This window comes from Nonomuraea sp. NPDC049158 (genome assembly GCF_040648335.1).
Classification (GTDB): Bacteria; Actinomycetota; Actinomycetes; order Streptosporangiales; family Streptosporangiaceae; genus Nonomuraea.
The window spans coordinates 1-225,271 of record NZ_JBEZDM010000010.1 but is presented as its reverse complement, the minus strand read 5'-3'; the positions used below and the strand labels follow the sequence as shown (position 1 = coordinate 225,271).

Annotated in this window: 221 protein-coding genes, 6 tRNA genes and 2 pseudogenes (1 of these 229 cut by a window edge); 105 read left to right on the top strand and 124 right to left on the bottom strand. The window is 70.2% G+C overall.

Annotated elements, in window-relative coordinates:
- The 5 genes in view from AB0B61_RS23470 to AB0B61_RS23450 are tightly spaced (at most 27 nt apart) and all read right to left on the bottom strand, a layout consistent with a single transcriptional unit that may run on beyond the window.
- A protein-coding gene (locus AB0B61_RS23470) for an amidohydrolase family protein (protein ID WP_358435342.1) crosses the window boundary here: on the bottom strand, positions 1–887 show its 5' portion. 367 nt of this gene lie to the left of the window's left edge; only the first 887 of its 1,254 coding nucleotides appear in the window; it begins with the start codon at positions 885–887; the stop codon falls past the left edge of the window.
- The gene (locus AB0B61_RS23465) at positions 884–1,693 is read right to left on the bottom strand and encodes an ABC transporter ATP-binding protein (protein ID WP_358435339.1); all 810 of its coding nucleotides are present in this window, start codon (positions 1,691–1,693) and stop codon (positions 884–886) included. Before AB0B61_RS23465 ends, AB0B61_RS23470 begins: the two co-directional genes overlap by 4 nt.
- Positions 1,686–3,392, bottom strand: coding sequence for a dipeptide/oligopeptide/nickel ABC transporter permease/ATP-binding protein (locus tag AB0B61_RS23460; protein ID WP_358435336.1), 1,707 nt, complete (start codon positions 3,390–3,392; stop codon positions 1,686–1,688). The genes AB0B61_RS23465 and AB0B61_RS23460 overlap by 8 nt, the downstream gene beginning before the upstream one ends.
- Entirely contained in the window at positions 3,379–4,434 is a 1,056-nt protein-coding gene (locus AB0B61_RS23455) for an ABC transporter permease (RefSeq protein WP_358435333.1), read from the bottom strand. Before AB0B61_RS23455 ends, AB0B61_RS23460 begins: the two co-directional genes overlap by 14 nt.
- Before the next feature lie 27 nt (positions 4,435–4,461).
- The gene (locus AB0B61_RS23450; protein WP_358435330.1) at positions 4,462–5,970 is read right to left on the bottom strand and encodes an ABC transporter substrate-binding protein; all 1,509 of its coding nucleotides are present in this window, start codon (positions 5,968–5,970) and stop codon (positions 4,462–4,464) included.
- Between the two features lie 294 nt (positions 5,971–6,264).
- On the opposite strand from AB0B61_RS23450, the pseudogene AB0B61_RS23445 reads away from it, so the two are divergent.
- The 4 genes and pseudogenes from AB0B61_RS23445 to AB0B61_RS23430 all read left to right on the top strand — a co-directional run.
- A pseudogene (locus AB0B61_RS23445) lies at positions 6,265–6,375 on the top strand (AsnC family protein); the annotation flags it as partial.
- Between the two features lie 30 nt (positions 6,376–6,405).
- The gene (locus tag AB0B61_RS23440; RefSeq protein ID WP_358435605.1) at positions 6,406–7,275 is read left to right on the top strand and encodes an Lrp/AsnC ligand binding domain-containing protein; all 870 of its coding nucleotides are present in this window, start codon (positions 6,406–6,408) and stop codon (positions 7,273–7,275) included.
- 144 nt (positions 7,276–7,419) lie between these two features.
- Positions 7,420–8,673, top strand: a complete 1,254-nt coding sequence (locus AB0B61_RS23435; protein ID WP_358435328.1) for an amidohydrolase — start codon at positions 7,420–7,422, stop codon at positions 8,671–8,673.
- 286 nt (positions 8,674–8,959) lie between these two features.
- Positions 8,960–9,781 carry an SAM-dependent methyltransferase gene (locus tag AB0B61_RS23430; RefSeq protein ID WP_358435325.1) on the top strand — a complete coding sequence of 274 codons (822 nt, stop codon included), beginning with the start codon at positions 8,960–8,962 and terminating at the stop codon, positions 9,779–9,781.
- Positions 9,782–9,825: 44 nt separating this feature from the next.
- On the opposite strand, the pseudogene AB0B61_RS23425 reads toward AB0B61_RS23430, so the two are convergent.
- Positions 9,826–10,701 (bottom strand): annotated as a pseudogene (locus AB0B61_RS23425) (helix-turn-helix transcriptional regulator); the annotation flags it as partial.
- Positions 10,702–10,930: 229 nt separating this feature from the next.
- On the opposite strand from AB0B61_RS23425, the gene AB0B61_RS23420 reads away from it, so the two are divergent.
- From AB0B61_RS23420 to AB0B61_RS23400, 5 genes are all read left to right on the top strand, one after another.
- On the top strand, positions 10,931–11,587 hold the full coding sequence (locus tag AB0B61_RS23420; RefSeq protein WP_358435322.1) for an epimerase: 657 nt from the start codon (positions 10,931–10,933) through the stop codon (positions 11,585–11,587).
- Between the two features lie 88 nt (positions 11,588–11,675).
- Positions 11,676–12,749 (top strand): LLM class flavin-dependent oxidoreductase, encoded by a 1,074-nt coding sequence (locus tag AB0B61_RS23415; RefSeq protein WP_358435319.1) that lies wholly within the window; start codon positions 11,676–11,678, stop codon positions 12,747–12,749.
- A gap of 22 nt (positions 12,750–12,771) precedes the next feature.
- Entirely contained in the window at positions 12,772–13,476 is a 705-nt protein-coding gene (locus AB0B61_RS23410) for an FMN reductase (RefSeq protein ID WP_358435316.1), read from the top strand.
- 91 nt (positions 13,477–13,567) lie between these two features.
- Positions 13,568–14,353, top strand: coding sequence for a chitosanase (locus tag AB0B61_RS23405; RefSeq protein WP_358435313.1), 786 nt, complete (start codon positions 13,568–13,570; stop codon positions 14,351–14,353).
- Between the two features lie 36 nt (positions 14,354–14,389).
- The gene (locus AB0B61_RS23400; RefSeq protein WP_358435311.1) at positions 14,390–15,454 is read left to right on the top strand and encodes an SDR family NAD(P)-dependent oxidoreductase; all 1,065 of its coding nucleotides are present in this window, start codon (positions 14,390–14,392) and stop codon (positions 15,452–15,454) included.
- Between the two features lie 104 nt (positions 15,455–15,558).
- Here AB0B61_RS23400 and AB0B61_RS23395 read toward each other — a convergent pair whose 3' ends face one another.
- Complete coding sequence (locus AB0B61_RS23395) at positions 15,559–17,859, bottom strand: glycogen debranching N-terminal domain-containing protein (protein ID WP_358435309.1); 2,301 nt, start codon at positions 17,857–17,859, stop codon at positions 15,559–15,561.
- A gap of 138 nt (positions 17,860–17,997) precedes the next feature.
- On the opposite strand from AB0B61_RS23395, the gene AB0B61_RS23390 reads away from it, so the two are divergent.
- The 6 genes from AB0B61_RS23390 (at position 17,998) to AB0B61_RS23365 (ending at position 23,537) form a co-directional block, all read left to right on the top strand.
- Entirely contained in the window at positions 17,998–18,969 is a 972-nt protein-coding gene (locus AB0B61_RS23390) for a LacI family DNA-binding transcriptional regulator (RefSeq protein WP_358435306.1), read from the top strand.
- An 11-nt stretch (positions 18,970–18,980) separates the two neighbouring features.
- A complete protein-coding gene (locus tag AB0B61_RS23385) occupies positions 18,981–20,207 on the top strand; it encodes an extracellular solute-binding protein (protein ID WP_358435303.1) in 1,227 nt (408 codons plus the stop codon).
- Entirely contained in the window at positions 20,207–21,214 is a 1,008-nt protein-coding gene (locus tag AB0B61_RS23380) for a sugar ABC transporter permease (protein WP_358435301.1), read from the top strand. The genes AB0B61_RS23385 and AB0B61_RS23380 overlap by 1 nt, the downstream gene beginning before the upstream one ends.
- Positions 21,211–22,107 (top strand): carbohydrate ABC transporter permease, encoded by an 897-nt coding sequence (locus tag AB0B61_RS23375; RefSeq protein WP_358435299.1) that lies wholly within the window; start codon positions 21,211–21,213, stop codon positions 22,105–22,107. Before AB0B61_RS23380 ends, AB0B61_RS23375 begins: the two co-directional genes overlap by 4 nt.
- A gap of 249 nt (positions 22,108–22,356) precedes the next feature.
- Positions 22,357–22,680, top strand: a complete 324-nt coding sequence (locus AB0B61_RS23370) for a PadR family transcriptional regulator (RefSeq protein ID WP_358435296.1) — start codon at positions 22,357–22,359, stop codon at positions 22,678–22,680.
- Positions 22,677–23,537: a hypothetical protein gene (locus AB0B61_RS23365; protein WP_358435294.1), complete on the top strand. Its 861-nt coding sequence runs from the start codon at positions 22,677–22,679 to the stop codon at positions 23,535–23,537. The genes AB0B61_RS23370 and AB0B61_RS23365 overlap by 4 nt, the downstream gene beginning before the upstream one ends.
- Before the next feature lie 95 nt (positions 23,538–23,632).
- On the opposite strand, the gene AB0B61_RS23360 is transcribed toward AB0B61_RS23365, so the two are convergent.
- Positions 23,633–24,454, bottom strand: coding sequence for a helix-turn-helix transcriptional regulator (locus AB0B61_RS23360; RefSeq protein WP_358435291.1), 822 nt, complete (start codon positions 24,452–24,454; stop codon positions 23,633–23,635).
- A gap of 160 nt (positions 24,455–24,614) precedes the next feature.
- Between AB0B61_RS23360 and AB0B61_RS23355 the strand changes: the two genes are divergently transcribed.
- Positions 24,615–25,421: an alpha/beta hydrolase family protein gene (locus tag AB0B61_RS23355; protein WP_358435289.1), complete on the top strand. Its 807-nt coding sequence runs from the start codon at positions 24,615–24,617 to the stop codon at positions 25,419–25,421.
- Here AB0B61_RS23355 and AB0B61_RS23350 read toward each other — a convergent pair.
- Complete coding sequence (locus tag AB0B61_RS23350; protein ID WP_358435602.1) at positions 25,378–26,004, bottom strand: HD domain-containing protein; 627 nt, start codon at positions 26,002–26,004, stop codon at positions 25,378–25,380. The two genes, AB0B61_RS23355 and AB0B61_RS23350, sit on opposite strands and share 44 nt — an antisense overlap.
- A gap of 82 nt (positions 26,005–26,086) precedes the next feature.
- Entirely contained in the window at positions 26,087–26,416 is a 330-nt protein-coding gene (locus AB0B61_RS23345) for a helix-turn-helix transcriptional regulator (RefSeq protein ID WP_358435286.1), read from the bottom strand.
- Positions 26,417–26,700: 284 nt separating this feature from the next.
- On the opposite strand from AB0B61_RS23345, the gene AB0B61_RS23340 reads away from it, so the two are divergent.
- Complete coding sequence (locus tag AB0B61_RS23340; RefSeq protein ID WP_358435283.1) at positions 26,701–27,258, top strand: DoxX family protein; 558 nt, start codon at positions 26,701–26,703, stop codon at positions 27,256–27,258.
- A 49-nt stretch (positions 27,259–27,307) separates the two neighbouring features.
- On the opposite strand, the gene AB0B61_RS23335 is transcribed toward AB0B61_RS23340, so the two are convergent.
- Positions 27,308–28,108 (bottom strand): NAD(P)H-binding protein, encoded by an 801-nt coding sequence (locus tag AB0B61_RS23335; RefSeq protein WP_358435280.1) that lies wholly within the window; start codon positions 28,106–28,108, stop codon positions 27,308–27,310.
- Positions 28,109–28,185: 77 nt separating this feature from the next.
- On the opposite strand from AB0B61_RS23335, the gene AB0B61_RS23330 reads away from it, so the two are divergent.
- On the top strand, positions 28,186–28,695 hold the full coding sequence (locus AB0B61_RS23330; protein ID WP_358435278.1) for a helix-turn-helix domain-containing protein: 510 nt from the start codon (positions 28,186–28,188) through the stop codon (positions 28,693–28,695).
- A 167-nt stretch (positions 28,696–28,862) separates the two neighbouring features.
- On the opposite strand, the gene AB0B61_RS23325 is transcribed toward AB0B61_RS23330, so the two are convergent.
- The gene (locus AB0B61_RS23325; RefSeq protein ID WP_358435275.1) at positions 28,863–30,167 is read right to left on the bottom strand and encodes a hypothetical protein; all 1,305 of its coding nucleotides are present in this window, start codon (positions 30,165–30,167) and stop codon (positions 28,863–28,865) included.
- Between the two features lie 295 nt (positions 30,168–30,462).
- Between AB0B61_RS23325 and AB0B61_RS23320 the strand changes: the two genes are divergently transcribed.
- Complete coding sequence (locus AB0B61_RS23320) at positions 30,463–30,903, top strand: hypothetical protein (RefSeq protein ID WP_358435273.1); 441 nt, start codon at positions 30,463–30,465, stop codon at positions 30,901–30,903.
- Here AB0B61_RS23320 and AB0B61_RS23315 read toward each other — a convergent pair.
- The 9 genes from AB0B61_RS23315 to AB0B61_RS23275 all read right to left on the bottom strand — a co-directional run bounded on the left by AB0B61_RS23315 (position 30,816) and on the right by AB0B61_RS23275 (position 41,602).
- Positions 30,816–31,802, bottom strand: a complete 987-nt coding sequence (locus AB0B61_RS23315) for a superoxide dismutase (protein WP_358435270.1) — start codon at positions 31,800–31,802, stop codon at positions 30,816–30,818. The genes AB0B61_RS23320 and AB0B61_RS23315 overlap by 88 nt on opposite strands.
- Before the next feature lie 85 nt (positions 31,803–31,887).
- A complete protein-coding gene (locus tag AB0B61_RS23310) occupies positions 31,888–33,303 on the bottom strand; it encodes an L-fucose/L-arabinose isomerase family protein (RefSeq protein WP_358435267.1) in 1,416 nt (471 codons plus the stop codon).
- Positions 33,304–33,421: 118 nt separating this feature from the next.
- Positions 33,422–35,464 (bottom strand): bifunctional aldolase/short-chain dehydrogenase, encoded by a 2,043-nt coding sequence (locus AB0B61_RS23305; RefSeq protein WP_358435264.1) that lies wholly within the window; start codon positions 35,462–35,464, stop codon positions 33,422–33,424.
- Positions 35,464–36,609, bottom strand: coding sequence for an L-rhamnose isomerase (gene rhaI / locus AB0B61_RS23300; protein WP_358435261.1), 1,146 nt, complete (start codon positions 36,607–36,609; stop codon positions 35,464–35,466). The genes AB0B61_RS23305 and rhaI overlap by 1 nt, the downstream gene beginning before the upstream one ends.
- A 14-nt stretch (positions 36,610–36,623) precedes the next feature.
- The gene (locus AB0B61_RS23295; protein WP_225297987.1) at positions 36,624–36,935 is read right to left on the bottom strand and encodes an L-rhamnose mutarotase; all 312 of its coding nucleotides are present in this window, start codon (positions 36,933–36,935) and stop codon (positions 36,624–36,626) included.
- A gap of 97 nt (positions 36,936–37,032) precedes the next feature.
- Complete coding sequence (rhaS, locus tag AB0B61_RS23290; protein WP_358435259.1) at positions 37,033–38,106, bottom strand: rhamnose ABC transporter substrate-binding protein; 1,074 nt, start codon at positions 38,104–38,106, stop codon at positions 37,033–37,035.
- Positions 38,103–39,059, bottom strand: a complete 957-nt coding sequence (locus AB0B61_RS23285) for an ABC transporter permease (protein WP_358435256.1) — start codon at positions 39,057–39,059, stop codon at positions 38,103–38,105. Before AB0B61_RS23285 ends, rhaS begins: the two co-directional genes overlap by 4 nt.
- A complete protein-coding gene (locus AB0B61_RS23280; protein WP_358435253.1) occupies positions 39,052–40,083 on the bottom strand; it encodes an ABC transporter permease in 1,032 nt (343 codons plus the stop codon). The genes AB0B61_RS23285 and AB0B61_RS23280 overlap by 8 nt, the downstream gene beginning before the upstream one ends.
- A gap of 22 nt (positions 40,084–40,105) precedes the next feature.
- Entirely contained in the window at positions 40,106–41,602 is a 1,497-nt protein-coding gene (locus AB0B61_RS23275) for a sugar ABC transporter ATP-binding protein (RefSeq protein ID WP_358435251.1), read from the bottom strand.
- 123 nt (positions 41,603–41,725) lie between these two features.
- On the opposite strand from AB0B61_RS23275, the gene AB0B61_RS23270 reads away from it, so the two are divergent.
- The 12 genes from AB0B61_RS23270 to AB0B61_RS23215 all read left to right on the top strand — a co-directional run bounded on the left by AB0B61_RS23270 (position 41,726) and on the right by AB0B61_RS23215 (position 53,425).
- Positions 41,726–43,072, top strand: a complete 1,347-nt coding sequence (locus tag AB0B61_RS23270) for a rhamnulokinase family protein (protein WP_358435248.1) — start codon at positions 41,726–41,728, stop codon at positions 43,070–43,072.
- 37 nt (positions 43,073–43,109) lie between these two features.
- Positions 43,110–44,114, top strand: a complete 1,005-nt coding sequence (locus tag AB0B61_RS23265) for a LacI family DNA-binding transcriptional regulator (protein ID WP_358435245.1) — start codon at positions 43,110–43,112, stop codon at positions 44,112–44,114.
- Positions 44,115–44,147: 33 nt separating this feature from the next.
- Entirely contained in the window at positions 44,148–44,642 is a 495-nt protein-coding gene (locus tag AB0B61_RS23260) for a hypothetical protein (protein ID WP_358435242.1), read from the top strand.
- Between the two features lie 34 nt (positions 44,643–44,676).
- Positions 44,677–45,285 (top strand): cyclodeaminase/cyclohydrolase family protein, encoded by a 609-nt coding sequence (locus AB0B61_RS23255; RefSeq protein ID WP_358435239.1) that lies wholly within the window; start codon positions 44,677–44,679, stop codon positions 45,283–45,285.
- A 108-nt stretch (positions 45,286–45,393) separates the two neighbouring features.
- Positions 45,394–46,221, top strand: a complete 828-nt coding sequence (locus tag AB0B61_RS23250; RefSeq protein ID WP_358435236.1) for a bifunctional 5,10-methylenetetrahydrofolate dehydrogenase/5,10-methenyltetrahydrofolate cyclohydrolase — start codon at positions 45,394–45,396, stop codon at positions 46,219–46,221.
- 56 nt (positions 46,222–46,277) lie between these two features.
- On the top strand, positions 46,278–46,955 hold the full coding sequence (locus AB0B61_RS23245; RefSeq protein ID WP_358435233.1) for a type 1 glutamine amidotransferase: 678 nt from the start codon (positions 46,278–46,280) through the stop codon (positions 46,953–46,955).
- Between the two features lie 80 nt (positions 46,956–47,035).
- Positions 47,036–47,569 (top strand): 2'-5' RNA ligase family protein, encoded by a 534-nt coding sequence (locus AB0B61_RS23240; RefSeq protein ID WP_358435230.1) that lies wholly within the window; start codon positions 47,036–47,038, stop codon positions 47,567–47,569.
- 347 nt (positions 47,570–47,916) lie between these two features.
- Complete coding sequence (locus AB0B61_RS23235) at positions 47,917–49,017, top strand: FAD-binding oxidoreductase (RefSeq protein ID WP_358435227.1); 1,101 nt, start codon at positions 47,917–47,919, stop codon at positions 49,015–49,017.
- Positions 49,018–49,313: 296 nt separating this feature from the next.
- Complete coding sequence (locus AB0B61_RS23230) at positions 49,314–49,820, top strand: pyridoxamine 5'-phosphate oxidase family protein (protein ID WP_358435224.1); 507 nt, start codon at positions 49,314–49,316, stop codon at positions 49,818–49,820.
- Between the two features lie 235 nt (positions 49,821–50,055).
- Positions 50,056–50,637, top strand: coding sequence for a dihydrofolate reductase family protein (locus AB0B61_RS23225; RefSeq protein WP_358435221.1), 582 nt, complete (start codon positions 50,056–50,058; stop codon positions 50,635–50,637).
- Between the two features lie 183 nt (positions 50,638–50,820).
- Complete coding sequence (locus AB0B61_RS23220; protein ID WP_358435218.1) at positions 50,821–51,687, top strand: SDR family NAD(P)-dependent oxidoreductase; 867 nt, start codon at positions 50,821–50,823, stop codon at positions 51,685–51,687.
- A 151-nt stretch (positions 51,688–51,838) separates the two neighbouring features.
- On the top strand, positions 51,839–53,425 hold the full coding sequence (locus AB0B61_RS23215; protein ID WP_358435215.1) for an MFS transporter: 1,587 nt from the start codon (positions 51,839–51,841) through the stop codon (positions 53,423–53,425).
- Here the strand turns inward: AB0B61_RS23215 and AB0B61_RS23210 are convergent.
- Positions 53,422–53,808, bottom strand: a complete 387-nt coding sequence (locus AB0B61_RS23210) for a hypothetical protein (RefSeq protein WP_358435212.1) — start codon at positions 53,806–53,808, stop codon at positions 53,422–53,424. The genes AB0B61_RS23215 and AB0B61_RS23210 overlap by 4 nt on opposite strands.
- A gap of 230 nt (positions 53,809–54,038) precedes the next feature.
- On the opposite strand from AB0B61_RS23210, the gene AB0B61_RS23205 reads away from it, so the two are divergent.
- The 8 genes from AB0B61_RS23205 to AB0B61_RS23170 all read left to right on the top strand — a co-directional run bounded on the left by AB0B61_RS23205 (position 54,039) and on the right by AB0B61_RS23170 (position 64,884).
- Entirely contained in the window at positions 54,039–54,938 is a 900-nt protein-coding gene (locus AB0B61_RS23205; protein WP_358435209.1) for a cutinase family protein, read from the top strand.
- Complete coding sequence (locus AB0B61_RS23200; protein ID WP_357951363.1) at positions 54,935–55,423, top strand: hypothetical protein; 489 nt, start codon at positions 54,935–54,937, stop codon at positions 55,421–55,423. Before AB0B61_RS23205 ends, AB0B61_RS23200 begins: the two co-directional genes overlap by 4 nt.
- Positions 55,420–56,997, top strand: coding sequence for a hypothetical protein (locus AB0B61_RS23195; protein WP_358435206.1), 1,578 nt, complete (start codon positions 55,420–55,422; stop codon positions 56,995–56,997). The genes AB0B61_RS23200 and AB0B61_RS23195 overlap by 4 nt, the downstream gene beginning before the upstream one ends.
- Entirely contained in the window at positions 56,990–57,958 is a 969-nt protein-coding gene (locus tag AB0B61_RS23190; RefSeq protein ID WP_358435203.1) for a polyprenyl synthetase family protein, read from the top strand. Before AB0B61_RS23195 ends, AB0B61_RS23190 begins: the two co-directional genes overlap by 8 nt.
- Entirely contained in the window at positions 57,952–59,997 is a 2,046-nt protein-coding gene (locus AB0B61_RS23185) for a lycopene cyclase family protein (RefSeq protein WP_358435200.1), read from the top strand. The genes AB0B61_RS23190 and AB0B61_RS23185 overlap by 7 nt, the downstream gene beginning before the upstream one ends.
- On the top strand, positions 59,975–61,489 hold the full coding sequence (locus tag AB0B61_RS23180; RefSeq protein ID WP_358435197.1) for a M4 family metallopeptidase: 1,515 nt from the start codon (positions 59,975–59,977) through the stop codon (positions 61,487–61,489). Before AB0B61_RS23185 ends, AB0B61_RS23180 begins: the two co-directional genes overlap by 23 nt.
- Positions 61,490–61,575: 86 nt before the next feature.
- Positions 61,576–64,314, top strand: a complete 2,739-nt coding sequence (locus AB0B61_RS23175; RefSeq protein ID WP_358435195.1) for a BTAD domain-containing putative transcriptional regulator — start codon at positions 61,576–61,578, stop codon at positions 64,312–64,314.
- A gap of 273 nt (positions 64,315–64,587) precedes the next feature.
- The gene (locus tag AB0B61_RS23170) at positions 64,588–64,884 is read left to right on the top strand and encodes a hypothetical protein (protein WP_358435192.1); all 297 of its coding nucleotides are present in this window, start codon (positions 64,588–64,590) and stop codon (positions 64,882–64,884) included.
- Between the two features lie 132 nt (positions 64,885–65,016).
- On the opposite strand, the gene AB0B61_RS23165 is transcribed toward AB0B61_RS23170, so the two are convergent.
- The gene (locus AB0B61_RS23165; protein ID WP_358435190.1) at positions 65,017–66,240 is read right to left on the bottom strand and encodes an oxygenase MpaB family protein; all 1,224 of its coding nucleotides are present in this window, start codon (positions 66,238–66,240) and stop codon (positions 65,017–65,019) included.
- Positions 66,241–66,391: 151 nt separating this feature from the next.
- On the opposite strand from AB0B61_RS23165, the gene AB0B61_RS23160 reads away from it, so the two are divergent.
- Positions 66,392–67,066 carry a TetR/AcrR family transcriptional regulator gene (locus AB0B61_RS23160; RefSeq protein WP_358435187.1) on the top strand — a complete coding sequence of 225 codons (675 nt, stop codon included), beginning with the start codon at positions 66,392–66,394 and terminating at the stop codon, positions 67,064–67,066.
- Between the two features lie 171 nt (positions 67,067–67,237).
- Here the strand turns inward: AB0B61_RS23160 and AB0B61_RS23155 are convergent, their stop codons facing one another.
- The 4 genes from AB0B61_RS23155 to AB0B61_RS23140 all read right to left on the bottom strand — a co-directional run bounded on the left by AB0B61_RS23155 (position 67,238) and on the right by AB0B61_RS23140 (position 70,654).
- Positions 67,238–67,978 carry a sulfite exporter TauE/SafE family protein gene (locus tag AB0B61_RS23155; RefSeq protein WP_358435184.1) on the bottom strand — a complete coding sequence of 247 codons (741 nt, stop codon included), beginning with the start codon at positions 67,976–67,978 and terminating at the stop codon, positions 67,238–67,240.
- A 57-nt stretch (positions 67,979–68,035) separates the two neighbouring features.
- On the bottom strand, positions 68,036–69,643 hold the full coding sequence (locus AB0B61_RS23150; RefSeq protein ID WP_358435599.1) for an AMP-binding protein: 1,608 nt from the start codon (positions 69,641–69,643) through the stop codon (positions 68,036–68,038).
- Positions 69,644–69,762: 119 nt separating this feature from the next.
- On the bottom strand, positions 69,763–70,137 hold the full coding sequence (locus AB0B61_RS23145; protein WP_358435181.1) for a hypothetical protein: 375 nt from the start codon (positions 70,135–70,137) through the stop codon (positions 69,763–69,765).
- A gap of 106 nt (positions 70,138–70,243) precedes the next feature.
- Positions 70,244–70,654: a hypothetical protein gene (locus AB0B61_RS23140; RefSeq protein WP_358435179.1), complete on the bottom strand. Its 411-nt coding sequence runs from the start codon at positions 70,652–70,654 to the stop codon at positions 70,244–70,246.
- 242 nt (positions 70,655–70,896) lie between these two features.
- Between AB0B61_RS23140 and AB0B61_RS23135 the strand changes: the two genes are divergently transcribed.
- Complete coding sequence (locus AB0B61_RS23135; protein WP_358435177.1) at positions 70,897–71,946, top strand: hypothetical protein; 1,050 nt, start codon at positions 70,897–70,899, stop codon at positions 71,944–71,946.
- An 8-nt stretch (positions 71,947–71,954) separates the two neighbouring features.
- Here the strand turns inward: AB0B61_RS23135 and AB0B61_RS23130 are convergent, their stop codons facing one another.
- The gene (locus AB0B61_RS23130) at positions 71,955–73,160 is read right to left on the bottom strand and encodes an alpha/beta hydrolase (RefSeq protein WP_358435174.1); all 1,206 of its coding nucleotides are present in this window, start codon (positions 73,158–73,160) and stop codon (positions 71,955–71,957) included.
- A gap of 134 nt (positions 73,161–73,294) precedes the next feature.
- On the opposite strand from AB0B61_RS23130, the gene AB0B61_RS23125 reads away from it, so the two are divergent.
- Both AB0B61_RS23125 and AB0B61_RS23120 read left to right on the top strand, forming a co-directional pair.
- Positions 73,295–73,615 (top strand): hypothetical protein, encoded by a 321-nt coding sequence (locus AB0B61_RS23125; protein ID WP_358435171.1) that lies wholly within the window; start codon positions 73,295–73,297, stop codon positions 73,613–73,615.
- Between the two features lie 10 nt (positions 73,616–73,625).
- A complete protein-coding gene (locus tag AB0B61_RS23120) occupies positions 73,626–74,324 on the top strand; it encodes an endonuclease V (RefSeq protein WP_358435169.1) in 699 nt (232 codons plus the stop codon).
- A gap of 22 nt (positions 74,325–74,346) precedes the next feature.
- Here AB0B61_RS23120 and AB0B61_RS23115 read toward each other — a convergent pair whose 3' ends face one another.
- A complete protein-coding gene (locus tag AB0B61_RS23115; RefSeq protein ID WP_358435166.1) occupies positions 74,347–74,718 on the bottom strand; it encodes a hypothetical protein in 372 nt (123 codons plus the stop codon).
- 466 nt (positions 74,719–75,184) lie between these two features.
- On the opposite strand from AB0B61_RS23115, the gene AB0B61_RS23110 reads away from it, so the two are divergent.
- A complete protein-coding gene (locus tag AB0B61_RS23110; protein ID WP_358435163.1) occupies positions 75,185–76,300 on the top strand; it encodes a hypothetical protein in 1,116 nt (371 codons plus the stop codon).
- 160 nt (positions 76,301–76,460) lie between these two features.
- Here the strand turns inward: AB0B61_RS23110 and AB0B61_RS23105 are convergent, their stop codons facing one another.
- From AB0B61_RS23105 to AB0B61_RS23085, 5 genes are all read right to left on the bottom strand, one after another.
- Positions 76,461–79,220: a CHAT domain-containing protein gene (locus AB0B61_RS23105; protein ID WP_358435160.1), complete on the bottom strand. Its 2,760-nt coding sequence runs from the start codon at positions 79,218–79,220 to the stop codon at positions 76,461–76,463.
- A gap of 199 nt (positions 79,221–79,419) precedes the next feature.
- Positions 79,420–79,902 (bottom strand): hypothetical protein, encoded by a 483-nt coding sequence (locus tag AB0B61_RS23100; protein ID WP_358435157.1) that lies wholly within the window; start codon positions 79,900–79,902, stop codon positions 79,420–79,422.
- Positions 79,899–80,543: a sigma-70 family RNA polymerase sigma factor gene (locus tag AB0B61_RS23095; RefSeq protein ID WP_358435155.1), complete on the bottom strand. Its 645-nt coding sequence runs from the start codon at positions 80,541–80,543 to the stop codon at positions 79,899–79,901. Before AB0B61_RS23095 ends, AB0B61_RS23100 begins: the two co-directional genes overlap by 4 nt.
- Positions 80,543–82,288 (bottom strand): S8/S53 family peptidase, encoded by a 1,746-nt coding sequence (locus AB0B61_RS23090; RefSeq protein ID WP_358435152.1) that lies wholly within the window; start codon positions 82,286–82,288, stop codon positions 80,543–80,545. Before AB0B61_RS23090 ends, AB0B61_RS23095 begins: the two co-directional genes overlap by 1 nt.
- A 92-nt stretch (positions 82,289–82,380) precedes the next feature.
- On the bottom strand, positions 82,381–83,178 hold the full coding sequence (locus AB0B61_RS23085; RefSeq protein WP_358435150.1) for an HAD-IIB family hydrolase: 798 nt from the start codon (positions 83,176–83,178) through the stop codon (positions 82,381–82,383).
- Positions 83,179–83,244: 66 nt separating this feature from the next.
- On the opposite strand from AB0B61_RS23085, the gene AB0B61_RS23080 reads away from it, so the two are divergent.
- Positions 83,245–84,255, top strand: a complete 1,011-nt coding sequence (locus tag AB0B61_RS23080) for a LacI family DNA-binding transcriptional regulator (RefSeq protein WP_358435147.1) — start codon at positions 83,245–83,247, stop codon at positions 84,253–84,255.
- 18 nt (positions 84,256–84,273) lie between these two features.
- Here the strand turns inward: AB0B61_RS23080 and AB0B61_RS23075 are convergent, their stop codons facing one another.
- Positions 84,274–84,750 carry a DUF2283 domain-containing protein gene (locus AB0B61_RS23075; protein WP_358435145.1) on the bottom strand — a complete coding sequence of 159 codons (477 nt, stop codon included), beginning with the start codon at positions 84,748–84,750 and terminating at the stop codon, positions 84,274–84,276.
- A gap of 136 nt (positions 84,751–84,886) precedes the next feature.
- On the opposite strand from AB0B61_RS23075, the gene pyrF reads away from it, so the two are divergent.
- Complete coding sequence (gene pyrF, locus AB0B61_RS23070; RefSeq protein ID WP_358435142.1) at positions 84,887–85,693, top strand: orotidine-5'-phosphate decarboxylase; 807 nt, start codon at positions 84,887–84,889, stop codon at positions 85,691–85,693.
- A 146-nt stretch (positions 85,694–85,839) separates the two neighbouring features.
- Entirely contained in the window at positions 85,840–86,736 is an 897-nt protein-coding gene (locus tag AB0B61_RS23065; protein WP_358435140.1) for a hypothetical protein, read from the top strand.
- Positions 86,737–86,786: 50 nt separating this feature from the next.
- Here the strand turns inward: AB0B61_RS23065 and leuA are convergent, their stop codons facing one another.
- A complete protein-coding gene (leuA, locus tag AB0B61_RS23060) occupies positions 86,787–88,475 on the bottom strand; it encodes a 2-isopropylmalate synthase (RefSeq protein WP_358435596.1) in 1,689 nt (562 codons plus the stop codon).
- Between the two features lie 208 nt (positions 88,476–88,683).
- Between leuA and AB0B61_RS23055 the strand changes: the two genes are divergently transcribed.
- On the top strand, positions 88,684–89,379 hold the full coding sequence (locus AB0B61_RS23055) for an FCD domain-containing protein (protein ID WP_358435137.1): 696 nt from the start codon (positions 88,684–88,686) through the stop codon (positions 89,377–89,379).
- Positions 89,380–89,517: 138 nt separating this feature from the next.
- Here AB0B61_RS23055 and AB0B61_RS23050 read toward each other — a convergent pair whose 3' ends face one another.
- Entirely contained in the window at positions 89,518–90,984 is a 1,467-nt protein-coding gene (locus AB0B61_RS23050; protein WP_358435135.1) for a sialidase family protein, read from the bottom strand.
- Between the two features lie 213 nt (positions 90,985–91,197).
- Positions 91,198–92,094, bottom strand: coding sequence for an NAD(P)H-binding protein (locus tag AB0B61_RS23045; protein ID WP_358435132.1), 897 nt, complete (start codon positions 92,092–92,094; stop codon positions 91,198–91,200).
- 62 nt (positions 92,095–92,156) lie between these two features.
- Here AB0B61_RS23045 and AB0B61_RS23040 point away from each other — a divergent pair, with 62 nt between their 5' ends.
- The gene (locus AB0B61_RS23040; RefSeq protein WP_358435129.1) at positions 92,157–92,882 is read left to right on the top strand and encodes a WYL domain-containing protein; all 726 of its coding nucleotides are present in this window, start codon (positions 92,157–92,159) and stop codon (positions 92,880–92,882) included.
- Between the two features lie 117 nt (positions 92,883–92,999).
- Positions 93,000–94,271 carry an esterase-like activity of phytase family protein gene (locus tag AB0B61_RS23035; protein ID WP_358435126.1) on the top strand — a complete coding sequence of 424 codons (1,272 nt, stop codon included), beginning with the start codon at positions 93,000–93,002 and terminating at the stop codon, positions 94,269–94,271.
- 93 nt (positions 94,272–94,364) lie between these two features.
- On the opposite strand, the gene AB0B61_RS23030 is transcribed toward AB0B61_RS23035, so the two are convergent.
- The 4 genes from AB0B61_RS23030 to AB0B61_RS23015 form a co-directional block, all read right to left on the bottom strand.
- Complete coding sequence (locus tag AB0B61_RS23030) at positions 94,365–95,675, bottom strand: hypothetical protein (RefSeq protein WP_358435123.1); 1,311 nt, start codon at positions 95,673–95,675, stop codon at positions 94,365–94,367.
- Positions 95,675–96,469 carry a hypothetical protein gene (locus tag AB0B61_RS23025; RefSeq protein ID WP_358435121.1) on the bottom strand — a complete coding sequence of 265 codons (795 nt, stop codon included), beginning with the start codon at positions 96,467–96,469 and terminating at the stop codon, positions 95,675–95,677. The genes AB0B61_RS23030 and AB0B61_RS23025 overlap by 1 nt, the downstream gene beginning before the upstream one ends.
- A gap of 263 nt (positions 96,470–96,732) precedes the next feature.
- Positions 96,733–96,957, bottom strand: a complete 225-nt coding sequence (locus AB0B61_RS23020; RefSeq protein ID WP_358435118.1) for a DUF397 domain-containing protein — start codon at positions 96,955–96,957, stop codon at positions 96,733–96,735.
- A complete protein-coding gene (locus AB0B61_RS23015; RefSeq protein WP_358435115.1) occupies positions 96,947–97,765 on the bottom strand; it encodes a helix-turn-helix transcriptional regulator in 819 nt (272 codons plus the stop codon). The genes AB0B61_RS23020 and AB0B61_RS23015 overlap by 11 nt, the downstream gene beginning before the upstream one ends.
- A 238-nt stretch (positions 97,766–98,003) precedes the next feature.
- Between AB0B61_RS23015 and AB0B61_RS23010 the strand changes: the two genes are divergently transcribed.
- Entirely contained in the window at positions 98,004–98,414 is a 411-nt protein-coding gene (locus tag AB0B61_RS23010) for a hypothetical protein (RefSeq protein ID WP_358435112.1), read from the top strand.
- Between the two features lie 54 nt (positions 98,415–98,468).
- Here AB0B61_RS23010 and AB0B61_RS23005 read toward each other — a convergent pair whose 3' ends face one another.
- Positions 98,469–98,756 (bottom strand): hypothetical protein, encoded by a 288-nt coding sequence (locus AB0B61_RS23005; protein WP_358435111.1) that lies wholly within the window; start codon positions 98,754–98,756, stop codon positions 98,469–98,471.
- Here AB0B61_RS23005 and AB0B61_RS23000 point away from each other — a divergent pair.
- The 4 genes from AB0B61_RS23000 to AB0B61_RS22985 all read left to right on the top strand — a co-directional run bounded on the left by AB0B61_RS23000 (position 98,721) and on the right by AB0B61_RS22985 (position 100,215).
- A complete protein-coding gene (locus tag AB0B61_RS23000) occupies positions 98,721–98,840 on the top strand; it encodes a PaaX family transcriptional regulator C-terminal domain-containing protein (RefSeq protein WP_358435593.1) in 120 nt (39 codons plus the stop codon). The genes AB0B61_RS23005 and AB0B61_RS23000 overlap by 36 nt on opposite strands.
- 107 nt (positions 98,841–98,947) lie before the next feature.
- Positions 98,948–99,307, top strand: coding sequence for a hypothetical protein (locus AB0B61_RS22995; RefSeq protein WP_358435108.1), 360 nt, complete (start codon positions 98,948–98,950; stop codon positions 99,305–99,307).
- Positions 99,308–99,333: 26 nt separating this feature from the next.
- Entirely contained in the window at positions 99,334–99,738 is a 405-nt protein-coding gene (locus AB0B61_RS22990; protein WP_358435105.1) for a helix-turn-helix transcriptional regulator, read from the top strand.
- 105 nt (positions 99,739–99,843) lie between these two features.
- Positions 99,844–100,215, top strand: coding sequence for a hypothetical protein (locus AB0B61_RS22985; protein ID WP_358435103.1), 372 nt, complete (start codon positions 99,844–99,846; stop codon positions 100,213–100,215).
- 55 nt (positions 100,216–100,270) lie between these two features.
- On the opposite strand, the gene rbsK is transcribed toward AB0B61_RS22985, so the two are convergent.
- From rbsK to AB0B61_RS22935, 10 genes are all read right to left on the bottom strand, one after another.
- Entirely contained in the window at positions 100,271–101,155 is an 885-nt protein-coding gene (gene rbsK, locus AB0B61_RS22980; protein WP_358435100.1) for a ribokinase, read from the bottom strand.
- Positions 101,152–102,576 carry an ADP-ribosylglycohydrolase family protein gene (locus tag AB0B61_RS22975; protein ID WP_358435098.1) on the bottom strand — a complete coding sequence of 475 codons (1,425 nt, stop codon included), beginning with the start codon at positions 102,574–102,576 and terminating at the stop codon, positions 101,152–101,154. Before AB0B61_RS22975 ends, rbsK begins: the two co-directional genes overlap by 4 nt.
- The gene (locus AB0B61_RS22970) at positions 102,573–103,712 is read right to left on the bottom strand and encodes an ADP-ribosylglycohydrolase family protein (RefSeq protein WP_358435095.1); all 1,140 of its coding nucleotides are present in this window, start codon (positions 103,710–103,712) and stop codon (positions 102,573–102,575) included. Before AB0B61_RS22970 ends, AB0B61_RS22975 begins: the two co-directional genes overlap by 4 nt.
- The gene (locus tag AB0B61_RS22965; RefSeq protein ID WP_358435093.1) at positions 103,709–104,677 is read right to left on the bottom strand and encodes an ADP-ribosylglycohydrolase family protein; all 969 of its coding nucleotides are present in this window, start codon (positions 104,675–104,677) and stop codon (positions 103,709–103,711) included. Before AB0B61_RS22965 ends, AB0B61_RS22970 begins: the two co-directional genes overlap by 4 nt.
- A 6-nt stretch (positions 104,678–104,683) precedes the next feature.
- The gene (locus AB0B61_RS22960) at positions 104,684–105,646 is read right to left on the bottom strand and encodes an ADP-ribosylglycohydrolase family protein (RefSeq protein ID WP_358435090.1); all 963 of its coding nucleotides are present in this window, start codon (positions 105,644–105,646) and stop codon (positions 104,684–104,686) included.
- On the bottom strand, positions 105,643–106,956 hold the full coding sequence (locus AB0B61_RS22955; protein WP_358435087.1) for a sugar ABC transporter substrate-binding protein: 1,314 nt from the start codon (positions 106,954–106,956) through the stop codon (positions 105,643–105,645). Before AB0B61_RS22955 ends, AB0B61_RS22960 begins: the two co-directional genes overlap by 4 nt.
- Positions 106,957–106,965: 9 nt before the next feature.
- Entirely contained in the window at positions 106,966–107,784 is an 819-nt protein-coding gene (locus tag AB0B61_RS22950; RefSeq protein WP_225301084.1) for a carbohydrate ABC transporter permease, read from the bottom strand.
- On the bottom strand, positions 107,781–108,689 hold the full coding sequence (locus AB0B61_RS22945) for a sugar ABC transporter permease (RefSeq protein ID WP_358435084.1): 909 nt from the start codon (positions 108,687–108,689) through the stop codon (positions 107,781–107,783). Before AB0B61_RS22945 ends, AB0B61_RS22950 begins: the two co-directional genes overlap by 4 nt.
- Positions 108,686–109,714 (bottom strand): LacI family DNA-binding transcriptional regulator, encoded by a 1,029-nt coding sequence (locus AB0B61_RS22940; RefSeq protein ID WP_358435082.1) that lies wholly within the window; start codon positions 109,712–109,714, stop codon positions 108,686–108,688. Before AB0B61_RS22940 ends, AB0B61_RS22945 begins: the two co-directional genes overlap by 4 nt.
- A gap of 171 nt (positions 109,715–109,885) precedes the next feature.
- Positions 109,886–111,091: an MFS transporter gene (locus tag AB0B61_RS22935; RefSeq protein WP_358435079.1), complete on the bottom strand. Its 1,206-nt coding sequence runs from the start codon at positions 111,089–111,091 to the stop codon at positions 109,886–109,888.
- Between the two features lie 41 nt (positions 111,092–111,132).
- Here AB0B61_RS22935 and AB0B61_RS22930 point away from each other — a divergent pair, with 41 nt between their 5' ends.
- Positions 111,133–112,443 carry an ROK family protein gene (locus tag AB0B61_RS22930; RefSeq protein WP_358435077.1) on the top strand — a complete coding sequence of 437 codons (1,311 nt, stop codon included), beginning with the start codon at positions 111,133–111,135 and terminating at the stop codon, positions 112,441–112,443.
- Positions 112,444–113,033: 590 nt separating this feature from the next.
- Complete coding sequence (gene mihF, locus AB0B61_RS22925) at positions 113,034–113,339, top strand: integration host factor, actinobacterial type (RefSeq protein WP_225301079.1); 306 nt, start codon at positions 113,034–113,036, stop codon at positions 113,337–113,339.
- A gap of 101 nt (positions 113,340–113,440) precedes the next feature.
- Here mihF and AB0B61_RS22920 read toward each other — a convergent pair whose 3' ends face one another.
- Both AB0B61_RS22920 and AB0B61_RS22915 read right to left on the bottom strand, forming a co-directional pair.
- On the bottom strand, positions 113,441–114,088 hold the full coding sequence (locus AB0B61_RS22920; protein WP_357959441.1) for a response regulator transcription factor: 648 nt from the start codon (positions 114,086–114,088) through the stop codon (positions 113,441–113,443).
- Positions 114,079–115,314 (bottom strand): sensor domain-containing protein, encoded by a 1,236-nt coding sequence (locus AB0B61_RS22915; RefSeq protein WP_358435075.1) that lies wholly within the window; start codon positions 115,312–115,314, stop codon positions 114,079–114,081. Before AB0B61_RS22915 ends, AB0B61_RS22920 begins: the two co-directional genes overlap by 10 nt.
- 208 nt (positions 115,315–115,522) lie before the next feature.
- On the opposite strand from AB0B61_RS22915, the gene AB0B61_RS22910 reads away from it, so the two are divergent.
- The 4 genes from AB0B61_RS22910 (at position 115,523) to AB0B61_RS22895 (ending at position 120,620) form a co-directional block, all read left to right on the top strand.
- On the top strand, positions 115,523–116,806 hold the full coding sequence (locus tag AB0B61_RS22910; RefSeq protein ID WP_358435072.1) for an acyltransferase: 1,284 nt from the start codon (positions 115,523–115,525) through the stop codon (positions 116,804–116,806).
- Positions 116,807–116,865: 59 nt separating this feature from the next.
- Positions 116,866–117,366 (top strand): N-acetyltransferase family protein, encoded by a 501-nt coding sequence (locus AB0B61_RS22905; protein WP_358435070.1) that lies wholly within the window; start codon positions 116,866–116,868, stop codon positions 117,364–117,366.
- A gap of 62 nt (positions 117,367–117,428) precedes the next feature.
- Complete coding sequence (locus tag AB0B61_RS22900; RefSeq protein WP_358435590.1) at positions 117,429–119,936, top strand: DUF3516 domain-containing protein; 2,508 nt, start codon at positions 117,429–117,431, stop codon at positions 119,934–119,936.
- Positions 119,937–120,122: 186 nt separating this feature from the next.
- Positions 120,123–120,620: a DUF2087 domain-containing protein gene (locus AB0B61_RS22895; protein WP_358435067.1), complete on the top strand. Its 498-nt coding sequence runs from the start codon at positions 120,123–120,125 to the stop codon at positions 120,618–120,620.
- A gap of 5 nt (positions 120,621–120,625) precedes the next feature.
- Here the strand turns inward: AB0B61_RS22895 and AB0B61_RS22890 are convergent, their stop codons facing one another.
- From AB0B61_RS22890 to AB0B61_RS22860, 7 genes are read right to left on the bottom strand one after another with little or no spacing between them, the layout of a single operon-like run.
- Positions 120,626–122,230 (bottom strand): beta-N-acetylhexosaminidase, encoded by a 1,605-nt coding sequence (locus AB0B61_RS22890; protein WP_358435065.1) that lies wholly within the window; start codon positions 122,228–122,230, stop codon positions 120,626–120,628.
- An 11-nt stretch (positions 122,231–122,241) separates the two neighbouring features.
- Positions 122,242–124,179: an NPCBM/NEW2 domain-containing protein gene (locus AB0B61_RS22885; RefSeq protein ID WP_358435062.1), complete on the bottom strand. Its 1,938-nt coding sequence runs from the start codon at positions 124,177–124,179 to the stop codon at positions 122,242–122,244.
- Positions 124,180–124,192: 13 nt separating this feature from the next.
- Positions 124,193–125,737, bottom strand: coding sequence for an alkaline phosphatase D family protein (locus AB0B61_RS22880; RefSeq protein WP_358435059.1), 1,545 nt, complete (start codon positions 125,735–125,737; stop codon positions 124,193–124,195).
- Complete coding sequence (locus AB0B61_RS22875; protein WP_358435056.1) at positions 125,734–127,065, bottom strand: sugar ABC transporter substrate-binding protein; 1,332 nt, start codon at positions 127,063–127,065, stop codon at positions 125,734–125,736. The genes AB0B61_RS22880 and AB0B61_RS22875 overlap by 4 nt, the downstream gene beginning before the upstream one ends.
- 10 nt (positions 127,066–127,075) lie before the next feature.
- Positions 127,076–127,885 carry a carbohydrate ABC transporter permease gene (locus AB0B61_RS22870; protein ID WP_358435054.1) on the bottom strand — a complete coding sequence of 270 codons (810 nt, stop codon included), beginning with the start codon at positions 127,883–127,885 and terminating at the stop codon, positions 127,076–127,078.
- Positions 127,886–127,893: 8 nt separating this feature from the next.
- A complete protein-coding gene (locus AB0B61_RS22865; protein ID WP_358435051.1) occupies positions 127,894–128,775 on the bottom strand; it encodes a sugar ABC transporter permease in 882 nt (293 codons plus the stop codon).
- Entirely contained in the window at positions 128,772–130,070 is a 1,299-nt protein-coding gene (locus AB0B61_RS22860) for a glycoside hydrolase family 36 protein (protein WP_358435048.1), read from the bottom strand. Before AB0B61_RS22860 ends, AB0B61_RS22865 begins: the two co-directional genes overlap by 4 nt.
- 166 nt (positions 130,071–130,236) lie before the next feature.
- Between AB0B61_RS22860 and AB0B61_RS22855 the strand changes: the two genes are divergently transcribed.
- Positions 130,237–131,388: an ROK family protein gene (locus AB0B61_RS22855; protein WP_358435045.1), complete on the top strand. Its 1,152-nt coding sequence runs from the start codon at positions 130,237–130,239 to the stop codon at positions 131,386–131,388.
- A 54-nt stretch (positions 131,389–131,442) separates the two neighbouring features.
- Here the strand turns inward: AB0B61_RS22855 and AB0B61_RS22850 are convergent, their stop codons facing one another.
- Entirely contained in the window at positions 131,443–132,396 is a 954-nt protein-coding gene (locus tag AB0B61_RS22850; RefSeq protein ID WP_358435588.1) for a helix-turn-helix domain-containing protein, read from the bottom strand.
- A 34-nt stretch (positions 132,397–132,430) separates the two neighbouring features.
- Between AB0B61_RS22850 and AB0B61_RS22845 the strand changes: the two genes are divergently transcribed.
- Complete coding sequence (locus tag AB0B61_RS22845; RefSeq protein WP_358435042.1) at positions 132,431–133,210, top strand: phytanoyl-CoA dioxygenase family protein; 780 nt, start codon at positions 132,431–132,433, stop codon at positions 133,208–133,210.
- A gap of 9 nt (positions 133,211–133,219) precedes the next feature.
- Here the strand turns inward: AB0B61_RS22845 and dusB are convergent, their stop codons facing one another.
- Complete coding sequence (dusB, locus tag AB0B61_RS22840) at positions 133,220–134,329, bottom strand: tRNA dihydrouridine synthase DusB (RefSeq protein ID WP_358435040.1); 1,110 nt, start codon at positions 134,327–134,329, stop codon at positions 133,220–133,222.
- A gap of 81 nt (positions 134,330–134,410) precedes the next feature.
- Between dusB and AB0B61_RS22835 the strand changes: the two genes are divergently transcribed.
- The 5 genes from AB0B61_RS22835 (at position 134,411) to AB0B61_RS22815 (ending at position 136,058) form a co-directional block, all read left to right on the top strand.
- A complete protein-coding gene (locus AB0B61_RS22835) occupies positions 134,411–135,046 on the top strand; it encodes an ACT domain-containing protein (protein WP_357959398.1) in 636 nt (211 codons plus the stop codon).
- A 38-nt stretch (positions 135,047–135,084) separates the two neighbouring features.
- Positions 135,085–135,156 (top strand) — tRNA-Gly (locus tag AB0B61_RS22830).
- 14 nt (positions 135,157–135,170) lie between these two features.
- Positions 135,171–135,244: transfer RNA gene (locus AB0B61_RS22825), tRNA-Cys, on the top strand.
- Position 135,245: 1 nt separating this feature from the next.
- Positions 135,246–135,320: transfer RNA gene (locus AB0B61_RS22820), tRNA-Val, on the top strand.
- A gap of 357 nt (positions 135,321–135,677) precedes the next feature.
- Entirely contained in the window at positions 135,678–136,058 is a 381-nt protein-coding gene (locus AB0B61_RS22815; protein WP_358435037.1) for a hypothetical protein, read from the top strand.
- A gap of 563 nt (positions 136,059–136,621) precedes the next feature.
- On the opposite strand, the gene AB0B61_RS22810 is transcribed toward AB0B61_RS22815, so the two are convergent.
- From AB0B61_RS22810 to AB0B61_RS22800, 3 genes are read right to left on the bottom strand one after another with little or no spacing between them, the layout of a single operon-like run.
- Complete coding sequence (locus AB0B61_RS22810; RefSeq protein ID WP_358435035.1) at positions 136,622–137,905, bottom strand: SGNH/GDSL hydrolase family protein; 1,284 nt, start codon at positions 137,903–137,905, stop codon at positions 136,622–136,624.
- Positions 137,906–137,926: 21 nt separating this feature from the next.
- Entirely contained in the window at positions 137,927–138,289 is a 363-nt protein-coding gene (locus AB0B61_RS22805) for a nuclear transport factor 2 family protein (protein WP_358435032.1), read from the bottom strand.
- A gap of 13 nt (positions 138,290–138,302) precedes the next feature.
- The gene (locus AB0B61_RS22800; protein WP_358435030.1) at positions 138,303–139,301 is read right to left on the bottom strand and encodes a zinc-dependent alcohol dehydrogenase family protein; all 999 of its coding nucleotides are present in this window, start codon (positions 139,299–139,301) and stop codon (positions 138,303–138,305) included.
- 105 nt (positions 139,302–139,406) lie between these two features.
- Between AB0B61_RS22800 and AB0B61_RS22795 the strand changes: the two genes are divergently transcribed.
- Both AB0B61_RS22795 and AB0B61_RS22790 read left to right on the top strand, forming a co-directional pair.
- Entirely contained in the window at positions 139,407–140,153 is a 747-nt protein-coding gene (locus AB0B61_RS22795; RefSeq protein ID WP_358435027.1) for a TetR/AcrR family transcriptional regulator, read from the top strand.
- A gap of 144 nt (positions 140,154–140,297) precedes the next feature.
- Positions 140,298–140,516 (top strand): hypothetical protein, encoded by a 219-nt coding sequence (locus AB0B61_RS22790; protein ID WP_358435024.1) that lies wholly within the window; start codon positions 140,298–140,300, stop codon positions 140,514–140,516.
- A 718-nt stretch (positions 140,517–141,234) separates the two neighbouring features.
- Here AB0B61_RS22790 and AB0B61_RS22785 read toward each other — a convergent pair.
- Positions 141,235–141,786: an ABATE domain-containing protein gene (locus AB0B61_RS22785; protein ID WP_358435021.1), complete on the bottom strand. Its 552-nt coding sequence runs from the start codon at positions 141,784–141,786 to the stop codon at positions 141,235–141,237.
- A gap of 56 nt (positions 141,787–141,842) precedes the next feature.
- Here AB0B61_RS22785 and AB0B61_RS22780 point away from each other — a divergent pair, with 56 nt between their 5' ends.
- A complete protein-coding gene (locus AB0B61_RS22780; RefSeq protein ID WP_358435586.1) occupies positions 141,843–143,096 on the top strand; it encodes an MFS transporter in 1,254 nt (417 codons plus the stop codon).
- Positions 143,097–143,140: 44 nt separating this feature from the next.
- Positions 143,141–143,593: a hypothetical protein gene (locus AB0B61_RS22775; RefSeq protein ID WP_358435018.1), complete on the top strand. Its 453-nt coding sequence runs from the start codon at positions 143,141–143,143 to the stop codon at positions 143,591–143,593.
- Positions 143,594–143,607: 14 nt separating this feature from the next.
- Here AB0B61_RS22775 and AB0B61_RS22770 read toward each other — a convergent pair whose 3' ends face one another.
- Positions 143,608–143,862, bottom strand: coding sequence for a hypothetical protein (locus AB0B61_RS22770; RefSeq protein WP_358435015.1), 255 nt, complete (start codon positions 143,860–143,862; stop codon positions 143,608–143,610).
- Here AB0B61_RS22770 and AB0B61_RS22765 point away from each other — a divergent pair.
- Positions 143,794–144,381, top strand: coding sequence for a LysR substrate-binding domain-containing protein (locus AB0B61_RS22765; protein ID WP_358435583.1), 588 nt, complete (start codon positions 143,794–143,796; stop codon positions 144,379–144,381). The two genes, AB0B61_RS22770 and AB0B61_RS22765, sit on opposite strands and share 69 nt — an antisense overlap.
- 79 nt (positions 144,382–144,460) lie before the next feature.
- Here AB0B61_RS22765 and AB0B61_RS22760 read toward each other — a convergent pair whose 3' ends face one another.
- Both AB0B61_RS22760 and AB0B61_RS22755 read right to left on the bottom strand, forming a co-directional pair.
- The gene (locus tag AB0B61_RS22760; RefSeq protein WP_358435012.1) at positions 144,461–147,472 is read right to left on the bottom strand and encodes a BRCT domain-containing protein; all 3,012 of its coding nucleotides are present in this window, start codon (positions 147,470–147,472) and stop codon (positions 144,461–144,463) included.
- Between the two features lie 225 nt (positions 147,473–147,697).
- On the bottom strand, positions 147,698–148,441 hold the full coding sequence (locus AB0B61_RS22755) for a ferritin-like domain-containing protein (RefSeq protein WP_358435009.1): 744 nt from the start codon (positions 148,439–148,441) through the stop codon (positions 147,698–147,700).
- A gap of 137 nt (positions 148,442–148,578) precedes the next feature.
- Between AB0B61_RS22755 and AB0B61_RS22750 the strand changes: the two genes are divergently transcribed.
- The gene (locus tag AB0B61_RS22750) at positions 148,579–149,496 is read left to right on the top strand and encodes a cation diffusion facilitator family transporter (RefSeq protein ID WP_358435006.1); all 918 of its coding nucleotides are present in this window, start codon (positions 148,579–148,581) and stop codon (positions 149,494–149,496) included.
- A gap of 49 nt (positions 149,497–149,545) precedes the next feature.
- On the opposite strand, the gene AB0B61_RS22745 is transcribed toward AB0B61_RS22750, so the two are convergent.
- A complete protein-coding gene (locus tag AB0B61_RS22745) occupies positions 149,546–150,532 on the bottom strand; it encodes an aldehyde reductase (protein ID WP_358435003.1) in 987 nt (328 codons plus the stop codon).
- Positions 150,533–150,629: 97 nt separating this feature from the next.
- Here AB0B61_RS22745 and AB0B61_RS22740 point away from each other — a divergent pair, with 97 nt between their 5' ends.
- The 3 genes from AB0B61_RS22740 (at position 150,630) to AB0B61_RS22730 (ending at position 151,640) form a co-directional block, all read left to right on the top strand.
- The gene (locus tag AB0B61_RS22740; RefSeq protein WP_358435000.1) at positions 150,630–151,181 is read left to right on the top strand and encodes a TetR/AcrR family transcriptional regulator; all 552 of its coding nucleotides are present in this window, start codon (positions 150,630–150,632) and stop codon (positions 151,179–151,181) included.
- Between the two features lie 309 nt (positions 151,182–151,490).
- A tRNA-Met gene (locus tag AB0B61_RS22735) sits at positions 151,491–151,563 on the top strand.
- A 4-nt stretch (positions 151,564–151,567) separates the two neighbouring features.
- A tRNA-Arg gene (locus AB0B61_RS22730) sits at positions 151,568–151,640 on the top strand.
- Between the two features lie 78 nt (positions 151,641–151,718).
- On the opposite strand, the gene AB0B61_RS22725 is transcribed toward AB0B61_RS22730, so the two are convergent.
- The 27 genes from AB0B61_RS22725 to AB0B61_RS22595 all read right to left on the bottom strand — a co-directional run bounded on the left by AB0B61_RS22725 (position 151,719) and on the right by AB0B61_RS22595 (position 167,036).
- Positions 151,719–152,885 (bottom strand): tyrosine-type recombinase/integrase, encoded by a 1,167-nt coding sequence (locus AB0B61_RS22725; RefSeq protein ID WP_358434997.1) that lies wholly within the window; start codon positions 152,883–152,885, stop codon positions 151,719–151,721.
- Positions 152,885–153,142: a helix-turn-helix domain-containing protein gene (locus AB0B61_RS22720; RefSeq protein WP_358434994.1), complete on the bottom strand. Its 258-nt coding sequence runs from the start codon at positions 153,140–153,142 to the stop codon at positions 152,885–152,887. Before AB0B61_RS22720 ends, AB0B61_RS22725 begins: the two co-directional genes overlap by 1 nt.
- Before the next feature lie 423 nt (positions 153,143–153,565).
- Entirely contained in the window at positions 153,566–155,131 is a 1,566-nt protein-coding gene (locus AB0B61_RS22715) for a hypothetical protein (RefSeq protein ID WP_358434992.1), read from the bottom strand.
- Complete coding sequence (locus AB0B61_RS22710; protein ID WP_358434989.1) at positions 155,128–156,024, bottom strand: bifunctional DNA primase/polymerase; 897 nt, start codon at positions 156,022–156,024, stop codon at positions 155,128–155,130. Before AB0B61_RS22710 ends, AB0B61_RS22715 begins: the two co-directional genes overlap by 4 nt.
- A 111-nt stretch (positions 156,025–156,135) precedes the next feature.
- On the bottom strand, positions 156,136–156,306 hold the full coding sequence (locus AB0B61_RS22705) for a hypothetical protein (RefSeq protein ID WP_358434986.1): 171 nt from the start codon (positions 156,304–156,306) through the stop codon (positions 156,136–156,138).
- Positions 156,307–156,351: 45 nt separating this feature from the next.
- Positions 156,352–156,954: a hypothetical protein gene (locus tag AB0B61_RS22700; RefSeq protein ID WP_358434983.1), complete on the bottom strand. Its 603-nt coding sequence runs from the start codon at positions 156,952–156,954 to the stop codon at positions 156,352–156,354.
- Positions 156,951–158,069, bottom strand: coding sequence for a DNA polymerase III subunit beta (dnaN, locus tag AB0B61_RS22695; RefSeq protein WP_358434981.1), 1,119 nt, complete (start codon positions 158,067–158,069; stop codon positions 156,951–156,953). Before dnaN ends, AB0B61_RS22700 begins: the two co-directional genes overlap by 4 nt.
- Positions 158,069–158,335 carry a hypothetical protein gene (locus tag AB0B61_RS22690; RefSeq protein WP_358434978.1) on the bottom strand — a complete coding sequence of 89 codons (267 nt, stop codon included), beginning with the start codon at positions 158,333–158,335 and terminating at the stop codon, positions 158,069–158,071. Before AB0B61_RS22690 ends, dnaN begins: the two co-directional genes overlap by 1 nt.
- Entirely contained in the window at positions 158,332–158,484 is a 153-nt protein-coding gene (locus AB0B61_RS22685) for a hypothetical protein (protein ID WP_358434976.1), read from the bottom strand. The genes AB0B61_RS22690 and AB0B61_RS22685 overlap by 4 nt, the downstream gene beginning before the upstream one ends.
- Before the next feature lie 174 nt (positions 158,485–158,658).
- Positions 158,659–160,935, bottom strand: a complete 2,277-nt coding sequence (locus AB0B61_RS22680) for a hypothetical protein (RefSeq protein WP_358434974.1) — start codon at positions 160,933–160,935, stop codon at positions 158,659–158,661.
- A complete protein-coding gene (locus tag AB0B61_RS22675; RefSeq protein WP_358434971.1) occupies positions 160,932–161,249 on the bottom strand; it encodes a hypothetical protein in 318 nt (105 codons plus the stop codon). The genes AB0B61_RS22680 and AB0B61_RS22675 overlap by 4 nt, the downstream gene beginning before the upstream one ends.
- The gene (locus tag AB0B61_RS22670) at positions 161,246–161,521 is read right to left on the bottom strand and encodes a hypothetical protein (protein WP_358434968.1); all 276 of its coding nucleotides are present in this window, start codon (positions 161,519–161,521) and stop codon (positions 161,246–161,248) included. Before AB0B61_RS22670 ends, AB0B61_RS22675 begins: the two co-directional genes overlap by 4 nt.
- Positions 161,518–162,600 carry a hypothetical protein gene (locus tag AB0B61_RS22665; protein WP_358434966.1) on the bottom strand — a complete coding sequence of 361 codons (1,083 nt, stop codon included), beginning with the start codon at positions 162,598–162,600 and terminating at the stop codon, positions 161,518–161,520. The genes AB0B61_RS22670 and AB0B61_RS22665 overlap by 4 nt, the downstream gene beginning before the upstream one ends.
- Entirely contained in the window at positions 162,597–162,800 is a 204-nt protein-coding gene (locus tag AB0B61_RS22660; protein WP_358434964.1) for a hypothetical protein, read from the bottom strand. The genes AB0B61_RS22665 and AB0B61_RS22660 overlap by 4 nt, the downstream gene beginning before the upstream one ends.
- A 135-nt stretch (positions 162,801–162,935) precedes the next feature.
- Positions 162,936–163,064 carry a hypothetical protein gene (locus AB0B61_RS22655; protein ID WP_358434962.1) on the bottom strand — a complete coding sequence of 43 codons (129 nt, stop codon included), beginning with the start codon at positions 163,062–163,064 and terminating at the stop codon, positions 162,936–162,938.
- 90 nt (positions 163,065–163,154) lie between these two features.
- Positions 163,155–163,340: a hypothetical protein gene (locus AB0B61_RS22650; RefSeq protein ID WP_358434960.1), complete on the bottom strand. Its 186-nt coding sequence runs from the start codon at positions 163,338–163,340 to the stop codon at positions 163,155–163,157.
- 71 nt (positions 163,341–163,411) lie between these two features.
- Positions 163,412–163,534: a hypothetical protein gene (locus AB0B61_RS22645; RefSeq protein WP_358434958.1), complete on the bottom strand. Its 123-nt coding sequence runs from the start codon at positions 163,532–163,534 to the stop codon at positions 163,412–163,414.
- Positions 163,534–163,707, bottom strand: coding sequence for a hypothetical protein (locus AB0B61_RS22640; RefSeq protein ID WP_358434956.1), 174 nt, complete (start codon positions 163,705–163,707; stop codon positions 163,534–163,536). Before AB0B61_RS22640 ends, AB0B61_RS22645 begins: the two co-directional genes overlap by 1 nt.
- 207 nt (positions 163,708–163,914) lie before the next feature.
- Positions 163,915–164,295 (bottom strand): RNase adapter RapZ, encoded by a 381-nt coding sequence (locus AB0B61_RS22635; protein ID WP_358434954.1) that lies wholly within the window; start codon positions 164,293–164,295, stop codon positions 163,915–163,917.
- A complete protein-coding gene (locus AB0B61_RS22630) occupies positions 164,292–164,474 on the bottom strand; it encodes a hypothetical protein (protein WP_358434952.1) in 183 nt (60 codons plus the stop codon). The genes AB0B61_RS22635 and AB0B61_RS22630 overlap by 4 nt, the downstream gene beginning before the upstream one ends.
- Positions 164,475–164,500: 26 nt before the next feature.
- Positions 164,501–164,704 carry a hypothetical protein gene (locus tag AB0B61_RS22625; RefSeq protein WP_358434950.1) on the bottom strand — a complete coding sequence of 68 codons (204 nt, stop codon included), beginning with the start codon at positions 164,702–164,704 and terminating at the stop codon, positions 164,501–164,503.
- A 28-nt stretch (positions 164,705–164,732) separates the two neighbouring features.
- Entirely contained in the window at positions 164,733–164,990 is a 258-nt protein-coding gene (locus tag AB0B61_RS22620) for a hypothetical protein (RefSeq protein WP_358434948.1), read from the bottom strand.
- Positions 164,991–165,126: 136 nt separating this feature from the next.
- Positions 165,127–165,483 (bottom strand): sigma factor, encoded by a 357-nt coding sequence (locus tag AB0B61_RS22615; protein ID WP_358434946.1) that lies wholly within the window; start codon positions 165,481–165,483, stop codon positions 165,127–165,129.
- A complete protein-coding gene (locus AB0B61_RS22610; RefSeq protein ID WP_358434944.1) occupies positions 165,480–165,656 on the bottom strand; it encodes a hypothetical protein in 177 nt (58 codons plus the stop codon). The genes AB0B61_RS22615 and AB0B61_RS22610 overlap by 4 nt, the downstream gene beginning before the upstream one ends.
- Before the next feature lie 86 nt (positions 165,657–165,742).
- Positions 165,743–166,213 (bottom strand): hypothetical protein, encoded by a 471-nt coding sequence (locus AB0B61_RS22605; RefSeq protein WP_358434943.1) that lies wholly within the window; start codon positions 166,211–166,213, stop codon positions 165,743–165,745.
- Positions 166,213–166,392 (bottom strand): hypothetical protein, encoded by a 180-nt coding sequence (locus AB0B61_RS22600; RefSeq protein WP_358434941.1) that lies wholly within the window; start codon positions 166,390–166,392, stop codon positions 166,213–166,215. Before AB0B61_RS22600 ends, AB0B61_RS22605 begins: the two co-directional genes overlap by 1 nt.
- Positions 166,392–167,036 (bottom strand): hypothetical protein, encoded by a 645-nt coding sequence (locus tag AB0B61_RS22595; RefSeq protein WP_358434939.1) that lies wholly within the window; start codon positions 167,034–167,036, stop codon positions 166,392–166,394. Before AB0B61_RS22595 ends, AB0B61_RS22600 begins: the two co-directional genes overlap by 1 nt.
- Positions 167,037–167,298: 262 nt before the next feature.
- Here AB0B61_RS22595 and AB0B61_RS22590 point away from each other — a divergent pair, with 262 nt between their 5' ends.
- Positions 167,299–168,081, top strand: a complete 783-nt coding sequence (locus AB0B61_RS22590) for a GntR family transcriptional regulator (protein ID WP_358434937.1) — start codon at positions 167,299–167,301, stop codon at positions 168,079–168,081.
- Here AB0B61_RS22590 and AB0B61_RS22585 read toward each other — a convergent pair.
- Positions 168,078–168,704 (bottom strand): Type 1 glutamine amidotransferase-like domain-containing protein, encoded by a 627-nt coding sequence (locus tag AB0B61_RS22585; RefSeq protein ID WP_358434936.1) that lies wholly within the window; start codon positions 168,702–168,704, stop codon positions 168,078–168,080. The genes AB0B61_RS22590 and AB0B61_RS22585 overlap by 4 nt on opposite strands.
- A 128-nt stretch (positions 168,705–168,832) precedes the next feature.
- On the bottom strand, positions 168,833–169,033 hold the full coding sequence (locus AB0B61_RS22580) for a hypothetical protein (protein ID WP_358434934.1): 201 nt from the start codon (positions 169,031–169,033) through the stop codon (positions 168,833–168,835).
- Positions 169,034–169,173: 140 nt separating this feature from the next.
- On the opposite strand from AB0B61_RS22580, the gene AB0B61_RS22575 reads away from it, so the two are divergent.
- Entirely contained in the window at positions 169,174–169,434 is a 261-nt protein-coding gene (locus AB0B61_RS22575) for a hypothetical protein (RefSeq protein WP_358434932.1), read from the top strand.
- Positions 169,435–169,585: 151 nt separating this feature from the next.
- On the opposite strand, the gene AB0B61_RS22570 is transcribed toward AB0B61_RS22575, so the two are convergent.
- A complete protein-coding gene (locus tag AB0B61_RS22570) occupies positions 169,586–171,052 on the bottom strand; it encodes a pentapeptide repeat-containing protein (RefSeq protein WP_358434930.1) in 1,467 nt (488 codons plus the stop codon).
- Positions 171,053–171,365: 313 nt separating this feature from the next.
- Here AB0B61_RS22570 and AB0B61_RS22565 point away from each other — a divergent pair.
- A tRNA-OTHER gene (locus AB0B61_RS22565) sits at positions 171,366–171,426 on the top strand.
- 90 nt (positions 171,427–171,516) lie between these two features.
- On the opposite strand, the gene AB0B61_RS22560 is transcribed toward AB0B61_RS22565, so the two are convergent.
- Together AB0B61_RS22560 and AB0B61_RS22555 are read right to left on the bottom strand one after the other, a co-directional pair.
- Positions 171,517–171,975, bottom strand: a complete 459-nt coding sequence (locus tag AB0B61_RS22560; RefSeq protein ID WP_358434927.1) for a hypothetical protein — start codon at positions 171,973–171,975, stop codon at positions 171,517–171,519.
- A complete protein-coding gene (locus AB0B61_RS22555) occupies positions 171,972–172,313 on the bottom strand; it encodes a PadR family transcriptional regulator (protein ID WP_225301054.1) in 342 nt (113 codons plus the stop codon). The genes AB0B61_RS22560 and AB0B61_RS22555 overlap by 4 nt, the downstream gene beginning before the upstream one ends.
- Before the next feature lie 62 nt (positions 172,314–172,375).
- Here AB0B61_RS22555 and AB0B61_RS22550 point away from each other — a divergent pair, with 62 nt between their 5' ends.
- The 3 genes from AB0B61_RS22550 to AB0B61_RS22540 all read left to right on the top strand — a co-directional run bounded on the left by AB0B61_RS22550 (position 172,376) and on the right by AB0B61_RS22540 (position 175,899).
- Complete coding sequence (locus AB0B61_RS22550) at positions 172,376–173,728, top strand: amidase (protein WP_358434924.1); 1,353 nt, start codon at positions 172,376–172,378, stop codon at positions 173,726–173,728.
- A gap of 10 nt (positions 173,729–173,738) precedes the next feature.
- Entirely contained in the window at positions 173,739–175,301 is a 1,563-nt protein-coding gene (locus AB0B61_RS22545) for a phospholipase D family protein (protein ID WP_358434921.1), read from the top strand.
- Positions 175,302–175,386: 85 nt separating this feature from the next.
- The gene (locus AB0B61_RS22540; protein ID WP_358434918.1) at positions 175,387–175,899 is read left to right on the top strand and encodes a GNAT family protein; all 513 of its coding nucleotides are present in this window, start codon (positions 175,387–175,389) and stop codon (positions 175,897–175,899) included.
- Positions 175,900–176,019: 120 nt separating this feature from the next.
- On the opposite strand, the gene AB0B61_RS22535 is transcribed toward AB0B61_RS22540, so the two are convergent.
- The 6 genes from AB0B61_RS22535 to AB0B61_RS22510 form a co-directional block, all read right to left on the bottom strand.
- Positions 176,020–176,634 (bottom strand): alpha-ketoglutarate-dependent dioxygenase AlkB, encoded by a 615-nt coding sequence (locus tag AB0B61_RS22535; RefSeq protein ID WP_358434915.1) that lies wholly within the window; start codon positions 176,632–176,634, stop codon positions 176,020–176,022.
- A gap of 278 nt (positions 176,635–176,912) precedes the next feature.
- Positions 176,913–177,440, bottom strand: a complete 528-nt coding sequence (locus AB0B61_RS22530; protein ID WP_358434912.1) for a CGNR zinc finger domain-containing protein — start codon at positions 177,438–177,440, stop codon at positions 176,913–176,915.
- Positions 177,441–177,519: 79 nt separating this feature from the next.
- Entirely contained in the window at positions 177,520–178,494 is a 975-nt protein-coding gene (locus tag AB0B61_RS22525; protein WP_358434909.1) for a hypothetical protein, read from the bottom strand.
- A gap of 5 nt (positions 178,495–178,499) precedes the next feature.
- On the bottom strand, positions 178,500–179,501 hold the full coding sequence (locus tag AB0B61_RS22520; RefSeq protein WP_358434906.1) for a hypothetical protein: 1,002 nt from the start codon (positions 179,499–179,501) through the stop codon (positions 178,500–178,502).
- A gap of 96 nt (positions 179,502–179,597) precedes the next feature.
- A complete protein-coding gene (locus tag AB0B61_RS22515) occupies positions 179,598–179,960 on the bottom strand; it encodes a DUF2203 domain-containing protein (RefSeq protein ID WP_358434903.1) in 363 nt (120 codons plus the stop codon).
- A gap of 41 nt (positions 179,961–180,001) precedes the next feature.
- A complete protein-coding gene (locus tag AB0B61_RS22510; protein ID WP_358434900.1) occupies positions 180,002–180,700 on the bottom strand; it encodes a GntR family transcriptional regulator in 699 nt (232 codons plus the stop codon).
- 82 nt (positions 180,701–180,782) lie between these two features.
- Between AB0B61_RS22510 and AB0B61_RS22505 the strand changes: the two genes are divergently transcribed.
- The 4 genes from AB0B61_RS22505 (at position 180,783) to AB0B61_RS22490 (ending at position 183,877) form a co-directional block, all read left to right on the top strand.
- Positions 180,783–182,090 (top strand): MFS transporter, encoded by a 1,308-nt coding sequence (locus tag AB0B61_RS22505; RefSeq protein ID WP_358434898.1) that lies wholly within the window; start codon positions 180,783–180,785, stop codon positions 182,088–182,090.
- Between the two features lie 100 nt (positions 182,091–182,190).
- The gene (locus tag AB0B61_RS22500) at positions 182,191–183,153 is read left to right on the top strand and encodes an SPFH domain-containing protein (RefSeq protein ID WP_358434895.1); all 963 of its coding nucleotides are present in this window, start codon (positions 182,191–182,193) and stop codon (positions 183,151–183,153) included.
- 146 nt (positions 183,154–183,299) lie between these two features.
- Complete coding sequence (locus AB0B61_RS22495; protein WP_358434893.1) at positions 183,300–183,596, top strand: sigma factor; 297 nt, start codon at positions 183,300–183,302, stop codon at positions 183,594–183,596.
- Complete coding sequence (locus tag AB0B61_RS22490; RefSeq protein WP_358434890.1) at positions 183,512–183,877, top strand: hypothetical protein; 366 nt, start codon at positions 183,512–183,514, stop codon at positions 183,875–183,877. The genes AB0B61_RS22495 and AB0B61_RS22490 overlap by 85 nt, the downstream gene beginning before the upstream one ends.
- Here AB0B61_RS22490 and AB0B61_RS22485 read toward each other — a convergent pair.
- A complete protein-coding gene (locus tag AB0B61_RS22485; protein WP_358435581.1) occupies positions 183,867–185,138 on the bottom strand; it encodes an MFS transporter in 1,272 nt (423 codons plus the stop codon). The two genes, AB0B61_RS22490 and AB0B61_RS22485, sit on opposite strands and share 11 nt — an antisense overlap.
- A 167-nt stretch (positions 185,139–185,305) precedes the next feature.
- On the opposite strand from AB0B61_RS22485, the gene AB0B61_RS22480 reads away from it, so the two are divergent.
- The gene (locus AB0B61_RS22480; RefSeq protein WP_358434887.1) at positions 185,306–186,535 is read left to right on the top strand and encodes a transposase; all 1,230 of its coding nucleotides are present in this window, start codon (positions 185,306–185,308) and stop codon (positions 186,533–186,535) included.
- A gap of 267 nt (positions 186,536–186,802) precedes the next feature.
- Positions 186,803–187,510 carry a hypothetical protein gene (locus AB0B61_RS22475; RefSeq protein ID WP_358434884.1) on the top strand — a complete coding sequence of 236 codons (708 nt, stop codon included), beginning with the start codon at positions 186,803–186,805 and terminating at the stop codon, positions 187,508–187,510.
- Positions 187,511–187,560: 50 nt separating this feature from the next.
- Here the strand turns inward: AB0B61_RS22475 and AB0B61_RS22470 are convergent, their stop codons facing one another.
- Complete coding sequence (locus tag AB0B61_RS22470) at positions 187,561–188,583, bottom strand: LacI family DNA-binding transcriptional regulator (RefSeq protein ID WP_358434881.1); 1,023 nt, start codon at positions 188,581–188,583, stop codon at positions 187,561–187,563.
- A gap of 148 nt (positions 188,584–188,731) precedes the next feature.
- Here AB0B61_RS22470 and AB0B61_RS22465 point away from each other — a divergent pair, with 148 nt between their 5' ends.
- The 5 genes from AB0B61_RS22465 to AB0B61_RS22445 all read left to right on the top strand — a co-directional run bounded on the left by AB0B61_RS22465 (position 188,732) and on the right by AB0B61_RS22445 (position 193,751).
- A complete protein-coding gene (locus tag AB0B61_RS22465; RefSeq protein WP_358434878.1) occupies positions 188,732–190,012 on the top strand; it encodes an extracellular solute-binding protein in 1,281 nt (426 codons plus the stop codon).
- Complete coding sequence (locus AB0B61_RS22460) at positions 190,009–190,971, top strand: sugar ABC transporter permease (protein ID WP_358434875.1); 963 nt, start codon at positions 190,009–190,011, stop codon at positions 190,969–190,971. Before AB0B61_RS22465 ends, AB0B61_RS22460 begins: the two co-directional genes overlap by 4 nt.
- Positions 190,968–191,786, top strand: coding sequence for a carbohydrate ABC transporter permease (locus AB0B61_RS22455; RefSeq protein ID WP_358434872.1), 819 nt, complete (start codon positions 190,968–190,970; stop codon positions 191,784–191,786). Before AB0B61_RS22460 ends, AB0B61_RS22455 begins: the two co-directional genes overlap by 4 nt.
- Before the next feature lie 2 nt (positions 191,787–191,788).
- Positions 191,789–193,156 (top strand): cellulase family glycosylhydrolase, encoded by a 1,368-nt coding sequence (locus AB0B61_RS22450; RefSeq protein WP_358434869.1) that lies wholly within the window; start codon positions 191,789–191,791, stop codon positions 193,154–193,156.
- Between the two features lie 139 nt (positions 193,157–193,295).
- Entirely contained in the window at positions 193,296–193,751 is a 456-nt protein-coding gene (locus tag AB0B61_RS22445) for a hypothetical protein (RefSeq protein WP_358434867.1), read from the top strand.
- Positions 193,752–193,831: 80 nt separating this feature from the next.
- Here the strand turns inward: AB0B61_RS22445 and AB0B61_RS22440 are convergent, their stop codons facing one another.
- The 6 genes from AB0B61_RS22440 to AB0B61_RS22415 are packed head-to-tail and all read right to left on the bottom strand — an operon-like array spanning position 193,832 to position 201,176.
- Positions 193,832–195,634, bottom strand: a complete 1,803-nt coding sequence (locus tag AB0B61_RS22440) for a hypothetical protein (protein ID WP_358434865.1) — start codon at positions 195,632–195,634, stop codon at positions 193,832–193,834.
- Between the two features lie 26 nt (positions 195,635–195,660).
- A complete protein-coding gene (locus AB0B61_RS22435) occupies positions 195,661–197,184 on the bottom strand; it encodes a glucoamylase family protein (RefSeq protein WP_358434863.1) in 1,524 nt (507 codons plus the stop codon).
- Positions 197,185–197,219: 35 nt separating this feature from the next.
- Positions 197,220–198,041: a carbohydrate ABC transporter permease gene (locus tag AB0B61_RS22430; protein ID WP_358434860.1), complete on the bottom strand. Its 822-nt coding sequence runs from the start codon at positions 198,039–198,041 to the stop codon at positions 197,220–197,222.
- Complete coding sequence (locus AB0B61_RS22425; protein ID WP_358434857.1) at positions 198,038–198,916, bottom strand: sugar ABC transporter permease; 879 nt, start codon at positions 198,914–198,916, stop codon at positions 198,038–198,040. The genes AB0B61_RS22430 and AB0B61_RS22425 overlap by 4 nt, the downstream gene beginning before the upstream one ends.
- A gap of 2 nt (positions 198,917–198,918) precedes the next feature.
- Complete coding sequence (locus AB0B61_RS22420) at positions 198,919–200,181, bottom strand: sugar ABC transporter substrate-binding protein (protein WP_358434854.1); 1,263 nt, start codon at positions 200,179–200,181, stop codon at positions 198,919–198,921.
- Entirely contained in the window at positions 200,178–201,176 is a 999-nt protein-coding gene (locus AB0B61_RS22415) for a LacI family DNA-binding transcriptional regulator (protein ID WP_358434851.1), read from the bottom strand. The genes AB0B61_RS22420 and AB0B61_RS22415 overlap by 4 nt, the downstream gene beginning before the upstream one ends.
- A 144-nt stretch (positions 201,177–201,320) precedes the next feature.
- Between AB0B61_RS22415 and AB0B61_RS22410 the strand changes: the two genes are divergently transcribed.
- Both AB0B61_RS22410 and AB0B61_RS22405 read left to right on the top strand, forming a co-directional pair.
- Positions 201,321–201,728 (top strand): nitroreductase family deazaflavin-dependent oxidoreductase, encoded by a 408-nt coding sequence (locus AB0B61_RS22410; RefSeq protein ID WP_358434849.1) that lies wholly within the window; start codon positions 201,321–201,323, stop codon positions 201,726–201,728.
- Between the two features lie 112 nt (positions 201,729–201,840).
- Complete coding sequence (locus AB0B61_RS22405) at positions 201,841–202,323, top strand: OsmC family protein (protein WP_358434846.1); 483 nt, start codon at positions 201,841–201,843, stop codon at positions 202,321–202,323.
- Positions 202,324–202,328: 5 nt separating this feature from the next.
- On the opposite strand, the gene AB0B61_RS22400 is transcribed toward AB0B61_RS22405, so the two are convergent.
- Positions 202,329–203,807, bottom strand: a complete 1,479-nt coding sequence (locus tag AB0B61_RS22400; RefSeq protein ID WP_358434843.1) for an Nramp family divalent metal transporter — start codon at positions 203,805–203,807, stop codon at positions 202,329–202,331.
- 102 nt (positions 203,808–203,909) lie between these two features.
- On the opposite strand from AB0B61_RS22400, the gene AB0B61_RS22395 reads away from it, so the two are divergent.
- Both AB0B61_RS22395 and AB0B61_RS22390 read left to right on the top strand, forming a co-directional pair.
- On the top strand, positions 203,910–204,278 hold the full coding sequence (locus AB0B61_RS22395) for a PH domain-containing protein (RefSeq protein WP_225301025.1): 369 nt from the start codon (positions 203,910–203,912) through the stop codon (positions 204,276–204,278).
- A 79-nt stretch (positions 204,279–204,357) separates the two neighbouring features.
- Entirely contained in the window at positions 204,358–205,701 is a 1,344-nt protein-coding gene (locus AB0B61_RS22390; RefSeq protein WP_358434840.1) for a hypothetical protein, read from the top strand.
- A gap of 42 nt (positions 205,702–205,743) precedes the next feature.
- Here AB0B61_RS22390 and glgA read toward each other — a convergent pair whose 3' ends face one another.
- Positions 205,744–206,919, bottom strand: coding sequence for a glycogen synthase (gene glgA / locus AB0B61_RS22385; RefSeq protein ID WP_358434837.1), 1,176 nt, complete (start codon positions 206,917–206,919; stop codon positions 205,744–205,746).
- Between the two features lie 143 nt (positions 206,920–207,062).
- Between glgA and glgC the strand changes: the two genes are divergently transcribed.
- Positions 207,063–208,298 (top strand): glucose-1-phosphate adenylyltransferase, encoded by a 1,236-nt coding sequence (glgC, locus tag AB0B61_RS22380; protein ID WP_225301022.1) that lies wholly within the window; start codon positions 207,063–207,065, stop codon positions 208,296–208,298.
- 168 nt (positions 208,299–208,466) lie between these two features.
- Entirely contained in the window at positions 208,467–209,363 is an 897-nt protein-coding gene (locus AB0B61_RS22375; RefSeq protein ID WP_358434833.1) for a hypothetical protein, read from the top strand.
- Here AB0B61_RS22375 and AB0B61_RS22370 read toward each other — a convergent pair.
- Positions 209,350–211,311: a DUF5107 domain-containing protein gene (locus AB0B61_RS22370; protein ID WP_358434830.1), complete on the bottom strand. Its 1,962-nt coding sequence runs from the start codon at positions 211,309–211,311 to the stop codon at positions 209,350–209,352. The genes AB0B61_RS22375 and AB0B61_RS22370 overlap by 14 nt on opposite strands.
- A 67-nt stretch (positions 211,312–211,378) precedes the next feature.
- Here AB0B61_RS22370 and AB0B61_RS22365 point away from each other — a divergent pair, with 67 nt between their 5' ends.
- Complete coding sequence (locus tag AB0B61_RS22365) at positions 211,379–212,164, top strand: DeoR/GlpR family DNA-binding transcription regulator (RefSeq protein WP_358434827.1); 786 nt, start codon at positions 211,379–211,381, stop codon at positions 212,162–212,164.
- A gap of 107 nt (positions 212,165–212,271) precedes the next feature.
- A complete protein-coding gene (locus AB0B61_RS22360) occupies positions 212,272–213,171 on the top strand; it encodes a hypothetical protein (protein WP_358434825.1) in 900 nt (299 codons plus the stop codon).
- 12 nt (positions 213,172–213,183) lie between these two features.
- On the opposite strand, the gene AB0B61_RS22355 is transcribed toward AB0B61_RS22360, so the two are convergent.
- Positions 213,184–214,866 (bottom strand): SMI1/KNR4 family protein, encoded by a 1,683-nt coding sequence (locus AB0B61_RS22355; RefSeq protein ID WP_358434822.1) that lies wholly within the window; start codon positions 214,864–214,866, stop codon positions 213,184–213,186.
- A gap of 115 nt (positions 214,867–214,981) precedes the next feature.
- Between AB0B61_RS22355 and AB0B61_RS22350 the strand changes: the two genes are divergently transcribed.
- The 3 genes from AB0B61_RS22350 to AB0B61_RS22340 all read left to right on the top strand — a co-directional run bounded on the left by AB0B61_RS22350 (position 214,982) and on the right by AB0B61_RS22340 (position 218,626).
- Entirely contained in the window at positions 214,982–215,662 is a 681-nt protein-coding gene (locus tag AB0B61_RS22350) for a hypothetical protein (RefSeq protein WP_358434820.1), read from the top strand.
- A 111-nt stretch (positions 215,663–215,773) separates the two neighbouring features.
- Positions 215,774–217,390, top strand: coding sequence for an FAD-dependent oxidoreductase (locus AB0B61_RS22345; protein ID WP_358434817.1), 1,617 nt, complete (start codon positions 215,774–215,776; stop codon positions 217,388–217,390).
- 36 nt (positions 217,391–217,426) lie between these two features.
- Complete coding sequence (locus tag AB0B61_RS22340; protein ID WP_358434814.1) at positions 217,427–218,626, top strand: cytochrome P450; 1,200 nt, start codon at positions 217,427–217,429, stop codon at positions 218,624–218,626.
- A gap of 5 nt (positions 218,627–218,631) precedes the next feature.
- On the opposite strand, the gene AB0B61_RS22335 is transcribed toward AB0B61_RS22340, so the two are convergent.
- On the bottom strand, positions 218,632–224,109 hold the full coding sequence (locus AB0B61_RS22335) for a type I polyketide synthase (RefSeq protein WP_358434811.1): 5,478 nt from the start codon (positions 224,107–224,109) through the stop codon (positions 218,632–218,634).
- Between the two features lie 22 nt (positions 224,110–224,131).
- Positions 224,132–225,271: beta-ketoacyl reductase (locus tag AB0B61_RS22330; RefSeq protein ID WP_358434809.1), on the bottom strand; the 1,140-nt coding region annotated here is incomplete at its 5' end.

Below are 225,271 nucleotides of genomic sequence, written 5' to 3'. Positions count from 1 at the left end.
TTCACCTTCTTGGCGTAGTGGTACGGCTGCATCTTCTCCTTGTCGATCGCGAACACGGTCGACAGGGTCGGGACGAGGAAGGCGCCGCGCTCCTCCAGGAGATCGAGGCCCTCGTCGTCGATGCCGTACCCGTGCTCGACACTGGTCACCCCGCCCCGGAGGGCGGTCAGGATCCCTACGCGGCCCTGCGCGTGCGCGGCGACCGGCTTGCCGCCGTGCCGGTCGAGCTCGTCGACGATCGCCCGTACCTCGTCCAGGCGCAGGCCCTCGTCGTCGGGATGGTCGTGCCTGCTGCCCATGCCACCGCTGGTGCAGATCTTGACGAGGTCGGCCCCTTGGCGGAGCACCCGGCGCGTCGCCTGGCGGACCTCGTCCACGGTGTCGGCCAGCTCGACCAGCTCGGGCACCGTGTAGGCGACCTCTCCGCCGGGCACATGGAAGTCCCCGTGGCCCGCCGTGTGACTGATCGGGCTGACCGCCAGCTTCAGCCGGGGGCCGGCGATCAGCCCGCGCTCGATCGCCTCGCGAAAGCCCAGGGACAGCCCGCCGAGATCGCGCGCGCTGGTGATGCCCGCCTCGAGCGTCTCCCGGATCCGCGCGGCGGACTCGAGGTGGATCAGCGCCGGGTCGTTCTGCAGGCGGTGGTACGGCCCGTTCGCCAGGGCGAACCCCAGATGCACATGACAGTCGATGAATCCGGGCAGCAGCGTCCGCCCCCGCAGATCGCGCACGTCCGCGTCGCGGCCGTCCGGGGCCTCGGCCGCCCGGCCGACGAACCCGATGACACCGTCCGAGGTCACCTCCAGCACACCGTCCTCGATGGGCGGCCCTCCGGTGCCGTCGATGATCCTGACGTTGGTGAGCCGAAGATTGCGCTGCAGCCTCAAGAGGCGTCCTTCCGTGGCCTGGGCCGGATGTCGAAGCCTGGTGCGCCCGGCACCGAGTCGAGCAGGGCGCGGGTGTACTCGTGCCGCGGGCGCTGATACAGATCCGCCGCCGGGGCCTGCTCGACGATGTCGCCGTGGTAGAGCACCACGACCTCGTCGCTCACGTGCCGGATGACGGCGAGGTTGTGCGAGATGAACACCATGGTCAGATCGAGTTCGCGGCGCAGGCTCGCCAGGAGGTTGAGGATCTCCGCCTGGACCGAGACGTCGAGCGCCGAGGTGATCTCGTCGGCGATCACCACCTCGGGCCGGATCATCAGGCCACGGGCGATCGCGACCCGCTGCCGCTGCCCCCCGGAGCACTCGTGGGGATAGCGGTCGATGGTGTCGGCCGGCATCCTGACGGTCTCGAGCCAGTGGACGATCTCGTCCCGGTGTGTCCTCACCTTCGCCCGGCGCGGGTCCACGGCCTCGGCGAGCGCCTCCCCGATCGTGCGGCGGGGATCGAGCGAGGAGTAGGGGTCCTGCGGGATCATCTGGACCTTCCGCCGCATCGCCCGGCGGTCCGCGCCTCGTGCGGAGGACACGTGCACGCCGCCGACCTTGACGCTGCCCGCCGACGGCCGGACCAGCCCGACCAGCGCCTTGGCCAGCGTCGACTTGCCCGATCCTGACTCTCCGACGATGCCGACCGTACGGCCCCGGGCGACGTCCATCGAGATGCCGTGCAGGATGCGCGTCGCGTTGCCGCCCCAGCCGTAGCCCACCTCGAGGTCGCGGACCTCGACGGCGATCGCCTCATCCATGCGAGTGCTCCTTCGCGTGCTCCGGGTCGCCGGGCCGGTCGGCCACGGGGCCGTCGATGTCGGGTGCGGCTTCCAGGAGTGTCTTGGTGTACGGGTGGCGGACGGTCTCCACGGCGAGGTCCGCCGCGGCGATCTCCTCCACGATCTCCCCGTGGTACATCACGAGGACGCGGTCGCACAGCGCGCGTACCACCCCGATGTCGTGCGAGATGAACACGATGGAGGCGCCGAACTCGCTGTTGACCCGCTTGAGCTCGCGCAGGATCTCGGCCTGGACGGTCACGTCCAGGGCCGTCGTCGGCTCGTCGGCGATGATCAGGCGCGGCTCGACGGCCAGCGCGGTCGCGATCATCGCGCGCTGCCGCATGCCGCCCGAGAGCTCGTGCGGGTGCTGCTTCATGCGGTGCTCGGGCCTGGTCATCTGGACCACCTTGAGCGCGTCGAGCACGCGCTGCCTGGCCGCCTGCGCGCCGAGGCCCTTGTGGGTACGCAGCACCTCGGTGAGCTGGCCGCCCATGCGGAGCGCGGGATTGAACGTCGAGCCCGGGTCCTGGTAGATCAGGCTGACCGCCTCGGCCATGAGCGCCGGCGCGACGGGCCGGCGCAGGTCCAGGTCGCCGATGGCCATGCGGGCGGCCGTCGAGGTCAGGCCGTCCGGCAGGAGTTGCGCCAGCGACATCGCGGTGAGGGTCTTGCCCGAGCCGCTCTCGCCCACGATGCCGACGATCTCACCGCGCCTGATGCCGAAGGAGATGCCCTTGACCAGCGGTTCGTCGCCCGAGTGGATCCACAGGTCGCGGACGTCGGCGAGGTGGTCGCTCTCCGGCACCGCCGTGTCCGGGCCGGCGACGGGTGCTGTGCTCCGGCCCGTCGCCGTACGCCCGCGCGGGTTCGCCGCCGCCGCGAGTCCGTCACCGATCAGGACCGCGCCCAGCCCGGTCAGGATGACGAGGGCCGCCGAGCCGGCCATCTGGAACGGCCGGCCCGCCAGGAGCGACGGCAGGGCCTCGTTCAGCAGCTTGCCCCAGTCGTAGGAGGGCGACTGGACGCCGAGGCCCACGAACGACAGCGCGGAGATGGCCGTGAGCGTGGCCGCGAACGTCGAGGCCGACAGCACGAGCAACGGCTCGGCCATGTTGGGCAGCATGTGCCTGATCGCGATCCGGCCGTGGCTGACGCCCAGGAGGCGGGCGGTCGAGACGTACTCCTGCTGGGAGACCTTCGCGGCGAGGTTCGCGGTGAGGCGGGCGAAGTACGGGATGCCGGACAGGCCGATGGCGATCACCGCGGAGGAGCCGCCCGCGCCGAGCACGGCCGCCACGACGAGCGCGAGGAGAAGCCCGGGGAAGGCCACCATCGCGTCGATCACCCGCAGGCAGACCTCCCTGACCCGGGGCGGGACGAGCCAGACGCCCGTACCCAGGACGACACCGAGGACGACCGCTATGGCCGTCGCGCCGACCGTCATCAGCAGGGTGAGGCGGGTGGCGACCAGGCTGCGCAGCAGGACGTCGTGGCCGGCCGCGTCGGTGCCGAGCGGGTGATCCGCCGAAGGCGCGGCGAACCGCGGGCCCAGCGCGTTCGCCTGGCCGGCGAACAGGATCGGGGCCAGGACGGCGATCAGCACGACGCAGCCCAGCACGCCCACGCCGAGCACGAGCCCGGGGTTCCAGCGGCGCGAACGGCTACGCGGAGACATGCGACCCCCCGAGGGTCCGTGGGTCGATCAGTCCGAGCAGGACGTCAACGAGGAGGTTGATGATCGCGGTGATCATGCCGATGACGAGGACCATGCCTTGGATGACCGGATAGTCGCGGTCGAGGATGGCCTTGATGATGCCGCTGCCGAGACCCGGCAGCGCGAACACCGACTCGATGATGATCGCGCCGCCGACCATGCCGGTCAGGATCAGCCCGCTCAGGGTGAGCGTGGTGGTGAGCAGGTTCGGCAGCGCCCAGCGGACGTGGCGCCGCAGGACGGGCAACCGCCAGCCCCGGGCCGTCCGCATGTAGTCGGTCTCCAGCACGACCGCCATCTCGCGCCGGACGACACGGGAGATCGTGCAGATCGGGCCGATCGAGATCGCCACGACCGGGAGCACGAACGACGCGGCCCCGAAGCGGGGTGTGTAGGCCGGTGGGAACAGCGGCATCAGCCCGATGCCGAGAGCGAACGTCACGACCAGGAACGACGCCATGATGTAGCCGGGAATCGAGTCCAGGAAACCGGTGATCATGCCGAAGGTCACGTCCAGCCACTTGCGCCGCCCGCCGCGCGTGAGCACCCCGATGACCATGCCCAGCGGGACCGAGATCACCAGGACCACGAGGATGCCGGTCACCGCGATGGTCGCGGTGAAGGGCAGGCGGTTCACGATGAGCGCCGACACCGGCTGCCGGTACATGAAGGACGTACCGAGGTCTCCGGAGAAGACGCCGCCCACGTGGTCGAGGAATCGCTCCCAGATCGGGCGATCGAGTCCGAGCTCGGTCCTGATGCGCTGGATGTCAGCGAGATCGGCGTTGGCGCCGGCGATGCCGACCGCCGGATCACCGGGGATGAGCTGGACGATCAGGAACGACACGACCAGCAGCGCGACGAAGATCACCACCAGGCTGGCGAGCCGCCGCACGGCGAACCGGAGCCAGGCGGAGGAGATCCGCGTCGGACGCTGCCGTGCTCCGGTCAGGGGGTCCGGTGGGGGGACTCCCAGAGCACGCGTGGAATCGAGAGAAGCCATGACTGACGCGCCTTCCGGCTGTTTGCTTTATTTGACGATGCGGAGCGTGGCGGGGTCGAGGTAGTCGTCGAAGGTCCGGATGTCGAATCCGGCGGCGGCGACCGTGGTGGCGGGCAGGGTCGCCAGCGGGATCGCGTCGACCCGCTCGAGGAACGACTTCTGCGCGGACTGGAGGGCCGAGCACTGCGCGTTACGGTCGATCTCACTCATCGCCTTGGTGACGAAGCCGTACCCCTCCTTGTTGGGCTCGCCCGTCTTGTTGCGGCCGCCGTCCTCGGTGGCCGGGCCCATCACCCGCAGCAGGGAGGAGGTGAGGACACCCAGCTGGTTGTTGTCGCCCTGGACGTTGATGTCCCAGTCCTTGCCGCCGGCCGTGGTCAGCGTGGCCCAGTTGGCGTTGTCGAGCGAGTCGACGGTCACGGTGGCGCCGGCGTTGCGCAGCGCCTCAGCGATGTAGTCGTTGCCGCCCTGCAGCAGGGTGGTGCCGACGATGCGGAAACGGACCCCGGTCAGCTTCTTGCCGGCGGCGGCGGCATCCTGGGCGACCAGCAGCGACTTGTCGGTGTTGACGCAGGCCAGCTTGGCCGACCCGACCGACAGCGTCGTGCTGCCCCGCTTGCCGCTGATGATGTCGCTGAAGGCCTGGGCGTCGATGGCCTGGGCCACCGCGGTGCGCAGCTCCGGCTTGTCCGCGAACACCGTGCCCGGACGCTCGTTGAACAGCAGGTACGTCGTGGTGTTCGAGGCGACCGACGAGGTGAACCCCTTGTTGCCGTCGAAGCGGGCCACGTTCTCGTCGCTGATCGTCCCGACGTCCAGGCTGCCGGCCAGCAGCTGGGTGGCGATCGTCGCGTAGTCGGTGATCGGCGTGAGGGTCACCTGCTTGGCGGCCACGCCCGTCAGCGGCTTGGCGAACTTCGGCCAGGCCGCGTAGCCCTCGCGCAGCGCCAGCTGGTAAGACACCGCGGGCTGCGAAGAGGTCAGGGAGTAGGGGCCGGAGAACGCGCCGGCGACCTTGCCCGCCGCGAGTCCCTTGGTGTCCTTCAGGCCCGCCGGGCACACGATCCCGGCCTGCGGCAGGGTCAGCCCGGTGAGGAAGTCGGACCACGGAGCCGACAACTCGGCTTTCACCGTGCCCGCCTTGTCATCGGGGGTGAACGTCGCGGTGGCCCCGCCCAGAGCCAGCGTACGGCCCGAGGAACTCGTCTCCTTGGCCGCGAACCGCGTCAGTGAGGCCGCCACCACGGTCGGCGTGATCGGCGAACCGTCCGAGCAGCTCAGTCCGCCGCGGATGGTGAGCGTGTAGTGCGCGGCGTCCTCGGCGGTCCACGAGGACGCGATCCCGCCCGCGAGGGTGTTGCCCGCGTCCTTGCGCACCACCGTGTCGAACAGCAGCCGCGCCACGGTGAAGTCGTCGCCGCCCTTGGCGAGCGCCGGGTCGAAGGTCGCCGGGTCGGTGTTCAGCGACATGTTGATGGTGTCGGTGGTCCCTCCACCGGCACCGCATCCGACCGCGCCCAGCACAACCGCGGCCATCACCGACAGCACAAGAATGGGTTTGCGATACACCAATCCTCCAGGTCCAACCGCGAAAGGAATGGCGTGAGCCTAGGTTCTGCCTGCCGCTGGGCGGGTTTTCGCGACCCAGTTTGCACGGAATTGAGAGATAACGCGGGTCGGGCGCACGATCCTTCCGGAAAGGCCGCCTACCGAAGGTTTCCCGGATGTTACGGGGACTCGACGGCGATCGCGACTTATTCGATCTTGTGATGGCGCCCGCGGACCCGCCCGATTGCGGGGAGGACCTGGCCTTTCCTGCATGATGGACGGATGGTCGACGGCCTGGACTTTCAGATCATCAACGCGCTCCAGATCCACCCTCGGGTCACCTGGACCCAACTGGGGAGGATTCTTCGGGTTGATCCTTCGACGATTTCCCGTCGCTGGTCGACACTCACCCAGGAGCGGCAGGTGTGGACGAGCTGCTTCGAGAGCGACGGGCAGCGGACCCATGGGCGAGAGATCTCGTCTCTGGTGGAGATCCGGTGCGCACCCGGCCGGCGCGCGGACGTGATCGCCGAACTCGGCCGGCAGGGACCCATCTTCAGCGTGCACTGCACCTCGGGTCCCCGGGACCTCTACATCATGGTCTCGACGCACACGCTGCTGTCGATGGACCGCTACATCGATGAGCACATCGCCGTGATCCCCGGCATCGTCGGCACGCAGACGCACTACCTGCGGCGGATCTTCCTCGAAGGATCGGGCTGGCGGCTCAACGCGCTGTCGGACCAGCAGGTCGAGGCATTGCGCCTCCTCCGGCCGTCCGAGCCCCCCGAACACCGCAAACCCATCCACCGCGACGTGATCACCGCGCTCAGCACGGACGTACGCCGGACGGCCGCCGACATGCAGCGCGAGCTGGGCCGCTCGATCTCGGTGATCTCCCGGGACATCGACGCGCTGCTCGCGGCGGACTGGGTCCGATGGCGCGTCGACTTCGCGCACACCCTCATGGGCTGGTCGGCCGCGGCGGTGCTGTGGCTCGACGTGCAGCACTCCGAGATGGAGCGTCTCGTCTCCTTGCTCCGGTCGCTGGAGAATGTACGGATGTGCGCGTCGGTGACCGGTGCGACCAACCTGGCGGTCTTCCTCTGGCTGCGCGACCTGCAGGAGCTGGACGAGATCGAGGGCAAGCTGGCCGCGCTGTTCCCGAAGGCGCCGATCAAGGACCGATGGATCGTGCCAAGGATCGCCAAGCGCACCGGCTACATTCTCGACCTTGACAGCCGGCGCCTGCGTTACGTGCCGGTCGGCGGTCAGCCGGTATTTGAAGACTAGCTCGATGCGACTTCATGCGGACCATGCTCGGAAATTTGGTATTTCGTGCAGGATTGCGCGCGATCGACCCCACTCCGCGGCGCCTTCCCTAGCCTGAGCGAGGCGGCCGCCCGGCCGTCGATCATCGTGGCGAGAAGGAGTCTTGTGGACTTCGAGCAGCTCAGGGCGCTTCGGCGAGAAGTGCACCGCAATCCGGAACCCGCGTTCGTGGAGATCGGGACAGCGGCCCGGATCAAACAGGCCATCGACGGCCTGCCGGTGCGTGTCCTGACCGGGAAGGACGCCCACGACCTCTCCCCTGTCGTGAACTACCCGTCACCACACACCCTCGACGAGTGGGAGGCGCGCGCGGTCGCGTCCGGCGTACCCGCCGAAAGCGCCAGGTACTTCCGGGAGAACGGCACCGCGATGGTCGTCGATCTGGACGGCGACCGGCCGGGCCCGCGATGGGGCCTGCGGATCGACATCGACGCGCTGCCGATGCGCGAATCAGACGATCCCGCGCACTTCCCGGTCGCGAACGGCTTCGCCGCGACGAACGGCGCGATGCACGCGTGCGGCCATGACGCGAACGTCGCCATGGGCGTGGGCCTGCTGCACCGTCTCGCGGACCACGACTTCGCCGGCTCGCTGCGGATCCTGTTCCAGCCCGCGGAAGAGGGGGTACGGGGCGCGCAGACGATGATCGACGCCGGGGCCGCGGACCCGATCGACACCATGCTCGCCGTGCACATGGCGGGCGAACTGGCCGTCGGCTCGGTCGTGGGCAGCTTCACCGGTGGCATGGCCACCCGCAAGCTGAAGGTCGACTTCACCGGCCGGGCCTCCCACGCCGCCGGTTCGCCGGAGACGGGCCGCAACGCGCTGCTCGCCGCCGCCATGGCCGCCCTGGGGATCATGGCGATCCCCCGCTTCAGCTCCGCGGACACCCGGCTCAATGTCGGCACGCTCGTCGCCGGCGACGGAGTGAACATCGTGCCGTCCTCAGCGATGATGACCTGCGAGGCACGCGCCACCGATGACGAGGTCGTCGACGAACTGGTGGACAGGATCCGGTCCATCGTGGAAGGAGCCGCCCGCACGCAGGGCGTCGAGGCGGCGCTGGCCGTGATGGGCCAGTCGTCGACCGTGTCCCCTGACGACGAGGTGATCGACCGCATCGTCGCGGTGGCCGGCGCGCTGCCCGAGGTCGCGGAGGTGATCAGGACCCAGGCGTTCGCCGGGAGCGACGACGCCAACCTGCTCATCCGGCACGTGCAGCGGCGCGGCGGCAAGGGCGCGTACCTGATGATCGGCGGATCCAGCCCCGGGCCGCACCACAGTGCGGGCTTCGACGTGGTGGAAGAGGCGATCCCGATCGGCATCGACATCCTCGCCTCACTGATCCGCCAGAATTGAGCCTCGCTTCCCTGTCGTGAGGGTGGTGCCGCCTGGCCCGTGGGCCCGGCGGCACCTGACTGAAGTGCCGCGCACGGCGTGTGACAGTTGCGCCGAACCCGGGGAATCGGTCAAGATCAGTTCATCTGCGCACGGTTCTGGGCAGAAAGCGCTAAACAGACATACGTCTTAAGCGGCACTCTTTATCTGAAAGGTTAGGAGATCCCGCTTTAAGGCGTGACAGCGCGACGAGACGCCAGGACACTCAGCTTAGCGACATATGAGCGACAAAAGAGGAGACGATGTCGTGGCGGATGAATCCTTTGACACCGATCCCGCACTCCCCTCCAAGATCGACGCCAGCAAGCCGCACCAGGCCCGGGTGTGGAACTATTGGCTGGGCGGAAAGGACAACTACCCGATAGATCGCGAGCACGCCGAGCAACTCCGGCAGATCTATCCGGGAATGGAGGACATCGCCCGCCACGCCCGCGCATTCCTGGGCCGCGCCGTCCGCTATCTGGCGCAGGACGCCGGCATCCGGCAGTTCCTGGACATCGGCACCGGACTGCCGACGGTCGACAACACCCATGAGGTCGCCCAGCGGGTGGACCCGACCTGCCGGATCGTCTATGTCGACAACGACCCCCTGGTGCTGGTGCACGCCCAGGCGCTCCTGACCAGTGACCCTCGGGGCGCCTGCGACTACATCGAGGCCGACGTCCGCGACCCGGGCGCGATCCTGGAGTTCGCGGCCAAGACGCTGGACTTCAGCAAGCCGACCGCGCTCATGCTCCTCGGCGTGATGGGCACGATCTTCGACGACGAGCAGGCGCACGCGCTGACACGGCAACTGCTGGACGCTCTGCCGTCGGGCAGCTACCTGGTGTTCGAAGACGGTACGAACACCATCAAACCCGACGCGGCCGCGGAGGCCGGACGGCTGCACGACGAGGAGCAGTCGTACTCCTACCGCCTGCGCACCCCGGACGAGATCACCCGGTTCTTCGACGGCCTGGAGCTGGTGGATCCGGGTGTCATCTCCGTCTCCCGGTGGCGGGTGGAGTCCTCGGTGTTCGGCGTGCCCGACGAGGTGGACGCGTTCTGCGCCGTGGCCCGCAAGCCGTAGCCCTCCACGGTGTCGTCCATCCCGTCGATGATCTCGTCGATGATCGCCGGGGTCGCGGCCGACGGCTGCGCGTGGATGCCCAGCTCGTCCATCAGGTGCTGGTACGGGTGCACGTCGGATGCCCTGGTGAGATATTGCGCGCTGGCGATCTGCTCGAGGTAGACCACGTCGTCGAGCTCGGCCTGGGCGAAGCGCAACATGGTGATGGGGCCGACCCCGCCGATGTGACCGCAGTAGCTGAACGGCAGCACCTGGATGGTGACGTGCGGGAGCTTCGCCATCTCCTTGAGGTGTTCGAGCTGCCCGCGCATCGTGGCGCCGTCGCCGACCCGGCGGCGCAGGGCCGCCTCATCCAGCACCACCCAGAGCTTGGGCGACATGGGCCGCGAGAGGATCCGCCGGCGGCGCGTCCGGAGCGCGAGCCGGCGCTCGATCTCCTCGGGCGGGCAGCCCTGGTGGCCGCAGGTGATCACCGCGCGGGCGTAGTCGTCGGTCTGGAGCAGGCCCGGGACGTACTGGACCTCGTACGTACGGATCATCGCCGCGTCCTGCTCCAGCCCGAGGTAGTCCTCGAACCAGTCGGGCACCACCTCGCGGTATTCGTGCCACCAGCCGGGCGCGTTGGCCTGCTTGGCCAGCGAGAGCACGGCCTCGCGCTCGCTCTCCTCGACCACTTCGTAGAGGGTGAGCAGGTCGGCCACGTCGCGCAGCTTGAAACTGGTCCGCCCGCATTCCAGGCGGCTGATTTTGGAATGCGAACCCCGGATGGCGTATCCCGCGGCTTCACGCGTGACCTCCCGCGACTCACGCAGCCGGCGTAGTTGCCTCCCCACCAATATCCGCAGCGCTGTCGGCCCGGACTGACGAGTCTCCCAACCTGGAATTTCGGTCAGGTCGTCAATATTCCGAGCATTCGGCATATACGCTCCTAGGTCGGAAACTGTGGCAGTCTGACGCATCGACAATCCTGCCACGCTAGCCAGCTCCGCCGCCACGAGCCACGTTAATAGCGGAAATACCAGGTCACGGGATGGGCACAGCGCCTGGCCACCTTCTGGCCACCGATTGACCGCGGCCTGACCGGCGCCTGACCACTTCTGGTCTGGTTCCGGTCCGGCGATAGCATTCGGGCTGGGAACGGAGTTCGCCATGAAAGTCATCATCTTCGGCGCCACCGGCATGGTCGGGCAGGGCGTACTCCGGGAATGCCTGGCCGACGACCGGGTGACGGCCGTGCTCACGGTCGGCCGCACCCCTACCGGGCGTACCCATGACAAGCTGCGCGAGCTCGTGCACCCGGATCCGCTCGACCTCACGCCGATCGAGGCCGAGCTGTCCGGCTACGACGCGTGCTTCTTCTGCCTCGGCGTCTCCTCGGCGGGCATGAGCGAGCAGGACTACCGGCGCGTCACCTACGACTTCACGCTGGCGGCCGGCGAGACGCTGGCCAGGCTCAACCCCGGCTCGACGTTCGTCTACGTGTCCGGGGTGGGCACCGACGAGCACGGCCGGGCGATGTGGGCCCGGGTCAAGGGCCAGACCGAGAACGCGCTGCTGGCCCTGCCCTTGGAGGCGTACATGTTCCGGCCCGGCTACATCCAGCCCCTGCACGGCGTCACCTCGCGGACGGCCTGGTACCGGCTGGCGTACGTGGTCACGGCGCCCTTCTACCCGATGCTGCGGCTGCTCTTCCCCTCGGCGGTGACCACGACCGAGCGGATCGGCCAAGCCATGATCACCGTGGCGGACCACGGCGCGCCCACGCGGGTGCTCGGGCCGCCGGAGATCAACGCCCTCCAAGGCTGACCCGTGCGGCCTGCCGCGCGGAATAACCTCGGACCACACAATGCTTGGGTGGTTGTTGAACTTTCAATAGTACGAGGTGATGAGGGATATGCAATTCGGGATCTTCAGTGTGGGCGACGTGACCATGGACCCCACCACCGGCAGGACGCCGACGGAGCATGAGCGCATCAAGGCGATGGTGGCCATCGCGGTCAAGGCCGAGGAGGTCGGGCTGGACGTGTTCGCGACCGGTGAGCACCACAACCCGCCGTTCGTGCCGTCCTCCCCCACCACCATGCTGGGCTACATCGCGGCCAAGACCGAGCGGCTCACGCTGTCCACGGCCACGACGCTGATCACGACCAACGACCCGGTCAAGATCGCCGAGGACTTCGCGATGCTGCAGCACCTGGCCGACGGCCGGGTCGATCTGATGCTGGGCCGGGGCAACACCGGGCCCGTCTACCCGTGGTTCGGGCAGGACATCCGGCAGGGCATCCCGCTGGCCGTCGAGAACTACGCGCTGCTCCACCGGCTCTGGCGCGAGGACGTCGTCGACTGGGAGGGCCGTTTCCGCACGCCGCTGCAGGGCTTCACCGCCACGCCACGGCCGCTGAACGGGGTGCCGCCCTTCGTGTGGCACGGCTCGATCCGCAGCCCGGAGATCGCCGAGCAGGCCGCGTACTACGGTGACGGGTTCTTCGCCAACAACATCTTCTGGCCGAAGGAGCACTTCATCCGGCTGATCACCCTCTACCGCCAGCGGTACGCCCATTACGGGCACGGCACGCCCGAGCAGGCCATCGTGGGGCTCGGCGGGCAGGTGTTCATGCGGAAGAACTCGCAGGACGCGGTGCGCGAGTTCCGCCCGTACTTCGACAACGCCCCCGTGTACGGGCACGGCCCGTCGCTGGAGGAGTTCACCGAGGAGACGCCGCTCACGGTGGGCAGCCCGCAGCAGGTCATCGACCGGACGCTGACGTTCCGGGAGTCGTTCGGCGACTACCAGCGGCAGTTGTTCCTGATGGACCACGCGGGGCTGCCGCTGAAGACGGTCCTGGAGCAGCTGGACATCCTCGGGGAGGAGGTCGTGCCGGTGCTGCGCCGGGAGTTCGCGGCGAACCGGCCGGCCGACGTGCCCGACGGCCCCGTCCACACCACCCGCGACCGCCTGACCGCCTGACATGGAGTTCGAAGGAGTATTCATGAAGCTCGTCGTCGTCACGGCGGGTTTGACCCAGCCGTCCTCCACCCGCCTGCTCGCCGACCGCCTGACGGAGGCGACCGTGCGGCGGCTCGCCGACCAGCCAGCCGAGGCGACCGTCGGGCGGCTCGGCGACCAGCCGACTGAGACGACCGTGCGGGTGATCGAGTTGCGCGATCTCGCCATCGACATCGCGAACAACCTCGTCACCGGCTTCCCGGGCGCCCGGCTGCGCGCGGCGATCGAGGCGGTGACGGAGGCCGACGGCCTGATCGCGGTCACGCCCGTCTTCAGCGCCTCCTACAGCGGCCTGTTCAAGTCGTTCTTCGACGTCCTGGACCCCGCCTCGCTGGTGGGCAAGCCGACGCTCATCGCGGCGACAGGTGGTACGCCACGCCACTCGCTGGTGTTGGAGCACGCGCTGCGGCCGCTGTTCGCGTACCTGAGGGCCATGGTGATGCCGACCGCCGTCTACGCGGCGGCGGAGGACTGGGGCGGCGGGGGTGACGACTTCGCGGACGGCCTGGCGGAGCGGATCGACCGCGCCGCGACCGAACTGGCCGACCTGCTGCGCAGCCGTACGCCGGCACCCGCCGGGGCCGCGCTCGGCGACGCGGCCGGCAGCAGGCCGCGCCGAGGGCCGGGCCGCCGGCTGGAGCTGGATGTCGTGCCGTTCGAGCAGCAACTCGCCGCACTACGCCGATAAGGGGCCTAATTTCACAACAAAAGCCCCGAACGTTGACTCCTGTGAGTATGGTTCGTTAGGAATCTTTCCTAACGAAGAGCAGGAGATAACGTTGCTCCGAACCACTCTCGTCACACTGGTCACCTTAGCCACCACTCTCACGCTCACGGGCACCAGCCAGGCAGCGGTCGACCTCACCGATCCGCACAAGAAGGACATCGCCATGCAGCTGGTGTCCAGTGCCGAGAACTCCACGCTCGACTGGAAGTCCCAGTACGGCTACATCGAGGACATCGACGACGGCCGCGGCTACACGGCCGGGATCATCGGGTTCTGCTCCGGCACCAGCGACATGCTGGCGCTCGTCGAGCTCTACACCAACCGCAAGCCGGGCAATGTCCTGGCCAAATACCTGCCCGCCCTCCGCAAGGTCAACGGCAGCGACTCGCACGCCGGCCTCGACCCGAACTTCACCAAGGACTGGAAGACCGCCGCCAAGGACACCGCCTTCCAGACGGCGCAGAACGACGAGCGCGACCGCGTCTACTTCAACCCGTCGGTCAGCCAGGCCAAGACGGACGGACTGCGGGCGCTGGGCCAGTTCATCTACTACGACGCGATCGTCATGCACGGCCCCGGAACCGACAAGCTCAGCTTCGGCGGCATCAGGAAGACCGCGATGTCCAAGGCCAAGACCCCGGCGCAGGGCGGCAACGAGACGACGTACCTCAACGCGTTCCTGGACGCCCGCAAGGCCGCGATGAAGGCCGAGGAGGCGCACGAGGACACCACCCGCGTCGACACCGAGCAGCGGGTCTTCCTCAAGAACGGCAACCTCGACCTGAACCCGCCGCTGACCTGGAAGGTGTACGGCGACAGCTACACGATCAAGAGCTAATAGACGTACGGCCCGCGCCTCTGCCACGCTCTGATCATGACCCGTGCTGGCACGATCTTATTGACAGGGGCGACGGGCGGCATCGGCTCGGCCATCGCCACGACGCTGCTGGAGGCGGGCTACCGGGTCCTGGCCCTGGTCCGCGACCCGGCCCGCCTGAGCGAACTCGCCGCCTCAGCCGGGCTCGCCACCTCGGACGGGCCCGCCACCTCGGGCGGACCCGGCGTGTCGGGCGGACCCGGCGCCGTGGATCGGTCGGCCGGGCCTGGTTCCATGGACGAGGTCACCGGCCCTGACGGCGCGGGCCGGATCGCCGGGGCTGATGCGATGGATGGGATCGCGGGGCTGGGCGAGATCACCCCGGTCGCGGCGAATCTCCCGTGGCCGGAGATAATGACCCCGGCCGTCCCGTCCGCCGCTGTCGCCGCTGCCGGTAGCGCCCCCAACGCGGCCACCCCCGCCACCCCCACGGTCACGCCCACCGATGTCACGCCCGCCGGAGTCAGGCCCATCACCGTCACGCACCTCGATGTCACCCCCGCCGGTTTCACGCCCGGCAGTGTCATCGCCATCGTGGCGGACCTGGCTCGGCCGGAGACACTGGCCGCCGCGATGCCGCCCATCGGGGAGTTAGACGGGTTCGTACACTGCGCGGCCATCGCCGAGGTGACGGCGACCGCGGACAGCACGGTGGAGCTGTGGCGCGACACGTTCAACGTCAACGTCGCCTCGGCGGCCGAACTGCTGCGTCTCCTCCTGCCCGCCCTGCGCAGGAGCCGCGGCCGGGTGATCCTCATCAACGCCGCGCCCGGCCTGAGCCCCAAGGGGTGGCCCGCCTACGCGGCCAGCAAGGCGGCACTGCGCGAGCTGGGCGACGCCGTACGGGACGAGGAACACCCCCATGGCGTCCGCGTCACCACGATCTACCCGGGCGCCACGGCCACCGAGCTGCTGCGCAAGGTCCGGACCGACTTCGGCTCGACGTACGACCCCGACCGGTGCCTGCCCCCGGCCGCGGTCGCCTCCCTGGCCCTGACAGCCCTCACCGCCCCACCGGAAGCCCACCTCACCGAGCTCTCCATCCTCCCGGCCCACCTCTAAGGACACGACCATCGGGCGGACGCAGCCGTCTCTAGCCGTGGCTCTCTGTGCGCCGGGCGGACGCGGCCGTCGGCCAGCGAGGAAACGGCAGCGCCACCGGCCCTTTACGCCCCACTGACCGGCAAGCCGGGCTCGGCGGCTTCGACCGACAGGCCGGGGTCGGCCACCTCGACCGACAGCCCAGCTGGGAGGCCTGTCACCTGGACTCCGCCTGACCGGTCGATCGACACGGTGACGTCGGCGCCCGCCACCCGCAGGCCGCGTACCGTGACCGCGCCGAGCGGGGCTCCCGCCAGCGGACGCACCAGGACCTTGCTGCCCGGTACGTCCGGATACAGGCCCACAGCCGCGTGCAGCAGCGTCACAGCGGCGGCGGCCGACCACGCCTGAGGGCGGCAGGCGGCCGGGTAGGCGACCGGGCGGCCGACCGTGTCCCGGTCGTCGCCCGCGTGGAGCTCGGGCAGGCGGTAGTCGAAGCCCTCCGCCGCCGTCAGCAGGCCCCGCGCCAGCTCCGCCGCCAGCCGGCCATGACCGGTTCTGGCGAGTCCGGCGATGACGATGGCGGTGTCGTGCGACCAGACGGACCCGCAGTGGTAGGACAGCGGGCTGAACGCGCCGTCGTCCGCCGACATCGTCCGCAGCCCGAAGGCGCCGGACATCGCCGGGGCGCCCAGCAGCTCCGCCACCCTCGCCTCCTCCCCCGGCGACAACAGTCCCGTGCCGAGGAGGTGGCCGATGTTGCTGGTCAGCGAGTCGACCGGCCGTTTGTCGCGGTCGAGGGCCAGCGCGGGATAACCGCTCTCCCCGCCAGTGGCAGAGGCGGGGTGACCATTCCCCCGCCCGGTGGCGGGCGCGGGGTGGGTGACCCAGAAGCGGGAACGAAAGCGGTCGGACATCGCGCCCGCGTAGTCCAGCCACCGCTCAGCCCCCTCCCGGCCGAACGCCGTGAGCAGCGCGGCCCCCTGGTGGGCGGCGGCGCAGGCGTACCCCTGGACCTCCGCCAGCGCGATGGGCGGCTCCGCCTGGCGGCCGTCGCGGAAGCGGACCGCGTCGCCCGAGTCCTTCCAGCCCTGGTTGGCCAGGCCGTGGCCGGTGGAGTCGATGTACTCCAGGAAGCCGTCCCCGTCCGGGTCCGCGTGGTCGCCGAGCCAGCCGAGCGCCGCCTCCAGGGCGGGGAGCAGCGGTTCGATCTGGGTGGCGGGCATGCCCCAGCGCCAGGCGTCGTACAGCAGGCCGATCCAGAGCGGCGTGGCGTCGATGGTGCCGTAGTAGGCGGCCGGCAGTCGCAGGCCGCCGCCGCTGTGCTCGTGGCGGCGCAGCTCGTGCATGATCTTGCCGGGCGCCTCACCGGTGGCCGGGTCGACGTGGGTGCCCTGCCGTCTGGCCAGTACGCGCAGAGTGCTGGCCGCCAGGTCGGTGCCCAGAGGCAGGAGCATCCTGGCGGCCCAGAGGCTGTCTCGCCCGAACAGCGTCAGGAACCACGGCACCCCCGCCCCCAGGAACGTATCCCCCGGTTCTCCGGTCTCGGCCAGCCGGAGGGAACGCAGGTCTTCGAGCGAGCGCGCCGCCAGCCGTACGAGCCGGGTGTCGTCGGCCGTCACCTCGGGGACGCTCCACTCCAGCGGCTTGGCCGGCGCGGTCACCACCGCCTCGGGGTCGTCGATCACGACGGCCCACCGCAGCGTGACACGCTCGCCGGGCGCCAGCGCGACCTCCCACCGAAACCGCCCCTCGCGCTGCGGCTCGGTTGTGACAGCCTCGCCGATCGCCCGTACGGACGTGGCGTTCTCGCCGGTCGCCCGTACGTGTTGCCCCACGAGCTCGGCCGTGGCGTGCTCGGCGGTCGCCCGTACGTGTTGCCCCACGAGCTCGGCCGTGGCGTGCTCGGCGGTCGCCCGTACGTGGATGCGGCCGGATCGCCACTCCAGGCAAGCGCCATCGGCGGACGAGGCGGGGGTGACGGTGGCCGGAGGGGCGCTGCCGCCGGCCTTCACCAGCTCGATCGGGGCGAAGTCGCAGCTCAGGTCGAGCGTGACGGTGGCCGTCACCGGGCGGGTGGCGGTGGAGGCGATCTCGATGAGCTCCGCCATCCGTCCGGGAGAGACCTCGCGGGTGCGGTCGACGCGGACCGTGGGGTCCGCGATCGGGTCGCCCAGCCAGCGGACCAGCGACACGAACCTGGTACGGCCGGCGGCCCGCGCCGCGTGCCCCACCGCCTCCGGTTCTCTGCCGTCCACGGCCAGCTTCACCTGCGACAACGCCCGCGCGTCCGCGTGGAAGAGGCCCTGCACCCCGGCCGCCCTGATCTGCCCGTCGGTGCCGCTCAGCGCGGTCGTCGGTGCCAGGACGGTGCTGACGAGGTCGTGCAGCAGCGGTTGCAGGCGGTGCGTGGCTTGGTCGAGCACGAGCGGCCCCCAAAATCTTGACAGGCGAATCATCCAAGGGAGATAGTGCGTAACACTCCGTTTACTTGAACGATCCAATCCTGCCATACCTCCGTTTGAACGTTCAAACCATTAGAAAGCGACACAATGCCCGAAAAGGTGACGATTGCCGACGTCGCGCGGCGTGCCAACGTCTCCCGGCAGACCGTCTCGAACGTCCTGAACTCCCCCGACCTCGTCCGCGAGGAGACGCGTGAGCGCGTACGGCAGGCGGTCGAGGAGCTCGGCTACCGGGTGAACCAGGCCGCGCGCCGCATGCGGACAGGCCGGTCGCGGCTCCTGGCCGTACGGATCGAGCAGACCCAGGACGGCATGAACGTCTTCGACCGGTTCCTGCACGGGCTGACCGAGTCGGCGGCCAAGGCGGGGTATCGGGTGATCCTCTACTCGGCCGACGACGATCGGTCGGAGATCGCCACGTTCGACGACCTGCTCGGGGCGTACGAACCGGATGCGTTCGTCCTGACCGGCACCCATTACGGCGATGTGCGCACCTCGTGGCTGGCCGAGCGGGAGCTGGCGTTCGTCACGTTCGGGCGGCCGTGGGGCATGCCGGAGGGCGGCGACCATCCGTGGGTGGACGTGGACGGCGCGGCCGGTACGGCCGCCGCCACCCGGCACCTGCTCGACGCGGGTCACCGGCGGATCGGGTTCATCGGCTGGCCCGAGGGCTCCGGCGTCGGCGACGACCGCAGGAGCGGCTGGGTCCGGGCCCTCGAAGCCGCGAGCCCAAAAGGCAGCGAGGCGGGCGCGCTGGAGCGGCGGACCGATGGGTCGGCGGCCGAAGGTGAGGCGGCGGCGCGGGAGCTGATCGCGGCCGGCGCCACCGCCCTGGTGTGCGTGAGCGACTCCGTCGCCCTGGGCGCCATGCAGGCCGGGCCGGCGCCCGTGATCGGGTTCGACGACACGCCCGTGGCGGCCGCGATCGGCCTGACCAGCCTGAGCCAGCCGCTGTCGGACGCCGCCGTGCGCTGTGTCCGCGTGCTGACCCGGCTCCTCGAAGACGACAGCCCGGACAAGCCGGATCACGTACTGCTTCAACCCTCCCTCGTCATCCGGCGTACAGCGTGAAAGGAAACGCGATGAAACACCTCCCCCTGGCGACGCTCGCCGTACTGGCGCTGGCCGCGACCGCGTGCGGCAGCGGCTTCGAGGACAAGCCGTCGGCCGCGCCGCAGAGCAGCGGCCCGGCCTCGCTGCGGATCCTCATCGCCTCCTCCGGCGACCCGGAGACGACGGCGGTCAAGCAGGCCGCCGACGCGTGGGCGAAGGCGAGCGGCAACCAGGCCACGGTCACCCCGGCGCAGGACATCCACCAGCAGCTCGGCCAGGCGTTCGCGGGCGGCACCCCGCCCGACGTCTTCTACGTGGACGCCTCGCGGTTCGCCGACTACGCCAGTGTCGACGCGCTGGAGCCGTACGGGGACAAGATCTCGAACCCGGACGACTTCTACCCGAGCCTGCGCACCACCTTCACCCGGGACGGCAAGTTCTACTGCGCGCCGAAGGACTTCTCCACCCTGGCGCTGATCGTCAACGACGGTCTGTGGAAGAAGGCGGGCCTGGCGGCGTCCGACGTACCGACCACGTGGGAACAGCTCACCGAGGCGGCCGGCAAGCTCAAGGCCAAGGGCATCACCCCGCTGGCGCTCGGCGACACCCGCGACCGGATCGGCGCGTTCATGGTGCAGGCGGGCGGCTGGATCACCAGCGCCGACGGCAAGCAGGCCACCGGCGACAGCCCCGAGAACCTCAAGGCCCTGGAGTACGTCAAGACCCTGCTCAAGGACAAGCTGGCCCAGTACCCCAAGCAGCTCGGCGCGTCGTGGGCCGGTGAGGCGTTCGGCAAGGGCAAGGCCGCGATGACGATCGAGGGCAACTGGATCAAGGGCGCGCTGAAGGCCGACTACCCCGACATCCAGTACACGGCCCATCCGCTGCCCGCCGGCGCCAAGCAGGGCACGCTGTCGTTCACGAACTGCTGGGGCATCGCGGCCAAGAGCGCCAACAAGACGGCGGCGATCGCCTTCGTCGAGGCGATGACCAAGGCCGACCAGCAGCTCGCGTTCGCCAAGGCGTTCGGGGTCATGCCGTCGCGGCAGTCGGCCAAGGACGCCTACGTCAAGGAGTTCCCCACGGACACGGCGTTCGTGGACGGCGCCGCCTACGCCCAGGGCCCGGTGAACGCCGCCAAGATGGACAGCGTCCTGGCCGACTTCGACGCCGGGTTCCAGCAGCTCACCTCGCAGGACCCGAAGGCGCTGCTGGCCAGGCTGCAGAAGAACACGCAGTCGGCGCTGGGCGACTGATGCGCCGCGGCCGGGCCAGGGACGACGCGACGGGGTGGCTGTTCGTCGCGCCGGTCGTGCTGATCCTCGGGGTGTTCCTGCTGATGCCGATCCTGATGGCGATGTGGGTCAGCCTCACCTCGTGGAACGGCCAGGGCAGCCCGTTCAAGAGCGGCGTGCCGTTCGTCGGGCTGGAGAACTACGGCCGGCTGTTCACCCGTGACGACCTGGCCCGCGAGAACTTCATGATCAGCATCCGGAACAACGCCTACTACGTGGCGATCGTCGTACCGCTGCAGACGGCGCTGGCGCTGGGCCTGGCCCTGATCGTGAACAGCCGCCTGCTCAAGGGCAAGTCGTTCTTCAGGAGCGCGTTCTACTTCCCGTCGGTCACCAGCTCGGTGGCGATCAGCGTGGTGTTCCTGTTCATCTTCAGCAACTCGGGGGCGCTCACGCAGTTGCTCGGCTTCTTCGGCATCCAGGGGCCGCAGTGGTTCTCCGACGCCAGAGGGGTCATCCACCTGCTGCTCGGCATGGACACGCCGCCGGCGGCGCTCGCCGGGGCGGGGCCGTTCGGCCTGTCGTGGTGGGAGTGGCTGTCGGGGCCGAGCGTGGCGATGTGCGCGATCATCGCGCTGGTGGTGTGGACGACGTCGGGCACGTTCATGCTGATGTTCCTGGCGGCGTTGCAGGACATCCCGGTGACGCTGGAGGAGGCGGCCGTGCTCGACGGGGCGGGTCGGTGGCAGCGCTTCCGGTACGTGACGCTGCCGCTGCTCAGGCCGACGATGTTCCTGGTGCTGACGCTCGGGATGATCGGGAGCTGGCAGGTGTTCGACCAGATCTACGTCATGAGCCAGGGGGCTCCGGCCAAGACCACGCTGACTCCGGCGTTCCTGTCGTACCGGACGGCGTTCCGGGACTTCGACTACGGGGCGGGGACGGCGATCTCGTTCGTGCTGTTCCTCATCATCGTGCTGCTGACGCTGTTCCAGCGGCGCGTGATGCGGGAGAGGAGAAGCTCGTGACGCCCTCGACACGCTCGACGTCCTCGACGCCCTCGGCTCGGGACAGGACGGCGGGAGGTGGGGCGCGCCGGCTCGCGAGCACCTTCACCGGCTACTCGATCCTGATCTTCTTCGCGCTCGTGTTCATCTACCCGTTCGTCATCCAGATCGCGAACTCGTTCAAGACCGAGCCGGACGCGGCCGCCTCACCGCTCTCGCCCATCCCCCACCCGGGGACGCTGGCGGGGTTCGAGCGGGTGTTCAGCGGTACCGACATGCCGGTGTGGCTGGGCAACTCGGTGCTGGTGACGATCGTGGTGACGGTAGGGCGGGTGTTCCTCGACTCGCTGGCCGGGTACGCGCTGTCCAGGCTGAGGTTTCGCGGGCGGTCGGCGCTGTTCGGGGCGATCATCGCGGTGATGGCCGTGCCAGGCGTCGTCCTCTTTATCCCGAAATTTCTGGTCCTCAATCAGTTGGGGATGTATGACAGCTATCTGGCGTTGATCCTGCCGGTCCTCGTGGACGCGGCTGGGGTGTTCATCATGAAGCAGTTCTTCGACTCGATCCCGGCGGGGGTGGAGGAGGCGGCCCGGATCGATGGGGCGGGCGCGTTCCGGATGTTCTGGTCAGTAGTGCTGCCGATGGCCCGGCCGGCGTTGATCACGCTGACGATCATCTCGTTCCAGGGCACGTGGAACGAGTTCCCGCACACGCTGGTGGCCGTCCAGGACCCGGCACTGTTCACGCTGCCCCGAGGGCTGGCCGACCTGGTCAGCGGGTCGCTGGGGGGCGGTACGCAGTACCCGCTCAAGCTGGGGGCGGCGCTGCTGGCGACGATCCCGGTGGCGGTGATCTTCGTGATATTCCAGCGCAGGTTCGTCCGTGGCGCCAACGAGGGCAGCGACAAGGGCTGACCAATTTTCTCGTGCGGCTCTTCTTGCTACGGCTCTTCTTGCTACGGCTCTTCTTGTTACGGCACAGCCGCCCCCACCGCCACCCGCCGCACGGGGCTCAGGGCCTCCAGGAATACGGCCGCTGAGCCCGCACAGGGCCGGGCGCCGTTACGCGCGCACGGGCACCGTCTGGGTGGGCGGTGTCCGTGCCCCTTCCCATACTTCGCCGCCCGATATATCGTCTCCCGTATGGTTAAAAGATCGCCAGTGATGAGCGAGCCCACCTACTTCGTACTGGCCGCGCTGTTAGACGGCCCTTCGCACGGCTACGGGATCATCAAGCGGGCCGAGGAGCAGTCCGGCGGGCGGGTGCGGCTCGCCGTCGGCACCCTCTACGGCGCGCTCGACCGGTTGGCGGGCGACGGGCTGATCGCCGTGGACCGCGAGGAGACCGTCCAGGGCCGCCCCCGCCGCTACTACCGGCTGACCGAGGACGGACGTGTGGCCGTCATGCGGGAGGCGGCGCGGATGGAGCAGGCCGCCCGCGTCGTCACGGGCCGGATCGCCCCGGCGATGAGGACGGCGCAGGCATGAGCGAGGCGTTCACCGAAACCTGGTACCGGCTGTTCCTGCGCGCCTTCCCATCCCGTCACCGTGCCGAATACGGCACCGAGATCCTCGGCACGTTGATGAACGACTCGCCGCGCCGCGTCCCCTCGCCGCGGGAGACGGCCGCCCTCGTCACGGCGGGCTTCGCCGCCAGGGCCCGCAAGGCCGCCGAGGGACCCGCACCATGGTGGGCCGACGGCCTGCATCTCGGCCTCCTGACGCTGGCCCTGGCCAATCTGTCGTACAACATCGCCGACCAAGCGTCCCCCTGGTGGCTGGCCACTTCGGCGGCGCTGGTGGTCGCGCTGCTGCGCGGCTGGGCGCTGGCGGCCCTGCCTTTGGCCTTGGTCATCGCACTCTCGACCGGCCGGGCCATGCTGCACATGCTGGTCGGGGCCGAGGCGACGGGATGGGCGCCGTTCTTGGGCCCGGCTTACCACAACTGGGTCTCGTTGACTCCCTACGGCCTGCTGGCGGCCGGGGCCGTGGTCCTCGCGGCCCGTCGATCGCGGGACCTGCGCACGCGGCCGTGGTGGTGGCTGGCGATCCCGGCGGCCGCCTTCGTCCTCACCTACGCGCCCGGTTTCATCGAGTACGGCGAGACCTGGCAGCTGGTCAGGGCGGGTACGGAAGGCGTCCTGCTCTTGGCAGGGGTGTGGGCGACCATCGTCGCGCGTAGCCCGCGCTGGGCGTTGGCGGCGGCGATCTACGTCCTGCCGGGCTTGGCGTCCGCGCTCACCAACCCACCGGCGAGCCTGCAGCACACGGCCTATTGGTCGGCTCTCGCGGCTCTCCTGCTGGTCATGGTCGCGACGGGATGGAGGCGCGCGGCCAAAGCCTGAGGGTGATCACCGGCTGTCGTACTCGTCGTGGCGGGTCGACATCGACGATCTCCTCGGGCTGGGTCACCCGGCCGAGCGGCTCAGCATGGGCGGGGTCATGTTCGCGTGACGGACGCGAGGAGCGCCAGCTTCTCGGCGCTGTCGGTGCCGGGGTCCGGGTGGAGGACGACGAGCGTCTGGCCTGTCGCGCCGCTGACGCCCAGTCTCTCCCGGTTCAGCCACAGGCCACCGACCTGGGGGTGGTCGATGTGCTTGGGGGTGCCTTCGCACGTGTTCACGTCGTGACGGGCCCAGAGCCTGCTGAAGCGAGGGCTGGCGAGGGAGAGTTCGCCGACGAGTTCGATGAATCGGGGGTCGTCCGTGTCGGTGCCGACGGACTGTCGGAAGCCGGCGACCATGCCCTGCGCGGCGTCCTCCCAGTCCGGGTAGAGGGCCTGCTCGGCGGGGTCGAGGAACACGTCCCGCAGGCGGTTGCTCCCCGCCACCAGTCGAGGCGACAGAGCGGTCGCCAGCGCGTTGGCGGCGAGAACGTCGAAGTAGCGGCCCTCCACGTACGCGGGGAGCGGAAGCGTGACGACGAGCTTGGCGACGCCCGGAGGAACGGTCTCCTTCCGGGGGCGCCGCCGTCGCCGCCGGGGTTTTCCCGCCCCGAGGCGTAGCAGGTAGGCCGTCGCGTCGTCGTCGAGCAGCAGCACGCGGGCGAGGGACTCGAGGACCTGCGCGGAGGGGTTGCGGTCGCGGCCCTGCTCCAGGCGCAGGTAGTAGTCGGCGCTGATGCCGGCGAGCATCGCGACTTCCTCCCGGCGCAGGCCCGGCACGCGCCGTACGCCCACGGAGGGGATGCCGGCCTGTTCTGGAGTGACGAGCTCCCGGCGGGCTCGTACGTAATCGCCCAGAAGGTGGACTTCGTCGCTCATGTCCCCACGATAGTTCGCGCACCCTCGCGCGTGCCTGGTCCTGTCACCCCCAGGATCGCGGGGGCTCTGGCTCCGTCAGCGGGCGAGCGGAAACCTCACTTCCGGGACGAACACCGGCGACATCGGCCGGTGACCCCTTCCGCGAGCGAGGAGTTACACCATGTCAACATTTTTGCTGGTACACGGGGCCTGGCACAGCGGGCAATGCTGGGAGCGGGTGGTCCCATTGCTGGCATCGGGCGGGCATCGGGTGGTCGCGCCGTCGCTGACCGGCTTCGGCGACAAGGCGCATCTGCTCGGCCCCGAGGTAGGGCTGGACACGCACGTCGACGACATCGTCAGGCTGATCACCGAGCAGGACCTCACCGACGTGATCCTGGTGGGCCACAGCTACGCCGGGCTGGTCATCTCCTCCGCCGCCAACCGGATTCCGGATCGGATCGCCCATCTGGTCTATCTCGACGCGATGGTCCCGGAGGACGGCGAGAGCGCGGTGGATGTGCATCCCGTGACCCAGGCCCTCATCGACCGCGCCGCGGAGTCCGAGGCCGGCTGGCGGATCCCGCCGATGCCCGAGTCGCCGCCGCCTCTAGGCCTGTTCGGGGTCACCGACCCGGCGGACGTGGCGTGGCTGCGGACGATGCTGTCGGATCAGCCGGTGCTCTGCCTCCGGCAACCGGTCCGGCTGGACAACCCGGCCGTGCGCACGATTCCGCGCACGCACATTCATTGCGTCGCCGGCGCACCGGAGGGCATCAAGCGGCGGCCCGTCCCAGCGATACAGCCCAACGGCAGCCCGGCACAGGTGTGGGAACTGGAGACGGGCCACGACTGCATGATCACCATGCCGGCCGAGCTCACCGAACTGCTGCTCAAGCTCGGCCGGTTGCCGCTTGGAGATCACCTCGAGGGCAGGGAGGACCTCACCCTGGTTGATCAAGACCGAGCTTCCTGCGTAGCCGGGTGACGCCGGCGTGGAGGGCGGGGGGCACCCGTGTGGGTCGTCGCACGGTCAGAGCCAGAGCGGGCGTGCTGAGGGCCAGCCTGAATGCGAAGCCGGCGCGGGTCCGGCGGTCCCGCAGCACGTCGAGCTCGCCGAGCCATTCGTCCAGATAACTCGCTCGGACGGCCGCTGGGAGAAGCAGCACGCCGAGGGCGAGCAGTTGGTACGTCGCGCCGGTGCCCCCGGGGAGACGGCTCAGACAGCCGCGTGCGATCGATTCGAGTTCGTCCGCGATGGCCCGCAGACCGAGGCGCCCGGCGAGCGGTGCGACGAGGTCCAGCGTCTGCTCGCTCTTCAGTCGCTGTTTCTCCTGGTCGAGGTGCTGGATGGTGCGCATGTTGTGCAGCCTGTCGAGCACCTTCAGGGCGAGGACGCGGTTGTCCGCGGCGTCGATGGCCGCCTGATCGTGCCCGTGGTCGAGCTCGGTCACGCTCTGGACCAGCGTGGTGATCTCGTCGCCGAACTCCGCGCGGAGCTGTGCGGCGTCGCACCCGGTGTCCTCGATGACATCGTGGAGCAGGGCGGCGCAGACAGTGGCACAGTCCAGGCGTACGCACGCTGGATCCTGCCACGCTCCACAGCCGTCGATTCGGCGGGCAGCCGAGCCAGCAGCGGCTCCAGTAAGCCGGTCATGACGTCGCCGGCCGGAGGTTCACGGCAGGTCCGCGGGACCGCTGGGCTCGCTCCAGGGCGGCACGAGCCCGAAGCGCGCCCTTCTCGGTCAGCGTGTAGTAATAGCGGGCGCGGCGGCCCTGGGCCAGGTGCTCGGCCGCGGACTCCTTGCGGCGCTCGATCCAACCGAATTCACGCTCCAGCCTGGCCAGGATCGGGTAGATGGTGCCGCTGGGCTGAGCGGTCTTCTCGCACAGTTCCAGCCCGTAGCGGCGCTTCGCCGGGTCGGACAGCAGCTCTTCCAGCACGAGCATCGTCTGCAGGGTCATCCGCGGACCATCCGTCATATGTAGAACTCTAGATATCCAACACGGAACGTGACATGTCCTCGCGGGTGACAACCATGTGCCACTCGCCGGTCTCGCTCGATACCCGCACCACGGGAACCGTCCCAGCCCGCGGTCACGGCACACATTCCTGTTTTCGCAGCTGGACCGCGTCTCGCGTGTCCCACCGTGTCCCACGGACGCGGCGCGCGACCTCGCCTCGGTGATCGGATGAGTCCCGTCAGCACGTACCGATCACCACGTGCTGACGAAACCACACCCGACAAGAAAGGCAGTGACAGGACATGAACCAGCACGCACTTGAGGACATTGAGCAGCAGCCCAAGAGGAATGGAGCGAGGTTCACGCTCAACGGCGCACTCTGGTCACTGCAAGCGTTGTTCGGCTTCTTCTTCGCCGGCAGCGGTTTCGGCAAGGTGCTGTTGTACGACGGAGCTCTGTATGCGGCAGCGCCCCGGGCCGTGGCTTGGTACGCCGCGGTGCCGCAGCCCCTGATCGTCTTCATCGGGGTCTGTGAGGTACTCGGCGGCGTCGGCCTGATCCTGCCGGCGATGACAGGAGTCAAACCGAAGCTGACGCCGCTCGCCGCCGCCGGCCTGACGCTGACGATGATCCTCGCGGCTGGTTTTCATATCACGCGCGGCGAATACGCATTGGTGCCCGCGAATATCTTGCTGGGCGGCGTCGCGGCGTTCATCGCGGTCGGACGGTGGAAGCTGAGGCCCATCGCACCCGCGATCATCACCACGTCACGCATACTCAAATCGTTCGCGGTCCTCGGCGTACTGGCCCTGCTGGCCTTCGCTCCGACGTGGTACACGATGACGAACGTCCAATTCTGACCGGCGTACACCTGGCGGGTCTTCTCATGCTGCGCCGACCGGCGCACGTCTACCCAAGGAACTCCCGCAGCGAACGCGGTTCGCGGCCAAGGATGTCGGCCACGGTCGTGGTCGTGCTCGCCCAGCGCCCATCTCCGATCTGGGCCATGAGTTCGGCCAGGTCACGGGCCGCTTGGGCGGGCATGCCGCGCTTCTCCAGGTGAACGGCGGCTTCCTCGACCGACTGGTCCACATAACGTACGGTCCGGCCGAGTGCTCGGGTGAGCTCGGCGGCGATCTCGTCATGCGTAGGCGCCACCGGCCCGGTGAGCTCGTACGTGGCGTCGGCGCCGACGGCGGCGGCCGTGAGCAGCACGGCCGCGACCGCCGCGATGTCCCGCGCGTCGATGTAGCCGACCCTGCCCCTGCCGTACGAGCCGAAGATCCGCCCCTCCTCATCGACGTCGCCCGCGAGATTCTGCATGAAGCCGACCGGCGCCAGGATCGACCAGGGCACGCCCGACGCCTTCAGATGCTCGTCGACCTGCCCGTGCATGCCGAACCCCAGCAGGCTGCCCGACGTCACGCCGCGCACGGACACGGTCACCACCTGCGCCGCACCCGCGGCCGCCGCATGATCGATGACCGCCTTGTGCGCTCCCACGAAACCCGGCCACAGCGCGCTGTTGAGAAAGAGCCTGTCACCCGGCTCGAGCGGGATGCTCTCCGGCCGCTCGAGGTCGCCGACCACGTAGTCGCATCCCAGCTCCTCGCCCTGCTCCGCGCGCCGTACCACGGCTCGCGCCGCACCGCCGAGCTCCTCGACCAGCGCGCGCCCGATCGTGCCCGTCGCACCTGTCACCACGATCATCGCAACCCCCTAAGCGGAATGTCGACTTCCGGTTATAGACTAAGCGGAAGCCTGTCGTCCACTTCAAGGGGAGTCCAATGCGCGCCGATGCCCGCCGCAATCGGGACAGGATCCTGGAGGCGGCCCGCGACGCCGTGGCCGAGCGCGGCGCGGACGCGCCGATGGAGCTGATCGCCCGCCGGGCCGGGGTCGGCGTCGGCACGCTCTACCGCCGCTTCCCCGACCGCGGCATGCTGCTCGCCGCCCTGGCGGAGCAGTATGTTCACGAGCTCATGGACGCCCTCGACCGCGCCGCGGCGGCGGAGCCTGACGCGTGGTCGGCCATTCGCGCCTTCGTCGTCTACAGCGTGGAGAAGGGCCGCGGCGCCATCGCGGCAGCGCTGGCCGGGACCTCCGCGCCGCAGGCGAGGCAGGCGCTGGTACGCCGGCTCGACGAGCTGGTACGACTGGCGCAGGCGGACGGCGCGATGCGGTCAGATGTCGGCACCGACGACCTCATGGAGCTGCTCAACGTGTTCGCCTGCCACCCGGACGTCATCCCGAAGCGCTTCCTGCCCCTCATGCTCGACGGCCTCGACCGGCGTTAGCCGTGCCGACGCGGTAGGTGATCGGGGCAGGTAAGCGGCTCCGGCGCTGCCGGACGACGCCCGGCGGCCTCAGCGAACCGGGTCTGAGCCGGAATTCAGCGCACAGTTGCTCACCGGCGGGGGCTGCTCACGTCATTCGGATCGGCAGCGCGAGTGTCGTGGTCGCATCAGTTCAGTGGCATGGAGATGGAGGAGTCCCAGGCCTTCACTCCGGCCAGCTTGGAGTAAAGCGAAAGGCAGGTGCCGTACCCGTTGATGATGCCCATCGCGCGCACCATGGTGCTGTCACTCATACCCTGGTACACCGCGCCGCCGGAATCTCCCGGCTTGATCGTCGTGCAGTCGTACTGCCCGTCGTTGTCCTGGTCGGACTGGATCAAGGCCAGCTGGGTCATGTACAGCCCGCCGACGTACCCCTCCCAGCTGGCGTCGGTCACGATGTGCCGGCAGATCTGGCCGGTCGTGCGACCGCTGGTGCAGACGGAGGTGCCGTTCGCGGGAGTCGACCAGCTCACCGCCCCGACCAGCAGGGACGAGCAGCTGCCCGAGAGATTCGCGCAGTTGTAGACGGCGTTGACGTAGGTGGAGCCTTGGAGCAGGGCGAAGTCTCCGTAGGTGTCCTGGGAACCGTCCGTGTAGGCGTCCAGGTCGCCGCCGACGGTGGTGGTCACCTTGGCCCCGAAGTAGTAACTCGTCGAGGGCGGGGTGGCGGTGGTGAAGGTGGCGGCCCAGGCGCGAGGGTAGCTGGTCGCGCCCGGCAGGCAGTGGCCGGCCGTCAACATGTGGCGGATGCCGTCCTTCACCACGGGGAACGACGTCGAGCAGAGGCCGGCCTCTCCGGTGTGCGGCGCGTTCCACAGGCGATATCCGGCCCCGGCGTAGTGCGGCGCCGAGTCCCGTGACCGGTCGCGCTCGGCGAGCTTCATCCCGCCCGCGAGCCGGAACACCACCGAATCCCCGAAGCGCCGCTTGAGGTCGATCCTGGCGGCGTCCGAATCGCTGGTGGCGTAAGCCACCGCGATCCCGCGCGCGGGGTCGATGCCCACGCCGATGGCCTTGTCCTGGTAGGTGCCCGCTCTGATGAGCTTGCCGATCTCGGCCTTGGTGCGCTGGGCGTCGGCCAGACTGCGGCCGCCTTCCTCGACCTTGATGGACACGGGCCGGGTCCCGGCGGCCCGCTTCTGGGTGCCTTGAACAACGAGGGAACGCTGCTCGAAGTCGGGCCCCGAGGGGAGGACCACCGTCACCGCGTCGGGTCCGGTGACTCGAACGCCGGTGTACTTCTCGGGCGACGCCTCGGCCAGCGCGTTGATCTCGTTGGCCGCTTCCTCGGTCGCCGGCGAGACCTGGCCGGGCGCCGGTGGCACAGGCTCGAACGCGGGGGCGGGTTGGTCGGCTGACGCGGGGACGAGCGGCGTCAGGGCGAGGATGAGCGCGGATAAGGAGACGGTGACGCTTTTGACCAGTCGCATGTGACCTCCCTGGTGGGGTGGGGACGACGAGGCATGCCGGAGCAGTGCGAATGGCATGGCCCGGATAAGGGATGGGACCGTAAACCTGATGAGCTCTGCGAGATGACCGCTTGATCTTTCGCTACCAGAGCGGTTGCATCCCTCGATCACGCTTGTTTACGCTCGCTAGTGTGATCATTTGGGCAAGTTCCGTCAAGTCTTTGGACGATCAGCGCCTTGGCGGGCCGTCCGGGCAAACCCTTGACCATCTCCACACCAACGGTTACGGTCGGGTCCGAAAAGAATCGTCGATCCCATGGCGTCCCGCGCGGGCGGCCAGGCGGACCACCGACGACCGCGCCGCGCCGCGCCGACATGGTCGCCCCAGGGAACTCCCGCAGCGAACAGCGCCCTGCCAGCCGGACCGATCGGCTTCGAGCAGCTGTGGAATGTGCAACCCGCCGGGCTGCGCTACACCCTCGGCGGTGGGAAGGTCCTGTCGATGACGCTCGGCGGGGCTCCGGTGACCGCAACGCAGGAGATCAAGGTGGCGGGCGGCTGGAGCCTCATCGCCGGCTTCGACGGCCGGCCGCGCTGGGAGGGCTGTGCGGCCAGCCGAAGATCGCTGTCATCGGGAGCCGGCACCCCAGGGTGGCGGCCCCGGGCAGGTCAGTGGTTACGGGGTGCCGGGATCGCGTTCACCGAGTACGTCGTGTCGGGCGCGGGTGTCGTGGTGAAGCGGGCGTTGGGCAGGTAGAGCCGGTTGCCGAACGACGCCACGGTGCTGGGGACGTCGAAGCGGGGGTCCGTCAGCCGGTTCACGACCTGGCCGGACGAGCCGTCGGCGGTCAGGCGGATGACGGTGACCGTGTTGAGCCGGTTCTGCACCACGTACAGTGTCCGGCCGTCCAGCAGCAGGCCGTCGCCGTTGACCAGGGATTCGCCGCCCAGGTTCACCTCTGTGGTGACGCCGGTGGCGGGGTCGGTCTTGAAGAGCTTGCCGACGTTGGACTGGACGATGAGCAGGCTCTTGCGGTCGGGGGTCGGGGCTATGCCGTTGGCGTTGTTGCCGGTCGTGTACTGGATGGCGCCCGTGAGCGGCACCGGTACGGCCTGGTCGGGCAGCGCGCCGTGACGGCCGAGCGGCACCTTGTACAGGACGGGGTTGGTGGAGTCGGTGAACCAGGCCGCGTCCCGCGTGAGCACGACGTCGTTGACGAACGACGCCCCGGTGGCCAGCGGGTACGACTTGAGCACCGCGCCGGTACGGACGTCGATCACCCGGGCGTTCCCGGCGGTGCCACCGGAGACGAACAGGCGGTCGCGCGAGTCGAGCTTGAGCCCGACCGAAGGGGTGCCGGGGCCCTTGCTGACGACGGCGCCCTGGCCGGTGCGCAGGTCGGCGCGGTAGATGTCGCCGTTCGCCAGGGAGCCGAGGTAGGCCACGGGCCGGCCGCCGATCGCTATCCCCTCCGGCCGGAAGCCGTTGGGGAGCGCGATCGTGTCAGGCAGCGTCGTAGCGTCAGGCAGCGTCATCATGTCAAGCCGTGTGGCCGCCTGCGCCGACGTGCCGGGCAGCGTGGCCGCCGACGCGGGCGTGCCGGGCAGGGTGGCGAGCAGGGCGCAGAGCGCGGTCGTGAGGATCGCTGATCTCATGCGGCCCACGATGCCCCCGCCCCCCAGCCCGGCAAAGGCCCAAAGAGCCGGTTCACAGCTATTTCTAAGGAAATAATGCGAAATGTCAGACTTCGACTACTTCCACGCCCATGAGGTCGGCCAGAGCGCGCAGTTCGGCGGCGCGGTGGCCGGTGCCGAGGGACCAGTGGTGGGAGATGCCGGTGGCGCTCCAGTCGTCCGTCCACTCCCCCGGGTCGCGGCCGAAGTCGACACGCGACGTGGTGTTGCCGATCTTGAGGTGCGGCCCGTCCACGGTCTCACCCTCCGACACGGCGAAGCCGAACCGGCCGTCACGCCGCTGAAGCAGCCCGAACGCCGTCACCGGCCCGTGCGCCACGTCGAACTCGACCGACACGCCCCACCCGCGCTTGCCGTGGAAGACGCCCAGACCGCGCAGCAGTGGCTTGCGCGAGCTGATCGCCAGGTGGGCGGGCCCGTCGTGACCCATCTCGACATGTCCGCGCAGGAAGTCGAGCGCCTGCAGCTCGGTGAACGAGCCGCCGCCGCCCAGCCGGTCCATGATCAGCATGGCCAGCGAGGTCCGCAGCTCGTACTCCCCCGCCGCCGGGACGCCCCGCGCGGTGAGCAGGGACGAGCCGAGGATCATGCCCGCGCCGAGCCGTTCGTGGATCTCGCCGTCGAGCCCGCGGTGGTAGTAGGCGAGGCTGTCCAGCTCGAAGTCGGCCACCAGCTGGTCCAGCCCGGCCGAGACGCGGGCCGCCCACTCGAAGTCCTCGGGCACGACCGTGTCGGCCAGCTCGAACACCTCGCGCGCGAGCTCCATCCGGTCCTTGACCTGGGCGTCGGTGACCTTCTCGACGCGTACCCGCAGGTCGTCGAACTCCAGCACCTCCACGTGCCCGCCCAGATTGACCGGCACCAGCGTCAGGTCGGTGGCGACGTCGAGCATGCCCGGGTAGAGGTGGCCCATCAGCCCGTGCCGCCCGTCGCGCAGCGTGGCCCGGACGCCCGCCGCCTTCACCCACCGTTCGATCCGCGCCCAGGCCCGCTCGTCCTCCAGGTAGCCGGACACCGAGCGGAACGGGATCCCGGCCCTGGTGAACGTGTTGGCCATCTCCGGCAGCGGGCACGCGCCGCAGTAGGCCAGCCACTGCCCGGTGTCGAAGGTCTCGTGGTCCATCGACTCCGACGGCTGCAGGTTGATCAGCAGCACCGGCGCGCCGCTGCGCTGGGCGATCGGCAGCAGCATGGTGGCGGTCATGTAGGTGGTGAGGAAGCCGACGATCAGGTCGCAGCCCGCCTCCCGCAGCCGTTCCGCGGCGGCGGCGCCCTGCTGGGCGTCGGAGATGAAGCCGACGTCGACCACTTCGCAGCCGAGCGTGCCCATGCGCTCGGAGACTCGCGCGGACGAGCGCTCCAGCTGGGGCAGCAGGTCAGGGAACTGCGGCCAGTACGCGCCGAGCCCGCCCGCCACGAGCCCGACCTTGGTGGGCCGCGCGGGGATCCGTTCGAGCGTCATGTCTTCTTGGTCTCCTCTTCCGGTCGCGGGTGCGGTATCCCGCCGTTACAGGTTGGGGCTTCGGCGAGGACGCGCCTCCAGAGCGGAGGAGGCGCGTCTCCCGGCGTACGAATCGGCGTCAGCGCAGGAAGGCGGCGGCCACTCCCGCGTCGACCGGGATGTGCAGCCCGGTCGTCAGCGACAGTTCCCCGCCTGTGAGCGCGAACACCGCCGCGGCCACGTGCTCCGGCAGGACCTCCTGCTTGAGCAGCGTGCGCTGCGCGTAGAACTCGCCCAGGCGCTCCTCCTCGACCCCGTAGACGGCCGCCCGGTTGGCGCCCCAGCCGGAGGCGAAGATCCCCGAGCCGCGTACGACGCCGTCGGGGTTGACGCCGTTGACCCGGATGCCGTGCGGGCCGAGCTCGGCCGCGAGGAGGCGGACCTGGTGGGCCTGGTCGGCCTTGGCCGCGCCGTAGGCGACGTTGTTCGGCCCGGCGAAGACGGCGTTCTTGGAGGAGATGTAGACGATGTCGCCGCCCATCGCCTGGCTCAGCAGGACCCGCGCGGCCTCCCTGGAGACCAGGAACGAGCCGCGGGCCATCACGTCGTGCTGCAGGTTCCAGTCGTCGAGCGTGGTCTCCAGCAGCGAGCGCGACAGGGACAGGCCCGCGTTGTTGACCACCAGGTCGACACCGCCGAAGGCGAGGACCGCCTGGCGTACCGCCTCGGCGATCTGCTCCTCGGACGTCACGTCCACGCCCACGGCGATCGCGACGTCCTGCGGCCGGTAGGCGGCGCCGCCGAGTTCGGCGGCCACCTTGTCCGCGGCACCCAGGTCGCGGTCGGCGACCACCACGCACGCGCCCTCAGCGGCCAGCCGTCTGGCGGTGGCGGCGCCGATGCCGGAGCCGCCGCCGGTCACGAACGCGACGCGCCCGGCCAGCCGCTTGGGCGCGGGCAGGCGGCGCAGCTTGGCCTCCTCCAGCTCCCAGTACTCGATGCGGAACTTCTCCGACTCCTCGATCGGCCGGTAGCTGGACAGCGCCTCGGCGCCGCGCATCACGTTGATCGCGTTGACGTAGAACTCACCGGCGACCCGGGCGGTCTGCTTGTCCTTGCCGAAGCTGAACATGCCGACCCCGGGCACCAGCACGATCGCCGGGTCGGCGCCGCGCATCGGGGGCGAGTCGGGGGCCGCGTGGCGCTGGTAGTAGGCGGCGTACTCCTCGCGGTACCGGGTGTGCAGCTCGCCCAGCCGGGTCAGGACGTCCGCGAGCGGCGCGTCCGGCGGCAGGTCCACGACGAGCGGGGCGACCTTGGTGCGCAGGAAGTGGTCGGGGCAGGAGGTGCCGAGCGCGGCGAGCCTCGGGTGCTCGGCGCGGGCCAGGAAGTCGAGCACCTCGGGCGAGTCGGTGTAGTGACCGACCTGGCGGGCGTCGGTGCTCGCCAGGCCGCGGATCGCGGGGAAGAGCTCCGCCGCGCGCCGGTGCCTGGCCTCCTCCGGCAGGGGTTCGTGGACGACCGGGCCGAACGGGTCCGGGCGGCCGTGGTCGGCGATGTACTGCTCGGCGGTACGGATGATCTCCAGCGAGTTCGCCTGGCACTCGGCGCTCGTCTCGCCCCAGGCGGTGATGCCGTGGCCGCCCAGGATGCAGCCGATGGCCTGCGGGTTGGCGGCCTTGATCGCGGAGATGTCGAGACCGAGCTGGAAGCCGGGCCGCCGCCACGGCACCCAGACGACCCGGTCGCCGAAGACCCGCGCGGTCAGCTCGGGACCGTCGGCGGCGGTGGCGATCGCGATGCCCGAGTCGGGGTGGAGGTGGTCGACGTGGACGGAGTCGACCAGGGCGTGCATGGCGGTGTCGATCGACGGTGCGGCGCCGCCCTTGCCGTGCAGGCAGAAGTCGAAGGCCGCCACCATCTCGTCCTCGCGCTCCTCGCCCGGGTAGACGCCGGTCAGCGCCCTGAACCGGTCCAGGCGCAGGACGGCCAGGCCGCCGGCGGTGAGCGTGCCCAGGTCGCCGCCGGAGCCCTTCACCCAGAGCAGCTCCACGTCCTGGCCCGTGACCGGGTCGTTCGCGGTGCCCTTGGCGGAGGCGTTGCCGCCGGCGAAGTTGGTGTTGCGCGGATCGGAGCCGAGCGTGTGTGATCTTTCGAGCAGTTCGTTCTTGGCGTTCGACATCAGGCCCCCCAGCCTGCCTGGTTGCCACCGACGCGGTCGGCGGCGATCTTCTCGAAGTATCCGGACTTGGCGTAGGCGGCCATCGGATCGGGCGCGAGCCCCATCTCCTCCCGCAGCTCACCGAGCAGCGGGCGGACATCGGTGTTGTAGGCGTCCATGAGCACGGCGTTGGCGCCCAGCACGTCACCTTCCCGCTGGGCGGCGGCCAGCGCGTCGCGGTCGACGAGCAGCGCCTTGGCGGTGGCCTCCTGGACGTTCATCACCGAGCGGATCTGGCCGGGAATCTTGGGCTCGATGTTGTGGCACTGGTCGAGCATGAAGGCGGTCTCGGAGGTGTAGCCACCGCCGCCGATGACCTCGAACATGATGCGGAACAGCTGGAACGGGTCGGCCGCGCCCACCATCAGGTCGTCGTCGGCGTAGAAGCGCGAGTTGAAGTCGAACCCGCCGAGCTTGCCCTCACGCAGCAGGAACGCCACGATGAACTCGATGTTGGTGCCGGGCGCGTGGTGCCCGGTGTCGACCACGACCTGCGCCTTGTCGCCGAGCTTGAGGCAGTGCGCGTAGGCGGTGCCCCAGTCGGGCAGGTCGGTCATGTAGAAGGCGGGCTCGAACAGCTTGTACTCCAGCAGGAAGCGCTGCTCCTCGCCGAGCCGCTCGTAGACCGCGGCGAGCGCTTCGGCCAGCCGGTCCTGGCGGGCCCTGATGTCGTCCTGGCCCGGGTAGTTGGTGCCGTCGGAGAACCACAGCTTGAGCGTGTCGGACCCGGTGGCGTCCATGATGTCGACGCAGTCGAGCAGGTGCCGCAGCGCCTTGCGCCGCACCTCGGGATCGGGGTGGGTGACACTGCCGAGCATGTAGTCGTTGTCCTGGAAGACGTTGGAGTTGATGGCCCCGATGGTCACCCCCTGCTCGGTCGCGTGCCGCGCGAGGTCGGCGTAGTCCTCGACCTTGTCCCACGGGATGTGCAGCGCCACGGTCGGCGCGACGCCGGTGTAGCGGTGCACCTGCGCGGCGTCGGCCAGCTTCTCGTACGGGTCGCGCGGCACGCCCTGCTGGGCGAACACCTTGAACCTCGTGCCGGAGTTGCCGTACGCCCAGGACGGCGTCTCAATGCGCTGCTGCCGCAGCTGATCCTTGATCATTTCTTTCCCCGATTTCAGGCCAGATGGAAAACTTCGGCCAGCGTGAGCAGCCCCTCGTCGGGCCGTCCGGCCTCGAAGAAGGGAGCCATCTCCGCCTGCCAGCGCGCGTTGACACCGGTCTCGGCCATCGCCTGCTGAGCCGCCTTGAAGTCGTCGGTCTCCAGGTAGCCCACCAGCAGTCCGTCGTCGCTCAGGAACAACGAGTAGTTACGCCACCCGGCCTTCGTCAGCGCTTCGAGCATCTCGGGCCAGACGGCCTGATGCCGCTCGGCGTATTCGTCGAGCCGCTCGGGCCGGACCTTCAACACAAAACACACCCGCTCCATAACCAACCTCCTCTCATATCCACCCCGCACGGACCCTCGCGGCGCCGGGGGGCCCGGCGCCCACAACGGCGCCGGGCCGGCTAGGGATCAAAAACCGTCAGTAGTCGAACTGGTCGATGTTCGCCGCGTCGAAGGTGAACGGCGGGCCCAGGATGACCTCGCCCTGCTTGCCGATCGTCCGCTCGCCCAGCTTGCCCGCCTTGAACGTCTCCCCCTCGGCCCCGGTGATCTGCCCCGACACCAGCGCGGCGGCGGCGTAGGAGGCCAGGTAGCCGAGGTCCTTCGGGTTCCACAGCGCGAACTTCGCCACGGTCTTGTCCTTGACGAACTGCCGCATCTGGTTCGGCGTCCCGAGCCCCGTGAGCACGACCTTGCCCTTGTACTTGGAGCCGGAGATGTACCGGGCCGCGGCCGAGATGCCGACCGTGGTCGGGGAGATGATCCCCTTCAGGTTCGGATACGCCTGCAGCAGGCCCTGCGTCTGGGTGAACGACTTCTGGTCGTCGTCGTCGCCGTAGGCCACCTTGACCAGCTTCATGTCCTTGTACTCGGGCTTGCCGAGCTCGTCCTTCATGAACTTGATCCAGGTGTTCTGGTTGGTGGCGTTCGCGGTGGCCGACAGGATGGCGATGTCGCCCTTGTTGCCGATCATCCCGGCCAGCAGCTTGACCTGGCTGCGGCCGACCTCCTCCGAGCTGGCCTGGTTGATGAACAGGTCACGGCACTCCGGGGCGGCGTCCGAGTCGTACGCGACGATCTTGATGCCCTTGGCGCGGGCCTGCTGGAGCGGCCCGCAGACGGCGTTGGCGTCGTTGGCGGCGATGAGGATCGCGTCGTGGCCCTGCTGGGTGAGCGTGTTGATGTAGGAGATCTGCGAGGAGGCCGACGCGTCGGACGGGCCGACCTCCTTGGCCTCGCCCTGATACTCCTTGGCCGCCTCGATGCCCGCGTTGTCGACGATCGTCTCGTAGGGGTTGTTGATCGCCTTGGGCAGGAAGGCGAGCTTCAGCCCCTGCTTGATCGGGGCGTTCGGGTCGGCCTTGGCGGCGGCGGAAGAGGAGGCGGGCGCCGGCGCGGGCGCGGAGGTCACGTTCGACTTGGTCGTACCGCTGCAAGCCGCCACGCCGAGAGCAAGCAGCGCGGTCACAGCGGTCAGGCGCATCGGGGTCATGGGGATCCTTTCAGAGCTGGCCTGACGAGCGAGACGAGACGGGGGGTGAGCACCGAGACGATGAGGAGCAGTCCAGTGACGATCGACTGGATCTCGGTCGAGACGTCGCCGAGCATGAGCAGATTGCGCAGCAGCCCGATGAGCAGCACACCGGCGATGACGCCGCCGAGCGTGCCCTTGCCGCCGTCGAAGTCGACGCCGCCCAGGAGCACGGCGGCGATGACGGCGAGTTCGATGCCCACGCCGTTGTCGGCGCGGGCGGAGCCGTACCTGAGCGTGAAGACGACGCCGGCGAAGGCGGCGACGGTGCCGGAGATCACGAAGAGCAGCAGCTTGATGCGCTTGACCCGGATCCCGGCGAAGAACGCGGCCTGCTCCTGCGCGCCGATCGCGTACAGCGCCCGGCCGAAGCCGGTGGCGTGCAGGACCACGCCCACGACGGCGGCCAGCAGGACGAACACCGCTATCGGGTACGGGATGGGCGTCCCGGGCACGTCGTTGACGGCGAGCGCGGTGTAGTCCGGCGGGAACTGGGCGACCGCCCGGTCACCGAGCACGACGTAGGCGAGGCCGCGGTAGAGGGCGAGCGTGCCGATCGTGACGGCCAGCGAGGGCAGCCCGAGCCGGGTCACCAGCAGACCGTTGACCAGGCCGCACACGGCCCCGGTCACGATGGCGATCGGGATGATCGCCTCGATGGCCATGCCGCCGTCCCACAGCGAGCCGACCAGCGCGCTGGAGAGCCCGAGCACGGAGGCGACCGACAGGTCCACCTCGGCGGCCACCACCAGCATGGTCATGGCCAGCGCGATGAGCGCGATCTCGCCGAGGTCCCCGAGAGCGAACGACAGGTTGTCGACGCTCGCGAAGCCGGGCGAGGTGAGCGAGCCGGCCGCGAACACCGCGATCAGCAGCGCGCCGACCAGCACGTCCCAGCGCAAGACCTTAGCCATGACGGCTCCTGTTCCTGAGCAGGCGGGCCAGTCTGAGGGCGAGCACCCGGTCCACGCTGATCGCCAGCAGGAGCAGCGCGCCGGTGATGGCCTGCTGCCAGAACGGGTTGACCCGGAGCACGACCAGCGCGCTGCCGATCGTGGTGAGCAGGAGCGCGCCGAGCGCCGCGCCGTACACGCTGCCGACGCCGCCGGTGATCGCGACGCCGCCGACCACGACCGCGCTGACCACGAGCAGCTCCCAGCCGTGCGCGGAGTCGGCGATGACCGTGCCGAACCTGGCCAGCCAGAGCACCCCCGCCAGTCCCGCGAGGCAGCCGCTGACCAGGTAGGCGAGCAGGATCCGCCGCCTGACGGGCACACCGGCGAGCCGGGCGGCCTCGGGGCTGGAGCCGATCGCGTAGAACTCCCGGCCGCTCGGGTAGGACCGCAGGTAGTAGCCGATCATCACCATGATCACCAGCGTGATGAGCGGCAGGTACGGCACCCCGAGCACCGAGCCGTTGCCCAGCGACAGCAGCCCCGGCGGCAGGTTGACCGCGTTGATCTGCCGCCCGTGGGCGATGTAGTGGTCGATCCCCTGGATCACGTAGAGGGTGCCGAGCGTCACCACCAGGGCGGGGACCCGGCAGAAGCTGACCAGCAGGCCGTTGATCAGCCCGCAGGCCGCGCCGATCGCCACCCCGAGCAGGACGGCGGGCAGGATGCCCATGCCGCTCGCCAGCTGGTCGCCGGTCACGAAGGCGACCAGCCCCACCACCGAGCCGACGGACAGGTCGAGGTTGCGGGTGATCACCACCATGGACTGGCCGACGGCCAGCAGCGCGAGGGTGGCGGTGTTGAGCAGGATGTCCTCGACGCCCTGCCCGGACAGGAAGTTGCCGTTGACGCTGGCCGTGACGCCGACCAGCGCGGCCAGCGCGATGACCAGGCTCAGCTCGCGGGCGCGGAACACCAGGTCGACGAGGCCGCGGGCGCTGCGCGTGGGCGTCGTCTGCTCGGGTGGCGCGGTGGCGGTCGTCACGCGGCCCTCCCCATGATGGCCGTCATGCGGCCCTCCCGGTGGCGGCGTTCATCACGCTCTCCTCGGTCGCGTCGGCGCGCGAGAGTTCGGCGGTCAGCCGCCCCTCGTGCATGACCAGCACACGGTCGGCCATGCCCAGCACCTCCGGAAGGTCGGAGGAGATCATGAGCACCGCGATGCCCTGACCGGCCAGCTCCGACAGCAGCCGGTGCACCTCCGCCTTGGTGCCGACGTCGATGCCGCGGGTCGGCTCGTCCACGATCAGTACGGACGGCTTGGTGGCCAGCCACTTGGCCAGCACGACCTTCTGCTGGTTGCCCCCGGACAGCACGCCCACCCCGTCGCTCAGCCGGGCGAACTTCAGCTGCAGCCGCACCGCCCAGTCCTTGGCCCGGTCGCGCTCGGCCGTACGGGAGATCGTCACTCCCCTGCGCAGCGAGCCCAGCCCGGTCAGGCCGATGTTGCGCTCGATCGACAGCTCCATGACCAGCCCCTGCTGGCGGCGGTCCTCCGGCACCAGGGCCAGGCCGGCGCCCATCGCCGCCGTGGGACTCCCGGCGGGCAGCGGCCGGCCGTCCACCGAGACGGAGCCCGCGTCCCAGCGGTCCACCCCGAACACCGCCCTGGCCACCTCGCTGCGCCCGGCGCCCACCAGTCCGGCCAGCGCGACGATCTCGCCCCGCCGTACCTGGAAGGAGACGTCGGTGAAGACGCCTTCGCGGGTCAGCCGGTCCACCTGGAGGGCGACCTCGCCGAGCGCGGCCTCCTCCTTGGGGTAGAGGGTGCCGAGGTCGCGGCCCACCATGCGCCGTACCAGGTCGTCGTGGGTGAGCCCGGCGACCGGCTCGCTGGCGATCCACGCGCCGTCGCGCAGCGTCGTGACCCGCTGGCAGAGCGAGAAGATCTCGTCCAGCCGGTGCGAGATGAACAGGATCGCGCAGTCGTGCTCGCGCAGCGCCTCGACCACCGAGAACAGCCGCGCCACCTCGTTGCCGGACAGCGCGGCGGTCGGCTCGTCCATCACCAGGACGCGGGCCTCGCGGGAGAGGGCCTTGGCGATCTCGACGAGCTGCTGGTCGGCGATGGACAGGCCGCGCGAGGGCTGCTCGGGGTCGAGGGCGACGCCGAGCCGCTCGAACAGCCGCCGCGCCTGGGCGTGCATCGCCTTGCGGTCGATGCGGCCCAGGGTGCGGCGGGGCTGGCGGCCCATGAAGATGTTCTCGGCCACGGACAGGTCGGGGAAGAGCGTGGGCTCCTGGTAGATGACCGCCACACCGGCCTGCTGGGCGTCGGCCGGTCCGGCGAAGACGACCGGCTCACCGTTCAGCAGGACCTGGCCGGTGTCGGGCCGGTGGACGCCGGCGAGCGTCTTGACCAAGGTGGACTTGCCCGCGCCGTTCTCGCCCGCGAGCGCGTGCGCTTCGCCGGCGAACAGTTCGAGTGAGACGTCGCGCAGCGCTCTGACGGCTCCGAACGACTTGCTGACGTTCGCGAGCGCGAGGGTGGGGGCACCACTCATGCATCCTCCGGACAACAAACGTTTTAATCGCGACGAACCCGGAATCTAGGCGCTGGACCAGCAGTCGTCAATGCCTTCACGCGTCTTCTGGCGTCTTTGTGATTGTTACGTTTTAATCGGGGGGTGCGATTCACTGCAGTGGACCTTGGCGCCTCCAGCGGGCGGGTCATGAGTGCCGACGTGTCGGCTGACAGCGTGCGGCTCGTAGAGGAACACCGGTTCGTCAACCGGCCCGTACGCGTGGCCGGGACGCTGCACTGGGACATCCTCTCCCTCTACCAGGGGGTGCTCGACGGGCTGCGCAGGGCCGGGCCCGCCGAGTCGGTCGGCATCGACGCGTGGGCCATCGACTACGGCCTGCTCGACCGTGACGGAGCGCTGATCGGCAACCCGGTGCACTACCGCGACGGGCGCACCGAGAAGGTGACCGAGCGGGCCGACCCGTACGAGGTGACCGGGCTGCAGTTCCTCCGGTTCAACACGATCAACCAGCTGGCCTGCGACCGGCTGGACCGGGCCGAGACGATGCTGCTGATCCCCGACCTCCTGGGCTACTGGCTGACCGGCGAGCGCGGCGCCGAGCGCACCAACGCCTCGACGACCGGCCTGTACGACGTCACCAAGCGGGACTGGGCCTGGGACCTGATCGACCGCCTCGGCCTCCCAAGCCGGATATTTCCCGAAATTTCGGATGGCGGCCTCGCGGAGCTGCGGCCCGACGTGGCCGCCGAGATCGGCTACACCACCTCCCTGGCCCGGGTGGGCTCGCACGACACCGCCTCGGCCGTGGTCGGCGTGCCCGCCACCGGCGACCGCTTCGCCTACATCTCCTGCGGCACCTGGTCCCTGGTCGGCGTCGAGCTGCCCGCCCCGGTGCTGACGGAGGAGAGCCGCCTGGCCAACTTCACCAACGAGGCCGGCATCGACGGCACCACCCGCTACCTGCGCAACGTCATGGGCCTGTGGATCCTCCAGGAGTGCCTGCGCGTGTGGGGCGACCCCGCGCTGGAGCCGTTGCTCGCCGCCGCCGCCGAGGCCAGGACCGAGGCGGTCATCGATCCGGACGATCCGTCGTTCCTGCCGCCGGGCGACATGCCCGCGCGGATCGCGGACTACTGCGCGCGTACCGGGCAGGCGGCTCCGGAGGATCGGGCGCAGGCCGTACGATGCATCCTGCAGAGCCTCGCCCTCGCCTACCAGCGGGCCGTCGCCGACGCCGTCCGGCTGAGCGGGCGGCCGGTCGAGGTCGTCCACCTGGTGGGCGGCGGATCGCGCAACGCGTTGCTGTGCCAGCTCACCGCCGACGCCACCGGCCTGCCGGTCGTCGCGGGGCCCGTCGAGGCGGCCGCCCTGGGGAACGCGCTGGTCCAGGCGCGGGCGCGCGGCCTGGTCGGCGACCTGGCCGACATGCGGGCTCTGGTACGACGAAGCGAGAGCCTGCGCACCTACGAGCCACGGGGGCACCCATGACCGAGCCTGCTCTCAGGAGACGGATGGAGGAGGGGTCGTGACCACGGTGAGCATCAAGGACGTCGCGGCCCGGGCGGGCGTGTCGCCCGGCACGGTGTCCAACGTGCTCAACCGTCCGGAGAAGGTGGCCGACTCCACCCGGATCCGGGTCGAGTCGACCATCAGGGAGCTCGGCTTCGTCAGGCACGGCTCCGCCTCGACGCTGCGGGCCGGCCACAGCCGCACGGTCGGCCTGTCCGTGATCGACATCGGCAACCCGTTCTTCACCGACGTGGCCGCCGGGGTGGAGGACGTGGCGAGCGAGCGCGGCTACGCCGTCATCCTCGGCAACTCCTCGGGCAGCCGGATGAAGGAGGAGCGCAACCTGCTGGTGTTCGCCGAGCAGCGGGTGCGCGGGGTCCTCATCACGCCGTCGGACGAGGACCCGGGCCGGCTCGACCAGCTGCGGGGACGCGGCATCTGCGTGGTGCTCGTCGACCATCCGGCCGAGCGCTCCGACCAGTGCGCCGTCGCCGTGAACGACGTGACCGGCGGCTCGATGGCCGTCGCCCACCTGCTGGACGGCGGCGCCGGCAGCCTCGGCTACGTCACCGGGCCCCCCGTGATCCGGCAGTGCCAGGACCGCAAGCGCGGCGCCGAGCAGGCGATGGCCGCGGCCGGGCGCGACCCGCGCGAGCTGCTCGAGGTCTCGATGCCCGCGATGACGGCGAAGGCGGGCCAGCAGGCGGCCGAGAACCTGCTCGCCGAGGGGACGCTTCCGGACGCGCTGTTCTGCGCCAACGACCTGCTCGCGCTCGGCATGCTGCGCGGCCTGCTCCAGGCGGGCGTACGGGTGCCTCAGGACGTGTCGCTGATCGGCTATGACGACATCGACTTCGCCTCGGCCTCCACGGTGTCGCTGACCTCGGTCCGGCAGCCCACGTACCAGCTCGGCCGGGTGGCCACCGAACTGCTGCTCGACGAGTGCGACAACCCGGGGACGCACGCGCACCAGCAGATCATGTTCCAGCCGGATCTCGTCGTCAGGGAGTCCACGCGGTAGGTTGTCCCGCAAAACCGACAAACGGGGTTGATCATGCCAAATGGTGCCCGTCATGCGCTCGGGCTGGTCGCGGGGCTGCTCCTCCCTCCGCTGATCGCCGTCGGACTGTTCTACGGCGTCGGTGAGTTCAGCCTCAACTACCAGCAGTTCGTCATCTCCTGGGCCGGGATCGGCGCGATCGTCGTCTCGGGGATCCTGCTCGCGCCGCTGCTCGCCTCGCGGCTGTCGCCCGTCGCCTCGCTGGTGGGCGGGCTGGAGTTCACCGCGTTCGGACTCCTGCCGGTCCTGGACATCGTCGGCCTCCACCTGATGCCTGAGCGGATTTTCTCCGCGGTCCTCTGGAACGGGTTCCTGACCCTGACCTACTCCGGGGTGCTGCTGATGATCGGCGTGCTGCTGCTGGTGGGTTCGGCCTTCCCTTCGCGCTGGCGCTCGACGCCGCGCCCCCTTCCGGCCGAGCCCACGTACGGCGTGATCCCGCCGTACCGGGGACCGGAGGACGCGACGCGGCCGATCCACCGCGAGTGAGCGGTACGGAGTCGTAGCCTGGCAGAATGCCGCCATGCGCGACTCCAGGATCACCGACTTCCTCGCCCAGCTCGCCGCACACGTGCCCGCGCCGGGAGGGGGCGCCACGGCGGCCCTGCACGCGGCGCAGGCCGCCGCGCTGCTCGGCATGGTCGCCCGCTACACCACCGGGGAGAAGTACACCGGCCACGCCGAGACCATCGTCGCGCTGATCGCCGAGACCGACACGATGCGCGCGCGGGCGCTGCGCCTGCTGGAGGAGGACGCGGCGGCCTTCACCGCCGTGACGGACGCCTACCGGCTGCCGAAGGGCCCGGAGCGCAGCGCGGCCATCGCCGCCGCCCTCGTCGGCGCGGCCGAGCCGCCCGCCAGGGTCGTCGAGACGGCCACGCGACTGGTCGAGCTCTGCGAGCAGCTGCTGCCGATCGGCAACCCCAACGTGGTCACGGACGTGGCGGCGGCGGCCGAGGCGGCGCGCGCCGCGCTCACGACCGCGCGGGTGAACGTCGAGGTCAACTTGGGCGGCATCAAGGACGAGAAGGCCCTGCATGGGCTCCGGGCCCGGCTGGCCGACGTGGACGCGACGGTCGCCAGAGCGGAGTGGGTGACGGCCAGGGTCCGCGAGGGCCTCACCGCCACGTGACCGGGTCGGCGAGCCCCGCTGTGCCGGGGGATGGTCACGGGGTTGGCGAGCCGCGCTGTGCTGGGGGGACGGTCACGTGGCCGGCGAGCCGTGCGAGAGGATCTACGTGTGAAGACGCTCACGGGTAAGGAACTGGCCGCCGCCATCAGGGCGGAGACGGCGGCGCGGGTGGCGGCCGGGCCGCAGCCGAAGCTGGCCGTCGTCGTCGCGACCGCCGACGAGGCGAGCCTCTGGTACGTACGCTCGATCGCCAAGGCCGCCGCAGGTGTGGGCATCGCCTTCGAGCTCACCGACCTCGGCCCCGAAGCCACGGCCACCGGCATCCGCGAGACTCTCGAACGGCTCAGCGCCGACCCGGACGTGCACGGCGTCATACTGCAGACCCCGCTCCCCCCGGGCGCGTCGGCGCAGGAGCTGGCCGCCGCCATCGACCCGGCCAAAGACGTGGACGGCGCGAACCCGCTGTCCCTGGGCCGGCTGGCCGCCGGGCTGCCCGCGTTCGCCCCGGCCACCGCGGCCGCCGTGCTGGCCCTCCTCGACCACTACGGGGTCGAGCTGGCGGGCCGCCGGGCCGTGGTCGTCGGCCGTTCGACCGTGGTCGGCAAACCCCTGGCGCACCTGCTGCTCGACCGGAACGCGACGGTGACCGTCTGCCACTCGCGCACCCGCGACCTGCCGGCCGTCACGTCCACGGCCGAGGTGCTGGTCGCGGCCGTGGGCCGGGCCGGGCTGATCGGGGCGGAGCACGTGGCGCCCGGCGCGGTCGTCATCGACGTCGGCACCAACCCGACCGAGGACGGCGGGCTGGCCGGCGACGTGGACTCCGCCGCGGTCGTAAACCGGGCCGGGGCGCTGACACCGGTGCCGGGCGGTGTCGGCCCGGTGACGACAGCGCTCCTGCTGCGGCACACCGCGCAGTCGGCGGGCCTGATGTGACCGGAATTCCCGCATGACGTACCGGACGACCGAGATGGCGACGCTGGAGGGTGTCGATGCGTGACGTGCTGATCGTGCAGAACAGCAGGAGCGGCGGCCCCGGCCGCCTCGGCGGCTGGCTGGAGGAGGCCGGGCTGCGGCTGGACGTCGTACCCGCCTATGACGGCGCCCCCCTTCCTGTCAGGCTGTCGCACGACGCCATGATCATGCTGGGCGGCGGCTTCCTGCCGAGCGACGACGACCGTGCGCCGTGGCTGGCCACGGCCAGGAGCCTGTTCGCGCAGGCGCTGGAGGAGGGCGTGCCGCTGTTCGGCATCTGCCTGGGCGGTCAGATGCTGGCCGAGGTCGCGGGCGGCGAGGTGACCCCCGACGCGGGCGCGCCGGAGAACGGCAGCCTCCCTGTGACGCTGCGGCCCGAAGCCGCCGACGACGCGCTCTTCCACAGCTTGCCCGAGGTGGTGCCCGCCATCGAGCACCACGTCGACGCGGTCACCGCCCTGCCGCCGGGGGCGGTCTGGCTGGCGCAGACCACGGCCTGCCCGTACCAGGCGTTCCGGGTCGGGGAGCAGGCGTGGGGGGTGCAGTTCCATCCCGAGGTGCTGCCGGCGCGCATCCGCGAGTGGCGGGTCGACGGCTTCGACCCGGACGAGGTCCATGCGCGGGCGGTGGCCGACGAGCCGGTGTCGACGCCGATCTGGCGCGAGGTGGCCACCCGCTTCGCCAAGCTCGTCTGACCTCCTCTCCTCGCGAACCTCCCCTCACGAACCTCCCCTCACGAACCGAAGGCGCGGGATTCCATGCTCAAGGAGTCTTGATGACGAGTCGCTACGCCGCCGGGCTCACGGCGCTCGTGGTGCCCATCCTGGAGGCCGAGCCGGTCGTAGGCCGGTGGCGGACCACGCTCGACCCGTCCGCGGCGTACGGGGTGCCGGCGCACGTGACGGTGATGTATCCGTTCCTGCCGCTCGACACCGTCGACCGGGCGGCGCTGGCTGAGCTCTTCGCCGGGTACGCGGCCTTCGACGTGGTATTCGCCAGGTGCGCGCGGCTACCCGGATTGCTGTATCTGGAGCCGGTGCCTGGTGAGCCGTTCGTCCAGCTCACGCACGCGGTGACCGGGCGCTGGCCCGAGGCCCGGCCGTACGGGGGGAAGTACGGCACGGTGCTGCCGCACCTCTCGGTCGGGTACGAGAGCGACGGCGCCGCCCTCGACGAGGCGGGGACGGCGATCGAGCTGGGATTGCCGGTCAGGGCCCGGGTGGCGGCGGTCCAGCTGGTGGCATATGACGGGACAGCCTGGCGGAAGGTCGAGGACTTCCCTTTAACAGCGGCGGACTCACCTCCGTAGGCACGCATCAGGCCACCAACACCGCACAGGCGCGTCAGCCGCCGTACAGATCCCCGATGGTTGCCAGACCTCGGTGGAACCGAGCGACGTGCGGGCATGGACATGGCCGAGGTGGAATGGCTCGCCATTGATGTGCCAGTGGTGCAACCCGGTTGACGTCCTTGGCCTGGAAGACCATGCGCCGTGTCACCGACCGATTCGCGTAGCCGGCTACTTACGGCAGAGGGAGCCGATGGCGTCGGCGAGCAGGTCGATGCCCTCGACGACGGCCGGTTCGGTCAGCCTTCCGTATCCGAAGACCGCCGATACCCGGCAGCCGCCAGCACCTGCAGGAGCAGCCGCGAACCTTGCGAGTCGCACCGGAGCTCGACGAGCAGCTCGCCGGTTGCGACAGGAGTACGACGATGACCACCACCACTCCCACCCTCGAACTGCTGCACCCGGGAGAGGCCGGGTACGACGAGGCGCGAACGGTCTGGAACGCGATGATCGACCGGCACCCGGCCGTGATCGCCCGCTGTCACGGCACCGCGGACGTCGCGGCGGCGGTCCGCTTCGCCCAGGCCAGGGACCTGGAGATCGCGGTCCGCTGCGGCGGCCACAACATCGCCGGACTCGCCGTACCCGAGGGCGGGCTGATGATCGACCTGACGCCGATGAACGAGGTCCGTGTCGACCCCGAGCGGCAGCTCGCCTGGATCCAGGGCGGCGCCCTGCTCGGCGAACTGGATCGCGCCGCGCAGGAGTACGGCCTGGCCACCACGGCCGGCAATGTGTCGCACACCGGCGTCGGCGGCCTCACCCTCGGCGGCGGGATGGGCTGGCTCGCCCGGCGGTTCGGGCTCGCCTGCGACAACGTGGTCTCGTACGAACTCGTGACCGCCGCCGGCGACATCGTGACAGCCAGTGCGACCGAGAACCCCGAGCTGTTCTGGGGACTGCGCGGTGGCGGCGGCAACTTCGGCATCGTGACCTCGTTCGAGTTCCGCCTGCACCAGGTCGGCACCCGTACCCTCGTCGCCGAGTTCACCTACGCCTGGGAAGAGGCCTTCGCCGTACTGCGAGGTTGGCGCGACCTGAACGCCACCGCACCCCGCCAGGCCACCTTCACCGCGAGCATCGGCGGCCAGGAACTGACCATCGGCTTCGTCTGGGTCGGCGACCCAGGCGAGGGCGCCGAGCTGATCGCGGCCTTCCGCGGGCTCGGCACGATAGTCGCCGAGAGCGTCGAGGAGCTGTCCTACCTGACCCTGCAAAGCCGCGAGGACAGCGTGCAAGGACATCGGTTCCGCCGCTACTGGAAAGGCCACTACTTCACGTCTCTGCCCGACGAGGCGATCCTCGCCCTGCTCCGCAACCCCGGCATCGGCGCCAGCCTGACAACCCGGCCCGGATTCGACAGCTCCGGCAGATTCTGCCGGGCAGCGTCGCGGTTGTTGAAGACTTGACGCGGCGGCTGCGTTCCGTGGTGGCGCCGTTCGCGACACGCGATCACCTGCACTCCGGTGTCAATACCTTTGTCGAATCCACGCCTAACAGGATGCATACGTCAGCGACCGTTGCGCAGCGGCTCAGTGGCCGTTCAGTAGTGCCTCGGTGTTCAGCACGGATGTCCCGACGCCTGCCGCCCGCCAGACTGCTGTACACCCTCGAACAAGGAGGTCACGATGCACAACCGGTACCACCGAACGCGCCGCAGAGGCCCGATGACCGTTGTCCACCGGGTCCAGCGGGAGCCGACGTCATGACCGGCGTCGATCTGGACGCCCACGCCCGTGGTCTGATGGACGCCAACCTGTACGTGATCCTCGGCACCGCCGACGCCGACGGCACCCCGTGGACATCGCCCGTCTACTTCGCGTCCGCCGACTACGCCGAGATCTTCTGGGTGTCCAGCCCCGACACGCAGCACTCCCGTAATCTCGCCGCGCGTCCTCGGCTGAGCATGGTGATCTTCGACTCGACGGTGCCGACCTACCACGGCCGGGCGGTGTACCTGTCCGGCACCGCCGCCGAGCTGACCGGCCGCGACCTGGACCGCGGTATCGAGGTCTACCCCGGAGACCCCAGCCGGGGCGGGTCCACCCTGTCGCTCGAGGACGTCACCGCACCGGCGGCGTGGCGCCTGTATCGCGCGACGATCAGCCAGGCGTCCGTGCTGTGCCCCCGCGAGCCGCGCCAGCCGTGCCCCCTGCACGGCCTCACCTCCGACCACCGCGCGCCGGTGATGCCCTGGCGCCATCCGGCCTAGTGCCCGACGGCGACAGCCGTCCCGGTGCGCGCCTCGATCGCGCGGACGAAGCGGCCATGTCCCGCTCACCGCGCCCCAGATCCAACTGCCGCGGGACCGACCCCAGGCAGGCCTCGAACAAGAACAACTCCAGACGCGAGAGGCCGGCTGTTTCCGCACATCTCGGTGACGCTGCGGGCAGGCCACATGGTGAGGCCAGGTGCGCCTGCCCTGCGCCGGCAAGGAAGGAAATCGTATGGCGAAGTCCGTGCTGTACATGTCGATGTCGCTCGACGGGTTCATCACCGGCCCGGGTGACGGGCCGGGCAACGGGCTCGGGATCGGCGGCCTGCGGCTGCACGAGTGGCTGGGCGAGCCCGTCTCCGACCCGCCCTACTTCGACCCGCCGGGGCTGAGCGGGCAGGTGTTCGGCGAGGGGATGTCGACGGGTGCGGTCGTGGTGGGCCGCAAGACGTTCGACTACGCCGGCCATTGGCACGGTGATCACCATGGTGTGCCGATCTTCGTCCCCACGCGTGGCGTTCCGCCGGCGCCGCAGAGCGGCTGGGTGCACTACGTGCCCGACGTCGCGACGGCGATGGGTGAGGCCAAGGCGGCCGCCGGCGACAAGGACGTGATGGTGCACGGTGCCGGACTCGCCCAGTCGCTGCTGCGTGAGGGCCTGCTCGACGAGCTGGAGATCCACCTGATCCCGGTCGTGCTCGGTGAGGGGCGGCGGCTGTTCGGCGCCGACCGCGTCGAGTTGGAGTTGACCCGGGTGCTCGACGCGCCCGGTGTCACGCACCTGCGCTACCGGGTGAACTCCGTATGCCGTTGATGAGGCGCCGGGTGCCTACCGATCCGCATCATCCCCCTCCACCCCGCTGCCCGCCCTTGGCCCGCGAACACGATCAAGAGCACCACCGGCATCAATGTCGAGCACCTGTACGGGCATGTCCACCGGAGCACCGAGCTCGTCATGTGACTCGATCAATGGCTAGATCAATGGCTAGGAGTGTCCATGTCCAAGGTGTGGTTCGTGACAGGAAGTTCACGCGGCCTGGGTCGCGCGTTCGTCGAGGTCGCGCTCGAAGCGGGTGATCGCGTGGCGGCGACGGCGCGTAACCCCGAGCGGCTGCAGGACCTCCTCGACACCTACGGCGATGAGGTGCTTGCGCTGCGGCTGGACGTGACCGACTATGACGCGGCTGTACGGGCGGTTGCTCAGACCGTGGAGACGTTCGGTCGCCTCGATGTCGCCGTCAACAGTGCCGGCTACAGCGACCTGAGCTCGTTCGAGGACACGACGATCGACTCGTTCCGTACGCAGGTCGATACCACCTTCTTCGGCGTGGTCAATGTGTCGAAGGCGGTCGTGCCGGTCCTGCGCGGGCAGGGCCATGGTCATCTCATCCAGGTCTCTTCACTCAGTGCTCGCTTCTCCGCCCCTGGTCTGACCGCCTACCAGGCGGCCAAATGGGCCGTAACCGGATTCTCCAGCGGCCTTGCCCACGAGCTCGCTCCGTTCGGGGTGAAGATCACTGTTCTCGAGCCGGGCGGCATGCGCACCGACTGGGCGGGCTCGTCCATGACCATCCCGCAGCCCAGCGCGCCGTACCAGCCGACGATCGGAGCGTTCGCCGAGCTGGTACGCGCCGCCTCCGGTCATGAGGCGACCAGCGCGCGCCGGGTCGCCCAAGTCGTCCGAGACCTCGCCGGCCGAGACGATGCCCCTCTGCGCCTGCTGCTCGGCACCGATGCCGTGCCGCTGGCGCAGCAGGCGGCACAGGAACTCGCCACCAGCGACGAGGCCTGGCGAAAGGTCAGTCTCAGCGTCTCCGACGAGACGCCCCCTACCGCCGATACGCCCGAAGAACCTCGGTTCTAAAAGCAAGGACCCCGCGCGCCTAGGACCTCCCCAGGGTCGGGGTGAGGACGTCTTCTGATTCTTTCTGACGATGTCGAACGGCGTCGAGCCCGTTCGTGGCCAAGGCGAGAGACCGGCGACACGCCAGTCGCCTTACCGAAGGGATGAGGTTGTGACCGCTGCGAACACGAGGCTGGGAGCCGGGAGGCGGGAATGGGCGGGGCTGGCTGTACTCGGCCTGCCCACGTTTCTCGTCTCGATGGATTTCTCCGTGCTGTACCTGGCCGTTCCGCATCTGAGTGCCGCCCTCGCGCCGAGCGGCGTCCAGCAGTTGTGGATCGTCGACATCTACGGCTTGCTGATCGCGGGCTTCCTGGTCACCATGGGCACCATCGGTGACCGGATCGGCCGCAAGAAACTTCTGCTCATCGGCGGCGCCGTGTTCGGCATCGCCTCGACAGCGGCGGCGTTTTCGACCAGCCCGGAGATGCTCATCGCCAGCCGCGCGCTGCTCGGCTTGGCCGGTGCCGCGGTGATGCCGTCGGTGCTGGCGCTGGTCACCGGCATGTTCACCGACCAGCGGCAACGCGGCCGTGCCCTGGCCGTCTATCTGACCTGCTTCATGGGCGGGTTGACGCTCGGCCCGCTGGTCGGTGGCGTACTGCTGGAGCATTTCTGGTGGGGTTCGGTGTTCCTGGTGTCCGTGCCGGGGATCGTGCTGCTGCTGGTGTTCGGTCCCTTCCTGCTGCCCGGCCAGCGTGCGGCGCGGACCGGCAGGCTCGACCCGGTCAGTGTCGTGCTGTCCCTCGCGGCGATCCTGCCGTTCGTCTACGGGCTCAAGGAACTGGCTCGCCACGGCTGGCAGGGGTGGCCCGCCGTAGCGCTGGTGTCCGGCATCGCGGCTGGGGCGGTGTTCGTGCACCGGCAGCGGCACCTGGAGCAGCCGCTGCTCGACCTGCGCATGTTCGGCAACCGCACGTTCAGCTCCGCGCTGACCCTGATGTTCGTGACCAGCGTGGTGGGCACCGGCACCCTCCTGCTCGTGACGCTGTACCTGCAGAACGTCACGGGCCTGACCCCGCTGGCAGCCGGCCTGCTCCTGGTGGCGCCCAACGTACTGATGATCATCGGCAACCTGAGCACCCCGCCGCTGGCCGGCCACATCCGCCCGGCGTACCTGATCGGAGGCGGACTGCTCGTCGCGGGCGTCGGCTACCTGATGTTCACGCTGGCCGACTCGACGTCCGGCCCCGTGGTGATCGTCATCGCGATGTGTGTCGCCATGCTCGGCACCGGGCCGCTGGCCGCGCTGTGCAACCACCTCGCCATGGGCGCCGTGCCGACGGACAAGGCCGGCTCCGGGGCGTCGATCGTCCAGACGACCAACGAATTCGGGCTCGGGCTCGGCATCGCCACGCTCGCCACCCTCGGCACCGCGGTGTACCGGAACAACGTGGAGGACGCGCTCGGCGCGCTACCACCCGACGTGGCGGGCGCCGCCCGGGAAAGCATCGACCGCGCGGTCGCCGCGGCCGCTCACCTGCCCGCAGCGCAAAGCGGCGACCTGCTGGCCGCGGCCCGCGACGCGTTCACCTCCGGCGTGCACGTGGTGGGCATCGTCAGCGCCGTCTTCTACGCCGGGCTGGCCGTACTCGCCCTGCGGGCGTTCAGACTGGTGCACAACTCACACGGCGGCGACGACACTACGAACAAGGACCAACAGACCGCCCCGGTACTCGACGCCGCGTCGGCTGCCTAGGCAGAAACCAGCACACGGCAAAACTCCGCGACAGCGCTGCGGGACAAGCACGCCTGTGGCGCCGGATGGATGCCGGCCTTCTTCAAGATCAGCCACACCGTGGAGGCCCCGACCCGGTAGCCCAGAGCGGCGTGTCCCCGGCGATCCGCCGGTAGCCCCAGCGTGCCCGGCGTCACGAACAACCGCCGACGACCGACTGGAGACAGCCGCCGTGCCAACGCGCTGATCACCGCCCGATTCGCCCACGACGGCCGGGGCCTTGCCACCTGCCGACGCAACACCGCGAGCTGATGGCGCAGGACCAGCAGTTCCGCCTCCTTGGAAACACTCCTGCGGAGCAGCGGCGCGGGCAAAGACAGCAGACGACGGGTGACGGCGTACACCGTAGACAAGATCACGCGACATGATCCCAAGCAATCCGGACCAGCCACTCGGCACCCCTGCCTCTGCCCTGGAAGCGATTCGAGTTCTTGAGCCCCACAGGACCCGACTTCATCGCGCTGACATCGGTGGAGGGCGACGCCTGTCCGATGACAGCGATAAGTCAGCGCGTTCTGTCATTGTCCTGAACATCGCCACGAGGAGGACCCATATGCGTCGGATCCTGCTGATAGTGACTTTGCTGATCTTGGCGCTGGCCCCGGCGCCGAACGCGGTGGCCACCAAGGGCGCGCGGTCCGGGCTGCAGTGCGCCTCGTACTTCATCATCGGGCTGCGCGGCTCCGCGCAGGCCATGAACGATCCGCTGGGCATGTCCGGGGTGACGGGGGTGTACGCCCAGGAAGCGCTGACCGTCCTGCCTGCGGACCAGACCAAGACGTACTCCCTGCCCTACCCCGCGGGCAACGTCAGCCTGAAGGCGTTCCTGCCGTCGGTGAACGATGGGAAGTGGATCCTGACGATCGCCGTACGCCGGTTGGTACGCATGTGCCCGGGAATGAACATCGGCCTGATCGGATTCTCGCAGGGCGCGATGGTGATCAACCAGGCACTCCCCATGCTGGACGCCGAGGAGCGCAAGGCCATCCGGGCGGTGCTGATGATCTCCGACCCCCAGAGCGGCGGGGACACCTCCTACGACGCGACCGTCGGGGCCGACAACGGCCTGCCCAACACACGCGTGGGCGGCGGCATCCTGGGCAGGAAGGTCCTGCCCGCCGACATCCAGGACAGGACCACCGACTTCTGCATCGTCGGCGATCCGATCTGCGACGCGCCGGAGGAGAAGACCCCCGACTGGGCCGTCACGGCGGGTCTGTTCCTGTGGGAGATCCACACCCAGGACTATCCGGTCTGCTGCCAGGAACTGCTCGTCTACAGGGCGATGGCGGTCGCCTTCGCCAGGCGGCTGCAGCAGTCGCCCTCCTCCCCGCCCGTGCTCAAGCCGATGCCGCCGCTGCCCGAGGGATTCTGCCCGTCGCTGCAGTCCGGCGTACGTAAGGCGGGCACGCCCACAGCCCTGGCCGGCTGCGGTGGCCGGCCCGCTCCCGACGTCAAGGAGGCCCAGGCGTGAACCACCTCACGCGCCGCTACGTCCTGCGCGCCGCCGGGGTGACGATCCTGGCGGGGGTGACCGGGGCCGCGACTCCCCCGAAACAGACGCTGACCGGCCAGGAGATCGAGATGGTCCTCCAGGTCGCGCGATTAGGCGCGGTCTATCCCGTGCCGTTCCCCGACGAGCACGGGGTGTCGCGGGCCACCGCCGAGCGCCTGCGGGGCCGCCTGCCTGAGCTCGCCCCCACACGCTTCCAGCTCGTACGGGACGCGGTACGCGACCTCGCGGCGGCCGGTCTGACCGACGCCTCCCGCGACCGGCTGCTCGACGGGCTGGCCCATAAGGCCGCCGACAAGGGCGGCGATGCGCTGACGGCGCTGACAGCGCTGGCCGTGGCGACGGTGTCCACGGACTTCAGCCCCAACGACGACACCGCGGCCGTGTTCTGGCTCGGTGGGCTGCGGCAACGCCATCTCCGGCTGAAGGGGGACCGACGTTCATGAGACTTCTTCCTGAGCATGAGGAGGCGCTGAGGCGCGGGAAGGAGGCCGTGCTCGGGGCGTTCGCCGCCGTCCCCGGCACCACCGCGTTCGGCTACGGGTTCCGTCGGCGCGGTGGAGAGCTGACCGACGAGCCCGTGGTCATCGCGTCGGTGGCCAAGAAGCGCCCGCAGGGGTACGTGGCGCGCAGCCGCCTGCTGCCCAGAACGGTCGAGGTGGACGGCCGCAAATGGGGTGTGGACGTCATCCAGGCCGGCCCGTACTCGTTCGGACGCACGGGCGGACGCACGGGCAGACCTACGGGCGACCGGCGGGGCCCGGCGGCCCAGGACGCCACGCTGCGGAAAACCGCGAACCAGGGCGTCGGGATCGGCAACGAGAGGACAGATGACTGGGGCACGTTCGGCTGCCTCGTCCGCGATCTGTCCAACGGCGGAGCCCCGTCCATCCTGACCGCCGGGCACGCGGTCGGATCGACGCACGGCGCTGTCCCGGGCGATGTCATCGTGCAGGGGACCTGGGCGGGCGGAACCGGCCCCGCCATCGGGGAGCTGACCCGGTTCACCAGCCTGCGCAAGGACGGCCGCAACCTGATCGACGCGGCGGTCGTCAAGATCACCGACCTGGACAACTTCGACGAGTTCACCACCAGCGAGAACCAGGAGATGCCACGCATAGGCGTCCGCCATCCGCTGATCGGCATGCTCGTCGGCATGGCCTCCGACTACTCGGGGCTGTGCACACGGATCGGGCCCATCCTGGCCGAGATGAACGTCCGGCCGTACCAGGACCTGGGCGACCCCGACTTCCCCGTCACCTGCGACGTGATCGACTTCGACATGAAGGTGGACAAGGCGGGCGCCGGTAGCTGGTATACCTCCAGCATCGTCGTCGGCATCGGCGTGACCCCGGTGGACCTCGGTTTCCTGACGAACCACGACTTCTACATGTTCGACGACATGGTGCAGGTCGACACCGGGTTCTGCCTGCACGACGGCGACGCCGGCGCGGCCGTGTGCCTGGGCGGTGACGGCAGGACCCGGATCGACTGGACCCAGGTGAACTGCTCCTTCCTGGAAGGGGCCGGCGAGATGTACGACCTGCCGCTGGTGGGGGACGAGAAGCTCGCCGACCGGTTCCGCGACGACTTCCTGCTGCGCAGCCGGGTGGGCCGGATGCTGGTCCGCCTGTTCTACGTCAACTTCCAGGCGCTCGTCGACCGCGTGAAGGGCAAGGAGGCCAGCGCCCTGGAGAAGGACTACGCCAAGCATCTGTACGAAACGTACCGATCGGTTCTGGAGACCGTCCTGACCACGCCCGACACCCCTGACCGGGTGATCACCTCACAGCACGTGAGCGACGCCGGCAAGGTGGTGGACGGCCTGCGCCCGCGACTGTCGGCCCAGGAGTACAACGCCGCCAAGCAGATCCACGCGCTCTTCGCCCAGACCGTGGGCATGAACCGGCAGCAGCTCCTCACGATGATGAACGGCGACGACCTCTACCAGAAGATGCACACCATCCTCAGCCGGGTGCCGACCGTCCAATACCTCGGCCCGGTCGGGGCGGATGCCTGAGGCCACGGCCGCCACGGCCCACTCGGCTCAGGTCCAGGACAGGCTGCGCGGGCTGGTGGCCGGGCTCCCCCGGCCGGCCCGCGACCTGGTGACCGGGTTCGTCGACCGGCCGGGTAAGCGCCTGCGCTCGACGCTGCTCGGCGCCGCCGCGCGGTGCGGCCCCCACGACCCGGAACGCGTCGTGCGCCTCGGCGCCGTGGTGGAGCTGCTGCACCTGGCCTCTCTGGTGCATGACGATGTGATCGACCGGGCGCCGACCCGCCGCGGCGCCCCTGCCGCGCACCTGGTCGCGGGGCCGGAGCTGGCGGTGCTGGCCGGGCTGTCCTGCCTGGCCCTGGCCGGTACGGAGGCCGCCGACCTGGGCACCGGCCCGAACCGGCTGATCAGCGCGGCCGTCGCCCACCTGGCTCAGGGCGAGCTGCTGGACGTGGAACGCGCCTTCGACACCACGTACACACTCGCGGACTACGACGAGCTCGTCGAGCGCAAGACCGGCGCGCTGTTCCGGCTGTGCTGCGTGCTCGGGGCGGCGGAGGCGCGGCTGGGACCGCCCCGGGCCGAGGCGCTGGCCGCCTTCGGCCGCCAGCTGGGGGTCGCCTTCCAGATCCTGGACGACTGCCTCGACCTGGCCGGACCGGCCGCCAATTCCGGCAAACCCGCCGGAACCGATCATCTGCTCGGGCTCTTCGGCGCCCCGACGCTGTGCGCGCTGCGTGACGCGCCGTCGGGCGAGCTGGCCGCGCTCCTGCTCGACCCGGCCCTCACCGCCGCGGACCTGCCGCGCGTACGTACGCTCGTCATCGCCTACGGCGGCATGAGCGCCGCCCACGATCTGGCCCGCGCCGCCCACGACGAGGCGCTCGCCGCCCTCGCCCCCCTCGGCGGCCTCGGCGACGGCGGCGCGGGCCGCCAGGCGCTGCTCAGCGTCGCCACCTCGCTGTGGCGGGAGGCCCCGTGCTGACCCGCTGCGCGGACGTGCTGGTGGTCGGGGCGGGACCGGCGGGCGGCGCGACGGCCGCGGCGCTGGCCCGGCACGGGCTGCGCACCCTGCTGGTGGACGGCGGCGAACCGGGCGCGACCCACGACGTCGCGCTCAGCGCCTCCGCCATGGACTCCCTGCGCGCCCTTGGAATCGCGGCCTTCGACGGGGTATGGCCGGTTGAGGGGGTCGATGTCCGGTTCGGCGACGGCCCGGCCCGTCCGCTCCCCGGCGTCGGCGCCGCCGTCTGCGACCGTGAGTGGCTTCGTACGCGGTTGCGCGGGCTCGCCACCGATCTCGGCGCGGCCCTGCTGCCGGGGCGCATGACCCGCTGCGAACCGCACCCCGACGGGCACCGGGCGATGATCGCCGGAGGCGCCGGCGAGGTGGCGGTCCTGGCCCGGCATGTCGTCCTCGCGACGGGCTCGCTGCCCGGCAGGCGGCCGCACGGCGAGGGCATGGCCGTCGTCCAGCGGTTCGCTCTGCCGGAGCGGGATTCCCGGATGCTGCTCCATCTGACGCCCCCCTCCCCTGCCGATCCGCACGAGCGCCCCGCCGGGATCTGGATCCTGCCCGCGGGACCGGGAAGGTGCACCGTCGGCGCCGTCCGCATCGGAGACCGCCAGGAGAGCGCGGCCGATCTGCTGGCCTCGGCGATCGAGCGGCTCGCCGGGGCCGACCCCGCGTTCGCGACGGCCCGGCCCCTCGGTGAGCTCGTGTCCGGGCCGGTCAGCACCGGATTCGCCCCCGCGCTCGCCGGGTACGAGGGCCGGCTGCTGGTCGGGGACGCCGCCGGGCTGGTCAACCCGTTCACCGGCGAAGGGCTCGGCTACGCGGTGCAGAGCGCGCTGCTGGCGGCCGACGCCATCGCCGCGCATCCGGACGATCCCGGCGCCGCGCGCGAGGCGTACGTACGGCGGCTGGCCCGTGCGTACGTCGGCCACTTCGAGACCGCCCGCCACGCGGCCCGCCGCTACCATCTGGCCTGGCGCGTCCTGGCCGCCACCGCGCACAGCGACCAGCCGATCTTCGCCCTCGCCCGGCGAGGGGTGCTGTCGGCCGGGGAGGCGGCCGAGCCGGTCGAGCTGAACCCGGACGACCGGCTGTACCTGGGCCCGTTCCTGGCCGCCTGCGCCGAGACGGCCGTGTCCGCCGTACGCGAGGAGTGGCCCTTCATCGCGCGGCTGCTCACCACAGGGTCGGGGCTTCGCCCGGCGTCGCTGCTGCTGGCCGGGGTCGTCGCGGCCGGAGCGCACCCCCGGGCCGAGCTGGCGGGGGCCGGCGCGGCGATGGACCTGGCCGCGCTCGGCGCCCTGTCCCTGATCGGCGCGCCGGAAGCGGGGGCACCGGACGCGGGCGCGACGATGCGGGGGCGGGCGCGCGGGGTCGACTGGGAGTCCGCCGTCACCGTGCTGGCCTGCGACTTCCTGCTGTCGCAGGCCGCCCGCCTGGTCGCGGAGTCGGCTCCGGAGGCGTCCTGGGCGTTCGCCGACTGGCTGGCCGAGCTCACCAGGATCAGGGCCGAAAGGATCGCCGACCCGGGCACGACCGACGCCGGCGACCTGTTCGCCGCGCTCTTTGAGTTCCCCGTACGGATCGGGGCGCAGCTCGGCGGCGCCGGCACGGCGGTCATGGAGGCGCTCAGGGAGTTCGGCGCGCACTGCGGACGGGCGTTCCTGCTGGCCGAGGACGTTCTCGCGCTGCGCGGGGGGCCGACCCGCCTGGCCACCACCACGCGGGCGATGCTCCAAGCCCGGACCTCGATGATCCCCCAGCTGCTGGGACGGCCCGGCCTCACCGCCGTTGACCAGCAGTACGTGCGGGCGACCACGCTGGCCGCGGCGTCGCGGGCCTGCCGCGCCGAGATCGATCTCGCCCTGCGCGCCGCCAGCCGCGTCCCGGTCGCGCGCGCGGCGCGTATCTTGCGCGCGCACGTTCTGACGATCAGCGCCTCGATCGATGCCCCGTCCGCGGACGTCATGGAAAGGATCACCCCCGATGAGACGTGCGACTGTCCTTAAGCTGGCGATGGCGGCGGTACTGACCGTTCCGCCCTATGTCGCCGCAGCGCCGCCCGACCCCTCGGCCCTGGCCGCCTCCGCCGCCGACCGCCTCGTCGCCGACCGGCCAGAGCTGATCCACCGCTCCGGCCAGGACGAGCTCGTGCGGGGCCGCGTGGTGTCCGGGGCTCACGGGCTGCGCTATGTCCCGTACGAGCGTACGTACGCGGGCTTGCCCGTACGCGGCGGTGACTTCGTCGTGGTCACCGACGCGGAAGGACGCGTCCTCAGCACCTCGGTCAACCAGAAGCAGGCCTTGTCGGTGGAAACCCGGCCGGAGGTGTCCGCGCAGGACGCGGGCGCGGCGGCCCGCCGCGAGGTAGGCACGGGAAGCGACATGACGCCGCCCACGCTGACGGTCCTGGCGCGCGGCGGCGGCGTGCTGGCGTACGAGACAGTGATCACCGGCGTCAAGGGCACGCGCCCGAGCCGGATGCGCGTCCTCGTCGACGCCCGCACCGGCAAGGTGATCGACTCCTGGGACGAGGTGCTCGACGGCGTGGGGAACGGCTTCTACCACGGCCGGGTCTCCTTCGACACGACCCGATCGGCCACCCTGTACGGGATGTCCGATCCCGTACGGTCGGGAGTGCGCTGCGGCGGCATGGACGGCCGCACCTACACCGACCCCGACGACGACTGGGGCAACGGCACCGGCACCGACCTGGTCACCGCCTGCGTGGACGCCATGCACGCGGCGCAGGGGGGCTGGGACATGCTGGAGCAGTGGCTGAGCAAGCCCGGCGGGTTCGACGGCTACGGCCGCAGCTTCCCGATGCGTGTCGGGTACGACGACGCGAACGCGTACTACGACCAGTTCAAGACGGTTTTCGGCCGCAACAGCAGCAGAACGCGGCAGGCGACGTCGACCGACGTCGTCATGCACGAGCTCGGGCACGCCATTTTCGACTTCACGCCCGGCGGCCCGCAGGGCACGCGCGAGAAGGGCGGCCTCAACGAGTCGACCGGCGACATCTTCGGGACGGTGACCGAGTGGTACCTGAACGAGAAGGCCGACCCGCCGGACTACCTGATAGGCGAGCAGGTCGACCTGGTCGGCGCGGGGCCCATCCGGAACATGTACGACCCGTCACGGGTCGGCGACCCTACGTGCTTCAGCGAGAGCGTCCGGAGCATGGAGGTGCATGCCGCCGCCGGTGTGCAGAACCACTGGTTCTACCTGCTGGCCGAGGGATCCGCCCCCGTCGACGCCGCCCGGCCGGGCAGCCCCACCTGCAACGGCTCGGTCGTGCGCGGCATCGGCGTCCAGAACGCGGCCATGATCTACATGGAGACCCTCAACCGCAAGGTCTACGATTGGAGCCACGAGGAGGCCCGCCGCGCCTCGATGGAGGCGGGGCAGCAGCTGTTCGGCTGTGAGGGACTGCGAGCCGTACGCGACGCGTGGAACGCCGTCAGCGTCCCCGCTCACCCTCTCGAGCCCACTTGCTGAAAGACGCAGGTTCTTTGAAATTTTTGAAACCAGGTGTCTGCGGCCCTTAGGCTCAGCCGAACGCACAGGGGCATAAGGCGGGGTACTTGATCCACTTCAGCGTCCTGGGCCCGCTGCGGGTGAGGAGCGCCGCGGCGGAGATCTCGTTGTCCGGGCCCAAGCAGCGCATCGCGCTCGCGACGTTGCTGCTGCACGCCAACGAGCGCGTCTCCGCCGATCGGCTGATCGCCCGGATGTGGGACGGCGACGAGTCGCCGAACGCGCGCGCGGCCCTGCAGACGCATCTGACCCGCCTGCGCCGTGCCCTGGGCGATCCCGGCCTCATCCAGACCTTCGACGGCGGCTACACCATCAGCGTCACCGCCGACAGCCTCGACCTGCTGCGGTACCGCGAGATCATCAGACGCTCCCAGAGGAGCGGGCCGGCCGAGGAACTGGCCGCGCTGACCGAGGCGATGGCGCTGTGCGGCGAGCCGCTGCTGACCAACGTCCCCTCGGAGACGCTGCATCGCGAGGAGGTCTCTCTCCTCGTCGAGGAGCAGTTGCGCACCCTGGAACGATGGTCGGAACTGCACCTCGAATGGGGCAGACCGGAGCAGGGAATCGCCGTGCTGCGCTCCGCCATCGCCAGGCATCCCTACAGGGAGCGTCTGTGGGCCAACCTGATCCTCGCGCTGCAGCGCTCGGGGCGGCAGGCGGAGGCCATGGAGACCTACCAGAGCGTCACCCACCGGTTCCTCGAGGACCTGGGCGTCGGACCCGGGGAGCCGCTGCGCCGGGCCCACCGTTCGATCCTGGTCGCCGACGAGGGCGAGGTGGCCGACGCGCCGATGACGCCGCAGCAGCTACCGTCCGGCATCGCGCACTTCACCGGGCGCCTGGCCGAGCTGGCCCGGCTGGACCGGCTGGTGGCCGACCCGCCGGGACGCAGCGAGATCGTGGTGATCGGCGGCCCGGGCGGCGCGGGCAAGTCCGCGCTGGCGGTCCACTGGGCGCATCAGGTGATCGACCGCTTCCCGGGCGGGCAGTTATACCTGAACCTGCGCGGGTTCGGCCCCGGCGCGCCCATGGACCCGAAGGTGGCGATCGAGACGCTGCTGCGCGCGATGGGCGTGTCCGCCACGAGCCTGTCGGCCGACCTGGACGCGCGCGCGGCGATGCTGCGCAGCACGCTGGCGGGCCGGCGCATGCTGCTGCTCCTGGACAACGCCCGTGACAGCGCGCAGGTACGTCCGCTGCTGCCGGGGGCCAACTCGCTGGTGCTGGTGACGAGCCGTAACCAGCTACGCGGGCTGGCCGCCAGGGACGGCGCCCGCCGGCTCAGCCTCGACCCGCTCACCCCGCCCGAATCCCTCGAACTGCTGGAGAAGGTGATCGGCGCGCGGCAGGTCGCCAACGAGCGCGACGCGGCCGTACGCCTGGTGAAGCTGTGCGACGGCCTGCCGCTGGCGCTGTCGGTCATCGCCGAGCGGGCCCACCGCGGCGGCGGCCTGGCCAGGATCGTCAGCGCGCTGGAGGACGAGAAGGCCAGGCTGGAGCAGTTCGGGATCGGCGAGGACGACCCCATGGCCGACCTCAACACCGCGCTGCTGTGGTCATACCGGGCGCTGACGGCGCCGGTGGCCAGGATGTTCCGCCTGCTCGGCCTGCACCCGGCCGGAGATCTCTCGCTGGAGGCCGCGGCCGCGCTGGCCGACGTGGCGCCGCGGGAGGCCGGCGCGCTGCTCGACCATCTCGTCGCGGCCCATCTCGTCAAGCAGGTTCAGCCGGACCGCTTCGAGCTGCACGACCTGGTGCACCTGTACGCCACCGGCCGTGCCGTGGAGGAGGAGACGGCCGGTGAGCGCGACGCCGCGGTGGACCGGCTGCTGGACTGGTACCTCTACACCGTCGTGGAGGCCGACAGGCAGATGCTGCCGCACCGCGTACGGGACTTCGTCGAGCCCCGCACCAGCCAGATCTTGCCACTGACGTTCGACGATCACCGGCAGGCGCGCAACTGGCTGGAGCGGGAGTACCACTGCCTGCGCTCGGTCATCGCCTGGGCTGCGGCCAACGGCCGGGCCGGGCACGCGTGGCGTATCTCGATCGGCATGACCACCTTCTTCGACCGGTACATCCCCTGGCACGACGGCCTGGAGTTCACCCGGTCGGCGCTGCGGGCGGCCGAGATCGCCGCGGAGCCCGCCGGGCAGGGCTTCACGCTCAACTCCCTCGGCTGCGTCCACTTCGACATGGGTGAGCATGAAATCGCCCTGTCCCGCTTCAAGCAGTCGCTGTCCCGCTTCCGGCAGGCCGGACATGCCAGGGGCGAGGCGATGCTGCTGGGCAACCTCGGCCTGGTCCACGGCGAGCTCGGCGACACCGCCGAGGGCAGGCGCTGCCTGGAACGCGCGCTGACGCTGTACGAGAGCCTCGGCGGCCAGTACGGGATCGCCCACCTTCTCGACAATCTGGGCATCGTCAGCCATCTGGCGGGCGACCATGAGCTCGCGGTCGAGTACTACCGCCGGGCCCTCACGGCCACCGCCTCCAACGGCAACACCGATCTGCACGGCGACATCCGGCGCAATCTCGGGCGCGCGTACGTGGCCCTACGGGACTGGCGCAGGGCGCTGCGCTGCTTCCGCGAGGCGGTGGCCCTGTACCAGGGCAAGGGCAACCGCCGCTGGCTGGCCATGTGCCTGATCGACCTGGGCCGGGCCCTGGCCGACGCCGGGCGCCGCGAACCGGCCAGAGGCGTCCTGCTGTCGGCGCTGGCCGAGCTGAAGGCCATGGACGACCCGCGCGTGGGCGAGGTCGCGACGATCCTGGAGACTCTCTAGTGCCGTAAATGCGGGCTGATGCCGGAACCCGCCAGCTCGGCCCGCCTCTTCGGCTCCTTCACGCTGCGCCTTGGAGCGGATTCACACGCTCGCTCCCAGCGGAATGCCGCGTCAAGGTGCTCATACGAATTACCTCAAGAATCCACTCTTGACGGCACGCTCGCGTTTCGCCCATTGGGCCCGTTCGTGGTCTTGACGACGCGGGGAAGGCCAGGCATCTTTCTGTAAGAAGCTTTCCTAAAAGTGCACTGCCCACCTGCTGGAGGACAGCGAATGCGCACGAGAAAGCCTGCGGCTCTGGCCGCCACAGCCCTCCTCACCGCCGCCCTCGTCGGCATCGCCACCCCCGCTCACGCCGCGCCCACCGACTGCACCACCGGCCGGGACGGCAAGACCGTCTGGGTTTACTGCGGCGGCGGCTACGGCCAATACCGCGTGAGCATCTACGTCATCAATCCTCCGACCGGCTCCTGGCCCGAGTACGGGCCCTGTGTATTCCCCGGGCAGCGCTCGGAGTACACCCCGTACCACAACTACTCCTTCCTCGGGCCGGCGGTCGCCTACTGCTGACAGGGCCAGGGCCGCCCAGTGTGGCGTTCGATGGCCGGCACCCATCGACAGGGCGGCGTCCAGCACCTTGTCGCCGCGTTCGATCTCGGCGGCGGCTACCTGGTCGGTGCGAGCGGCACCCCTGGACCGTGATCAGCTGGGCCGGTTACCCGTCGGAATCACGATCTTGGTCTGTGCCCCCTTGGTGAGGTAGTACGTGGTCCACTTCTTGACCATCTCGTCGAGGAGCCAGGCGGCGGCGGGCACCAGCGGCAGCCCGATCAGGCCCTCCCGGAAGCGCACCAGTAGCGGCCAGGCGGTCTTGACCGCCGGGTCCCACAGCGGCTCGCGCCGGATGCCGTTCCAGTCGGCCACCTGGTCGCCGGTGAGGTACCTGGAGAACGCGTTGACGAGAGGCTTGTCGAGGCCGCCGGGGCTGGTCAGCTCCGCGAGCATGTCCCGCAGGATGGCGTTGAGTTCCACCCCTTCCGAGGTCGGCCCCATGTTCCTGGGCAGTACCAGATCCGACTGGGTGTAGGAGGAGTCCCAGGTGGCGGGGAGGAACTCGTCCCTGATGCCGAGCATGTGCCCCAGCATCTGTACCGAGTGCAGGTACGCCGCGGACTCAGCGGAGGAGATGCGCACCTGCCACTCCCGCATCCCGCGCATGGAGTAGGTCGCCAGGGTGTGCCACGTGACGAGCATGTCCTCCTGGCTGATCGGAATAGGGCCGGACCAGTGGGGAGACGACTTCAGCAGGTGCCGCACCGCCGCGTGCACCAGCCGGGTCTTCACCGCCTCGACCACGGCCGTGCCGCCGGCGCCCCAGGCGTTCTGGGGTCTGACCGCGTACGCCAGGATGTTCGTCTTGGCGATCCGGTCCTTCAGATCCGCACCGCCCGCGGAGTAATAGACAGCGCGCGCCTCCTTGGGGATGGCGGTGGCCAGCATCCCGGCGCCGACAATGGTGAGGACGACGATGTAGTTCCCCTTGAGCGCGTGGAAGCGCCCCGCGGCGTCCAGCTTGGCCGGGTCGGCCCACGATGGCAGCTGACGCGCCTGCTCGATGAAGGCCCGCAGATCCTCCGGCAATCCGGCGGGAAGGGGCTGGTCGTTGCGGTTCCAGTCGTGCAGCAGCCGGTTGACCTCGGGTATGGCACCGCGGTCGAGCAGGGAGGCGAGGAGCGGATCGGCCACGTCGTCCCACACCCATCGAGGGTCGGCGCCGCTGCCGGAACCCGCGATCGAACCACTGGCCGGCCAGCCCCAGTCGCCGGACAGGGAATCCGCCTGGGCCGGGGAGGCCATCCCTAACGCGCCGAGCGCTCCCAAGGCGGTGCCCGAGATCAGTACTTCGCGCCTGCTCAACTCTGCCATGCTCCGCACTCCTTCGAGGTGGGGGTTCTGCTCAGGGCATGCGAGAAATGGTTGATACTGAGAAACAGGTCATGAATCTGTGTATCATCATCAGAGCACAGTGTGATGAGCATCACAAGACCGCGTTTGAGGCAGAATCTCTACAGGAGGTGTGGAATCTGTGCTGTCCGGATTCGTGGCGCCGTCGGACTCTGATTCGTTGCTGGAGCGCGCCTATGTCGATGCCGTCGAGCGCGTCGACGACAGCGACGAGCTACGGGCGCGCATCCTCGACGCGGCGTACGAGCAGTTCTGCCGGATGGGCATCAGGCGCTCCACCATGGAGGATGTCGCCCGGCTGGCGAAGGTGTCGCGGATCACGGTCTACCGCCGGTTCGACACCAAGGACACGCTGATCGAACATGTGGTGCGTCGGGAGTTCCGCCGCTATTTCGACCAGTTCCTCATCGACATAGAACAAGCCGGCACCGCTGCCGACAGGGTGGTGCTGGGCTTCGTAACCTCATTGCGGGCAATTCGCAGCAATCCGCTGATCGGCGGACTCATCGCCACGGAACCCGACCTGCTCGTCCCCTCCATGATGGCCGACGGGGGTCAGACCCTCGCCACTGTGCGGCATTTCGTCGCCGGCCAACTCCGCAGCGAGCAACGCGCGGGCAACGTGTCGAGCGGCCTCGACGTCGACCTCGTGGCCGAGATGATGGTGCGGATCTCCACGTCTTTCCTGACGATCCCCAGCGCCATCATCAACCTGGATGACGACGAGCAACTGGCCGCGGTGGCCCGGCGATTCCTCGTGCCCATGCTGGAGCCGAGTGGGTCTTGACGGTCTGCGCGATCGACTGCTGCCAGGCGGCCAGGTCGGTCTTGAGTTGCGCCTGCGTGCGGGTGCCCGTACGCAGGTCGGCGATGCGTCCGGCCGCCAGGTCACCGTTCTGCGTGTCCAGCGGTGCCTTGGTTTCTGCTGGGCCGGCAGCATGCCGCGTACTCGCGATCGTCAGCCCACGTAAGAGTCCCAGCCGAGTTTGATCGCGACCGCCACCCCGCACGCCGCGGCCACATACCGCAGGCTCTGGCCGGGCATCCGACGGACGATCTTCGGTCCGAGCCACCCGCCGAGCAGGAACCCGGCCGCCAGCGGCACCGCCGCCCCCCAGTCCACCGGCCCGAACAACGCGAACCCCAGCCCGGCCACGGCGTTCGCCAGCCCGGACAGCATGTTCTTCGCCGCGTTCAGCCGGGCCGGTGACTGGTCGAGAAAGCCCGCCAGCACCGCGAACATCAGGATCCCGCCCGCCGCCCCGAAATACCCCACATAGATCGACACGACGAACAGCGCCACCCGCAGCAACAGCCCGTGCTCACCGCCCGGCCTGACGGTCGGCCGCCGGACCAGCAGCAGTGAGGCGCCCGCGATCAACCACGGAGCGATCAGCTCGAACGCCCGCGCCGGAGTCACCAGCAGCAGCAACGCGCCCGTCGCCCCGCCGAGCGCGGTCACCCAGCCCAGCCGCAGCACCCGGCCGCCCTGCCCCGCCAGCTCCGGCCGCGACCCGACCGCCGCGCCCACACTGGTGAACATCAGCGCGACGGTGTTCGTGACGTTCGCGGTCAGCGGCGGCAGGCCGAACGCCAGCAGCGCCGGGTAGGAGACGATCGACGCCAGGCTCACCACCGTACTGACCACACCGGCGGCTACACCTGCCCCGAGCAGGCCGAGCACCTCACCGACGATCACCCGACCATGCTAGGCCGTGCCCGTTTTGTCATGACGAGCCGGGTATGCACGGGACGGTCAGGACGCCGTTCCGCCGTCGCCCAGCCCGAGCAGGTCGACCGACCGCTTGCGCATCTCCACCTTGCGGATCTTCCCGGTGACGGTCATCGGGAAGGCGTCCGCGACGTGGACGTACCGCGGGATCTTGAAGTGCGACAGCCGCCCCGCGCAGAACTCCCTGACCGCCCCGGCCGTCAGCGGCTCGGCGCCCTCCCGCATGATGACCCAGGCCATCAGCTCCTCGCCGTACTTCTCGTCGGGCACTCCGATCACCTGTACGTCCGCGATGTCCGGATGCCGGTACAGGAACTCCTCGACCTCTCGCGGGTAGACGTTCTCCCCGCCGCGGATGACCATGTCCTTGATCCGCCCGACCACGTTGACGTAGCTCTCGTCGTCCATGGTGGCCAGGTCACCGGTGTGCATCCAGCGGGCGGCGTCGATGGCCTCGGCGGTCTTGTCCGGCTCGTCCCAGTAGCCGAGCATGACCGAATATCCGCGCGTACACAGCTCACCTGGCTCGCCGCGCGCCACGGTCAGCCCGGTCTCCGGGTGCACGATCTTCACCTCGACGTGCGGCAGCACCCGGCCGACGGTCTCGGTCCTGCGGGCCAGGTCGTCGTCGGACCTGGTCATCGTGGACACCGGGGACGTCTCGGTCATGCCGTAGCAGATGGCGACCTCGCGCATGTTCATCTCGCTGACGACGCGCTTCATCACCTCGACCGGGCAGGGCGACCCGGCCATGATGCCGGTCCGGAGCGTGCTCAGGTCGTACCCCTTCGCCACCGCCAGCTCGGCGATGAACATGGTCGGCACGCCGTACAGCGAGGTGCATCTCTCGTCCTGTACGGCCCGCAGCGTCGCCTCGGGCTCGAAGCTCGGCGCGGGGATCACCACGCAGGCCCCGTGCGAGGTGGCGCCGAGGTTGCCCATGACCATGCCGAAGCAGTGGTAGAACGGCACCGGCAGGCAGACCCGGTCGGCCTCGGTGTAGTGGATCAGCTCCCCGACGAAATAGCCGTTGTTGAGGATGTTGTGGTGCGACAGGGTCGCGCCTTTGGGGAAGCCGGTGGTGCCGGAGGTGTACTGGATGTTGATCGGGTCGTCGCACGACAACTCCGACATACGGGCCCGCAGCCGCTCGTCCGCGACGGTCTCGGCCAGGAGCGCGTCCCAGCCCGGATCGTCCAGGTAGATGGCGTTCGCGAAGCCGATCTCCTCGACCATCGCGCGATAGTCGCTGGTCTTGTGCGTCTGGGCGCTGATCAGCAGCCGCATGCCCGACTGCTTGACGACGTACTCCAGCTCGTGGCTCCGGTACGCCGGGTTGACGTTGACCAGGATCGCGCCGATCTTCGCCGTGGCGTACTGCACGAGCACCCACTCGGCGCGGTTGGGCGCCCAGATGCCCACCCGGTCGCCCTTCGCGATGCCCTTGGCCAGCAGGGCGAGCGCGAGGCGGTTCACGTCGGCGTCGAGCTCGGCGTAGGTCCATCGGCGTCCGGCGGGTACGTCGACCAGGGCCTCCCGGTCGCCGAAGGCCGCCACGGTCCGTTCGAGGTTCTCGCCGATGGTCTCGCCCAGGAGGGGAGTGGGTGCGGTGGCGCTGGAGTACGACTGCATGTCCACAGTGTCGGTCTCCTCCCGTCGTACGCACCAGACCCACCCGCGCACCACCACGGCGGCGGTCACGTCGCCGTCGCCGTGGTGGTGCGGCGCTTACCGGTTCAGGTGGAGCGGGTTCAGCACCTGCGCAGGCCGTACTTGCTGGGGTCGGCGTCGAAGCCGCTCGGTGTGTGCACCACGGAGGCCGGCACATACCCGAAGGCACCGAACCTGTCGCCGACGGTTCCGTACCAGGTGGTGTTGCCCCCTGGATGGAGCTCTCCCCGCGTCCAGCAGGTGAACCAGCTCTGCGTGGTGTCGAGGAAGTCCACGGCGTCGACGGGCCGGGGCTCGTGGAACACGGGGAGTCCGCCCTCGTCGTTGGTGCAGTGCAACCTGCCGTCGTGCGGGTCGACCCCGCAGGCCGCGGCGGAGGCGGCGGGCGAGGCCAGCCCGAACAGCGCGAGTGCCGTGGTGGCGATGGTCGTGGCGATGACCTGACGCTTGTTCATCTGTGTGTCTCCTTCAGTGTTGTTCTCTTGGGGGAGGTTGTTCTCTTGGGGGAGGTTGTTCTCTTGGGGGAGGTTGTTCTCTTGGAGGGTCCGGACCTCGGCGGCGTCACGGGCCGATGAGGTCGTAGTCGGCCAAGGTGCACTCGCGCAGGCCCGGCGCGGGGTCATGGGCGGTGGCCACATGGACGGCGGGCAGGAAGCCCCAGCCGCGGTAGGGCGGCACCGCCTTGTCGCCCGCGGCGAGGTACCAGATGTTGTTGCCGCCGGCGTGCGGGCCGCCCTCGACCCAGCACTGGAACCAGCTGAAGCCGCTCGTCAGTACGCCGGTCTCCGCGGTCTGGTAGGAGGCGTCGTAGGACAGAGTGACGTTCGGGGTGTTTCCGCAGTAGAGCTTGCCGTCGCTCCGGACCCCGCACTCCGCGGCCGCCGCCAGGGCCGGGGTGGCGGCGGCCCCCGGGAGGGCACCGAACAGGGCCGCGGTCAGGAGGGCGTTGGCCGTGACATTGCGGATCATCATGATGGTGGTCTGCCTTTCTGCTCCGTCAGGTGCGGCGGGTTCGCCGCGTTGAGAGCCAGCGAAGCCGCACCCCCGAGGTGTCCAACAGGAGCTCGGACGGACTCGGACGGAATCGAGCCACCCGATGGCCAGGCCCGGACGGCAGGTCGCCGCCGCCGCCATCCCTCGGACACGCTGGGTAAGCGCTCGTACACTTTGCGGTACGGAGGAGCTGAAGACCGGGAGGGCGGGGGTTCGAGGCGATGAGCGAGGGTGGCGAGGAGTCCCGGGTCGTCAGGCAGGTGTCCCGATCCGGGGTGGAGTCGGTGACCTGCCACGAGGATCTGGTGAGGTTGCTGGCCGAGCAGTTCGCGCGGGCCGATACGTCACTGCGGGAGCTGCAGCTGCGGGCGGACAAGGCGGGCGGGACCCGGCTGCCACGGGCGACCTGTGCGGACATGCTGGCTGGGCGGCGCTTCCCCAAGAAGGCGTTGATGATGGCCTTCCTGCGGGCGTGCCGGGTGGCCGAGCATCAGCTCCCGGCGTGGGAAAGGGCATGGGAGCGGGTACGAGTCGCCCGGCTGCCCGCCGGGACGGAGCCGGATCGCAACTCCGGCGGCGCGATGCCCGCCCGCCGGACAGCCGGGCCGGACGAGGCGGGACCCGACAAGGCAGGACCGGCTCCTGTCCCCCGCCGAAGCTGGCGCCAAGCCGCCGTGTCGGCCGCGTTGGCCGCACTGGCGACCGCGGGCGCCCTGAGCGTCATCTTCGATCAGCGGGGAGCGTCACAAGGCATCGCGTCCGACGGTTCCGGCGGTCCTGTGGGTCCCGGCCGCATCGTCAGCGATGACGGCCGTGCGTTCAGCACCGGCGGATCGAGCCGGTTCACCGCGACCGTCGATCCCGCCAACAGCGGAGTGCGGCTGATCCGCCGCCTGGACGCGGGCGTCGCCCGGCAGTACGCCACCATCACCGTCAATGGGAATCCGGCCGGGTCGTGGCGGCGGCTGCCCGGCGACAGCACCTACAAATGGCGGGAGCAGATCGTCGAAATCCCACGAACGCTGACCGCGGGTTGCCGCTCTCTCACCATCGTCAACACGTTCGTGTCCTCCTCCCTGGGCTACAACGAGTTCCTCTATGTCATCGAGCAGAAGATCAACGGGGCCTGGTCGATCGCCGACACGGTCGACATCGGCCCTGACCACACCGCCAGCGAAGCCGCGCACGATTATCACATCGTCGCCGAGGGCTGGGCTGATACCCAGACATTCACCTATCCACCGCGCGAGGAGGATTGGCGAGTCGAGTGAAGTCCGGGTTATCGGAGGGCATCGGTGATGGCGAGGGCGGTGGTGCGCCAGATCGGGGCATGCGGGTCGATCACCGCGAAGTGGTCGCCGGACATTTCCAGATATGTCACGTCATCTCCGGCATCCCGGGCGGCCCTGGCGTAGCGGCGCGCGAAGTCCACCAGGTCCAGCTCGTCCCCGGACCCTTGGACGATCAGCTGGCGGACCTGCAACGGCAACCTGAGCAGTGGACTCGCCCCGCCGTACACCTGCTCCACCTCGCCCGGACCACGAACGTCACCACCACCGGAGCCCGTACCGACTCCGAGGTCAGAGCCGGTACCGACGTGGAGGTCGGAGCCGGAGGCTGCGCCGAGGGCGCCGGCGACCGCGCCGGAGCCGAGCCAGCGCCTGTCGCCCTCGACGAGGTCGAGCATCCCCGCCAGCGAGACGACCAGCGAAACCCGCGCCCCGTCGGCCACCGCGCGGAAGGCCAGCTGCGCCCCCGCGGAGTGACCGACGACGGCGACCCGGTCGAGGTCGATCGGCGCGTCCACGGTCGCCAGCGCGGCCAGCCCAGCGGCCACATCGGCGGTGGTCGCCTGCCATCCATGCAGGTCGGGACGCCGGTATTCCAGGTTCCACACGGCGAGCCCCCGGCCGGCGAGGTCCAGGCAGAGCGCGTCCATGAGATCGGCCGCCCAGTTCGACCGCCAGTTCCCGCCATGAAGGAGCACCACGACAGCCGGCCCGTCCCCGTCTGCCTGCTGGACGTCCGCGCCGGAGGACCTGGGCAGTAACCCCTCGGGAAGGTACAGCTCACCCCACTGATCGCGATGCGCCCCGTACGCGATCCGCGTCCGCGGATGTCGCAGACGGTGTACGGCATGCCGAATCGCCCAGATCAACCCCTCGACACCACGCCCGTGAACGTGCGTGGCCCCCTCCCCCACCTCAGCCCCATCCACCCGGGCGAGATCCAGCCACACGAGAGGCCCGAGGCACTGCCCCATGAGCCGTCGCACCTCGTCCACCGGCCCCGGAACCACCACGACGGCCGCGGCGGACAACTCACCGTCGCCGCCCGTCGTACACGCCATGACTTCGGCCGCGTCACGAGCGTGCACGAGCGAGCCAGAGACCCCGAGGGCGGCGAACTCGCGTTCGGCGGTCTCGCTGAGCAACGCGGCGTCGGCGACCAGCCCTGGGCCGACGACCACCAGGACATCCCTCACGATTCCCGACACTACAGAACCTGTCGCCACTGGTCCTCTATTCGACCGCGCATCGTCGGGATGGGAATGCAGGGCGATACGCCCCGATTCCAGGGGGAGGCCGTCGACGACGGCACCCATGGGATGATGCCGGAGTGGCGCGTTTTGAGCCGTTCGTGGAGGAACTGCTTGACTTCCTGCTGACGCGGCTGGATGAGGCCGGGTTCGAGCGACTCGTCGTCCATGAGCCCCGGCGAATGTGTGCCCCATACATCTTCTCGGGCGGCGGCCGGGTGGAGCAGCGAGGAATGTGGTTCACGGGGTGCCGCGCCTGCTCGCAGATCCCCCGAGGAGGGTTCGGCAGTGACATCAACGTCGAAGAATGGCCGTGCCTGCATGTTCGGTCCCTGACGCTGCAGTTCGCCGACGACCCGAACTACGGTGACAGTGACACCCCCGGGAGCCGACGGGCATAGGTTGGGGCATGTGCGGGTAAACCAGCTTCACCCCTGGCCGACGAGCACCGCGGAGGCGGAGGCGATCCAGGAGCGCCTCCGGCCTCACGTCGAGCTGACCGGCCCGACCTCGTTCACGTTGGTGGCGGGACTTGACGTGCACTACCACGGCGAGGACGAGGTAGCCGCCGCCGTGGTGGTGCTCTCCACAACCGCCGCCACGGACGACCCCACACAGGGCGTGGCGGGCGAGCTCGTGGTGGTCGAGCGAGTGGTGGTTCGTGGCAAGGCGCGGTTTCCGTACGTGCCGGGGCTCTTCGCCTTTCGGGAGTTGCCCGCGCTGGTGGAGGCGCTCGAACAGCTCACTGTCACCCCTGACCTGCTGGTCTGCGACGGGTACGGCCTGGCGCATCCGCGCGGGTTCGGCCTGGCCTGCCACCTGGGCGTGCTCACCGGGCTGCCCGCGATCGGCGTGGGCAAGACCCACTTCGTCGGCGCCCACGACGCCCCGGACCCCGCTCGGGGCGCATGGACGCCGATCGAGCTGGACGGCTCGACCGTGGGCCGCGCCCTGCGTACGCAGTCGAACGTCAAGCCGGTGTACGTGTCCCAGGGCCACCGCATCACCCTCGACACGGCCTGCGCCGAGGTCCTGCGGCTCTCGCCGTACCACCGCCTGCCGGAGCCCATCCGCAAGGCCGACCACCTGGCCAGACACGGCGACCTGTAGCCGACGATCCCCCGTGACCGACTCAGCGGCGCCAAGCCCAGACCAGCAGCCACACGCTCAGCCCGAAGACCGCCATCCCGAGCGGCACGTGCACGGTCAGCACACCCGCCCCGCCCACCGCCGACTGCACGAACCCGAGCAGCAGAATCGCCAGCCCGACCAGCGCGGGCCAGCCCGCCCCACGCCCCGGCCGCCACACCAGCACGGCCGCGACGACCTGCACCAGCCCCAGCACGTGTACGGCCAACGCCCCCATACCGTGCGACCCCGCCGACGCCCCGCTGAGCAACTGGCCGGCCGTCACGGCCTGGAAGAGCACCGCCAGCGCGTTCAATGCGACAATGATCTTGAAGGCGGTCAGATATCCGCTCCCCTTGGCGGCCTGAGTTACCACTCGCTTCTCCTTTGACCTCGTGAGGTCTCAAGGATCTTGCCGTCACGACAGCGCGGCATCCGACGCCCGTCGTCATCCTCTGTACGCCAGGAGGCGTACAGCTTCACTAACGACCTGGCCCGGCCGATGCGGATGCCGGATCACGCCGGGGCTCCTCGTACCGCTGCCCGGGGCTCGTTACCCAACCGACTCTTGATCAACTTGGCGGCGGCTCGTTAGTGTTGGGCGCTTCCGCCCCCAGGAGTGCCCTCATGCGCCGCCACCGTTTCGGCCGGATCGCGGCCGCTCTCGCCATGGTCTACCTGGCCACCGTGGTCGCCCTCGCCGTCGTCGCACAGGCCACCGGCGACGTCACCCCCCTCTGGGCGGTCGTCGCGGACCGGAGTGGCTTCGCGACCGACGACCTCCAACCGTGGTGGGGGCTCGTGATCCTTTTGGTCCTGATCGGGGCGGTGCAGGGCTGGGCGTGCTGCCGCTCTACCCCGACAGCTTGTTCGTCAAGGACGGCGCGCTCGTCTCCACCGGCATCTCCCCGCTGTGGTACGGCCTCGCGCTCACCGCGTCCGCCCTCATCCTGACGTTCCTGTACGCCGCCCCGCCCGCCCATCGCAGCCGACGCCACGTGCTCGTGGCGGGCATCGCCTCGGCCGCGGCGCTCTGCCTTCTCCCCACGGCGGACCAGGCCCGCGGGCCCGCCACCACGGCCAAGGAGTGCGATCCGCCCCCGCTCTGGGAACAGGAACGACCGGAGCCGCCCCCCAAGCTGACCGCCGAGCAGCAGTTCGTCTGCGCCCTCCGTAAGGAGGGCACCGGCCTGGCGCGGTTCGCCGCCACCACGCCCGACCAGGTCGTGCTCGCCTACGGACGCCGACTGTGCGACCTCCACACGCGTAACGACCCGCACGAGCCGGCCCGCTGGAAGATCGACCGCCGCGCCCTGACGTACCCGCTCGCCGGCATCTGCCCCAGCGCCGCCGCCGTCGTCAACGCCGAGCGCGCCAAGCAGGACCGGGAGATCGCGGAGATGCGGGCGGAGGCCCAGCGCATGTGCGACGCGACGCCCCGCCACCATCCGCGCATCAAGCCGGCCACGGCCATCCGGATCAAAGAGCCCCAGATGACCGACTACGGCGTCCTGGAGACGTACGAAGGCGAGGAGGAGGGCCCGAACCTGGAGCCCGGCAACGGGCTGGTCTCCTCCGGACCCGGCACCCTGGCCGTCATCACGAGCCCCGACTTCGACCTCTGCGTCACCGTCGAGACCTACCCGCGCCGCCCACCTGTGGAGACCAAGGGCTGGGACACGGTCGTCGAGGTCGGCTACCACAGCCCCTCGGGAGAGATCGTGCTCTCGGACGGCCTCAGCGGCACGGAGCTGCCCGACCTGTCGCTCAACGGCCGCGCGGGCCACTACCGGATCCGTGTGCACTACGCCTGGTTCCCCTGGAACGGCGAAGATCAGGGCGGCCAGCGATTGCTGATCATGGCGTACCCGGCTCCTGGCGACAAGGAGGTCGTCTACCGCAAGCGAACAGCGACTGATCGGCCCGCACCCGCGAAACCCTCCGGCGCTGCCCACTGAGAACCGACCGATGAGCCGCCACCCCACAAGGCCACATCATCGTCTGCTTCGACCGTGACATCGCCGTACTCACCGCAACCCGATCGAGCTGGCCATGGCAGGCCGCCCCGGGGCCCGCAGGTCTCCGAGGACCTTCAGTTCCGGGGATCGAAACACCCTCTCAACCCGCGCCGAAGCACACGAACGTGGAGAGCGGTGCCGTGGCCGACGCGGTGGCCAAGGCGGCGGCCGGTGACAGGCCGAGTGTGAGGTGCCGGTGGTAGGCCGCCATGATCTCGATGGCCGTCTCGTCGGGCACCTTGGCCACGCTGGAGACGACGGTCGGCGTACCCATGTAGAGCAGGGCCGCGGTGAACCCGAGCAGTTCGTCGCCCGGCCGTACCACCAGCCGGCCGATGTCGCAGGCGGACAGGACGACGTGCCGCGGCGCGGTACGCAGGCGCTGGACGTCGTGCGCCATGAGCGGTCCGTCGCTCAGGACGAGGCGGGAGAACAGGACGTTCTCCCGCTCGTGGTGCCCGTGGGCGGCCAGGTGGGCGATGGAGGCGCCGTCCAGCGCCTCCAGGGTGGCCGCGACGGTCGCGGCGGAGCCGGTGAGCCGGCGGGCCTTCGGGTACAGGGCGGCGAGGTGCTCGATCTCGGGCTTCACGGCCGTGAGGTTGGGGCCCGCGACCAGGAGCGGCGGCTCGCCGTCGGCGACGCCGGCCAGACGGGCCCGCTGGGCGGTGGCCCAGACCTGTGCGGAAGGGGCCGCGACCACGGGTTTGCCGACGAGGCCGGGCAGCGCTCCCCACGGGATCGCCGACAGGTCCATGGTCGGGACGACGACGATCCCGCTCGCCCCGGCGAGCGACGGCAACAGGGGTGCGAGGAGTCCGTCGGCGATGGTGCCGAGTTGCCGCCGTAGCGACGCCTCGATCACCAACGCCAGGGCCGGTCGGAGGTTGCGCCCGGCGCGGGCGTTGAGGTCGCCGGTCAGCCGCCGTACGGCCTCGGCGAGCGGCTCGTACGCCCCGAGCTCCAGGAGGCGGCACCTCCCGGCACCGAGGACGAGGGCCAGCAGCCTGCCCCGGACGTTCAGCAGGCTCACCAGCGCGAGACCAGCGGCGGCCAGCTCGGCCTCGACCACGGCCGTCGAGGCTTGGGCCAGGCTCTCGCGTGCCCCGGGAAGCTGCCAGCCGCGTTCTCTGATGAGGCGTTCCAGCTCCAGGCAGCGCCTGCGGATCTCCGGGTCGCGGCGGGCCGCCGCCTCGCCCGCGTGCAGTCGCTGGGCGAGATGCCGCAGCTCGGCCAGCGCCTCGGCCGTCGGCTCGTCATGCTGGGGGCGGATCGGCGGGAAGCGGAACGCCTGCGCCCGGCAGCGTTCCGACCACTCGAACACCAGCCGGGCCGAACCGTTCGCCAACGCCGCCGCCAGGCCCGCGGCCGCCAGGTCGGACCCCAGCGCGGTGACGCCCGTCTGCATGTCCAGGCTGCCCAGCCGGCCGCGGTGCTCGTGGACCAGCGCCAGCCCCGAGCGGACCCGCCGCAGCGCCTGGCCGCGCAGCCCCCGCGCACTGGCCAGCTCGGCCTCGGCCAGCCGCCGCATCAGCCGCACCTCCAGCGGCGCGACGCGCGAGCTGAGCCGCTTGGCTGGTGGTACGGCGAGCGAGTCGGCCCTGGGTCGCACCGCTGGAGGTACAGCCGGATGCGCGGATGCAGGTGGGGCTGGAGGTGCGGCTGAGGGTGCGGCTGGAGGTGCGGCGTGGCTCGCGAGAGAGTCCGCCTCGGTGAGGTTCCCGGCGGCGACCAGCGCCCGGATCGCCAGCAAGGTCGCCATCTCGCTCTCGTCCCGCAGACCGAGCTCCGCACACCGCGCCGCCAGCTCCCTGGCCTTGCGCGCGATCGCCCCCGGCCTGACGCCCTGGTCGAGCGCACCGCGCGCCCCCGGCCTGACGCTCTGGTCAGGCACATCGCCCGCCTCGGGGCTGGCGGCCTGGTCGAGCGTGCCGCTCGGTTCGGGGCGAGGCGGTTCGGGGCGGAGCGGTTCGGGGCGGGGCGGGGCGGCGAATTCCGCGCGCAGGCGCATCAGCTCCGCCCGCAGCGCCCAGGCCGGGCTGCGTCTGCGGCGGAAGCGGGCCTCCGCGTGCCGGGCCCACGTGCGGGCCTCCGTGAAGCGCCCGGCGTGCAGCGCCGCCTGCGCGCGGGCCAGCTCGGCCTCGGCGTAGTCCTGCATCAGCCGCTGCTTGCGAAACCCGTCGAGCGCTCCGTCGAGGGTACGGCCGGCCTCGTCGGCGAGACCGGCCGCCAGCAGCGCCCTGGCCTGGTCCAGCGCGAGCACGGGCAGGAACCCTGGGTTGACGCGGCGATAGGCGCGTTCGACCTCGCCGAACACCGCCAGAGCCGTCGGGATGTCACCCAGGAGCAGGTCGCAGTAGCCGTCGTTGTGCAGCGCCTTGGCCTCGATGACCTCGTGGCCGTGCGACTTGGCGAGCTCGGCGCTGCGGCGCGCGTCGGCGCGGGCCAGGCGGACCTTTCCGGTCATGAGGTGGATGACCGAACGATTGAGCAGCACCCTGGCCAGCTCCACGCTGCGAGCGAGCCGCGGCACGGCGAGGTCGAGCTGTTCGAGCGCCTCGGCGGTACGGCCGGTACGCAGGTACATCAGCCCGCGCTGGCCGTGCACGATCGCCAACTCGGCGGGCGGCGCCCAGCGTTGCGCCTCGTCGAGCAGCTCCGTACCGCGGGCGGAGTGGCCCTGCTCGGCCTCGGCATGGGCAAGGCTGGTCAGGAGCCGGGCGAGCAGCGCCGCCCGCTCCGGATCCGCGCTCTCAGGGGGTCCGCCGGTCTCCCAGCGCAGCAGCGCCAAGCCCTGCCGCAGCCGCCGCGCGGCCAACCCCGGGTGGCCATCGTCGGTCGCGGCGACGGCCAGTTCGTGCAACCGGGCCGCCCGGTCGTGAATCTTCTCCGGGCTCTCAGCCGCGACCTCGTTCGCGGGACCTGTAGGACCTCCGGGACTCCCGGGACCAGCGGTACTCGCGGAACTCGCGGGATCTGCGGGACCCGGCGCGGGGTCTGCGGGACTCACGGAACGTGCGGGCTTCACAGGACGTGCGGGCTTCACGGGACGCACCGGCCGCTCACAGGACTATGGAGGGGGTCACCGCCAGTATCGCGCCCACCCCCGGAACGTCCACCGCCAGCCGTACGACGAGTTGGGCCAGCCCTCGGATCACCTCGTCCATGACGAACCTTCCCTGGTCGTCGGCCCTGACCAGGACCGGTCCCTCGGAGGTACGCAGCTCGACCAGGTGGTCGCCGGGTGGGGCGAGCCAGCCGTCCAGTCGTACCAGGCGCTGGGTCTGGACGCTGACGCTGATCATGATCGTGAGGTCGTCGCCCTCGAAGGTGATCGTCCGGCTCTCCTCACCGCCGCGCACGCCCGCCCGCAGCCCCACCTCCTCGCTCAGCCGCAGGATCTCGGCGTCGGCCGTCTCCAGGTCCAGGGCGAACTGGACCCGTTCGACCAGCGTCTCGGGCACGGGGTCGAGCACCGAGAACATCTTCCTGATCTCGTCGAGAATGGACTCGTCTGTGGGGTCCAGGTCATCGGGAGGGATCATGACACGCTCCAGCCACGGTCCTCGGCCAGCAGGCGGCGCAGCTTGGCCAGGCAGCGGCCACGCGTGGGGCCGATGCTGCCCTTCGGCATGCCCAGCGTGACGGCCACGGTTTCGTAGTTCGGGCGGCGGGCGAACGCGACAAGCCGCAGCAGATCACGGCAGGACTCCGACAGCCGCTCCATGGCGTTCCAGAGCGCCTGGTGCCGTTCGTTCCGCAGGACGAGGTCCTCTGGGAGGGTGTCGGTGTCCGGTACGTCGTCGAACGCGCCGGGGCTCACCGGCCGGGCGTCGCGCTGCGTCGCCTGGACCCGCCACGACTCGCGGGTCGCGGTCGTGACGAGCCATTCGATCAGGGCCCGGGGGGCGGTGATGGACTTCAGGTGGTGCAGCAGTCTCAGCCAGGTCGTCTGGATGACGTCCTCGGCGGCCTCCCGGTCCAGGCCCTGACGCCTGACCACCTGCCACAGCAGCGGTGTGAGGTCGGCGGCGATCAGGTTCAGGGCGTCACGCCGGCCGTCTCTGGCCTCCTGGAGCAGGCCGGCCAGTCGATCGCGCCGATCGGCGCGATCGGCGGACCCAAGCTCCGGCCTCGGACCGGGCTCCGGTCTCGGACCGGGCTCCGGCCTCAGGTCGGCGGCCATCACACCGGTGTGATCGTCGGGGCGTCGCCGTTCCTGAGCCTGGCGACCACGGCGTGCGCGCGTTTGAGTGCCACCTGCTGGTCGCTGTTCGCCAGGTCGACGTCCTCGTAGTCCTGGATCATCATCTGCATGATCGTGGCTCCCAGTACGGGCGCCGCGAACGACGAGCCGCTCCAGGTGGCGAACTGGCTCTGATGGTTGTCGCCGTCGAAGGAGGCCCGGCCGGTCAGTTCGAGTGAGGCGGTCCGGGCACCCTTGACGCCGGGCGGGAAGGTGCTGACGAGTACCGCGCCCGACACGTGCCACCGAATCGCCTCGTGCTCGTTGCTGAAGATCGCGATCGTCCCGTCGGGGTTCTGGGCGCCCACTCCCAGCATCGGCGCGAGGTCGGGATCGTTCTCGCCGTCGAGGGCGCCCGCGGCGGGCCAGAACGCGCGGCTCGACGCGTAGTTGCCCGCGGACGCGACGATGATGACCCCGCGCCGCCGGAGCTGGGTGAGCTTGGCCAGCAGCGGCGGCGTGTGGAGCGCGTCGTCGGCCGTCTCGTGCGTGTACCCGAGCGACAAGGACACCACGTCGTAGAAGGCGCCCCCCGCGATCTCGTCCAGCAGGTGGTCCAGGGCGGCGTGCAGCGCCTCCTCGGGCACCACGCCGTCGGCCTGCATGATCCTGATCATGAGCACCCGCGAGTCCGGGGCCACCTGGCACACCAGTCCGGCTTCCATGAGGCCGTGGCCGGTGTGCGTGTTCAGGGTGCCGAGCAGGGGGTTCGGCGGGTCGGCGTCCTCCTCGTACCCGATGAGCTCGGTGCCTGGGTTCGGCTGGCTCGCCTCGACGGCATCCTGTACGCGCTGCTGCGCCGCGTCGCTGACGGACAGGAACGCGTCGGGGTCCGTCACCGGCCGGAACCAGGCGTGCCGCTGCTTCGGCAGCCCGGTGTCGGGGATGACCATCACCGGACGGCGGCCGCCGATGTTCGCGGCGGGTCTGCGGGACGGTGGGCCGCCCACGACGTTCACCGGGGTTCTGGCGTAGCCGGCCGTGGGCGTGGCGTAGGCGCCGCCGGGCATCCCGTGCCCGCTCGTGGCGGGTTCGCCGCCGATGTCCAGGGCCGCGCCCACGCCGACGAACGCCGACCCGGCGAGCAGGTGGTCCAGCGCGATCCCGGACAGGAGCTCCTTGACGTCCACCTGCTCCGCTTGCCCCACCTGCTCCGTCTGCCCCGTCGGCTCTATCTGCCCCGTCGGCTCCGTCTGCTTCGGCTGCCCCGTCGGCCCCGGCTGCTGCGGCGTGTCGGGGAAGTCCCGCAGCGCGCGGCGTAGCGTCCGCAGTGCCCGCCAGGCGTCGACCACCACATCCGTCGCGCCGGGAGCGACCTTGAGCACGACGGGATGCCAGCTCGGCGCCCCGTCACCGTCACCACCGCGGGAGCCGGAGCCGGAGCGGTAGCGGTCTCGCAGGCCGGAGACCTCGATCGTGAGCTGGATCGTCGCGAGCGTGTCGGTGATCCACGCGAGCCCCGCGTCGGAGTCGAGCACCTGGACGGGGATCAGCAGCACGTCCGAGCGGTAGACGGTCGAGTCGGGACGGCTCTCGCCGGCGTCGAGCTCGACCGTCGCCGGATCCAGGACCTTCGCTCCGTAGCGATCCAGCAGCACCTGGGGGAAGACCAGGTCACGCGACGGCAGCCCGCACCCCTCCCCCCGTGGGGCGTACGGCTCGCTCTGGTAGTCGATGGTCAGCATCCGGTGGCCTCCGTCTCAGCCGCGTATGAAGCGTATGGAGAAGAGGAGCCACCGTCCGCCGCGGTGATACAACGTGCGGCGTAACAACCGGGTCACAAGACGTACAGGCGTTCCAGGACCGCGGCCACCCCATGGTCGTCGTTGGACAGCGTGCGCCGCTCGACGGCCGCCATCACCATGTGGTGCGCGTTGGCCATCGCGTACCCCGCCCCGGCGAAGGCGAGCACCGCGAGATCGTTGGGCATGTCGCCGAACGCCACCACCTCGGCCGCGTTCACCCCCCGCTCCTCGCACAGCCGGGCCAGCGTGCCGGCCTTCGTCACCCCGGGGGCGCTGATCTCCAGCAGGCCCCTGCCGCCCGAGTGCGTCACCTCGGCCTGGCCCTCGACGGCCGCGACGGCGGCGGTGAACATCTCGTCCACCGCGTGCGTCGCCGACCAGGCCAGCAGCTTGACGACCGGCTCACCCTCCTCGCAGGCGTCCGTGACCTCGCGGGTGAAGGGCAGGTCCGGGAGGATGCGCCTGGTGTAGGCGGGTTCGACCAGGATGTGGCGGCCGGTCTCCACCGCGAAGGCGACACCGGGCAGGGCCTCGCGCAGCGTGTTCATCAGCTTTCTCGCGGCGGCGAGGTCGAGCGCGTACGTACTGGTGATCTCGCGGGTGTCCAGGTCGTAGACGATGCCCCCGTTGCTGCAGACCGCGGTGCCGGTGACGTCCGCCATCGCGGCGATCGGGTCCACGCCGCGTGGCGGCCGGGCGGTGACGAACACGATGTCCGCTCCGGCGTCGCGGGCACGCCCCAGGGCGCGGCGGGTACGCGGGGACACGGAGCCGGTGGAGTCGAGGAGGGTGCCGTCAAGGTCTGTTGCCACGATGCGGGGTGGGATCACCTCCCCATTAAATCCGGTGCGGCTGAGAACCTCTTTGAGGTATATGTCAGCGTTAGGGAGGAATTCATGCCGGGCAGTCCCAGGCGTACCACGCTGGCCACCGTCGCCGCCTCGGCCGGCGTATCCGTGGCCACCGTGTCCAAGGTGCTCAACGGCCGCCGCGAAGTCGCTCCTGACACCCGTTCGCTGGTGCAGTCCCTGCTGCGGGAGCACGGCTACGTCCCGCGCTCGTCGCACCGGGACCGGACTGAGGGGTCGGCCACGGTCGAGATGTGGGTGGACGAAATGTGCGCCTACTCCACCGAGATCATCAAGGGCACGATCGACGCCGGCGCCGAGGCGGGCGTGGCGGTCGTCGTCAGCGGCACGAAAAGCATGGGCGGCGGCACCTCCTGGGCTCGCGACCTGGTCGCCGCCGGCCGACGGGCGATGATCACTCTTACCAACGGGCCGACCAAGGCCCAGCTCGCCGCGCTGTCGCGCGTACGCTTACCGGTGGTCGTCATAGACCCCCTGAACCTGCCGGACGCCCCCGTGAGCAGCGTCGGCTGCACCAACTTCGCCGGCGGCCTGTCCGCCACGCAGCATCTGCTGAACCTCGGCCACCGCCGCATCGCCTACCTCGGCGGACCCGCGACCGCGGCCGTCAACCAGGCGCGCATGCAGGGCTTCCGCGCTGCCATGGAGGCCGCGGGCGTGGCCGTACCTCCCGAATATGTCCGTACTACGGGCTTCTGCTATCCCCACGGGCTGCAAGAAGGGGCCGCCGTGCTCGACCTGCGGCCCGCGCCGACCGCCATCTTCGCCGCCGGCGATGAGAGCGCCCTCGGCGCCATCCAGGCCGCGAGGGCCCGTGGCCTGCGGGTCCCCGAGGACCTCAGCGTCGTCGGCTTCGACGACACCGAGATCGCGACCATGACCTCGCCGCGGCTGACCACCGTACGCCAGCCGCTGCGCGAGATGGGCGCCGTCGCCCTGCGCACCGCCCTGCGCCTGGCCGCGGGCGAGAGGATCGACTCCCGCCACGTCGAACTCGCCACCGAACTCGTCATACGCGACTCCACGGTCGCCGCCTGATCTCTCAGAGACGCCCGCTCAGAGGCGCATTTCCGACGGCATCGTCGTGGTCGCGTTGAGCAGTTCCACGCCGAGCAGCTCGCCCGACTCCGCGTAGTCGAGCACGACATCCTCCGACAGAGTCTGCCGAACCGCCTCCCCTGGCACTATTTCGTGCTTCATCGCGATATAAGCGACGTCGTGCTCCTTCTCCCACCGGACGTACACCGTGTGCTCGCGTCCGTCGGCGGGCTCCTCGTCCCAGCTCAGCAACCCCTCCTTGGCCTCATGCGAGCCGGCGAGCGCGGCCCGCACCATGGTCATGGCGAGTTCGAGCGCCTGAAGCGAGTCGACGCCGGTGACCTTGCGATCGTGCTCCCACCCGGCGAGCCCGTCGATCCGGTAAGGGCACGACCACTCCCCCGTCGGCTCCTCGATCGGCAGCCCGATCGTGACGACGACCTCGCGTAGCGGCTCGGTGCGCAGCGTCAGCGTGCGGTGGGCGATCTCGTACATGTCAGCTGATCTACCCCGGAGGCGAACTCTGGAAGACTGGAGGCGAGAAGAGGCAGCCCATACCGCCATGGTCGAAAACCTTTCCCGCATCAGACCGGCGCCGTTAGTCTGCGTACGTCGCGAGGGGAGTCCAGTGGTGAATGAGTCGTTCGGGACACGGTTGCGGTCCAGGCTCGACAAGTACGGCCCACTCTGCGTAGGCATCGACCCCAGCCCCGCGCTGCTCGACGCGTGGGGGCTCGACGACTCCCCGGCCGGGCTGGAGCGGTTCAGCCGTACCGTGGTCGACGCGATCGGCGACGTGGCGGCGGTGGTCAAACCGCAGTCCGCGTTCTACGAGCGCTGGGGCAGCCGGGGCATCGCCGTGCTGGAGAGCGTCATCGCCGACCTGCGTGAGGCGGGCACGGTGGTGATCCTCGACGTCAAGCGGGGTGACATCGGCAGCACGATGGCCGCCTACGCCGAGGCGTACCTCGACCGGGGCAGCCCGCTCGCGGTCGACGCCGTGACGCTCAGCCCCTACCTGGGGTTCGGTTCGCTGGAGGGCGCGATCACCTCGGCCATCGCCAACGACGCCGGCGTCTTCGTCCTGGCGCGCACCTCCAACCCGGAGGCCGTCGCGCTGCAGACGGCGGTCGCGGGCGAGATCTTCGCGGGCGCCGCGGCGGCGAACGCGGGCCGCGCCCCGCTGGGCCCGGTCGGCGTCGTGATCGGCGCCACCCTCCCGTCGCTGGAGCATCCGCTGGACCAGCTCAACGGCCCCATCCTGGCACCGGGCCTGGGCGCGCAGGGCGCCGCTCCGGCCGACCTGGCCCGGCTGTTCGGTCCGGTACGGCAGGCGGTCGTGCCGTCGGTGTCACGGGCCGTGCTCGCCGACCCGGAGCGGATCCGTGAGCTGGTGCAGCGCTACCGCGACGACTGCGCCCACCACCTGTCCTCCTGACGGGCTCGCTCCCGAACTAGGGACATCCCTAGGTTCCGTCCTGACGCGGCTCGTGCTCCGGCGTACTGATCATTGAGGTTCTGACGCGGTGACCTCAGCCCCGCAGGTCCTGGGCTGATCAGAACAGCCGGAGTCGAGGAGCCTTCATGCCCGCTTTCCCATACGCCGATGATCTCGCCGAAGAGCTGGCCTCGATGGCCGGGGAGGTGCCCGCCACGGTGAGCGTGCTGGGGCTCGCCGCGCCCGAGCAGAGCGCGGTCCAGCGCCGCCTGGAGGAGCTCGTCCTGGCCGTCGCCGGCCCGCGCGACGGCGCCTCCCTCGAGACGGTGACCCACCAGGATCGGACCACGGTGTGGCTGCCGGGCCGGTTGCGGGCCGTGGGGTTCCACGCGTCGGGTTCGATGACCGTGCATCTGGACATGCCGCCGTCCGAGGACCTCTTCGAGAACGACCCCGGCGACGCGGAGCTGACCGGCATGCTGCGCGCCGCCGGGGACCAGATCGGGCTGCCGTCGCTCGTACCGGCTGAGGACGAGTTGCTGTTCGAGCGCCTCTGGCGGGTCAAGGCGGCCGGGGAGCGCCGGACCGAGCCCAGCCTGTGCCGGGCGCTCGGCTCGTTCCGGCATTACGTACGTGATCTTCCGGTGTACGGCCGGGCGTCGTCCACCGTGGAGCTGGGCGCGAGCGGTGGCGTGACGTCGCTGAGCGTGTCGACCCGCCGCTTCGCCGGCGACGGGGGTGGCGCGAGGGTCGCCGAGCCCGAGGTGCGGACGCCGGCCCAGGCGGCGCGGGAGGTCGCGGCCCGGGTGGCGGAGTCCTTCGCCGGTATGGAGGACACCCGGCTGACGCCGCAGTGGTTCCGTTTCGGCTATCTGAGCCTGGGTCGCAGGCGGCCGCAGACGCTGCTCACGCCGTTCTACATCGCCAGCATCAGGGTCCAGAGCGAGACCGAGGTCTCCGCGCACGTGACCGCGGTGCCGGGCTGTGCGGGACGGTTCTCCCCGACCCTGAACCTGGTCCCCAAGCCGCGCCGCGTGGCCTGAACAGGTCATACCGTCCGCGCGACTTGAGCGGTCGTACGGCCTTGCGTGGCCTATGTGGGTCGAGCCGCCCGGTTGACCGCGGCGAGCAGGGCGCGGACGGAGGCGGTCAGCACGGAGGTGTCGCGGCCCGCTCCCCACCGGACCGTCTCCCCCACGCGCGCCTCCACGTAGGCGACGGCCTGGCTGTCCTGGCCCGGCCCGGTGGCGTGCTGCGCGTAGTGGAGGATGTCGACCCCGCCCAGCGCGCCGGCCAGCGCCGACAGCGGGCCGTTGCCGGTCCCCCGCAGCTCGCCGCCGCCGTCGCTCCGGGTGCCGGTGAACTCGTGAACCCCCGGCCCGGTCTCGGCGGTGCTCCAGTCGGCGAGCACGTACGGCCCGTCGTCCGCCGGATCCAGGTAGGCGGCCTGGAAGAGCCGCCACAGCTCCTCGGCCGTCATCTCGGCGCCGCTGCCGTCGGTGGCCCGCTGGACGACCGCCGAGAAGTCGATCTGCAGCCGTCGCGGCAGGTCGAGCCCCTGGTGGGTGCTGAGCAGGTAGGCGATGCCGCCCTTGCCCGACTGGCTGTTGACGCGGATCACGGCCTGGTAGTCGCGGCCCACGTCGGCGGGGTCGATCGGCAGGTACGGCACCTCCCAGGGCGCCTGCTCCACGGGCACGCCCAGCTCGGCGGCCCGTTTGGCGTGGTGGGCCAGGCCCTTGCCGATGGCGTCCTGGTGAGTGCCGGAGAAGGCGGTGTAGACCAGGTCACCGGCGTACGGGTGGCGGTCGGGGACGGGCAGCCGGTTGCAGTGCTCGACCGTACGGCGGATCGCGTCGATGTCGGACAGGTCCAGCATCGGGTCCACGCCCTGCGAGTGCAGGTTGAGCGCGAGCGTGACCAGGTCGACGTTGCCGGTGCGCTCGCCGTTGCCGAACAGGCAGCCCTCGACCCGCTGCGCCCCGGCCAGCAGCGCCAGCTCCGCGCAGGCGACGCCGGTGCCGCGGTCGTTGTGCGGGTGCACCGAGAGGATCACCGAGTCGCGGCGGGCCAGGTGGCGGTGCATGTACTCGATCTGGTCGGCGTAGACGTTCGGGGTGGCGGTCTCGACCGTGGCGGGCAGGTTGTGGATGACCGGCCGGTCCGGGCTCGCCTCCCACAGGGCCGTCAGGTCGTCGCACACCTCGAGCACGTAGTCGGGCTCGGTGAGGTTGAACACCTCGGGCGAGAACTCGTACCTGATCGGCGGCCCGGGACGGGCGTCGGCCAGGCGGGCGACGTGCCCGGCCGCGTCCTTGATGAGGGCGCGCAACGCCTCCCGGTCGTGGCCGAGCACCACGTCGCGCCAGACGGGAGCGGTCGCCGTGTAGAGGTGGACGACGACGCGCGGCAGCCCCTCGACGGAGGCGAAGGTCCGCTCGATGAGGTCGCGCCTGGCGGCGGTGAACACGACGATCGTCACGTCCTCCGGCACCGCCCCCGGCCCCTTTTCCGACGCCGCCAGGTCGCGGACGAAGTCGAAGTCCGTCTGGCTGGCCGACGGGTAGCCGACCTCGATCTCCTTGAAGCCCATGGCCACCAGCAGCTCGAACATCCGCCGCTTACGCGCCGGGTCCATCGGCTCGGCCAGCGCCTGGTTGCCGTCGCGCAGGTCCACGGGCACCCAGAGCGGCGCCTGTTCGATGCGCCGCGCGGGCCAGCCGCGCTCGGTCAGCGGCACCTCGACGCGGCGGTGGGCGGGCTGGTAGCGGTGGTATGGCATGGCGCTGGGGCGTTGCGGGTTCCAGTCGTGCACGGGGTTTCCTTCCCGGTCGTTCTTCTGAGGTCCGACCGGCACTGCGGAGCCACCGCGGCGGGGTGCCGGTCGATTCAGGCCCCGCCGCGGCGGCCGAGAAGGAGACCACGTGACGTCATGCCGGGTACACTAACCACAAGACAGGTCCTCAGACAACCTGAGAGGTTAACCCGCGATGCCGCTCGGCACCCTCCGTCCCAGCCCCTTGGTCGAACAGGCCACCGAGCACCTGCGCGAGCAGATCACCGGCGGACACTGGCCGGTCGGCACCCGGCTCCCCGGCGAGAACGCCCTGGCCAAGACCCTCGGCGTGGGCCGCTCCACCGTCCGCGAGGCGCTGCGCGCGCTGGCGGGCGCCGGCCTGGTGCAGGCCCGTCAGGGCAGCGGCGTGTTCGTCATCGCCACCGAACCGGCCGCCGACTGGCCCACCCGCCTCCGCCGGGCCGCGATCACCGACGTCTACGAGGTGCGGATGATGGTCGAGACCCAGGCCGCCCGCCTGGCCGCGACCCGCCGTACCGACGAGGACCTCGCCTCAATGGAGGCGGCGCTGCAGGCGCGGCGGGCGGCGGCCGGGGGCGACGACGCGGGGTTCGTGGACGCGGACATCGCGCTGCACGCGGCGGTCGTGGCGGCGGCGCGCAACCCGGTGCTCGACGACCTGTTCGCCGAGTTCGCCCCGGCACTGCGGGGGCGGCTGGTGGACCTGGTGGAGCTGCTCGGCCTGCGGGACACCGAACCCAACCCCGGCGACGACGCGCACGCCGGGCTGGTGGACGCCATCCGGCGTGGGGATGGGGAGGCGGCTAGCGACATTCTGCAGGCGGAGCTGGAACAGACGCTGGCCTTGCTCCATCGCGACGAGGCCTGACGGGTAAGCACCCGGCCGTGGACTACGTCGATCCGGGGCGCCCGCCCCTGGTACGTCGGCGCGGGCGCTACGGCTCGACGGTCGCGCCCTGGTGGCGGGGCCCGGACTGCCCGGACCCCGCCGACGGCGTACGACCGCTCAGCCGGAGAAGAGCGCGCTGTGCAGGTCCACCGGGTTGGCGGCATCGCCGGTGGAGACGCCGTACACGGCCGTGAAGCCGCTGCCGACCGAGACGAGGCCGGTGTAGTCACCGAGCAGGCGTCCCACGCTCGTCAAGGGGACCTTCCGCGTGTCGAACGGCCCCTCGATGTGCTGCTCACGCCACGCGCCCGACTTCGCGCAGCCGCTCGAGCAGGTCATCGCCCACAGGTCAGTGGGCAGGGTGGCCGGGTCGGAGGTGTTGTTGCGGAAGTCGTAGTACGTGACCGCCACGGTGCCCGCCTTGGACACGGCGACGACCGGTACCGCGGCGGAACCGGTGGGCGTCTTGTCCAGGCGGATCGGGGCGGACCACGTCTTCCCGCCGTCCGCCGAGCGCGAGTAGGCCACGTGGAAGGTGCCGTCGGCCTCCTGGCTCTGCCAGACGGCGTTGACCACCTGAGTGCCCGGTTGGGCGGCCAGCTGCGGCAGGGCGGCGTTGCGTACCGGGTCACCCGAGTTGTCCGGGTCCGGGATGCGGGGGCCCACCGCGAGCGGGGCCGGGACGTTCAGCGTCGGCGCCGACCAGGTCTTGCCGCCGTCAGTGGAGCGGATGACCTGGGTGGAGCCGTCGGTGATCGTCTCGTGGTGCATGCCGATCAGCAGCGTCCCGTCCGGGAGCGGCACCAGCTGGGTGCCGATGACGCCGCTGTTGGTGGGCACGTCGTACACCTTGCTGCTGGTCCAGGTGCGTCCGTCGTCGGTCGACTTGGCCAGGTAGATCGGCTGTACCCAGTTCGGCGTGGTGCTGGTCGACTGGTCGTCGATGCGGTCCCACACCGCGTAGACCACGCCCGGGTGATACGGGTCCGCGGTCACCGACGGGCGGTCGTTGAAGAACTGCGGATTGTCGTCCCGCTGCAGGGTGACGGGCTTGTCCCAGGTCCGGCCGCCGTCGCCGGAGCGGGCCACCAGGATGGCGGTCACGTCGCCGGCGCGCGACATCGACAACGACGCGGCCACCGCGGCTCCCGACGGCGTGACGGTGACCCAGTTGTCCGTCGTGACGGCGTAGTCTCCGCCGTTGGCACTCGTGCCGCCGTTGCACTGGGAGAAGGCGGGCAGGTTCTGGGACTTCTGCCAGGTCAGGCCGTAGTCGTCCGACACGGCGGTGACCGCGCCGTTGCTGCCATACCGGTTCCAGCGATCCTGCTGGTACACCGTGACGAGGTGCTGCGGACGGTTCGGGTCCCGCGCCAGCATGGGCAGGACTTCGGTGTTCGGGTTCAGGGTGTAGCCGTCGGCCGGGGGAAGTCCGCAGCCTGCGGGCAGCGGGCTGGTACCCGAGACCGGCCGGACAATGGCGGGCCCGGTGGCCGCGGCGTCGTCCGCGGTAGCGGGCTGCGCGACGGTGCCGGCCAGCAGGATGGCCGCTGCGGGTAACAGAGCCCTGAAGCGTCGGATCACGAGCATTCCTCATCTTCGTTGTGTTGATGAAGACGTCACCGGCCCGCCGGGGGAATGTGGCATGTCCCCGGCGTCCGGCGAACGACGCAGTGAAGATTACCGGCACAAGATCAGTTTCGTCTGGCGAATGTCGCCAAGCCCTGAGCCGCCTCTGACGAAGGGCGCATCGGCGATCAGAGCATCAGGTGGTGATCGCCACGGGTCGGGCACGCGTCACCCGGTCGCGTCGAGGGCGGGACGGAGTTCGGCCCAGGCCCATGCTCCGAGCGTCGTGTCGGTCGTGGTCACGGGGGTCCTCGGCTGCTCGGGGACGAACCCCTCGCGCAGTCCGGTCGACATGCCCATGATGGCCTCGACCTGCGCCGGGGACATGCCGCCGCCGGCCAGCGTGGCGCGCATGTCGTCGTCGGGGACGCGGTGGGCGGTGACCGTGCGGCCCAGCACGTCGCTGACCACGGCCATGACGTCGTCCCAGGACAGGTCCCGCGGTCCGTGCACGGCCTGCACCCGGCGTCCCGACCAGTCGGCGCGCAGCAGCAGGGACGCGGCCACCGCGGCGATGTCGGCCGGAGCGACCCAGGAGAACGGATCGCCGGTGGGCAGGAGCACGGCCACGGTGCCCGAGCGGATGCTGTCGAGCTCGAACAGCAGGTTGCTGAAGAAGTAGCCGCACCGCAGGTGGGTGACGGCGAGGCCATCGTGCTTGGCGACGATCCGGTCCAGCGCCTCCTCGGCACGGGCCAGCCCGTCGATCTCACCGGCGCCCTCGCGGAGCTCCGCTCCGACGCTGCTCTGCAGGACGGTACGGGAGATGTGGTTCTCGGCGACCGCGGCGGCGACGATCTCGCCGACCTCGGCGTACGCCGCGACGGGGTCGTCGGCCTCGCCGGGCGGCACGATCAGGAACAGCGCGTCGACGCCGCGGGTCGCCTCGGTGACGGCCACGGCGTCCCGCAGGTCGACCTCGCGGGCGTCGACGAGGTCGCCCCAGGTCGCGCGGGGCTGCTCGGGGTAGCGGCTCAGCAGCCGCGGACGGACACCGGCGCGGACCAGGTGACCGACCAGGAAGCGGCCGACGTTTCCGGACGGTGCTGTGATTGCGATCTCCATGACGTCCACCGTAGGAGTAGATGTGGCCGGATCCTGTCCGCGATTGTGGCGACACTGGAGCCATGACCGACTTCGACCCTGCCGACGGCGATCCCGCCGGACGGACCCTCCTGCTGCTGGAGTTGCTGGCCGCCCGGCCGAGCTGGTCGGCATCCGATCTGGCCGGGCGGCTCGAGGTCAGCACCCGCACCGTGCGTCGCGACGTGGCCCGCCTGCAGAGGCTCGGCTACTCCGTCGAGAGCCGGCCCGGGCCGGGTGGCCACTACGCGCTGCGCCCGGGGCACCGGATGCCGCCGCTGGTCTTCCAGGACGACGAGATCGTGGCTCTGGTGGCGGCCCTGCGCATGGTCGAAGGGATCCTCTCCGGGGATGCCGCGCACCGGGCGCTGGCCAAGCTGTCGCAGGTGCTCCCGCGACGGCTGCGCACCGTCCTGGACACCGCCGCCGCAGGCAGTGAGAACGTCGACGGCGAGCGCGGGGGCGTACAACCCACGACCCTGGCCGCGCTGCTCCGCGCCGCCGATCAGGACCTCGTGCTGCGGTTCGGCTACCGCGACCGGCACGGGACCGTCAGCCGGCGGCGGGTGGAGGCGGTGCGGTGCCTCTACACCCGTGGACGCTGGTACGTGCTCGCCCACGACCTCGACGCCGGCGACTGGCGGGTGTTCCGCCTCGACCGCGTACGGGAGCCGGAGGCGGGGGAACCGGGGTCCGGCGACCGGCGCCAGCCAGCCGAGGACCTCGCGACCTGGCTCGCCACGGACTTCGGCCGTCGGCCCCAGGGCTGAGAGCTCAGGCGGTCGCGGCGGCTTTCGGGTGGGCCTGTTCATCGGCGCTTCAACGATTGGACGTTTGACGTCATTAGGGTCAGGAGGCTCGTATTCGCCGGTGTGAAAGGCCGTGCCATGTTTCGTCCCGTACTCGTGGGTCTGGCGCTCGTCGTGGGCCCGGCGGTCACCGCCGCCCCCTCCTTGGCCGAGGCCGCGCCGCGGCCCGTGGTGGTCAAGGACGTGAGCATCCCGCCCGTACCCCTCAAGGACCTGCAGCGGTCCATCGCCGATGATCGCGGGGTCAAGCTGGGCGGGGTCGGCAGCGGACTGTTCCCGGCCGGGCGGCGCGGGGACTACTGGATGGTCACCGACCGCGGCCCCAACGGGCAGGTGGGCGCGGACAAGCGCCGCACGTTCCCCATCCCGGAATTCGCCCCCGCGATCGTGCAGGTGGCCACCCGGTTCGGCGTCGAGATCAAGAAGTACCTCCCCCTGGTCGGCACCTCCGGCAAGCCGATCACCGGGCTCAGCAACCAGTCCGGCCACGACGAGGTGCCCTACACCTGGGACGGCCAGACCGCGCTGCCGTACAACCCGAGCGGGGTGGACACCGAGGACCTGGTGCGGACCCCGCGCGGCGACTTCTGGCTGGTCGACGAGTACGGGCCGTCGCTGCTGCACGTCTCCGAGCGGGGGCGGGTGCTGGCCCGGTACGTCCCCAAGGGGCTCAACCTCACCGGCGCCGACTACCCGGTCAAGGAGACGCTGCCGGCCATCCTCGCCTCCCGCCAGCAGAACCGCGGGTTCGAAGGGCTGGCGATCGACGGCGACACCTTGTACCTCGCGGTGCAGAGTCCGCTGGCCAATCCGGACAAGAAGACCGGCAAATCCTCCCGCGTCGGCCGGATCCTCACGTTCAGCATCCGCGCGGCGCGGGTGACCGGAGAGTACGCCTACCGCTTCGAGGACGTCACGACCTTCGACCCCAAGGTGAACGGCGACCAGAGCGAAATGAAGCTCTCTGGCCTGGCGTACGTGGGCGGCCGCCGGCTGCTGGTGGACGAGCGGACCGACAACGTCGCCCGGATCTACCAGATCGACCTGGCCAAGGCCACGAACCTGCTGAGCGGGCGGTACGACGACCCGGCCACCGCGCCGTCGCTGGAGGCGCTGGCCGACCTGGGGGACGTCAAGGTCGCGGCCAAGTCGCTCGTCGCCGACCTGTCCGAGGTCGCGCCCACCCTGCCTGGCAAGGTCGAGGGCATCGCCCTGCTCGACCCGCGGACGCTCGTGGTCGCCAATGACAACGACTTCGGGCTCGGCGAGTTCGGGGCGGACGGGCGGCTGGTGGACAGCGGCGTTGCCAGCCGGATCCTCACCATCCGCCTGCCTCGCCCGGTTCGCTAGCCCAGCGGTGACCAACCAAAGCGAAGAGGGACAGGGTCAGGCGCGCGTCCACCGTTGGGGGGTGCCGCCCGAACACGGACGGGCGGCTTGCGATCAGCGCGTACATCCGGGGAACCGTACCTCGCGCAGGTCCTCCGGGATCAGAGCGGGCACGGGCTCGGCTTGTCCGGTCTCCATGTCGATCCGGTAGTAGGCGCTGGGCCCGTAGCCAAAAGCACTGATCACGAAAACGTCCGCGCTGATCCAGCACACCAGCCTCTCGAGGCGCGCGGTCGCGGGCAGGCGCATGGTCCGGGTCCCTGTACGCCGACCGTGCCGCGTGAAGCCGTTCTTCTCATAGTCGACGTCGACCCACGTCTTCCCGTCGGGGGACAACTCCATGTTGTCCGCATCCGGTGTCCTGAACAGAGTGCCGCCACTGAGATCGACCGCGCTGACACCCTCCAGGTCCTCCACCAGCAGGGCCTGCCCGCCCACCAGCCAGCCTCTCAGAATCGACTCCGGCCCGATCCCTGGGACACGCCGCCGTCTGCCGTCCCAGACATACACCTCGTCCTCGAAAGTGAACGCGAGGCGGCGGCCGTCCGGGGAGAAGTACAGGCCCGAATCGTCGGCCTCCGGTACCATGCTGACCTTGCCTGACGGAAGGTCGTACACGACGACTTCGCCCTTGCTCCGGCTGTGGTAGGCCAGTCTGTGGCCGTCCGGGCTGATCCCGAGGTCGTCCGGAGTCGCGTCCTCGATGAGCAGCCGCCGGCCGGACTCCGTGATTACGGTCCAGTAGCTCCCGTCGGTGAGCACGGTTCCCGACCCGTCGACGCGGTAGGCGTACCGGATCGTGGCCTGCGTGGGACCGCGCAGGGGAATGAGCTCCGCGAAGGCGAGGGGACGGCTGTCTGTGTGCTGTCCGGATGAAGCGCCGAGGGGCGAACAATAGGCCGCTAACACAACAAAGGCCACAAGACAGGAAATTAACGAGCCGTACTTGACGACCTTCCGCCTGGGCCCCGGCTCGGGCTCGGCAACCGGGGGAAGTCCCTCGGCCCTGGCCCGTAACCTGCCGGCGAGGGCGGATCCGTCGGTGCCCAGCGCGAGCAGCCCTTTCTCGCCCGCCCGCCGCACGGCTTTTCTGCTCCGCCCGCACAAGTAGGCGGTTTCCTGCTCGGTCCAGCCGTCATGATGCAGGGCCACCAGGACGGCGCGCTGCAAATCAGAGAGTCCCTTCCCCCAGCCGGGGTCCGACCAGAAGCGGAAGCGGCTGAGATAGGACCGATAGAGCCAAAAGAAGGCGTCCTTAGTTCCTTTTCCGTCGCGCAGTGCTTTCTCCGCCATGCGCCGCGCGTACAGCGTGCGTCCGCCCAACAGCGACGCCGTACGGCGGACCGGCTCGTACCAGTCCGACATCAACGGACCTTTCCGAAGATGATGGAGTCGGCGTATGGGATGCCGATAGGGATGAGCTCGCCCGTCCTCGCGTCGATGGCCACGTAGTCGTCCCCATCCTCGATATCGGCGTCCCGGGCGACCAGCGTCTCGGCGTCCGCCCACCGCATCTCGCTGAGCCCAGAGGGCAGGACCCGTACCCGCCGCCCAGTGGCGGTCTCATACACCGAAGTCGGCTTCTTGAAATCGATGTACCACCGCAGATCCGGGGACATGTCACGGGGAAGCTCCGCCTCGGACCGGAAGGGAGTCGCCGTCCCGTCGAAACGGATGGCATCGATCGAGACGCCGACGCCGTCGCAGCCCGCGCTGCCCATCAGCCTGTCGGCGGTCAGTCCATAAGCCCAGCACACCTGCTCGACCGTCCTCATATGGCCCGTCTCGAAGTCGGTGACGAACGTCCGGCGGTTCTCCCGGGTGGACACGGCGAAGTGGCGGCCGTCGGCGGACCCGACCACCGAAGTGATCCCGACGATTTCCTCCGCGGTGAGGCGTGGCGTGATCGGGCGGTTGAGGCCGGAAGGGAGATCCCTGGCGAGGAAGCGGAGCTCCGCTACGTCGAGGTAGGCGACGCGATGTCCGTCCGGGGTTATGTCGATGGGGATGAAGCCGTCGTCGAACATCGACGGAGGGCGAGCGTAGCTGGCAGCCGTCGGGAGCTGGATATCCATGCCGAATGGCACGTGCAGCGTCCAGCCCACACACCCAAACCCCGTCCAGGCCGCTGCGCTGGCCCTGGCCTCGAAGGTATCCATGGAGCACGAAGTGGGCTCGCCGTACGTAACGGCCTGAATGTCGCGCCCGAACACCGCCAGGCAGGCGGCCAGAGTCGCGAAGACTACGGCGACGCCTGTCCACTTACGGATGCGCCGCCGACGCGAGAGTTTCGCCCACGGATGTCCCACGGGGAACAGTAATACACAGACTCGATCACAAACGAATCAACGTATGTGATCGACCTTTCCCCCTTATGCTTCCCGGTCGCCCTGGATGACCACGTGGGCATCCTCCGACAGGATTAGAGGTCGAACTCGCCGAGCTTCGCACCGCCCACGAAGGCGCGGAAAACGCCGCCTCGCAAGATTAGTGGCTCGACGTCGGGCTGCTCAGAGTCCCTGATCGCGTATCGGTCGCCGCTCAGTTTGGCTGCGTAGAGGCAATCGCCTCCGCTGGAGCCGGAGAGTGTAGATTTCTTCCACTCTGCGGCCTCCAGTTCGGCGTGCAGCTCGTCACTAATCTTCATACTTTGCCGCCACCTCACGTACTAGTCGCTCGCTCACGTGTATGGGGTGCGCCCATTTGTGGATCGCGTCGTATCTGAGACTAACCCTTCTTACCGTCTCCTCGCGATCGGATACAGAGCCCTGTGCGGCGTCCTCGAGGGAGATGTGGTCCGGCATACCGTCGCCTTGGGCGAAGGCGAAGCCGCCGAGCAGGCCCGGCGTAGCCCCCACTCCGAGGGGGACGATCTGTATCGAGACGAAGGGAGTGGCCATCATCTTCAGCAGGTGCTCAAGCTGCTCCCGCATGACCTCGGCGCCCCCGATGGGGCGGATCAGAGCGCACTCGTCGAGCAGCGCCCAGTACATCGGCGGCTTGTCGCGGTCGAACACCGCCTGACGCTGAAGCCGGGTCGCGACGGCCTCCTCGATCCAGTCCTGGGTGACTCCCGGCTCGGCGGAGAGGATCGCTCGCGCGTACGCGGCCGTCTGCAGCAGGCCCGGAACGACAAGAGGTTGCCAGGTTCGGATGGTATGGGCGTTTTCTTCTACCTTTGGCCACTCTCTGAACCACTTCGGCCCCGACATCCTGCTGATGGGCAGCAGCCGAAGCAATTCCCCATTCAGGTCCAGGGCCGTCTCGGCCGCGAGGGTGAATTGCCGGGTCGGGTTGCGCTTGCCGCGCTCGACCAGGCCGATCAAGCTCTCGCTGCACGGGATCAGCGCCCCCATGGCCATCTGAGAGAGGCCGACCGCCATTCGGGCTTCCTTGAGGACCGCACCGTAGGAGTTCTGCTCGTCTGGAGATAGGGCCTGTTCATCCACGGACATGCCACGCTCCTCGAAATGCTCCGGACCGCTCTTCCCGACATCGCACATACAAAGACTCAACGCGACTGTCTGGATACGAACAGCTGCTTGCTGAATACAAAGCTAGCCGGGAAGCGGCACTCTGGCGATGTTTCTCGGAGCACAGACAGGCCGTCCGGACATGTCCGCTGCATTCTGTCTGGTTAATAAACCGGATAATCCAGCCGCATTCCGGACAGAACATGGACGGTGACAGGGAATGACTCGCGAACCGCTGAGGAAAACGACCGAACCCTCAGAACCTCATCCACGCCATTCGCCGATCAGCGAAAGTGCCGCGGCCGAGCATGACCAGGCCCTGGCCAAGCTGCAGGTCCTGCTGACCAGGCGCGGGATACACAGTTACGTCGTCGAGTGGCTCAAGCTCACGCTCCGCTCCGCGCCCTTTCCCGCCGGCGCGCTCAGCAGCCTGGACCGGTATCCCCCGGAACTCGTGGTCTTCGCTCCCCAAGGGTGGCGGGTCGCCACGGTCCGCGTAGCCGCCGACCGGTCAGCGGCGTACATCGTGGAAGTGGCGCGAATAGGAGAAGATCACGGCGTGATGCCGGACATTCGCTATATCGTCCCCTCGGGAAAACCGGCAAAAGCCGCCGCTTTGATCCCCGGCTAATCCCCGCCGTCGGATCTGGCCTCTTTGACGGCGGGGGTGCGGCAAGGGCTGCCGTCAGCCGGTGGGACCCGCTTCGGGCCGCACCTCCTTTTCGCCGCCGTCGCCAGCCTCCTCGCCAGCCTCTTCGCCGGTTTCGACACGCCTTTCGGCGTCAACTGCGGCCTCGGCCTCAGACTCGGGAGCGGTTATCTCGGGCGTGGGGATCGCGGGGTTCGTGTCGGTGTCGGGCCAATCGGCGGGTACGGGGCGGGGCGCCTTCGGGGTGCCGGCCCCTGACCGCTCCGCCACCACGTCGCTCTCGCCACCATCCCGGTTCACCGCATCAGGCAGGTCTTCATTCATGACCCCCGCCTGCCCGCCGAACTCCTCTCTAACAGTCCGCAGGGACAATCTTCAGTACGCGGCTTTGAAGCCCATATGGGGTGAGCGTAGGTAGATCCTTGCCTCTTCCATACGCGCGCTTGTGTCGATCTTTGCCTGTACATTCGGATGCCGGCGATGGCGCTGCGACTGGCGGTAGAGGGGTGCCTGCATTGGAACGGTCCAAGGCTAGGTGGCAGTTCTACACCACTCCTGCTGGGGCTGAAGTCGTCAGCAAAGAGATCCACGATGTTCTCCAGGGCAAGCCTCCCCTCCTCGAACTAGGCCACCTGATGTGGCGGATTGAGCACGACAGCGTCCTAGATCGAGATGTGCGCCATCTGGGCAGAGGGCTCAGCGAGGCCCGACTGAGCTACGGGGGTGACGAGTATCGCCTCTACTACGCGGTGCTCACAGACGGGAAGCACCTTCTCCTTGGTCTCAAGTTTCACAAGAAGGGCGGCAGCGGGGCGCAGGAACGAGCGATCGAACGAGCGAGGGAACGGCTGGCCGAGTGGCAGCACCGGATATAAGGTAGAGCCGATAAAGGGAGGTAGGCGTGGACCGCGACATCGCCGCACTGCTCGGTATCGACCCGGATGATCCCGAGGTTCAGCGTGAGAACGCAGCCATCGAGCGAGACGTGCGTCTCATCGAGACCCTGGTCGGGGTCCGCAAGCAACTGGGGCTGACACAGGCAGACGTGGCCGACAAGATGGATCGCAGCCAGCCCGCCGTATCGGACTTCGAGCGTCTAGGCGGAGATCCCCGCTTGTCCACAATCCGGCGCTACGCGCTCGCGATAGGTGCTGAGGTCTTCCATGTCGTGAAGACACCAGGCGCTTCCGCCTGTGGCACCACATCGACATCCGCGCACGTGGTGATCGAGGGCCTCACCGGCACTGTGTCCCCACCCCCTACGCGTGCCGCAGGGGCACTCGAATGGAAGAGAGCTGTCCAGTAAATGCAGGGCTTTCTAGTCCTAGGCGACGCAGCCAGCACTGATGAGGCCACCGGAAAGATCAACCTGCTCGGAGCAGGCTGGTCGGTGACAGGGCCTATGGTCTCCATGTCCGCTGTCGCAGGTTTTTTGCGCGTCCCGCGGGAGGATCTGGGGGCGAAGATCAGCTTCGCCTTGCATCTTCTGGACGAAGAGGGGCAACCTGTCCGCCCGTTCGCGGACAGCGACGGAACGCTCTCCTTCACCGGCGAGATCACACCGGACGCTGAACGGTTGGAGCCGGTGGCGACGCGAGTCCCCTTCAATCTCAGCTTCGCCATCCCGATTCCACCCCTGCCTCTAGCAGCGGGGCGTGTCTATGAGTGGGTCATGGAAGCGGACGAGACCAGGGTCGCTTCCGTGCAGTTCGCAGTCAGAGCCGAGCCGCCGGTGAATGGTGCACAGGCAGAGACGCGGCAGTCGGGTTCCCGAGTCGAGTGACGCACGGCCCTGTTGGCGTTCCTGCCGCAGGGCATCCACCCCCACCTGCGTAGCATCAGGCGAGCGAGTCGTCGATCTCCGCGCGGCTGGGCATCGACGTGCTCGCGCCCTCGCGCTGCACCGACAGCGCCGCCGCCACCGAGGCGAAACGGAGTGCGGCGGCGGCGGGGAGGCCCTCGGCGCGGGCGACCGCGAGCGCGCCGACGAAGGTGTCCCCCGCCGCCGTGGTGTCCACCGCCTTCACCTTCACGGCCGGTACGCGCAGCCGCTCGCCCGACCGTGAGCCGTACAGCGCCCCCTCGGAACCCAGTGTGATGACGGCCTCCGGGACCCGCGCGAGCAGCGCCTCCAAAGCCGCCTCGGCGGAGTCGGTCCCGGTGATGTCGGCGGCCTCGTGTTCGTTCGGGACGATCAGCGTGACCGCGTCGAGCAGCGCGTCCGGCAGCGGCTGGGCGGGCGCGGGGGTGAGGATCACCGGTACGTCCGACACCTGCCCGGCCTGGGCGGCGGCGATCACCGCGTCCATCGGCAGCTCCAGCTGGAGCAGCAGCGCCCGTGAACCGGCGATCACCGCGACGTCGTCCTCGGTGGGCCCGGTGACGGTGCCGTTGGCACCGGGCACCACGATGATCGAGTTGCTGCCCTCGTCATCGACCACGATGTGCGCGATGCCGCTCGGACCGGGCACCTGCCGCAGCTGGGCGACCTCCACCCCGGCCGCGGCCAGGGTGGTGCGCATCTCGGCGCCGAAGCCGTCGTCGCCCACCGCGCCCAGGAACGCCACCACGGCGCCCGCGCGGGCCGCCGCGATCGCCTGATTGGCGCCCTTACCGCCGGGGATGGTACGGAATCCGCGCCCGGTGACCGTCTCGCCCCGCTTGGGGGCCTGGGACACGTAGGCGACGAGGTCCATGTTCGCGCTGCCGAAAACCGAGATCATGCCCTCATCATCTCCTGTGCACGGCGCGCCAAATCGCCCAGCCCCACCCCATCGAAGCCGGTCAGGCTGCTGGCCAGGGTGTCGCGCATCCTCCACCGCTCCGGGACCCCGCCGTTCAGCGCGCCCGCGACGGACCCGGCCGTGGCGCCGGCCGAGTCGGTGTCCCAGCCGCCGGCGACCGCTCCGGCGATGGTGGCGGTGAAGTCGCCCCGGCCGTGGATCAGCGTGGCGGCGACCAGGGCGGCGTTGTTGATCGTGTGCACCCAGTGCAGGGCGCCGTGCCGCTCGTGCAGCCGGTCGACGACCCGCTCGAAGTCAGTCTCCGCCGAAGCGTCCTCGGCCGCCTGCCGTACCGCCTGGTAGAGCCGTGATCGCGGCGGGACGACGGACAGCCCCGCCTCGACCACCTCGGCGGCGGAGGAGGCGACCAGGGAGCTCGCGCACATGGCGGCGGCGAACATCGCGCCGTAGATCCCGTTCGCGGTGTGGGTGAGGCGGGCGTCGCGCCAGGCGTACTCGGCCGCGGTGGCCGGATCGCCGGGATTGACCCATCCGTACACGTCGGTCCTGATCAGCGCGCCGATCCACTCCCGGAACGGGTTGCGGTACGTCGCCGTCTCCGGCACCTCGACCCCGGCCAGCAGGTTGCGGTAGGCGACGCGTTCCGCCGTGAACGTACGGCCGGCGGGCAGCTCGTCGAGCCACAGCTTGGCCACGTCGTCGGTGGTGAAGTCGCGGCCGTGCCGTTCCAGGACGGACAGGGCGAGCAGCGGGTAGTTCAGGTCGTCGTCCTCGGGGACGCCGTCGATGTTCTCGGCCAGCGAGTTGACGGCGCTGCGGCGGTTCCAGGGCCAGCGTTCGGCGATGTCGCCGGGCAGGCCCTTGGCGGTGAACCAGCCGGTGATGGGCCAGTTGCCGGTGGCCTCGGCGATCTGCCTGATGCCCGCGCGGGGGATCTTCTCGACCGGCTTACCGAGCACGCAACCGGCCGCCCGGCCCTGCCAGGCCCCCAGCACGCGGCCCGGATCCACCTGCAAGGCCGGATCCCCCCGCAGGGACCGATCCCCCTGCAAGGCCGGATCCGCTTGAAGGGCCCGCTTCCCCTGAAGGGCCCGGTCCACGTCCCGAGGGGCAGTGGGCGCGGGCCAGTTCGGGCAGGCGGCGATGATGGCGGGCAGGTCGGACGGCTCGTCGACGGCGAGCGGCGACGGGATGGCGGCCAGCTCGTCCAGCAAGTCCTCGGCGAGCGGCCGCAGCCTCAGCGCGCCGGGCTCGGAGGCCCCGGCGCGCGGCGGGGCGTCGTGGCCGCCCGCGGCGTGCCACCGCTCGGCGACGTCGCGCACGTCCCTGCCGTCCTCGGCGGCCTGGCGCAGCTCGTGGCCCACCAGGTCCTCGGGCTGCACCCAGGTGAGGCGGATCATTGGCCGTCGAGGGCGGCGAAGGCGGATTCGACGGCGCGGTGGCGGGCCGCGTCGTCGGCGTGGACCCGGCGGGCGACCTCGGCGATCGCCCGGCCGGGCGCCTCCAGGTCGGTACGGCTCGCCTCGGCCACCTGCGTGACCCATTCGCCCGGGATCGAGCCGAGCCCGCCCAGGGCGCCGGCGATGGCGCCGCCCATGGAGGCGATCGAGTCGGCGTCGCGGCCGTAGTTGACGCCGCCGAGCACGGTGTCGCGGTAGTCGCCCTTGGCCACCACGAGGAAGCCCAGCGCCAGCGGCAGCTCCTCGATGCTGTGCACCCGACTCGGCCGCCGCGCCCCGAGGCCCTGGTCGCGGTAGGTGTCGGCGACCGTGTCGAACGGCCGCATGGCCGCGCGCAGCGTCTCGAACGACCCGTCCCAATGGCCGAGCCCGGCGGCCGCCTCGCAGACCGCCTCGATGGCGGCTCTGGTGCCGTCCTTGGCCAGCCGCAGGCAGGTGGCCACCACGGAGTCGAAGCTCGCGCCGGGCCGCATGGCCTCGGCGACGGCCGCCGCCATGACGCCGGCCGCCTCCCGGCCGTAGCTCGACTGGTGGGCGCCGGTCAGGTCGATGGCCTCGGCGTAGGCGGCGTCGGGGTCGGCGGCGTTGACGATGCCGACCGGCGCCACGTACATGGCCGCGCCGCAGTTGACGATGTTGCCGACACCGGCCTCGCGCGGGTCCACGTGTCCGTAGTGCAGCCGGGCGACGATCCACTTCTCGGCCAGGAAGATCCGCTGGAGCGGCAGCGCCTCGGCCTCCAGCTCGGGGATCCATCGGCGCTCGCCCATGAGCTCGGGTACGAAGTGCTCGGCCATCGAGTACGCCCCGAGATGACCCGCGACCTTCTCGTAGACGCGGATGAGCGCGTGCGTCATGAGGGTGTCGTCGGTGATGTGGCCGTCGCCCTTGTGATACGGGGCGATGGGCCGGGCGTTGCGCCAGTCCTCGTTGTACGGGGGCACGATGCCCTCCACGTGCCCGCCGTACCTGGTGGTGATCTGTTCGGGAGTCCAGCCCTCGGTGGCGCCGCCCAGCGCGTCACCGACCGCCGCCCCCGCCACGCAGCCGGTCGCCCTGTCCTCAAGCGGCGTCATGCGAGTTCCTCCAAGAGTTCGATGAGATCTTTTCCTGCCAGTTCCGGCAGACAGCAGCCTGCCAGGGTGCGCGCCGACGCGGTCCACCCCTCCGGGATCGCGTCGAGCCCGCCGCACGCTCCGGTGAGCGCCCCGGTGAGCGCGGGCGCCGAGTCGGCCAGCGCGGCCAGGCACGCGGCGGCGGGTACGGCCGCGCTCAGTGAGCCGCCCGCCACCTCGGCCAGCGCCAGCGCCACGGGCACCGTCTGCGCGGCGCCCACCCCGTAGCTGTAGACGTGGTCGAGCAGCGCGGCGTCGAGCGCGGGCACGGCGGCGAACGCGTCGCCCGCCTTCCGCGCCACCTCCAGCGCCAGCCGGGCGTTGTGCCCGATGGCGGTGTCGGGCGGCAGTACGGCCAGCGCCGCCCCGGTCGCCGCGGAAGCCGAGCCTGTCGCCACCGCCTCGGCCACCGCGGCCGCCATGGCCAGGGCTCCGAGCAGCCCGTCACCGGAGTTGGTCACCTGGGCGTCCTCGGCCGGGTCACGGCCGAGCGCGCCGAAGGCGACGGCTCTGATGGCGGCGGCGTCGTCGAAATGGTGTGGGTTGTCGTGGCCGCTGGCCGGGGGCTCGACGCCCTTGGCCAGGTTGCCGAGCGCGGTGGCCACCGAGATGCGCGTCCGGATGTCGTCGCGGCCCACCAGCTCGCCGAACGCCTCGGCGCGCGGCCGGTCGATGGTACGCACCGTCCAGGCGAGCCACTCGGCGTCGTCGGACGGGCCGACGGCCAGCGGCGCCACGGGCTGGTTCAGCGCGAACGGCACCGGCAGCGTGGTCACCCGGTGCTCCTCCGCGAACGTGTCGAGCTCGCGCAGCAGCCGCCTGCTCCACGGCGCGTGCAGCGCCGACCGGTGCCTGGTGGCGGGCCAGCCCACGGCGTCTCCCACGGCGAGCCCGACGAAGGCTCCCGCGATCCTGTCCCCCGACATGAGTTCCTACAGTCCTTCCGCCAGTTCGTCGGCGACGTCCAGCACGTGCCTGCCGGCCACGACGGGCAGGCATTTGCCCGTCACGGGGCCTATCCTGCTCGCCCAGCGTTCCGGTACGCCGTCCCGCCCCTGCCCGGCACCCGCGATGGCGCCGGCGATGGCGCCGATGGTGTCGGCGTCGCGGCCGAGACTCACCCCGAACGTGACCGTCGCCTCGACGTCGCCGCCGCCCGCCAGGTAGGCGGCGAGGGCGAGCGCCACGGCCTCCGGCGCCACGTCGGTCCACGGGTAGTGCTCGACCACCACGGCTTGGTGAAGCGCTTCGACGATATGCGGCTCGTCTTGGTCCGAAGCGATCACGTCGCGGGCCCGGACGATGTCGCGGGCCGTCCACGAGTCCGCGGGGATCACCGACAGCGCGGCGGCCACCACCTCGTGCGGCGTGGCCCCGGTCATCGCGGCGGCCACCGCCCCGGCGACGGCCCGGCCGCCCAGCACGCCCTCGCCCGACTGGCTGACCCGGCCGTCCTCCTCGACGAGCCGGGCGGCCTCCGCCGGATCGCCGGGGCAGAACACGCCGTACGGCGCCGCCCGCATGGCCAGCCCGTCGGACCAGCCGTGCTGATGGACGAGCCCGGTCAGCGGCGGTTCCAGCCCGCGCCTGAGCGCCTCGATGGTGCCGAGCTCGGAGAACCCGGCGCCGCGCATCGGCCCGGTCACCAGCGGGATGATCTCCGTACGGTAGGCGTGGGCCACGTCGGCGGAGGTCAGCGCGTGTCCGTGCCGTACCAGCAGTGAGGAGGCGAAGATGGCGTACTCGGTGTCGTCCGTGCCCCCGCCCTCGATCTCGGTGAGCCGCCCCCACCGCCGGCGGATCTCCGCCGGCGTGAGGTTCTCCGCGGGCGCCCCGAGGGCGTCGCCGGCCGCCAGGCCGAGCAGACACCCCCGGGCCCTGTCCCGATAAGTCACCGCTGGTACCGCTCCAGCACCTTGTTGCCGTCCGCCACCAGCTTCGCCGCCGCGTCGTCGATCGAGATCTTGTTGGCGTAGTACTGCTGCAGGACCGGCGTGGCGACCTTGCTCTTCCACTCGTCGAACCCGTTGACCTTGAGGAAGGGCGCCACGACGAGGTTCTTGGCGGAGGCGGTGGCCACGTCCCAGCCGTTCTCCTTGGTGGTCATCGCCGGGTCGGCGGCGGCCTTGGCGGAGGTGGGCAGCAGCCAGTCGCCCTTGGCGAGCTTGGCCTGGTTGGCGCCGTTGAGGAAGAAGGAGATGAACTTCAGCGACTCCTCCGCGTGCTTGCTGTCGGCGGCGACGGACAGGGTCTGCGAGACCGCGCCCTGGTCGCTGCTGGTGCCCTTCAGCGGCGGGAGGGTGACCCAGTCGAAGCCCTTGGGGGCCTGCTCGACGACCTGCTGGCGCAGGTAGACGCCGACCGGCAGCATCGCGTACTTGCCGGCGAAGAAGCCGGGCAGCGGGTCGGCGGTGCCCATGCCGAGCGCCGAGGTGTCGGCGGACTTGTCCTTGTAGAGCTGGTCGTGGATGCGCTGGAGGACCTGCTTCTCCTCCGGGCCCACCTTGACGGTCGTCTTGCCGCCGTCGGTCTGGAAGAAGGTGCCGCCGAAGTTGAGCGCCAGGTTCAGCGTCTTGTTGACCGGCGACTTCATGGGCCAGGCCACGCCGAAGGAGCCGCTCTTGGTGAGCTTCTTGCTGACCTCGGCGAACTCGTCCCACGTCCACGGGTTGTCGGAGGTGGGGATGCGCACGCCGGCGCCGTCGAGCAGCTTCTTGTTGGCGATGATGACCTGCGACTCCTGCAGGAACGGTACGCCGTACACGCCCTGGTTGCCCTTGCCGTCGTCGAAGGTGACGGTGTCCCAGGCGGGCTGCGGGATGTCGCTCTTGAGGTCGGCGGGCACCTTGTCCTTGATGTCGAGCAGGTAGCCCTTGGAGGCGAAGCCCGACAGGGCCGGGGAGTCGTCGTGGATGACGTCCGGCGGGTCGCCACCCTCGAAGGAGGTGACGAGCTGGTCGTTGACGTTGTCCCAGCTGCCCTGGACGTAGGTGACCTGGATGGTGGGGTTGGCCTTGTTCCACTCCTCGACGAGCTGCTTGTTGGCCGCCACCGACTCCTTCTGCCAGGCGAGGCTGAGGAAGTTGAGCTTGACCGGCTCCCCGGGCTTGGCGGACTCTCCGGAGCCGGCGTCGCCACCGCCCCCGCCGCACCCGGCGGCCAGCGCGACGATCGCCGCCGCCGCCAACGCGGATTTGATACGCATAAGAGCCTCCTAGCCCTTCACAGCGCCGGCCATCAGGCCGGACCTCAGCCGTCGCTGGATGATTGCGAAAAAGATCAGGCTCGGGATCGTCGCCATGAGCGACGCCGCGGCCAGCGGGCCGAGCCTCGACACTCCCTCAGGGCCGGTGAACCTCACCAGCGTCAGCGGCAGCGTCATCACATCGGGGTCCTTGAGGACCACGAGCGCGAACAGGAACTCGTTCCACGAGGAGATGAACGAGAAGAGCAGCGTCGCCACCACGCCCGGCGCGAGCAGCGGCGCGACGATGCTGATGATCGAGCGCAGGCGGGTCGCGCCGTCCATGGCCGCGGCCTCCTCCAGCTCGCGCGGCACGGAGCGCACGTACCCCTGGAGCATCCACAGCGCGAACGGCAGCGTGAACGTCACGTGCACGACCACCAGGCCGAACAGCGTGTTCACCAGGTCGAGCTGCTTGAGCACCATGAACAGCGGAATGATGATCAGGATGAACGGGAACACCTGGCTGACCAGCACCCACCCGAGCGCCACCCGCTTGAGCACGCCCTTGTAGCGGGCCAGCGCGTAGGAGGCGGGCAGCGAGACGGCGACCGTCAGCACGGAGCTGGACAGGGCCACGATCAGGCTGCGCAGCCCGGCTCCCACCAGGTCCTGCTCACCGAAGGCGTCGCTGAAGTTGGCCAGCGTCGGCCGGTCCGGGATCCACGTCGGGTGCAGGTTGGCCATCTCCTGCGGCGTCTTGAGCGCCGTGGACAGCAGCCACACCAGCGGGAAGGCCAGAAAGACCATGTAGGCCAGGAGCGCCGCGTACTGCGGGATCTTCTTCATGACGCCTCCCGCATCTGCCGCCAGAGATAGAAGCCGAGCAGGCCCAGCACGACGATCACGATGGTGACGCCCATGGTCGCCGCGTAACCGAAGAAGCCGTAGCGGAACGCCTCCTCGTAGGCGAACAGCATCGGCAGCCTGGTACGCCCGCCGGGACCGCCCTGCGTCAGCACGTAGACGAGGGTGAACTGGTTGACGTTCCACACGAAGTCGAGCGAGGTGATGGTGACGATCACGGGCCGCAGCTGCGGCAGCGTGATGCTCCAGAACTTGCGCCAGGTGGCCGCCCCGTCGACCTCGCCCGCCTCGTAGAGCTCTTTGGGGATGCCCTGCAGACCGGCCAGGAGGACGACCGTGGTCTGCGGCATGCCGCTCCAGACGCCCATGACGATGATGGCGGGCAGGGCCCAGGAGAAGTCGGCGAGCCAGTTGATGTCGGTGCCGAACGTGGTGTTCACGATCCCGGCGTCGGGGTGGTAGACCAGCCGCCACATCAGGCCGATGACCACGGGCGGCATCGCCCACGGCACCACGGCCAGCACCCGGGCCAGCCCCCTGAACCACAGCTTCTGGTTGAGCAGCAGCGCCAGCCCCAGGGAGGCCAGGAACTGCAGCACGGTCACCGACACGGCCCAGATCAGGCCGATCCTGATCGACGCCCAGAAGTCCTCGTCGGCCAGCAGCGTGCCGAAGTTCTCCAGGCCGACGAAGCTGGTGACGTGGTTGCGCCCCGACTCGGCGTCGGTGAACGCCAGGCCGATGCCGTACAGCAGCGGGCCCACGCTGAACAGCAGCACCGGCACCAGCGCGGGCAGCATGAGCACCCACATCTCGCGGGTCTGCCGCGAGACGCCGCTGGGCCGCCTGCGCCGCGTCTGCGGGGGCCTGGTCGCGGTCGCCGTCATGAAGATCTTCCTCCCTCGGACGCCTCGCCTGCCGTGGACGCGCGGACCGCCAGGCGGGGCAGGACGGTGACCAGGCGGGGCTCGCGATCGCCGTTCTGCAGCCGGTCGAGCAGCAGCTCGGCGGCGGCCTTGCCGCGTTCGGCGGAGCCCAGCGAGACGCTGGTGAGCGACGGCCAGGAGGCGGCGGCCAGGTCGGTGTCGTCCATGCCGACCACCGCGACGTCCTGCGGCACCCGCTTGCCCGCCGCGCGCAGCACGTCGAGCGCGCCCAGCGCGATCAGGTCGTTGGCGCACATCAGCGCGTCGATGTCGGGCGCCCGCCGCAGCAGCGTCGCCACCGCGCGGCGGCCCTCCGCGCGGTAGAAGTCGCCGATCTCCACCAGCTTCTCCTCGTACGGCAGGCCGACCGCCGCCAGCGCCTCCCGGTACGCGGCGCCGCGGGCGGCTCCCGGCACGGTGTCGAGCGGGCCGTTGACCATGCCGATCCGGCGGCGGCCGAGCAGGTGCAGGTGGTCGATGGCGAGCCTGACGCCGGTACGCGAGTCCGCGCGTACGTTGTCGACCGGCGTCCCGTCGGGCACCGAGCCGATGATCACCACGGGCGCTCTGGCGGTGGCGAGCATCCGCAGGTGCGTCTCGGTGACGCGCAGCGGGCTCATGATCAGCCCGTCGACGTAGCGCTCGCCGAGGCTGTGCAGCACGTCGATCTCGTCGGCGGCGACGGCGTCGGTCGAGTGCAGGACCAGCCGGTAGCCCGCCGCCTTGAGCACGGGCTGGATCTCGCGCAGCATGGCCAGGTAGGCCGGGTTGCCGATGTCGGCCATGGCGAAGGCGACCTGGTGCGTGCGGCGCGACTTGAGCGACCTGGCCACGGCGTTGCGCACGTAACCGAGCTCGTCGGCGGCGGCCATCACCTTGCGCACGGTCTCCTGCCTGGTCGGCAGGCCGTTCAGCACCCGCGAGACCGAGGCGATGGAGACGCCCGCGCGCTCGGCGATCGTGGTGATCGTGGGTCCGTCGGCCAAGGCTGTCCCTCCATGCGCGTCGAACGTAAAATCGCTGTAAACGTTTACGGCATGTGGGACATGAAACATGCACGTTACGTATGGGGTCAAGTCACGATCACATAACACGAGGTCAAAGGGCCCCGCCTGGCTCCAGACGGGGCCAGGCGGCGAAGCTCGTACCGGATCAGGTCAGTGCGAGTCGACCGGGACAGGGGCGGGGACGCGGCTCAGGGCGCGGATGGCCGGGGCGCCCGCGAGGGCGACCGCGGCGGCCAGCAGCGCCGGGACGATCAGCGCGAACCGCAACGTCCAGGACTCCGCGAGGTAGCCGAGCAGCGCGGGCCCCACCAGCAGCCCGCTGTAGCCGAACGCCGTCACCAGCGCCAGCGCCCGGCCGACCCGGCTGCCCGCCGCGCCCACCGCGCTGAAGATCACCGGTACGACGGTGGCCAGCCCGACGCCCACCAGCGCCCAGCCGGACCACGCGCACACCACCTGGAGCGCGTCGGCGGTGAGCGGAGCGACGAGGACGAGCACGTACCCGCAGGTGGCGAGCACCCCGGCGAGCTGGATCGTGCGTACCGAGCCGAGGCGCGCGCGGATCGGGTCGCCCAGCAGCCGCACCGTCGTCATGGCCACCGCGAAGATCGTGTAGGCGATCGGCGCGGCGGCCGGGTCGGTGTGCAGCACCCAGCGGGCGTGCAGGGCGGCCCAGTCGATGGCGGCGCCCTCGCTCAGGTGCCCGGCGAACGCGGCCAGGCCCAGCAGGGCCACCAGCCCCCAGCGCAGCGGGCTGCTCCCGGTCGCGCTCTCGTCCTGGGTGACGTGCTGGGGCGGGTCCGGCAGCAGCATCCGCGCCGCCGGAACGTACAGGAACGGCACCACGATCGCCGCCCCGACCAGCAGCGCCTGCGGGTCCACGCCGAGCTTCAGCGCCCCGGCGGTCAGCGCCCCGCCGACGGCGCCGCCCAGGCTCCACGTGCCGTGGAAGGCCGAGATGATCGGCCGGCCGTAGACGCGTTCGACCTCGACCGAGTGGGAGTTCATGGCCACCTCGGCCACCCCCAGGCCGATCCCGAGCAGCACGGCGAGGATGGCCAGCGCCGGGTAGGAGGGTGCCAGGGCGGGGCCGAGCAGGACGGCCGCCGACAGTGGGCCGCCGACCCAGCACACGACCCTGCTCGACCATTTGTCCACCAGCGGACCCGCCACCAGCATCGACACCAGCGCGCCGCCCGAGACCAGCAGCAGGACGCTGCCGAGCCGGGCCGGTCCGAGATCCAGGCGGTCGTTGAGCGACGGCAGACCCGCCGCCCACAGGCCCATCACCAACCCACTGAGGAAGAAGAAGGAGAAGACTGCGATACGGGCGCGCTTGGCGTCAATTTTGTTCACGGCTAGAGCATAATAACCCGGATGAGGCTTCGACAATGGTGATGAATGGGGCAACGACGAGTGCCGGTCTGCGGGCGTACAACCGGGTACGGCTGCTGCGGGCCGTGCACGACTGCGGCGCGACCCGTACCCGCTCCCGTCTCACCCAGGACCTGGCGCTGGCCCGAGGCACCGCCTCGGTGCTGGTCAGCGGCCTGGCCGACGACCGGCTGCTGCACGAGGAGCCGGCCGCGGCGCACGGCAGAGGACGGCCCACACAGGTGCCCGGCCCGCATCCCGAAGGGCCGCTGGCGCTGGCCGTGGACCTCCGGGAGGACTCGTGGGAGGTGGCGGCCTGCGAGCTGGGCGGGCGCGTCTCCGTCCTGGACGTACGGCGCCACGACGGCACGCCCGAGGGGGCTCTGGGGCCGCTCGGTGAGGTGCTGCGCGGGCAGCTCGGACGCCTCGGGTCCCGGGTGGTCGGGGTGGGCGTCGCGGTGGCGGGACCGGTGCGCGACGGCGGCCTGGTGGACGTGGCCCACCTGCGCTGGCGCTCGGTGGACGTGCCCGCCCTGCTCGGCCTCGGCGACGCGGTGCCGGGCGGCGGGCCGCGGGTGGGCAACGACACGGCCTTCGCGGCCTTGGCGGAGGCGCGGCGGGGACGCTTGCGCGGGATCGGGGTGGGGCTGCACATCCACGTGGACTTCGACCTCGGCGGCGTGCTGGTGGTGGAGGGACGCCCGCTGGAAGGGGCCGGCGGGATGGGCGCGGAGTTCGGGCACATGCCGCTCACGGGCGGCGACGCGCCCTGCATGTGCGGCGCGCATGGCTGCTGGGGGCTTGAGGTGGGAGCGAACGCGCTCCTGCGCCACATGGGCCTGGCGTACGGCGGCGGCCAGGGCCGCGACGACGCCCGCCGCATCCTCGCCACCGCCGACGCAGGCGCCGAATCAGGCAGCGGAGCGAGCGGCGGGACCAGCGGCGGCACAGGCGACGCGACAGGCGGCCGCACCAGCGACGGCACGGGCGGCGGCCAGGTTCCGAGCCCGCACGACCACACGGGCGGCGGGGCGGCGCTGCGCGCGGTCAGGACGAACGCGCAGGCGCTCGGCCGGGGACTGGCGGCACTGGTGAACGCGCACGATCCGGCCGTGGTGACCCTGTCCGGCCTCGGCGTCGACCTGTACGAGCGGGCCCTGCCCACCCTCATGGACTCGTTCGGCCGCGGCCTGATGACGATCCGCCACGAACGGCCGCCCGTGATCGCCCCCTCGGCCCTGGGCTGGCAGGGTCCGCTGGTCGGCGCCATGGAGTCGGTGTTCGACATGTTCCTCACCGTCGCCGGCGTCGAATCCTGGCGCGGCAGCACGTGACGGATGGATCGAGCCCGGCCCCGTGAAGCGATGGGAAGCCTTGATCCAGCATCCTGCTCCTTCCCCCGAAGAGCACCCCCATGTCGCCATCGTACGCGTGCATGCCCCCTGACCTGCAACAACCCGGCTTCGCCGGAGCGTTGCCCGACCGATCGAGGCCCTTGCGACACGCCCGAACGCCGAATGTGACGGATACCACGCGCAAGGGCGGAAACCACCCACCCGAGCCGTGATCTTGCCGAGAAGGCATCCCGAGAGGGGCGACACCGCACGCCGACCTGCGGCTCCGCCGACCCGGCGCAATCCCGTCGGAGAGCTCCATGACCTGGTCAGAGACCGTTTCGCGGGCCTCGAAAGCGGTGTCGCCCGGTGAGCGGGCTACGGTGAGGAGAACCTCGTGGTCGGCGGCATGGGCGTCAGCGGAGGCACGCTCGCGCGGGAGGTGGCGGGCGCCGAGACGGCCGTTTCGGCGTGGCGCACACGCTGAGCGGGCGCTTTTCGCAACACGAACCGCTGGTATCCGCCATGATTAGCCACTGCACTACGGGTTACAGGAATCCCCGACCCCAAACTCCCCTAGGAGAACCGAGATGGCACTTCCGACTCTCACCCCCGAGCAGCGCAAGGCGGCTCTGGAGAAGGCCGCGGAGGCACGCGCGGCCCGCACCGCCCTGCTGGGCAAGGTCAAGGCCGGTGAGCTGACCTTCGCGCAGCTGCTGGAGCGCGACGACGACATCGCCAAGAAGATCAAGGTGTCGCAGGCCCTGCGCGCCGTCAAGGGCGTCGGCCCGGCCAAGGCCACCGCGCTCATGGAGGAGGCCGGCGTCGACGAGAAGCGCCGCCTCGGCGGCCTGGGCGCCCAGCAGCGCAAGAAGCTGGTCGACGCGCTCGGCTGACCACCGGGCGGCCAGGTCCGCGCGGAACGCCGCGCGGACCGGCCGGCGCCCTGAACGTACTGGGCGGCCAGGAGTACAGCCGTCTAGAAGTACAGCCTGTGTCAGGACCGCAGATAGGCGAGTACGGCCAGCACGCGCCGATGCTGATCGCTGTCGTCGGCGTACAGTCCGAGCTTGCTGAAGATGCTCCTGATGTGCTTCTCCACGGCGCCGTCGCTGATGACCAGCTGCCTGCCGATGGCCGGATTGGACTTGCCCTCGGCCATCAGCCCGAGCACTTCCCGCTCCCGCGGCGTCAGCTGGGCCAACGGGTCGTCCCTGCGCCTGCGCACCATCAATTGGGACACCACCTGAGGATCGAACACGGTCCCGCCGGCGGCGACCCGCCGCAGGCCCTCCATGAACTCGTCCACGTCCACGACCCGGTCCTTCAGCAGGTAACCCACCGCGCCTCGGGCATCGGCGAGCAGGTCGTCGGCGTAGGAGACCTCGACGTACTGCGACAGGATCAGCACCGGCGCCCCCGGAACCCGGCGGCGCGCCTCCACGGCGGCCCTGAGCCCCTCGTCGGTGAACGACGGCGGCATCCGCACGTCGACCACGGACACGTCCGGCCGATGCTCGGCCACCGCCTTGACGAGCCCGTCGCCGTCACCCGCCGTCGCGACCACCTCGCAGCCGAACTCCTCCAACAACCTGACCAGGCCCTCCCTGATCAGAACCGCGTCATCGGCCACGACTACCCGCACGGCACCTCCGCCACGATCACCGTCGGCCCGCCGTCCGGTGACTGCACGGCCAGCTCCCCGTCGACCGCGCGGAGCCGGTCGGCCAGACCGGCGAGACCATGTCCCTTGGCGACGTGCGCGCCGCCGACCCCATCATCCCCGATGGTGAGCATGAGAATGTCACCGATGTGGACGAGCTGGATCGTGCAGATGGTGGCGCGGCTGTGCTTGGCGACGTTCGTGAGCGTCTCGGCGACGACGTAGTAGATGGCGTTCTCGACGGAGGCCTGGTAGCGCCGGACGGTCTGCACGTCGAGATCGACCGGGATGGTGCAGCGGCCGGCGAGGGCGGCCAGGGCCGGGGCGAGGCCGCGGTCCGACAGGATGGGCGGCGCGATGCCGCGTGACAGGGCGCGCAGCTCGTCGAGCGTCTCGCGGGTGGCGGTGATCGCCGAGCTGATCGTGGCCTGCGCGGCGTCGGGGTCGCGCTGCATCTGCCGCTGCGCCCTGGACAGCTCCATGGCCAGCGAGACCAGCCGCTGCTGCGGGCCGTCGTGGATGTCGCGCTCCAGCTTGCGCAGCGCGTTGGCCTCGGCCGAGACGGCCGCGGCCCGGCCCTCGGCCAGGTCGTCGATGCGCTCCTGCAGCTCGGCGACCCCGGTCAGCAACGCCCGGCCGACCCCGGCGCGCAGCAGCGCGGCAGCGCGCACCATGAACGGCAGGATGAGCAGCCCGAGCAGGCCGAGCACGACGTAGAAGGCCGAGTTGACCCAGTAGTTCTGCTCGAACCCGAGCAGCTGGGGCAGCTCTTCGTTGCCGGGGATGCGCGAGGTGATGACGCCCCACAGCGGGTAGCTCAGCCCGGCGATCGGCACCGCCCAGAAGGCCACGGTCAGCACGAACGACACGATGGCGAGGGGGAAGTTGACGATCCCGTGCAGCAGGTCGAGCCATGACTGCCCGCTGGTCAGCGGGTTCACCAGCCGGCGGAACCGGCCCGCGCCCGCCGGTGCGGGCTTGTAGCGCGGGCGTACCGGAGGGCGCTTGAGCACGTCCGAGAGCCAGCCGCGCTCCGCGTCCGCGAACCCCCTGGCGATCATGAGCGTTCCCGCGAGGAGAGGCACGCCGATCCATACGACCGTCGTGCCCACGCCGACGGCCATGCCGGCGATCAGCAGCACGAACGCGATGACGGCCGTGGGGAAGCCGACCAGCGTGTAGCGCGTGTCCAGGAGGACACGTCTCATGAGGGAGCGCATGGCGTTCACGGTACGACTGTGCCATGCCCGGATCGACCCTGTGCGCCGGTATATGGCGGTAGGGCCTGCCCTACCTTCCATGGTGGTGTGATCTTCCCGCAAGAGGGCGGCCCACGGCACTGTGCCGGGCCGCCCGCGACGGAAGTCTTGAGGCCTCAAGGTTCGCGATGAACGTCCACCACGAAACGAGGCCCCCATGACCGCGTTGCTCGACCATCCGGCGGCCCTGCCCGAGGCCGCCGCACCGGTCCGCTCCGCCCCGGCGGCGCGGCCGACGGTCAGGGACCCGTTCATCGACCTGCTGCGGGTGTTCGGCATGGCGCTCGTGGTGCTGCAGCACTGGACGATCCCGGTGCTGGCCTTCGACGGCACCCGCCTGACCACCGGCAACGCTTTGTCGACGCCGGGCGTCTGGGTGGTGACCTGGATCAGCCAGGTGATGCCGCTGGTGTTCTTCGCGGGCGGCGCCGCCAACGCGATCAGCTTCGGCCGGGCCGCGCACGGCGGGCCGCAGTGGCTCGCCACCCGGCTGCGCCGGCTGGCCTGGCCGCTCCTGCCACTGGCCGCGATCTGGATCCCGCTCCCCCAGTTGCTGCTCACGCTGGGCGTGCCCGCGCAGCCGCTGCAGGTGGGCGCGCAGCTCACCGGGCAGCTCCTGTGGTTCCTGGCCGTCTACCTGATCGCGGTCACGGCCACGCCGTACATGATGAGCCTGCACGACCGGTACGGGCTGCGCGTCCCCGCCGCGCTGGCGGCCGGGGCGGTGCTGACGGACGTGGCGCGGTTCTCGACGGGGGTCGACGCGCTGGGCTACCTCAACATCGTGTTCGTCTGGCTGGCGGTGCACCAGCTCGGTTTCCGGTACGCCGAGGGACGGCTGACCCGCCCCGGCCTGATGGCGATCGGCGGCTTCGGGGCCGCGGCGCTGCTCGTGGCGTTCGGCCCGTACCCGGGCAGCATGATCGGCCTGCCCGGCGCCGAGGTGTCGAACATGGCCCCGCCCACCCTGGCCATGCTGGCCGTCTCGATCGGCCAGATCGGGCTGGCCACGCTGCTGCGGCCGTGGATCCTGCGGCTGCGGACCGAGAAGCTGCTCGCCTGGGCCGGGCCGCGCATCATGACCGCCTATCTGTGGCACATGCCGGCGCTGTTCGCGGTCACCGGCGTGGTCGTCGTCGGTCTCGGCATCGACACGCCGGCGCCGGGCGGCCTGGCCTGGTTCGCCGGGTGGCCGATCTGGTTCGGGATGCTCTGCCTGGTGATGTGGCCGCTGCTGAAGGGCTTCTCCCGGTTCGAGGAGCCGCCCGCCCTGCCGTACGGGAAGGCCACGTGGCGTAGCGCGCTCACGTCGGCGGGGCTGGTCGGCGGCGGGCTGCTGGGGCTGACCGTGGCGGGGTTCGCGCCCGGCAACACGCCGTTCCTGGCGGCCCTGGCGATCCTGGGCGGGCTGCTGCTCACCGGCCCGAAGGCCCGCGTGTGACGCGCGGGTGAGCATGCGGAAACATGATGGTCACGCGAATCGTCTAAGAATGCAGTTCCATGACGCTCATCCAGCCTTTGTCCGAGACCGACCTGCCAGCCGTCGCTGAGATCTACGCGCACTATGTGATGGATTCGGTGGCGACCTTCGACGAGACGCCCCTCGACATCGAGGCGTGGCGGCTGAAGGCCTCGGCGATCGCCGAGGCGGGCCTGCCGTTCCTGGTGGCCAAGGAGGAGGACGGCCGGGTGCTGGGGTTCGCCTACTGCGGGCGCTACCGCCCCAAGCCCGCCTACCGGCACACCGTGGAGGACACGATCTACCTCTCGCCGGGGGCGACCGGGCGCGGGCTGGGACGGCTGCTGCTCGGCGAGCTGATCGCCCGCACCGCCGAGACCGGCGTCCGGCAGATGATCGCGGTGATCGCCGACGGCGGTGACCCGGCCTCGCTGAAGCTGCACGCGGCGTTCGGGTTCGCGGAGGCGGGCCGGCTGAAGTCGGTCGGTTTCAAGCACGGGCGATGGATCGACACCATCCTCTACCAGCTCGAACTCCCTTAAGCCACGGGGATCGGGCGTCATCTCGCCTGCTCGGGTTCGAGCATTCGGCAAACTTCGGCAGGATAGAGGGTGTGAGCCTTCTCGTTGACCGCCTGCCAGAAGAGATCGACGCCGACCCGGACGCCATTTTCGACGCGTTCGTCTCCTGGAACTCCGAACGGGGGCTCACGCTCTATCCCGCCCAGGAGGAGGCGCTCATCGAAGTCGTCTCCGGGAGCAACGTGATCCTGTCCACCCCGACGGGCTCAGGAAAGAGCCTGGTCGCGGCGGGCGCCCACTTCGCCGCGCTGACCAGGGACGTACGCACCTTCTACACCGCGCCGATCAAGGCGCTGGTGTCGGAGAAGTTCTTCGACCTCGTCTCCGTCTTCGGCACCGAGAACGTCGGCATGATGACCGGCGACGCCAGCGTCAACCCGGGCGCCCCGATCATCTGCTGCACGGCCGAGATCCTGGCCAACGTCGCGCTGCGCGACGGCGCGGCGGCCGACATCGGCCAGGTCGTCATGGACGAGTTCCACTTCTACGCCGAGCCCGACCGGGGCTGGGCGTGGCAGGTGCCGCTGCTGGAGCTGCCGAATGTCCAGTTCGTGCTGATGTCGGCCACGCTCGGCGACGTCTCGATGTTCGAGCGCGACCTGACCCGGCGCACCGGCCGGCCCACCTCGGTCGTCAAGCACACCGAGCGGCCGGTGCCGCTGATCTACTCCTACCGGATGACGCCCCTGCACGAGACGCTGGAGGAGATGCTCCGCACCGGCCAGGCGCCGGTCTACGTCGTGCACTTCACCCAGGCCGCCGCCATGGAGCGGGCGCAGTCGCTGATGTCGATCAACATGTCGACGAAGGCCGAGAAGGAGGCCATCGCCACGCTGATCGGCGGCTTCCGCTTCACCACCCGGTTCGGCCGCGCCCTGTCCCGCCTCGTACGCCACGGCATCGGCGTCCACCACGCCGGGATGCTGCCCAAATACCGGCGGCTGGTGGAGCGGCTGGCCCAGGCCGGCCTGCTGAAGGTCATCTGCGGCACCGACACCCTCGGCGTCGGCGTCAACGTGCCGATCCGCACCGTGCTGTTCACCGCGCTGTCCAAGTACGACGGCAACAAGGTGCGCCGCCTGCGCGCCCGCGAGTTCCACCAGATCGCCGGCCGGGCCGGGCGGGCCGGCTACGACACCATCGGCTACGTCGCCTGCCAGGCGCCCGAGCACGACATCGAGAACGCCAAGGCGCTGGCGAAGATCGGCGACGACCCAAAGCGGCGGCGCGGCTACGCCCGCAAGAAGCCGCCGGAGGGCTTCGTCGGCTGGAGCGAGGAGACGTTCGAGAAGCTGCAGACCGCCGAGCCCGAGCCGCTCAACTCCCGGTTCAAGGTCACCAACGCCATGCTGCTCGCGGTCATCAACCGGCCCGGCGACTGCTTCCAGGCGATGAAGCACCTGCTCACCGACAACCACGAGGACCGCAAGTGGCAGCGGCGGCACATCAGCCAGGCCATCGCCATCTACCGGTCGCTGCTCGCGGGCGGCATCGTGGAGCAGCTCACGGAGGCCGACGAGCAGGGCAGGCGGGCCAGGCTGACGATCGACCTGCAAGAGGACTTCGCGCTCAACCAGGCGCTGTCCACCTTCGCGCTGGCCGCCTTCGACCTGCTCGACCACGACTCGCCGAGCTACGCCCTCGACATGGTGTCGATCGTGGAGTCCATCCTCGACGACCCGCGCCAGATCCTGTCGGCCCAGCTGAAGAAGGCCAGGGGCGAGGCGGTCGCGCAGATGAAGGCCGACGGCATCGAGTACGAGGAGCGGATGGAGCAGCTGGCCGAGGTCATGTACCCGATGCCGCTGGACGATCTGCTGCTCGGGGCCTACGAGACGTACCGGCACGGGCATCCGTGGGTGGGCGACTACACGGTCAGCCCGAAGAGCGTGGTGCGCGACATGTACGAGCGGGCGATGACGTTCGCCGACTACATCCAGTTCTACGAACTGGCCAGGTCGGAGGGCACGGTGCTGCGCTACCTGGCCGACGCCTACCGGACGCTGTCGCGCACGGTCCCCGAGCACCTCAAGACCGAGGACCTGATCGATTTGATCGAGTGGCTGGGCGAGCTGGTCAGGCAGGTCGACTCCTCACTGATCGACGAGTGGGAGCAGCTGGCCAACCCCGAGGAGGCGCTGGAGCGCAACGAGCAGCTGGAGGCCAAGGTCCGGCCGGTCACCGCCAACACGCGGGCCTTCCGGGTGCTGGTGCGCAACGCGATGTTCCGCCTGGTCGAGCTCTGCGCCATCGAGAAGGAGGACGAGCTGGGAGAGCTGGCGCCCGACGTCGACTGGGGCGCGGCGCTCGACGCCTACTACGCCGACCACGAGGAGATCTTCACCGACGCCGACGCGCGGGGTCCCGCGCTGCTGCGCATCGAGGAGGAGGACGGCCTGTGGAAGGTGCGCCAGACCATCAAGGACCCGGCCGGTGACGGTGACTGGGGCATCGACGCGCAGATCGACCTGGCCGGCTCCGACGAGGAGGGCCGCGCGGTGGTGCACGTACAGGGTCTCAACCGATTGTGAGATAAACAGATTGTGATAAAGCCGTGTGCCGGAGCGGACTGGCAAGGGCGCTCCGGCACACGCGCGTTCCTCAAGTCTCCGATAGATAAGTTCGTCATAAGGTCATGACAATGTCTCAAGATCGGGACATTTGGCCGGGGTCCCGCCGCAGGCGTCGATCCGGCGATCATGGGACAAAATATCCGAATGAGCGATGAAGAGAACCGACGAGTGCTCGGTCTGCTCGCCCAGGACGACACGCTCCGGGCGTTCGCCTCGCTGGTCCTCGGTGTCACCGACGGGCTGTCGCCGAAGGTCCTCGCCCGGCTGGCCGCCGGTGGGCTGGCCGTGCGGGGCGAGGACGGCGCGTGGCGGGCGGCGCCGGAGAAGTTCCGCGAGCTGCTCCGGGCACGGGCCGCCGAGCCCTCGGACGCGATCGGCGCCGAGGAGCGGCTGCTCCGGACGTTCCTGGTGGACGGGCGACTGACGACCATGCCCACGAAACGGGACAAGAAGCTCGTGGTGCTGCGTTACATCTCGCGGGTGTTCGAGCCCGGCGTGCGTTATTCGGAGAAGGACGTGAACGTGGCGCTGCGGGCCTTCCACGACGACTACGCGGCGTTGCGCCGCTATCTGGTGGACGAGGACCTGCTGTCGAGGCACGACAACGTCTACTGGCGCAGCGGCGGACCGGTGGAGCTCTAACAGCTCTAGCGGCGCAGGTTGCTGGTCCAGGCGTCGATCTTGGCCTGCCAGCGCGCCCGGTCCTCCGGGCGGCCGGGGACGCCGGGGCGAGTCTGCCAGGGCAGCGGCCCCGGCTCCGGCCGGTATTCCACCCCGATCGCGGCCAGCCGTGGCAGATGGGCCGCCAGCCGCAGACGGAAGTCGGCCAGGTCCCGGGCGGGCGGGCTCCACACCGTCTCCGCGAACGCCGCCACCCTCGGGAAGGCCATGTAGTCCATGCGCCGGTTGGAGTCGATCAGCTCACTCCACAGACCGCACTGCGACCCGAGGACCCGCTCCCCCGCCGGATCGTCGCGCAACTCCTCTGGAACCGGGTCGAAGGCATAGACGTCCTCCAGCGTCAGCACGGTCCCGAACGGCACCGGCTCGTCCTCGCCCGGCCCCTGCCGGTAGTCGAAGTAGACGGAGGTGTTGGGGCAGGTGATCACGTCGTGCCCGGCGCGGGCCGCCGACACCGCCCCCAGGTCGCCGCGCCAGGAGGCCACCACGGCGCCCGGCGCGAGACCGCCTTCCAGGATCTCGTCCCAGCCCACCAGCCGGCGGCCGCGCTCGGCCAGGTAGTCGTCGAAGCGGCGGATGAACCAGCTCTGCAGCTCCTCCTCGTCCCGCAGCCCGAGCTCGCGGATGCGCCGCCGCGCGGCGGGGCTGTCGCGCCACTGGTCCTTGCGGCACTCGTCGCCGCCGACGCACACGTACGGGCTCGGGAACAGCTCCAGCACCTCGTCGAAGACGTTCTGGAAGAAGGCGATCGTGCTCTCCTCGGCGTTCAGCACGTTCACCCCGACGCCCCAGGTGGTGCGCACCTCCAGCGGGGTGTCGAGGTTGCCCAGCTCGGGGTAGGCGGCGATGGCGGCCTGGGTGTGGCCGGGCAGGTCGATCTCGGGCACGACGGTGACGTGCCGCCGCGCCGCGTAGGCCACGATCTCCCGGATGTCGTCCTGGGTGTAGTAGCCGCCGTGCGGGCGGCCGTCCATGGCGCCGTTCCAGCCGGTCTGGCTCTCCTTGCGCCAGGCGCCGACCTCGGTCAGCCGGGGGTAGCGCTTGATCTCCACGCGCCAGCCCTGGTCGTCGGTGAGGTGCAGGTGCAGCACGTTGAGCTTGTGCAGGGCCATCAGGTCGATGAAGCGCAGCACCTCATGCTTGACCAGGAAATGCCGGGCGACGTCGAGGATGCAGCCACGCCACCCGAACCTCGGCTCGTCCTCGATCAGGACGGCGGGCAGCACCAGCGGCCCGCCCGCCGACGCCTTCCTGAACGCGGCGGGCGGGAGCAGCTGCCGCAGGCTCTGCGCGCCGTAGAACACCCCCGCCGGGCCGCCGCCCTCGATCACCACGCCGTCGTCGGCCACCCTCAGCCGGTACGCCTCGGGCGGCAGATCGTCGCGGAGCCCGAGCGTGATCGTTCCCGAGCCCGGCCCCGGCAGCAGTTCCCCGCCGACGACCGGGCTCAGCTCGCCCCGCAACCAGGAGGCGACCTCGCCCAGCGGCGGCGGCGCCGTCACCGAGGTCTCCCGATCGAGGACGAACCGCCCCTGCCGGATCTCGTACCGGACGGGCTTGGGAACGATCATGAGCTCTCTTCCTACTGGCAGGTTATGGAAGCGTCGGCGAAGTCGGCGTGGTCGGAGGTGGCGTTGTCGCCGCCGTTGGTCGCGACCAGCCGGACGTACGTGGCGCCCGTCACGGACGCGGTGACCTTCCTGGCGGGTTGCGCGCCGGTGACGACGCCCGAGTGGGCGACCCGGCCGCCGTCGGCCCACACCTCGAGGTCGGCCGAGCCCGCCTGGCCCACCTCGTCGTCGATCCCGGCCTGGAACTCGACGGTCGAGCAGCGGCCGGCGGTGTAGAACTCGATGTCGGCGGGCGCGTGGGCACCGAGCCCCTTGGTGTAGCGGACTCCTTCGATGGTGATCGGCTTGCCGTCTCCGGCGGCCTTCTCGCCGTTGCCGGTGTCCTTCTCGACCGGGCCGAAGTAGTTGGCGACGCGGGTCCAGGGCAGGTCGCTCAGGTACGTCCGGCCGGAGCCGGGCGCCCGCGCGACCTTGACGACGGCGGTGGCCGTGGACTTGGCGGCGGTGGCCGTGATCTCGTAGTCCTTGAGCTCGGCTCCGGCGGGCGGCGTGACCGCCCACTTCACGGTGAACGTCTCGCCGCCGTCCAGCCGCCCGGATCTGGTGGCCGTCCGCGCCTTGGCCCGCCACCCTTCAGGTACGGCCAGCGCCACCTCGACGTCGCGCAGCCGGTCCGTAGCCCCGGTGTTGGTGACCCTGGTGACGACCTCCCGCTCCTTGCCCGGCTCCAGCACGGACGGGTGATCGTCGCCCAGGAGTCCCGGATCCACCTCCACCAGCACGGCGGGCAGCGCCTTCTCCCGGCTCTGGCTCACCCGGTAGAGCACGGACCCGTGGGCGGGCACCTGGGCCGCCAGGCCGCCCTCCGTGGTCGTGACCGCGCCGGTCCACAGCTCCTCGACGCGGTAGCGGGCGGGCTTCAGCTTGGTGGAGATCGTCGCCGCCCGGTCGCTCTCGTTGAACAGCAGGATCGCCTGATCCCCGTTCGCCAGGGGCTTCGACAGCACGTGGTACCAGCCGTCGGAAGTCACCAACCGGCCCGGCGCGCCCAGCGCGTCCTGGTCGACGGCGATCACCTTGGGGTTGGCGACGATCGCCGGCGGCGCCTTGGCCGGGTCGGCCTGGAGGATGAGCGGGGCGGCGCCGACGGCCCAGAGGCCGACCTGGGTGCGGTATTCGGCGTCGGTCATCCCGCCCCGGCCCGCCTGGACCAGGTCGGGGTCCGCCCAGCTGCCCGGACCCGCGTACTGGACCCTGAGCTGGTTGACCTCCCAGACGTCGGCCATGGTCGCGTAGCTGTCGGGCAGGGGCTTGTTGTAGACGTTGGTCCGCCAGGTGGTGGCCTTCGCCTCCTTGCCCCACAGCCACGGCACGGTGCTGCCGTCCTCGTTGTTCATGGCGAACTCGATCGCGTCGCCGAGCGCCTGGCGCATGCGCGGGTAGAGGGTCTGGGCGATCTGCTGGACGTTCTGGCCGGGGAAGTCGGCGGTGGGGACGTTGCACCAGTCGTACTTGACGTAGTCGGCGCCCCAGCCCTTGACCTGCTCGGCGTCGGCGGCCTCGCTCTTGTAGGAGCCGGCGCCGCCGCCGGAGCACGCCTTGGTGCCCGCCGACAGGCTCAGGCCGAGCTTGAGCCCCTTGCCGTGCAGGTAGTCGGCCAGCGCTTTGACGCCGGAGGGGAAGCGGGCGGCGTCGGGGGCCAGCCCGCCGCCCGTACGCTGGCCGGCCAGCCAGCAGTCGTCCAGGATGACATGGTCGTAACCGGCCGGGGCGAGCGCGGCCAGGGCGTCGGCCGCCTGCCGTACGGACGCCTCCGAGACCGAGCAGCCGAGCGTACGGCTGCTCCAGCCCATCGGCGGCCCTTGCGGGGCGGCGTCGGCGTTGCCGGGTAACGGGACGAAGGGCAGGGCGATGAGGGCCGCCGCGAGGGCGGCCGTGGTTGTGCGCATGGGGGGGGTCCCGTCAGGCTGGGTGGAGCGCCGGGTCGCCGGGCTCGATGACGAAGGAGCCGGAGGTATAGGCGGGGGCGTAGGGCTCGGTGACGCGGGACAGCGAGCGGAAGTCGACCTTCATCTCCCGCTCGGTGAGCTTGGCCCGCACATAGCCGCGGCGGCCGTTGAAGAACTTGACGTGCGGGTTCTCGTCGAGCAGGACCTGCGTGTTCGGGTACTCGTCGAAGCCGTTGCCGGAGCTGGTGACCGAGGTGGTGACGAGCTCCACGGCGACCGGCTTGGAGGCGGGGTCCTGGTAGTCGCGCTTGATCTCGCCCGCCCAGTGGGAGTGCACGTCGCCGGTGAGCACGACGCCGTTGCGCTGGTAGTCGTCGATGGCGGCGGCCAGGCGGTTGCGGGAGGCGACGTAGCCGTCCCAGCCCTCGTTGGAGTAGCCCTTGCCCTCGCCGTTGGTCCAGTCCATCTCCATGAAGAAGACCTGCTGGCCGAGCAGGTCCCAGGTGGCCTTCGAGCCGCGCAGCTCACCGTCGAGCCAGGATTCCTGGGCGGCGCCGAGGATGGTCCGGTTGGGGGCGAAGCGCTCCAGGCAGTCGGCGCCGACGGTGCCGCTCTTGCCGGTGCAGGGGTAGATGTCGCGATATTGGCGGGTGTCTAACAGGTGCAGGTTGGCGATCGCGCCCCAGCGGATGCTCCGGTACAGCTTGAGCGCCGCCCCGTCCGGCTTCTGGGCGCGGCGCAGCGGCATGTTCTCGTAGTACGCCTGGAAGGCGGCCGCCCGGCGGGCGAGGAAGGGCGGATCGGGCTGCTCGGGCACGTCGCCGGCCCAGGCGTTCTCGATGTCGTGGTCGTCCCACACCACCACCCAGGGAGCGATGGCGTGGGCCAGCTGAGACTCCGGGTCGGCCTTGTGCTGGGCGTGCCTGAGCCGGTACCCGGCCAGGTCGAAGCACTCTCCCCCGGCCTGGTCGCGCACCGGGTACTTGTAGTCGCCGTACTCGTAGATGTAGTCGCCGAGGAAGGCGATCAGGTCGGGCTGGTCCTCGGCCATCCGGCGGTAGGGGGTGAACCAGCCGGTCTGGTAGTCGGCGCAGGAGGTGAACGACAGGTTGAGCGCGCGGCTGCGCGTGCCGCGCGCGGGGCTGGTCAGCGTGCGGCCGACCGGGGAGAGCTCGCCGGCGGCCTTGAAGCGGTAGAAGTACTCGGTGCCGGGGTTCAGGCCGTCGAGCTCGACGTGGACGCTGTGGGCGGCCTCGGGCCGGGCGAGGTCGGCGCCGCGCCGTACGACGTGGCGGAAGTTCTCGTCCTTGGCGAGCTGCCATTCGACGGGTACGGGACGCGACGGCATGCCGCCGAGCCCGTCGAGGGCGACGGGGTCCATGGCCAGGCGGGTCCACAGGACCACGCCGTCGGGGGCCGGCTCGCCGGAGGCGACGCCGAGCTGGAAGGGGTCGGAGATCGGGGCACGGCGGGCCGCCGCGCGCACGGGTGAGGCACCCAGTGCGGCGGTCAGGCCCAGTCCGGCGCCCCCAGCGAGGAGTGAGCGCCGGCTGATCATTTGACGGTCGCGTTCCCTTCCGTGACGGCCTGGTCCGCGGCCTGCTTGGGGTCGAGCTTGCCGAGGTACATCTCGTTGAAGATCTGGTTGAGCTTGGTCTCGAAGCCGGTGAACCCGGTGGTGACGGGCAGCGGGAACGTGGTGCCCTTCGACTCCTCGACGAACGGGGAGACGTCGATCTTCTTGGTCTTCTGCCAGTAGTCGACGTAGCCCTGGGTGAGGCCGTTGAGCGCGGGGAAGATGTAGCCGTCGGCGGCCATCAGCTTCTGCGGCTCCTCGCCGCCGAGGTAGGCGGCCAGCTTCATGGCCTCCTGGGGGTGCTTGCTCTTGGCGTACACGGCCTCCGACAGGCCGTTGAGGTTGACCGCGCGACCGGCCGGGCCCTCGGGCATGAGGGCGACGCCCACCTCGAAGTTCGCCTCCGGCGCGACGTAGGGCAGCAGCGCGTTGTTGGCGGGGAACATCGCCACCTCGCCCGCCTTGAACATGTCGGTGATCTTGCCGGTCGGCGGGTTCGTCTGGGTCGCGGGCGGTGAGACGTGGTACTTGTTCACCAGGTCGACGCCGAACCGCAGGGCCTGCACGGAGGCGTCGTCGTTGAAGGTGTACTTGCCGAAGGGCTGGTCGAGCAGCTTGCCGCCGTTGGAGGCGACCCAGTTCATCCACTGGGTCTGGTAGTGGTTCCAGGACGCGAAGCCGTAGGTCTTGACCTTGGCCGGGTCGAAGCCGGGGTCCTCGGGGTGCTTGCCGGCCTGGTCCACGGTCAGCTTGCGCGCGGTCTCCAGGAACGTGCCGGAGCCGTCGGGCTCCCAGGTGAGGCTGGCCGGCATCTCGACACCGGCCTTCTTGAACAGATCCTTGTTGTAGAGCAGGCCGACGATGCCCCAGTCCTTGGGCACGCCGTACAACTTGTTCTGGTAGGTAAACGACCCGACCACCGTTGGATGAAATTTCGTGGCATCGAGCTTGAGGGGCGATATGTCGGCCAGGACGCCCTTGGTGACGAACTCGGGGAACTGCGACGGCGTCATCCAGAACACGTCCGGCGCCGTACCGGCCACCGCGTCGGCGGTGAGCTTGGTCCAGTACGCGTCGTACGGCATCAGCTCGATCTTGACGTCGATGGTCGGGTTGGCCTTCTCGAAGGCCGCCATGACCTTGTCGTAGCCGACCTTCTGCTGGTCGTCCCAGAGCCGGTAGGTCAACGTGACCTTGCCGTCTCCGCCGGTGTCACCGCCGCCGCCCGAGCCGCAGGCGGTCAGGGTGAGCGTGGCTGCGGCCAGCAGTGTCACGGCATGGCGGAGCTCGCGTATGCGGGGGGATCGCATATGACCTCTCTTACTTGAGGCCGGTGAGGACCACCGACCGGACGATGTACTTCTGGAAGAAGATGAAGATCGCGATCATCGGCACCAGCGCGATCAGCCCGCCGGCCATGATCAGGTTGTAGTCCACGCCGATGCCGACGTTGAGGGTGGCCAGGGCGACCGTCATGACCTTGGTTTCGTCACCGCTGGTGATGATCAGTGGCCAGAGGAAGCTGTTCCACGACGAGATCACCGTGATGATCGTCAGCGTGCCGATCGCCGGGCGGCAGAGCGGCAGCAGGATCCGGGTGAGGATCTTCAGCGGGCCCGCCCCGTCGATCCGCGCCGCCTCTTCGAGCCCGGCGGGCAGGGCGCGGAAGAACTGCCGCATCAGGAAGATCCCGTACGGGGTGCCCAGCACGTACGGCGCGAGCAGGCCGTACCACGTATTGACCAGGCCGAGCTCCCGCATGATCAGGAACAGCGGGATCATCGTGACGGCGCTGGGCACCATCATCGTGGCCACGTACAGCCAGAAGAGCACCTCGCGCCCGCGAAAACGCAGCCGCGCGAACGCGTAGGCGGCGAACGTGGTGAACACCAGCTGGCCCAGTGTGAGCAGCGCGGTCATCACCACCGTGTTGAGCAGGTAGCGGGGGAACTCGCCGCCGAGGAGCTTGGTCAGGTTGGCGGTGGTGGGCGGCAGGCCGGGCACCCACGGCTCGGTCGAGTTGAGCTGGCCCTGGGTCTTGAAGGCGGTCAGCACCACGAGCAGATAGGGGAAGACGGCGACGAAGGCGCCCAGGGTGAGCGTGGCGTAGAGCAGGATGCGCTTGGTCATGTCGTCCTTCAGCTCATGTCGTAGGTGGTGCGTTTGCCGAAGAACCTGACCTGCACCAGCGTCACGGCCAGGATGACCGCGAAGAGCAGCATCGACAGCGTCGAGGCGTAGCCGAAGTCGAACTCCCTGAACGCGGTGCCGAAGATCTTGAAGTTGATGACCTCGGTGCTCTGGCTGGGCCCGCCGTCGGTCATCACGAAGACGGTGTCGAAGACCTGGAAGGCGCCGATCAGGTTCGTCACCATGACGAAGAACATCGTGGGGTTGAGCAGCGGCAGCGTCACCCGCCAGAACCGCTGGCGCGGGGTGGCGCCGTCGGTGGCGGCCGCGTCGTAGAGCTCCCGGGGGATGCCCTGCAGCCCGGCCAGGAAGAACAGCATGTTGTATCCGGTGTACTGCCAGACATTGACCAGCGCGACGGCGGGCAGGGCCCAGGTGGCGTCCGACAGCCAGTCGGGGCCGGTGACGCCGATCACGGCCAGGGCGCTGTTGATCGCGCCGTCACGCGGGTCGAAGATCCAGTTCCAGACCAGGCCCATGACGATCGGGGTGGCCATCCACGGCACCACGAACAGCGAGCGGAACACCTTGACGCCCTTGATCCGCTGGTTGAGCAGCAGGGCCAGCACCAGCGCCAGGACCGTCTGCAGGGGGATGCAGAGCAGCACGTAGACGACGGTGATCCCGAGGGAGTGCCAGGACTCTCCGTCGCCGGCCAGGCGGCGGTAGTTGTCCAGTCCGGCGAAGGACGGGGGCGACAGGAGCTCCCAGTGGAAGAAGCTCAGCACGAAGACGATGACCATCGGCAGCAGCAGGAAGGCGATCACGCCCAGCAGGCTCGGGCCGATGAACAGGTAGGCGTGCCAGTCGCGCCTCCTCCTCACTCTCATGACGGCTCCGTCGTGGTGGGGACCATCAGGCGCCGGGTGGTCTCCAGGCCCCAGTCGTCGAGCGCCGCGATCGGGTCGCTGGAGCCGCGCAGGCCGCCGGTCCCCTCGATGTGGGCGGCCCACTCCTGCCTGGCCTCCACCTCGGGACGCAGGATGATGCAGTCGGGGTCGTTCACCCACCAGCGGGCGTGCAGGAACTCGCGGGCCGCGCCGGTGAGCCGGGCGCCCAGCTGTGACGGCTGGCTGATGTCGCCCGACTTCGGGTGCAGCGTGGGCGCGATGTCCGGGCTGACCCGCATGATGTCGACCAGGCCGAGGCTGGGCAGCATGGGCGCGCCGCAGCCGTGCAGGGTGGCCTCCGGGCCGGCGCCCTCGCGGATCAGCTCCAGCCCGCGCCGGTAGGCCGCGATCGGGTCGAGGTCAACGTGCCTGCCACCGGCCAGCGCCCCGGCGTAGATGAAGTCGAGCTTGAAGTGGGTGATGCCGTACGCGGCGAAGGTCCTGAACACCTCGACCAGGTGGGCGGCGGCATCCGGGTGGGTGACGTCGAGCACCGCCAGGTCCTGGTCCCACATGCGGCCCGCGTGGGCGCCGCCGACCAGCCAGTCGGGGTGCTCGCGGAAGATCCGGCTGCGGTGGCCGACCAGGAACGGCGCGGTCCAGACGCCGGTACGCCGGCCCGCCTCTCCCAGGGCTTCCGCCACTTTTCGCAGCGAGCCGAAGCCGGGGCGCGGGTCCAGCCAGTCGCCGATCTCGGCCTCGTAGCCGTCGTCGATGAGGAACATGTCGGCGCCCAGCCCGTGCCGCTCCGACAGGCGGAGGTTGTCCAGGACGTCGTCCTCGGTGACCTTGCCCCAGTAGCCGTACCAGGTGCACCACATGGGGGGTACGGCCGGGAACGTCCTGGGCGCGTACCCCTCGGCCATGCCCGCCGCCCAGCCTTCCAGCGACTCGCCTGTCAGATGGCGTACGGGGCCGTTCGCGCTCACGATCAGGCGCCCGCCCTCCTCGCGCGCCCGGATGGAGGGCACCTCCACGGGGCTCGGCGCGGACCACAGCTCCAGCGGCGCGCCGCCGCCGGGGTCGATCGCCAGCAGCCCCTCACCCTGGAACACCCCGGCGGGCACCGGCGTCTCGGGGCGGTAGCAGAGGATCTGGATGTTGTCGTCCGCGGGTCGGGGCGGGGTCTGGCCGAGGCGGTAGGCGCCGGTGGGGCTCCACGACTGCCACCCGTGCTCGAAGACCCGGGCCTGCCCTGGCTGATGGACGACCTCGCCCACGTCTGCGAACGACATCAGACCCTCTATTCCTGTTGATCTACTTACGAAGGAGCGCTTCATTAGTAGCACCAGGACTTGTGGAGGGTCAATGCCCGATTCTGTGCGGAACCGCCGGTGTTGAAGCAGAAGCGAACGCTGGCATAATGGCGAGTTACAGAGGAAACCTACGTTAGGGGCGGCGATGACGAACCTGCGCGGCGGCGACCTGTCCCGGCTCAGGCAGCTCAACTCGCTGACCGCGATACGGGCGCTGCGCGGGGCCGGACCGCTCACCCTCTCGGCGCTGGCCGAGCGCACGGGCCTGTCGCGGCCCTCCATGAAGGAGGTCGCCGACGAGCTCATGGAGCTGGGCTGGGTGGAGGAGGTGCCGCCCTCGCCGGGCACGATGGGCCGGCCGGCCCGCCGCTACCGCTTCCGCGCCGACAGCGGCTGTCTGGTCGGGGTGGACATAGGCGGGCACAACGTACGGGCCGCGCTGTCCGACCTCGACGGCGAGATCCTGGCCGAGACCCGGCAGCCCGTCCTGCCGGACGCGCCGCTGGAGGAGCGCCTGGCCGCCATAGACCGTGCGGTCTCCGGCTGCCTGGCGCTCAGCGGCAGGTCGGCCGCGGACCTCTGGACGGTCGCCGTCGGCACCACCGGCGTGCTCACACCGGAGGGCCGCATCGCGTTCTCGGCCGCGATCCCCGTCTGGACGGGCCTCGACCTGGCGGCCAAGCTGCGCGAGATGTTCCCCTGCCAGGTGCTGATCGAGAACGACAGCCGCCTGGCCGCACTCGCCGAAGCCCGCCGAGGCGCCGCGCAGGGCGCTCGGGACGTGGTGTTCCTGCACGTCGGACGGCGCATGGGCACCGGCCTGATCATCGACGGCAAGGTGCACCGGGGCTTCGGCGCCGCCGCCGGCGAGATCGTCATGCTGCCGGAGGCCCGCTGGTACGACGCCCCCGAGCACCTCAACGGCTGCGAGATCGTGCCGGAGGGCACCGCGCCCGAGGACGCGGCGGGCTACACGCTGGCGGCGGCCCGCGACGGCCACCCCGTCGCCCTGGCCGCGGTCGACCGCTACGTGGACGACCTCGCGGTGGGGACGGCGGCCATGGTGCTGGTGCTGGACCCGCAGATGGTGGTGCTGGGCGGCGGCTTCTCCCGCTCGGCCGACGTCCTGCTGGCGCCGCTGCGGGAACGGCTGGAGCGGGCCTGTATACGGATGCCGGAGGTACGCGCGTCCACGTTGGGGGACGAATGCGTGGTGATGGGCGCCATCGACTATGCCGCCGACCACCTGGACAGCGAACTGTTCACCTCCGACGCCCCGCTGACGCCGCTGCGCTGAAGGCTCGTCGGCGGTTCTTGGGCGTTCTGGGGCAGGCGGGAGCGGCTGATTCTCTCAGGCGTTCGGCTGCCGTAGACGGGAGCGGAAGTCGCGGGGCGGCATGCCGTACTCGTGGCTGAAGGCCCGGCTGAAGTGGAACGGGCTGACGAAGCCCGATGCCGCCGCGACCTGGCCGACGTCCATGTCCGTCACCTCCAGCAGCCGGGCCGCGTGCCGGATCCGCGCCCTCCGTACGGCCCGCATGGGCGGGTGACCCGTCTCGGTCGTGAACAGGTGCGCGAACCGGGAGGGCGACAGGGCGACGGCCCTGGCCAGGGAGGCGACCGAGTGGGGCGCGCCCGGTTCGGCGGCGATGAGGGCCAGCGCCCGGTGGACCCGCGCGTCACCGGGCTCCTCGGCGCGCCGGGCGTCGCCGACCGGCCGCGCGGAGGCGGTGGCCAGCACGATCACCTCCTCGACGGCGTTCAGCACCAGCTCACGGGCGGGCCCGGAGACGGCGACGGCGGGCGCGTACTCGCGTGCGGAACGAGCACTGGTCACCGGCGCGGGGCGGGCGGCGGGCGGGTGCTCACCCAGGGAACGGGCGGCGGGCGGGAGCCAGCGGGCGTTTCTGGCGGCGCGGCCGAAGGCCTCGTCGATCTGGGCGCGGGTCGGCTCGGGCACGCCTTCGACCAGGTGGCAGCCCGGGGCCCGGGCGTGCTCGGCGAGCCAGCCCAGCCAGGCCGGGCGCGGCTGGAAGTGCGCCCACCAGAAGCGCCACCGCTCCGCCCCCGGCGCGACCCGGTAGTGCTGCGCGGCATCGGCCCCGAGCACCACCAGATCCCCCGGCCCGGCCGTGAACGACACCCCCGCCTGCTCGACCAGCCCCGCCCCGTCCTGGGTCCACATGAGCAGCCAGCTCGGCGACCCGCTGACGCGCCGCGTGGCATATCCGGGCCGGTTGTCGAAGTGACCCACGATCGTCAGCTCCGCAGCAGGAACAGACATCTCCTCAGCGGTCACAGGCATACCGTTCACCGGTTCGGCTCCTTAGCGTGAAGGTATGAGGCTGACAGATTTCCATGATCGAGGATTCGTCCTGGTGCCCGGTCTTCTGGCCGCGGATGAGGTGGCGGAGCTGCGGGAGGAGTTCATGGCGTTGCACGCCAGGGGTCCGATCCCGGGTCACTTCTCCCCCAAGCCGCAGGACCCCGGCCAACCGTACGACATCCTGCGCGACTACCCGCGCGTCATGCACCCCCACCAGGTGAACGACGTCGCGCTACGGTACCTCCTCGACGCCCGGATCGCCGCCGTGCTCCGCGACCTGCTCGGCGAGGAGCCGATAGCAGCCCAGAGCATGTTCTACTTCAAGCCGCCCGGCGCGCGCGGCCAGGCGCTGCATCAGGACAACTTCTACTTGCGGGTCGAGCCGGGCACGTGTGTGGCCGCCTGGGTGGCGCTGGACCGCGTCGACCGGGCCAACGGCGGCCTGGAGGTGGTGCCCGGCACGCACCTGATGGACCTGTTCTGTCCCGAGGAGGCAGACAACGACGTCTCCTTCACCAAGGACTATGTCCCGCCGCCGCCGGGCCTCGAGCGGGTGCCGGTGGACATGGATCCGGGCGACGTGCTGTTCTTCAACGGCAGCCTGGTCCACGGCTCCGAGCCGAACAGCACGGCCGACCGGTTCAGGCGCAGCTTCATCTGCCACTACGCGGGCCGCTCGGCCGAACGCATCGCCGCCTACTACCCGACGCTCACGATGTCGGGCGACCCGGTCCAGCTCCAGCCCGCCACCGGCGGCGGCCCTTGCGGCACGGAGGCGGCCGGCCCGCATTAGATATACAGCTCAGCCGCCGGATATATCCGACTCGGCGTCCGAAGGCACGACACAATCCCATGGGTCGTCCAGCCAGCCGTCCGGCAGCAGCACCTTGCCGCGCTCTCCCGACTTGCCGCGCGGGGTGTCGGTGTTGGGCGGCCACGGCTGGTCGTGCTCCAGCTTGGCCAGCCCCTCGCGCAGCCCGTCGAGCGACTCGGCGGTGGCCAGCTCACGGCGCAGCTCGCCGCCGACCGTGAACCCCTTCAGATACCAGCCGACGTGCTTGCGGAAGTCGGCGATCGCGTAACGCTCGATGTCGAAGCACTCGGTGAGCCCCTCGGCGTGCCTGGCCATCATCGCGGCCACCTCGCCGAGGCTCGGCCGTACCCGCTCCGGACTGCCGTTGAAGGCGTTCTCCAGATCCCTGAACAGCCACGGCCGCCCCAGGCACCCGCGCCCGACGACCACCCCGTCGCAGCCGGTCTCCGCCACCATGCGCAGCGCGTCGTCGGCGCACCAGATGTCGCCGTTGCCCAGCACCGGGACCTCCGGCACCGACTCCTTCAGCCTGGCGATCGCGTCCCAGTCGGCCACGCCGCCGTAGTGCTGCTTGGCCGTACGCGCGTGCAGGGCGATCGCCGCGACCCCCTCCTCGACGGCGATCCGGCCGGCGTCGAGGTAGGTGAGGTGATCGTCGTCGATGCCCTTGCGCATCTTCATCGTGACGGGCAGCGGGCCGGCGTTCGCCACCGCCTCACGCAGGATCCGCCGCAGCAGGTTCCTCTTGTACGGCAGCGCGGAGCCGCCGCCGCGCCTGGTGACCTTGGGCACGGGGCAGCCGAAGTTCAGGTCGATGTGGTCGGCCAGGTCCTCTTCGGCGATCATCTTGGCCGCGCGCCCGACGGTGTCGGGGTCGACGCCGTACAGCTGGATGCTCCTGGGCCGCTCCGACTCCGCGAACCTGATCATCCTGAACGTCTTGGGGTTACGCTCCACCAGCGCCCGCGTGGTGATCATCTCGCACACGAACAACCCGGCGCCCTGCTCGCGGCAGAGCACCCTGAACGCCGCGTTGGTGATGCCCGCCATCGGCGCCAGCACGACCGGCGGCCACACCCCTATCGGTCCAATCTTCACTCAGTCAGTTGTAGCGCAGGTCAGGCCGTGACGGGTATTCGCGGATAGGCTGTGAAGTGGCATCTAGTGGGGAGGGGACGGATGCTTCTGCGAGTACGCATCGCACTGCCCGACCGGCCGGGTTCGCTGGCACAGATCACCCGAGTCCTCGGCACGGTCGGCGCCGACATCACCCAGTTCACCGTTCTCGACAGGGGCGCCGGCCGCGCCGTCGACGACATCACGGTCTTCTGCCCCGACGGCACCCCCAAGCAGACCCTGCTCAAGAGCCTGCAGAGCGTCGCCGACGTGGCGGTCGAAGGCATCTGGACCACCCGAGAGGCCCCGGGCACCTACCCGGAGCTGGAGATCCTCAAATACATCACCACGGCGGGCGACAGGGCGCTGACCACCCTGGTCGACTCACTGCCGGTGCTGTTCAGCGCCGACTGGGCCGCCACCGCCGCCGAGCGCGGCGTCATCTACGCCAGCTGGCGCGCGCCGCAGCAGGTGACGCTGCCGAAGGACGTACCGTCTCGCCCCATGGCCCTCACGCTCGACGACGGCCTGCACGTCATCCACGCCCCGCTCCCGCCGCTGGCCCTCACCCTGCTCCTGGCCAGAAGCGACGGCCCAGCCTTCCACCGCATCGAAGTGCACCGCCTCACCCGCATCCTGGAGATCTTCCTCAGCCTGCCCGCGACGGAACGGAGCGTGGCCCGCCAGCTCCGCAAGTGAGCATCCGGTCAGAAAACCCGCTAGAGTTATGGGGCAACGCGGAAGTGGCTCAGTGGTAGAGCATCACCTTGCCAAGGTGAGGGTCGCGGGTTCGAATCCCGTCTTCCGCTCGGATGGGCGACTCGGTGGAGTGGCCGAGAGGCGAGGCAGCGGCCTGCAAAGCCGTCCACACGGGTTCAAATCCCGTCTCCACCTCCAAGGACGATTAGCTCAGCGGGAGAGCACTTCCCTGACACGGAAGGGGTCACTGGTTCAATCCCAGTATCGTCCACCAGACCCGTTCAACAGGAGTCACAGCCCCAGCTCGCGGCACATGCCGGGAGTCTGGGGCTTCTTCCTGTTCCGGGCTGTTTGTGGCTGACATCAGCATGGGTGCCGACTTGCTGATGACCCATCCCAGTACGCTAGATGGCCAGGTCAGCTCACGAGCAAGAAGCTCTTGGCTCTGTGTGTCCGTCGCGCGACTCTTGGTGCTCACGGCATTAGACCAGGAGGGCGAAATCTCGTGCAATCCTACGGTGAAGCCGTCTACGGCGAGGCCGCACGAGCGGAGATAGACGCCGCACGAAGACTGCTGCAATCTCGGGAAATCCCCTAGTCCCTGATCCGGCCGGATTCCTATGGTCGATGCATGCCGCTGGGACACTCTTCTCCCCCCGACAACGCCCCGCACAACAGGCTATCTGCCGCGACCGCCAATCAGCTCTACGAGGCTCTGGAACCCGTACAGCGGGCGTTGAGACGGCGGCATATCCCGTGTCTGCGGGTGGCGCTGATCAGCCTGGAACTGCGGGAACAACAGCCGAATCGGTCGTTTCCGCAGTACCACATGCCCGCCCTGGAGATCTGGAACCGGCTGGGGAAAATCGTGGCAGCGGTTACCGTGAGCGTGGACTTGAGCCACTTTCAGGTGGCCGTCCCCTCTCAGCAGGATGAGCCCTCCACCGTACCCACCGAGACTCCCGAGCTGGTGGCGACGTTCATCCCCGGCTATGGCCGGGAAGTGTCGTGACCCTGATCACAAAGGTGTCGGAGACGGGCTTCCGCTACCCGTACGTGATCGGGTGGACCGGTGAGGCCCAGCAGCACGCGTTGCGGTGGAGGCGACGCCGGGATGGCGAGACACTGACCTACCTCGATCACCGCGCGTCCGATTCCGCCTGCGGAGTGCTGCGGCTGCGGCAGGGCCAGAAGATGACGGGCCCGACTTCAAGACGGTCAACACCCGCCGCCAATGGCGCTGCATGGACAAGCGACTGTGCCAGGTGTGCGCCCAATCGGCGATAGACCCGGACACCGGCCGGATCTGGTGGCTGCTGTCCTCCGGCTACGGCGCCGAGGGAGACGGCTACACCAATGCACCCCCGACATGCCCGGCCTGCGTCCCGCAAGCGATCTCGCAATGTGCGCACTTGCGACGCAACGCCGCCGTCTTCACCGTGGCCGACTGCTCACCGTACGGAGTACGGGCGGATCTGTTCGCTCCCCATCTACCGCCGCTAATGCCGTACGAGCGGAACGCCATCGTGGCCTTCGACGACCACGACCGATCGGCAACAGGCGGGGTTCGGACGTTCAGCCGAGGTCGGCCGGGTGGATGGCGCCCGCGATGGCTCGGTACCCGGCGTCGTTGAGGTGGAGGTGATCGCCTGAGTCGTAGGCGGAGTTGAGCCGGTCGCGGTCGGCGGGTGAGGCGGTGACGCGGTCGAGATCCACCACCGCGTCGAACGGGGCAGAGGTGCGGATCCAGGCGTTGATGGCCTCGCGCTTGGCCTCACTGCGGGCGGTGTAGTAGGCCGATCCCTTGACCGGCATCACCGTCGCGCCGATCACGCGCAGGTGCTTAACGTGGGCCAGCTGGATCAGTTCGCGAAGTCCCGCGATGACCTGGCCGGCGGAGACGTCGGGGTAGGGGGCGAAGATCGGGGAGGGAGGCGCCGCCGCCAGTTCGCCGATGCCGATGTCGTTGATGCCGGCCAGGATGATGACGGTGCGCACGCCTGGCTGGCCGAGGACGTCTCGGCGAAAGCGGGCGGTGGCCTTGTCGCCGAACCAGGCCGAGTCGACGGTGACGCGGTTGCCGGCGATGCCTTGGTTCAGCACGGCGCGGGGCGTGCCGGCGGCGGCCAGGCGTTCGGCGAGTTCATCGGGGTAGCGGTTGTTGGCGTCGGTGCTGCTGCCGGCTCCGTCGGTGAGGGAGTCGCCGAAGGTGACCACGCCGCCGCGACGCGCCGTGGTGATCACGTCCACGCCGGTGAGGTAGTACCAGGACTGCGAGGTGTCGGTGAAGGCGGCGGCGCCGACGTCGGCGGCGTGATCGCCGGCGGCCCGGTAGGTGGTGGCGAGGGCTTGCGCGTGATAGGTGGCCGGGCCGGTCGGCTGGGTCGCGAAGAACGTGATGGTGACCGAGTCCAGGGCGGCCAGGTGCAGTGGCACCGGGTCGGTGACGAGGTCGGTCCCGGCCGGGACGGTGAAGGTGCGCTTGCCGCGGACGGTCAGGTGGCGCAGCGATCCCGACTCGATGGCGGCTCCGCGGTCGGGGCGGGCGATGGTGGCTTGGTCGACGGTGAGCGGGGTGGTGCCGTAGCGGTTGGACAGCCGGATCCGGGCGGCTTTACCGCCGGCGCTGATCCGGACGATCTGGCGCACTGTCTGTCGGGTGAAGCCCTGCTGTGACCAGTTGGGGGCGAAGCTGGTGCTGGGGCGCTGTGGCGCGGCGGTCCAGGTCGCGCTCCAGCCGGGTCCGGTGGCGGCTGAGGGCTGCCGGGCGGTGTCCGGAAATGCGGCAGCGGCGCCGGTCAGCAGGGCGCAGACGGTGATGGCCGTGACGGTCAACAGCCGTCGGGTGGCGGAGGACATGGTTCTTCCCGGGTGGTGGGGTCAGCTGTTGGTGGCGTCGAAGAAGGCGTACAGGTGGCGGATGCGCCCGTCGGCGAAGACGGCGACGTCGGAGCCGGTCGCGGCGGGGGTGCCGGCTTCGGGATCGCCGAACCGCCAGAAGAAACGGGCCTGACGATGGTGCACGTCGACCGGGGCACTCAGGCTGAAGCGGAAACCAGGCGGGATCCGCTGCTGCAGGGCGGCGAACGCCGCATCCAGCGCATCGTGTCCTTCAACGGCGGTCTCCGGGTCGGTGTAGGTGCAGTCGGGGGTGAGGATCTCCTCGATGGTGGCGCGCCGGGAGGCGGCGTCGGTGTCGTTGATGGCCTCGATGAACCGGTGGATGAGCTCGGCGTAGTTCATGGGTTTCTCCTGGTCAGTGCCGGACGGTCACGACGATCTTGCCGACCTGGGTGTTGGACTCCATGTAGCGGTGGGCCTCGACGATGTCGGTCAGGTCGAAGGTGCGGTCGATGACCGGGGCGAGCGCTCCGGCGCGCAGGCCATCGGTGATGAAGGTCTCGGCCCGGAGGACCCGCTCCTCATCGGCGAACAGGTGGAAGATGGCGTAGCCGTAGACGTTGATCGGCCACCACATCGGCAGCGGGGTGGGCCGCCCGTCCAGGGAGCCGTAGACGATCAGCATGCCGTCGGGGGCCACGGCCTGCGCCAGGTCGGGCAGGCCGGGACCGGCGACGCCGTCGAAGATCAGCCGCGCGCCGCGCTCGCCGGTGAGGGCGTGCACCTGCTTGACCACGTTGCCGTCGTCGGCGGCGATCACGTGCTTGGCGCCCGCGGCCAGAAGCCGGTCGGTTTTGGCGCCGGTCCTGGTCACCGCGATGGGCGTGGCGCCCAGGTGGGCGGCGATCTGGACGGCGGCCAGGCCGACGCTGCTGGAGGCGGCCGTGACGACCACATCATCGCCGGGCTGCAGTCTGCCGACCTCGACCAGTGCGCCGTAGGAGGTGAACGCGGGCACCCAGATGGCCGCGCCGGTCACCGCGTCCATGTGTTCCGGACGGCGGATCAGCCGCTCGGCCGCCACGATGGCCCGGTCGGCGTAGATGCCGTGGACGGACATCCCCTCGTCGTTCGGCTTGGCCACGATGCTGACCGCTTCTCCGGCGGCGTAGCCGGTCACGCCGGGTCCGATGGCCTCCACCACGCCGGCGGCCTCGGTTCCCAGACGCGAGCCGGGCAGCACCGCGTCGTAGTAGTAGCGGCCGGTGCGCAGGAACACCTCGCCCCGGTTGAGTCCGAAGGCGTCGATGCGCACCCGCACTTGGCCGGGGCCGGGTTCACCGATTTCCACGTCGGCGAGGTAGAGCACCTCGGGACCGCCGAGCTCGTCGAACAGGACTGTCCTGGCTTTCATCACGAACTCTTCTCTCAGTTACACGGATCCTGTCGCCGTTCAAAGTCAGAACGGCGTTCAAACTTTGTGCGCCGTACTCTAACGTAGCGGTGTAAGCTGTCAAGCGTGCAAGAGCAGACAGTGGGCCGGCGGGCACGGTTGCGGGCGCAGACCACCGCGGAGATCAAAGCCATCGCGCTCAAGCACCTCAGCGAGGGCGGCCCCGACGCGGTCTCGCTTCGGGCGATCGGCCGCGAGATGGGGATGAGCGGCAGCGCCATCTACAGCTACTTCGACACCCGCGACGCGTTGATCACCACGCTGATCAACGACATCTACACCTCGCTGCTGGACCAGGTGGAAACTGCACGCGACGCCGTCGCCCCCGACGACATCGCCGGCCGGATCCTGGCCTGGGGGCAAGCCCTACGCGTCTGGTCGCTGGCCAACCCCGAAGGCTTCCGGCTCATCTACGGCGATCCGGTCGCCGGCTACCACGCGCCGGCCGGAGGACCGGCCCCCGAGGCCGCCAAACGTGCCTGCTTGGGACTCACCGAACTGGCCGCCGCCGCCTGGCCGTACGCGAAAACCACCCAGGCATCCACCGACCACCAGTGGTCGGACTTCTCACCCGGCCTGGCCGACACCATCCGCGAACACTTCCCCGGCCTGCCCCCGGCTGCCGTTGCCCTCGCCCTGCGCATGTGGGGCCGCATGCACGGCCTGATCTCCCTGGAGGTCTACGGCCATCTCGGCACGCAGACCGGCGACCCCGCCAAGCTCTACCACGCCGAACTGCTCGACCTGCTCAGATCCCTAGGGCTCGACGTGGAGCATGCGCGCCGCGCGAGGACGCCGCACTCCTCGGCCTGAGCCTTTGGACGATGTGCCGCACAAGGAGATGTAGCACGCCACAGATAACACTCCATTATCTGTGGCACCGCTGATCACGACCTGCGGTAACGAATGCGGGCCGCTGCGTGAAGCGGCCCTGTTATCTGCGGCAAGGAGGACGCCGTGCCCGCCGTGACGCCGCTGCCGGCCGCCCAGCGCCTGACGGTCCGCGCCGCGGCCGACGCCTTCCTCGACACCGTGCCCAACCCCAACACCGTGCGCGCCTACGCCGCCGGCGTCGGCAAGATCGCGCTCCGGCTCGGCGAGCATCGCCCCCTCGCGGCGATGGCCGACGACGAGATCGGCGAAGGACAGTCAACGCCTACCTGGTGCGCTGGATGAGGAAGAAATACAAGCGGCTGAGGACCTTCAAGAAGGCCCTCGCGGCCTGGGACCGAACCACCCGCCAATACCCGCGCTTCTTCGCGCACTGGCGGTGGATTTCCGAGTTCTGACGGTGAGATTGAGAAGAGCCCGGTGACGGGAGACTGTCACGCCGGGATCTGTGGGAGCCCGGAGGTGAGACTCCTCCGGGCGACCCGACCTTCCAGGACTCCTGGACGCGCCCGTCATCGTCGGCCAGGGCACGTGCCGCAGATATCGGCGCCGCGCCTGCCGCCTCCTGCTGCTTGATGGTGAGGTCGATCCATCACCACCGCCAGCGCCAACTCCGGCCACCTCGCCTTCACCCTCACAGCAAGACGAACGACCAGGACGATAGACCTTCAGGATCCCTGACATCTCATCAATCCCCGAAGAACCCGGAGCGCCAGCAGATAAGCCCGGGTCCTGCGGCTAGAGGGGCCAGGGAGGCCAGAAGCAACTCCAGGGTAGTTACTTCCGGGATTGTCCAATCTCGGAACTCCGGCTTCTCCAGTGCGGGACAAATCGGTGATGTGTGGACTCGATATGGAAGGTCGGCGTGCAGAAGTTCGCACAGGAAGTTTGATCTTCATACCGGTTCGATGACGGCGCCTTCCGCACCCAAGTGCCGAACCACGTACCTGGCCATGCCTCATTCCCACATTTAGGACAAGAAGACGAGACGTCATTACCTCTGTTACGGGGACGCCCTCCGGGCTTTGGCCCGCTGGTAGTGCCTGGCCGCCTTGGCCCGGTTGCCGCAGCCCTCCTTTGTGCACCAGCGGCGCAGATGGCGGCGGTCAAGGAAGAGCCAGCCGCAGTTGTCGGCCTGGCAGATTGACACCGACCGCAGATCGGGTGAGGCGAGCAGTTCGGTGCCCTGCCGGGCGATCGTCCATACCGCCAGATCGCAAGAGCCCTGGTCGTCCCAGCCCCATGCCAGGTCGGGGGTCAGCCGCGTGTGACCCATCGCCACCCGCAGGTGCGCGTTGATCGTGTCCAGATCGCCAGGGTCGGGGGAGTTCTCCTTCATGGCGGCCAGGAACGAGCGGAACAGCGCCTCGCGCAGTTCCCTTGCCGCGGACAGTGTGGCCTGCGTGCCGGCCGGCACCAGGATCCCTGCCTGCTGCGCCCAGTCCGCGAGGTCGGCGGGGGTCTGCAGATGGTCGTACGGCTCCGGCCCGGTGTGCCAGCTGACCGTGTTGGCGAAGTCGAGCGGGAGCGAACCTCCGACGAACATGAACGGCATGCTCTAACTATAAGAGTTGACACAAGGGGTTAGAAGGCTCTAATTCTAACCCGGTGATGCTTTTCAAGAGGGTAGAAGGCCGCGACTTCGGATCGCTGTGGGCCGCGCAGTCCATCTCCCAGGGGGGATCCCAGATCACCACCGTGGCGCTGCCACTGACCGCCGTCGCCCTGTTCGACGCCGGCCCCGCCCAGATGGGCCTGCTGAACGCCGCCGGCTACCTACCCGCGCTCCTGCTCACCCTGCTCGCCGGTGTGTGGATCGACCGTAGCCGCCGCCGGCCGCTGCTCCTCGGAGCCGACCTGGGGCGAGCCGTCGTGATCGGCCTGATCCCGGTCACCGCCATGGCCGGGGTGCTGGGCATCGAGGGCCTGTACGTGATCGTCCTGGCGAGCGGGGCACTGACCGTGCTGTTCGATACCGCCTACCATGCCTACGTGCCCGCGCTCGTGCCAGGCCAGAGCCTGGTTCGGGCCAACAGTCGCCTGCAGTTCAGCGCCTCGCTCGCCCAACTGGCCGGGCCGGGGTTGGGCGGTCTGCTGATCCAGGTGCTCAGTGCGCCCGTCGCGCTCGCCTTCGACGCGCTGTCCTTCCTGCTCTCGGCGCTGTTCCTGGTCCGCATCCGGCATCGCGAGCGGCCCCTGGAGCCCGGCAGGCGCCGGCAGATCCGGCAGGAGATCGCCGAAGGGCTGCGCGCGACCTTCGGCAACCGTCACGTCCGGCCCGTCGCCCTGGAGGCGGCCACGTTCAACTTCTTCGGCCAGTTCATCGCCGCCCTCTACGTCCTGTACGCCGTGCACGACCTGGGGCTGTCCGCCGGGGTTATCGGCGCCATCGCCTCAGCGGCGGCGGCGGGCGCCGTGCTCGGCGCGCTCGCCGCCGAGCCACTGGTGCGCCGGCTCGGCTTCGGCCCTGCACTCATCGCGACCATGGTGATCGCTTCCACGCCGCTCATCGCCATTCCCCTGGCGACCGGCCCGGCCAGCCCGATCGTGCTGGCCATCGCGTACTTCGTGGAGGGGTTCGGCATCGCGGTGTCAGGCTCGCAGGCGGTGACGCTGCGGCAGGTCGCCGTGCCCGCAGCCGTGGTCGGGCGGGCCAACGCCGCCTACCGCACACTGTCGTTCGGCGTACTCCCGCTGGGAGCCGTGGCCGGCGGTCTGCTGGGGGACCTGATCGGCCTGCGCCCAGCGCTGCTGGCAGGAGGTATCGGTCTCGCGCTGGCACCCGTGTGGGTGCTGCTGTCGCCCGTACGCCACCTGCGCACCGCCGAGGACGCCCGTCCTCGCGAGACCGAGGTCGGCGCCTGAATGGGGGTAACTGGTGAGGTTCCTTAATCAACTGTGTTGTATTCGTGGACGGGAAGTGCCGGTTCGTCACCGTTGGTGATCGCCAGGGGCGTAGCGGCTCCAGGGGCCGGCAGCTGGGCGGCGATCTGGGCAGCGGTCTCGTTGTTGTAGCCGAGCATGCGGGCGACAACAGGGGCCGGGGCTTGGAGGACGAGCTGGCGGATCGCGGCGGTTCGGGCCTTGCCGACCTCGAAGCCGCCACCGGCCAGACCGCCAGCACCCCAAACGGCGAACTCGCCCGCTTCTCAGCCGCCGTCTCCACCTGGATCGGCCAACACACCACCGCCATCGCCCTCTTCGCCGCCGTCATGGTCCTCGCCGTGGCGGCGACCGCCGTACGCCACCGGATGCGCCAAGCCCCCCGCACCGGGGACGGCGCCCCGACCACCCAGGACTGCTGCCCACCTACCTCACAGGCAACGGCCGCCACAGACCAATCCGCCAATAGCAACCCCTGAACACGGGCCCAAACTCAGGCATCACGCTGCGTCCCCCTGCGGCGTTCGGCGAGAACAACAACGCCGCTCCGGATTCGATCAAGCTCGCCCAGTGCGTCATCTCGTTCCCGCTGCACCGCGTCGAGGCGTTCGGTGAGGTCGCGGATCAGTACCGCGTAGGCCTCCACCCGGTCCTTGAGCTCGCGCTTGCCAGGCGCACGATCGGGCTGCTCGAGGATCTGGCGATCACCACCTTTCCCGCGGCCCTGGCCGACTTCGCCGCACTCCATCCGCGAGTCGACCTCGAGGTGATCGTCGGCTCGGCGTCGCCCCTGCGCAAGCTCGCCGACCGGGGCCGTCTTGACCTGGTGTTCGGGAATCCGTCGGTCATGCCCGAAGCGTCCGTGCGCTGGCAGCGTCAGGTCCCGCTGGCCTGGGCCTGCGCGCCGCTCTTCGATCCACTCGCCGACCCGCTGCCGCTGGTGCTGTTCTCGCTTCCCTGCCAATGGCGCCAGCCCGTCATGGACACGCCCAGCCGCCACGGGCGCCGATGGCGGATCGCCTTCCAGAGCACCAGTGTGCATGCCGTACAGGCGGCCATCGCAGCCGGAATCGGCGTCGGCGCGCTACTCGTGGGCAATGTCCCGGCGGGTGCTGTGCGCCCATCTGAGCAGCAGGGGTTGCCGCTGCTGCCGATGGTCGACATCGCGATCTCCCGGCGCGCCGGCACCGACACCGATCAGGCCCTCAACAGCCTGGAACGCCTCCTGCGGCGGGCGGCCGCCACAGATACGCCAGTGAGCCCCTGATGCGGCTTCATGACGTGCGGCCGGCCGTGGCAGGAGGTGATGCGCCCGCTCCAAACGAACGGGCGGCCGGTGCGCCTGATCACCACATGTCCACGTCCACGCCGATCGCGATGGTCCGCAGGGCGCTGAAGGCGACCCAGGTTCGCGTGTTGCTGTCCAGCCCATAGTTGCCGGCCTCGCCCGTGCCGGGCAGCAGGTCGAGCACGGCGCTGACGTGGCCGCACTCCGCAGCCTTCCGGGCCACATGTGCGGACTCGCGGCGCTTCGCCGCCTTGGGGAGGTTGGCGAGCCCGGCGTGCTGGGCGGCGAGATCGGTCAGCTGGTCGTCGGTCGGGCCGGCGGGCCTGCCCTCGGCCGCGATCCGTTCGGCCATCGGCAGGTGATCCGACACCCAACAGCGGTTGATGTCGCCCCACAGCTGGAGCAGATCCGGCTGCCCGTTGAGCGTGAGCGCGCGGGCCGCCGTCCAGTCGTCGAACCAGCGCACGCCATATTCGTGCCGCTTGTTCGGGTCCTCCGGCTCGCTGCGCTCCCCGATCAGCTCGCGTACCAGCTCGCTCTCGCCCCGCCTGAGCAGGCAAACCAGCCAGGGCACGCCGTGGTACCGGTCCCTCGGCGTGCCGGCGCCCTCGTCCAGCACGGCGCGGGCCTCCCGCTCCCGGCCGCACTCGGTGAGCGCCCAGACCAACGGCAGCCGGACCTCCCAGTTCGAACGGTCAGCGTCGGCGGCCTCGCGCGCGGCGGCGAACCACCGCTCGGCGCGTTCATGCCGCCCCAGGACCGCGCAGGCCCCGGCGACCGCCGCCAGGTCCGCCCCATCACTCACCTGCGCAAGATCGTCGTCGGCGTAGGGGAAGACGGCGGCGGCCTCGGCGGCGAAGCCGGCCGCGCCGAGCGCGAGCGCGACCCGCGCCAGATGTCCGAGACGTAGCCGGTGCTCCGGCATCGCGAGGGCCAGGTCGCGGGCTTCGGCGGCCTCGCCCCGCCGGGCGCGGATCATCGCGAGCTGCTGGTACGTGTCGACGATCCAGTCTTCGTAAACGACCGAATGCTCAACGGTCAGGTCGACGAGCGTGCCCACGACTACCGTGATCAGATCGGTGACGGTGGCGGTGTCGGGCGGCGGCCATGTCCCCGTCGCCTTCGCCGTGCTGTCACGCCCCCGGAACGGCTTCAGCAGCAGCTCGGTCTCCGGCGAGGCTGCCCCTACTCCCGCGCGGGCGGTGTCGGGGAAGACGCTCTGGTCACCCCAATGGAACGGCCAGGCGAAGCGGCGGTCGACGGTCCAGCAAAGCCGGCCGTCGAGATCGTCGTCCCGGTCGGGAGGCGCGATGACCGTGCCGTCCTCGAACGCCACCGCCCAGGTGTCCTCGTCCAGCGCGAACGTCGGGTCGAGCCGGAGCCGGTCGCCGAGGTCACGACCGGCCAGGAAGAGCGGGCGACGGGCTGACGGGGCGTGGTGGAAGGGGTGGTCGGCCATGATCTCGCCGGTCTCGGGGCGTAGGAAGCGCACCGCGTGCGCGCCGATCGCGATCAGCACGTCGGCGGCGGGCCATTCCAGGCCGAAGCCGTACTCCCACTGGCCGACGGTACGCCGGACGCCGTCCAGGACACGCAGCCGTTCGGGGGCTTCACCGAGCGACCAGATCTCGATCCGCCCCTCGTCGGTGACACAGGCGGCCCGCTCACCGTCCGGCGACCAGGCCCACGACCGGGCGTCCCAGCCGCGCGGGTTGGAAGTGGCCACCTGAATGTTCAGGTCGTGGCGGTGCTCGCCGGTCGTCGCGTCGATGATCCCGACGGTCCCACCGGCCGGGTCCACCACCGCCAGCCGGCCGCCCGGCCCCCAGCAAAGGACGTCGGCGCCCGGATAGCCCGGAAGCTCCGCCGTGGTCCCACCCGTCAGCGCGTCGGCGATGACGAGCTTTTCGCCGCGCTGGTAGGCCAGGAGCCGTTCGTCCAGGCTCCACTCGGGCGGCGGCGCGTCCTGATCCTCTTCCAGGTCCAGAGTCCAGGAGACCTGCCGCTTCTCCACATCGAGCGAGATCGCCGCGTACGCGTTCCCCGCCTCTCCGTAGACCCGGGAACCGTCGCGCGACCAGAACGCCCGGCCGAGGATGAACTCGGGCTCGTCACTCCAGGATTCGCGCGATGGTCCGCTGAACTCGATCGGCTCCGTTCCCTCCGGGTGGGAGTCCGGTGGCCCGGCGACCGAGCCCTCGTGCATCGCCACGATGACGTTGCGCAGGAAGTCCGACTCGCCTCCGTAGACGAACGCGCGCCTGCCCTCTGGGGCGAAGGCCATGCCCAGCGGCCTGCCGGAGCCGAGGAAGAAGGCGTCTGCGATCGGCTCGCGGGCGGTGCCGAACGGGTCCCACACGCCGGTCGCGTTGGTGTTGTACTCCAGCGCGATCCGCCTGCCGTCCGCCGACCACTGGAGGCTGCGGCTGTAGTTCTCGAAGCCGATGCCGCCCATGATGCCGTCGATAGCGTGGACGCAGCGGCCGGTGGCGACCTCGAAGACCTGCAGGACCCCGCCTTGGTCGTAGTCTTCGCCGGTCCAGCTGCCGACCGCGAGATGGCGGCCGTCCGGGCTCAGTGCGTGGCCGTTCAACTGGCCGTGGTGCACGTCGGAGTGGCGCAGCGCGGCACCCGCGTCGCGGAGCCGGGCGGTCGCGAGGCGGTGCGCGTCGGTGACGCCGTGGGCGCGTTCCAGAGCGTGGAGGGCGTCCCGCAGCGGCACGGTGTCGCGCTCCGGGCAGAACGCGGACCAGTCGGCGTTCTTGAGAATGTCGAGGGCCTCGCCGGGTCCCATCGGCTCGTCCAGGACGGCGGTGAATGGCGGGCGGGTGCCGGGTTCCCTGCCTTCCAGCAGGGCCACCAGCGCGTCCTCGTCGTAGATCGGAACGCCGCGCACCGCCGCCGGACCCGCCTTGGCACCCGACTTCTCCCCGGCGAAGACCAGATCCGTCTTCGCCGAGACCGACGCGGTCACCTTCGCGCCCAACAGCTCCAGGCCGTGCTTGGCCTCATCCTTCGAAACCCGGCTGAACCGCCCGGCCAGCACGATCGTGCTGCCACTGATGATCATGCCAAGCGACCGTAACGGATATGACCGACACTTCGCCCCTTGTTCATGGCGTCCGCTCCCTTTTCAGCGCGACAATCGCCCGAGCCAGCCGAACATCCTGCCCAGCAGGCCGCCCCCGGACCCCGCGGCCGCCGCCTCCGAGGCACGGACCGCGGCGAAGGGGTTGGACGCGAGACCCGAATGATCGTAACGAGGTTTCCGGCGGGACAACGTCGAATGCCGCGCTCACCGTACGGACGCCGAGACGGCTCCCCCGAACAAGGTGAGTACGTCACGGACGAAGCGGCTCCGGGACAGGCCCAGGCAGCGCAGGGCCAGACCGTGATCGACGGCGACCACGGTCACCGTGCCGAGCATCAGGCACCACCAGCCGCCCGCCAGTACGGCGCGGCGCGCGGTGGGCAGGTGGCGGAACGAGCGGCTGAGGCGCCCGCAGTGAAAAGGGACATGGCGCTGCTCGTCGGCCAGGATGCGGGCGGCGACGTCCGTGGCGAGTGGATCGCCCGCGCCGTCCCGCAGGGCTCGGTAGTAGCGCAGTGCGATCACCTCGGCGATCATCAGGACCATCAGCTCCAGGCGTAAGCCCAGCATCCGGCGCAGCCGTACGAAGGCGGTGTCGCTCCGGTGCCCGGCCAGGGTCGGCGCGCCCGCCGCGGCCAGCAGGTGGGCGAGCAGACGGGCGTGGTTCTGCTCTTCCGCGACGAAGAGGCGGACCGCCGCGCTGTAGGCGTCGTTCTCGGCTTTGTCCGCTTCGCCGATCAGGCCAGTGCCGTCCCCGGCTCTGTCCGCCTTGCCGATCAGGCCAGCGCCGTCGCCGCTCTCGCCGACTTGGAAGCGCTGGATGCTCGCCATCACCGCCCGGTGGAGACACGCGCCCCGCCCCCAGTCGGGGTCGCCGTCGGTGCGCCGCCGCTCGGCCGCCGCTTCGAATTCCGCCACCCAGGCGGTGACGTCGGCACCCTTTTTCATGGCATTCACCGTACGAACGGATTGTGGATAAAACGTGTGGGTGATCGTCGAGGTTTCGTGCAGATTGTCGGCCAGCAGTCGCAGGGCCGTGGACCGCCGGATGTCAAGATTCCCGCCACCTGGGTAGAGGGGGCCGCATGAGCGGCGACGGATCACATCAGGCGACTCTCGCGGCGCTGGCCGCCAACGTGGGAGTCGCGGCCACCAAGTTCGTGGCCTTCTTCTTCACCGGCTCCTCGGCGATGCTCGCCGAGGGCATCCATTCCATCGCCGACACAGGTAACCAGGGCCTGCTCATGCTCGGGCGGCGGCGGGCCAAGCGGGAGCCGAGCGCCGATCACCCCTTCGGCTACGGGCGTGAGCGCTACTTCTATGGCTTCCTGGTATCACTCGTGCTGTTCTTCGGGGGCGGGCTGTTCGCCCTGTACGAGGGGTACGAGAAGATCTCCCATCCGCATCCGCTGGAGAGCTGGCCGTGGGCGGTCGGGGTTCTGGTGGCGGCGATCGTCATGGAATCGCTCTCGCTGCGCACCGCCGTACGCAACTCCAACCGGGTGCGCGGTGGCCGGTCGTGGGCCGGGTTCATCCGCGACGCGAAGGCGCCCGAGCTGCCGGTGGTGCTGCTGGAGGACACGGCGGCGCTGGCCGGGCTGGTGTTCGCGCTCGTCGGCGTCGGGCTGACGGTGCTCACCGGCAACTCCGTCTTCGACGGCCTCGGCTCGATCGCCATCGGGCTGCTGCTGGTCGCGGTGGCGGTGACGCTGGCCAGGGAGACCAAGAGCATGATCATCGGTGAGGCGGCCACGCCCGCTGTTCAGGACGCCATCGAGAAGGTCTTGGACGGCGACCCGTCCATCCAGGCGTTCGCCCAGGTACGGACCCTGCACCTGGGGCCGGAGGACCTGCTGATCGCCGCCCGGGTGACGATGCACTCGTCGGGCGACGTGGACGGGGCCGCGCAGGCGCTGGCGGAGACGGAGCGGCGGATCAGGGAGCAGGTCTCGATCGCGTCGGCGGTGTACCTGCAGCCGACCCCACCGGAGCGGGTGCCGTGAAAGCAGGTCGATCTGCCGTGAAAGCGGGTCAACGTGTCGGGAAGGCAGGTCAGCGTGCGGCCAGCAGGCTCTCGGCGCAGTCGACGACGGTCGTGGCGGCGGGTCGTGGGCGCCACCCCAGCAGGCGCTGAGCCTTTTCCGAGGTGTGGAGGTATTTCCGCCCCAGGTTCGGCAGCACCGCCCGTACCCCGGGATCGAAAAGCGAGATCAACCGGAAGAGGACGTCCGGCAGCACCCGCGTGGGCACCTTGCCGGCCGCCGGGCCGAGCTTCGAGCGGAGCTCCTTCGCGACGTCGGCCAGCCACATGAACTCGCCGACCGCGATGAAGCGCTGTCCAGCCGCCCGCGCCGAGGTCATCGCGCGCAGGTGCAGATCGGCCAGATCACGTACGTCCACGATGTTGAACCCCAGACGGGGAACGCCGGGCATGCGCCCGTCCACGAGACGCCCGATCACCTGTACGGACCCGAGGTTGTCCGCCGACAGCACCGGGCCGAACACCGCGCCCGGCAGGACCGTCGTCAACGTGGTGGGCCCCTCGTAGTCCGCCATGAATCGCCAGGCGGCGCGCTCGGAGACCACCTTCGACTTCCGGTAGGCATTGAGCGGCTCGCCTTCGACGTCGGTCCAGACGGTTTCGTCGAAGACGCCGCCTTCGCTGTCGCGCGGCGGGGTGGCGGCGGCGCACGAGGACGTCATCACCACACGCTTGACCTCGGCCTTGGTGGCGGCCTTCAGGACCCGGAGCGCCCCGTCCCGAGCGGGCACGATCAACTCGTCCGGATCCTTGGAGCTCCCTCCGCCCAGCGGCGAGGCCACGTGCAGCACGTAGTCGCAGCCCGCCACCGCCGCGTCCCATCCGGCATCCGATGTCAGGTCGGCGACGAACACCGTCAACCGGCCGCCGGGGTCAGTGGGCTTCTTCGCCGGGCTGCGTACGGTGGTGCGCACGTCATAGCCGCGCCGCAGCAGCTCGGCGACGCACCAGCCGGCGACGAATCCGGTCCCACCTGTCACCAGAACTGTCTCTGTCATTGCTCTCCCCTCCCGCCATCCATTTCATTAGCCGATCGGCTAATGAAATGACAACACAGAGCGGCGCGGCCGTCAACCGGTGGGCTACCATCGCCGCATGTCGCCGACCCGAGCCGAGCAGGCAGAGAAGACCAGGCAGGCGATCCTCGACACCGCTCGGCGGCTGTTCGTCGAGCACGGGTTCGACGCGACGTCGTTACAGCTGATCGCGGACACGATGGGCGTGACGAAGGCCAACGTCTACTACTACTTCCGCACCAAGATCGAGATTCTGGAAGCGCTCCTCGACGTCAGCATCGCCGCGTTCGACGCGATGCTGGACACGGCCGAGACGATCCGCGGCAAGCGGGCCCGGATGGAGTACCTGGTCGACGGGTTCGTCGATCAGGTCATCGCCAACCGCGCGATCGCGCCGCTGAGCCACACCGATCCGGGCCTGCGCCGGCACGACCGGATCAGGCGCACCCTCGACGATCAGGCCGAACGCGGCCTCCACCTGCTGTTCGGCGACCAGCCGACAGCGGATGAGCAGGCGGCGTACTTCATGGCCAACGACCTGGGTCCGGCGATCCGCCGCCTCACCCACCTGGGCGACGACGAGTTGCGCGAGACCCTCAAGCGGCTCTGCCTGCGCCTGCTGCGCGTCTGAGGTCCACCGAGAGGTCGCCGCGCCTGCGAGCCGTTGCCGGCGTGGGCCGACGTCCGCGCCCTGCTCTGCGAGAGCGAGCCGCTGGTGGCGATGCCACCGGCTCAGTGAATAAATGCGTTGCCCGGCGATGATCTGTCCGGCATGCTTCTCGACATGAAGAACCTCAGCAGCGACGCGATGCGCCACGGTCATATGGTCCGCCATGGCCGTATGCCCTGGGGTCTTCGTCACTGACGTCACGGTCAGCGAGCCGCCGCCCAGGACCACACGGTCTGGGCGGTTTTTGTTTCCCCCGATGATTTCCCCGATGGCGGGTGAGGGTGCTGGTGTGCCCGGCGGTTTCATAAGCCGCCCCAGGTGGGTTCGATCCCCACACCCGCTACCGGGCCTTCGTGGCGCAGTGGAGAGCGCGCCTGCTTGCGGAGCAGGAGGACGCCGGTTCGAGTCCGGCCGAAGGCACCGCGAAACACCAGGTCGAAGGCCGCCCCGGAACCTCCAGAGCGGCCTTCATGATCCTCTGAGTGACTATTTGCGTGACTAAGCTTCTGGATCCTGATCAAAGATGCGGTCCATCGCTGTGGCTCCGCCTTGGAGTACCGGACGGATTTGCTGGAGGTAGACAGCCTCTGTGACAGCCGTACTGCTGTGGCCGACCAGCCTGGAAATCTCCTCCAGAGGGATGCCGTGGTCGGAGAGCAGCGAGACGAAGCTGTGCCGCAACTCGCGGGGCGTCCACTCTGCCGGGTCCACTCCTGTCGCATCCTTGATGGCCTTACGGAAGTCACGTCGCAACTTGGACGGATCAATCTCGGTGCCCACCAGGGAAGTGAACACGAGCCCATGCTCCTTCCAGCGACTCCCGGCGGCCTCACGGTCCTTGTCCTGCTGGTCTCGGTGCCGCTGTAGCGCTTCAACGCAGCGCCTGGGCAGAGCCAGCGTCCGCCGGGACTTCTTCGTCTTGGTCTTCCCTCCTTCCCGAACAGAGCGCCACACGGCCATGTACGGCGGTATGGCCGGCGTCACCTTTGGGTTGCCTTCCAGGTCCACGTGACCCCAGGTAAGTGCGCGGAGTTCCTCGGTACGCGCTCCGGTGAGCAGGGCCAGCACGATGTAAGCGTGCATTCTCGTGCCTTCGGCGGCCTTGAGTACGGCTTCTGCCTGTGCGAAGGTCAGCGACTTGGACGGGCGGCCGTCCTTCCCCTTGGGCACTGAGCACAGGTCCACGACATTTCGCTTGACCTTGTCGCGGGCCATGGCGCGCTTGATCGAACGATTCAGGCACGAATGGATGATCTGCAAGGTCCGAGTGCTCAGTGTCTTCGCCTTGTTGGCGAGCCACTTGTCCACGTCTTCGGCGCCGAGGTTACGGAGCTTTCGCGCACCCAACGCAGGAATGACATGGGTTCGGCACTGCTGCGTGTAGAGGTCTGTAGTGCGCTTGCCGCGTCCGTTGAGCCCGTAAGCCAGCCAGTCGTTCACGGCCCGTTCGACGGTATAGTCACCCGGCGCGATAGCAAGGCCGTCCTCGTAATCTCTGAGAACCTCTTTGAGCTTGTTCTTGGCTTCGGTCTTGGTCTTGCCGCTGCCCTTCTTCACGATCCGCTTCCCGGCAGGCGTGTAGCCGACCGTTACGGACGCGATCCATCGTTGGCGCTTGTCGTCCCAGTGGAGTCCGCCGTCCCCGCGGCTTCTGCGCTTGGCCATCAGTTGCTCGCCTCGTTGCCGTCGCCGGCGGCCGGTCGGGCCGGGGCCTCGCTTTCCAGGAGGGTGATGTAGTCGCGTATGGCGGACGGGGGGATGAGGCGGCGGCGGCCCTGGCAGACGGAGCGCAGGCGGCCGGTGCGCAGCTGCTCGTAGATGACAGTGCGGCTGAGTTTGAGCAGGCGCATGGCGTCGGGGATCTCGTACAGCTCCAGGTCGTTGACGGGGCCGGGTTGGGTGGCGGTGGCCTGGGTGGTCATGACGGGTGGTGCCTTCCTACGTGGGAGGTGGTGGCGATCCTGGCGCTGCTTGGTCGGTGAGCCGGGCCGCCCTTCTGTGTTGGGTCAGTAGTGCTGGCCTGGGGGTTTCGGTCCTGCTGATTTCGGTGGTTCTTGTGGGTCGGTCGGGTGGCTCTCTAGCGCGTGGGGCTGAAACATCTCCGCATCTCCGCATCCCCGCATGATCTTGTTTGAGCTGAGGAAACTCTTGCGGAGATAAAAATTTTTGGACCAAGTCCATCTCCGCAAACGGCCTCCATCTCCGCAAAACTGCGGAGTTGCGGAGATGGAGATTTTTTGACCGGGTCTATATCCGCAAGTGTTTGTGCTGGTGGAGGGCATGTTTGCGGAGATGCGGAGATGGGGAGATGTTTCAGCGCTTCTCGGTCCAGGGTCAGGTTTCGGTCAGGCATGGCACTCGACCCAGAACACGTTGCGGTCGCCTCGGTCGTTCTTGGACGAGCGGAGTACGTAGTCGCCGCGCCAGCGGCCGACCTGGCCGGCCAGGAGCCGTCCGAGGGCGAGCGCGTTGGGCAGGCGGCCGGTGTGGGTGGTGATGAACTGGCCGTCCCAGCGGTCGTGCTCGTCGTAGCCGACGCGGTCGGGTTCGCCGGAGCGGCGGAGCTCGGCAGCAGTCATGGCTTTGCTGGCGTGCAGGGTGTGCCAGCAGGCCAGGAAGGCGCGCCAGCGGGTTTCGTCTTCGTCGATGCCGCGCACGTCGGCGGCGTTGGTCAGGAAGCCGTAGAGGCCGTGGTGGGCCAGGAAGCCGCCCAGGTGCTGTGCCCACGGGGTGAACTGCCGCATGGACAGACCGGACTCGCGCGGCGCTCCCGCGTTGGTCCAGTCCAGGACCAGGACCAGCAGGTGCCAGAGCACGGTGTGCTGGTTGGCCGGGACGGTGATCCACTGGTCCAGGTGCGGAATGCCGAACTGGGTTTGGTCACGTTGTTCGGGGCGGGGCATGTCGGGGTCGAGGTGGACGCGGACGGTGCGGGAGGCCATGTCGCCGCCGACTTGGAGGTTGTTGCCAGTGGCCATCCAGAGCCGGTCGTTGACGGTGGCGATGTTGCGGGAGGCGCCGAGCTGGCGGTCGGACCAGACGCCGGCGGTGACGAGCAGGGCCAGGGTGGGCGAGTCGATGACGGTGCCTTCGGCGAGGTTGTCCCAGACGACGACGCCGACTTGTTCGGTCAGGACGGCGGTGATGCTTTTGCGGAGTTCTTCTTCGGCGTAGGCCCAGGGCATGACGCGCTGGCCGTAGAGCATGCCGGGGCCGCCGGTCAGGATGCTTTTGCCGGAGGCGGGCATGGTGGCGTCGATAAGCGCGAACGGGGTCAGGCTGCGGGTGAAGTGCCGCAGGATCGGGGTGGCCAGCAGCGCGACGTAGTTGGCCAGGTCGGCCGCACTCGACCAGGGGAAGTCGCGCAGAAAGCGGTTGAGCAGGAAGTCGCGGGCGTCGGCCACCTGGTCGGGGGTGGGCTGGTCGGGCACGGGCGGCAGGGTGACTTTGGCGGCCAGGTACAGGCCGGTGGGCGGGTCGTAGCCGGGGGCCTGTAGCAGGGTGCCGTCACGGCGCAGCACCGGCGCGCCGATCACCCCGCGCAGGGGTGGCAGATCGGGCCAGGTCTTGCCGGCCAGGACGGAGGCCAGGATGTCGCGGGGTGGGGTGACCTCCTCCTCGTAGATCTCTGAGCCACCGTCCTTAGTTCTGCGGGCGCGTAGCCGGTAGACGTAGGCGTGTTCGGCCAGCAGCCCGGCCAGGGTGGCCGGGGTGATGGTGCTGGCGGTGACGGGCAGGGGTGAGTCTTCGTCGGCGGCCGGGCTGCTCTGGCCGCCGGAGACGGTTTCCATGTGAGTCAAGTCGCCGCCGGAGACGTAGGTGTTGGGCAGTAGCCGGTCGGCCAGCGCGGTTTTGAGGACGCGGATGGTTTCGGGGCCGGATCCGACGTGCACGTGCGTGGAGTCGGTCATGCAGGCACGCTCCGGGGCCGGCGGGCGCCTGCTCGGAAGCCGGAGCGGATGGTCGTGCGGGCCGGGCCTGGCGGGTGTCCGGCGCGTGCGGCGGCGTCCAGGAGCAGGGTTTCGGTGGCGGTGTCGTCAAGGGCGCCGCCGGCGACCAGCTGGCCGAGCGCGACCGCTGCCCCGTACAGGGTGGTGTTGCGGCTGCCTTCGGTCGCGGCGGCGATCGCGTGCAGGCTGGCGCGGATCGCGGCGTCCAGGTAGGCGCCGCGCCGGCCGGTACGCAGAGGGACGACGACGGGGCGTTGCGGCGGTAGCGGCGCCGGCCGGAGTCGTTCGGCCAGCCAGCCGGGCAGCGGTGCCGGGTCCGGGGTGTGGAGTGGCTGGTAGGTGCCGGCGCCGTCGGGCAGGTCGACGATGCTGCCGGGGCCGACGACGTAGCCGCCGGCCGCGCGGGTGTCTATCTTCCAGCCGAGCCCGTTGCCCCGATCGCTGGAGGTGTTGCCCAGGCGGGTGCCGTCGGGGGCGGTGAAGTACAGGTGCAGGCCGCCGCGCCGGGTGCGGACGGAGAAGGTCTCCCACGGGACCGGCTGGCCGGTCTGCTCGCACAGCAGGGCGAACACGTCGGCGCCGTCACTGACGCCGGGCAGGTCCCAACCGGTAGGCGGTTGCTCGCCCGGCTTGGGCACGTCCAGGTCGACGACCACCAGGCGGGACGGGCCGCAGGCGATGCCGATGTTGTAGGGCGTGCGTGCCCAGATGCGGCGGATCACTTCGGGGTTGGCGGTGGCCTGCCGTTTCCAGCTGATCCCCTTGAGCGGCACTTTGTCGCCGGGTGTGACGGGAAAGACGTGCCAGCCGCGGGCGGCGGCGGCCAGCGCGTAGGGCGCGAGGTTTCCGGGCATGGTTGATCTCCCCTGGGTGGGTGTGCTGGTGCGGTCACGAGGGGTTTTGGGCGGCTACATCGCTGGTCGGAGGGTGTTGCTCGGGGTGGTGAGGCGGCGGTCAGGTCAACGTCAGGGTGCGTTCTGGATGGCCTGGATGGCCTCGTTGAGGTCTTTCCACTGTTCGTTGAGGGGGTGGTCGTAGTCGCCCATGGTGGGGTCGAGGCCCTGGGCGCGTAGGTCGGCCTCGATCCGGCGCTGCAGGGCGTCGGCCTCGGCTTGCAGTTGCTGAAGGTTGTCCATGGCTGTCTCCGAAGGGGGCAGGGAACGGGGGGTGAGAACGGCCGCTCATCGGCTCGTTAACAGGTGGCGGGACAGGGCGGTACGCAGGTCGGAGCGCACGACGACCTCGGGTTGGTCGCTGTGGTGGTGTAGGAGCACGCCATTGCGGCGAAGGATGGCGGCCATGACGGAGGCTTCCCAGCCGAAGCGGGGGCCGTCGGGGCACACCGGTAGCCGTCGGGTGATCTCGTTGAGGGGGAGTCGGGTTTCGCCGTCGAGGAACACGGCGGCCACCTTGGCGAGCATGTCCGGGTCGCCGGGGCGGGGCCGGGCGATGGTCTGCGGCTCGACGGTCTGCGGCCTGGGCGGAGCTGGCGGTGGTGTCTGGGTGGGGCGTGGTCGTACCCCGCACAGCGGGCAGCACCGGGAGGCGCCACCCTGGCGCTTGAGGGCTCGTTCGCGGGTTCGGCTGCCGGGCCAGGTGCGGGCCAGGTCCCAGGTGATGCCGGCGGCTTGGACGACGGCCAGCAGGCGGGCGCCGCGGCCGGCGGCGTGCTCGGCGAGGCGGGCGTTCAGGTCGGTTGTCCAGCCGAGGTAGTGGCGGGCGTGCTTGTAGGGCTGGGCGAAGTGCAGCAGGTAGATGGTTCCGGTCATGACGGTGCCGGTCACGGCGTCAACCTGATCGGCATGATGAGGTGCCGGTAGTCGTCGTCGCCATCGCGTCCGAGCAGGGCCGGCTTGACGGGGTCGGCCATGCGCAGCTGCACCGCGCCGCCGCCGAAGACGTTGAGCGCGTCGAGAAGGAAGGGCGGGTTGAACGCGATCTGGATGTCGGCGCCGTCCAAGGTGCAGTCGGCCGTTTCGGAGCCGCGGCCACTGTCGGCGTTTCCGGCTTCGACGAGCATGGTGTGCTGGGTGAACGACAGCCGGACCGGGGTGGACGGCTCGGCCAGCACCGCGACGCGTTTGACGACCGCGGCCAGCGCGCTGGCGTCGAACTCGGCCACGATGGAGGCCTCGGCCTGCATGAGGGACCGGAAGTTGCAGAACTCGGGGTCGAGCAGCCGGACCGTGGCGCACCGGCCTGCGCTGACGAACGCGGCCAGCTGCTTGGACAACCCCACCTGGACGTGAGCGTGCTGCGGGAGGCTGCGGGCGATGTCGGCCAGCGTTTGGGCAGGGATCAGCACTTTCAGCTCGGCCGGGGCGTCCAGCACGGGCGACCATGCCATGGTTCGCCACGTCATCCGGTACCGGTTGGTGGCGGCCAGGTCGATGAGGCCGTCACCAACTTCGAGGCGGACACCGGTCAGGTTCGGGATGGTGGGGTCGGTGCCGGCGGCGACGGCCACCTGGGCGATCGCGTCGGCGAGCATCTTGGAGGCGAGGCTGCCGACCGTGGCCGGCGGCTCCGGCAAGGCGGGGAAGTCATCGACCGGCATCAGCGGGAGCGTGAACTCCGAGCGGCCACAGCGGATGACGGCCTGCTTGTCGTCGACGGCGACGTCGACCGGTTCACCCTTGGGCAGTGTCTTGGCCACCTCAGCGAGGATGCGGCCGGGCAGCAGCGCCCGGCCCGCCTCGATGGGGGCCTCCAGCTCGACGTCGGCCTTGCGGGAGGTGTCGTAGTCGAACGCCGACACCTGCAGCCCTTCCCCCTCGCTGAGCTCTCCGGTCTGGAGGAGGATGCCGTTCAGCACGGGCGTCACGGGTCGTTTGGGCAGGGCGTGGCAGACCCAGCCGACGGCGTCGGCCAGCTCCCCCGCCATGATCGTGAACTTCATCAGGACTGTTCCTCTTCGTCGTTGGGTTCGCCGTCGGGTTCGTCGGCGGTGGCGAGTTCGTGGGCGAGCTCCGGGTCGAACCGGTGCAGGCAGCCGGGGCACGTCCGGGCGCCCTGAAGGGGGGATGTGGCGTCCGTGCGGGGGTCGAGCCAGCCGGCGCCTTCGACCGGCTCGCAGATCCAGCGCAGAAGGTGGGGGCAGTCGCGGTAGATGTGGCCGGTAGGCCCGGCCGGGTACCAGGGGCGGATCCAGGTCAGGGTCGTCATGGCAGGCGCGCTTCCAGGTAGAGGCGGACCTGGCGGGAGTTGCCGCGGCAGGGGTAGGGGGTGGAGGTTTCGATGACGGTCAGGACGCGGGCGATCTCGGTGGCGGCGTGGTCGACTTCGTCGGGCAGGCCGGTGATGCGGATCTTCACGAGCTGTCTCCGTGGGTTGGTGGTGGGTGGTCGCGGCGTCTGGGGGCGTGCGGTGGGCATGCCGGCATGGCCTCTACGGCCGTTACATCGCAGGTCGCAGGGGGCTACGCCCCTCTACGGGGCCGTCTACGGGTGTAGCGGCCCCCCTCTACCGGTGAGAGGTGCGTGGAGGGGTCAGGCCGGGGCGGGGTTGGTGGTCCGGGTAGAGGGGTCCCCCTCTACAGGCCGGGCGGCGGTCAGGGCCTCGGGCGGGATGACGCCTTCGATGTCGCGCAGCAGGTAGCCGGCCCGGTTGGCGTCGCCGATGCGGACCTGCTTGCTGGATCGCACGACGCCGGCGGCCTCCAGTTCGGCGGCCAGCTGGCTGGCGTCGTAGTCGCCGTAGGTGTCCTCGTCCAGGTTGGCCAGCCCGGTCAGCAGGTCTTCGGTCCAGATGCGGGTGCGCTGGCCCATCACTTCGAGCACGTCGGCGACGATGGGCGGGATGACGAACCCGGCCGCTTCGGCGCTTTGCAGGTCGCCGGTCGCCTGCCCGGACAGGGTGCCGGCCTTCTCCCGCAGGATCCGGCCGCGCTGGCAGACGTGCTCGAAGTCGGGGTTCTTCATCAGGTCGGCTTTGACGGTCACATGCGATGCGGGGCCGGTGACCAGCACGCCGACGCCGAGGTGTTCTTCGGACAGGGTGGAGGCATCGGCGCCGGCGTTGGCTTTGCCGTCGCCGAGCACCATGTCGGAGCTGGTCTTGTCGGTGACCTGGGTGCAGTACCGGTAGGAGACGATCTCCCGCAGTTTGGTGGGCACGCTCTTGGCGTCCGGGCGTTGGGAGGCGTAGACGGGCATGAACCCGGCCGCCGGGCCGCGCCGGGCGATGCGGGCCATCTTGCCGATGATCCGGCGCCGGTCCTGCTCCGATTCCAGCGCCTCCAGATACTCCTGGAGTTCGTCGATGACGATGAGGATCAGCGGCAGCTCGTACTTGCGCATGATCTCGGGGGTGAGTTTGCCTTCCGGGCACAGCGTGGTGGGCAGGGTGGCGAACAGGGTGAAGCGCCTGGTCATCTCGGCGATGAGCTCGTCCAGCATCGCCTCCAGCGCGTCCAGGTCGCCGGCGTCGGCGTCGGCGCCGCGCACGTAGCGGTGCGCCACCGCCGCGACCGGCCGGAAGTCGGCGCCGCCCTTGCCGTCGGCCAGGTAGATGCGCACCCACACGTCCAGGACGGCGGCGCCGACCAGCAGCCGCATGGAGAACGTCTTGCCGCGCCGGGGCAGGCCGCCGAAGAAGGCCGACTGCCACAGCAGGCTGATGTCGATGCGGTTGCCCTGGGCGTCGCGGCCGAACGGCACCGGCGTCCAGAAGTCGAACGCCTCGGCGTTGATCAGCTGCGAGGGGACGGGGTCGCCCAGGTAGGGGTCGTCGTCGGCGACCCAGATGGCTATCCGTCCGGCGTGGCCGCCGGCGGCGGCGCGTACCCGCTTCATGATGAGCTGGATCTCATCGACGCCGAGTTCGGCGGCGATGGTGTTGCGTTTGGTGATGGCGTCGGCCGCGGTCTTGCCGCCGCCGCGGGGCAGGTCGAGGGTGGCGGACCAGCCGTCGCCGAGCCGTCCGATACCGACCCCGACCAGCGTCAGCGCGGCGTCTTCGCCCTTGAGCAGGCCGGCGGCGCGGAAGGCGGCGTTCAGCTGCTCGGCGGCCAGGTCGACGCGGACCGGGGCCGGTCCCGCCGGGGCGGCGTCGACCAGCGGGGCTTCGTCGTCGTGGCGGCGGCCACAGAAGGCACCCAAGGTCACCGCCACCAGGCCGGCGGCCGGGTAGACCCACCAGCCGGCCGCCTCGGCGACGCCCGGCAGGCCGAACCAGGCGGCGCCAGTCGCGACCGCGGTGACGGCCAGGCGGGCCAGCCGCCCCCTGGTCAGCTGCTTACGCGCCGCCGCCAGTTGCAGTTCGGCGCCGCGCAGACTGAGTGCGGCGTGCTCGGCCTCGGCCCCGACTTTGGCGTGGCGGGCCTCGCGGGCGGTCAGCCGCAGCTGTCGGCGCAGCGCTTTGACGTGGGCGGCCCGCTCGGGACCGTACAGCCACACCGCCCACCAGCGCAGTCCCCGCCAGCAGGCGCGCATGCAGCGGCCGGCCAGCCGGGCCAGGTAGTGGGGCGAGCGGCGGGTGTGGAAGCGGGCATGCCACAGGCTCCACCGCGCCGCCCACGCGGCGCTTTCGCGTACCTGCCGCTTGGTCGGCATCTGCCACGGCGGCAGGTCGGGCAGCTCCTGCCGGCGGGCGCGCGCCAACCACCCCTGCTCCGGCTCCTGCTCCTGCTCCTGGGCGGGCTCCTGCCCGGTGAACGGCTCGGTCAGCGTCTGCGGGCCGGGCGGGAACAGCGGCGGCGCTTGGCGGGTGTGGAGCGGGACCACGACCCCTTCCAGGGGGTGCTGGTCGTCGTTTCGGCTGCTCATGCCCACACCCCCGGTCCGCGGCGCAGCCGTACCGGCCGCCGGTCGAGGGAGACCAGGGAGGCGGCCAGGCAGGCCAGGAAGGCCAGTGTGAGGGCGGCGCCGTACAAGCCGGTCCGCAGCGCGGCCGCCACGGTCAGGGCCAGCGTTCCGGCCAGAGCTTGCACCAGCGCGCGGGCGATGCGCTTGCCGCCGGCGGCGCGCAGGTCGGTCCAGGCGCGGGCCGGGCTGGTCGCGGCCGGACTGTCGGGGCGGGCGGCCAGCAGCGCGAGCAGCACCCCCAGCAGGGCGAGGGTGAACAGGTTGTGCGTCATCATGGGGTCACCTCGTGTCCGTTGCAGCGGGCGGGGTTGCAGGGCGCGGCCACTGTTCTTGGCGGAGTGGAGGCCGCGCCCTGCGTGCGGGACGGAGTGTTCTTGGCGGTCAGCACGACCAGCACGCCGGCCGCCCGGCCTCGGGCCAGGACCTCGGCCACCGCCTGGCGGACAGCAGCGCTCTTGCCCTGGCCGGGCAGGCCGCCGAAGAGGGCCTGCGACTCGTCGACGACGACGGTGGGCGGCGTGTCGGGGGTGGTTGTCGTGGCGGTCATCGGGTGGTCCCTTCGTCGTCGGGCGGCTGGGCGAGTTCGTCGCGCAGCCGGGAGGCGGTCTCGGTGGCGCAGCCGAGCGCGCGCTGGATCGCTCGGGCGGACGGCTGCGGAGGCAGCTGCCCGGCAGCGATCAGCTGGTGCAGGCGCTGGCGGTGGACGGGCTCGGGCAGGCCGCGGACGAGTCCGCCGAACGGCTTGCGATGCTCTTGCTCGGGGTCGGCGTTCACGCTGTACGCCGCGACCGTAAGGGGGGTTGCTGGATCTCCGACTCCGGGCCTGTCGGCGAGCCCGTGGTCGAGGGTGGCGAAGCGGGCCAGCACTCGCGGCCAGCCCGTTACCACCATGTAGGCCACAGCCGGGCCGAGCAGGTGCAGCACCAGGCGGGGGAAGCTGAACTGCTGGCCCTCAGGCAGGCTCCACGGCAGGTACGGCCAGGCGTTCATGCCCAAGGTGAGGGCCAGGAGCAGGTATTCGATCCGCTTGAGCACATCGTCGTGGGCGGGCTGGCCGCGAGTGGCGAAGAACGCTTTAGCGCCGACGAAACACAGCAGCGTGATCGACATGAACGGCTCGACCAGCCAGGCGAACAACCAGCGCGGCGACCACGGCTCGGCGCCTTCGGAGGCGAACGCCTGCACCCCGGCCGTCGACCAGCCCAGCGCCAGCACCAGCCCCACCGCCAGGCCGGCGTTCACCCGACGACGAGCCCGGGCCGCGCCGTAGGCCAGCGCGGCCGGATCTTGCGACAGCAGGTGCAGCCGAGCCGCCTCGCGCGCCTTCTTGCGCCGCTTGCGCACCTTGGGCGTGTCGATCAGCAGCGGCGCGTCGTCGTCTTGCAGCCCGGCCAGCAGGTGCGCTTCGGCGACTTCGGCGCGCAGCTGGCGGACGCGCTTGGTCTCGCCCGACACGATGGTGTGCGCCGGGCGGCTACCGTCGTCGTCCACCTCGCGCGGCAGGTTGTCGACGTCGGCCGCCTCGGGGATGACGGGGAGCCGGTCGGCCAGGTGGCGTTCCAGCTCGGCCAGACCCCGCGCTATGTCCTCGGGGTCCGGCTCAGGGATGGCGATCGGCGCGCTCACTGCATGCTCCGCAGCAGCTGGCCGGCCATGCTGGTGACCGCGCGGGTGATCGCGCCGCCCCACGTGGTGGCGCCGGCGTACATGCCGAACAAGGTGGCGGTGATGAACGTGGGCCACTGCTTGCCCTTGATCATGAAGGTGGCGACGGCAACGATGCCGAGAATCAGGCAGATGACGGCCTGCACGGTGGCAGCGTTCATGACAAGACTCCGATCGAGTCGGCCGCGGTGCCCGCGGCGGCTGGGTGGTTGAGGGGGTGGAGCGGGCAGCGGAGGGAGCTGGCTGCTCCGGACACCTCGCCCGCACAGATCGGGCGAGGATCCGCAACGTCAGCGCTACTTGAGGAGCACGCTGCCGACGCCCTTGCACACGGTGCAGGTACTGGCCAGGACGCGGCCGGTGCCCTTGCAGGTGGCGCACTTGACGACGTGGCCCTCGGGCGTGGGCTGCGGGTTGTCGCACATGGTGTTCTCCAATCGGTGGTGGTGGAGCTGGCTGCTCCGGGCACCCGCCCGGCAGGGGAAGAGCCGGGCGGGCACCCGCAACGTCAGCTGTCAGAGGTGGGCATGACACTTCGTGGCGTGGCTGTTGGCCGTGTTCTTGTCGCCCCGGCCCCGCTCCCTGCAGCCGAAGCAGAGCCAACAGCCCGGATAATCGGCCTCAGGAACATCGCGGTCCCGGGTCCACTCGACGGTGCCCCCTCCCGCGTTGCGGTAGATGATGCGGTCCATTCCGGCCATGACCTCTCCTCTCGTCGTGGAGCTGCTGCTCCGGACACGCGCCCGGCCGGGGCCGGGCGCGATCCGCAACCTCAGCGCTTGCCGCTGCCGTTGCAGGTGGGGCACTGCGCTGCCAGGGCGAGCCCGTTCGCCGCCGGCGTGCCGGTGATCTGGCCGGTGCCTGCGCAGTCTTCGCACGTGTCCTTCGCGGTCATCAGCTCCACCTCGCCTTCTTGCTTTGGTCCCGGGCGGCCAGGCGCTGCTTGATCGCTTCCGGGTGGGTGAGGGAGTCGAGGTGGGGGTTGGCCTTGCGCGCCCGGTCGCGGAGCTGGTCCATCTCCGCGTCACTGATGTGGAGCTCGGATCTCTCGATGTCTCGGCGTGTCATCAGCCCAGGTCCTCCCAGAGGATGCACCCGCAGTCGTCACAGACTTCGACCGTGTCGTTTTCGCGCAGGGTGCTGCTGGTGGACTCGCACTCGGGGCAGGGCGGGTGATATTCCATGGGTTCCTCTCGGTTGCCTTGTCGTTTGTGGAGCTGGCTGCTCCGGGCGCTCTCCTGGCCTGGGGAAGGGGTCAGGCGAGCACCCGCAACGTCAGCGCTGGATGACTGGCTTGTTCACGTCCCGGTGGATGACCGTGACGGCGACCCCGTGCGCCCGCAGTTCGGCGGCGACGCCTTCAGCCAGTACCGGGGCGCGGTGACGTCCCCCCGTGCAGCCGCAGCCGACGTTGGCCGTCCGGCCGGTGGCAGCGGCCAGGGCGCGGGCGGCAGCCGCGACGTGGACGATGACCTCCGGCACGCCCGGCGTGGCCAGAACGTGCCGACGTACGACGTCGTCAAGGCCAGTGAGTTCGCGCATCGCCGGGTCGTGGTGAGGGTTGCGGAATGTCCGGCGGGCATCCACCAGCAGATCCACCTGCGGTGCCGGGGCGTGCCCGTGGCCGAAGGACGTGACGACGACTTCGGCTGTCATGCCGCCGTCCAGCCCTGGCCGTTGCACGACCCGCACCGCACCTCCACGGTCGGGTACGACCCGGTGCTGTTGGGCTTCTGGTCGTAGTCCTTCCTCATGCAGTTGCCGACCCCGTTGCAGTCCTGGCAGTGCTGCTTGACCACCTGCGGGTCCGTCGACTTCCTGTTACGCAGTCCCATGTCTTTCTCCTTCGTCGGTTGTGGATTCAGGCGGCGTCGCCCGCGTCGGGGCAGTCCCGGCCGCCAGGGCAGCCATGCAGGCCGCACGTCGGGCAGATGCTGGTCTTCTCGACGTGGGCGCTCATGTTGTGGTCGCGGGCGAGTTGGGCCCACGACTCGGCCCCCCGCCTGGTCAAGGTCTTCTTGGCGCTGTGGCCGTTGACGACCACCCGGTAGCGGTCCGCGCTCATCTGCGCTCCCTCGCGTAGCTAGTGGCGCTCAGCCGCGGAACGAGTCCCGCGCCTTGTGGACGGCCTGCTCCACCAACTGCTCCGCCTTCGCCTCGCCGACCGCGTTGACCAGCTGAGCCTTCGCTTGCTTTCTCGCTACGCGGGAAGCGCCAGGGTTCGCGGCCACAGCGGCGAGCTGGTTGCGGACGTTGGTGTTCACGCTCTGGTCCTTGGCGCGGGTGAGCGTCCCGCTCGGCATCCGGCTGCCGGCTCCGGCGTTGGCGACCTTGTCGAGGAACTTGAACATGACATCTCCTTCTGTCCTGATCGGATGTGTCGGGATGGTGGAGCGGCTGCTCCGGACGCCCTCCCGACAAGGGGCGGGAGGGCATGCGCAGCCATCGCTCAGAGCGGCTCGAACCTGCGAGGGTGTGGGCGACGGCTCAGACGCCGAGCAGCTGCTCGACAGACGAGACGGCGGGCAGCCGCACGGCCCAGGCCGGGTCGGACCAGTCAGTCGGCAGCTCCCACGAGCGGCGCGGCCGGTAGAAGTCCGCCGCCGCCCGCCGGCAGATGGTGGCCAGCCACGCGCCCGCGTTCTCCTCAGCGCCCTGCAGAGACGCGATGCTGCGGGTCACCCGCAACCACGTCTCGCCGGCCACGTCCTGGGCGACATCGGGCGAGAGCGTGAACCGTCTGGCGACCGCGAGCACACGGTTGCGGTGCAGGTCGTACAGCCGCGCCACCCGCTCGGCGGCCTCACTCGACAACGGCACCTGCGGGCCGGCCGGGCGGCTCACCGCCGCTTCCCTTTGCCGTCGACGGGCATCGTGCGCCGCAACTCCCGGTCGTAGTCCCGACGTGCGCGCGGGTCCTCCGTGCCCCAGTCCGGCTGCTCGAAGCCGTCAGCGGCCTCGTGGACCAGCCGGGCCTGGACCTTGCGGTAGGTCTTGTCGTGCGGAGTGTGTGCCATGCTGGATCTCTCCATGTCGTGTGGAGCCGGACGGCGCGCTCAGCTCTTGGCGGGGTCAGGCGCGCCGTCTACGGCAGGACTTGTTGTTACGCAGAAGGCTTGGCCGGGGTGACCGCCTCGGCCCAGGTCTTGCCCTCGGCCAGCGCGGCCTGGGCCTGCTCCTGGGTGACGTAGCCGGTCGGCGGATGCTCGGCCAGCCGCTCGCGCAGGTCAGCGATCTCCCAGTCCATGCGCGCGTTCGGCTCGGCGAGCGCACGCAGCGCGATCACGGCGTGCACCGTCCGGCGGCCGAGCACCCGGCAGCGGGTCTCCTCGCCACCGATGGTCGCGGCGTGCGGGACGTCGAGCGCCTCCAGGACGGCGCGCAGCGCGTCGAGCAGCTGCTCGTTCTCCACGCGGACCCGGTCATAGGCGTCAACGACGGCCAGGACCTCATCGCCGTCGGCCACCGCGCACAGGCCGCGCGCGTGCTCGTCGACGATCCGACGGCGCAGCCGCTCGGCATCCTGCACCGTCCACGAGCGCCCGCCGACTGCCTTGATCTGGTCGGTGGCCATCACGGCAACCGTCCCTCGGGCTCGCCCTTCCTGGGGGTCCAGTGCATGGGCCGGCCACCCTTGTCGGCAGGCTTGAGCGTGAAGAAGGGCCGGTCGTTGTAAGGCTCGTCCGCGTGCGGGCGTTCGTCGTACTGGGCCTCTAGCCATGCTGCGGCGTCGGCCTGCTCGCGGGCGGCCATCACGCCACCGCCGGCGGCCTGGCCTGAGGCCGGCCGGTGCGGGCCTCAGCGACCGTCGCCAGCAGCGCCGCCGCCAGCTCCTCCGCCTCGTCCAGGCTCAGGCTCTCCTCCCGGACGTCGGTGATGTCGTCGACCGGGATCGTCACGGCCCTGACCCGAGCCTCAGCGCCGACGGCGGCGGTCAGGTCCACGAACACGACCTGGCCGGCCATACGCACCTCGGCCTCATCGCCGAAGTGCTCCAGCGCCTCAGCCGTCTCCCCGTCATGCTCGGCCACGCACCAGGCAGGGCAGCCGACGTAAACGGCGCCGTAGGTGCGGGCGATCCCCCGCGCCAACCGCTCCAGGGTGAGGTTGCTGCCGTACCTGGCAAAACTGGCGAGCGTCACGTCGGTCGTGGAACACACCTTGACCAGACGGCCAGCGTGCCGCTCCACCACCACACGCGTCGCCTCGGCAGGCAGGTCACTGCCGCGCCGCAACTCCGGCGTGATCGCCTCGACCGTGATCGAGTGCGGAATGTGCGCCAGGTCCGCGCGGGTCACATCGTGCTTCCACGGAGGCAGCACGACGACGGCGCCGCCGTTGGCTGGGATCTGGACGGGGCCGGCCAGGGAATCGACCGGTGTAGCGTGGATGTACATCGAATCGGGCTCCAAACTGATCGATGGTCCGGCCTCGGCGGCTCCACCCGCCGGGGCCACTTCATTGCAGTGCGTCTGAGACTCGAACCATCGCGATGCCTCTACACGCGCCGGAAACCGGATCTCTCGCGGGAGCTGGATCTCTCCACTGGATGAAGCTCTGCCGGTTTGCCGGTCTGCATACAGAGGACCATAAGCCAGCGTTGCGCGCTGGTCAAGGGGGTCTGTATGCAGACCAGCAGAGAGCGCGTATCCTGGGAGAATGAGTACGGGACAGGACTACACCGACGCTCGCCCGCTCCAGGTACGCATGGCGGACGATCTCCGTCGCAAGATCGAAACAGGCGAACTTGGCCAAGGTGCGCAGCTGCCAACGTATGACGATCTGGCGCGGGAGTATCTGTGCAGCCTCGCTGTAGCGCGGAAGGCCGTCGACCTACTTCGTCAGCAAGGTCTGGTGATCACGAAGCAGGGACTTGGGTCGTTCGTGCGGGAACGGTCGGCAATGGTGCGTCACGGCGTAGAACGATATGCCAGGCATCATTGGAAGGGCATAGAGCCAGCCACAATCCTTGGCGCCGAAGCCACGAATCAAGGCCGAAAGGCCACCCGAATTATCCGCGGTCTAGGCGTCACTCCAGCGCCTGCATTGGTCGCGGAACGGCTGGGTATCGCCGAGGGCACTGACGTCTGGGCGCGCAAACGAACGACGTTTCTCGATGGCAGACCGAACCAACTCGCCGATTCTTACTACCCCCTTGCCATTGCCCAAGGAACACCGTTGATGGAAGAGGAAACAGGTCCCGGAGGCGATTTCGCACGACTGGACGAAGCGGGTCATTCTCCCACGCGCATCAGAGAGGAATGGCACGCAAGAATGCCTTCGGGCCCCGAACGCGCCGCGCTTAGACTGCCGGACGGAACGCCTGTAATCGACTTTATAAGAACGATCATTGATCAGTCGGGAGAACCAGTCGAAGTGATGCTCTCAGTAATCGCTGGTGACACCACTTCGTTCATCTACGAGTTCCCGGTTCCGGATTAATCAATCATGTGAGTGACTTTCGGGGACCGAACGGTTCGATCCCCGCCGTCAGAGACGATAACTGCCTGGTCATCTGCCAGGGTGACCAGGCGATCACCTGCCGTCCAACCGTCGATAATTCGGGAAATCTTGTCGTGCACCCGCACATCATCTATATGCGGAAGAACGAAGAAATCTACTAGCCAACCTCCTTGAGTGGTGGCTAGATCAGGCGCTAGCTCACGCTCATCAAGATCGTCTATATATGCTACGTCGGGGCACGTGACTATCGCTCCGGCGCTCACTCCCGCATAGACGGACTCAGTTGGTTTCAAGGCATCCCAAAAACGAGTACGTTGCATGTGATGCAGAAGGAAGTACGTATTTCCTCCTGGCACTATCACGAGCTCGGCTGAATCAATGACGTGCGCCACCTGCGACACGTCGGCCCTCGCCAATTCCAGGTCCTGAAATATAAATCCATTGCGACTCAACCATTCACGTTCTTGATCTATCCAGGGGGCGTCAGCATAGGCCGTGCCTGCGGTCGGTATGAAGACGGTGCGGAGTTCGGCCGGGTGGGCAGGGAGAACTGCTTTCAGGCCGCCTAGATACTTCGAGGCGAGGAAGAGGGTCCGAGTCATGGAATGCAGTCTATGGGGCACCTGGACGGACCTTCCAGTAGTCGGCCTCTCATTCGAAGCAAGGTGAGGGAGGCGCGCTCTCTGCCCCTGCAGACCCCTCGCCAAGAGCGCGCCGAACAGACGAGTGATCAGGTAATCGTCAGCCCGCCGTATACGTTCCCTGCCTGCACCACGGCTCCGGTGACGCTACCTGTGACGGTGTTGCGGACGATCGGTGCATGGGGCGGGATGTTGACGCTGGCCGCAACGTCGATGTCGGCCACGTCCGTACCACCGAGGTCGTCGAGATTGCCGCTCTGGATGACGGAGCCGTCGACGGCTCCGTTCACGTCGTTGTGCGTCTCCCCTGGCCGGGAAGTGGCGTGCTCTGCACGCTCGTCACTGTGTGTCATACCACCCTGTACGGCTCTGGGGCCCCATTGGGCTCAATTCTCCCTTGCAGCCTGCCGCCTGGGAGGATGAGACAGTCATGACAGAGCAGGATGCCGCCGACGCGGCGCTGAGGGCCCTGAGCCGCGCTGAGCGCGCCTACACCGGCGGGATCTGGTTGCCGAGCGGCGCGGAACGCGCGCTGGCCGCGCGGCTGCAGGAGGCGCTCGGCCGGACGATCGGCCAGCTGTGGGAGCGGCGCCGGCCCGGTGAGGTAGCGGATCCCGCGACGGCCCCGAGCCCGCTCGCGCCCCAGTTGCGCGCCCTGGTCGAGACGGCGGCGGGCCCGCTGGCGACCTGACACAGACGGTAGCCGCCTACGCGCAGGCCTGGACGGCTCCCGAGACGGACCCGGCGCGCGAACGGCAGCGTGTTCTGATGCTGTACGGCCAACTGCTGGCCGCCGTGATCCGCGACGATGCGAGCTACTGAGGCTGATGCGGCCACGGCCATCACTTGCCGAGCTCGTCCGGCTCGGCCGCCAGTCGCAGCGTCTGCCACCCGTCCGCGCCCGCCACCACCTGCCAGGCCGGCGGCCACACCCGCCGCACGCCCGTGCCCGCCGGCGCCAGTCGCACGCCGCTCAGCTCCGCCGCCTCTAGCCCTGTCGCCCCGGCGAATCCGGCGTGGCGGGTGAAGGTCGCCTTGCCGAATTGAGCATCGCTGGAGAAGGTTGCCTCCTCGAATCGGGCAGGGCCGGTAAAGGTCACCCCGTCGAACCAGACGGCGCCGGTGAAGGTCGCCCTGCTGAACCAGACATTTCTGGTGAAGGTCGCGTCGCAGAATTGGGCGGGGCCGGTAAAGGTCGCCACGCCGAATTGAGCGTCGCTGGAGAAGGTCGCCTCGATGAACAGGGCGCCGGTAAAGGTCGCCCCAATGAACCCGGCGCCGCCGGAGAAGGTCACCCCAGCAAACCCGGCGTTGTGGGTGAAGGTCGTGTCGTTGAACTCGGCGTCGCTGGTGAAGATTGCCCCGCCGAACTCGGCGTTGCGGGTGAAGGTCGCGTCGTCGAACTGAGCGTCGCTGGTGAAGATTGCCCCGCCGAACTCGGCGTCGCCGGTGAAGGTTGTGTCGTCGAATCGGGCAGGGCCGGTGAAGGTCACCTCGCCGAACCGAGCGTCGCCGGTGAAGGTCACCTCGCCGAACCGGGCGTAGCCGGTGAAAGTCGCCTTGCCGAACCGGGCGTCGCCGGTGAAGGTCGCGTGGCTGAAGTCGGCATTACCCATGTGGCAGGCGCGGAGGTCGAAGTCGATGAGGACGGCACCGACGAGGTAGAGGCGGCTGTTCGGCCAGTGGCGCGGGTTGGTGTCGAGGCGGCGGGCCGGCCACCGGCGGCGTGGGGTCGGGGAGTCGTCGTATTGGAGATGGGCGGTAAGGATGCGTTGAGCCGTCAGGCGGACCTGGCGTTCCTCATGCGGATTGCGCCCGCTGCTGCTCGTACCCGAACGGGCCGAGCCACTGTTGCGGGCAGTCCGCTGCGCGGCGCGGATCTTCTCGCTTCGATCCTCTCGCGGCGGGGTGTAGGGCATGCGCAGGTAGGAGCAGATCACGTCTACGATCGTCTGACGCAGCGCCGGGGTGTCCTGAGCGAGGCGTTCCAGGGCGTACAGGCCGGCCAGGCGGACCGGGGCCTGGGAGTTGCCGAGTTGCTCGGCGGCCTTGGTGTACAACTCGGTAACCCGGCGTTCGGCCGCGTCGTGGGTGGTGTGCGCCGTGGCCAGCTCCTGATGGCGCTGCCGGCGCACCGCGAGCATCAACGTCACCGCGGCGCCGACGCCAGCCGCAGCCGCCAGCGCCGTACGGGCAGCCTCAATCCGGGCGGAGATCTGCTCAATGATCAACAGCTTGTTCAGGTCCTGCAGCAGCCACTCCACAGTGCCCCACGCAGCCCCGCCGATCAACAGCGCTGCCGGGAGCACCCACCACCACATCGAGCGCGGCGGCCGTAGCTCGGGAGGACGGGCAGACGGCTTGGGAGAGCGCGGGAGAAGGCCCATAACCCCATTCCACCCCGCCGTACCGCGCTCGCCGGGGACAAATGCTCAACTTGTGATCAGACGTCAAACGGTGCCTGGCGACGGTCGCGTAAACGGCAGCCCTGTATCTACGACAGCTGGCCCCCAGACTCGGGTTCATGCGTGACCAACTGAGTGACAATCGCCGGGGACCGCGGCGAACGTCGACAGACGTTCACGCACTCTTCGCGCTGGGCATCGTTAGACGCTCGACCGGGTCGAACTGGCATTCGGTTTGCTTGCGGAGCAGGAGGACGCCGGTTCGAATCCGGCCGAAGGCACTGTGGCCGATCCCGAAGCGAACGAGGGACCAAGTTGTGATCTTGGTGAAAGCGGGTTTAAGTCCCGTCGGCCACCCCACGTCGGTGTCATCGAGAGGATGGGGAAACCTGCGGGGGCCCTCCGCTCTCCGTTCTGGCCGCGAAGAAGAGCACCGCGCAGGCGCCCACCACGACCATGAGGACGACGAGTACGGACACCAGCACCAGCGCGAGCCTGCCCGGCGACCTCCGGGACCGGACCGCGGATGGGCGGAGCATGGTGGCGGCATGAGAGGCGTGCGGGGAGGCACCGGTCGAAGCGGTGGGGGCCGGTTCGCCCAGGTGGGCCTCCTCGGCGATGGCGGCGGGGTCGCCGAGCCGGTCGAGGATCGTACGGATCCCGGCCTCGGTCGGTGGGTCCAGCTCGGCGCGGGCCACCGTGATGTGCTCGCGTAAGTCGGCGAGGAGGTCCTCGCGGCGCGCGGCGGACAGGCCGGCGGTCGCGTACGCGACCTCGGCCAGATAGTCCTCGACGAGCCGGTCCAAGGGATCCGTTGAGCGGTTCATGAGTTCTCCGTTCCGACGATGTGGTCCACGGCGTCGCGGAAGGCGGCCCATTCGGAGCGGAAGTGCGCCAGCGCCGCCTTGCCGTTACTGGTCAGCCCGTAGTAGCGCCGAGGTGGACCGGTGGGTGACTCCTGCCAGGTGGTGGCCACCCAGCCGGTTCTGCGCAGCCGGGACAGCAGGGGATAGAGCGTTCCTTCGCTGGTCGTCAGGGCCGTCTCGGCGCCGAGCCGGCTGACCAGCTCCACGCCGTAGCGTTCCTCGTCTTCGAGCAGGGCCAGCACGCAGAACTCCAGGGTTCCGCGGCGAAGCGCCGTGGCGAGACCAGTCTGGCTTTCCATGCTGTGCATGCTACCTTGCGAAGCAAGGATCCATGCGCGGAATACCTCTACGGTGAGGTTTTGTGCCCACACCCTCTGGCCCCTTCACCGGGCGTACGATCGACGGCCTCGCACGGGACCTGCGCGAAGGCCGGACCACCTCGACGGCGCTCGTCCAGCTGGCGCTCGACGCCATCGCCGAGCTCGACCCGCTGCTCAACGCGTTCGTCACCGTGGACGCCGCCGGAGCGCGGGCCGCGGCGCGGCGGGCGGACGACGAGCTGGCCGGCGGCACTGACCGGGGGCCGCTGCACGGTGTGCCGGTCGGGGTGAAGGATCTCATCATGGTCGCCGGGCTGCCCGCGACCATGGGCTCGCGGCACTTCGCCGGCCACGTCGCGGTCGCCGACGCCGCCTGTGTGGCGCGCCTGCGTCAGGCCGGGGCCGTCGTCATCGGCAAGACGAACACCCACGAGTTCGCGTACGGCCCCACGGGCGATCGCTCCGCCGCCGGCCCGTCGCGCAATCCGTGGGAGCCCGCGCGCATGTCGGGCGGCTCCAGCGGCGGCAGCGCGGTCGCCGTGGCGGCGGGCATGGTCCCGCTGGCCCTCGGCACCGACACCGGTGGCTCGGTCCGCATTCCGGCGGCGTTGTGCGGGGTCGCCGGTTTCAAGCCCGCGTACGGGGCGATCCCGGTCGACGGCGTCTTCCCCCTGGCGCAGACCTTCGACACCGTCGGCCTCCTCGCGGGCCACGAGCAGGACTGCCTGATCGCCTACCGGACCCTCGTTGAAGCCTGGGTTAGGACCGACGGCCGTCCGGCGCGGGTCGCCTGGCTTGATCCCGCCGGCGTGTTCGCCTGCGATCCGCAGGTGGCCCGTACGGTGCGCCAGGCCGTGGAGGCGGGCACCGGACCGCTGGAGGAGCTCGCGTTCCCTGCGAAGGACGCGGACGAGCTGCGCGAGACCTTCACCGCCATCCAGAGCAGCGAGACGGCGGCGGTACACGCCGACCGGCTGGCCGAGGCGCCCGAGCTGTTCGACCCCGAGGTGCTCGAACGCGTGCGCGGCGCCGCCGAGCTGCCGGGCTGGCGGTACGTACGGGCCATGCGGGCCCGCCCACGGCTCGCCGAGAGCGTCGGCGCGCTGTTCGAGCGGCATGACGTGCTCGCGCTGCCGACCGTACCGCTCACCGCGCCGTTTCTCGGTCAGCGCGCGACCGAGCTGGACGGCGGGCCCGTCGCCGTGCGAGCCGCCCTGCTCGCCCTGACGAGCATGTGGAACGTGGTCGGTTTTCCCGCGCTGAGTGTCCCGGCCGGAACGGTGTACGGCCTGCCGGTCGGGCTGCAGCTCGTCTGCCGTCCCGGGTGGGAGCACCTGCTGTTCGAGACGGCCGCGCTCGGCCGGGCGAGGCATGGAAGTCCGCCCGCCGGGTAGCGGCCTGCGAATGCGGATCCAGGACTGGTTCCTCACGGACCAGGAGAGAGGCAACCCGGCGACCGAGCTCGACGCCTGGTCGACGGGTAACGACGTACGCCCGCTGATCCACGGCGCGACCTACTTCGCCGAGCTGAAGACCTGTGTCGAGGCGCTGCGTAAGGACGACTTACTGCTGTTCGCCGACTGGCGCGGCGATCCCGACGAGCGGCTCACCGAGAACGGGCCCTCCGTGGGCGACGCGATGGCCGCCGCCGCGCACCGAGGCGCGCTGGTCAGAGGGCTCATCTGGCGTTCGCACCTGGACCGGCTACGCTTCAGCTCGGCCGAGAACCGGCATCTGGGTGAGGCGATCGAGGCCGCGGGCGGGCAGGCCGTCCTCGACACGCGGACCAAACCGGGCGGCTCGCACCACCAGAAGTTCGTCATCCTCCGTCATGACCGCGACCCGGCCACCGACGTGGCCTTCCTCGGCGGCATCGACCTGTGTCACAGCCGCCGTGACGACGCCGACCACCTCGGCGATCCGCAGGCGTGCCCGATGCCCGGCGAGTACGGCCGGCGGCCCCCATGGCACGACGTCCAGGTCGCCATCCACGGCCCCGCGGTGGCGGAGGTGGAGAAGGTGTTCTGCGAGCGCTGGGAGGACCCCGCGCCGGAGACCAGGGATCCGATCAGGCGGCTGCGTGACCACTTCGCCCAGATGGACGACGTTCCTCCGCTGCCCGAGCCGGGACCGCCGCCGCCCCCGGCGGGCACGCACACCGTACAGATCCTGCGCACCTATCCCGCCCGGCACAGCGGCTACCCGTTCGCTCCGGACGGCGAGCGGAGCGTGGCGCACGCCTACCAGAAGGTGCTCCGCCGGGCCCGTTCGCTGGTCTACCTGGAAGATCAGTATCTGTGGTCCACGGATGTGATCGAGCCGTTCGCCGAGGCGCTGGAGCGCGAGCCCGGCCTGCGGATGGTCATCGTGGTGCCGCGTCACCCCGACCAGGACGGCTGGCTGGCCGGGGCCGCGAGCCTGATCGGCCGGGTCCACGCGCTGAAGCGGCTGCTGCGGGCCGGCGGCGACCGGGTGGCCCTGTACGACCTGGAGAACCATGAGGGCACCCCCGTCTACGTGCACGCCAAGGTCTGCGTGGTCGACGACGTGTGGGCCTCGGTCGGGTCCGACAACGTCAACCTGCGTTCCTGGAGCTACGACTCGGAGCTGAGCTGTGCCGTACTCGATGAGCGGGAGGATCCGCGCGAGCCGTCCGGCGCCCGCCGGTTCGCCCGCGAGCTGCGCCTGGCACTGATGGGCGAGCATCTGGACCGGCCCGAGGACGGCGCGGATCGCGACGAGCTGTGCGATCCCGTGGCCGCGTTCGACGCCTTCGCCGACGCGGCGGCGCGGCTCGAGGCCTGGCACGCCGGCGGCAGGAAGGGTCCGCGGCCGCCGGGGCGGCTGCGGCCGCATTCCTACCCCGAGCTGCCTCGGGTGCGCGGGCTGCTCGCCACACCGCTCTACCGCCTGGCGGTCGATCCCGACGGGCGGCCCCCCGCGCTGCGGAGATCCAGGACCTTTTAGCGCTCGCTGCTGTCTTAAGGCCACCCTCCGTGATCACTCGGCGGGGCGCTGCCCTATCCTGTACGGCTCTGAGGAAGGGACCCGAGTGAACGTGAGCCTGCGCCCGGTCCGTGCGGCGGACCTGGATGTGTTCGAGGAGAATCTGGGCAGCCCGAAGGGGACCGGCGAGCAGCAGTGGTTCGGCCATCGCACCCTGCACGCGATGCGCGAGGAGTTCGCGGCGAGCGGGCTGCTGAGCCCCGAGGGCGGCTATTTCACCATTGACGCCCGTGGTGAGGTGGCCGGGTGGATGCACTGGTTCCAGCGGCTCTGGGGTCCGCGGCACACCTCCTGGTGCTGGTCGCTCTCCATCGTGATCTTCCCGCGCCACCGCGGCAAGGGCGTCGGCAGCCGGGCGCACCGCGAGCTGGTGACGTACCTGTTCGACCACACCCGGGCCGAACGGATCGAGGCCATCACCGATGTCACCAACCTCGCCGAGCAGGGCGCGCTGGCCAACGCCGGATTCGAACGTGAAGGCGTGATCCGCCGGGCCCAGTGGCGCGGCGGGAGCTGGCACGACCAGCTCCTGTATTCGGTGTTGCGGCCGGAGAAGTAGTCACGAGAGCTCCCCGCAGGCGGCGGTGCACCATTGTCGATCCTGCGCCAGTGCGTCGAGCAGCACAATCAACCGCTCTGAGCTGAGGGGACGCCAGTCCGCCTGGCGCCGTCCCCGCTCTCAGCGGACGCCGCGCGGCCTGAACTGGATGCTGATGCGCGGCCCGGTGGGGCGGGTGGTCTTGGGGATCGCGTGCTCCCACGTGCGCTGGCAGCTGCCGCCCATCACGATGAGGTCGCCGTGCCCCAGGTCGTGCCGGATCGACGCGCCGCCGCCCCGGGGGCGCAGCAGCAGCGGGCGCGGGGCGCCGACCGAGATGATCGCGACCATGGTGTCCTCGGTGCCGCCCCTGCCCAGGGTGTCGCCGTGCCAGGCCACGCTGTCGCGGCCGTCGCGGTAGAAGCAGAGCCCGGCCGTGCGGAACGGCTCCCCGAGCTCCTCGGCGTAGCGCTCGTTGAGCGCGCGCAGGGCGTCGTCGAGTGCCGGATCGGGCAGCGGCTCGTCCTCGTCGTAGAAGGCGAGCAGCCGCGGCACATCGACCACTTTGTCGTACATCCGGCGCCGTTCGGCCCGCCACGGCACCACCTCGGCCAGCCGGGAGAACAGCGCGTCGGCCTGCGCCAGCCAGCCGGGCCCGAAGTCGATCCACGCCCCGCGCTCCAGAGGCGTCCGGCGGATCGCCGAGCCGACGAGCTCCTCGGCTCCCAGCAGAGAAGCTTGGAAAACAGCCGTCATGGCATCAAGTGTAGGCGATCGTTCAAACATTCATTCGATTAGGTCCGCAGACCGGCTGCGCCCGGCCGTCACGGCCGGGCGCGCGGCTCGTCGTCCCACCCGCCCGGTCTGTACGGCACGCAGCCCGTACAGACCGGGGCGGCCACGCAGGCCGCCGATCCCCACGGCTCCAGTATCGGGTATGCCCGCCCGTCACGCCTGTTACCGCGCACCCCTTTTGTGGCGCTTGCTACCGTGTCGGTCAGGTGGGGCCGCGTGGGCGATGCCGCTGAGAGCGGTCAGGTGCGGCCGCGGTGGGCGGCGACGCGTTCGCGGGTGGCGCAGCGGGTGCTGCAGTAGCGCCGCGGGCTGCCACCCCCGAGGTCCAGGTACGGCCGGCGGCAGGCGACCGAGGCGCACAGCCCGCCCGGCACGCGCTGGTGATCGGCCAGCAGGACGGCCAGCGCCAGGGCCGACGAGGCCAGGAACCACTCCCCCCACGGCGCGTAGTCGTCGCCGTCCACGTGCAGGTGCCAGGGAGTCGTGGCCCCGTGGTTCGTCAGGCGGGGCGCCCGCGCGGCCGTCGCCAGAAGATCGTTCAGCCGGGCGGCCGCCACGTCGGGACCGGCGGCGGCGAAGACGGTGACCAGCCGCTCCGCCGCGGCCCGCATCGCCGCCAGGTCGGCCTCGCCCAGGTCCAGGTCGCCGGTTTCGCCGTGATCGCGCAGCACCCGCGCGACCGACTCCGCCGACGGCTCCTCGTGCAGCAGCGCGACGCACAGATCCACGGCCCGAGCCGCCATCGCTTTGGTCGAGTGAACCGCCACGCCAGCAGCGTATGCCCGGAGACACGGAAACGGCGGGGCTCCCCCAGCCCCGCCGTACCGCGTCGAACCTGACGAGAGCTCAGCCGCCGCAGGCCGCGAAGACGTAGCTGTCCTTCAGGAGCGAGTAGTGGTCCCGGACCTTGACGGCCCCGGTTTCGGTGTCGATCTGGACGATCGTCATCTTGTTCGCCTTGCCGTCGGGGTACTGCACGAGATGCAGTGTCACCTGCTGGTCGCCGGTCCAGTCGATCATGTTGAGGTCGCCGGCCGGCAGCTTGACCTTCCGCTTGGCGATGATCTGGTCGCTCTGCATGTCGTACAGGACGAGCTGGGACTTGGCGCCGCCCATGACGACGTTCGCGGTCGTCCGGCCGTCGGCCGCGAGGGCCGACGGGGAGTTCGCGGCGACGATCTGCGGCGGCGTGGCCCGGTACAGCTGCTCGCCGGACTCGCTGTAGGCGATCAGGTCCGTGACGGACTCGTCGGCGGAGACCTCGGTCAGCAGTTCGCCGCCGTCGGCGCTGAAGCCGAGCAGCGTCTGCCCGCCGGGCGTCGAACCGAGCAGGGCGCCGGTGGCCGTGTCGAAGATCCGCGTCTTCACCGCCTTGTTGGTGGCGAAGACGGTCGCGAGCCTGCCGCCGTCGTCGGAGAGCTGGAACGTCACGTCGTACTGGGCCACGCGCGGCAGCGCGTCCTTGGCGAAGACCTTCACCCCGCCCCCCATGGTCCGTACGGCCAGCCGCCCGGACTTGGTGAAGTACGCGACGCGCCGGCCGTTACCGCTGACGGCGATGGGCGCGACCTGGGTGTGCGACGACTTGCCGTTCGCCTCGCGGGCGATGGTCTCGGCGTCGGGCAGGGAGCCCTTCTCCCCGCTGTGCATCATCAGCCGCCACTCACCGCACGGCCGCTGCTCGCCCTTGACCGTGCAGCCCTTGACCGAGGCATAGCGGATGCCGTCGTGGTGGTCATGTGGCATGGCCTGGGCGGCCTGAGGCGCGGCCACCAGAGCGGCCAGCCCTGCCGCGATCGCCACGGCGATCCTGATCTTCATCGTCGTCACTCCCCTGCCACTCTGAAGGCGTACCTGGTCTTGCTGATCGAGTACTTGTCCGTCTGCGTGGCGGCGCCGGTCTCCGTGTCGACGGTGAACTCCCGTACCACCGCCGTCGAGCCTTCGTCACCTGTCTGCACGAGCACCGTGAGCCGCCCGTCCGCACTCCACTGGGCGAGGTACGGCGTCTGCCCCGCCTTCAGCGCCAGATCCACGCCCGCGGAGAGGTCCCCGGTCTCCAGGTCGTAGATCCGCAGCCGAGGGACCTTCTTGGCTTCCTCGTCCCCGGAGATGATCACCGCGACGGTCTTGCCGTCGGCGGCCAGCGCGGTCATGGCGGAGTTCGCCACGACCTGCGACGGCGTGCGCCTGACCGAGGTGCCGTCGGTCCGGTACGCGATCAGCGTGAGGGTGTTGTCGCGATTGAAGCGCTGGGCCAGCACCTCGCCCCCGTCAGTGCTGAAGCCGTTCATCGAGTCCTTGGCGGGCAGCTCTACGATCTTGCCGGTGGCGATCGTGACCACCTTGGTCGGGACGCGCTCCTTCTCATCGGTGGAGTCGACCAGCAGCCTGTCCCCCTGGGGCGACAGGTGCAGGCTGAGCGGGCTCGTCCCGTACCGCTTGGGCACCAGGGACGCGGCCAGCACCTTGACCGGTCCGCCCGCCGCCTGCCGTACGACGATGCGGTGGTCGCCGGCCCGCTCGTAGGCGATCACGCGGCCGTCGCCGCTGATGGCGAACAGGCCGGCGTCGTCGAGCCTCCTGCCCTTGCCGTCGATCTCGGTGGTGGAGGCGTCCTTGACGGTGAGTTTCCCACCGTCGCGCGTGATCAGCTGCCAGTGGCCGCAGGGGTAGGTGGTGTCGTTCTTCTTGTCGGTACAGGTCTTGATCCAGGCCGCCCGGACCTGGGAAGGGCCTGCTTGGGCGTGCGCGGCGGGGGGAGTGATCCCCAGCCCGCCGATGACCGCCGACGCGAGGAGCGCGGCGGCCGCTGAGGTGTACCTCATGGTGGTGTTCCCTTCACTCGTCCGGTTAGATACCGGCCGAGCGAAACGGGTTGATCACAGGTGAGACACATTCATGTGCCCGCCCGGACAGGGGGGTCAGCGCAGCGGGCGGCGGCCCGCGAAGCCCAGGTCCGTGCGGTGATACCAGGTCAGCTCGGTCTCGCCCTCGATCCAGCACAGGCGTACGGACACCCCGTCGAGCACGGCGGGAAAGTCGACGAGGACCGGCGCGATCCCCTTCACCTCGATGCCCTGGCCGGTCCAGGTGCTCAGGATCTCCTCGATGCGCGCCTCGATCGCCTTCATCTCGGGGATGCCGCCCAGCGCGGACACGCCGGCGCTCTGGCGGTCGAAGGCGATCTCGGCCAGGTCGGCTCGGGCAGTGATCAGCTCGCCGGCCGCGTCGATGATCGACGGCATGAGCGAGCGCGCCTCGTCGAGGGTGAATGTCCTGGCCATGCCCGAACGCTATCGGGTGCGCTCGTGGGCGCGCATCATCGTCACCGGTTGGGCTCGTAGGCGCGCACGAGCAGCTGCTCGGCGTCGTCGAGGTAGGCCTCGAGGAAGGCGGCGGCCTCGTCCGGCCGGTCGGCTTCGAGGAGCTCGAGGAGCTTGCGGTTGCGGGTGACGAACGGCTCGTGGAAGGCGCGCGGATTCTTCATGACGTGGAAGACGAGCCGCAGCTCGGCCAGAAGCTGGCGCATGGCCTCGTCGAGCCGGGGGCTCTGGTTGAGCGTCACCAGCGCCTGGTGGAAGCGGATGTTGGCGGTGCCCACGCCGCGCCAGTCGTCGTCGGCGGCGGCCCGCTCGGCGTCGGCCACGGCCTCCCTGATCACGGCCAGCTCCTGGCCGCTCGGGCGGCGCCGGACGGCCGCGCCCTCGATCACCCGGCGTACGCGGTAGAGGTCCGCGACGTCCTCGGCCGACAGGATCCGCACGAACACGCCCCTGTTGAGCCGGTGGTCCAGCAGCCCCTCGTGGCCGAGCAGCCGGAACGCCTCGCGCAGCGTGTTGCGTGACACGCCGAGCGCGTCCGCGATGGCCTCCTCGGACAGGCGCTGACCTGGCTCGAAGAAGCCCTCGGTGACACGGTCGCGCAGGATGTCGGCCACCCGCTCGGCCGTGCTGCTGCGGCCCAGCCTGGACCGGTCATGTTCGAGATCCGAAAGGGGGCTGTCCGCCGCGTCATCCACAGTCAACAGGGAATCATCCAACAAACCTCTTGTCGAATTGTTCAACGATCCTTATGTTGATAAGAACCCCCTGATCGAAGGAGCGATGATGACAGGCTCCACGCGGCAGACCCGGCGGGTGATCCTCGCCAGCCTGATCGGCACTTCTCTGGAGTGGTACGACTTCTTCCTCTACACGACCGCGGCGACGCTGGTCTTCGGCAAGCTGTTCTTTCCCACCTTCGACCCGCTCAACGCGACCCTGCTGGCGCTGACGACCAACGCCGTCGCGTTCGTGGCCAGGCCACTCGGCGGGATCGTGTTCGGCCACTTCGGCGACCGCGCGGGCCGCAAGACCGTGCTGGTCGTGACGCTGCTGGTGATGGGCGTCTCCACGTTCCTCATCGGCGTGCTGCCCGGCTACGACAGCGTCGGCGCGCTCGCGCCGGTCCTGCTGGCCACACTCAGGTTCATACAGGGGCTGGGCCTGGGCGGCGAGTGGGGCGGCGCGGTCATCATGTCGCTGGAGCACGGCGACGACCGCCGTCGCGGCTTCAACGCCAGCTGGCCGCAGGTGGGCGTGCCCGCCGGATACGTGCTGGCCACCGGGACGCTGGCGATCCTGTCGTTCACGCTGTCGGACGCGGCGTTCCTGTCGTGGGGCTGGCGGGTGCCGTTCCTGCTGTCGGGCGTGCTGGTGCTGGTCGGGCTCTGGGTCCGGCTGAAGGTCACGGAGTCGCCGCTGTTCACGGAGCTGGCCCAGCAGGGCGCCAAGGCGAAGATGCCGCTGCTGGAGGTGCTGCGTACGCACCCGCGCGCGCTGCTGTCGGCCTTCACCGCGCGCATCGGCGTGGACGTGGCCTTCTACACCTTCACCGCCTACATCCTGGTCTACCTCACCGGCCCGCTGAAGCTGGAACGCTCGGTGGGGCTGAACGCGGTGCTGATCGGGTCCGCGCTGCAACTGGCGCTGATCCCGCTGTTCGGCGCGCTGTCGGACCGGGTCGGCCGGCGACCCGTCTACTTCGCGGGCGTGCTCGGCGCCGCGGTCTGGGTGTTCGTCTTCTTCCCGCTGCTCGACACCAAGTCGTTCCCGCTGATCGCCCTGGCCGCGATCGTCGCGCTCATCACCCACGCGGCGATGTACGGCCCGCAGGCCGCCTTCATCGCCGAGTTGTTCAGCACCAGGCTGCGCTACAGCGGCGCGTCCATGGGGTACCAGGTCGCCGGGATCGTCGGGGGCGCGCTGGCGCCGATCATCGCGCTGAAGCTGTTCGCCGCGTACGGCACCACGACGGCGGTCTCCCTCTACGTGGTGGCCGCGCTGGCCGTCACGGCCATCGGCCTGGCCATCGCGCCGGAGACCCGCGACCTGGACATCACCGCCGACCCCGGCGACGTAGCGCAACGAGTCTGAACGCCCTGCCTTCGGCCGGAACCCGTCGGCCGTACCTCCGCAAGTCTGCCGCGAAATGCGCGGGCGGTAGCTGCCACCGCCGCCCGCGCGGGAGGTCTCCGTGCGCATCACCCTGTCGGTCATCCTGGTCCTCGCCGCGCTGCTCGCGATCCCCACCGTCATCGGGGCGATCGGCGGTCTGGAGAGCACCGAAGGCGGCGAGATCGCCGTCGTCCGCGACGGCGGCTGGTTCGACGACAACCAGGTACGCCAGGTCATCGACCCGGGCTCCGGCCTGACCTGGACGGGCATGTGGTCCTCCGTCCACCCCTACCCCGCGCAGCAGCGCTTCTACACGATCACCGCCGACGCCAAGCGCGCCACCACACTCGGCGTGGACGTGGTGACGGTGCCGAGCAGCGACGGCGTGAACCTGGGCATCGAGGGCACCCTGTACTTCACGCTCAACCTCGACCACGACACGCTGAAGAAGTTCGACGACAAGTACGGCACGCGCACGTACCGCGCCCAGAACGACGAGTCGCTGGCCGCGTGGGACGGCGACGACGGCTGGTCGGCGTTCTTCGGCCAGGCCGTCCGCCCCGTGGTGGACAACGCGCTGCGCGCGCAACTGGGCAACATGCGCTGCGCCGAACTCGTCCCCTCGTGCTCCCTGCTGGCGAACACGGCGCTCAAGGACCAGGGCGCCGACGCCAAGACCCAGGACAGCAACACGAACATCACCAGAGTTCAGAACACCGTCAACGCCACCCTGGCCCGGGACCTGCCCGAGACGCTGGGCGGCGAGTTCTTCACCGGCCTGCGGTTCACCCTGGCCAAGGTGACGCTACCGGCCGAGGTGCAGCAGGCCGTGGACAGATCGCTGGCCGCCAACGCCGCCGTCTCCGAGGCCCAGGCCCGGGTGGCCCAGGCCAAGGCCGAGTCGGCCGCGAACCAGGCCCGCCAGGAGGGCTACGACAAGTGCCCGGCCTGCGCCGAGATCGACAAGCTCAAGTCACTCCCCCAGGGCATCACCGTCTACGCCCCGGGGAACCCGCAGTCCATCGTGGTCCCGGCCCGCTGAGTTGATCCCGGCCCACGGAGTTGATCCCGATCCACGGAGTGATCCCGGCCCACGGAGTGATCCCGGCTCGCTGGGTGATTCCCGGCCCGCTGAGTGATCTCGGCCCGTTGAGAACCGTCCGGGCGCTCGTGTGCGATAGCTGAGGTGTGAAACGGTTCCACCTCAGCCGGCGCGAGCCCCCGGACGTCGGCTCCGACAGCACGGACGCCGAGTTGATCGCCGCGATCGCCGCGGAGAGCGTCACGGCGCTGCGCCTGCTCCACCGCCGGCACGCCCCCTGGCTCAGAACCCGGCTGGCCCGCCGCTGCGCCGATCCCGACGCGGTGGACGACGCCCTGCAGGACACCTTCCTCGCGGTGTGGAAGTCGGCGGCCCGCCGTCGTGGTCGCCGTGGTGGGACAAGGCGCTGGTCGTCGGCGGCTACCTGCTGGTACGGGCGCTGAGCGGGCCCGCCGGCGGGCGGCTGGACGTGTTCGAGCCGCTGACCGCGCTCGGCGTCGGCGCGCTGGCCGCCGCCCTCGGCGTGGCCGTGGGCCGATGGGTCAGCTGGCTGATCGCGGGGCCGGTGGTCGTGGCCGGGCTGGGGTTGCTCATCTTCTTCAACACCAACCCCGGTGCCTGGAGGCTGCCGGTGATGCAGACGCACTGGATGGACTGGCCCGACCGCCCGACCGGCCCCCACCTGGTCTGTGCCGTACCTGTGGCTGGTGGTGTCAGGCCGTGACCTTCGGTGACTCGTCGGCGCGGGGGCGGCGCCAGGAGCCCTTGAAGGCGGCGATCGAGAGCAGGAAGACCACCTGGCCGGCCAGCGCCACCCACAGCCAGGTCCCCCATCCGCTGGCCGCGACCACCATCGGCGCGATCACCAGCAGCGCCACGATCATGACCCGGACGACCATGCCCCACAGGCCCAGCGCCGCGCCCTGGAGCCGGGCGTCGACGTCCTCGGCGTCTTCGGAGAAGTTCGCCATCCAGGGGACGTAGGCGACGCCCAGGACCAGGAACAGGATCGCGTAGACCAGAGTGACCGTGCCGGCCGTGGCGCCCGTGCCGATGAGGCTGATGAAGTACGCCAGCGTCGCGATCGTCAGCACGATGCCCACGGCCGTGAACGGCTTGCGCAGTTGCAGCCGGTCGGAGATGCGGCCGACCACGATGACGGCCAGCGCGTTGAGCAGGATGCCCAGGGCGACGACGCGGTTGGCCTCGGCGGGCTCCATCCGGAACGCGGTGCTGGCCAGGATCGTCTGGCCGAAGATCGCGAAAGTCCAGTAGAGCACCTGCCAGCCGGTGTTGCCGAGCACATGGGCCCACAGGTGGCGGTGCCGGAGCAGCTCCTTCACCTTGCCCGGGTCGATCTTCTCCTCGCTGGCCACCGCCTCCTCGTACCGCATGACCTGGGCGCGCAGGGCGGCCGACGGTTCGGCGATCTGCCAGATGATGACCCCGCACAGGACCAGCGAGACGACGCCCATGATGATCGCCTGCGACTGCCAGGCGTTGCCGAACATCGGCAGCGTGAAGCCGGCGATGAACGAGGCGAGGAAGGAGGCGCCGACCGGCCCCCAGGTCCAGAACGCGAACGCCTGCGCGCGGCCCAGGCGCGGTGAGAAGTCGCGGACGAGCGAGGCGGTGATCGTGATGCCCGCGCCCTCGATGAACAGCATCAGGCAGCGGACCGCGAACAGCTCGCCGACCGAGTCCACGGTGGCCAGCAGGAAGTTGCAGGCCGCGGTGACGGTCAGCGTGGGCACCAGGATCGTGACCCGGCCCCACCGGTCGGACAGGATGCCGCCGAACCCGGCCGACAGCCCTCCCACCAGCACCGAGACGGCGGCGATCTGCCCGTAGACCGTCAGGGACATCTTCAGGTCGTCCAGCAGCAGCGGCAGGATGGTGGCGATCGTCGTCTCGAAATTGGCCACCAGACTCGCCAGCACGGCTATCGCCAGGAGCCAGACCCGTCGGCGGCCGACGGGGTACACGTTCAACTCACGGACATAGAACGGCTTCATCTGAATCGCGGCGCGGAGACCCGGTCCTTCAGGGCCGGGAGGAAGCGCCACCCCTCCTTTCGAAAACAGTATGGAAAGACTCGGTCACGTTCGGTAATATGTGCGGTGGGTGAGGGCGCTGTGCCAGGAGGTGCGCGATGGCGATCCGCCGCTCCGCCACCAAACGCCACGGCCTGCCCTCGATCGCGCAACTGCGGCTCACTCCCACCCCGGCCCAGGCCGACGCGCTGGCCGCAGCGGTGCAGGTGTGCAATCAGGCGGCCACCGTCGTCTCCCGTCTGGCCTGGCAGCACCGCGTCTTCACCGTGCTGGAGCTGCACCGGCTGGCCTACTACGAGGTGCGCGCGCAGCTGGCCGGGCTCGGCGCGCAAGCCGCCATCCGCGCGATCGCCCGGGTCGCCGGCGCCTACGCCAACCGGCGCGCCAGCAAGAAACGCGCTCACATCTTCCGCCCGCACGGCGCTGTCCCGTACGACGCCCGACTGATGAGCTTCAACCGGGACGCCCGGACAGTGTCGCTGTGGACCCCCACCGGCCGCGTCACCGTCCCCTACACCGGCCGGCCAGAAGACCTCAAAACCGTGGACACACTGCCGGTGGGTGAGGCCGACCTGATCTGCAGGCGCGGGGTGTGGCTGCTGCAGGTGGCCGTCATGCTGCCCAAACCGGTGACGCGCGACCCGGTTCACGGTTTCGTGGGGGTGGATCAAGGGGTGGCGAACCTGGCGGTCACCTCCGATGGTGCGGTACTGCCCGGCCCCGCCCTGGACGGGCCGATCGGCGGTAACGGCCACGTCCGCACCCTGCGGGAGCGGCGGCATCGGCAACGCCGGCGCCTGCAGCGCAAGGGGACGTCTGCGGCGCGGCGGGTGCTGCGCCGTCTGTCCGGGCGTGAGCACCGGATGATGACCGACCTCAACCACCAAATCTCGACGTATGTGGTGCGCGAAGCCGAACGCACCGGCCGCGGCATCGCCCTGGAGGATCTGCAGGGCATCCGCGGCCGGGTAAGGGCTCATCGGCTCCAGCGGCGCACCCTGCACAGCTGGGCCTTCGCCCAGCAGATCACCTTCACCCGCTACAAGGCCGCCCGCGCCGGGATCGCCTTCCTGCTGGTCGACCCCGCCTACACCTCCCAGGCCTGCCCGGACTGCGGGCACATCAGCAGGGCGAACAGGCCGGCGCGGGGCCGGTTCGTCTGCACAAGGTGTGGCCTCGCTGGGCACGCCGACCACATCGCAGCCCGCAACATCGCCACACGCGGCATAGCGGGCTGGGCTGCCATCAACCAGCCACACGCTACCGGCCTCCCCTCACCCAGACGGGACCGTGAGAGCAAACCACCAGCTTCAACCGGTGGTAGTTGATTACCCAGTCCTTAGGGGGACGGTGGGACGGTGCGTGACTGTCGCTCTAGAACGCGTTTCTAGTTGCTGTTGAGTTTGCCGCCTTATCCAGATAAGTCAAGATTTGTGGCTATCACGATGTGATCTCGGTCACACGGCCAGCGTTGTGATTGAATCGCGGCCATTTCGCAGAACACGGGTCCCTTTATAGGCATAAACTGCGCGCCTGTGAGCCTGCCTGTACGTGAACGTTCCCCCCGGCCGGGAGGCGGTCGACACCGCCGTCCCGTGCCCACGTCCCTGCCGCCGGACGCCCCTGTCCTCGTCCTCGCGGTGCCGGGCAGCACCTCGGGCGTGGCAGCGGAGATCGCGGCCGTGGTACGCGTCGACAACCCTCAGATCGAGGTACGCCTCACCAGCGTTACCGATCTCGCCGACTCGCTCCCCTCGGGGCGCGAGTCGATCGTGGTGCCGCTGCTGACCTGGGACGATCCGATCGTCCTGGCCGAGATCGGCAAGGCCGTCGCGGCGGCCGGGTCGCACGCGGTCGTGACGGAGGCGCTCGGCCCGCACCCGCTGCTGGCCGAGGCGCTGCACATCAGGCTGGCCGAGCGCGGTCTGGCCAGGGCCGACCGGGTCCGGCTGCTGAACGTCTCCAGCCCCGTCGACGCCATCATCCTGGGCACGGTCGGCGGCGAGCGGGCCGTGCACGCCGTCCAGGCGACCGCGGTGCTGCTCGCCTCGCGGCTCACGCTCCCCGTGGTGGCCGCCTCTCTCGACAGCGATCCGGGCGTGCCGGTGGCGGCCGAACGGCTGCGGGCCGCCGGCGCCACGCGTCTGGCCATCGCCCCCTGCCTGATCGGCCACGAGGCCCCGGCGGAGGTGGCCGAGCAGGCCGCCACGGCGGTCAGCGCGGGTCACTCCGAACCGCTCGGCGCGCACAGCGCGGTGGCCGAGCTCGTCGCGCGGGCTTACGGAAGCCAGCTCGCGACCTGACAACGCTGTCCAGGCCGCCACGGACGAACGAACCGCGGCGGCCTGGGCTTTCAAGCCTCGGGCTTGACCAGTGCCGCCGTGCTCTCGCGGATGATGAGATCCGTGGCCAGTTCCACCCGCCGGCTCTCCGGGGCCTCCCCGCGCTTCATCGCCAGGACCGTGCGCGTCGCCAGGGCGGCCATCTCCTGCAGCGGCTGGCGGACCGTGGTGAGCGGGGGCCAGGCCGACTTCGACAGGGGCAGGTCGTCGAAGCCGACGACGCTCAGGTCTTCGGGTACGCGCAGGCCGCGCTGGCGGGCCGCCTCGAAGACGCCGAAGGCCATGAGGTCGCTGCCCGCGAAGATCGCCGTCGGCGGGTCGGGCAGGGAGAGCAGGGCATGGCCCTGGTCGTGGCCGGAGTCGACCAGGAAGGTGCCTCTGCGGATCAGCGTGGGATCCACCTCGACGCCCGCAGTCTCCAGCGCCGCCCGGTAGCCGTCGATGCGCGCCTGGCTGCAGAGCATGTCGCCCGGCCCGCTGATCATGCCGACCCTGCGGTGGCCCAGCTCCAGGAGGTGGCGGGTGGCCGCCAGGCCGCCGTGCCAGTTGGTGGCGCCCACCGAGACCACGCCCGGCGCCGGCTCGCCCTCCGGATCGACCACCACGAACGGCAGTGAACGCGCGCTCAGCTGCGCCTGCACCCCGGTCGAGAGCTTGGAGGCCACGACCACCACGCCGTCCGTCCGCCGCGAGGCCAGCCGGTCCAGCCAGTCTCTGCCGGGACCCGCGTGGGTGTGCAGGACCGACATGACGACGCTCGCCCCCGCGTCGCGGGCCGCGGACTCGGCGCCGCGGACGATCTCCATCGCCCACGGCGACTCGATCTCGGCGAACACCAGGTCCACCAGACCCGAGGGCGTGTCGTCCTGGCTGGTGCGCCGCTGGTAGCCGTGCTCGTGCAGCAGCCGTTCGACGCGGTGGCGAGTCTCCGGGGCGACTTCGGGACGGCCGTTGATGACCTTGGACACCGTGGGGATCGAGACCCCGGCCTCCTCGGCTATCAGGGCGATCGTCACCCGCCTCTTCGCTGGCATGAGCCGGAGTCTAACCGAAACTTTCGGCCCTGAGTCGGGATCACCTCCACGATGGCTATTGACGCATTACAGACAGGCTACTTATGCTCCGGGCAAAGAAATTATCGGGGGTTTTACGAAACTTTCAGCAGCGGAGAAGGGAACCCCTATGAGGCGCAGTCTCGTACTGGTCGCCACGGCCTTACTCCTCGCCGGCTGCGGCGGTGGCGGGACCGCGGAGCCCGCGCGGAGCGGCAAGCCGGCCTCGGCCGCGAAGGTGACGCTCGAGTGGTGGCACTTGTCGACCTCCGAGCCGTTGAAGACGATGTGGGCGACCAGGGCCAAGGAGTTCGAGGCCGCGCATCCCAACGTCACCATGAAGCTCACCGTCCTGGAGAACGACGCCTACAAGGCCAAGCTGACCACGCTCACGCAGTCGGGCAAGGCGCCCGACCTGTTCGCCACGTGGGGCGGCGGAGTCCTGAAGCAACAGATCGACGCGGGCCTGGTCAAGGACATCACCACCGACGCCGCTCCTGTCATGAACGGATTCACCAAGGCGTCGCTGGCGGCCTACCAGTTCGACGGCAAGACGTACGCGCTGCCGACCGACATCGGGATGGTCGGTTTCTGGTACAACAAGCAGCTCTTCGCCAAGGCGGGCATCACCGCGCCGCCCACCACGTGGACGCAGTTCCTGGACGCCGTCAAGAAGCTGAAGGCGGCGGGGACCACCCCGATCGCGCTGGCCGGCAAGGAGAAGTGGCCCGGCCACTACTACTGGGCCTACCTGGCCATGCGCATCGGCGGGCTGCCCGCTTTGCAGCAGGCCGGAGTGGACCACGACTTCACCAAGCCCGACTTCGTCGCCGCCGGCCAGCAGCTCAAGGCGCTGGTCGACCTGCAGCCGTTCCAGAAGGGCTTCCTCGGGGCCGGCTACGGCACCCCTGACGGCCAGGCCGCGACCATGTCCAACGGCAAGGCCGCGATGGAGCTGATGGGCCAGTGGGCGCCCACCGTGCAGGCTTCATCGGGCAAGGGACTCGGCGACAACCTGGGCTTCTTCCCCTTCCCGACGGTCGACGGCGGCAAGGGCGCGATCACCGAGGCGTTCGGCGGCGGCGGTGGCATCGCGGTGGGCGCCGACGCGCCCGCGGAGGCGGTGGAGTTCGTGAAGTTCATGACCGAGGAAGGCAATCACGCCAAGGCCGTCGAGTCCGGCGGGGTGCTTCCCGTGCTGAAGGGCGAGGAGAGCGCGGTCAAGGACGCCAACCTGAAGGTGGTGGCCCAGTCGCTGGCCTCCGCCACCGGCTTCCAGCTCTTCCTCGACCAGGCGTACCCGCCAGCGGTCGGTCAGGAGGTCAACGACAGCGTGGCGCAGCTCATCGGCGGCACCAAGACGCCCCAGCAGGTCGTCGAGGCCATCACGGAAGTGGCCAAGAGCGAATGACGACGCTGACCCGGGGGCCGGAGGCGACCGCGCTCCCGGCCCCCGCCTCCCCCTCCCCGGGGCGGCGGCGCGGCTGGGTGACGATCGCGCTGTTCGTCCTGCCCGCGCTGGTGCTGTTCCTGCTGCTCGTCGTGGCGCCGATCCTCATCGCCTTCTACGCCAGCGCCTTCAAGTGGAACGGCTTCGGCGGGCTGCCGACCAACTTCATCGGGCTGGACAACTTCACCCGGCTGTTCGGCACGGACGTCTTCCGGGACGACGTCTGGCACCTGGTGGTCCTCGTCGTCCTGACCGTCGTGGTGCAGCTGCCCATCGCGCTGGGCATCGCCATGCTGCTCAACCAGCGCATCCGCGGGCGGACGCTGTATCGGCTGGTGTTCTTCGCGCCGTACGTGCTCTCCGAAGTGATCACCGGCGTGCTGTTCTCGCTGATCCTGTCGCCGGACGCCGGGGTGGGGAACCGGATCCTGGGCCTGGTCGGGCTGAACTCCGATTGGCTCGCCGACCCTGACACGGTGATGCTGTCGCTCTTCCTGGTCATGACGTGGAAGTACTTCGGCTTCCACATGATGATCTACCTGGCCGGGCGGCAGAACATCCCCGAGGAGCTGATCGAGGCCGCCCAGATCGACGGCGGCACGCCGTGGCGGGTGTTCTGGCACGTCACGCTGCCGTTGCTGGGGCCGACGATCAGGATCAGCGTGTTCCTTTCGGTCATCTACACGATCCAGCTGTTCGACCTGGTCTGGATCCTCACCCAGGGCGGCCCCTCGCACTCCTCGGAGACGATGGCCGTCACGATGCTGGAGTTCGGGTTCAAGCGCGCCCAGGTCGGCTACGCCAGCGCGATCAGCGTGGTGATGTTCGGCCTCAGCCTCGTCTTCGCCCTCGCCTACCAGCGCTTCGTGATGCGCCGCGACCTCGAGGGCGCGACCACCAGGATGGGAGACCGCCGATGAGACGGCCGACACTGCCCCTGCACGTGATCGCGTGGATCGTCGGCGCGTTCATCCTCATCCCGGTCGTCTACGCGCTGCTCGGCGGCTTCAAGAGCACCGCCCAGCTGTCCGTCAACCCGTTCGGCCTGCCCGACCCGTGGGTCCCGTCGAACTACACCGACGTGCTCACCCAGGGCTCGTTCTGGCGGCAGCTGTGGAACAGCACGTTCATCGCGCTGGCCTCGACCGTGCTCGTCGTCGCGCTGTCGGCGCTGGCCGCCTTCGTCTTCGCCAGGTTCGCCTTCCGTGGCAGGGAGGTGCTGTTCACGCTGTTCACGATGGGGCTGATGTTCCCGTTCGCGGTGGCGATCCTGCCGATCTTCGTGCTGCTGCGGACGTTCGGCCTGCTCGACAACCCGCTCGGCGTGATCCTGACGCAGGCCGCCTTCGGACTGCCGCTGACCATCCTCATCCTGCGCGGCTTCTTCAGGAGCATCCCCGGCGAGATCGAGGAGGCGGCCACCATCGACGGCTGCTCGGCCTTCGGCTTCTTCTGGCGCATCCTGCTGCCGATGGCCCGGCCCGCGCTGGCCACCGTCTCCGTCCTGGCGATCGTCGGGAGCTGGAACAACTTCATGCTGCCGCTGGTCGTCTTCAGCGACGAGTCCGGCTGGACGCTGCCGCTGGGCATCCAGCAGTTCCAGGGCCAGTACAGCTCCGACACCGCCCGGATCCTCGCCTACCTCGTCCTGGCCATGGTGCCCGCGCTCGGGTTCTACGCCATCGCCGAACGCCACCTGATCGGTGGCCTCACCGCTGGTGCCACGAAAGGGTGAACATGCTGCAGGTGTCCGGAAGCCGGCTCGTCACCGCCGACTCCACTCCGGTACGGCTACGCGGAGTGGGACTCGGGGGCTGGCTGAGCATGGAGAACTTCATCACCGGCTATCCCGCCAACGAGACGGCGATGCGCGAGGCCGTACAGGGGGTGCTGGGCGAGGATCGGGCGGAGCTGTTCTTCGAGCGGCTGCTGACCTCGTTCTTCACCGAACAGGACGCGGCGCTGCTGGCCGGGCTGGGGGTGAACTGCGTGCGCGTCCCGGTCAACTACCGCCGCCTCGAGTCCGACCAGCGGCCCTTCGAGGTCATCGAGCGCGGCTTCCGCCACCTCGACCGGGTGGTCGACCTGCTCGGCTCGTACGGCGTGTACAGCGTCATCGGCCTGCACGCCCTGCCCGGCGCGCAGAACCAGCACTGGCACTCCGACAATCCCACCCACGTCGCCGCGTTCTGGAACCATCGCCACTTCCAGGACCGGGCCATCCACCTGTGGGAGGCCATCGCCGAGCGCTACCGCGACCACCCGTGGGTGGCCGGGTACAACCCGCTCAACGAGCCCGGCGATCCGAGCGGCAAGGTGATCGGGCCGTTCTACGACCGGCTGGTCAAGGCGATGCGCGCCGCCGATCCGCGGCACGTGCTGTTCCTCGACGGCAACACCTACGCCACGGACTTCTCGATCTTCCGGGAGGTGTACGGGAACACGGTCTTCGTCTGCCACGACTACGCCCTGGCCGGGTTCGCGCACGGCGGGCCGTACCCCGGCTACACCCGCGGCGAGTGGTGCGACCGGAAGGAGCTGGAGCGGACCTTCCAGCAGCGGTGCCGGTTCCAGCGCGAGACGGGGACGCCGCTGTGGGTGGGTGAGTTCGGGCCCGTCTACACCGGTCACCCCGAGATCGACGAGCAGCGCTACCGGATCCTGCGCGACCAGCTCGACATCTACGACGAGCACGGGGCCGGCTGGTCGCTGTGGACGTACAAGGACGTGGGGCTGCAGGGGCTCGTCCACGCGGCGGGGCCGTACCTCGACAGGTTCGGGGCGTTCATCGGCAAGAAGCGGCGGCTCGGCGCGGACCGGTGGGGCTCCACCATGGAGGAGTCGGCCGACGTCCTGGCGCCGCTGCACACGCTGCTCGACACCGAGGCGCCCGGCTGGGCTCCCTATCCGTGGGGGGCGCGTTACCAGGCGGACGACCTGATCAGGCACATTCTCATCGCGCAGGCGATGCTGCCCGAGTACGCCGAGCTGTTCAGGGGGCTGTCCGACGACGACGTGGTGGAGCTGGCCGACTCCTTCGCGCTGGAGCGGTGCGTACGGCGGCAGCCACTGCTCGACCTGCTGGCCGCGAACCTGGGCAAGTGACGTGCGGCGCCGCGTTCCGGCGCGCTCTTCCGGCGTGGCGCTCCGGCGCGCTGTCTACTTCTGGCGACACGGCTGTGGCGTCACGCGGGATTGTCGGTGGCGCACCCTACGATGAGGCTCCTCACGGAGGGATACCCACATGCTGGACTCGCTGATCGTGCCCCTGTTCGTCACCACGGACCTGCCGCCGCAGGCGGACCTGGCCGAGTTCGGGGAGTTGCTGGCAGAGACGGCGCGGACGCTCGACCATGACGACGTGAGCTACGCCGCGTTCCTGGCGGGCAAGGTGTTCTGGCTCGACCGCCCGGTGCTGCCCCGGCAGCGGCCCGCGGCCGAGGGCGAGCCCAGGTTCGCGGCGCTGCTCGGCTACCTGGCCGCCTCCGGGACCGGGCACACCTCGCGTGACGTGGTGGCCGACGCGCGCCGGGCGATCGACGCCGCCGTCGCCTCCCGCTACGGCGACGTGGGGGCGGCGCCCGCCGTGTTCGCGATCCGCGACCGCGACGTGCGGGAGCGCACCCCCGACACGGCCGTCTACGTCGGCACCCGCGACGCCGCCGCCGACCTGGTCTCGGTCACGCGCCCCTACCTCTGACCCCGTCCGACGGCAGCGGCACAGGGGCCAGAGGCACGGGCGCCAGACGTGCAGGCGCCAGAGGCACGGGCGTCAGGGCGTCAGCGTGGGGTCACCTCGACGAACGAGACGCCCGGCATCGGCAGGTTGAAGTCCACCGTCACCGCGCCGCCCTCGGCCGTGACCACGGCCGCCGGGGTCAGCTCGTCCAGGGTGTTGTCCGAGCGCAGCTTGTCCCACTGGTGCTCCAGGGGCCAGTCGCCACCGCCCATCGCCCGCCAGACCGCCCCGATGTTGGAGTGCCACTCGTCGACGCGGTGGTGGGTGAGCGTGTAGTCCCCGTCGAGGCCCGCGACCGTTAAAGAGACCGCGCGTGACAGCTCGGGGGCCCCGTCGGCCTGCGCCTGGTTGAGGGTGCCGTTCCAGGCCAGCACCCCGACGCGCCCGTCCGCGTGCCGCGCCGCCCAGACCTCGACCCCACCGGCGTCCCCTTCGACCACGGTCGCCAGCTCCTCGTCGCCCAGACGGTTGGCCAGCGTGAGCGCGTGGAAGCGAGGCTTGCGCAGGTTGCCGACCGTCAGCAGGCCGAAGCCGCCGTGGAAGAGCCGTGGCGGCCGCCCCAATTCCTCGAAGTGGTCCGAGGCCACCCAGTGCGACACGGCGGCCAGCCGGCCCGCCGCCGACTTCATGCCGTGCAGCAGGAACGTGGCCCCGAACGGCCCGTCCCCGATGCCGTGGAAGTGGGTCGGGGTCGGCCCCCACTCGGTCCACCAGACGGGCGTGTCCGGCACGCCGTACCTGGCCAGAGTCGGGCGCCAGTCGAGCGGGGCGTTGCCGTAGGTGTGGGTGGAGATGAAGTCGAGCTCCGCGCCCGATTCGGCGACGTGCGCCAGCAGCTCCTCCACCCAGCCGTTGGCCGCCGAGGCGGGCCCGCCGACGCGCAACGACGGGTGCACGTTCTTCACGGCGGCGGCGCTGACGTCGTAGAGCAGGAAGTACTCCTCGGGCGTGCCCGTCCAGAAGACGGCGAGGTTGGCCTCGTTCCACACCTCGAAGGCCCAGTTCTCGATGAGCTCCTGGATCCCGTACCGGTCGACCAGGTGCTCGACCAGCGCTCTGACCAGGTCGCTCCACGCCTCGAAGTCCTTGGGCGGGGAGACGATCGCCTCGTAGCCGAACACCGTCCTGGACGGGTCGGCGGCCAGGTCGCGCGGCATGTAGCCGAGCTCGACGATCGGCCGCAGGCCGAGCTCCATGATCGTGTCGTAGACCTCGTCGACCTTGCCGAAGTCGTAGACCGCCTGGCCGTCGACCTCCTTGTAGACCCCGAGGTCGTCGCCGAAGATGGCGTGGGCGCGGACCGTCTCGACCCCGAACTCCGCGCGCACGACGCGCAGCGCCTCGGTGAGCTCCTCGCCGATGGTCCGGCCGCCCGTCTCGTCCTTGCTCAGCACGTACGACAGGTGCTCGGAGCCGATCATGTACCGCCACGGCCGGGGCAGGTCACGGGTCACGGCGGCGGCGTCGACCCGCACGCTGACCGTCGCCGCTCCGCCCGCCAGCGGAGCCGCCGCGACCGCCTCGGAGACGGGCCCGACGCTCTCCATGGAGGCGATCGCCGCGACCGTGTACGACGCCGCGCCGTGCCCTGTGTCGACATAGCGGCAGGCGGGCACGGCGGCCACGTCCACGTCGGGCTGCGAGATCGCGACGCCGTCCCTGTGCACCAGGTAGCCGATCGCCTCCGGCACGGGTTCCCACGTCAGCGTCACATGGCCCGCACCGGGGACGGCCCGCAGCCCGGCCGGCGCCTGAAGGCTCAGCTCGGCGGCCGGAACCGCCTGCCCTGAGGCCTGGTGGATGCGTTCTCGCCAGTCACGGTGGGCGGCATCAGCCGAACTCATCTGGGATCCCCGATCTTTTGGAGGGTTCACTTGGCGGGAGGGGCCCCCTGAACGGCCCACTCCTCGATTTCCATCACCGGCCGGAGTTTCGCCTCGACGCCCGCGCCGCCGAAGTAACGATGGAGGTCGCCGCCGGTGAGCACGTTGCCCAGGGCGGCCATGACCATGCCCTGGTCGAGCGCGAGGTACCACTTCGACACGGCGCCCGAGCGGACCGCGACGGAGTCGTAGAAACCGCCGGGCCCATAGGCGTCGAAGTTCTTGCGGATCTTGGCCAGGTTATCCATCGCCTGGGCCCGCGCGTACGGCAGAGCCAGGAAACTGGCGTGCGGAGTGACGACTCCCTCGCCGTAGGAAGCGGGTTCCGGCTGGGCCGGGCGGCAGCCCTCGTACCCGGGATCGGTGCTGGTGCGCTCCTCGTCGGAGGTGTAGCCCGGGGTGTCCATGCCGAGCGGGTCCACGCCGTACTCGCGGTAGCCGCCGCGCGGGTCGTTGGACGGTGAGAAGCCCCAGTAGCCGTACTTGGCCTCGTTCAGGCCGTGCTCGATCTGCGCCTTGACGAACACCGGGTGGTTGCGGCCCCAGCTCCGTGGCGCCCACTTCGCCTCGGGCACGACCAGGTCCGGCATCAGCGCCTCGAACATCGAGCCGCCCCAGTTCGGAACGAACCGCATGCCGCGGTAGCCGTACGTGCCCTCCCAGACGTTGACCCCCAGGTACGTCTTCCACGCCCCGACCGGCTTCTGGTCCTGCCAGCCGAAGTCGCAGCCGTTGTCGGGGAAGGTCCGGTAGGGGCCGTAGTAGCTCTGGGGCGGAATCTGGCCGAGCGCGATGCCCACATATTGGCCGATGCGGGTCTCGGCGGGCGCGCCGTAGTGGTGGCAGGTGGACCAGACCTTGGTGCCGGTGCCCGCGTAGTCGCTCTCGACCGAGCAGCCCTCCGGCTTCTCCGGCCAGAAGCCGCCGCGCAGCAGTCCGGTGCCCGCGTCGGGGCGGGCGGCCGGGTCGTAGTACGACGTGAAGTTCATGGAGGTGACCAGCTTCGAGGCCCGCGCGGAGTAGCGGGGCACGGCGTTGCGGACCATCATCAGGGCCGTGGCCAGCCAGCCGTTGTCGACGCTGGAGGCGAACAGCGACACGGGGTCGCCGTTGTCGGGCCAGGTGTGGACGAGCTGGAGGGTCGCCGGGTCGTACCAGTTGTAGTACTGGCCGGTCGGGGTGTCGCGGTCCATCCGCTCCAGCGCGTCGAGCACCTTGCCGACGCGGGCCGTGGCCTCGCCGGAGGCGATGACGCGCAGGTCGCGGGCGACGAGCGTGCTCCACAGATAGGTGCCGATGTTGGTGGGCGAGGTGACCTTGGCCCGGGTCTTCAGGTCACCGGTGACCTTGTCGGACGGGATGCCGGTGGCGGGGTCGACCATGGCGGCCATCGACCGCCACGTGTCCTTCGCGTACTGAAATAACGTGCTATTTCCCGATGAAGCGCTGGCCGGGCTGGGCACAGCGGCGGCCAGCACCAGCAGGCCGGCGATCACGGCTGTCTTGCGCATGGGGGTGCTCCTCAACTCGAGCTACTTGAGTCCTGTTACTTAAGGCCGGACGTGGCGATGCCCTGGATGAAGAAGCGCTGCAGGAAGACGAACAGGACGAGGATCGGCGCGACCACGATCATCGCCCCGGCGATGAGCAGGTTGTAGTGGCTGCCCTCGTGGCTGTTGAGGATGTTCAGGGCCACGGGCAGCGTGTAGACGTCCTCCGACTGCGCCACCACGGCCGGCCAGAGGAAGTTGTTCCATGATCCGAGAAAGGTGATCAGGCCCAGCGTGGCCATCGCGGGCTTGCAGAGCGGCAGCACGATCCTGAAGAAGATCCGGAACTCCCCCGCCCCGTCCACCCGCGCCGCGTGGATGAGCTCGTCGGGCAGCTCGGCGATGAACTGCCGCATCATGAACACGCCCAGCGGCGTGATCAGCCCCGGCAGGATGATGCCGAGGAAGGTGTTGACCATGCCGAGCTTCGCGATCAGCACGAACTGCGGGATCATCAGCACGATCGCCGGCACCGCCATCTGCACCAGCACCAGCCCGAAGACGGCGTTCCTGCCACGGAAGCGCATCTTGGCGAACCCGTAGCCGACCATCGAGGAGAAGAGCAGGTTGCCGGCGACGATGACCAGCGCGACGAACACGCTGTTCGCGAACGCCTGCCCGATGTGCACCCGCTGCAGAAGTTCGGAGTAGTTGTCCAGCGTGAACGTCTCTGGCCAGAACGTCGGCGGGTCGCGCCGGATCTCCGCCTCCGGCTTGAGCGAGCTGAGCCCCGCCCACAAGAACGGCCCGACGACCAGCAGCAGCCCGACGCTCAGGCCGAGGTAGGTGATCAGGTTCTGCCCGCGGGTCCGCCTCACCGCGCCCTCCCGATCCTTAGCTGCAGTACGGCCAGCGCGATGATCACCGTGAACAGCACGGTCGCGGCGGCCCCCGCGTAGCCGTAGTTGCCCACGCCGAACTGCTTGAAGATGGCCAGCGAGGCCGACAGCGTGGAGTTCAGCGGCCCGCCGCCGGTCATGATCAGCGGCTCCTCCAGGAACTGCAGGAACCCGGTCGAGCTGTAGACGGTGCAGAACAGGATCACCGGCCGCAACTGCGGCAGCGTGACCGACCTGAACCGCCTCCACCGCCCGGCCCCGTCCACCTCCGCCGCCTCGTACAGCTCCCGGGGGATCCCTTGCAGCGCGGCGAGGAAGACCACCATGTCGAACCCGAAGCTCCGCCAGGCCGTCATCACGATGATCGACGGCAGCGCGGTGGCCTGATCCTGCAGCCAGGCGGCCCCTTGGAGGCCGACCAGCCCCAAGAGCCGGTTGACCAGGCCCGCCTCCGGCTCCAGCAGGAACTTCCAGGCGACCGCGACGCCGATGATGCTGGTGATGTGCGGCAGGTAGTAGCCGAGCCGGAAGAAGGCGGCGGGCAGCCGGGCGATGCCGGAGTTCAGCGCCACGGCGGCGGCCAGGCCGAGCCCGATGGTCAGCGGCAGCCCGGTGACCACGAAGATCGCGGTGTTCAGCGCCGCCTTGCGCATCGCCTCGTCGCCGGCCAGCCTGATGTAGTTCTCGACGCCGACCGGGTCGACGGCCAGCGGGTCGGCGACGTCCGTACTGCGCATGTCGGTGAAGCTCATGCCCAGCCCGGCCAGCAGCGGCCCGAGGTAGAACACCACGAACATGAGCACGAACGGCAGCACGAACACCCAGCCGAGCCCGCCCCTGCGAAGCAGCGCCATCACTACAGGCCGGTGCCGACCGTGTCGGCCTGCGCCTGGATGGCCTTGGCCGTCTGCTCCGGCGTCTGCTTACCGAGCGCCAGCTTCTCCAGCTCGGTCTCGAACACCTTCGCCACCTGCTCCCAGGTCGGGTACGGCGGCGGCGTCTTGGCGTCCTTGAGCTGCTCGCCGAAGACCGCGAGCTGCTTGTCCGAGACCAGCTCCGGCTCCTGCCAGGCCGACTGGACGCTGGGCAGCGCCTTCACCGTGGTGTACCACTTGGCCTGCACCTTGGGGTCGGTGAGCCACTGGATGAACTTCCAGGAGGCGTCGCGGTTCTTGGCCTGCTTGAAGACCACCAGATCGGAACCGCCGACGAAGCTGGTCGCCGAGACCGGGCCCTTCGGATAGGGCGCGACGTCGAACTTGTCCTTGAAGTCCGCGCCGCCGTCGTTGTTCAGCACGCCGACCATCCAGGGGCCCGAGAAGAAGCCGCCGACCTCGCCCTTGATGAAGTTCTGCGGGAAGGCGCCCTTGGCGGTGTCGTTCGGGGCCAGCTTCTCTTCGAAGAGCGAGGCGTACTGCTTGAGCGCGGTCACCGCTTCGGGGGTGTCGAAGGTGTACTTGCCGTCCTTGACGATCTCGCCGCCGGCCTGCCAGATCAGCGGCACCAGCTCCTGCCAGGAGCCCTCGGTGTAGCCCTGCTGGAAGCCCTTCTTGGCGCCGCCCTTCTCCTTCAGCGCCTTGGCGAACGTCTTGAGCTCGGCCCAGGTCGCCGGCGGCTTGACGCCCGCCTTCTCGGCCTGGTCCGTGCGGTAGTACAGGACGCGGGTCTCGACGTACCACGGCACCCCGTACGCGGTGCCGTTCACGTCCACGGTCTGCCAGGCGCCGGGGAAGAACGCGGCCTTGTCGATGAGGTTGCCGGGCGTGGGGTCCAGCACGCCGGTCTTGGACAGCTCACCCGCCCAGGTGGAGCCGATCATGCTGATGTCGGGGGTGGCGCTGCCCGCGATGGCCGAGGTGATCTTGTCGTGGGCGACGTCCCAGCCCATCGCCGTCACGTTCACCTTGACGCCCGGGTTGGCGCTCTCGAAGTCCTTGGCGAACGCGCCGAGCGCCTTGCCCTCCTCGCCGATCCCCCAGACCGTGATCTCGCCGGCGGCCGCGCCGGTCTTGACGTCCTGCGCCTTCTCGGGCGCCTTGTCGGCACCGCGCCCGCAGCCGGTGATCAGTATCGCGAGAGTGAGCAGACCGGCGGCGGAGCGCCGGGTCGAGGGGTTCACTTGGGTTCCTCCTGGGGGTGGTGACCGCAGCTGGCGCGCAGCACCAGCTCGGTGGGCAGGACGAGGTGCTTCGGGGTGTCGCGGGCGCCGGTGATCAGCTCGTCGAGCGCCCGCGCGGCGCGCGCGCCCAGCTCGCGCGTCGGCTGGCGGATGGTGGTCAGCGCCGGGCGGGCGTGGCGGGCGGCCATGATGTCGTCCCACCCGGTCACGGCCAGCTCGTCGGGTACGGCCAGCCCGAGCTCCTCCGCGGCGAGCAGGGCGCCCAGCGCCACCTCGTCGTCGGAGCAGACGATCGCCTCGGGCCGCACCGGAGCGCGCAGCAGGGTCTTGGCGGCCTGGTAGCCGCACTCGACGGTGTAGTGCTCCGTCGGCACCGCCTCGATCGCGGTGCCGAGGACGGATCTGACCCCCTGCCAGCGCTCGTCCACGTCGTCACCCGTCGCGATCGGCGCGCCGAGGAAGGCGAACCGCTGGTAGCCGTGCCCCAGCAGGTGCTCGGCCAGCGCGCGGGCCGAGGCGGTGTTCTCGCTGCGCAGCGTGTCGGCCCCGGCGAGCGGCTCGCGCGAGACGAACACGAGCGGCATCCGCATCCGGACCAGCTCGGCTACCAGGTCGTCCGGAACCGTGTGGCCGAACACCATCAGTCCGTCCACCCGCCCCGCGAGATCCTTGACCAGGTCGTGCACGCGACTGCGGCCCTTGGTGGACAGGATCACCACCGACCGGCCCAGCTCGGAGGCCACCTCCTCGTAGCCGAGAAGGACCTCGGTGTAGTACGGGCCCGCCAGGTTGGGGAAGACGATGCCGTTGGCGGCGTGGCGGCCCTCGGCCAGGCTGACGCCGAGACGGCTGGGCGTGAAGCGGAGCTCCTCGACCGCCTTCAGCACCTTCTCGCGCGTCTTGGGCGCGACCGGCCCGGTGCCCCGCAGCGTGCGCGACACGGTCGCGATCGACACGCCGGCGAGCCGCGCCACCTCGTAGATCGTCACGTCCATCCAGGCTGCTCCTTTTTCTGTAAGCGCTTCCACCCGCAGCTGTGTAAGCGCTTACAGAAAGGCAGTCTGTCAGGCGTGTCAACATCTCGTACAGACCTCGCCCGGTAACGGTGCGGTTACGCCGACATGGGGTAGGCGGCAGGCATGCTCTATGGCAAGGAACACGTCCAGCGCTATCAGGAGACCGACGGCGCCGAGGGACACGACTGGAACAACACCACGACCCTCCTTCTCACCACCAAGGGCCGTAAGTCCGGCAAGTCGTACACGACGCCGCTCATTTACCAGAAGCACGGAGGCGTCTGCGTCATCGTCGCCTCCAAGGGCGGCGACCCGGACCATCCCGAGTGGTACAAGAACCTGCAGGCCAATCCCGAGGTCGGGGTGCAGGTGAAGGCCGAGAAGTTCACGGCTCGGGCCCGCACGGCCACGGACGAGGAGCGGCCCGAACTGTGGCGGCTGATGGCCGCCACCTGGCCCGACTACGACAACTACCAGCAGAAGACCGACCGGAAGATCCCGATCGTCGTCCTCGACCCCATCACCGGCTGACCACCGAGCCCGCCCCGGCCGTACTGTCGTACGGCGGGGCGGATGGTCCGCCGTACGACAGTACGGCGGGGCGGATGGTCCGCCTGGGACCTGAGTGGCAGATGATGAACCCATGAGTCGTGAACACCACTACAGCGTGACCGTCACCTGGACCGGCAACCTCGGCGAGGGCACCTCCGGCTACCGGTCCTACGGCCGCGACCACGAGGTGGCGGCCGAGGGCAAACCCGCCGTGCCCGGCTCGGCCGACCCCGGCTTCCGCGGCGATCCGGCCCGCTGGAACCCGGAGGAGCTGCTGGTGGCGTCGCTGTCGCAGTGCCACATGCTGTGGTATCTCCACCTGTGCTCGGTCAACGGCATCGTCGTGACCTCCTACGTCGACGAGCCGGAGGGCACCATGGTCGTGGACGCCGGCACCGGCGGCGGCCGCTTCTCCGAGGTCACCCTGCGCCCCACGGTCATGATCACCACGCCGAGCCTGCACGCCAAGGCCCTGGAGTTGCACGCCGAGGCCAATCAGCTCTGTTTCATCGCCAACTCCACGAACTTCCCGATCCACCACAAGCCAACGATCCTCGACTGCCTGAAGGGGTAGCCGCCCTAGAACGTGACGAGCGGGTCACCGACGAAGTCGGCGATGAAGTTGACGAAGAAGAAGCCGAAGAACAGGAAGTTCAGGATCAGGATCACGTAGTGCCACGGCCGGGGGCGGGCCGGGCGGGGCAGCCTGCTGTTCAGGTACATCAGCAGGAACGGGTAGATGAGCGCGCCCAGGTTCGACATGTTGGCCGACCACTCCACCAGCCCGACCGGCAGCGAGAAGTGGATGATGACCGAGATGATCACTAACAGCACGATCATGAACGGGTAGTAGAAGCGGCGCGGGTCGCCCTCGATCAGCCCGCGCAGCCGGGGGCTGGTGGCGTGCGCCGCGTCCGTGGTCACCCGGACCATGGCCTCGAAGATGCCCAGCTGGGTGGAGAAGAGGATCAGCACCCCCAGCACCAGCGCCACGTAGAACAGCGCCTGGCCGTACTCGTCGCCGAGCACCCCGGCCACGAACGTCGGCACGTCGGCCCGCGTGGGCTTCTGGCCCGACAGGGTGACCGCCTGCGACATGAGCAGCGTCGGCAACAGCATGCCGAGGATGGCGCCGACGAAGAACACGCCCCACATGTCGGTGAGCAGCAGCCGGTACCACCTGCGCCACAGCACCCGGTTGACGTCGTCGTCGGGGAAGGTGACGCCGCTGGCCAGGATCTCGCGCCGCTCGCCCCGCATCCCCGACAGGAACCCCGCGCGATAGCCCATGCCGTAGCCCTTGTCGCGGTAGTGGCCCATCACGTACCAGTTCAGGCCGGAGGCCAGGGCGGTGAAGCCGGCCAGGCCGCCGAGCTGGGTCGCGGTGATGCCCGCGGGCGGCGCGGCCGGGGTGACGAAGCCGCGGATGCCCTCCCACCACTGGCTCCACGGCACGATGAGCAGGTCGACGGCGAGCAGCGCGACAAGGATGGTGCCGACCATCACCCAGTTGGCCAGCTCCAGCGCCCGGCTGATCCGCTTGGCGGCCGCGGTGATCAGGAAGACCAGCACCAGCAGCGCGATGGCCCACAGCCGCGGCTCCTCGGCGTCCGCGGGCGCGACCACGCCGTGGACCAGCGCGTAGACGCCCTGGCCGGCCGAGGCGGCCCACCCTCCCGCGATGAAGGCGAAGATCACGACGAGCACCGACAGCGGGACCCACAGCTTCCAGCCCGGCGGCACCCGGCCCCAGCCGACCACCGGGGTCTCCCCGGTGGCGACGACGTAGCGGGAGCACTCGACGTTGTAGAAGGTCTGGAGGAGGGCGGAGACCAGAATCACCCAGCCGACGCCGACGAAGCCGTACTGCCCCACGTTCAGCGGCCCGAGCAACCACTCGCCGCTTCCTATGGAGATGCCGAGGGCGATCAGGCTGGGGCCGATCGCGTACTTGACCAGCTCTTTCGGGCCGATCTTGGAGACCTTGAACACCTCTTCCGGTGTCGGAAGGTCTGCGACGTTGAGATCTGGGCGGCTTACTCCGAGTGGATGCGACATGTCAGGCCTCCTGTGCGTTCAGGGTGATCCAGAACCCCATCGGCTACAAGACCCAATCGGCGCTTGCGGAACGCTGTCGCTTGCCCTGTTCGTTGCCCAGATATGGCTGACATCCCCTATGACAGGAAAGAACAGCTCAAGCAGATCGAGAGCGGGCTGATGCCGGGCGAGCAGATCATCGCGGTGTACGACGCCATCGGCGCCGGGACGGGGTTCCTCGGGCTGACCGATCGGCGGGTCATCGTGCAGGACAAGTCGTTCGTCGGCAAGCGCATCGCGATCACCAGCATCCCCTACAGCAAGATCTCCGCGGTGAGCGTGGTGAGCAACAAGTCGTTCGCCGGCGGGTTCTTCTCCTCGGGCGCGATCGCCATTCACGTCGGGACGCACACGTACGAAGTCGACTTCCGCGGCGACAACAAGGCGCACCACGTACATAACGTGATCTTGCATCACATATCGCGAACGTAACCGATTCCGTAAGGGGCGCGGCGGCCCGGACTGGCCTATCCTGCGGAAATCACGGGGTCACGCGAAGGGGGCGGGCTGGGTGAGCCGAGTCGCACACGTCTGTACGGCGGGCCGGGTGAGCCGAGTCGCACACGTCTGTACGGCGGGCCTGGCGGTGCTGGCGGTCGCCGCCTGCACCGCCACCCCACCGACGACGACCCAGGCCCCCGGCACGGGCGCCGCCACCACCACGCGTCCCGGCACCGCGACCCCGAGCACCCCTGGCACGGTAACCCCCGGCACGTCGCTCTCGCCGGTGCCGGTACTCGGGGGCGGGCGGCCCGCGCTCCCCGCCAAGCCCGCCGCCTGCGCCCAGCCACCGGCGGCCACCGACGACATCCGCGCCACGAAGGCCACCTCCGGCTGGCGCGTCGTGTCCACCGACGAGGGCTACGGCCAGCTGCGCGACCTCGCCGTGGGCCGCGACGGCGCCGTCTGGGCCACCCACCTCACCCAGCGCTTGACGGCCGAGTCCGTGGAGACGGCCTTCGCGGGCCTGCGGCGGTGGGACGGCAAGGGGTGGACGTCGTACCCGCTGCCGAGCGTTCAGGTGACCGCGCTCAGCGCCACCTCCGCCGGGAGCGCTTGGGTGTTCGGCCTGGCGGACGGCCGAACCGGGCTCGTCGGCGCGTTCCAGAACGACACGTGGGAGGCGCGGCGGCTCACCGGCCGCCTCGGCGACACCTTCGGCGCGGGCGGCACCGCGGCGCGCGGCGCGTGGGCGGTCAGCGGCACGTCGGCGCTGTGGTGGACCGGCTCCACCTGGCAGCACCACGACCTCCCGGCCCCGGCCGGCGCGGTGGGCGGCGGCAGCGGGAGCGGCGGCGGTTCGGGGAACAGCGGCGGCGGCAAGCGCGGCGGCGACGTGTGGACGGTCAGCGGTCCGCTGATCGACCAGGGACCGGCCGCCCGCTGGGACGGCGAGGCGTGGCAGCGGATCGACCTGCCCGTGCTCGGGCCGCCGGTCAAGGCGGAGTCCCCGCGCGTCCGGCTCAACGACGTCGTGGTGCTCGGCCCGGCCGACGTGTGGGTGGTCGGCGGGGTGTCGTGGCTGGTGCCCGGCGAGTTCACCAAGGACAACGAGCCGCTGGAGCGCTCCCGCCCGGTCGCCCTGCACTGGGACGGCGGGGAGTGGCAGTGCCGGTGGGGCGCGCTCGGGTCGACGTTCACCCAGGCCGAGCCGGACGGCCGGGACGGGATGTGGGTGCTCGACTCGACGGGGTCGCGGCTGCTGCGCTTCAGCCGTGGACGCTGGACGACGCAGACCCTCGACGGCACGGTCACCGCCCTCGCCCAGCGCCCCGGCACGGACCAGGTCTACGCGGCCGGCTCCTCCAACCCCGAGAAGGACCTGACCCGCGCCCTACTCTGGCGGACCAGCTGACCCACCCGCTCAGGCGCATGAGCCCGCTCGCCTTGAATGACCTCAGATCAACGAGGTGTAGAGCTCCATGGTCCGGTGCGCGATGCGTTCCCACGAAAAGTGCTCGACGGCCCTGGCCCGCCCGGCCACCCCCATCGCCGCGGCCCGCGCCGGATCCCCCAGCAGCGCGTTGACCCGCTCGGCGAAGTCGGCCGCGAACCGCTCCGGATCGTGCGGCGTCCCGTCGATCCCCTGGTCGATCGGCACCAGCAGCCCGGTCTCGCCGCCGGCCACCACCTCGGGAATGCCGCCGGTCGCCGTCGCCACCACGGCCGTCTCGCAGGCCATCGCCTCCAGGTTCACGATCCCCATCGGCTCGTACACCGACGGGCACACGAACACCGACGCGTGCGTGAGCAGCTGGATCACCTCCGGCTTGGGCAGCATCTCGGAGATCCAGATCACCCCGTCGCGCTCCCGGCCGAGCTCCCGCACCAGGCTCGTCACCTCGGCCTCGATCTCCGGCGTGTCGGGCGCGCCCGCGCAGAGCACGATCTGCGCGCCGGCGTCGAAGGACCGCGCCGCGTGCAGGAGGTGGACCAGCCCCTTCTGCCGGGTGATGCGCCCGACGAAGATGGCGTACGGCCGGGCCGGGTCGACGCCGTGCTTCTTCAGTACGTCGTCGTCGCGGTCGGGCGCGTATTGGGCGGTGTCGATGCCGTTGTGGATGACGCTCACCCGCTCGTGCGGGATCTCGGGATAGGCGAGGAGTACGTCGCGCCGCATCCCCTCCGAGACCGCGATGACCGCGTCGGCACCGGCCAGGGCGGTCCGCTCCGCCCAGGAGGAGATGGTGTAGCCGCCGCCCAGCTGCTCGGCCTTCCACGGCCGGAGCGGTTCGAGGCTGTGGGTGGTGACGACGTGCGGGATGCCGTGCAGCATCTTGGCGACGTGCCCGGCGAAGTTCGCGTACCAGGTGTGGGAGTGGACCACTCCGGCGCCCGCGCACGCGGCGGCCATCTCCAGATCCACCCCGAGCACCTGCAGGGCCGCGTTGGCCTCGGCGAGCCCGGCGGGCACCGGGTAGGCGGAGACACCCGGCTCGTCCCGCGCGGCCCCGAAACACCGCACCCGGACGTCGGCCAGCCGCCGCAGCTCTCTGGCCAGATATTCCATGTGCACCCCGGCACCGCCGTACACATCCGGCGGATACTCCCGGGTGAGCAGATCAACGCGCATGACACGACCTTACGATCCCTCGGGCCGTCGGGCACAGCGTGGCGGCGGCCGGTCGGACGCCATCTTCCGGGAGTCCCAAGCACGAATCACGTTCGGCGGGCGTTTCGTCGATAGATCGGCATTTTGAGGGTAGCGTCACGGATATGAGGTCCAGGAGGGTTCTTGCGGTCGTACTGGCAGGTGGAGAGGGAAAGCGGCTCATGCCGCTCACGGCGGATCGGGCCAAACCGGCCGTGCCGTTCGGCGGGATGTATCGGCTCATCGACTTCGTGCTGTCCAACCTCGCCAACGGCGGATACCTGCAGATCGTCGTACTGACCCAGTACAAGAATCACAGTCTCGACCGCCACATCTCGCGTACGTGGCGGCTGACGGCGATGCTCGGCAACTACGTGACCCCGGTGCCCGCCCAGCAGCGGCTCGGCCCGCGATGGTTCTCCGGCTCGGCCGACGCGCTGTTCCAGAACCTGAACCTGATCTACGACGAGATGCCCGAGCACGTGATCGTGTTCGGCGCCGACCACATCTACCGTATGGACCCGCGGCAGATGGTCGAGCAGCACGAGGACTCCGGCGCGGACGTGACGGTGGCGGCGATCCGGCAGCCGCTGTCGCTGGCCGACCAGTTCGGCGTCATCGAAACCGACCCGCAGGGACGGCGGATCGTCGCGTTCCGGGAGAAGCCGAAGGACGCGGTGGGGCTCGCCGACTCCCCCGACGAGGTGTACGCCTCGATGGGCAACTACGTGTTCAAGACCCAGGCGATGATCGACGCGCTGCGTGAGGACGCCCTCGACCCCACGAGCAAGCACGACCTGGGCGGGAACATCATCCCGATGCTCGTCAAGTCCGGCGGGGCGGACGTCTACGACTTCGCGAACAACGTGGTGCCGGGTTCGAGCGAGCGCGACCGCGGCTACTGGCGCGACGTGGGCACGCTCGACGCCTACTACGAGGCGCACATGGACCTCATCTCGGCGCACCCGATCTTCAACCTCTACAACGACAAGTGGCCGATCCACACCGGACACGACCCGCTGCCGCCGGCCAAGTTCGTGCACAACGACGGCGACCGGGTGGGCCGGGCGATCGACTCGCTGGTGTCCCCGGGCGTCATCGTCTCCGGCGGCACGGCGAGCAGGTCGATCCTGTCGCCGAGGGTCGTCCTGCACTCGCACTCGCTGGTCGAGGACTCGGTGCTGATGGACAACGTCAAGGTCGGCAGGGGCGCGATCGTCCGCAAGGCGATCATCGACAAGAACGTGGTGATCCCCGACGGGGCGCGGATCGGCTTCGACCTGGACTACGACCGCACCCGCTTCGCCCTGACCAGGGGCGGAATCGTGGTCATCGGCAAGAACGAGATCGTCGACCGCTGACCACCCTCACCTGGGCAGGCTGAGCAATCGGTCTGCCTTCGGCCTCGCCAAACGCTTCGGCGCGGAGGACGCGGCCACCGCCGCCCGCAGGGACGCCCCCTAGCCCTTCCCAGTGAAGTTGATCGAAGATTCGCCACTCAGAGTAAATATCTAGTAACGTTCCGTGACATGCCTTCCCCCGTGCATGACACGCTTAACGCGCTCTTTCGCAACCGTCCGGCATTGGCCGTCGAGATCCTCCGCGACGCCTTCGACGTCGATCTGCCCACAGACGCCCTCGTAGAGGTCGCCGGGAACGACTTCAACGACCGCCCCTCCAAGGACCTCCAGGCCGACACGGTGATCGTCGTGGGCCCGCGCCAGGATCCGATCCACGGCATCATCGTCGAGATCCAGCAGAAGAAAGAGGACGACAAACTCACGACCTGGGCGCGCTATGCGGCGGCGCTTTGGCTGCGGCTGAAGTGCCCGGTGGTGGTCCTCACCCTCTGCCCCACCACCTCCGTCGCCACGTGGGCGGCGAAACCGATCGTCACCAGCCTGCCCGGCTTCGTCCTGCAGCCCAGAGTCGTCGGCCCGGACCGGATCCCTGTGATCACCGATCCGTCCGAGGCGATGGACTGCATTGAACTGGCCGCGATGTCGGTCATGATGCACGGCCAGCAGAGAGCCGTGACGGAGGCCTTCGTGGCGGCCCTGAGCAAGCTCGCCGACGATGACGCTCCGCAGTATTATGAATACGGATACCGACTAGCTTCACTCGTCGCTCGGCGCATCATGGAGGACATCATGTCGTCTACCGCATGGCCGGTATACAGCCCCTTCGCCAAAGAGCACTTCGGCAAGGGGAAAGCCGAGGGGAAAGCCGAGGGCAAGGTCGAGGGCAAGGTCGAGGGCAAGGCCGAGGCCGTGATCAAGATACTCAAGGCGCGGGGCATAAGCGTCCCCCAAGACGCCCACGACCGCATCACCCGATGCACAGACCTCGACCAAATAGAAGAGTGGATCGACCGAGCAGTCACCGCGACAGCCCTCGACGACCTCTTCGCCCCTAATACTGCTTGACGCTGTAGTCATACCGGCAGGGCAGCGGATGGTCCGCGCGCACCCGCGCCCGCCCCGTCGGGTTGAGTCGTTCGTGATAGTCCCACCAGAGCTCGTCCAGCGTGTCCTCCCCTTCCCGCAGGTCGTCCACCACCAGGCCCGTCTCCAGTACCCGCCCGGCTCGGCCGACGTCGCCCGCGTTCAGGGCCGCGCGGCATTCCAGGAGGCGGATCCGGCCGTGCCAGCGGTCCTTGGGGCCGAGCTTGTCGATCAGTACCAGGGCTTCGTCCGGGCGGTCGGCGGCGAGCAGGGCGACGAGGGTCTCGATGGTGAGGGGGCGCAGCCGTGGCGACAGCGCATGGGCCCGCTCGTACAGGGCCGCGGCGCGCGACGGGGTGAGGACGGCCAGGTTGCGCAGAGCCCACGCGTTCTCGGCGCAGGCAAGGGAACGTTCCCAAGCGGCTCGGGCGCCGTCGTGGTCGCCGTCGTGATAGAGGTTCACGCCCAGGTGGAGCAGGGTGAACCAGGTGCCGCCCGACTCCTCGACCGACTTCTCCAGCAGCGCGCGCCACTCGGGGCCGACGGTGTAGGAGGACGGCGGCAGGGCGGGGGCGGGCGTGGGGATCGAGCCCTTGCGCACCAGGGCGAGCCACGACTGCTGGTCGCGCCCAATCGTCCAGTCGGCGAACGGCGTGCCCGGCAGGTTGAGCGCCCGGCTGCGCCGCTTGGCCAGGGCCCGGCGCTCCAGCGCGCCCCAGCCGCTGCCGACGTGCAGGACCTCCACGGGCACCGCCGAGGCCAGCTCTACGGCCCGCTCGTGCGCGGCCTGGAGGCGGTCGCGGGAGATCAGCCGGTCCACGGCCCGGCTCACGTGGCCGAGCGCGTCGGGATAGGAGCCGTGGGCTCGCGCGGGGTCGGCCTGGAGCAGGCCGTACGCCTCGGTCCAGGACAGGGCGGAGCGGCCGGGCAGACGTACGTGCTCCAGCTGGGTGCGGGTGAGGCCCGCCTGGATCTCCAGGTACGGCCGGTCGGGGCCGGACAGCCAGTCCTGCCAGTTGCGGCCCGCCGCGCCGGTGCCCCAGCGGAAGTGCTTGCGGCCGCGCAGCAGGTCGGTGGAGACCTGCGCGAGCCCGCCGCCGTCCGCGTCGAGGGCGGCGATCCAGCGGCGTTCGCCGCGTAGCAGCTCGTAGAAGAAGTCGGCGGCCTGCTCGTTGCGGGCCGGGTAGGACTGGTCGGCCTCGCGCCAGCGTGGCACCGGCACCCGGCGCAGCATCCCGTCGTAGGAGAAGTGGTACGCCTGGCGCGCCGGCGCCAGCACCCGGCTGCCCGGCGTCTGCGGCACCGCCGCGTTCGACCACCAGTAGACGGGGGCATCAACCCCCGAAGGGTTATAAATCCGGACGTGTACCAGGAGCACCGGGGACCCGGGCGGCAGGTGGACATCGAGCTGGTAGACCAGCCGCCGCATCCGTTCCCACTCGTACATCCGCAGCACCGGCACCCCATCGGGCCCCGCCACCCGGACGGCGTGGACCGGCGCGCAGGCCAGGGCGGTGTGCCCGAACGTGCCGAGGTTCCACTCCACTCCCCCCGCGAACCACGCGTTGCGCAGCCCGAGGTTGGCCAGCTGCAGGTGAGGCGGCTTGTGCAGGAGCTCGCGCCCGGTCGGCAGGTGCACCAGGGAGCGCAGCCGCCCGCCGTACTCCAGCAGGAACTCCGCGCGCAGCAGCTCGTTCTCCAGCACCGCCGTCTTCAGCTCCCGCTCCTCCCGCTCGCGGCCGTAGCCGTCCTGGAAGGTGTACGGCAGGAGCGATTCGGCGTGCCCATACGCCAGCTGGGCCGCCATCTCGGCGTCGGCGGCGGCCGTCCTCAGCCCGCCACGCGGATCGGGGAGCGTGCGCAGTGGCGGCAGCGGGTTCTCCGGGCCCAGCGGGGACACGGGGAGCACGACTGTGGATGTCCGTAGCATTTGGCGAGTATTTTCCCATAAAACCGACAGATAAGAGCTTCAGCCGGGTTTCGGGCATGATTAGACGGTGAACCGGTACGAACGCTGGAACATGCTGTTAGAGCTCGTCGCCGAGGCCGGCCGCCTGAACGTGTCGGAGACGGCGCGCAAGCTCGGCGTGTCCGCGGCCACGATCAGGCGCGACTTCGACGAACTCGCCGACCAGCAGTTGCTGACCAGGACCAGGGGCGGCGTCATCGCGCACAGCGTCTCGTACGACCTGCCGCAGCGCTACAAGGTCGCCCAGCACGCGCCGGACAACCAGCGCATCGCCGCCGCGGCGGCGGCCCTGGTGCCGGTTGGGGCGACGGTCGGGCTCAACGGCGGCACCACGACGACGGAGGTGGCCAGGGTGCTGGCCAACCGTCCCGACCCGCCCTCCGGACGCCGCGGCCCGGCGTTCACCGTGGTGACCAACGCCCTGAACATCGCCCACGAGCTGGCCGTGCGGCCGCATCTGCACGTGGTCACCACGGGCGGCTCCGCCCGCGCCGAGTCGTACGAGCTGGTGGGCCCGGTGGCGACGGGCATGCTGGCCGACGTCGCGCTCGACGTGGTGGTGCTGGGCGTCGACGCGCTCGACGTCAAGCACGGCGCCAGCGCGCATGGCGAGGGCGAGGCGGCCGTCAACCGGCTGATGGCCACCAAGGCCCGCCAGGTGATCGTGGTGGCCGAAGGCTCGAAGCTGGGCCGCCGGGCGTTCGCCCTGGTCTGCCCGCTGAGCAGGATCAACGTCCTGGTGACGGACTCCACGGCCGCGCCGGAGCTGACCGCCGGCTTCGCGGACGCCGGCATCCGGGTCATCCGGGTCTAGGACCGGCATTTGATCGTTTCCGGTGTTCTGGCGGACCCTCACCGCTAGGCTTCCCGCTCTGTGCTTGACGCCAGGAAACGGGATATGTCAGGAAGTGGGGGATCTAGATGTTGATCGCACTGGGCGTGATCGTCGCGCTGATCGTCGGCGTCGCTCTGTGGTGGAAGTTCCGCGACCCGCTCAGGGGCGCGGACTTCTACAAGTTCCACGTCGAGCGTACGTGGGCCTGGGAGCTCGTCCTCACCGAGGAGCAGGAGCGGGCGTTCATGGCCGGGCTGGAGGCCTATGACGAGGAGCGGACCGTCTTCCCGCACCGGGAGGCGGGGGCGCTGCACGTCTACAACCCGCAGATGATGGTCTCGCTGTTCCTCCTCACCGAGCAGTTCGCCGCGATGGGCCCGGGGGCGCTCGCGGATCCGGCGGGCGCCGTACGGCACCTGATCGGCCGCGCCGCGGAGGCGGAGATCGACGGCGTGCTCTACCTCGACGACGAGTGGATCCAGGAGCCCGTCGACGGCCTGGACAAGTACGACTTCACCCGCGAGATGGGCATGGCCACGCACGCGCAGGGCGTCGACGGGGGCGTCGGCGGCTATGGCGACGAGGACGCCGGCTACGGCATGCTCACGGTGCTCACCGAGGTGCCGGCGCATGTGCGGAGAATGTACGACGAAGCGCACAGCCACACCTCACCCGGAGAGATCCGCAACCGCCTCGACGTCTACAAGGCGGTGATCGAGGAGCCGGAGCCCGAGTTCGTCGCGGGGCTCGAGCGTGCCGACGGCGAGCAGAGCCGCTTCACCAACACGCTGATGTACGACTATGGCCGGGTGCTCGCCGATTACCAGGAGCTTCGCCCGCGCATGCCGCACGCCCAGCCCGTGGACGTCATGTCCGCCGCCCTGGCGCGGATGCTCACCGAGCGACGCCCCGGCATCACGTGGACCCGGCCGCCGTCACAGGAGCAGCACGACCTCGCCCTGCGGCTGATCTCGACGCGAGGCTGACGCGCGCGGGTCTCAGCGCCGCCGCCGGGGGAACCGGCCCGTGAAGACCCGTACGTCCGCCGCCTCGCCGGCCAGGTCGCCCGCCCATCTGACCGCCGTCTTCAGCGACGGTTCGGGGGCGTGGTAGGCCCGGTCGACCGACCACCACCAGGTCTTCTCCCGGCGCGGCTCGGCGGCGAGCCCGGCCGCCGCCAGCCCCGCCGGGTGACCGCCCCGCTCCCACAGCTCCGCCCACTGTCCCCGGCGCAGGTTGAGGTAGAGCAGGCCCTTCAGCTCGCTCAGCACGCCGAGGTCGCCCACAACCGCGCGGGACAGGTCCAGCGCGTACAACCGCGGGCAGGACAGCAGTGGCGTCAGGTCCACGGGCCGCTCGGTGCGCAGGGTCAGCGACCGCAGCGTGGCGTGGCCCGCCAGCGGCGCCAGGTCGATCCCGTCCATGGCCAGGTCGAGCAGTTCCACCGGAGTGTCGCGCAGCGGGGTCAGGTCCGCGCCGGGGCAGTTGTCCACCTTCACCTGCCACAGCACCGGCGCCCCGCGCACGGGCCCGAAGTCGACCCAGGGTGCGTTGATCACCGACAGGCGCTGGATCCACGGCTCCCAGCCCCGGATGGCGGCCGCGTCGGGACCGGCGACCGTCAGGGAGCGGGTCTTCTCGTGGGCGGCTCGGCTCGGCTCCTTCATGTCGCCGAGGTCGATCCACAATTCGCCGTGCTCGACCGCGTAGGCGCCGGCCTCCAGAGCGGTGACGTGCCGCCGCAGCAGGCTGGTCACGGAGTCGGCGACATAGACAGGGCCGTCATCGTGGCGCGCGCCCATGCGGATGACCTGGCCCGGCCGCCCGTCCGGTCCGGGCGCCAGGTCCACCGCCAGGAAGTCGCCCCCGGTGCTGGTGGCGAACGGGATCCAGCACGGGTGGTCCGACGCCCGTCGCATCGTCAGTGAGGGGCCCACGCCGGTGATGAGCGGCTGGAACAGATGCTGGCTCCAGCTACGGCCGGCGGTCCACCAGCGGTTCTCCGGGCGGCTCTGGTCCTCCAGCCGTTCGAGGCCGAACCAGGGGTGCCGGTCCAGGAGGCCCTCACCGCCGTCGCCGTCGACCAGCGAGTAGAGGGCGCGCAGGTCCTCGGGGAGCGTCACGCCGTACCGGACCCGGAGCTGGGCCTCCAGCCAGGCGCGGCGGGCTTCGGGGAGCGCGGGCGGCGGGGCGTACTTGTCCGTGCCGGGGCCGCCCAGGACCCGGTCACGCTCGCGTAAGTACGCGCCGAGCAGCGCGACGGCCTCCTTCGGGTCTCCCGCCGGGGCGGCATCCGGCCGGCCCCTCTGGAACTCCGTGGGCTCGGGCGGCAGCACGCCCCGATCGAGCACGTACAGGAAGCCGTGCTCGCTGTGATCCATGCGGTCCAGCGACTCGCTGACCACCGCTTCGAACCGGCCCTTGGCCTCGACAACCAACTCGATGGCGAGGTGATCGCCGCTCGCCCCGGCCAGGGCGTAGATCTCGCACATCTCCGCGTGCAGGTCGATGTCATCCGCCTCGCCCGGCTCGATGCTCAGCCCGCGGTGGCCGGACCCGTCCGGACCTGTCGCGAACCCCTGCAGCTCGGCCCGCCGCCACCCCGCGGGCGCTCCGGCCGCGATCTTCTCGGCCATCGTACGGAGCACATCGGCGATCTCGGAATCACGATCATGGTTCACAGGTCACACCTAACCATCGCGACGCGCCCGCTTCGTACCACGCACGATGATTACCGAGCGTATCCGCTGGACACGTAGCGTCATACAGGCTTCATATCGTGGGAGGAAGGGCTCCATGCAGGGCATTGCCGGATCCCCGGCGAAGGCGTTGCGGACGCCGCGCGCCGCGGGAGCCGCCGGAATCCTCGCCGCCCTGCCGCTGGGCGGCGCCATGATCCTGGTGCGCCGGGCGGTGCCCCACCAGCCGATCGGCGCGGCCGCCTATCTCGCCGACGCCGCCGGCCATCACGCCCTGCGGGTGGCGCTGGTCCTGCTGCCGTTCGGGGGGATCTTCTTCCTGTGGTTCATGGGCGCCGTACGCGACTCCATCGGAGCGCGGGAGGACCGGTTCTTCGCGACCGTCTTCCTCGGCGCCGGGCTGCTGTTCGTGGCCACGCTCTTCGTCTTCGGCGCGGCGGCGGACGCCTTTCTGACCACGATCGGCACCATGCGGGACCCGTCCCGGCCCATGGCCTTCTGGCACTACGGGCGCCACCTCACGCTGGCCCTGCTGACCGAGTACGCGCCGCGCATGGCCGCGGTGTTCACCCTGACGACCACGACCATCATGACGCGCCTCGGCATCTTCCCCCGGTGGCTGTCCTGGCTCGGCTATCTCGTCGGGCTGGTGCTCCTCCTGGTCGTCAGCCACGTCGCCTGGTCGGAGATCGTCTTCCCCGTCTGGATCCTGATCGTGGGCTGCTTCCTGATCGCCGCCCATCCCCGGTTGATCTCCGCAGACCTGCCCAACAAATGACTCTTTGCCGCCATGTCAGCTCTATGGCGTCGGGTAGGTCGTGGAGAGGGCGACTTGGCGGCAGGTGGCCGTCCGGCCCCCACGGGGAAGTGTCGGCGGGGGAGTGTCATTGTGCGAGTTGTCGTTGATCTCACGCGCTGCCAGGGCTATGGGCAGTGCGTCTTCCTGGCGCCGGACGTGTTCTCGATGCACGGCCAGGAAGCGCTCATGTACGACACCGGCCCGGACAACGACCAGCGCGAACATGTGCTCCAGGCGGCGGCGGCCTGCCCGGTCCAGGCCATTCACCTCGACCGGATGACCACCCAGCACAGAACCATGCGGCCGGAGCTGGGCCCCTCCCCCACGGGCGACGGCGAGGCGTTCAAGCGCGAGGGCCGCATCGTCATCGTCGGCGCCTCCCTGGCCGGCGCGCGAGCCGCCGGGGTGCTGCGCAGAGACGGCTTCACGGGCTCGCTGACCCTGATCGGGGACGAGCCGTACCAGCCGTATGACCGGCCACCGCTGTCCAAGCAGGTCCTGACCGGCAAGGTGCCCGCCGAACGCACCCTGCTCCCCCAGCTTCGCGAGGTCGAAGTCACCTGGCTGCCGGAGACCCGGGCGACCGGGCTGGACCTGTCCGCCCAGAAGGTGCGGCTCGCCGACGGCGGGGAGATCGGCTTCGACAAGGTCCTGATCGCCACCGGCGCGCGGGCCCGGCCGTGGCCCAAGGAGCCGGAGGCCGCGCTCGACGGCGTGTACGTCCTGCGCACGCTCGACGAGGCCAAGCGCCTGCGGCAGCGGCTGGACGCCGGCGTCGGCAGGGTGCTGATCATCGGGGGCGGATTCACCGGGTCGGAAGTGGCGTCGGTCTGCCGCGAGATGGGCCTGCCGGTGACTCTCGTCGACCACGGGCCCGTTCCGCTGCGCGGCGCGCTGGGTGGCGTGATCGGCGCGGTCGCGGCGGACATGCAGCGCGCGGCCGGTGTGGACCTGCGCTGTGAGGTCACGGTGGCGGAGCTGGAAGGGGACGCGGACGGACGGCTGCGCGGCGCCCGGCTGTCCGACGGCAGCACCGTGGAGGCCGACGTGGCGGTGGTCGCGCTCGGCGCGGTCCGCAACATCGAATGGCTGGAGGGGTCCGGGCTGGCGTGCGGGGTGTGGGGGGTCGCCACCGACGCGGGCTGCCGGGCCTTCGACGTCAACGGCCTGGTGACCGACAACGTGTTCGTCGCCGGTGACGTGGCCCGCTTCCCGCACCCGGTCTACCACTACCAGTTCGTCGCGCTGGAGCATTGGGGCAACGCCGTCGCCCAGGCCGAGGTCGCGGCCCACAACATGATCAGCGACCAGGCGCATCGCTGGCCGCATCTGTCGCTGCCGGTCTTCTGGTCCAACCAGTTCGGCGTCAACATCAAGTCGGTCGGCGTGCCGAGCTTCGCCGACGAGGTCATGATCGCGCAGGGTTCGCTGGCCGAGCGGCGGTTCGTCGCCGTCTACGGCTACCGGGGCAGGATCACCGCCGCGGTCACCTTCGACCACGGGATGTGGCTGGACTTCTACCGGCGCCTGATCGAGCAGGCCGCGCCGTTCCCCCCTGACTTCCGCTCGGTCGACCGGCTCGACGGATCACGGCCCGTTCCGGCCGAAGTGCCGGAGCGGATCAAGCCCGCCGAAGGAGCGACCGTGGTGGTGACCGGCCACGATCCGGGCGAACGCCGCGCCACGCTCGTACGCCCCCAGCGGTAAGACCATCTCGAACCCACGCGTCCAGGGAGGCACTTCGTGGAGCCGGCAAGCAGCTACCAGCAGATTCTCCAATACTCCAACCGGGCCGACCCGTATCCGCTGTACGCCGAGCTGCGCAAGACGCCTGTGGCGCGGCAGGAGGACGGCAGTTACGTCGTCAGCACGTACGAGGAGATCGTGGCGCTGCTGCACGATCCGCGGGTCAGCTCCACCGCGGGGCAGCTGCCCTCCTTCATCTCCACCGATCCGCCCGAGCACGACCGGCTGCGGCGGCTGGCGATGCGTCATTTCGGGCCGCCGCATTCGCCGCGCAAGGTCGACAGCCTGCGCGGCGAGCTGGTCCAGATCGTGACGGAGCTGATCGACGGCCTCGGGGACCGGGAACAGGCCGACATCGTCGACGATTTCGCCTACCCGTTCCCGGTCACGGTGATCTGCCGCCTGCTCGGCGTGCCGCTGGAGGACGAACCCCGCTTCCACCAATGGGCGGACGAGCTCGTGGAGGCCCTCGGCCCCGGTGAGGAGGATCTGGCGGAGCGGATGGAGAGACGCCAGGCCGTGCTGCTCACGCTGGGCGAGTACCTGGCCGGGCTGATCGACGCCCACCGCGAGAACCCGGGCGACAACCTCCTGTCCGGGCTGATCACCGACGAGGGCCCCGACGGGACGATGTCGCGGCACGAGGTGATCGCGACCGGCACGTTGTTGCTGATCGCCGGCCACGAGACCACGGTCAACCTCATCACCAACGGCATGCTCACCATGCTGCGCAACCCGTGGCTGCTCGAACGGCTGAGCAAGGAGCCGGACCTGGCCATCCACACCATCGAGGAGCTGCTGCGCTACGAGCCGCCGGTGCACTTCCTGCCCAACCGGGTCGCCCTCGACGACATCCCCATCGGGGGTGTCACCATCCCCAAGGGCGCCCACATCATCCTCGCGCTCGCCTCGGGCAGCCGCGACCCCGCGCACCTGCGCGACCCCGACCACTTCGACCCCGACCGTCCCTACATCCAGCACCTGGGCTTCGGCGGTGGGGTCCACCACTGCTTCGGTGCTCCGCTGGCGCGCCTGGAAGCCCAGATCGCGCTGCGCGAGCTCGCGCGGCGGCTGGTGAACCCCCGCCTCGTCAGCGACCCGCCGCCCTACCGCCCGAGCTCCACCCTGCGGGGGCCGCGCCATCTGGAGATCCAGTACGACGGCGTCAACCCGTACAGCGAACTGCCGGCCACGTAGCCTGATCAGGAGAGCCAGGTTTCGATGGCCTGCGCCATGGACGGAGCCTGGTCCTCCAGCATCGTGAAGTGGTCGCCCTTCACCTCCTGCTCGGTGTGCTCGGTGTGCCACGTGGCGCGCCAGTCTCCCGAGGGGGACGGCGACAGCGGCGTGTCCGGATGGAGGAAGAGGATGGGCGCCGCCACCTCGCCCAGCTCGCATTCGCGGAACAGCTTGTAGTAGCGGCCCATCGCCGACAGGCGCGCGTTGGTGAAGGGTCCGAACGCGTCTTCCCTGTCGAACATGCCCTCGACCATCTGCGTCCCTAGGTCGTCGATCACCTTGTCCTCGGGCATGAAGGTGTCGAGCAGGATCAGCCCGGCCGGGCGGACGCCGAGGCCCTCCAGATAGGTGGCCGCGGCGTGCGCGAAGATCCCGCCGGCGCAGTAGCCGAGCAGCGCGAAGGGTCTCCCGTCCGCCGCGTTGAGAACACTGTGCGCCCACATGCGCACCGCGGCGTCGGCCGTACCGGGGAGACTCTCCTCGGGGGCGAAGCCGAGGACGGGCAGCGCGAGCAGGTCGCGCACCCCCTGGAAGTTCGCCGCGAGGCGGGCGAACTGGGCGGCTCCCCCCAGCGCCATGGGCGTGCTGAAGCAGAACAGCGCGGGCTGGGCCGGACCGGTCGCCAGCTTGAGCGGCGGCGGGATCTCATCGAGCTCGTCGGGCGAGTCGAAGGAGGGGCGCAGGTCGGCCACGGCCCGCAGCACGGCCAGGCCCTGGTGTGTCTTGCCGGTGCGGGCCGCCTCGCCGAACAGCGCGCTGAGGCTGTCGCCCGCGTGCGGGTCGCCGGTCCCCGTGCCGCCGAACTCCGCCGACAGGTGCCGGGCCAGCGCGGCGGGGCTGGGGTGGTCGAAGACCACGGTGGCGGGCATGCGCAGTCCGGTGGCCGCGGCCAGGCTGTTGCGCAGCTCGACCGAGGTCAGTGAGTCGAACCCGGCTTCCAGGAAGTTCTGGTCGGGGGCGATCGAGTCGGGCCCGGAGTGACCCAGCGCCCGCGCGGCGTGCGCCCGCACCAGGTCGCGCAGCCGCTCGACCCGCTGCTCGGCCGGCAGCCCGGCCAGCTCCGCCGCCAGTGACGGGTCGTGCGCGTCCTGACCGGCCGCCGCGCCGTCGGCCGCCAGGATCTCCTGTACCTCGGGCAGCGCGCGGAGCAGCGGCCGCGGCCTGGCGAGGGTGAACACGGAGGCGAACCGGGTCCAGTCGATGTCGGCCACCACGCGGTGCGACTCGTCGTGGTCGAGGACCAGCTCCAGGGCGCTCACCGCGGCGTCGGGCTCCATGACGCGGACGCCGAGCCTGCGCAGCCGCGCGCCGACCGCCTCGTCCACCATGCCGCCGCCGCCCCAGGCGCCCCAGGCGACCGAGGTGGCCGGCAGCCCGCGGGCGCGCCGCGCGTGGGCCAGGGCGTCCAGGAACGCGTTGGCGCCCGCGTACGCGGCCTGTCCCGCCTGGCCCCACACCGCCGAACCTGAGGAGAACAGCACGAATCGCTCCACCGGGTGGCCGAGCGACAGCTCGTCGAGGAGCACCGCGCCCGCGATCTTGCCTTCGACCGTCTCGGCGAACTCCGCGAGCGTGCTCTCGGCGAGCGGCCCGTCGTCGCGTACGACCCCGGCCGCGTGCACGATCGCGGTCAGCGGCTGCCCGTCGGGCAGGGAGTCGAGCACCCGGCGCAGCCCGTCGCGGTCGCCGACGTCGCAGGCGGTCACGGTGACCTTGGCGCCGAGCGCCGTCAGCTCGGCCTCCAGTTCGGCGACGCCCGGGGCGCCCGGGCCGCGGCGGCTGATCAGCGCGAGGTGCTCGGCGCCGCGGGCCGCCAGGCGGCGGGCGAGGTTCGCGCCGACGCCGCCGGTGCCGCCGGTGATGAGCACGGTGCCGTGCGGCCGCCAGGGGGTCTCGGGTGCCGCCTCGCCGAGCGGCGCGCGCTCCATCCGCCGGGCGAAGAGGCCGGCCGCCCGTACCGCCAATTGATCTTCGCTGTCCAGCCCGGACAGCGCGCCGCAGAGACGGGAAACGCCACGCTCGTCCAGTACGGCGGGCATGTCGATCAGCCCGCCCCAGGTGTCGGGATGATCCAGGGCGAGGACGGTGCCGATGCCCCACACCACCGCCTGGGCGGGGGACTGGAGTTCGGCCGCGCGCTCCACGGCCACCGCGCCCGAGGTGAGCGCCCACAGCGGCGCGGAGATCTCCGCGCCGGCGAGCGCCTGCACCAGCGTGACGGTCATGACCGAGCCACGGGACAGGACGGGGTGGGCCGGGTGGGGGCGGTCGTCGAGTGCCAGCAGGGACAGTACGCCGGTGACCGGCTCGTCGGGAAGCGCGTCGCGGAGGGTGAGCTCGAGCGTGGCCCGGTCGTGGTCCCGGACCTGGATCGGCACCACCTGGGCGCCCGCCTTGGCCAGCCCGTTGACGATTGCCTCGGTGTCGACGCCGTCTGTATCCGGCAGGGCGACGAGCCAGGCTCCGGTCAGCGTCGCCTCGGCCGCCTCCCGTACCGGCCGCCAGGCCACCTGGTAGCGCCAGGAGTCCAGCGTCGCCGCCTGCCGCAGCTGGCGTCGCCACGCGGACAACGCGGGCAGCACCTCGTCCAGGGCGGCCGGGTCCACCTCGGCGAACCGCGGCACCTCCCCCCGGTCCACCGCCTCCCAGAACCGCCCGTCGAGCGGGTCGGCGGGGGCGGTGACCGCGGGCGCGGATTCCAGCCAGTAGCGTTCCCGCTGGAAGGCGTAGGTCGGCAGGTCCACCCGGCGGGCGCCGGGGTAGAGCGCGGACCAGTCCACGCCGACGCCGCGTACGTGCAGGTCGGCGAGCGAGGTGAGCATGCGGACCTGCCCGCCCTGCTCCCGGCGGAGCGTGCCGATGACCACGGCGTCCCGGCCGAGGGCGTCGAGGGTCTCCTGGATGCCCATGGTGAGCACCGGGTGCGGGCTGGACTCGACGAAGACCGCGTGGCCCTGTCCGACCAGCGCGTGGACGGCCGCGTCGAACCGTACGGTCTGACGCAGGTTGGCGTGCCAGTAGGCGGCGTCGAGCCCGGCGGTGTCGATCCAGTCACCGGTCACCGTCGAGATCATCGGCACGTCGCCCGTTTTCGGGGTGATCGGCGCGAGGTCGCGCAGCAGGCGCTCGCGCAGCTCGTCGACCTGGGCCGAGTGTGAGGCGTAGTCGACCGGTATCAGCTTGGCCCGGATCCCCTCGGCGGTGAGCTCCGCGACCAGGTCGCCGAGCGCGCCGGGCGCCCCGGAGACCACGGCCGAGCGTGCTCCGTTGATCGCGGCCAGGGAGTACTCATCCGGTCGGCGGGCCATGCGCTCGGTCAGCTCTTCGACCGGCAACCCGACGGAGGCCATGCCGCCGCGGCCGGCGAGCACGGCGCCGATGGCCTGGCTGCGCAGGGCGACCACGCGGGCGCCGTCCTCCAGCGACAGGCCGCCGGCCACCGTGGCGGCGGCTATCTCGCCTTGGGAGTGGCCGATCACCGCATCGGGACGCACGCCGTACGAACGCCACAGCCCGGCCAGCGCCACCATGACCGCCCAGAGCAGCGGCTGGACCACGTCCACCCGCTCCAGCGGCGGCGTGCCCGGCTCGCCGCGCAGAACCTGGGCCGGCGACCAGTCCACGAACGGCTTGAGCGCCCGCTCGCAGGCGGCGAAGTGCTCGGCGAAGGCCGGCGACTCGTCGAGCAGTTCGGTGGCCATGCCCGCCCACTGCGAGCCCTGGCCGGGGAAGACGAACACCGTCTTGCCCGGCGCTCCGGCCACCCCGCCGACCCCGGCGGGCACCTGTTCGCCGGCGGCGAGGGCGCGGACGGCGGCCAGCAGCTCCGCGCGGTCCCGGCCCACCGCTACGGCGCGATGACGGTAGGCCGTACGGGTGGTGGCCAGGGAGAACCCGATGTCGGCGGCGGACTGGCCGGGGTGGCGCTCCACGTGTGAGCCGAGCTGTTCGAGCTGGGCACGCAGGGCGGCCGCGCTCTTGGCCGACACCGTCCACGCGACCGCCGCTGGTGATTCGACCCCGCTTGGGGCGGTGTCGTCTGTTGGGGCCTGTTCTGTTGGGGCCTGTTCGAGGATCACGTGCGCGTTCGTGCCGCTCACGCCGAACGCGGACACCCCGGCGCGCCGGGGCCCGCCGCTGTCCGGCCAGTCGACGGCTTCGGTCAGCAGCCGGACGTTCCCCGCGGACCAGTCCACGTGGGACGAGGGCTCGGACACGTGCAACGTCTTAGGCAGGAGACCCGCCCGCATGGCCAGCACCGCCTTGATCACCCCGGCGACCCCGGCGGCGGACTGGGTGTGGCCGATGTTGGACTTGATCGACCCCAGCCAGAGCGGCCGGTCGGCCGGGCGGTCGGCGCCGTAGGTGGCCAGCAACGCCTGCGCCTCGATCGGATCGCCCAGCGTGGTGCCCGTGCCATGCGCCTCGACGAGGTCCACGTCGGCCGCTGCGACTCCGGCGTCGGCCAGCGCGCGGCGGATGACCCGCTGCTGGGACACCCCGTTCGGGGCGGACAGGCCGTTGCTGGCACCGTCCTGGTTGATCGCGGAGCCGCGGACGACCGCGAGCACCGGATGACCGTTGCGGCGCGCGTCGGACAACCGCTCCAGCAGCAACAGACCGGCGCCCTCACCCCAGCCGGTGCCGTCGGCGTCGTCGGAGAAGGCCTTGCACCGCCCGTCGGGCGCCAGGCCGCGCTGGCGGCTGAACTCCACGAAGATGTCGGGAGTGGGCATGACGGTCACCCCGCCGGCCAGCGCGAGCGTGCTCTCTCCGCTGCGCAGCGACTCGCACGCCCAGTGCAGCGCCACCAGCGACGAGGAGCAGGCCGTGTCGATGGTGGCCGCGGGGCCCTTGAGCCCGAACACGTACGAGATCCGGCCCGAGATCACCGCGGTGGAGTTGCCCGTCAGCAGGTGGCCCTCGGCTCCTTCAGCGGGCGCGCCCAGGCTGCCGCCGTACCCGTCGGCGAAGGCGCCGACGAAGACGCCCACCTGGCTGCCCTTCAGCGAGCGCGGGTCGATGCCGCCGCGCTCGAACGCCTCCAGCGCCACCTCCAGCATCAGGCGCTGCTGCGGGTCGGCGGCCAGCGCCTCCCGGGGCGAGATGCCGAAGAACCCGGCGTCGAAGTCGGCGGCGTCGTGCAGGAACCCGCCCTCGCGCGTGTACGTGGTGCCCGGACGGGTCAGGTCCGGGTCGTACAGGGTGGACAGCTGCCAGCCCCGGTCGTCGGGGAACAACGACACACCGTCGCGGCCGTCCGCCACGAGCTGCCAGAGCGCCTCGGGGTCGTGCACGTCCCCGGGGAACCGGCAGCTCATGGCGACCACCGCGATCGGCTCGTGTTCGCGGGCCTCGGCCTCGCGGAGCCGTTCCCTGGCCTGCTGGAGATCGGCGGTCACCCGCCGGAGGTAGTCGAGGAGCTTCTGCTCGTCCGCCACGTCACGTCACCTTCCGGAAGTTTCAGAGCCCCTTGTCGATCAACGCGAACAGCTCGTCGGCGCTCGCCGACTCCACGGTCTGGCCCGTGTCCGCCTGTTCGCCGCGCCACTGCGCCAGCAGTCCGCGCAGCCGGGCGGTGACCGTCGACCGTGTCTCCTCGTCGGGCGTGAGGGCGCCGAGCAGGCGTCCCAGCCGGTCGAGTTCCTCCAGCGCCCGCTCGCCCGTGGGCCGGTCGTCGGGCGCGATCTCTGTGAGCAGGTACTCCGCCAGCGCGATCGGCGAGGCGTGGTCGAACGCCAGCGTCGTCGGCAGCCGCCGATCGACGGCGGCGTTCAGCCGGTTGCGCAGTTCCACCGCGGTCAGCGAGTCGAACCCCAGCTCGTCGAAGGGCCGGTGCGGGTCCACCTCTTCGGCGGAGGCGTGCCCGAGCACGGCGGTGACCTGGTCGAGCACGAGGTCGAGCAGGATCCGCCGCCGCTCCGGTTCGGGAAGCCCGGCCAGTCTGGCCTGCAGACCGGCGCCGGAGCCACGCTCCGCGGAGGCGGCGCGGCGCGGGCGGGCTCGTACGAGCTCGCTGAGCATCGGCGGCAGGGAGTCGCCGCGCGCGCCCAGCGCCTTGACGTCCAGGCGAATCGGCACCAGGGCCGCCTCGGGCCGGAGCAGAGCGGTGTCGAACAGCGCCAAGCCCGTCTCCGGGGTGAACGGACCGATGCCCTCGCGGGCCATCCGGGCGACCTCCGCCTCGGCGATGGTGTCGAGCATGCCGCCGCTGCCCGTCCACGGACCCCAGGCCAGCGAGGTCGCCGGGAGCCCCTGCGTCCGCCGCCGGTGGGCCAGCGCGTCCAGGAACGCGTTGGCCGCCGCGTAGTTGCCCTGTCCCGCGCTGCCCATCGTCCCGGCCGCCGAGGAGAACATGACGAAGGCCGACAGGTCGAGGTCGTGCGTCAGCTCGTGCAGGTTCAGCGCCGCGTCCGCCTTGGGCCGCAGCACGGCGTCCATCCGCTCGGGGGAGAGCGCGGTGATCGGTCCGTCGTCCAGGACGCCCGCGGCGTGCACCACGGCCGTGAGCGGACGGCCCGCGAGCAGTTCCGCGAGCGCGTCGCGGTCGGCGACGTCGCAGGCCGCGATCTCGACCCGCGCGCCGAGCTCCGCGAGCTCGGC

Coding starts and splice junctions, on each gene's coding strand:
- AB0B61_RS22810 (WP_358435035.1), bottom strand. CDS start 137,905: ATGTCCTCCGCCACCCGACGGCTGTTGACCGTCACGGCCATCACCGTC.
- AB0B61_RS23030 (WP_358435123.1), bottom strand. CDS start 95,675: ATGTCGGACTGGTACGAGCCGGTCCGCCGTACGGCGTCGCTGTTGGGC.
- AB0B61_RS23360 (WP_358435291.1), bottom strand. CDS start 24,454: ATGAGCGACGAAGTCCACCTTCTGGGCGATTACGTACGAGCCCGCCGG.
- AB0B61_RS22800 (WP_358435030.1), bottom strand. CDS start 139,301: ATGAAAGCCAGGACAGTCCTGTTCGACGAGCTCGGCGGTCCCGAGGTG.
- AB0B61_RS23465 (WP_358435339.1), bottom strand. CDS start 1,693: ATGGATGAGGCGATCGCCGTCGAGGTCCGCGACCTCGAGGTGGGCTAC.
- AB0B61_RS22875 (WP_358435056.1), bottom strand. CDS start 127,065: ATGCGATCCCCCCGCATACGCGAGCTCCGCCATGCCGTGACACTGCTG.
- AB0B61_RS23285 (WP_358435256.1), bottom strand. CDS start 39,059: ATGGCTAAGGTCTTGCGCTGGGACGTGCTGGTCGGCGCGCTGCTGATC.
- AB0B61_RS23095 (WP_358435155.1), bottom strand. CDS start 80,543: ATGGCCGCCGACCTGAGGCCGGAGCCCGGTCCGAGACCGGAGCCCGGT.
- AB0B61_RS23045 (WP_358435132.1), bottom strand. CDS start 92,094: ATGGAGATCGCAATCACAGCACCGTCCGGAAACGTCGGCCGCTTCCTG.
- AB0B61_RS22630 (WP_358434952.1), bottom strand. CDS start 164,474: ATGGGACTGCGTAACAGGAAGTCGACGGACCCGCAGGTGGTCAAGCAG.
- AB0B61_RS22945 (WP_358435084.1), bottom strand. CDS start 108,689: ATGACGGCGACCGCGACCAGGCCCCCGCAGACGCGGCGCAGGCGGCCC.
- AB0B61_RS22930 (WP_358435077.1), top strand. CDS start 111,133: ATGAATGGGGCAACGACGAGTGCCGGTCTGCGGGCGTACAACCGGGTA.
- AB0B61_RS23170 (WP_358435192.1), top strand. CDS start 64,588: ATGCGCACGAGAAAGCCTGCGGCTCTGGCCGCCACAGCCCTCCTCACC.
- AB0B61_RS22465 (WP_358434878.1), top strand. CDS start 188,732: ATGAGGCGCAGTCTCGTACTGGTCGCCACGGCCTTACTCCTCGCCGGC.
- AB0B61_RS22450 (WP_358434869.1), top strand. CDS start 191,789: ATGCTGCAGGTGTCCGGAAGCCGGCTCGTCACCGCCGACTCCACTCCG.
- AB0B61_RS22860 (WP_358435048.1), bottom strand. CDS start 130,070: ATGTCGTTCGCAGACGTGGGCGAGGTCGTCCATCAGCCAGGGCAGGCC.
- AB0B61_RS22670 (WP_358434968.1), bottom strand. CDS start 161,521: ATGACCGCCACGACAACCACCCCCGACACGCCGCCCACCGTCGTCGTC.
- AB0B61_RS22600 (WP_358434941.1), bottom strand. CDS start 166,392: ATGGCCGCCCGCGAGCAGGCCGACGCCGCAGCATGGCTAGAGGCCCAG.
- AB0B61_RS22760 (WP_358435012.1), bottom strand. CDS start 147,472: ATGATCATCAGTGGCAGCACGATCGTGCTGGCCGGGCGGTTCAGCCGG.
- AB0B61_RS22915 (WP_358435075.1), bottom strand. CDS start 115,314: ATGAGACGTGTCCTCCTGGACACGCGCTACACGCTGGTCGGCTTCCCC.
- AB0B61_RS23310 (WP_358435267.1), bottom strand. CDS start 33,303: ATGACGCTCGAACGGATCCCCGCGCGGCCCACCAAGGTCGGGCTCGTG.
- AB0B61_RS23010 (WP_358435112.1), top strand. CDS start 98,004: ATGACTCGCGAACCGCTGAGGAAAACGACCGAACCCTCAGAACCTCAT.
- AB0B61_RS23225 (WP_358435221.1), top strand. CDS start 50,056: ATGGCGAAGTCCGTGCTGTACATGTCGATGTCGCTCGACGGGTTCATC.
- AB0B61_RS22610 (WP_358434944.1), bottom strand. CDS start 165,656: ATGGCACACACTCCGCACGACAAGACCTACCGCAAGGTCCAGGCCCGG.
- AB0B61_RS23005 (WP_358435111.1), bottom strand. CDS start 98,756: ATGAATGAAGACCTGCCTGATGCGGTGAACCGGGATGGTGGCGAGAGC.
- leuA (WP_358435596.1), bottom strand. CDS start 88,475: ATGCCATACCACCGCTACCAGCCCGCCCACCGCCGCGTCGAGGTGCCG.
- AB0B61_RS22400 (WP_358434843.1), bottom strand. CDS start 203,807: ATGTCGCATCCACTCGGAGTAAGCCGCCCAGATCTCAACGTCGCAGAC.
- AB0B61_RS22660 (WP_358434964.1), bottom strand. CDS start 162,800: ATGAACGCTGCCACCGTGCAGGCCGTCATCTGCCTGATTCTCGGCATC.
- AB0B61_RS22455 (WP_358434872.1), top strand. CDS start 190,968: ATGAGACGGCCGACACTGCCCCTGCACGTGATCGCGTGGATCGTCGGC.
- AB0B61_RS22970 (WP_358435095.1), bottom strand. CDS start 103,712: ATGACGCCGCTTGAGGACAGGGCGACCGGCTGCGTGGCGGGGGCGGCG.
- AB0B61_RS22360 (WP_358434825.1), top strand. CDS start 212,272: ATGTTGATCGCACTGGGCGTGATCGTCGCGCTGATCGTCGGCGTCGCT.
- AB0B61_RS23240 (WP_358435230.1), top strand. CDS start 47,036: ATGACGAGTCGCTACGCCGCCGGGCTCACGGCGCTCGTGGTGCCCATC.
- AB0B61_RS23345 (WP_358435286.1), bottom strand. CDS start 26,416: ATGACGGATGGTCCGCGGATGACCCTGCAGACGATGCTCGTGCTGGAA.
- dnaN (WP_358434981.1), bottom strand. CDS start 158,069: ATGAAGTTCACGATCATGGCGGGGGAGCTGGCCGACGCCGTCGGCTGG.
- AB0B61_RS23295 (WP_225297987.1), bottom strand. CDS start 36,935: ATGGAGCGGGTGTGTTTTGTGTTGAAGGTCCGGCCCGAGCGGCTCGAC.
- AB0B61_RS22880 (WP_358435059.1), bottom strand. CDS start 125,737: ATGATCAGCCGGCGCTCACTCCTCGCTGGGGGCGCCGGACTGGGCCTG.
- AB0B61_RS23065 (WP_358435140.1), top strand. CDS start 85,840: ATGCCCGCTTTCCCATACGCCGATGATCTCGCCGAAGAGCTGGCCTCG.
- AB0B61_RS23275 (WP_358435251.1), bottom strand. CDS start 41,602: ATGAGTGGTGCCCCCACCCTCGCGCTCGCGAACGTCAGCAAGTCGTTC.
- AB0B61_RS22525 (WP_358434909.1), bottom strand. CDS start 178,494: ATGAAGATCAGGATCGCCGTGGCGATCGCGGCAGGGCTGGCCGCTCTG.
- AB0B61_RS23325 (WP_358435275.1), bottom strand. CDS start 30,167: ATGCGACTGGTCAAAAGCGTCACCGTCTCCTTATCCGCGCTCATCCTC.
- AB0B61_RS22850 (WP_358435588.1), bottom strand. CDS start 132,396: ATGCCTGTGACCGCTGAGGAGATGTCTGTTCCTGCTGCGGAGCTGACG.
- AB0B61_RS23080 (WP_358435147.1), top strand. CDS start 83,245: ATGCCGGGCAGTCCCAGGCGTACCACGCTGGCCACCGTCGCCGCCTCG.
- AB0B61_RS22350 (WP_358434820.1), top strand. CDS start 214,982: ATGCAGGGCATTGCCGGATCCCCGGCGAAGGCGTTGCGGACGCCGCGC.
- AB0B61_RS22865 (WP_358435051.1), bottom strand. CDS start 128,775: ATGAGAGTGAGGAGGAGGCGCGACTGGCACGCCTACCTGTTCATCGGC.
- AB0B61_RS22585 (WP_358434936.1), bottom strand. CDS start 168,704: ATGACTCGGACCCTCTTCCTCGCCTCGAAGTATCTAGGCGGCCTGAAA.
- AB0B61_RS22905 (WP_358435070.1), top strand. CDS start 116,866: ATGACGCTCATCCAGCCTTTGTCCGAGACCGACCTGCCAGCCGTCGCT.
- AB0B61_RS23455 (WP_358435333.1), bottom strand. CDS start 4,434: ATGGCTTCTCTCGATTCCACGCGTGCTCTGGGAGTCCCCCCACCGGAC.
- AB0B61_RS22985 (WP_358435103.1), top strand. CDS start 99,844: ATGTCCGCTGTCGCAGGTTTTTTGCGCGTCCCGCGGGAGGATCTGGGG.
- AB0B61_RS23315 (WP_358435270.1), bottom strand. CDS start 31,802: ATGAGATCAGCGATCCTCACGACCGCGCTCTGCGCCCTGCTCGCCACC.
- AB0B61_RS22895 (WP_358435067.1), top strand. CDS start 120,123: ATGAGCGATGAAGAGAACCGACGAGTGCTCGGTCTGCTCGCCCAGGAC.
- AB0B61_RS23220 (WP_358435218.1), top strand. CDS start 50,821: ATGTCCAAGGTGTGGTTCGTGACAGGAAGTTCACGCGGCCTGGGTCGC.
- AB0B61_RS22505 (WP_358434898.1), top strand. CDS start 180,783: ATGACAGGCTCCACGCGGCAGACCCGGCGGGTGATCCTCGCCAGCCTG.
- glgC (WP_225301022.1), top strand. CDS start 207,063: ATGAGGTCCAGGAGGGTTCTTGCGGTCGTACTGGCAGGTGGAGAGGGA.
- AB0B61_RS22740 (WP_358435000.1), top strand. CDS start 150,630: ATGTCGCCGACCCGAGCCGAGCAGGCAGAGAAGACCAGGCAGGCGATC.
- AB0B61_RS22605 (WP_358434943.1), bottom strand. CDS start 166,213: ATGGCCACCGACCAGATCAAGGCAGTCGGCGGGCGCTCGTGGACGGTG.
- AB0B61_RS22395 (WP_225301025.1), top strand. CDS start 203,910: ATGGCTGACATCCCCTATGACAGGAAAGAACAGCTCAAGCAGATCGAG.
- AB0B61_RS23355 (WP_358435289.1), top strand. CDS start 24,615: ATGTCAACATTTTTGCTGGTACACGGGGCCTGGCACAGCGGGCAATGC.
- AB0B61_RS23380 (WP_358435301.1), top strand. CDS start 20,207: ATGCGCCGCGGCCGGGCCAGGGACGACGCGACGGGGTGGCTGTTCGTC.
- AB0B61_RS22650 (WP_358434960.1), bottom strand. CDS start 163,340: ATGGCCGGAATGGACCGCATCATCTACCGCAACGCGGGAGGGGGCACC.
- AB0B61_RS23075 (WP_358435145.1), bottom strand. CDS start 84,750: ATGTACGAGATCGCCCACCGCACGCTGACGCTGCGCACCGAGCCGCTA.
- AB0B61_RS23150 (WP_358435599.1), bottom strand. CDS start 69,643: ATGCAGTCGTACTCCAGCGCCACCGCACCCACTCCCCTCCTGGGCGAG.
- AB0B61_RS23420 (WP_358435322.1), top strand. CDS start 10,931: ATGAAAGTCATCATCTTCGGCGCCACCGGCATGGTCGGGCAGGGCGTA.
- AB0B61_RS23450 (WP_358435330.1), bottom strand. CDS start 5,970: ATGGCCGCGGTTGTGCTGGGCGCGGTCGGATGCGGTGCCGGTGGAGGG.
- AB0B61_RS22410 (WP_358434849.1), top strand. CDS start 201,321: ATGCTCTATGGCAAGGAACACGTCCAGCGCTATCAGGAGACCGACGGC.
- AB0B61_RS22815 (WP_358435037.1), top strand. CDS start 135,678: ATGCCGCTGGGACACTCTTCTCCCCCCGACAACGCCCCGCACAACAGG.
- AB0B61_RS23415 (WP_358435319.1), top strand. CDS start 11,676: ATGCAATTCGGGATCTTCAGTGTGGGCGACGTGACCATGGACCCCACC.
- AB0B61_RS22745 (WP_358435003.1), bottom strand. CDS start 150,532: ATGACAGAGACAGTTCTGGTGACAGGTGGGACCGGATTCGTCGCCGGC.
- AB0B61_RS22655 (WP_358434962.1), bottom strand. CDS start 163,064: ATGTGCGACAACCCGCAGCCCACGCCCGAGGGCCACGTCGTCAAGTGC.
- rbsK (WP_358435100.1), bottom strand. CDS start 101,155: ATGATCTCGGTTTTCGGCAGCGCGAACATGGACCTCGTCGCCTACGTG.
- AB0B61_RS22885 (WP_358435062.1), bottom strand. CDS start 124,179: ATGCGCACAACCACGGCCGCCCTCGCGGCGGCCCTCATCGCCCTGCCC.
- AB0B61_RS23165 (WP_358435190.1), bottom strand. CDS start 66,240: ATGGCAGAGTTGAGCAGGCGCGAAGTACTGATCTCGGGCACCGCCTTG.
- AB0B61_RS23140 (WP_358435179.1), bottom strand. CDS start 70,654: ATGATGATCCGCAATGTCACGGCCAACGCCCTCCTGACCGCGGCCCTG.
- AB0B61_RS22515 (WP_358434903.1), bottom strand. CDS start 179,960: ATGGCCAGGACATTCACCCTCGACGAGGCGCGCTCGCTCATGCCGTCG.
- AB0B61_RS23100 (WP_358435157.1), bottom strand. CDS start 79,902: ATGATCCCTCCCGATGACCTGGACCCCACAGACGAGTCCATTCTCGAC.
- AB0B61_RS23460 (WP_358435336.1), bottom strand. CDS start 3,392: ATGTCTCCGCGTAGCCGTTCGCGCCGCTGGAACCCCGGGCTCGTGCTC.
- AB0B61_RS22870 (WP_358435054.1), bottom strand. CDS start 127,885: ATGACCAAGCGCATCCTGCTCTACGCCACGCTCACCCTGGGCGCCTTC.
- AB0B61_RS22405 (WP_358434846.1), top strand. CDS start 201,841: ATGAGTCGTGAACACCACTACAGCGTGACCGTCACCTGGACCGGCAAC.
- AB0B61_RS22855 (WP_358435045.1), top strand. CDS start 130,237: ATGACGAACCTGCGCGGCGGCGACCTGTCCCGGCTCAGGCAGCTCAAC.
- AB0B61_RS22965 (WP_358435093.1), bottom strand. CDS start 104,677: ATGTCGGGGGACAGGATCGCGGGAGCCTTCGTCGGGCTCGCCGTGGGA.
- AB0B61_RS23145 (WP_358435181.1), bottom strand. CDS start 70,137: ATGAACAAGCGTCAGGTCATCGCCACGACCATCGCCACCACGGCACTC.
- AB0B61_RS22890 (WP_358435065.1), bottom strand. CDS start 122,230: ATGATCGTTCCCAAGCCCGTCCGGTACGAGATCCGGCAGGGGCGGTTC.
- AB0B61_RS22645 (WP_358434958.1), bottom strand. CDS start 163,534: ATGACCGCGAAGGACACGTGCGAAGACTGCGCAGGCACCGGCCAGATC.
- AB0B61_RS22460 (WP_358434875.1), top strand. CDS start 190,009: ATGACGACGCTGACCCGGGGGCCGGAGGCGACCGCGCTCCCGGCCCCC.
- AB0B61_RS22675 (WP_358434971.1), bottom strand. CDS start 161,249: ATGATGACGCACAACCTGTTCACCCTCGCCCTGCTGGGGGTGCTGCTC.
- AB0B61_RS22555 (WP_225301054.1), bottom strand. CDS start 172,313: ATGGAAAGCCAGACTGGTCTCGCCACGGCGCTTCGCCGCGGAACCCTG.
- AB0B61_RS22780 (WP_358435586.1), top strand. CDS start 141,843: ATGCTTTTCAAGAGGGTAGAAGGCCGCGACTTCGGATCGCTGTGGGCC.
- AB0B61_RS22805 (WP_358435032.1), bottom strand. CDS start 138,289: ATGAACTACGCCGAGCTCATCCACCGGTTCATCGAGGCCATCAACGAC.
- AB0B61_RS22835 (WP_357959398.1), top strand. CDS start 134,411: ATGCTTCTGCGAGTACGCATCGCACTGCCCGACCGGCCGGGTTCGCTG.
- AB0B61_RS23385 (WP_358435303.1), top strand. CDS start 18,981: ATGAAACACCTCCCCCTGGCGACGCTCGCCGTACTGGCGCTGGCCGCG.
- AB0B61_RS23035 (WP_358435126.1), top strand. CDS start 93,000: ATGTTTCGTCCCGTACTCGTGGGTCTGGCGCTCGTCGTGGGCCCGGCG.
- AB0B61_RS23320 (WP_358435273.1), top strand. CDS start 30,463: ATGGCGTCCCGCGCGGGCGGCCAGGCGGACCACCGACGACCGCGCCGC.
- AB0B61_RS22625 (WP_358434950.1), bottom strand. CDS start 164,704: ATGAGCGCGGACCGCTACCGGGTGGTCGTCAACGGCCACAGCGCCAAG.
- AB0B61_RS23330 (WP_358435278.1), top strand. CDS start 28,186: ATGCGCGCCGATGCCCGCCGCAATCGGGACAGGATCCTGGAGGCGGCC.
- AB0B61_RS23195 (WP_358435206.1), top strand. CDS start 55,420: ATGAGACTTCTTCCTGAGCATGAGGAGGCGCTGAGGCGCGGGAAGGAG.
- AB0B61_RS22690 (WP_358434978.1), bottom strand. CDS start 158,335: ATGACGACCCTGACCTGGATCCGCCCCTGGTACCCGGCCGGGCCTACC.
- AB0B61_RS22750 (WP_358435006.1), top strand. CDS start 148,579: ATGAGCGGCGACGGATCACATCAGGCGACTCTCGCGGCGCTGGCCGCC.
- mihF (WP_225301079.1), top strand. CDS start 113,034: ATGGCACTTCCGACTCTCACCCCCGAGCAGCGCAAGGCGGCTCTGGAG.
- AB0B61_RS22955 (WP_358435087.1), bottom strand. CDS start 106,956: ATGCGTATCAAATCCGCGTTGGCGGCGGCGGCGATCGTCGCGCTGGCC.
- AB0B61_RS22770 (WP_358435015.1), bottom strand. CDS start 143,862: ATGGAGTGCGGCGAAGTCGGCCAGGGCCGCGGGAAAGGTGGTGATCGC.
- AB0B61_RS22705 (WP_358434986.1), bottom strand. CDS start 156,306: ATGGACAACCTTCAGCAACTGCAAGCCGAGGCCGACGCCCTGCAGCGC.
- AB0B61_RS23370 (WP_358435296.1), top strand. CDS start 22,357: ATGAGCGAGCCCACCTACTTCGTACTGGCCGCGCTGTTAGACGGCCCT.
- AB0B61_RS22845 (WP_358435042.1), top strand. CDS start 132,431: ATGAGGCTGACAGATTTCCATGATCGAGGATTCGTCCTGGTGCCCGGT.
- AB0B61_RS23255 (WP_358435239.1), top strand. CDS start 44,677: ATGCGCGACTCCAGGATCACCGACTTCCTCGCCCAGCTCGCCGCACAC.
- AB0B61_RS22470 (WP_358434881.1), bottom strand. CDS start 188,583: ATGCCAGCGAAGAGGCGGGTGACGATCGCCCTGATAGCCGAGGAGGCC.
- AB0B61_RS22575 (WP_358434932.1), top strand. CDS start 169,174: ATGACAGAGCAGGATGCCGCCGACGCGGCGCTGAGGGCCCTGAGCCGC.
- AB0B61_RS23400 (WP_358435311.1), top strand. CDS start 14,390: ATGACCCGTGCTGGCACGATCTTATTGACAGGGGCGACGGGCGGCATC.
- AB0B61_RS23040 (WP_358435129.1), top strand. CDS start 92,157: ATGACCGACTTCGACCCTGCCGACGGCGATCCCGCCGGACGGACCCTC.
- AB0B61_RS23365 (WP_358435294.1), top strand. CDS start 22,677: ATGAGCGAGGCGTTCACCGAAACCTGGTACCGGCTGTTCCTGCGCGCC.
- AB0B61_RS22590 (WP_358434937.1), top strand. CDS start 167,299: ATGAGTACGGGACAGGACTACACCGACGCTCGCCCGCTCCAGGTACGC.
- rhaS (WP_358435259.1), bottom strand. CDS start 38,106: ATGACCCCGATGCGCCTGACCGCTGTGACCGCGCTGCTTGCTCTCGGC.
- AB0B61_RS22480 (WP_358434887.1), top strand. CDS start 185,306: ATGGCGATCCGCCGCTCCGCCACCAAACGCCACGGCCTGCCCTCGATC.
- AB0B61_RS22440 (WP_358434865.1), bottom strand. CDS start 195,634: ATGAGTTCGGCTGATGCCGCCCACCGTGACTGGCGAGAACGCATCCAC.
- AB0B61_RS22560 (WP_358434927.1), bottom strand. CDS start 171,975: ATGAACCGCTCAACGGATCCCTTGGACCGGCTCGTCGAGGACTATCTG.
- AB0B61_RS22520 (WP_358434906.1), bottom strand. CDS start 179,501: ATGAGGTACACCTCAGCGGCCGCCGCGCTCCTCGCGTCGGCGGTCATC.
- AB0B61_RS22620 (WP_358434948.1), bottom strand. CDS start 164,990: ATGTTCAAGTTCCTCGACAAGGTCGCCAACGCCGGAGCCGGCAGCCGG.
- AB0B61_RS22785 (WP_358435021.1), bottom strand. CDS start 141,786: ATGCCGTTCATGTTCGTCGGAGGTTCGCTCCCGCTCGACTTCGCCAAC.
- AB0B61_RS22425 (WP_358434857.1), bottom strand. CDS start 198,916: ATGGCGCTGCTTCGCAGGGGCGGGCTCGGCTGGGTGTTCGTGCTGCCG.
- AB0B61_RS23260 (WP_358435242.1), top strand. CDS start 44,148: ATGCCAAATGGTGCCCGTCATGCGCTCGGGCTGGTCGCGGGGCTGCTC.
- AB0B61_RS23335 (WP_358435280.1), bottom strand. CDS start 28,108: ATGATCGTGGTGACAGGTGCGACGGGCACGATCGGGCGCGCGCTGGTC.
- AB0B61_RS22710 (WP_358434989.1), bottom strand. CDS start 156,024: ATGCCCGGAAACCTCGCGCCCTACGCGCTGGCCGCCGCCGCCCGCGGC.
- AB0B61_RS23055 (WP_358435137.1), top strand. CDS start 88,684: ATGCCGCTCGGCACCCTCCGTCCCAGCCCCTTGGTCGAACAGGCCACC.
- AB0B61_RS22375 (WP_358434833.1), top strand. CDS start 208,467: ATGCCTTCCCCCGTGCATGACACGCTTAACGCGCTCTTTCGCAACCGT.
- AB0B61_RS23245 (WP_358435233.1), top strand. CDS start 46,278: ATGCGTGACGTGCTGATCGTGCAGAACAGCAGGAGCGGCGGCCCCGGC.
- AB0B61_RS23015 (WP_358435115.1), bottom strand. CDS start 97,765: ATGTCCGTGGATGAACAGGCCCTATCTCCAGACGAGCAGAACTCCTAC.
- AB0B61_RS23190 (WP_358435203.1), top strand. CDS start 56,990: ATGCCTGAGGCCACGGCCGCCACGGCCCACTCGGCTCAGGTCCAGGAC.
- AB0B61_RS23020 (WP_358435118.1), bottom strand. CDS start 96,957: ATGAAGATTAGTGACGAGCTGCACGCCGAACTGGAGGCCGCAGAGTGG.
- AB0B61_RS23135 (WP_358435177.1), top strand. CDS start 70,897: ATGAGCGAGGGTGGCGAGGAGTCCCGGGTCGTCAGGCAGGTGTCCCGA.
- AB0B61_RS23180 (WP_358435197.1), top strand. CDS start 59,975: ATGAGACGTGCGACTGTCCTTAAGCTGGCGATGGCGGCGGTACTGACC.
- AB0B61_RS22545 (WP_358434921.1), top strand. CDS start 173,739: ATGCGGATCCAGGACTGGTTCCTCACGGACCAGGAGAGAGGCAACCCG.
- AB0B61_RS23340 (WP_358435283.1), top strand. CDS start 26,701: ATGAACCAGCACGCACTTGAGGACATTGAGCAGCAGCCCAAGAGGAAT.
- glgA (WP_358434837.1), bottom strand. CDS start 206,919: ATGCGCGTTGATCTGCTCACCCGGGAGTATCCGCCGGATGTGTACGGC.
- AB0B61_RS22725 (WP_358434997.1), bottom strand. CDS start 152,885: ATGGCCAAGCGCAGAAGCCGCGGGGACGGCGGACTCCACTGGGACGAC.
- rhaI (WP_358435261.1), bottom strand. CDS start 36,609: ATGATCAAGGATCAGCTGCGGCAGCAGCGCATTGAGACGCCGTCCTGG.
- AB0B61_RS22975 (WP_358435098.1), bottom strand. CDS start 102,576: ATGATCCGCCTCACCTGGGTGCAGCCCGAGGACCTGGTGGGCCACGAG.
- AB0B61_RS22715 (WP_358434992.1), bottom strand. CDS start 155,131: ATGACCGACTCCACGCACGTGCACGTCGGATCCGGCCCCGAAACCATC.
- AB0B61_RS22535 (WP_358434915.1), bottom strand. CDS start 176,634: ATGACGGCTGTTTTCCAAGCTTCTCTGCTGGGAGCCGAGGAGCTCGTC.
- AB0B61_RS22910 (WP_358435072.1), top strand. CDS start 115,523: ATGACCGCGTTGCTCGACCATCCGGCGGCCCTGCCCGAGGCCGCCGCA.
- AB0B61_RS23025 (WP_358435121.1), bottom strand. CDS start 96,469: ATGGATACCTTCGAGGCCAGGGCCAGCGCAGCGGCCTGGACGGGGTTT.
- AB0B61_RS22415 (WP_358434851.1), bottom strand. CDS start 201,176: ATGGACGTGACGATCTACGAGGTGGCGCGGCTCGCCGGCGTGTCGATC.
- AB0B61_RS23230 (WP_358435224.1), top strand. CDS start 49,314: ATGACCGGCGTCGATCTGGACGCCCACGCCCGTGGTCTGATGGACGCC.
- AB0B61_RS22635 (WP_358434954.1), bottom strand. CDS start 164,295: ATGACAGCCGAAGTCGTCGTCACGTCCTTCGGCCACGGGCACGCCCCG.
- AB0B61_RS22595 (WP_358434939.1), bottom strand. CDS start 167,036: ATGTACATCCACGCTACACCGGTCGATTCCCTGGCCGGCCCCGTCCAG.
- AB0B61_RS22755 (WP_358435009.1), bottom strand. CDS start 148,441: ATGAAAAAGGGTGCCGACGTCACCGCCTGGGTGGCGGAATTCGAAGCG.
- AB0B61_RS23305 (WP_358435264.1), bottom strand. CDS start 35,464: ATGTCGAACGCCAAGAACGAACTGCTCGAAAGATCACACACGCTCGGC.
- AB0B61_RS22435 (WP_358434863.1), bottom strand. CDS start 197,184: ATGCGCAAGACAGCCGTGATCGCCGGCCTGCTGGTGCTGGCCGCCGCT.
- AB0B61_RS23410 (WP_358435316.1), top strand. CDS start 12,772: ATGAAGCTCGTCGTCGTCACGGCGGGTTTGACCCAGCCGTCCTCCACC.
- AB0B61_RS22950 (WP_225301084.1), bottom strand. CDS start 107,784: ATGAAGAAGATCCCGCAGTACGCGGCGCTCCTGGCCTACATGGTCTTT.
- AB0B61_RS23090 (WP_358435152.1), bottom strand. CDS start 82,288: ATGCTGACCATCGACTACCAGAGCGAGCCGTACGCCCCACGGGGGGAG.
- AB0B61_RS22640 (WP_358434956.1), bottom strand. CDS start 163,707: ATGACACGCCGAGACATCGAGAGATCCGAGCTCCACATCAGTGACGCG.
- AB0B61_RS22720 (WP_358434994.1), bottom strand. CDS start 153,142: ATGACCACCCAGGCCACCGCCACCCAACCCGGCCCCGTCAACGACCTG.
- AB0B61_RS22445 (WP_358434867.1), top strand. CDS start 193,296: ATGCTGGACTCGCTGATCGTGCCCCTGTTCGTCACCACGGACCTGCCG.
- AB0B61_RS22370 (WP_358434830.1), bottom strand. CDS start 211,311: ATGCTACGGACATCCACAGTCGTGCTCCCCGTGTCCCCGCTGGGCCCG.
- AB0B61_RS22680 (WP_358434974.1), bottom strand. CDS start 160,935: ATGAGCAGCCGAAACGACGACCAGCACCCCCTGGAAGGGGTCGTGGTC.